193 protein-coding genes and 8 tRNA genes (2 of these 201 only partly in view) are annotated in these 230,686 nt (G+C 64.8%); 73 read left to right on the forward strand and 128 right to left on the reverse strand.

What is annotated here, in order from left to right; translation table 11 throughout:
- Together truB and ribF are read left to right on the forward strand one after the other, a co-directional pair.
- Positions 1-654, forward strand: partial view of a tRNA pseudouridine(55) synthase TruB gene (gene truB / locus GO707_RS00500; RefSeq protein ID WP_256156374.1) — the 3' portion only. 363 nt of this gene lie to the left of the window's left edge; only the last 654 of its 1,017 coding nucleotides appear in the window; its start codon lies beyond the left edge, outside the window; it ends in the stop codon at positions 652-654.
- Positions 635-1,561 (forward strand): riboflavin biosynthesis protein RibF, encoded by a 927-nt coding sequence (gene ribF / locus GO707_RS00505; protein WP_256156373.1) that lies wholly within the window; start codon positions 635-637, stop codon positions 1,559-1,561. Before truB ends, ribF begins: the two co-directional genes overlap by 20 nt.
- A 50-nt stretch (positions 1,562-1,611) precedes the next feature.
- Here ribF and GO707_RS00510 read toward each other — a convergent pair whose 3' ends face one another.
- Positions 1,612-3,567: an LTA synthase family protein gene (locus GO707_RS00510; protein ID WP_157011545.1), complete on the reverse strand. Its 1,956-nt coding sequence runs from the start codon at positions 3,565-3,567 to the stop codon at positions 1,612-1,614.
- A 345-nt stretch (positions 3,568-3,912) separates the two neighbouring features.
- Between GO707_RS00510 and uvrC the strand changes: the two genes are divergently transcribed.
- The 11 genes from uvrC to GO707_RS00565 all read left to right on the forward strand — a co-directional run bounded on the left by uvrC (position 3,913) and on the right by GO707_RS00565 (position 16,045).
- Entirely contained in the window at positions 3,913-6,150 is a 2,238-nt protein-coding gene (uvrC, locus tag GO707_RS00515; protein WP_231699473.1) for an excinuclease ABC subunit UvrC, read from the forward strand.
- A 155-nt stretch (positions 6,151-6,305) separates the two neighbouring features.
- Complete coding sequence (gene rapZ / locus GO707_RS00520; protein WP_114539183.1) at positions 6,306-7,262, forward strand: RNase adapter RapZ; 957 nt, start codon at positions 6,306-6,308, stop codon at positions 7,260-7,262.
- Between the two features lie 3 nt (positions 7,263-7,265).
- The gene (locus GO707_RS00525) at positions 7,266-8,423 is read left to right on the forward strand and encodes a gluconeogenesis factor YvcK family protein (RefSeq protein ID WP_231699472.1); all 1,158 of its coding nucleotides are present in this window, start codon (positions 7,266-7,268) and stop codon (positions 8,421-8,423) included.
- Positions 8,424-8,426: 3 nt separating this feature from the next.
- Positions 8,427-9,365 (forward strand): DNA-binding protein WhiA, encoded by a 939-nt coding sequence (gene whiA / locus GO707_RS00530; protein ID WP_157011547.1) that lies wholly within the window; start codon positions 8,427-8,429, stop codon positions 9,363-9,365.
- Positions 9,366-9,630: 265 nt separating this feature from the next.
- On the forward strand, positions 9,631-10,641 hold the full coding sequence (gap, locus tag GO707_RS00535; RefSeq protein WP_022739833.1) for a type I glyceraldehyde-3-phosphate dehydrogenase: 1,011 nt from the start codon (positions 9,631-9,633) through the stop codon (positions 10,639-10,641).
- Between the two features lie 230 nt (positions 10,642-10,871).
- Positions 10,872-12,059: a phosphoglycerate kinase gene (locus GO707_RS00540; protein ID WP_157011549.1), complete on the forward strand. Its 1,188-nt coding sequence runs from the start codon at positions 10,872-10,874 to the stop codon at positions 12,057-12,059.
- 12 nt (positions 12,060-12,071) lie between these two features.
- Positions 12,072-12,842 (forward strand): triose-phosphate isomerase, encoded by a 771-nt coding sequence (gene tpiA, locus GO707_RS00545; protein WP_022739835.1) that lies wholly within the window; start codon positions 12,072-12,074, stop codon positions 12,840-12,842.
- Positions 12,843-14,423 (forward strand): 2,3-bisphosphoglycerate-independent phosphoglycerate mutase, encoded by a 1,581-nt coding sequence (gene gpmI / locus GO707_RS00550; protein ID WP_157011551.1) that lies wholly within the window; start codon positions 12,843-12,845, stop codon positions 14,421-14,423.
- Between the two features lie 106 nt (positions 14,424-14,529).
- On the forward strand, positions 14,530-14,784 hold the full coding sequence (gene secG, locus GO707_RS00555; RefSeq protein ID WP_022739837.1) for a preprotein translocase subunit SecG: 255 nt from the start codon (positions 14,530-14,532) through the stop codon (positions 14,782-14,784).
- Positions 14,785-14,847: 63 nt separating this feature from the next.
- Positions 14,848-14,936, forward strand: a tRNA-Leu gene (locus GO707_RS00560).
- Positions 14,937-15,142: 206 nt separating this feature from the next.
- Complete coding sequence (locus GO707_RS00565) at positions 15,143-16,045, forward strand: cation diffusion facilitator family transporter (protein WP_232325474.1); 903 nt, start codon at positions 15,143-15,145, stop codon at positions 16,043-16,045.
- A 73-nt stretch (positions 16,046-16,118) separates the two neighbouring features.
- Here the strand turns inward: GO707_RS00565 and GO707_RS00570 are convergent, their stop codons facing one another.
- Positions 16,119-17,039 (reverse strand): teichoic acid transporter, encoded by a 921-nt coding sequence (locus GO707_RS00570; protein ID WP_227070300.1) that lies wholly within the window; start codon positions 17,037-17,039, stop codon positions 16,119-16,121.
- A gap of 283 nt (positions 17,040-17,322) precedes the next feature.
- Here GO707_RS00570 and GO707_RS00575 point away from each other — a divergent pair, with 283 nt between their 5' ends.
- The 6 genes from GO707_RS00575 to GO707_RS00600 all read left to right on the forward strand — a co-directional run bounded on the left by GO707_RS00575 (position 17,323) and on the right by GO707_RS00600 (position 19,688).
- Positions 17,323-18,231: a TerC family protein gene (locus GO707_RS00575; RefSeq protein ID WP_114539114.1), complete on the forward strand. Its 909-nt coding sequence runs from the start codon at positions 17,323-17,325 to the stop codon at positions 18,229-18,231.
- 130 nt (positions 18,232-18,361) lie between these two features.
- A tRNA-Gly gene (locus GO707_RS00580) sits at positions 18,362-18,437 on the forward strand.
- Positions 18,438-18,502: 65 nt separating this feature from the next.
- Positions 18,503-18,576, forward strand: a tRNA-Cys gene (locus GO707_RS00585).
- 15 nt (positions 18,577-18,591) lie between these two features.
- Positions 18,592-18,667 (forward strand) — tRNA-Gly (locus GO707_RS00590).
- 403 nt (positions 18,668-19,070) lie between these two features.
- On the forward strand, positions 19,071-19,535 hold the full coding sequence (locus GO707_RS00595) for a hypothetical protein (RefSeq protein ID WP_114539113.1): 465 nt from the start codon (positions 19,071-19,073) through the stop codon (positions 19,533-19,535).
- A 78-nt stretch (positions 19,536-19,613) separates the two neighbouring features.
- A tRNA-Val gene (locus GO707_RS00600) sits at positions 19,614-19,688 on the forward strand.
- A 98-nt stretch (positions 19,689-19,786) separates the two neighbouring features.
- Here GO707_RS00600 and GO707_RS11965 read toward each other — a convergent pair.
- The 5 genes from GO707_RS11965 to GO707_RS00620 form a co-directional block, all read right to left on the reverse strand.
- The gene (locus GO707_RS11965) at positions 19,787-20,341 is read right to left on the reverse strand and encodes a tyrosine-type recombinase/integrase (protein ID WP_114539112.1); all 555 of its coding nucleotides are present in this window, start codon (positions 20,339-20,341) and stop codon (positions 19,787-19,789) included.
- Positions 20,342-20,498: 157 nt separating this feature from the next.
- Entirely contained in the window at positions 20,499-20,966 is a 468-nt protein-coding gene (locus GO707_RS11970) for a hypothetical protein (protein ID WP_114548386.1), read from the reverse strand.
- A 307-nt stretch (positions 20,967-21,273) separates the two neighbouring features.
- The gene (locus GO707_RS00610; RefSeq protein ID WP_114539110.1) at positions 21,274-21,840 is read right to left on the reverse strand and encodes a hypothetical protein; all 567 of its coding nucleotides are present in this window, start codon (positions 21,838-21,840) and stop codon (positions 21,274-21,276) included.
- Positions 21,841-21,843: 3 nt separating this feature from the next.
- On the reverse strand, positions 21,844-22,611 hold the full coding sequence (locus GO707_RS00615; protein ID WP_114539109.1) for a DUF3800 domain-containing protein: 768 nt from the start codon (positions 22,609-22,611) through the stop codon (positions 21,844-21,846).
- A gap of 12 nt (positions 22,612-22,623) precedes the next feature.
- Positions 22,624-23,295 carry a helix-turn-helix domain-containing protein gene (locus GO707_RS00620; RefSeq protein ID WP_114548385.1) on the reverse strand — a complete coding sequence of 224 codons (672 nt, stop codon included), beginning with the start codon at positions 23,293-23,295 and terminating at the stop codon, positions 22,624-22,626.
- Between the two features lie 850 nt (positions 23,296-24,145).
- Here GO707_RS00620 and GO707_RS00625 point away from each other — a divergent pair.
- The 3 genes from GO707_RS00625 to GO707_RS00635 all read left to right on the forward strand — a co-directional run bounded on the left by GO707_RS00625 (position 24,146) and on the right by GO707_RS00635 (position 28,063).
- Complete coding sequence (locus GO707_RS00625; protein ID WP_114548384.1) at positions 24,146-25,966, forward strand: hypothetical protein; 1,821 nt, start codon at positions 24,146-24,148, stop codon at positions 25,964-25,966.
- A complete protein-coding gene (locus GO707_RS00630) occupies positions 25,959-26,384 on the forward strand; it encodes a hypothetical protein (RefSeq protein ID WP_114539106.1) in 426 nt (141 codons plus the stop codon). The genes GO707_RS00625 and GO707_RS00630 overlap by 8 nt, the downstream gene beginning before the upstream one ends.
- Before the next feature lie 194 nt (positions 26,385-26,578).
- Positions 26,579-28,063: a basic amino acid/polyamine antiporter gene (locus GO707_RS00635; protein ID WP_114539105.1), complete on the forward strand. Its 1,485-nt coding sequence runs from the start codon at positions 26,579-26,581 to the stop codon at positions 28,061-28,063.
- 148 nt (positions 28,064-28,211) lie between these two features.
- Here the strand turns inward: GO707_RS00635 and GO707_RS00640 are convergent, their stop codons facing one another.
- Positions 28,212-29,150 carry a diacylglycerol/lipid kinase family protein gene (locus tag GO707_RS00640; protein WP_227069500.1) on the reverse strand — a complete coding sequence of 313 codons (939 nt, stop codon included), beginning with the start codon at positions 29,148-29,150 and terminating at the stop codon, positions 28,212-28,214.
- Between the two features lie 66 nt (positions 29,151-29,216).
- Here GO707_RS00640 and rnd point away from each other — a divergent pair, with 66 nt between their 5' ends.
- From rnd to GO707_RS00665, 5 genes are all read left to right on the forward strand, one after another.
- The gene (rnd, locus tag GO707_RS00645) at positions 29,217-30,365 is read left to right on the forward strand and encodes a ribonuclease D (RefSeq protein WP_227069501.1); all 1,149 of its coding nucleotides are present in this window, start codon (positions 29,217-29,219) and stop codon (positions 30,363-30,365) included.
- A 105-nt stretch (positions 30,366-30,470) separates the two neighbouring features.
- Entirely contained in the window at positions 30,471-31,136 is a 666-nt protein-coding gene (locus GO707_RS00650) for a zinc metallopeptidase (RefSeq protein ID WP_022739852.1), read from the forward strand.
- Positions 31,137-31,148: 12 nt separating this feature from the next.
- Complete coding sequence (xseA, locus tag GO707_RS00655; protein WP_227069502.1) at positions 31,149-32,600, forward strand: exodeoxyribonuclease VII large subunit; 1,452 nt, start codon at positions 31,149-31,151, stop codon at positions 32,598-32,600.
- Between the two features lie 50 nt (positions 32,601-32,650).
- Positions 32,651-32,917 carry an exodeoxyribonuclease VII small subunit gene (gene xseB / locus GO707_RS00660; protein ID WP_022739854.1) on the forward strand — a complete coding sequence of 89 codons (267 nt, stop codon included), beginning with the start codon at positions 32,651-32,653 and terminating at the stop codon, positions 32,915-32,917.
- Positions 32,918-33,215: 298 nt separating this feature from the next.
- Positions 33,216-34,439: an acetate/propionate family kinase gene (locus GO707_RS00665; RefSeq protein ID WP_114548381.1), complete on the forward strand. Its 1,224-nt coding sequence runs from the start codon at positions 33,216-33,218 to the stop codon at positions 34,437-34,439.
- Between the two features lie 241 nt (positions 34,440-34,680).
- On the opposite strand, the gene GO707_RS00670 is transcribed toward GO707_RS00665, so the two are convergent.
- Positions 34,681-36,639 carry an FAD-binding protein gene (locus GO707_RS00670; RefSeq protein WP_157011559.1) on the reverse strand — a complete coding sequence of 653 codons (1,959 nt, stop codon included), beginning with the start codon at positions 36,637-36,639 and terminating at the stop codon, positions 34,681-34,683.
- Between the two features lie 297 nt (positions 36,640-36,936).
- Here GO707_RS00670 and GO707_RS11975 point away from each other — a divergent pair, with 297 nt between their 5' ends.
- Both GO707_RS11975 and GO707_RS00675 read left to right on the forward strand, forming a co-directional pair.
- A complete protein-coding gene (locus tag GO707_RS11975; RefSeq protein WP_173113085.1) occupies positions 36,937-38,073 on the forward strand; it encodes a hypothetical protein in 1,137 nt (378 codons plus the stop codon).
- On the forward strand, positions 38,034-38,393 hold the full coding sequence (locus tag GO707_RS00675) for a response regulator transcription factor (protein WP_173113082.1): 360 nt from the start codon (positions 38,034-38,036) through the stop codon (positions 38,391-38,393). Before GO707_RS11975 ends, GO707_RS00675 begins: the two co-directional genes overlap by 40 nt.
- Before the next feature lie 187 nt (positions 38,394-38,580).
- Here the strand turns inward: GO707_RS00675 and pta are convergent, their stop codons facing one another.
- Entirely contained in the window at positions 38,581-39,573 is a 993-nt protein-coding gene (gene pta, locus GO707_RS00680) for a phosphate acetyltransferase (RefSeq protein WP_197746015.1), read from the reverse strand.
- Positions 39,574-39,782: 209 nt separating this feature from the next.
- Between pta and glf the strand changes: the two genes are divergently transcribed.
- Positions 39,783-41,012 (forward strand): UDP-galactopyranose mutase, encoded by a 1,230-nt coding sequence (glf, locus tag GO707_RS00685; protein ID WP_114539098.1) that lies wholly within the window; start codon positions 39,783-39,785, stop codon positions 41,010-41,012.
- Between the two features lie 55 nt (positions 41,013-41,067).
- Entirely contained in the window at positions 41,068-42,087 is a 1,020-nt protein-coding gene (locus GO707_RS00690; protein ID WP_114539097.1) for a glycosyltransferase family 2 protein, read from the forward strand.
- Here GO707_RS00690 and GO707_RS00695 read toward each other — a convergent pair.
- From GO707_RS00695 to GO707_RS00705, 3 genes are all read right to left on the reverse strand, one after another.
- A complete protein-coding gene (locus tag GO707_RS00695) occupies positions 42,084-42,911 on the reverse strand; it encodes a type III pantothenate kinase (RefSeq protein WP_157011563.1) in 828 nt (275 codons plus the stop codon). The two genes, GO707_RS00690 and GO707_RS00695, sit on opposite strands and share 4 nt — an antisense overlap.
- Positions 42,912-43,186: 275 nt before the next feature.
- Positions 43,187-44,485 carry a DNA polymerase IV gene (gene dinB / locus GO707_RS00700; RefSeq protein WP_335878655.1) on the reverse strand — a complete coding sequence of 433 codons (1,299 nt, stop codon included), beginning with the start codon at positions 44,483-44,485 and terminating at the stop codon, positions 43,187-43,189.
- Positions 44,475-45,347, reverse strand: coding sequence for a DegV family protein (locus GO707_RS00705; protein ID WP_157011565.1), 873 nt, complete (start codon positions 45,345-45,347; stop codon positions 44,475-44,477). Before GO707_RS00705 ends, dinB begins: the two co-directional genes overlap by 11 nt.
- A gap of 245 nt (positions 45,348-45,592) precedes the next feature.
- Here GO707_RS00705 and ileS point away from each other — a divergent pair, with 245 nt between their 5' ends.
- From ileS to GO707_RS00735, 7 genes are all read left to right on the forward strand, one after another.
- Positions 45,593-48,439 (forward strand): isoleucine--tRNA ligase, encoded by a 2,847-nt coding sequence (gene ileS / locus GO707_RS00710; protein ID WP_270358049.1) that lies wholly within the window; start codon positions 45,593-45,595, stop codon positions 48,437-48,439.
- A complete protein-coding gene (lspA, locus tag GO707_RS00715; RefSeq protein WP_302404576.1) occupies positions 48,440-49,015 on the forward strand; it encodes a signal peptidase II in 576 nt (191 codons plus the stop codon).
- 48 nt (positions 49,016-49,063) lie between these two features.
- A complete protein-coding gene (locus tag GO707_RS00720) occupies positions 49,064-50,122 on the forward strand; it encodes an RluA family pseudouridine synthase (protein WP_117284617.1) in 1,059 nt (352 codons plus the stop codon).
- Positions 50,115-51,299, forward strand: coding sequence for a ferrochelatase (gene hemH, locus GO707_RS00725; protein ID WP_157011567.1), 1,185 nt, complete (start codon positions 50,115-50,117; stop codon positions 51,297-51,299). The genes GO707_RS00720 and hemH overlap by 8 nt, the downstream gene beginning before the upstream one ends.
- A 32-nt stretch (positions 51,300-51,331) precedes the next feature.
- On the forward strand, positions 51,332-51,604 hold the full coding sequence (locus GO707_RS11980) for a MarR family winged helix-turn-helix transcriptional regulator (RefSeq protein WP_198160960.1): 273 nt from the start codon (positions 51,332-51,334) through the stop codon (positions 51,602-51,604).
- Positions 51,605-51,647: 43 nt separating this feature from the next.
- The gene (locus GO707_RS00730) at positions 51,648-52,256 is read left to right on the forward strand and encodes a MarR family winged helix-turn-helix transcriptional regulator (protein WP_198160961.1); all 609 of its coding nucleotides are present in this window, start codon (positions 51,648-51,650) and stop codon (positions 52,254-52,256) included.
- 151 nt (positions 52,257-52,407) lie between these two features.
- On the forward strand, positions 52,408-53,964 hold the full coding sequence (locus GO707_RS00735; protein WP_157011571.1) for an FAD-dependent oxidoreductase: 1,557 nt from the start codon (positions 52,408-52,410) through the stop codon (positions 53,962-53,964).
- 371 nt (positions 53,965-54,335) lie between these two features.
- Here the strand turns inward: GO707_RS00735 and GO707_RS00740 are convergent, their stop codons facing one another.
- Positions 54,336-56,102 carry an FAD-binding protein gene (locus GO707_RS00740; RefSeq protein WP_232325475.1) on the reverse strand — a complete coding sequence of 589 codons (1,767 nt, stop codon included), beginning with the start codon at positions 56,100-56,102 and terminating at the stop codon, positions 54,336-54,338.
- Between the two features lie 400 nt (positions 56,103-56,502).
- Here GO707_RS00740 and GO707_RS00745 point away from each other — a divergent pair, with 400 nt between their 5' ends.
- On the forward strand, positions 56,503-58,032 hold the full coding sequence (locus GO707_RS00745; RefSeq protein ID WP_157011575.1) for a helix-turn-helix transcriptional regulator: 1,530 nt from the start codon (positions 56,503-56,505) through the stop codon (positions 58,030-58,032).
- Between the two features lie 604 nt (positions 58,033-58,636).
- Here the strand turns inward: GO707_RS00745 and GO707_RS00750 are convergent.
- Complete coding sequence (locus tag GO707_RS00750; protein ID WP_232325476.1) at positions 58,637-58,933, reverse strand: FAD-binding protein; 297 nt, start codon at positions 58,931-58,933, stop codon at positions 58,637-58,639.
- Between the two features lie 217 nt (positions 58,934-59,150).
- Between GO707_RS00750 and GO707_RS00755 the strand changes: the two genes are divergently transcribed.
- Positions 59,151-60,476, forward strand: a complete 1,326-nt coding sequence (locus GO707_RS00755) for a coproporphyrinogen III oxidase family protein (RefSeq protein ID WP_157011577.1) — start codon at positions 59,151-59,153, stop codon at positions 60,474-60,476.
- A 218-nt stretch (positions 60,477-60,694) separates the two neighbouring features.
- On the opposite strand, the gene GO707_RS00760 is transcribed toward GO707_RS00755, so the two are convergent.
- The 3 genes from GO707_RS00760 to GO707_RS00770 form a co-directional block, all read right to left on the reverse strand.
- Entirely contained in the window at positions 60,695-61,726 is a 1,032-nt protein-coding gene (locus GO707_RS00760) for a helix-turn-helix transcriptional regulator (RefSeq protein WP_157011578.1), read from the reverse strand.
- A gap of 281 nt (positions 61,727-62,007) precedes the next feature.
- Positions 62,008-63,630, reverse strand: coding sequence for an FAD-dependent oxidoreductase (locus GO707_RS00765; protein ID WP_157011580.1), 1,623 nt, complete (start codon positions 63,628-63,630; stop codon positions 62,008-62,010).
- A 523-nt stretch (positions 63,631-64,153) separates the two neighbouring features.
- A tRNA-Pro gene (locus GO707_RS00770) sits at positions 64,154-64,230 on the reverse strand.
- A 380-nt stretch (positions 64,231-64,610) separates the two neighbouring features.
- On the opposite strand from GO707_RS00770, the gene GO707_RS00775 reads away from it, so the two are divergent.
- The 19 genes from GO707_RS00775 to gluQRS all read left to right on the forward strand — a co-directional run bounded on the left by GO707_RS00775 (position 64,611) and on the right by gluQRS (position 84,129).
- Entirely contained in the window at positions 64,611-65,051 is a 441-nt protein-coding gene (locus GO707_RS00775) for a hypothetical protein (RefSeq protein ID WP_114548367.1), read from the forward strand.
- Between the two features lie 138 nt (positions 65,052-65,189).
- The gene (brnQ, locus tag GO707_RS00780; RefSeq protein WP_198160962.1) at positions 65,190-66,467 is read left to right on the forward strand and encodes a branched-chain amino acid transport system II carrier protein; all 1,278 of its coding nucleotides are present in this window, start codon (positions 65,190-65,192) and stop codon (positions 66,465-66,467) included.
- Between the two features lie 194 nt (positions 66,468-66,661).
- On the forward strand, positions 66,662-68,596 hold the full coding sequence (locus GO707_RS00785; RefSeq protein WP_157011582.1) for an NADH-quinone oxidoreductase subunit 5 family protein: 1,935 nt from the start codon (positions 66,662-66,664) through the stop codon (positions 68,594-68,596).
- A gap of 15 nt (positions 68,597-68,611) precedes the next feature.
- Positions 68,612-69,481, forward strand: a complete 870-nt coding sequence (locus GO707_RS00790; RefSeq protein WP_157011584.1) for a complex I subunit 1 family protein — start codon at positions 68,612-68,614, stop codon at positions 69,479-69,481.
- Positions 69,482-69,493: 12 nt separating this feature from the next.
- A complete protein-coding gene (locus GO707_RS00795) occupies positions 69,494-69,937 on the forward strand; it encodes an NADH-quinone oxidoreductase subunit B family protein (RefSeq protein ID WP_022739881.1) in 444 nt (147 codons plus the stop codon).
- Positions 69,938-69,940: 3 nt separating this feature from the next.
- The gene (locus GO707_RS00800; protein ID WP_157011586.1) at positions 69,941-70,630 is read left to right on the forward strand and encodes an NADH-quinone oxidoreductase subunit C; all 690 of its coding nucleotides are present in this window, start codon (positions 69,941-69,943) and stop codon (positions 70,628-70,630) included.
- A gap of 1 nt (position 70,631) precedes the next feature.
- Positions 70,632-71,720: a hydrogenase large subunit gene (locus GO707_RS00805; protein ID WP_114539079.1), complete on the forward strand. Its 1,089-nt coding sequence runs from the start codon at positions 70,632-70,634 to the stop codon at positions 71,718-71,720.
- A gap of 6 nt (positions 71,721-71,726) precedes the next feature.
- Positions 71,727-72,092 carry a 4Fe-4S binding protein gene (locus GO707_RS00810; RefSeq protein ID WP_022739884.1) on the forward strand — a complete coding sequence of 122 codons (366 nt, stop codon included), beginning with the start codon at positions 71,727-71,729 and terminating at the stop codon, positions 72,090-72,092.
- Positions 72,093-72,224: 132 nt separating this feature from the next.
- Positions 72,225-72,911 (forward strand): CDP-alcohol phosphatidyltransferase family protein, encoded by a 687-nt coding sequence (locus GO707_RS00815; RefSeq protein ID WP_157011588.1) that lies wholly within the window; start codon positions 72,225-72,227, stop codon positions 72,909-72,911.
- Positions 72,898-75,252: a VanW family protein gene (locus GO707_RS00820; protein WP_157011590.1), complete on the forward strand. Its 2,355-nt coding sequence runs from the start codon at positions 72,898-72,900 to the stop codon at positions 75,250-75,252. The genes GO707_RS00815 and GO707_RS00820 overlap by 14 nt, the downstream gene beginning before the upstream one ends.
- Positions 75,230-76,537 (forward strand): phenylacetate--CoA ligase family protein, encoded by a 1,308-nt coding sequence (locus GO707_RS00825; protein ID WP_227069518.1) that lies wholly within the window; start codon positions 75,230-75,232, stop codon positions 76,535-76,537. The genes GO707_RS00820 and GO707_RS00825 overlap by 23 nt, the downstream gene beginning before the upstream one ends.
- A complete protein-coding gene (locus GO707_RS00830; protein WP_157011594.1) occupies positions 76,537-76,968 on the forward strand; it encodes an amino acid-binding protein in 432 nt (143 codons plus the stop codon). Before GO707_RS00825 ends, GO707_RS00830 begins: the two co-directional genes overlap by 1 nt.
- Positions 76,955-78,469 carry a D-alanyl-D-alanine carboxypeptidase family protein gene (locus GO707_RS00835; protein WP_232325477.1) on the forward strand — a complete coding sequence of 505 codons (1,515 nt, stop codon included), beginning with the start codon at positions 76,955-76,957 and terminating at the stop codon, positions 78,467-78,469. Before GO707_RS00830 ends, GO707_RS00835 begins: the two co-directional genes overlap by 14 nt.
- Positions 78,470-78,482: 13 nt before the next feature.
- Positions 78,483-78,926 carry an FHA domain-containing protein gene (locus GO707_RS00840; protein WP_157011597.1) on the forward strand — a complete coding sequence of 148 codons (444 nt, stop codon included), beginning with the start codon at positions 78,483-78,485 and terminating at the stop codon, positions 78,924-78,926.
- A 45-nt stretch (positions 78,927-78,971) separates the two neighbouring features.
- Entirely contained in the window at positions 78,972-80,696 is a 1,725-nt protein-coding gene (locus GO707_RS00845) for a thiamine pyrophosphate-dependent enzyme (RefSeq protein WP_157011599.1), read from the forward strand.
- Positions 80,697-80,706: 10 nt separating this feature from the next.
- Positions 80,707-81,300 (forward strand): indolepyruvate oxidoreductase subunit beta, encoded by a 594-nt coding sequence (locus GO707_RS00850; RefSeq protein WP_157011601.1) that lies wholly within the window; start codon positions 80,707-80,709, stop codon positions 81,298-81,300.
- A 1-nt stretch (position 81,301) separates the two neighbouring features.
- Positions 81,302-81,745, forward strand: coding sequence for an amino acid-binding protein (locus GO707_RS00855; protein ID WP_114548358.1), 444 nt, complete (start codon positions 81,302-81,304; stop codon positions 81,743-81,745).
- A 6-nt stretch (positions 81,746-81,751) separates the two neighbouring features.
- Positions 81,752-83,137 carry a phenylacetate--CoA ligase family protein gene (locus GO707_RS00860; protein ID WP_227069521.1) on the forward strand — a complete coding sequence of 462 codons (1,386 nt, stop codon included), beginning with the start codon at positions 81,752-81,754 and terminating at the stop codon, positions 83,135-83,137.
- Between the two features lie 38 nt (positions 83,138-83,175).
- Positions 83,176-84,129, forward strand: a complete 954-nt coding sequence (gene gluQRS / locus GO707_RS00865; RefSeq protein WP_157011603.1) for a tRNA glutamyl-Q(34) synthetase GluQRS — start codon at positions 83,176-83,178, stop codon at positions 84,127-84,129.
- Here gluQRS and GO707_RS00870 read toward each other — a convergent pair.
- The 5 genes from GO707_RS00870 to nrdR all read right to left on the reverse strand — a co-directional run bounded on the left by GO707_RS00870 (position 84,126) and on the right by nrdR (position 87,244).
- Positions 84,126-85,055: a prenyltransferase gene (locus GO707_RS00870; protein ID WP_157011605.1), complete on the reverse strand. Its 930-nt coding sequence runs from the start codon at positions 85,053-85,055 to the stop codon at positions 84,126-84,128. The two genes, gluQRS and GO707_RS00870, sit on opposite strands and share 4 nt — an antisense overlap.
- A gap of 108 nt (positions 85,056-85,163) precedes the next feature.
- Positions 85,164-85,715: a hypothetical protein gene (locus GO707_RS00875; RefSeq protein WP_147270627.1), complete on the reverse strand. Its 552-nt coding sequence runs from the start codon at positions 85,713-85,715 to the stop codon at positions 85,164-85,166.
- 120 nt (positions 85,716-85,835) lie between these two features.
- Complete coding sequence (locus tag GO707_RS00880; protein WP_114548354.1) at positions 85,836-86,345, reverse strand: hypothetical protein; 510 nt, start codon at positions 86,343-86,345, stop codon at positions 85,836-85,838.
- Between the two features lie 14 nt (positions 86,346-86,359).
- Positions 86,360-86,794, reverse strand: a complete 435-nt coding sequence (gene dut / locus GO707_RS00885) for a dUTP diphosphatase (RefSeq protein WP_157011607.1) — start codon at positions 86,792-86,794, stop codon at positions 86,360-86,362.
- Between the two features lie 3 nt (positions 86,795-86,797).
- The gene (gene nrdR / locus GO707_RS00890; RefSeq protein WP_114539067.1) at positions 86,798-87,244 is read right to left on the reverse strand and encodes a transcriptional regulator NrdR; all 447 of its coding nucleotides are present in this window, start codon (positions 87,242-87,244) and stop codon (positions 86,798-86,800) included.
- Positions 87,245-87,539: 295 nt separating this feature from the next.
- On the opposite strand from nrdR, the gene lexA reads away from it, so the two are divergent.
- Positions 87,540-88,178: a transcriptional repressor LexA gene (lexA, locus tag GO707_RS00895; RefSeq protein ID WP_022739910.1), complete on the forward strand. Its 639-nt coding sequence runs from the start codon at positions 87,540-87,542 to the stop codon at positions 88,176-88,178.
- Between the two features lie 119 nt (positions 88,179-88,297).
- Here lexA and hflX read toward each other — a convergent pair whose 3' ends face one another.
- From hflX to GO707_RS01055, 32 genes are all read right to left on the reverse strand, one after another.
- Positions 88,298-89,620, reverse strand: coding sequence for a GTPase HflX (gene hflX / locus GO707_RS00900; RefSeq protein ID WP_157011609.1), 1,323 nt, complete (start codon positions 89,618-89,620; stop codon positions 88,298-88,300).
- Positions 89,621-89,775: 155 nt separating this feature from the next.
- Positions 89,776-90,699: a diaminopimelate epimerase gene (gene dapF, locus GO707_RS00905; protein WP_157011611.1), complete on the reverse strand. Its 924-nt coding sequence runs from the start codon at positions 90,697-90,699 to the stop codon at positions 89,776-89,778.
- A gap of 66 nt (positions 90,700-90,765) precedes the next feature.
- Positions 90,766-91,716, reverse strand: coding sequence for a tRNA (adenosine(37)-N6)-dimethylallyltransferase MiaA (gene miaA, locus GO707_RS00910; protein ID WP_157011612.1), 951 nt, complete (start codon positions 91,714-91,716; stop codon positions 90,766-90,768).
- A complete protein-coding gene (miaB, locus tag GO707_RS00915; RefSeq protein WP_157011614.1) occupies positions 91,709-93,067 on the reverse strand; it encodes a tRNA (N6-isopentenyl adenosine(37)-C2)-methylthiotransferase MiaB in 1,359 nt (452 codons plus the stop codon). The genes miaA and miaB overlap by 8 nt, the downstream gene beginning before the upstream one ends.
- Before the next feature lie 11 nt (positions 93,068-93,078).
- A complete protein-coding gene (locus tag GO707_RS00920) occupies positions 93,079-93,411 on the reverse strand; it encodes a stage V sporulation protein S (protein ID WP_022739915.1) in 333 nt (110 codons plus the stop codon).
- A gap of 123 nt (positions 93,412-93,534) precedes the next feature.
- Complete coding sequence (locus GO707_RS00925) at positions 93,535-94,620, reverse strand: ATP-binding protein (protein WP_157011616.1); 1,086 nt, start codon at positions 94,618-94,620, stop codon at positions 93,535-93,537.
- Between the two features lie 3 nt (positions 94,621-94,623).
- Complete coding sequence (gene rny / locus GO707_RS00930; protein ID WP_114539060.1) at positions 94,624-96,195, reverse strand: ribonuclease Y; 1,572 nt, start codon at positions 96,193-96,195, stop codon at positions 94,624-94,626.
- Positions 96,196-96,400: 205 nt separating this feature from the next.
- Positions 96,401-97,108, reverse strand: coding sequence for a regulatory protein RecX (locus GO707_RS00935; protein ID WP_157011618.1), 708 nt, complete (start codon positions 97,106-97,108; stop codon positions 96,401-96,403).
- 6 nt (positions 97,109-97,114) lie between these two features.
- A complete protein-coding gene (gene recA, locus GO707_RS00940; protein ID WP_022739919.1) occupies positions 97,115-98,170 on the reverse strand; it encodes a recombinase RecA in 1,056 nt (351 codons plus the stop codon).
- A gap of 240 nt (positions 98,171-98,410) precedes the next feature.
- Entirely contained in the window at positions 98,411-99,589 is a 1,179-nt protein-coding gene (gene pgsA, locus GO707_RS00945) for a CDP-diacylglycerol--glycerol-3-phosphate 3-phosphatidyltransferase (RefSeq protein WP_157011620.1), read from the reverse strand.
- A 3-nt stretch (positions 99,590-99,592) separates the two neighbouring features.
- Positions 99,593-100,903, reverse strand: coding sequence for a 30S ribosomal protein S12 methylthiotransferase RimO (gene rimO, locus GO707_RS00950; RefSeq protein WP_418655102.1), 1,311 nt, complete (start codon positions 100,901-100,903; stop codon positions 99,593-99,595).
- Between the two features lie 13 nt (positions 100,904-100,916).
- Positions 100,917-101,414: a YajQ family cyclic di-GMP-binding protein gene (locus tag GO707_RS00955; protein ID WP_114548343.1), complete on the reverse strand. Its 498-nt coding sequence runs from the start codon at positions 101,412-101,414 to the stop codon at positions 100,917-100,919.
- A gap of 28 nt (positions 101,415-101,442) precedes the next feature.
- The gene (locus GO707_RS00960) at positions 101,443-102,606 is read right to left on the reverse strand and encodes a helix-turn-helix domain-containing protein (protein ID WP_157011622.1); all 1,164 of its coding nucleotides are present in this window, start codon (positions 102,604-102,606) and stop codon (positions 101,443-101,445) included.
- A gap of 53 nt (positions 102,607-102,659) precedes the next feature.
- Positions 102,660-105,236, reverse strand: coding sequence for an FtsK/SpoIIIE family DNA translocase (locus tag GO707_RS00965; RefSeq protein ID WP_227069527.1), 2,577 nt, complete (start codon positions 105,234-105,236; stop codon positions 102,660-102,662).
- 7 nt (positions 105,237-105,243) lie between these two features.
- Entirely contained in the window at positions 105,244-107,121 is a 1,878-nt protein-coding gene (locus tag GO707_RS00970; protein ID WP_157011624.1) for a ribonuclease J, read from the reverse strand.
- A gap of 87 nt (positions 107,122-107,208) precedes the next feature.
- On the reverse strand, positions 107,209-108,111 hold the full coding sequence (gene dapA / locus GO707_RS00975; RefSeq protein WP_157011626.1) for a 4-hydroxy-tetrahydrodipicolinate synthase: 903 nt from the start codon (positions 108,109-108,111) through the stop codon (positions 107,209-107,211).
- 280 nt (positions 108,112-108,391) lie between these two features.
- Positions 108,392-109,159, reverse strand: a complete 768-nt coding sequence (dapB, locus tag GO707_RS00980; RefSeq protein ID WP_157011628.1) for a 4-hydroxy-tetrahydrodipicolinate reductase — start codon at positions 109,157-109,159, stop codon at positions 108,392-108,394.
- Positions 109,160-109,552: 393 nt separating this feature from the next.
- Positions 109,553-111,772 (reverse strand): polyribonucleotide nucleotidyltransferase, encoded by a 2,220-nt coding sequence (locus GO707_RS00985; RefSeq protein ID WP_157011630.1) that lies wholly within the window; start codon positions 111,770-111,772, stop codon positions 109,553-109,555.
- Positions 111,773-111,932: 160 nt separating this feature from the next.
- A complete protein-coding gene (rpsO, locus tag GO707_RS00990; protein WP_022739929.1) occupies positions 111,933-112,220 on the reverse strand; it encodes a 30S ribosomal protein S15 in 288 nt (95 codons plus the stop codon).
- Positions 112,221-112,463: 243 nt separating this feature from the next.
- Positions 112,464-113,231, reverse strand: a complete 768-nt coding sequence (gene recO, locus GO707_RS00995) for a DNA repair protein RecO (RefSeq protein WP_227069529.1) — start codon at positions 113,229-113,231, stop codon at positions 112,464-112,466.
- 15 nt (positions 113,232-113,246) lie between these two features.
- Positions 113,247-115,520 (reverse strand): PASTA domain-containing protein, encoded by a 2,274-nt coding sequence (locus GO707_RS01000; RefSeq protein ID WP_157011632.1) that lies wholly within the window; start codon positions 115,518-115,520, stop codon positions 113,247-113,249.
- A gap of 128 nt (positions 115,521-115,648) precedes the next feature.
- Positions 115,649-116,569, reverse strand: coding sequence for a GTPase Era (gene era, locus GO707_RS01005; protein ID WP_114539171.1), 921 nt, complete (start codon positions 116,567-116,569; stop codon positions 115,649-115,651).
- 66 nt (positions 116,570-116,635) lie between these two features.
- Complete coding sequence (locus tag GO707_RS01010; protein WP_227069531.1) at positions 116,636-117,061, reverse strand: diacylglycerol kinase family protein; 426 nt, start codon at positions 117,059-117,061, stop codon at positions 116,636-116,638.
- 19 nt (positions 117,062-117,080) lie between these two features.
- A complete protein-coding gene (ybeY, locus tag GO707_RS01015; RefSeq protein ID WP_114539050.1) occupies positions 117,081-117,569 on the reverse strand; it encodes an rRNA maturation RNase YbeY in 489 nt (162 codons plus the stop codon).
- Between the two features lie 3 nt (positions 117,570-117,572).
- Positions 117,573-118,532, reverse strand: a complete 960-nt coding sequence (locus tag GO707_RS01020) for a PhoH family protein (RefSeq protein WP_114539049.1) — start codon at positions 118,530-118,532, stop codon at positions 117,573-117,575.
- A 424-nt stretch (positions 118,533-118,956) separates the two neighbouring features.
- Complete coding sequence (locus tag GO707_RS01025; protein WP_114539048.1) at positions 118,957-120,195, reverse strand: MiaB/RimO family radical SAM methylthiotransferase; 1,239 nt, start codon at positions 120,193-120,195, stop codon at positions 118,957-118,959.
- A complete protein-coding gene (locus GO707_RS01030) occupies positions 120,188-121,009 on the reverse strand; it encodes an RsmE family RNA methyltransferase (RefSeq protein ID WP_114539047.1) in 822 nt (273 codons plus the stop codon). The genes GO707_RS01025 and GO707_RS01030 overlap by 8 nt, the downstream gene beginning before the upstream one ends.
- 11 nt (positions 121,010-121,020) lie before the next feature.
- On the reverse strand, positions 121,021-122,169 hold the full coding sequence (gene dnaJ, locus GO707_RS01035) for a molecular chaperone DnaJ (RefSeq protein WP_114539046.1): 1,149 nt from the start codon (positions 122,167-122,169) through the stop codon (positions 121,021-121,023).
- Between the two features lie 57 nt (positions 122,170-122,226).
- The gene (gene hrcA, locus GO707_RS01040; RefSeq protein WP_114539045.1) at positions 122,227-123,237 is read right to left on the reverse strand and encodes a heat-inducible transcriptional repressor HrcA; all 1,011 of its coding nucleotides are present in this window, start codon (positions 123,235-123,237) and stop codon (positions 122,227-122,229) included.
- Positions 123,238-123,570: 333 nt separating this feature from the next.
- On the reverse strand, positions 123,571-124,743 hold the full coding sequence (gene hemW / locus GO707_RS01045; RefSeq protein ID WP_302148386.1) for a radical SAM family heme chaperone HemW: 1,173 nt from the start codon (positions 124,741-124,743) through the stop codon (positions 123,571-123,573).
- 231 nt (positions 124,744-124,974) lie between these two features.
- Positions 124,975-125,946 (reverse strand): tRNA dihydrouridine synthase DusB, encoded by a 972-nt coding sequence (gene dusB, locus GO707_RS01050; RefSeq protein ID WP_302148388.1) that lies wholly within the window; start codon positions 125,944-125,946, stop codon positions 124,975-124,977.
- 2 nt (positions 125,947-125,948) lie between these two features.
- A complete protein-coding gene (locus tag GO707_RS01055; protein ID WP_157011634.1) occupies positions 125,949-126,131 on the reverse strand; it encodes a hypothetical protein in 183 nt (60 codons plus the stop codon).
- A gap of 100 nt (positions 126,132-126,231) precedes the next feature.
- On the opposite strand from GO707_RS01055, the gene GO707_RS01060 reads away from it, so the two are divergent.
- Positions 126,232-126,879, forward strand: a complete 648-nt coding sequence (locus GO707_RS01060; RefSeq protein ID WP_302223143.1) for a flavodoxin family protein — start codon at positions 126,232-126,234, stop codon at positions 126,877-126,879.
- Between the two features lie 9 nt (positions 126,880-126,888).
- On the opposite strand, the gene lepA is transcribed toward GO707_RS01060, so the two are convergent.
- Positions 126,889-128,694, reverse strand: a complete 1,806-nt coding sequence (gene lepA, locus GO707_RS01065) for a translation elongation factor 4 (RefSeq protein WP_157011638.1) — start codon at positions 128,692-128,694, stop codon at positions 126,889-126,891.
- 389 nt (positions 128,695-129,083) lie between these two features.
- Here lepA and rpsT point away from each other — a divergent pair, with 389 nt between their 5' ends.
- Positions 129,084-129,608, forward strand: a complete 525-nt coding sequence (gene rpsT, locus GO707_RS12505; protein ID WP_157011640.1) for a 30S ribosomal protein S20 — start codon at positions 129,084-129,086, stop codon at positions 129,606-129,608.
- A gap of 178 nt (positions 129,609-129,786) precedes the next feature.
- Entirely contained in the window at positions 129,787-130,920 is a 1,134-nt protein-coding gene (locus GO707_RS01075; protein ID WP_157011642.1) for an MBL fold metallo-hydrolase, read from the forward strand.
- Here the strand turns inward: GO707_RS01075 and holA are convergent.
- The 15 genes from holA to GO707_RS01150 form a co-directional block, all read right to left on the reverse strand.
- Positions 130,910-131,878 carry a DNA polymerase III subunit delta gene (gene holA / locus GO707_RS01080; protein WP_157011644.1) on the reverse strand — a complete coding sequence of 323 codons (969 nt, stop codon included), beginning with the start codon at positions 131,876-131,878 and terminating at the stop codon, positions 130,910-130,912. The two genes, GO707_RS01075 and holA, sit on opposite strands and share 11 nt — an antisense overlap.
- A gap of 26 nt (positions 131,879-131,904) precedes the next feature.
- Positions 131,905-134,271 carry a DNA internalization-related competence protein ComEC/Rec2 gene (locus GO707_RS01085; RefSeq protein ID WP_157011646.1) on the reverse strand — a complete coding sequence of 789 codons (2,367 nt, stop codon included), beginning with the start codon at positions 134,269-134,271 and terminating at the stop codon, positions 131,905-131,907.
- The gene (locus GO707_RS01090; protein WP_114539037.1) at positions 134,262-135,044 is read right to left on the reverse strand and encodes a ComEA family DNA-binding protein; all 783 of its coding nucleotides are present in this window, start codon (positions 135,042-135,044) and stop codon (positions 134,262-134,264) included. The genes GO707_RS01085 and GO707_RS01090 overlap by 10 nt, the downstream gene beginning before the upstream one ends.
- Before the next feature lie 253 nt (positions 135,045-135,297).
- Positions 135,298-136,512, reverse strand: a complete 1,215-nt coding sequence (thiI, locus tag GO707_RS01095) for a tRNA uracil 4-sulfurtransferase ThiI (protein ID WP_157011648.1) — start codon at positions 136,510-136,512, stop codon at positions 135,298-135,300.
- A complete protein-coding gene (locus tag GO707_RS01100) occupies positions 136,513-136,773 on the reverse strand; it encodes a DNA-directed RNA polymerase subunit omega (protein WP_022739952.1) in 261 nt (86 codons plus the stop codon).
- Positions 136,774-136,788: 15 nt separating this feature from the next.
- Positions 136,789-137,355: a guanylate kinase gene (gmk, locus tag GO707_RS01105; RefSeq protein WP_022739953.1), complete on the reverse strand. Its 567-nt coding sequence runs from the start codon at positions 137,353-137,355 to the stop codon at positions 136,789-136,791.
- A gap of 24 nt (positions 137,356-137,379) precedes the next feature.
- Complete coding sequence (mihF, locus tag GO707_RS01110) at positions 137,380-137,691, reverse strand: integration host factor, actinobacterial type (RefSeq protein WP_114539035.1); 312 nt, start codon at positions 137,689-137,691, stop codon at positions 137,380-137,382.
- 149 nt (positions 137,692-137,840) lie between these two features.
- Positions 137,841-138,569: an orotidine-5'-phosphate decarboxylase gene (pyrF, locus tag GO707_RS01115; protein ID WP_157011650.1), complete on the reverse strand. Its 729-nt coding sequence runs from the start codon at positions 138,567-138,569 to the stop codon at positions 137,841-137,843.
- Entirely contained in the window at positions 138,563-139,495 is a 933-nt protein-coding gene (locus GO707_RS01120; protein WP_157011652.1) for a dihydroorotate dehydrogenase, read from the reverse strand. The genes pyrF and GO707_RS01120 overlap by 7 nt, the downstream gene beginning before the upstream one ends.
- Positions 139,495-140,289, reverse strand: a complete 795-nt coding sequence (locus GO707_RS01125; RefSeq protein WP_114539032.1) for a dihydroorotate dehydrogenase electron transfer subunit — start codon at positions 140,287-140,289, stop codon at positions 139,495-139,497. The genes GO707_RS01120 and GO707_RS01125 overlap by 1 nt, the downstream gene beginning before the upstream one ends.
- A gap of 158 nt (positions 140,290-140,447) precedes the next feature.
- A complete protein-coding gene (carB, locus tag GO707_RS01130; protein ID WP_157011654.1) occupies positions 140,448-143,663 on the reverse strand; it encodes a carbamoyl-phosphate synthase large subunit in 3,216 nt (1,071 codons plus the stop codon).
- Positions 143,664-145,016, reverse strand: coding sequence for a glutamine-hydrolyzing carbamoyl-phosphate synthase small subunit (gene carA / locus GO707_RS01135; protein ID WP_114539030.1), 1,353 nt, complete (start codon positions 145,014-145,016; stop codon positions 143,664-143,666).
- A gap of 318 nt (positions 145,017-145,334) precedes the next feature.
- Positions 145,335-147,122, reverse strand: a complete 1,788-nt coding sequence (locus tag GO707_RS01140; protein ID WP_181869651.1) for an AAA family ATPase — start codon at positions 147,120-147,122, stop codon at positions 145,335-145,337.
- 99 nt (positions 147,123-147,221) lie between these two features.
- On the reverse strand, positions 147,222-148,862 hold the full coding sequence (locus tag GO707_RS12510; protein WP_114539028.1) for a zinc ribbon domain-containing protein: 1,641 nt from the start codon (positions 148,860-148,862) through the stop codon (positions 147,222-147,224).
- Positions 148,863-148,864: 2 nt separating this feature from the next.
- The gene (locus tag GO707_RS01150; RefSeq protein ID WP_114539027.1) at positions 148,865-150,373 is read right to left on the reverse strand and encodes a zinc-ribbon domain-containing protein; all 1,509 of its coding nucleotides are present in this window, start codon (positions 150,371-150,373) and stop codon (positions 148,865-148,867) included.
- A 420-nt stretch (positions 150,374-150,793) separates the two neighbouring features.
- Here GO707_RS01150 and GO707_RS01155 point away from each other — a divergent pair, with 420 nt between their 5' ends.
- Entirely contained in the window at positions 150,794-151,084 is a 291-nt protein-coding gene (locus tag GO707_RS01155) for a type II toxin-antitoxin system RelB/DinJ family antitoxin (protein ID WP_114539026.1), read from the forward strand.
- Entirely contained in the window at positions 151,071-151,496 is a 426-nt protein-coding gene (locus GO707_RS01160; RefSeq protein ID WP_114539025.1) for a type II toxin-antitoxin system PemK/MazF family toxin, read from the forward strand. The genes GO707_RS01155 and GO707_RS01160 overlap by 14 nt, the downstream gene beginning before the upstream one ends.
- 46 nt (positions 151,497-151,542) lie before the next feature.
- Here GO707_RS01160 and GO707_RS01165 read toward each other — a convergent pair whose 3' ends face one another.
- The 22 genes from GO707_RS01165 to dnaG form a co-directional block, all read right to left on the reverse strand.
- Complete coding sequence (locus GO707_RS01165; protein WP_227069537.1) at positions 151,543-152,457, reverse strand: ABC transporter ATP-binding protein; 915 nt, start codon at positions 152,455-152,457, stop codon at positions 151,543-151,545.
- Positions 152,458-152,472: 15 nt separating this feature from the next.
- Positions 152,473-153,477 carry a FecCD family ABC transporter permease gene (locus GO707_RS01170; protein WP_114539024.1) on the reverse strand — a complete coding sequence of 335 codons (1,005 nt, stop codon included), beginning with the start codon at positions 153,475-153,477 and terminating at the stop codon, positions 152,473-152,475.
- Positions 153,470-154,468: a FecCD family ABC transporter permease gene (locus GO707_RS01175; protein WP_114539023.1), complete on the reverse strand. Its 999-nt coding sequence runs from the start codon at positions 154,466-154,468 to the stop codon at positions 153,470-153,472. Before GO707_RS01175 ends, GO707_RS01170 begins: the two co-directional genes overlap by 8 nt.
- Positions 154,469-154,480: 12 nt before the next feature.
- Positions 154,481-155,482 carry an ABC transporter substrate-binding protein gene (locus tag GO707_RS01180; RefSeq protein WP_114539022.1) on the reverse strand — a complete coding sequence of 334 codons (1,002 nt, stop codon included), beginning with the start codon at positions 155,480-155,482 and terminating at the stop codon, positions 154,481-154,483.
- A gap of 273 nt (positions 155,483-155,755) precedes the next feature.
- A complete protein-coding gene (locus GO707_RS01185; protein ID WP_157011656.1) occupies positions 155,756-157,048 on the reverse strand; it encodes a dihydroorotase in 1,293 nt (430 codons plus the stop codon).
- Positions 157,032-157,976 carry an aspartate carbamoyltransferase catalytic subunit gene (locus tag GO707_RS01190; protein WP_114539020.1) on the reverse strand — a complete coding sequence of 315 codons (945 nt, stop codon included), beginning with the start codon at positions 157,974-157,976 and terminating at the stop codon, positions 157,032-157,034. The genes GO707_RS01185 and GO707_RS01190 overlap by 17 nt, the downstream gene beginning before the upstream one ends.
- Before the next feature lie 4 nt (positions 157,977-157,980).
- Entirely contained in the window at positions 157,981-158,577 is a 597-nt protein-coding gene (gene pyrR / locus GO707_RS01195; RefSeq protein WP_157011658.1) for a bifunctional pyr operon transcriptional regulator/uracil phosphoribosyltransferase PyrR, read from the reverse strand.
- 457 nt (positions 158,578-159,034) lie between these two features.
- Positions 159,035-159,571 (reverse strand): rubrerythrin family protein, encoded by a 537-nt coding sequence (locus GO707_RS01200; protein ID WP_157011661.1) that lies wholly within the window; start codon positions 159,569-159,571, stop codon positions 159,035-159,037.
- A gap of 196 nt (positions 159,572-159,767) precedes the next feature.
- Positions 159,768-160,481 (reverse strand): cytochrome c-type protein Cgr1, encoded by a 714-nt coding sequence (cgr1, locus tag GO707_RS01205; protein ID WP_114539017.1) that lies wholly within the window; start codon positions 160,479-160,481, stop codon positions 159,768-159,770.
- A 422-nt stretch (positions 160,482-160,903) separates the two neighbouring features.
- Complete coding sequence (locus GO707_RS01210; RefSeq protein WP_157011662.1) at positions 160,904-162,577, reverse strand: AMP-binding protein; 1,674 nt, start codon at positions 162,575-162,577, stop codon at positions 160,904-160,906.
- Between the two features lie 180 nt (positions 162,578-162,757).
- On the reverse strand, positions 162,758-163,312 hold the full coding sequence (locus GO707_RS01215; protein WP_157011664.1) for a helix-turn-helix domain-containing protein: 555 nt from the start codon (positions 163,310-163,312) through the stop codon (positions 162,758-162,760).
- Positions 163,313-163,473: 161 nt separating this feature from the next.
- The gene (locus tag GO707_RS01220; protein ID WP_114539014.1) at positions 163,474-164,007 is read right to left on the reverse strand and encodes a 2-oxoacid:acceptor oxidoreductase family protein; all 534 of its coding nucleotides are present in this window, start codon (positions 164,005-164,007) and stop codon (positions 163,474-163,476) included.
- Positions 164,007-164,861 (reverse strand): thiamine pyrophosphate-dependent enzyme, encoded by an 855-nt coding sequence (locus GO707_RS01225; RefSeq protein ID WP_114539013.1) that lies wholly within the window; start codon positions 164,859-164,861, stop codon positions 164,007-164,009. The genes GO707_RS01220 and GO707_RS01225 overlap by 1 nt, the downstream gene beginning before the upstream one ends.
- A 1-nt stretch (position 164,862) precedes the next feature.
- Entirely contained in the window at positions 164,863-165,933 is a 1,071-nt protein-coding gene (locus GO707_RS01230) for a 3-methyl-2-oxobutanoate dehydrogenase subunit VorB (RefSeq protein WP_114539012.1), read from the reverse strand.
- Positions 165,934-165,937: 4 nt separating this feature from the next.
- Positions 165,938-166,144 carry a 4Fe-4S binding protein gene (locus GO707_RS01235; RefSeq protein WP_022739974.1) on the reverse strand — a complete coding sequence of 69 codons (207 nt, stop codon included), beginning with the start codon at positions 166,142-166,144 and terminating at the stop codon, positions 165,938-165,940.
- A 73-nt stretch (positions 166,145-166,217) separates the two neighbouring features.
- A complete protein-coding gene (locus GO707_RS01240; protein ID WP_157011667.1) occupies positions 166,218-166,955 on the reverse strand; it encodes a nucleotide-binding protein in 738 nt (245 codons plus the stop codon).
- On the reverse strand, positions 166,955-168,745 hold the full coding sequence (locus GO707_RS01245; protein ID WP_157011669.1) for an AMP-binding protein: 1,791 nt from the start codon (positions 168,743-168,745) through the stop codon (positions 166,955-166,957). The genes GO707_RS01240 and GO707_RS01245 overlap by 1 nt, the downstream gene beginning before the upstream one ends.
- Positions 168,746-168,864: 119 nt before the next feature.
- Positions 168,865-169,449 (reverse strand): helix-turn-helix domain-containing protein, encoded by a 585-nt coding sequence (locus GO707_RS12660; RefSeq protein WP_227069540.1) that lies wholly within the window; start codon positions 169,447-169,449, stop codon positions 168,865-168,867.
- Positions 169,450-169,640: 191 nt separating this feature from the next.
- Positions 169,641-171,674 carry a transcription antitermination factor NusB gene (locus GO707_RS01255; protein WP_157011670.1) on the reverse strand — a complete coding sequence of 678 codons (2,034 nt, stop codon included), beginning with the start codon at positions 171,672-171,674 and terminating at the stop codon, positions 169,641-169,643.
- Positions 171,667-172,605 carry a methionyl-tRNA formyltransferase gene (gene fmt / locus GO707_RS01260; protein ID WP_330037949.1) on the reverse strand — a complete coding sequence of 313 codons (939 nt, stop codon included), beginning with the start codon at positions 172,603-172,605 and terminating at the stop codon, positions 171,667-171,669. The genes GO707_RS01255 and fmt overlap by 8 nt, the downstream gene beginning before the upstream one ends.
- Position 172,606: 1 nt before the next feature.
- Complete coding sequence (def, locus tag GO707_RS01265) at positions 172,607-173,149, reverse strand: peptide deformylase (protein ID WP_302797150.1); 543 nt, start codon at positions 173,147-173,149, stop codon at positions 172,607-172,609.
- A 162-nt stretch (positions 173,150-173,311) separates the two neighbouring features.
- Positions 173,312-175,177: a DNA primase gene (dnaG, locus tag GO707_RS01270; RefSeq protein ID WP_223901124.1), complete on the reverse strand. Its 1,866-nt coding sequence runs from the start codon at positions 175,175-175,177 to the stop codon at positions 173,312-173,314.
- 126 nt (positions 175,178-175,303) lie between these two features.
- Here dnaG and GO707_RS01275 point away from each other — a divergent pair, with 126 nt between their 5' ends.
- Positions 175,304-176,530: a deoxyguanosinetriphosphate triphosphohydrolase family protein gene (locus tag GO707_RS01275; RefSeq protein ID WP_157011674.1), complete on the forward strand. Its 1,227-nt coding sequence runs from the start codon at positions 175,304-175,306 to the stop codon at positions 176,528-176,530.
- A 447-nt stretch (positions 176,531-176,977) separates the two neighbouring features.
- On the opposite strand, the gene rnhA is transcribed toward GO707_RS01275, so the two are convergent.
- From rnhA to ilvD, 7 genes are all read right to left on the reverse strand, one after another.
- Positions 176,978-177,463 carry a ribonuclease HI gene (gene rnhA / locus GO707_RS01280; protein ID WP_157011777.1) on the reverse strand — a complete coding sequence of 162 codons (486 nt, stop codon included), beginning with the start codon at positions 177,461-177,463 and terminating at the stop codon, positions 176,978-176,980.
- Positions 177,464-177,550: 87 nt separating this feature from the next.
- Positions 177,551-179,014, reverse strand: coding sequence for a helix-turn-helix transcriptional regulator (locus GO707_RS01285; RefSeq protein WP_157011676.1), 1,464 nt, complete (start codon positions 179,012-179,014; stop codon positions 177,551-177,553).
- A 210-nt stretch (positions 179,015-179,224) separates the two neighbouring features.
- Entirely contained in the window at positions 179,225-179,497 is a 273-nt protein-coding gene (gene tatA / locus GO707_RS01290; RefSeq protein ID WP_117285214.1) for a twin-arginine translocase TatA/TatE family subunit, read from the reverse strand.
- A 262-nt stretch (positions 179,498-179,759) separates the two neighbouring features.
- A complete protein-coding gene (gene ilvC, locus GO707_RS01295; RefSeq protein ID WP_157011678.1) occupies positions 179,760-180,755 on the reverse strand; it encodes a ketol-acid reductoisomerase in 996 nt (331 codons plus the stop codon).
- 38 nt (positions 180,756-180,793) lie between these two features.
- Positions 180,794-181,276 carry an acetolactate synthase small subunit gene (gene ilvN / locus GO707_RS01300; RefSeq protein ID WP_157011680.1) on the reverse strand — a complete coding sequence of 161 codons (483 nt, stop codon included), beginning with the start codon at positions 181,274-181,276 and terminating at the stop codon, positions 180,794-180,796.
- Complete coding sequence (ilvB, locus tag GO707_RS01305) at positions 181,273-183,369, reverse strand: biosynthetic-type acetolactate synthase large subunit (protein WP_223901128.1); 2,097 nt, start codon at positions 183,367-183,369, stop codon at positions 181,273-181,275. Before ilvB ends, ilvN begins: the two co-directional genes overlap by 4 nt.
- Entirely contained in the window at positions 183,366-185,036 is a 1,671-nt protein-coding gene (ilvD, locus tag GO707_RS01310) for a dihydroxy-acid dehydratase (protein WP_157011682.1), read from the reverse strand. The genes ilvB and ilvD overlap by 4 nt, the downstream gene beginning before the upstream one ends.
- Positions 185,037-185,546: 510 nt before the next feature.
- Between ilvD and GO707_RS01315 the strand changes: the two genes are divergently transcribed.
- Together GO707_RS01315 and GO707_RS01320 are read left to right on the forward strand one after the other, a co-directional pair.
- Positions 185,547-186,572 (forward strand): cysteine peptidase family C39 domain-containing protein, encoded by a 1,026-nt coding sequence (locus GO707_RS01315; RefSeq protein ID WP_198160963.1) that lies wholly within the window; start codon positions 185,547-185,549, stop codon positions 186,570-186,572.
- A 69-nt stretch (positions 186,573-186,641) separates the two neighbouring features.
- Positions 186,642-187,202 (forward strand): gamma carbonic anhydrase family protein, encoded by a 561-nt coding sequence (locus GO707_RS01320; protein WP_157011686.1) that lies wholly within the window; start codon positions 186,642-186,644, stop codon positions 187,200-187,202.
- Between the two features lie 172 nt (positions 187,203-187,374).
- Here the strand turns inward: GO707_RS01320 and GO707_RS01325 are convergent, their stop codons facing one another.
- From GO707_RS01325 to GO707_RS01340, 4 genes are all read right to left on the reverse strand, one after another.
- Positions 187,375-188,205, reverse strand: coding sequence for a purine-nucleoside phosphorylase (locus GO707_RS01325; RefSeq protein WP_157011688.1), 831 nt, complete (start codon positions 188,203-188,205; stop codon positions 187,375-187,377).
- A 14-nt stretch (positions 188,206-188,219) separates the two neighbouring features.
- Positions 188,220-189,329, reverse strand: a complete 1,110-nt coding sequence (locus tag GO707_RS01330; RefSeq protein WP_157011690.1) for a N5-glutamine methyltransferase family protein — start codon at positions 189,327-189,329, stop codon at positions 188,220-188,222.
- 171 nt (positions 189,330-189,500) lie between these two features.
- Positions 189,501-190,574 (reverse strand): peptide chain release factor 1, encoded by a 1,074-nt coding sequence (prfA, locus tag GO707_RS01335; protein ID WP_022739994.1) that lies wholly within the window; start codon positions 190,572-190,574, stop codon positions 189,501-189,503.
- Between the two features lie 97 nt (positions 190,575-190,671).
- Positions 190,672-192,060 carry a cation:proton antiporter gene (locus GO707_RS01340; protein WP_157011692.1) on the reverse strand — a complete coding sequence of 463 codons (1,389 nt, stop codon included), beginning with the start codon at positions 192,058-192,060 and terminating at the stop codon, positions 190,672-190,674.
- Positions 192,061-192,353: 293 nt separating this feature from the next.
- On the opposite strand from GO707_RS01340, the gene trxA reads away from it, so the two are divergent.
- Entirely contained in the window at positions 192,354-192,662 is a 309-nt protein-coding gene (gene trxA / locus GO707_RS01345; protein WP_114540266.1) for a thioredoxin, read from the forward strand.
- A gap of 178 nt (positions 192,663-192,840) precedes the next feature.
- Positions 192,841-193,851, forward strand: a complete 1,011-nt coding sequence (gene trxB / locus GO707_RS01350; protein WP_117284821.1) for a thioredoxin-disulfide reductase — start codon at positions 192,841-192,843, stop codon at positions 193,849-193,851.
- A 90-nt stretch (positions 193,852-193,941) separates the two neighbouring features.
- On the opposite strand, the gene panF is transcribed toward trxB, so the two are convergent.
- From panF to GO707_RS01405, 11 genes are all read right to left on the reverse strand, one after another.
- Positions 193,942-195,426 carry a sodium/pantothenate symporter gene (panF, locus tag GO707_RS01355; RefSeq protein WP_223901130.1) on the reverse strand — a complete coding sequence of 495 codons (1,485 nt, stop codon included), beginning with the start codon at positions 195,424-195,426 and terminating at the stop codon, positions 193,942-193,944.
- Positions 195,419-195,745, reverse strand: a complete 327-nt coding sequence (locus GO707_RS01360; protein ID WP_223901131.1) for a YhdT family protein — start codon at positions 195,743-195,745, stop codon at positions 195,419-195,421. The genes panF and GO707_RS01360 overlap by 8 nt, the downstream gene beginning before the upstream one ends.
- Positions 195,746-195,900: 155 nt before the next feature.
- Complete coding sequence (gene thrS, locus GO707_RS01365) at positions 195,901-197,820, reverse strand: threonine--tRNA ligase (protein ID WP_157011696.1); 1,920 nt, start codon at positions 197,818-197,820, stop codon at positions 195,901-195,903.
- Positions 197,821-197,986: 166 nt separating this feature from the next.
- Positions 197,987-198,490, reverse strand: a complete 504-nt coding sequence (locus tag GO707_RS01370; protein ID WP_022740006.1) for a zinc ribbon domain-containing protein — start codon at positions 198,488-198,490, stop codon at positions 197,987-197,989.
- Positions 198,491-198,643: 153 nt separating this feature from the next.
- On the reverse strand, positions 198,644-199,195 hold the full coding sequence (locus GO707_RS01375; protein WP_157011698.1) for a hypothetical protein: 552 nt from the start codon (positions 199,193-199,195) through the stop codon (positions 198,644-198,646).
- Between the two features lie 257 nt (positions 199,196-199,452).
- The gene (locus tag GO707_RS01380) at positions 199,453-202,128 is read right to left on the reverse strand and encodes a valine--tRNA ligase (RefSeq protein ID WP_157011700.1); all 2,676 of its coding nucleotides are present in this window, start codon (positions 202,126-202,128) and stop codon (positions 199,453-199,455) included.
- A gap of 112 nt (positions 202,129-202,240) precedes the next feature.
- A complete protein-coding gene (clpX, locus tag GO707_RS01385; protein WP_157011702.1) occupies positions 202,241-203,638 on the reverse strand; it encodes an ATP-dependent Clp protease ATP-binding subunit ClpX in 1,398 nt (465 codons plus the stop codon).
- A 6-nt stretch (positions 203,639-203,644) separates the two neighbouring features.
- Positions 203,645-204,277, reverse strand: coding sequence for an ATP-dependent Clp endopeptidase proteolytic subunit ClpP (clpP, locus tag GO707_RS01390; RefSeq protein WP_051353498.1), 633 nt, complete (start codon positions 204,275-204,277; stop codon positions 203,645-203,647).
- Between the two features lie 154 nt (positions 204,278-204,431).
- On the reverse strand, positions 204,432-205,808 hold the full coding sequence (tig, locus tag GO707_RS01395) for a trigger factor (protein ID WP_223901133.1): 1,377 nt from the start codon (positions 205,806-205,808) through the stop codon (positions 204,432-204,434).
- A 264-nt stretch (positions 205,809-206,072) separates the two neighbouring features.
- Positions 206,073-206,609, reverse strand: a complete 537-nt coding sequence (locus tag GO707_RS01400) for a hypothetical protein (protein ID WP_022740012.1) — start codon at positions 206,607-206,609, stop codon at positions 206,073-206,075.
- A gap of 295 nt (positions 206,610-206,904) precedes the next feature.
- On the reverse strand, positions 206,905-207,465 hold the full coding sequence (locus GO707_RS01405) for a hypothetical protein (protein WP_022740013.1): 561 nt from the start codon (positions 207,463-207,465) through the stop codon (positions 206,905-206,907).
- Between the two features lie 275 nt (positions 207,466-207,740).
- On the opposite strand from GO707_RS01405, the gene GO707_RS01410 reads away from it, so the two are divergent.
- Entirely contained in the window at positions 207,741-209,426 is a 1,686-nt protein-coding gene (locus GO707_RS01410; RefSeq protein WP_157011707.1) for an MFS transporter, read from the forward strand.
- A 25-nt stretch (positions 209,427-209,451) separates the two neighbouring features.
- On the forward strand, positions 209,452-211,077 hold the full coding sequence (locus tag GO707_RS01415; RefSeq protein WP_157011709.1) for an amidohydrolase: 1,626 nt from the start codon (positions 209,452-209,454) through the stop codon (positions 211,075-211,077).
- A gap of 161 nt (positions 211,078-211,238) precedes the next feature.
- Here the strand turns inward: GO707_RS01415 and GO707_RS01420 are convergent, their stop codons facing one another.
- Positions 211,239-213,119: a BglG family transcription antiterminator gene (locus tag GO707_RS01420; protein ID WP_114548436.1), complete on the reverse strand. Its 1,881-nt coding sequence runs from the start codon at positions 213,117-213,119 to the stop codon at positions 211,239-211,241.
- A 225-nt stretch (positions 213,120-213,344) separates the two neighbouring features.
- Here GO707_RS01420 and GO707_RS01425 point away from each other — a divergent pair, with 225 nt between their 5' ends.
- Entirely contained in the window at positions 213,345-215,000 is a 1,656-nt protein-coding gene (locus GO707_RS01425) for an MFS transporter (protein WP_181815502.1), read from the forward strand.
- 170 nt (positions 215,001-215,170) lie between these two features.
- On the opposite strand, the gene sstT is transcribed toward GO707_RS01425, so the two are convergent.
- The 12 genes from sstT to ybaK all read right to left on the reverse strand — a co-directional run.
- Entirely contained in the window at positions 215,171-216,442 is a 1,272-nt protein-coding gene (sstT, locus tag GO707_RS01430; RefSeq protein ID WP_114548434.1) for a serine/threonine transporter SstT, read from the reverse strand.
- Positions 216,443-216,521: 79 nt separating this feature from the next.
- Positions 216,522-216,607 (reverse strand) — tRNA-Leu (locus GO707_RS01435).
- Between the two features lie 151 nt (positions 216,608-216,758).
- A tRNA-Asn gene (locus GO707_RS01440) sits at positions 216,759-216,833 on the reverse strand.
- Between the two features lie 94 nt (positions 216,834-216,927).
- Complete coding sequence (locus tag GO707_RS01445) at positions 216,928-219,093, reverse strand: THUMP domain-containing protein (protein WP_114548433.1); 2,166 nt, start codon at positions 219,091-219,093, stop codon at positions 216,928-216,930.
- Positions 219,094-219,363: 270 nt separating this feature from the next.
- Positions 219,364-220,518 (reverse strand): RNA polymerase sigma factor RpoD, encoded by a 1,155-nt coding sequence (rpoD, locus tag GO707_RS01450; RefSeq protein WP_269747963.1) that lies wholly within the window; start codon positions 220,516-220,518, stop codon positions 219,364-219,366.
- Positions 220,519-220,864: 346 nt separating this feature from the next.
- Complete coding sequence (locus tag GO707_RS01455) at positions 220,865-221,575, reverse strand: response regulator transcription factor (protein WP_114548432.1); 711 nt, start codon at positions 221,573-221,575, stop codon at positions 220,865-220,867.
- Positions 221,568-223,376 carry an ATP-binding protein gene (locus tag GO707_RS01460; RefSeq protein WP_114548431.1) on the reverse strand — a complete coding sequence of 603 codons (1,809 nt, stop codon included), beginning with the start codon at positions 223,374-223,376 and terminating at the stop codon, positions 221,568-221,570. Before GO707_RS01460 ends, GO707_RS01455 begins: the two co-directional genes overlap by 8 nt.
- 144 nt (positions 223,377-223,520) lie before the next feature.
- Entirely contained in the window at positions 223,521-224,138 is a 618-nt protein-coding gene (locus tag GO707_RS01465; protein ID WP_114548430.1) for a 4Fe-4S dicluster domain-containing protein, read from the reverse strand.
- 15 nt (positions 224,139-224,153) lie between these two features.
- On the reverse strand, positions 224,154-226,781 hold the full coding sequence (locus tag GO707_RS01470) for a DMSO/selenate family reductase complex A subunit (protein ID WP_114548429.1): 2,628 nt from the start codon (positions 226,779-226,781) through the stop codon (positions 224,154-224,156).
- Between the two features lie 315 nt (positions 226,782-227,096).
- On the reverse strand, positions 227,097-227,846 hold the full coding sequence (locus GO707_RS01475) for a hypothetical protein (protein WP_147270630.1): 750 nt from the start codon (positions 227,844-227,846) through the stop codon (positions 227,097-227,099).
- A 24-nt stretch (positions 227,847-227,870) separates the two neighbouring features.
- On the reverse strand, positions 227,871-230,237 hold the full coding sequence (gene priA / locus GO707_RS01480; protein ID WP_114548428.1) for a replication restart helicase PriA: 2,367 nt from the start codon (positions 230,235-230,237) through the stop codon (positions 227,871-227,873).
- 21 nt (positions 230,238-230,258) lie between these two features.
- Positions 230,259-230,686 carry the 3' portion of a Cys-tRNA(Pro) deacylase gene (ybaK, locus tag GO707_RS01485; protein WP_114548427.1) on the reverse strand. Its footprint extends 58 nt past the window's final position, so 428 of the gene's 486 nt are visible here — the last part of the coding sequence; its start codon lies off the right edge, out of view; the stop codon is at positions 230,259-230,261.

Consider the following 230,686-nt stretch of genomic DNA (forward strand, 5'->3'; position numbering starts at 1 on the left):
CTGCCGCCGGTGTACTCGGCCATCAAGGTGGGGGGAACCAAGGCCTGCGACGCGGCGCGCAAGGGGCGCGTTATCGATCTGGCGCCGCGCGACATCGAGGTGTACTCCGCCGAGCTTTTGGGCATCGGGGGCGCCGACGGCGCGGAGCCGGCCCGCTGGGACATCGCGTTCAAGGTGTCGAAGGGCACCTATATCCGCGCGCTCGCCCGCGACATCGGCCATAGCCTGGGGTGCCCCGCCCATGTGGGGGCGCTGCGCCGCACGGCGGCCGGCGCGATCGGCATCGCCGACTGCGTGACGCTGGAGGTCTTGGAGGAGATGGGGGAGCGCGCCGCTCTGGATCCGCTGAAGGTGCTCGGCATGCGCTTCATCTACCTCGACGATGCCGCTGCGGCGCGGGTACGCAACGGGAACCCGCTGGACGGGCGCGCCGTGGAGCTCTTCGAGCGCCGCAGCGTCGATCCGGCGGCGGAGCTGTGCGCCTGCACGGCGGGAGTGCGCCCCAGCTGCGAGGCGCCGCACGATGGCGAGGTCGTGGCCCTTGTCGCCGATAACCGCATCGTGGCATTATATGAGTATCATGTCGACAAGGGGCGTTTCGCCCCCCGATGCGTGTTTCCAATAGGAGTTTCCCGTGGCTGTAGTGATCTCTAGGAACGATCCCGCCTTCGACGAGGCCCTGCTCGATCGCGCCTCGGTGGCTTTCGGTGTCTTCGACGGCGTCCACGAGGGACACCGCTTCATCATCGGCGAGGCGGTGAACACGGCCCGCGAGGAGGGACGTGCGAGCGCCGTCATCACCTTCGATATCGATCCCGACGAGGTGTTCGCGGCTGATCGGCTGAAGAAGCTCATGACCAACGAGGCGCGCATCGCCAAGCTGGCCGAGCTGGATGTGGACGCGGTTGTGGTGCTGCCGTTCTCCCGCGAGTTCGCGGCCCAGAGTCCCGAGGATTTCCTTAACGCCTGCTTTGGCGGCGGCGTGCCGAGCCACATCCACATCGGCAGCGATTTCCATTTCGGTCGCAAGGCCGCGGGCAATGTGGAGAGCTTGCGCGCATGGGGCGCCGAGCGCGGCATGGAGGTGCACGGCCACGAGCTGGTCGCCGAGGGCGGCCGCCCCGTGACGGCCACGCGCATCCGCGGCCTTCTGTCCGAGGGCCGCGCCCGCGAGGCGGCCGACCTTCTGGGGCGCCCCTATACTCTGGAGGGAACCGTGCGCCCGGGCCGCGGCGAGGGCCGCGACTTCGGCTTCGCCACGGCGAATTTGGAGGTGCCGCCGGAGCTTCTGGCCATCGGAGAGGGCGTCTACGCCTGCTACGCCGTGGTGGACGGCGTCCGCTACAAGGCCGCCGTGAACGTGGGCATCCCCGCCACCTTCGCCGACACCGCCAAGGAGAACATCGAGGTGCATATCCTCGACTTCGACCAGGACATCTACGGCCAGCCCATCGAGGTGGAGTTCGTGGAGTGGCTGCGCCCCATGCGCGTCTTCGATTCCACCGACGAGCTCATCGCCACTGTCCAATCCAACATCGCCTGGGTGCGCGAGAACCTGTAGGGGGCTTTCGCGATCTCGGGCTGAAGCCGGGGCTAGGCAGGCGCGAGCTGCTAGCCGCGATCGTTGCCGAAAAGCTGGTCGTACTGGACGATGGCGTAGGACTTCAGGGCGTCCTCGGCCTTCTGCTGGGCGTCGGTTTCCACGGCCTCGCCGAACCAGTGCCACGTTCCCTCGGCATCCCGGTATCCATTCAGGTTCACGGCGGGCAGCGCCTGGCGCAGAGCCGATCGGTACAAGGCGCGGGCGTCGCGGGGCAGCCCCGTTGCGTCCAGAAGCAGAGTCGAGAGGTAATTCAGGCTCGTGACATCGGCGTCCTCGATACGCGTGAGCGATTCCTCGTACTTTCCGCGGGCCGCGGCGTTCGCCCAGATGAAATACGGCGTCCGGTAGCGTGCCTGCACCTCTTCCAAGCCGGCGTCCTCCACGGGCTTGCCGAAGGTCTCCTCGAAGAGCCAGTCGGCGAAGCCGGGTTGGTGGTCGCCGAAGAACACGACGATGGTGGGCTCGTTCCGCGCGTTCAGCTCGTCCACGAGCCAGCGCAGATCCTCATCCGAGCGCCGGATGGCCGCCAGAAACTCGTCCACCTCGGGGTTTTCCACCTCGTCCGATTCCAGATGCACGGCATCAGCGGCGGGAACGAGCCCCGTGTCGTATCCGCCGTGGTTCTGGATGGTGACATCGAAGACGAACTGGGGCCCCTCTCCCTCGTCGATCTTCTCCAGCACGCGCTCGTAGGTGGTGCGATCCGTGACGAGGTCGCGGAAGGTGTCGGCGTCTTCCATGGTGGTGATGTCGTCGAACGCGTCGAATCCGAGCTGCTCGTAGATGCGGTCGCGCCGCCAGTTGGCCGCCTCGGCCGGGTGAATCGCATGGGTGCCGTACCCCAGGCTGCGGAAGTAGGAGGCGAGGTTGTCCACCCCTTCCAAATCGTAGAGCACGTAGGGGTACACGCCGCCGCCCATGTTGCCCATGGAGGCGCCGGTGAGGAACTCGAACTCGCTGTTGCAGGTGCCCCCGCCCATGGCCGAGACGTACACGTCGCCCGCGGCCAGGGAATCGTTGGCCACCTCGTGGAAGAACGTCGGCGCGGCGTTTGTTCCCTCAAGGCCGGGGTATTCGGAGAGATCGGAGAACGTCTCGTTCATGATGGCGATGACGTTGGGGCCGTCGTAGGGGAGTGCTTCGGGCTGTTCCGGCGCTGCATCGCCAGTGGTGGGCGCCGTTGAGTTTTGGTTGCCCGTTGTGTCGGGCGAGGGGGACTCTGCCACCGTGCCGTCCGTTCCCGTCAGCGGATCCTCGGCGAAGGGGGCCAGGATGGCGTCCACGGCCTCGGCGGAGTAGCCCTCCGGAGGCTTGGGCGTCAGCTCTTGGGCCCGCGAGAGGAAGCAGAGCGCGGTGCCCTGGGTGGCGTAGGAGCCGCGCACGTCCCATACGTCCACAGTCACCTCGCAGTCCTTCTTGATATCGATGGCCTGGTACTGCATGGCGCCGAGGCACACCAGCAGGGCCGCCGCCAGCATGTTGGCGGCAATGTCCCAGCGGGCGCGCTTTCGTTGGGGGCACAGCTTCGCCAGGGCGATGCAATAGGCGGCGAACAGCGCCCAGCAGAACGCGAGGCGACCGGTGAGAAACAGGCTGTAACCGCCGGCCACCGAGGCGGCGGTGCCGAGGGCGAACAGATCCGCCGGCACGATGGGCTGCCCCTTGAAGGCGATGATGAAGAAGTTGGCGGTGCCCCACATAAGGCACAGTCCCACGAACGCGGCGAGCGATGCGCGGGTGCGCTGTCCCGCCAGAAAAGTGATGGCGCAGCCCAGCCCCAGGATGAGCAGGTTGTCGATGACGTAGCGCTGGGGAATGGCGAAGACATCGCCGTTCCACGGCAGCTCGAGGAGCAGAAAGCCCAAAACGACGGCGAGCGCGAAGAAGACGCTGCGTCGCAGCGCGTCCATTGCCCGCGGCCGCCCCGTGGCGCCCGAGCTGGTTTCAGTTCGTTCCCTATTCAAATAACCCCTCCGGTTCAAGAGTAAAACAACAACTTACCACGGCTGGAGCTGCTTCGCTTTGGACGGAACGGAACGTCCCGCCCGTCTCGGGAAAATCTCCATGGCAATTCGGGCCATAATTTTCGAGTTGTTAGCATTGCGAATGGCCTCCCGCTATCCCACCAATTCCACAAGAAGGCTGAAACTATCGATAAACGAATAGTCGATGAGGCAAATTCTTTCAGCGAAGCTCGAAGAACGCCATAAGCGATCTCATCAATGCTAACAACTCGAAATTTTGGCGAAAAAATGGGTGAGAAATCGTCTGGAAGGACACAGGCTGGAATCTGCGGGTATACTGCACCCATGAGTAAAGAACGAATTTCCTGGGAAAACGAATACCCCGACGAGTTGGAGCGCGAGGGCCGCATGAGGCCGACGCTCGCCCGCGCCGTGCGCGATCATGAAGCCGCGGGCAACGCTGTTGACGAGGCCGTCGCGGAGGCAGTCTGGGCGGACGGCGAAGGCGAGGCGGCCGCCATGGACGTCGTCGACGACGCGGCCGCCATGGGAGCGGTCGCGGAGGCAGCCGTCGCGGAAGCCGTGGGCGAAGGCGGTCGCGCCAAGCCCGGTCGCTCCCGCGAGACCCAGCAGCAGAAGCTCGCGCGCATCAAGCGCGAGCTGGAGGCGGTGCCCACCGAGCCCGGCGTGTACCTGTGGAAAGACGCCGCCGGCGAGGTCATCTACGTCGGCAAGGCCAAGCAGCTGCGGGCGCGCATGCGCCAGTACGTGAACTTCCAGGACGATCGCGCGAAGATTCCCTTGCTCGTGGAGGCCATCGACTCCTTCGACTACCTCGTCGTCGACAACGAGCACGAGGCGCTCGTGCTGGAGAAGAACCTCATCAACCAGTACAGCCCGTTTTTCAATGCGGACTTCAAGGACAACAAGAGCTACCCCTTCATCGCGCTCACCAAAGGCGATGTGTTCCCGGCCATCAAGTACACTCGCGAGAAACACAAGTCCGACACGAAGTACTTCGGTCCTTTCACTGACGCCCGCGCCGCCCGGGAGATGATCGACATCGCCCGGCGTGTGGTGCCCCTGTGCGCCGCCACCTGCGCCGACTGGCGGGGACTCACGCGCGCGCTGGAGAAGGACCCGCTCGCTTTCTTGAAGCGCGATGCGCGTCCCTGTTTCGACTGCCACGTGGGCCTCGGCCCCGGCGCCTGTTGCGGGGCCATTACGCCCGAGGAGTACGCCCAGAACGTGCGGCGCATCGAGCGCTTCCTCGCCGGCAACCACCGCGAGTTCGTCGACGAGCTGACGGCGGAAATGCAGGAGGCCGCCGAAGAGCTCGACTTCGAGCGGGCGGGACGGCTGAAGGCGCGCATCGACACCATCAACTCGCTCGCCGACAAGCAGCACGCCGTGTCCTCGCGCGACCTGTCCGCCGACGTCGTCGGGTTCTTCCGCGAGGAGACCGTGGCCGGGGTGAACGTGCTCGTCATCCGCGAGGGACGCATCGTGAACGCCAACGAGTTCGTCTTGAACCGTGGCACCGACGTGCCCGATCAGGATCTGCTGCGCAACTTCCTCATGCGCTACTACGACACCACCACCTCCATCCCGCGCGAGGTGATCGTGCGCGCACTGCCCGAGGACGCCGAGGCCATGGGGGAATGGCTCACGGGCAAGCTCGACTCGGCCCACGGCGCCAAGGTGCGCTTCTGCGCCCCGCAGAAGGGGGAGAAGGCCGACCTTCTGACCATGGCCGAGACCAACGCGCGCCACGTTCTCATGCGCTACAAGGTGCGCACGAACTACGACGACAAGCGCATCAACAACGCCCTTCTGCAGCTGGAGAGCGCCCTGGCCTTGGACGCGCCGCCCATGCGCATCGAGTGCTTCGACATCTCCACCATCCACGGCTCCTACACGGTGGCCTCCATGGTGGTGTTCACCGGCGGAAAGCCGGACAAGAACCAGTACCGCCGCTTCAAGATAAAGACGCCGCTCGACGAGGCCAACGACTTCCTCTCCATGCAGGAGGTGATGCGGCGCCGCTACGCGCCGGAACGTTTGAGCGACGAGCGCTTCGGCAGCAAGCCGGACCTCATCATCCTGGACGGCGGAAAGCCGCAGCTGACGGCGGCGCTCGCCATGTTCGAGGAGATGGGGATCGACGACATCGCCATTTGCGGTCTGGCCAAGCGCGACGAGGAGCTGTTCGTGCCTTGGCAGGACACGGGACCGGTGGTGCTGCCCTCAGGCTCGGCGTCGCTGTACCTGGTGAAGCAGGTGCGCGACGAGGCCCACCGCTTCGCCATCACCTTCCACCGCGAGCTGCGCGGCAAGGGTATGACGGCGAGTATTCTGGACGACGTGGCGGGTCTGGGGCCCGTGCGAAAGAAGGCGCTGATGAAGCACTTCAAGTCGTTCAAGAACCTGAAGGCCGCGAGCCTCGAGGACATCAAGGCCGCCAAGGTCATCCCCGAAGAGGTGGCCGAGGAGCTGGTGCGCGTTCTCGCGCAGTATAATGAGCGGAAAGAAGAGAAGGAAGAACAGCTGGCCGATAGCGTCCTGGCGAACACCATCCCGTAGGGGCAGACCTTGGTCTGCCCTTCCGAGCGGGATAGCCATGCTTATGAGGGGCGACCAAGATCGCCCCCTACGGAGAGCTCGTTCAGACAAACGGAAAGCCTCTGTGAAGAAGAGCGATCCTTTCAGGAAAGGAGGCCTTTGTGGCCGAGGAGGTAATGGAAGAGGCTCAGATGCCCGACTTCGTCATCGTGACGGGCATGTCCGGCGCCGGGCGCACGGAAGCCATGCACGTCTTCGAGGATTTGGGCTACTACTGCGTGGACAACTTGCCTTCGAGCCTGCTCGCCGAGCTCGTGCGCGTGAACGAGAGTACCGAGCACGAGGGCGGCCGGCGTCGTCTGGCCGTGGTCTGCGACTCGCGCAACGGCGACTTCTTCGGCGATCTGGAGGCCGAGCTTTCCTCCATGCGAGAGGCCGGCGTCTCCTACAAGACGCTGTTCCTCGATGCCGCCGACGACAAGCTCATCGCCCGTTACAAGTCGAGCCGCCGCCGGCATCCGCTGTGCACCGACGGCACCACCATCTGGCAGGGCATCCAGCGCGAGCGGCTCATGCTCATGGGCCTTCGCGACCGCGCCGACTACGTCATCGACACCACCGATATGCTGCCCCAGAAGCTGCGCAGCACCATCCGGGGGCTCTTCGCCACGGGCAGCGAGCGCAAGGGGCTTGCGGTCACCGTGTACTCCTTCGGCTTCAAGCACGGCGCCCCCTACGATGCGGATCTCGTCATGGACGTGCGCTTCCTGCCGAACCCCTATTACGATCCGGAACTGCGGCCGCTGACGGGGCTGGACGCCCCGGTGCGCGACTTCGTGCGCATGCGCGAGGAGACCATCGAGTTCGAGCAGAAGTGGCACGACCTTTTGGACGTCGTCATGCCGGGGTACGTCGCCGAGGGCAAGCAGCAGCTGGCCATCGGCGTGGGCTGCACCGGCGGCCAGCACCGGTCGGTGGCGCTTGCCGAGGCCACGGGCGATTACCTGAAGTCGAAGGGCTATCGGGTGAGCGTTGCCCATCGCGATCTGCGTCTGGCCGAGCGCGGTCACGACGTGCAGCGCGAGAGCGACAACGTGCTGGACGCCCGTGCCGGCGGCGGAAAGGAAGCGTAGAAGGTGGCCGGCATAAAGAAGAGCACCGAGGCCTTCCGCGTTGATCCGGCGGCCACGGCGGCGTTCTCGGCCCTGCGCAGCGCGCTTCCGAACCTGCGGCCTTTGGATGAGGACGCCCGCGCACTGAAGGCGGTGGTCATCGGCGGGGGCACCGGCGCTCCGGTCTCCATCCGGACGCTGCTCTCCTTAGGCGTGCAGACGAGCGCCGTCGTGGCCATGGCCGACGACGGCGGCAGCACCGGTGTTTTGCGCGAGGAGGCCGACGTCACGCCGCCCGGCGACATCCGCAAGTGCCTCGTGGCCTTTGCGAAGGATCCCGCCGACCCGCTTGTGCGGGCGCTCAAGTACCGCTTCGCCGTGGCCCGCGACCATGCTCTGGGCAACCTCCTTCTGGCCGCGCTGGAAGATGCGACGGGGTCGTTTCCCGAGGCCATCGCCATCTGCGAGAAGCTGGTGGACGCCCAGGGGCACGTGTATCCCTCGACGTTGGACCACGTGGTGTTGTCGGCCCAGACCCAGGACGGGCGCATTCTGGACGGTCAGGCCGTGGCCTGCCATTCCAAGACGGCGCTTGCGCAGGTGTGGCTCTCCGCCGAGGACGGCCGGCCGCCGCGCCCTTACGAGCCGGCGCTTCAGGCCATCCGCGAGGCCGACCTCATCGTGCTGGGCCCGGGGTCGCTGTTCACCTCCATCATCCCGAACCTGCTCATCCCCGGCGTCGTCGAGGCCATCCGCGCCTCTCGGGGCCGCGTGCTATTCGTGTGCGCCCTGGCCGACGTGCAAGGGGAGACGTGGGGGCTGACGGCCCGCGAGCACTTCGAGGCGCTGACGGCCCACGGCATGGAGGGGCTCATCGACTACATGCTCGTGCACTCGAAGGTGCCTCTGCGCGCCGAAAGCCCCGCCACGGGCAGCTTCGCGGCCATCTCCGGGGCCGAGCTGGAGCACGCTTCCACGAGCGACTTGAACGACGACCAGCTCATCAAGGGGGTGCGTCCCATCTCCATCTCCTACGCCGATATGCTCGCCATCCAGTCCCGCGGTCCCATCGTCATCAGCCGCAACCTCGTGGACGCCGAGCAGCCCACGTGGCACTCGCCCTTCGCGCTGCGCGATGCCTTCCAGAACGTCATCAAGCTCTCGCGGGCGCGCCGGAGCTAGGCCATGTCGTTCACGTCCGAGGTGAAAGACGAGCTGGCCCGGGTCGTGCCCGCCTGTCCGCAGTGCGAGAAGGCGACGCTCGCGGCGCTGGTGCGCATCGAGGGGACGCTGTTCGTGAGCGGACCGGCCCGCTACCGGGTGGAGATCGCCACGGACGCGCCGGCCTCGGCGCGGCTCGTCGTGCGGCTTTTGCACGGCATCTATTCGTTGAAGACGAACCTCACCATGCGCCGTTCGGTGCTGCACAAGACACCGAACTATCTCATCGAGGTGCCGGCCCAGCCCCATCTGGCCGATGCCTTGCGCGACATGGGGGTGCTCTCGGCCGAGGGCGGCCTGGAGATGGGTATCAAGGAATCGCTTGTGGCCAAGCCCTGCTGCGCGGCGGCCTACCTGCGCGGCGCCTTTTTGGGCAGCGGCTTTATCTCGAACCCCAAAAGCGACTTTCACTTTGAAATCACCGTGGAATCCGAGGCGCTGGCCGAGGGACTCGTGGAGCTCATGGCCCGCAAGGACATCACGGCCCGCATCATGGCACGGCGCAGCTCGTACATGGTCTATCTGAAGAGCGGCAACGCCATCACGGAGTTCCTCGCCTTCACCGGCGCCCACCAAGCGGCGCTTTCCATGGAGGAGGAGCGCGTCGTGAAGTCGGTGCGCAACGACGTGAACCGCCAGATCAACGCCGAGCTGGCCAACCAGCAGAAGGCCTCGAACGCCGCCGTGGAGCAGATTTACGCCATCCGGCGCGTGGTGGAGCACTACGGCATGGAGGACCTGCCCCCGGCGCTGCAGGAGTTCATCCGCCTGCGGGTCACCTACCCCGAGGCATCGCTGAAGGAGCTCGGTGAGCGGGCGACGCCGCCCCTCTCCAAGAGCGCTGTCTACCACCGCGTCCGCCGTCTCGAGTCGATGGCCGCCGAGCTGGACGCGGGGGAGTAGCGCCGCCAACCCCATCGAGGTGGTAAACGGCTTCTCTAGCTTCTCCCTTGTGCCGTATTTCCTCCAGTAAGTTGTGCCCGAGTCAATTTACTGGAGGAAATAGGCGGCAAGTTGTTGCGCTCGCTTTTGTGCAGGCGGGACGGTTTTCGGGGCCGTCGGCTTTATCGTGGTGGGAATCGCTTAGCTTCGTAGTAAACTTGTGAGAGGCCTAACAGCTGATACGTGCCCATCGGGCTTCGCGAGTATCTTGTGAAAGGAGATACGCATGACAACCAAGGTAGGCATCAACGGATTCGGTCGCATCGGACGCCTCGTCTTCCGCGCCATGGCTGACGATCCCGAGGTCGAGGTGATCGCCGTCAACGATCTGGGCGACAAAGCCACCGCTGCTCACCTGCTGAAGTACGACTCCATCCACGGCATCCGCAATTTCGATATCGAAGTGACGGATGACGGCTTGGTGGTGGATGGCAAGCACGTGACCATGCTTTCCGACCGCGATCCGGCGAACCTGCCCTGGGGCGAGCTGGGTGTGGATGTGGTCGTAGAGGCCACCGGCATCTTCAAGACCGGCGAGCTGGCGCAGAAGCACCTGGATGCCGGCGCGAAGAAGGTCGTCATCACCTGCCCGGCCAAGGACGAGGACATCACCATCGTCATGGGCGTCAACGACGACCAGTACGACCCCGAGGTGCACAACATCATCTCGAATGCCTCCTGCACCACCAACTGCCTGGCTCCCTTCGCCAAGGTGCTGCTGGAGAACTTCGGCATCAAGCGCGGCTACATGAACACCATTCACTCCTACACCAACGACCAGAAGATCCTCGATCTTCCCCATAAGGATCTGCGCCGCGCCCGCGCTGCCGCCGTGTCCATGATCCCCACCACCACCGGTGCCGCCCGCGCCGTGTCCCTCGTGCTCCCCGAGCTCAAGGGCCGTCTCGACGGCTTCGCCACCCGCGTTCCCACCCCCGACGGCTCCATGGTCGACCTTACGGTGGAGCTGGAGAAGTCGGTGACCGCCGAGGAGATCAACGCCGCCATGAAGGCCGCGGCCGAGGGCCCCTTGAAGGGCATCCTGGAGTACACCGAGGATCCCATCGTGTCCATCGACATCGTGGGCAACGACCACTCCTCCATCTTCGACTCGCAGCTGACCATGGTGCTCGGCGGCGAGGGCAACTTCGTGAAGTGCGTCTCCTGGTACGACAACGAGTGGGGCTATTCCAACCGCGTGAAGGATCTTGTTAAAATTCTTCTTCCGGAGGAATAAGAATTTTAATCAAGATCGCCGACGCTGCGGTTCCGACAGGCACCTGGCCTTGCCCCTTGTTTGGGGCACGGCGCGGCACGAAGGCCGCTTGGCCCCAAGGCGGGGCAATTCCAGGCACCTGTCGAAACCTCGCTGACTTCCTTGGGCGAACCAGTGAGGCAAAATAATTAGTATTTTGAGAATCCCGGTTCCCTTAATGAGCCGGGTTTTCTCTTTGGGAAAGGAACGACATGGCGGATATCAAGACCATTGATGACGAGAATTTCGCGGGCAAGAAGGTGCTCGTGCGCGTCGACTTCAACGCGCCGGTGGATGCCGATGGCAACGTGACCGACGACACGCGCATCCGCGCGGCGCTGCCCACCATCAACAAGCTCATCGGCGACGGCGCCCGGGTGATCCTCACGAGCCACCGCGGTCGCCCGGCGGGGGAGGGCTTCGAGGAGTCCTTCAGCCTGGGCCCCATCGCGCGCCGTTTGCAGGAGCTGCTCGGCCGCGACATCGTGCTCTCGCGCGAGCTTATCGGACCTGCGGCTCAGGAAGCCGTCGACGCGCTGGAAGACGGTGACGTGCTGCTGCTGGAGAACATCCGCTTCGACAAGCGCGAGAAGAAGAACGACCCCGAGTTTGCCCGTGCCTTGGCAGACCTCGCCGATGCCTACGTGAACGACGCCTTCGGCACCGCGCACCGCGCCCATGCCTCCACAGCCGGTGTTGCGGCTTATCTGCCCTCCTATGCCGGCTATCTCATGGAGCGCGAGGTGGCCACGCTCACGGGCATGCTCGACGAGCCGCGCCGCCCCTTCGTCGCCATTCTCGGCGGCTCGAAGGTCTCCGACAAGATCAAGGTCATCGACGCGCTGCTGGAGAAGGCCGACACCCTCATCATCGGCGGCGGCATGTGCTTCACGTTCCTGGCGGCCCAGGGCAAATCCGTGGGCACCTCGCTCATGGAGGCCGATTGGGTCGAGCGCGCCGGCGACATGATGAAGAAGGCCGCCGACCGCGGCGTGTCGCTGCTGCTTCCCGTGGACGTCGTGTGCGCCGATGCCTTCGCGAACGACGCCAACCTCGCCACCGTCTCGGTGGACGAGATTCCCGACGACATGATGGGCCTCGATATCGGCCCGGAGACGGCCGAGCTGTACGCCGAGGCCATCGGCATGGCCAAGAGCGTCTTCTGGAACGGCCCCATGGGCGTCTTCGAGATGCCCTCCTTCGAGGCCGGCACCCGGGCGGTGGCCGAGGCCGTGGCCGCCAACGAGGAGGCTGACACCATCATCGGCGGCGGCGACTCGGTGGCCGCGGTGAACCAGTTCGACCTGGCTGACAAGATGACCTTCATCTCCACGGGCGGCGGTGCCTCCATGGAGCTCGTCCAGGGCGAGGCGCTCCCCGGCGTCGAGGCCCTTCGCTAGAAAGGAAGCAATATGCCCCGCAAGAACCTCATTGCCGGCAACTGGAAGATGAACAACACCATCCCCGAGGCCGTGGTGCTCGCTCAGGAGATCTCCAACCGCATGGAGCGCGACTGGCTCGAGCTGGTGGACGTGGCCGTCTGCCCGCCGTTTGTGGATCTCAAGCCTGTGAAGAGCGTCTTCGAGTTCGACCGCGTGGATATCGCCGTGGGCGCCCAGAACGTCTACTGGGAGCCCAAGGGCGCGTTTACCGGCGAGATTTCCATCGCCATGATCAAGAACATCGGCTGCGCCTTCTGCATCGTCGGCCATTCCGAGCGCCGCAATCTGTTCGGCGAGACCAACGAGGAAGTGAATTTGAAGGCCCGCGCGCTCATCGAGGCCGACATCACCCCCATCATCTGCGTGGGCGAGTCGCTGTCCGTGCGCGACGGGGGCACCTACCTCGATTTCGTCACGGCCCAGGTGCGCGCGGCCTATGCCGGCATGGACGCGGCCGACGCCGCCCGTACCGTTGTGGCCTACGAGCCGGTGTGGGCCATCGGCACGGGTCGCACGGCCACGCCCGAGCAGGCCGAGGAGGTCTGCGCCGCCATCCGCGCCACCGTGTCGGACATGTTCGGCGCTGAGGTGGCCGAGAACCTGCGCGTGCTCTACGGCGGCTCGATGAACGAGGGGAACGCGGCGCTGCTCCTCGCCGAGCCCGACATCGATGGCGGCCTTATCGGCGGTGCGGCGCTCAAGGCCGATTCGTTTATCCAGATCGTGAAGGAAGCCTGCTAAATGGAACGACCTGTTGTGGCGCCGGCCCGCGAAGAGCTGCGCCTTCCCGCCTGTCTCATCATCATGGACGGCTTCGGCCTGGCCGAGCCGGGCCCCGGCAACGCCATCTCGCTGGCCGCAACACCGGTGCTCGACCGCCTGTTCGCCGAGGCGCCCACCACGCGCCTGGCGGCCTCCGGCGAGGCCGTGGGCCTGCCCGAGGGGCAGATGGGCAACTCGGAGGTAGGGCATTTGAACATCGGTGCGGGGCGCGTGGTGTTCCAGGAGCTCACGCGCATCAACCGCGCCTGCCGCGACGGATCGATCGCCGTAAATCCGGAGATCGTCGCGGCCTTCGAGACGGCCAAGAAGCAGGGAGCCGCGCTGCATCTCATGGGATTGCTCTCCGACGGCGGCGTGCACTCCTCCAACGAGCACCTCTACGCGCTCGTGGACGCCGCCGTGGCGGCCGGGGTGCCGCGCATCATGGTGCACTGCTTCATGGACGGCCGCGACGTGCCGCCCGCCAGTGGGGCCGGTTATATGGCCGAGCTCGTAGATCATCTGGAGCGGGCTGCGTCGAAGGCCCCGGCTGGCGCGCCCTGCGAGATTTCCATCGCCTCCGTGGAGGGCCGCTACTACGCCATGGATCGCGATAATCGCTGGGAACGCGTGGAGCGAGCCTACGATGCCGTCGTCTGCGCCGAGCCCTTCCGCGACCTGGCTGCCGTGGCTGCCATGGAGGCCTCCTACGGAAGCGAGGTGACCGACGAGTTCGTCGAGCCGGTGGCCCTGGATGCCCGCGGTATGCGCGACGGGGATGCCGTCATCTTCTTCAACTTCCGCCCCGACCGCGCCCGCGAGATCACCCGCGCCATCACCGATCCAGCCTTCGCCGGCTTTGAACGCAAGACGTGGCCGAGCGTGCATTTCGTGTGCCTCACGGAGTACGACCCGGACATTCCAGCGGCTGTGGCGTTCCCTAAGGAGTTCCCGGAAAACGTGCTGGCCGATGTGCTGGCTGACGCGGGACTTGCCCAGTACCACATCGCCGAGACGGAGAAGTACGCCCATGTCACCTTCTTCTTGAATGGCGGTCGCGAGGCCGAGAAGGCGGGGGAGAGCCGATGCCTCATCGCGAGCCCCAAGGTAGCCACCTACGATCTGCAGCCGGAGATGAGCGAGCCCGAAGTGGCCGACACCCTGGCAGCGGCCATTGATGCCGATGAGGCCGATGTGTACATCGTGAACTTTGCCAATTGCGACATGGTGGGACATACCGGCGTCGTGGACGCGGCCCGCGCGGCTGTAGAGGCGGTGGATGCCGGCGTGGGGCGCGTGCTCGCCGCTATCGAGCGCAAGGGCGGCGTGGCGCTGGTCACGGCTGACCACGGCAACGCCGACAAGATGATTGCCGAGGACGGCGGCGCGTTCACCGCGCACACCACCAACCCGGTGCCGCTCGTGCTCGTGGACGCGAGCGGGTCGGGCCTCGCCCTTTCCGGCGCAGAAGGGTGCCTGGCCGACATCGCGCCCACGCTGCTGGCGATGATCGGCCTGCCGCAGCCGTCCGAGATGACCGGCGAGAGCCTTCTGGCTTGAAATCGTTTCGATGCCGCCGCGTGACCCTTGAAGGCGCCGGCGGCATCGGCTATACTAGTCAACTTGCGTACGCAAAACACTGGAAACGTAAAGGAAGCGTGACACGTTGAATCCCCTGGTAATCGTCTTCTTGGTTCTGCTGGTTCTGTCCGGCGTCGGCCTTATCATCTTCATTCTCATGCATTCGGGCAAGGGCACGGGCATCTCGGACATGATCGCGAGCTCCATGTATTCTACCCAGACGGGCACGAGCATCATCGAGAAGAACCTCGACCGCATCACCATCGGCTGCGCTATCGTGTTCCTGCTTTCGCTGGTGGTTCTCATGATCATTTACCCCCACGGAACCATTACCCAGTAATTGGAAATTTCTTCTTGCATCGCGCGGGAGTTCTGTTAGAATAATCGTCGCTGCAAAAAGCATGTCGGAGTGGTGGAACGGCAGACACGCTAGCTTGAGGTGCTAGTGCCCATATACCGGGTGTGCGGGTTCAAATCCCGCCTCCGACACCATCGATCACAAAAGGGCCCGTAGGGCCCTTTTTTGATGCCGATGCTGCGGATCCGACAGGCACCTGATCTGGCCCCTTGTTTTGGGCTCGGCGCGGCACGAAGGCCGCTTGGCCCAAAGGCGGGGCCATATCAGGCCCCTGTCGGCCCCTCGCTGACTTCCTTGGGCGTTCGGGGGAGTCGCACTTGGTCCAATTAAGGAGTGAATGATGGAGACAGGCAAAGAGAAAACAGCTCATGGGCGGCAGGTGGAGAGGGTTCTTTGGATCGTTCTCGTCTTGAACCTGGTGGTGGCCGCCTCCAAGTACTTCTACGGTCTGGCGTCGGGGTCGGCCTCCATGCAGGCCGATGGCATCCACTCGGTATTCGACTCGCTGGGCAACGTCATCGGGCTTGTCGGCATCAGCTTGGCGGCGCGTCCTGCCGACGCGGGGCACCCTTACGGCCATTCCAAGTTCGAGACCTACGGTTCGCTCGCCATCGGTGTGCTGCTCCTCTTCGCTGCCTTCGAAGTAGGCTCCTCGGCTGTGGAGAAGCTGGTCGCCGGCACCTACACGGCTCAGGTGACGCCCGTGTCCTTCATCGTCATGGTGGGAACCCTCGTGGTGAACCTGTTCGTGACCGTGTACGAGCGCCGTGCGGGCAAGCGGCTCAAGAGCGAGATCCTCGCGGCTGATGCGGCTCACACGCTCTCCGACGCTTTCGTCTCCATCGGCGTCATCGTCGGCCTCGGCTTCGTCGTGGCCGGGTTCCCCATGGCCGATCCCATCATGGCGCTGCTCGTGACCGTGGCCATCCTCGCCTCGGCAGTGGGCGTGTTCCGCACGGGGCTGCGCACCCTTTCCGACCACGCGCGCATTCCCGCCGCCGACATCGCCCGTGCGGCGGAGAAGGTGGATGGCGTGCGGTCGATCCATGCCGTGCGCACCCGGGGCACCGAGGCTGAGGTCTACTGCGATCTGCACGTGCTCGTCGATCCGCAGATGACGGTGCTTGCCGCCCATGACCTGGGAGATAAGGTGGAAGGTGTCGTGGCCGCGGCCTTCCCTCAAATCAAGGAAGTGCTCGTGCATATCGAGCCGGATACGGCCGCCGAGCGCGCCGAGGGCTAGCGCAAAAAAGCCGCCGTCCGATTTCGCGGGCGGCGGCTTTCGGTAATCTGCGGGGACGGCCAGGGCGTCTTTCCTAGGCCTGGGCGGTGAATCGGATGCCGACGTAGAAGGCGGTGTTCGGCAGGCCCGAAATGTCGTAGACCTCGTCCAGCTCGATGACCGACACGCGCCAGTTGTAGGTGCCGTTGTCCGTGGACACGACGCCGGCCTGGTAGGTGTTGCCCGAGTCGTCCACGCCGCTGTCGGTGACCTCGGCATTTTCCAGCCCCTCCACCTGCATGGCCCCCTGGACGGCCTTCTCAATGGTGCCCGAGGCGAAATCGGCGTAGCGCAGGCGCATGTCGTCGCCCGCCTTGCGCGAGACGGTGAGCGTCCAGGCTCCCTTCAAAAGCTTCACGGCGTCGCCGGCCGACAGCTTGTCGATGCCCTGCACGTACATGAGCCCCGCTTCTTCCAGGGAGACGTCGGCGGGCAGCTTGATGACCTCGAAGCCGCCGTCGGGGTCGGTGCCCACGGGGGTGCGCTCGTATAAAGTGTAGCCGGCATCGGTAAGCGCGGTCATGATTTCCTCGTCGGAAAGCGGCATGAGCGACGAGAGCAAAGGGAAGTCGTAGGAGACCTCGCGGGCCAGATTCTCCTGCAGCGTTTGCTGCTGGCGGATGGGCTCGTTCATGATCTGGTCGAAGTAGCGACCTAAAAAGAGGCAGCCGATGACGGCGGCCACGACCATCGCGGCCAGCATGATGGCCCTCACGCGAGGGGGCGTCTCCAACGGCCGGGAGAGCTCGGCGCCGTCGTAGTAGCGCACGTCCCCGATCTGCACGGTGCTCTTCGGCTCGCGGGCCAGCGGGTGGAAGCCTGCACGGCGGGTGGGAGGCACCTCGGCTTCGCCCGATCGGGCATGGCTGGCCTTGCGGCGGCGCGCCTCCTCGGCGCGGCTTACAGCGGCTTCGGTTGAATCTACGGAATCGCGCAGGTTCTCGTCTTGGGTCATGAATGGCGCTCCTGTACGTTACGGTGTTGCTGCCGATTATACCATTGCTTCCCCGTTGGCTCTCTGCTAGGATAAACGGACTCCATGGGGGAGTAGCTGGCGCCTTCGGGCGCGGCTCGTCAACATCGTGGCCACGGTTGCGCGCATGGGCGGCAACGGCGGACCTGGCGAGCCTCAATTAGCGAGACTCATGGTGCAGGATTGACCGCGAAGGTCTGTTCTGCACCATGAGTCTTTTTTTGTGGGTCGGATGGGCCGGCCCGCGCGGACCGAGGAGGAAGACGTGGATCTTTCGATTTTTCTGACGCCGGAGGCTTGGATCAGCCTCCTCACGCTCATTTTCCTAGAGATAGTTTTGGGCGTGGACAACCTGGTGTTCATCTCCATCACCACCAACCGCCTTCCACCGGAGAAGCAGCATATCGGCCGCAAGCTGGGCCTGGCCGGCGCCCTCGTTATGCGCATTCTGTTCCTTTGCTTCGCGTCCTACCTGGTGCATATGACCGCGTCGCTGTTCACGGTGAACCTCGGCGCCTACAGCCACGGCTTCTCGGTGCGCGACATCGTCATGCTCGTCGGCGGCGGCTACCTCATCTACAAGGGCATCCGCGAGCTGACCGACGTGCTCGCCCTCACCGAGATCAAGGCCGAGACCTCCGAGGAGCACAAGGCGCGCCATCTCATCGGGCTGCCCCAGGCCGTGGGCACCATCATGGTGATGGATCTCGTGTTCTCCATCGACTCGGTCATTACCGCCGTGGGCTTGGCCGAGCATCTCATCGTCATGATCCTGGCTGTGATGATCGCCGTGTTCATCATGATGATCTTCATCGATCCCATCTCGAACTTCATCAACAGTCATCCGGAGATGAAGATCCTGGCACTGGTGTTCATCTGCGCCATCGGCGTTCTGCTCGTGCTCGACTCCGCCGGCATCCACACCTCCATCGAGGTGCTCGACATGCACATGGAGAAGCTCATGGTCTACTTCGCGATGATCTTCGCCGTGGTCTTGGAGTTCATCCAGATGGCCTTCAATTCCCGCCTGAACGCGTGGAAGAAGCAGCTGGCCGACGAGGCCATCGACGCGGCGGTGCGCGAGGCCGAGGGCGGCGAGGAGCCGGCGAAGGTGGGCGAGCAGGCCCGCGCCCGCGTGGATGCCGCCATCGAGAACGCCGAACGGATCGACTAGCGGTGCGGGCGTCGGAGGGCGTTTTCGGTGCTCCTGGCGTCCTTGGCGGCCGTTTGCGGACGAGTCTTGAATTTCTTGAAATTAGGGCTTGCATCGCCTGGCTGCTTCCCTTATAGTATCTCCTCGCGATGCGGACATGGCTCAGCTGGTAGAGCATCACCTTGCCAAGGTGAGGGTCGCGGGTTCGAATCCCGTTGTCCGCTCCATTGTCATCAGAAGGCCGGTCAGGCTCTTGTTTGACCGGCCTTTGCAATGACAGCCGCCAGGGAATGGCGACGTGGCCAAGTGGTAAGGCAGAGGCCTGCAAAGCCTTCACCCCCAGTTCGAATCTGGGCGTCGCCTCCAACCTGGAACTTATATGCGGACATGGCTCAGCTGGTAGAGCATCACCTTGCCAAGGTGAGGGTCGCGGGTTCGAATCCCGTTGTCCGCTCCATGATTTCACGAATCGGGAGCCTGCGGGCTCTCGATTTTCTGTATGAGGGCTTTTGTCAAGCAGCGTGCCTGCAGAGCGCAGTGCCAGCGTGGCTTTTTATCCCGAACGATAGGTGCTACGACATTTTGCCCCCTTTGGCTACAACCAGCCTGACAGAACTCAGTGTCCAGCTGCGGGTTTTTGCCCGATTTCGAATTGCAACCTGTAGCCCAAGGGGCTGTTTTGTCTAAAGCGGGAAAAGGAACTGGCAAAAGAGAGCCTCAGGCTGCGGGTGGCTTGTTCGATGGTACGACCACGCGGAGAGATCGTCCATCCTCAATTGTTGATCGCGTGCACAAAATGAGCGTCACCCTATGGTAGTATGGCGATACGGAAAAGATTCGGCCGTGAGAGGCGGTTGCCCATGGAGACGAGCAAGGTAAAATGCCGCGAGTGCAAGGCTCGCGCCACCCAATACGAGGGGGCGTTGCCGACCCGGGGCGTTGCGAAGGTCCTCGTGGCCGGGTTCGCCATCTACATTCTCGGTCTGTGGGTGCTCGTGGCTCTGGCGGGTTTCACGACCGGCGATGCTGCCGAGGTGGGCATGATGGATATGCTCATCGTGCTGGCCGTCGTCGTCACCCTTGCCACGGCCGGGGTGGTGTGGTGGATGTTCCGCCCGAAGGCCGGCAAGGTCGTTATCTGCGAGAAGTGCGGCGCCCGCTATGCGGTGGTGCAGCCTCCCAAGTACACCAACGGTTGGAACTACGACAAGATTGCCCCGGCATCGGGCCGCGAGCTTCCCGAAGGGGAGCCTGCATCCGATGAGGGAAGCCAGGCTCCTGCCCCCGCATCCGCGCCATCTGCCGCCAATTCCAAAGAATCCTGAAAAACCCTTTGACAGGGAACGGCGATCTGTTAAACTACTAACTCGCTGCTGAACGAAAGCGAGGCGGCAACCCCGAATGCGCGATTAGCTCAGGGGGAGAGCACCACCTTGACACGGTGGGGGTCACAAGTTCAAATCTTGTATCGCGCACCATGAAACACCAGGTCAGAGGCTTGAAAGCTTCTGACCTTTTTCTTTTCCCGAGTCCAAATGGAAGCAAAATGGACTCAAAATCCGCCCCCGTGACTTCATTACCAGTCCATCGCCTCCACCGCCTCGTGCTTCTGGGCCATGTCCACATGGGTGTAAATGTCCATGGTCGTGGAGTACTTCGCGTGGCCCGCGAGCACTTGGAGAACCTTCGGGTCGGTCTTCTTGCGGGCCATGGCCGTGAGGTAGCTGTGCCTCATATCGTGCAGCGTCATGCCCTGGCAGCCGTAGCCGTCCCTGTGACACTCCCACCACCGGGTGACGGAATGGGGCCGCATCCTCTCGCCCAGCTCGTTGCACATGAGCGGCGTGTCGTCTCCGAGGACGGGCCACGGGCTGCCCGTCTCCTTCCGCGTCTCCGCGAACATCTCCTCTATGGCGGCAATGCGCTCCCTCAAGTCCGCCTTGAGGCTCGCGGGCATGGGGAGCGCCCTCTTGGACGCGGCGGTCTTCGTGTCCTTCTGCCGCCCCAGGCTATCGGTGCCGTGCACCACGTGTATCTCTCCGGCCTCGAAGTCTATGTCCCGCACGTCTAGGCCCACGATTTCGCCGCGCCTCATGCCCGACCCGACCGCCGCCCGAAGCGCGAACTCCATGGGCTTCCTCGGATCGAGGGAATCGACGAGCGCCCTGATGCCCTCGACGGGAGGGGGGTGCGCTGCTCCGTGTCTATGGCCGGCGGCTCGGCGTACTCGCACGGGTTGGAGTCGGCGTCGCCCCCCTTCACCGCATCCCGGAACATCCTGTGGAGCGTCACGGATATGTCGCGCACGTAGGTTCCGGACAAGGGCCTGCCTGAAGGGCTCTCGCCGTTTCTGAGGGCCTTGTACATCGCATCCAGGTGCGCCCAGGCCGAATTTCCTCGATCCGGGCCTTAGAGAGGTGCATATTGGCGCACACGATGTGGCACCTGTTCTTCTGCAACGTGTCGTAGGCGACCTTCGCCGCCCGCTCGGCCAGCCACGCCTCCGCGTAGGCGGGGAAGAGCATCCCCCTCTCGCGCCTAACCTCGCCGCGCTCGATGGCGGCCACGAACTCGTCCTTGGCGTCCTGCGCCTCGGAGTACGTCCCGTGGAACACCCTCGTCTTGACATAGCCCTCGTCGCCCTCGAACTCGCCATCGATCTCCGCGCGAAGCTGCCACTTGCGGCACTTGCCGCGCGACTTGCCGCGCTCCATCTTGTACACGGAGCCTTTGCCGCGAACCTTTACCTTGGCCATGGTACAATTCACCTTGCCTTCCTATTCGTAGGATGGTATTTCTTCTGCGAGCCCCGCCAGTCCGCCAAGATCAAAGCGGGGCTCCTTCTCTTAATACTGCTCGCCCACTGCCGGAACAGTGCCGGAGCACTGCCGTTGCACTGTCGAGACAGTGTTTTGTTGCGAAAAGGTTCACTATCCTTCAACCGCAACATCTTGTGTTTCATCCTTCATTTATGGAAGGTTTTCTGCAAAATTCGAAATCAACGTTCAATATCTTGTGCCTTTACTTTTGCAGCGCTGCAAACTTATAATCGAGATAGCTCATCTACCGACTCGTAAGTGTAGAAGGAGTATCTGGTTGCGTCCCTCTCGGGGCGCTTCCTGCTTCTCTGGACACTTTGTCAAATTCCTTCCTCAGTTTCTCAAGCCTGTGTTCCTGATCGACGTAAAACGCTGTTATCAGGAGGCAGTATTTCTCCCTCCTCTCTAGCACGACGAGATACTGCTCGTCCTCAAGGAGCATCTTCACCCGGCTGTGCCCCTTGTAAGGAGTCGACCATACGAGCATTCCTTCGCACTCCGTGCATTCGGGGCGATTGCAGCCGCAATTCTCGATGAACGCTCGCGCCCATCTAATGCGCTCGCACCGGTTCATGTCGGGTTGCCTCTCCCCGTCCTTTCCGTAGTCGCAGCACGTTATGTGCCAGAACGCCTCTTCGCGACCGTGCTCCATTGGATGTCTTCGCGTGTTGACGGGAAGTCCCTCGAAGGTGGGTTTCGTCAGCAGGAAGTCGCGCTCGAATATCTCGTACAGATGATCCTCGTAAGCCTCCCATTGCGCAAGGTCATCGCATGGGAGAAGATCAGGCAGCCAGCACCAGTCCTCAACCACGGTCTACCTCCAATCATGCTCCCACACCAGCAGGTTCAGCTTGTCCTCGCTCGACAGCGTGGTGTTCGTGAGATTTATCTGCGAGCGAGTGATGGTCCTGTTCACCAATTCGACCTTCGTCGAGTTCATCTGAGGGGTGATATAGGGGTTGTTGTGGCGGTAGCAGATGGCTCCTGTCAGGATATCAACGAGTTGCATGATCTGCACCTCGTCGGAACGGATTGGCTGGACGCGCCTCACTATCTCATGGCTGAAGTCGTGGGCGTTCGCGGCGCACACATCCTCGAGCCGACGGGCGTTCTCGCTCGAATGAGTGTCCTTGATGTCTATGTAGACGTAGTACCTCGCATCTCGGCGGAATATCGCCTTCAGAAGCACGAAGTACATCTTGTAATACCACTCATCGTGAGTCTGACCGTAGCGCGCGTGATCGAGCTTCTTCTTGTCCGGTATGACCACGCCACGGAAATGAAGATCGTCGTCGTCGAAGAAGTAGTCGAGAAAATCGACGTACAGAGATCGGTTTCCCGGGGCGGCCTTCGTCCACTTCACCTCGGCCTCTGGCTTTATGCGATGCTTCTTCTTGATCTCGATCAATCTTTGGTTGATCTCCCGCGTTTTCTGTTTCGGGCACCATATGGCCCCAAGTGCCATGGCATTGGATGAGCTGTGCTCCAAATGACAGCTCTCGTCGCAGTAGACGTTGAATTCAGATCCTGAGAAAATCCTGTTAAAATTTTGCGCTGAAATGTAGTTCGAACTGTGCTCCATTACTGGGTCCTCCTACTCCATCTCCCTCGGGGCCTGATACCAGGTGATCACGCCCGGGATCTCTAGGCTGTGCTCGCTGTCCCGCCTTATGATGATGTCCTCGTGGTCGGGGTTGTGGCTCTCCGGCGAGAGGATCATGGTGTTGGCCGTCATGCGCAGCCGGCGCACGATGTAGTCGCAGCCGTCCACCGACGCCATCACGATCGAGTTGTCGCGCGGCTGCTTCTTCCGCGACACTACCAGGTCGCTGCCGACGGAGAGCACCTTGTCCATGCAATCGCCTTCGCTGGACACCACGAAGCAGTCGGGATCCTCGTCCACGAGAAACTGCGGGATGCTCACCATGGTGGCCTCGTCGCACACGTCCGGCTGGGCGAGAACCCCCGCGTGCACCTTCCCCAGGCGCGGCGCTAGGCCCATGGCCATGCCTACGGCGGGACGGGCGTTAGATATTCCTGGAAAGTCTCCATACTCTTTTGCCGCTAGGCCGTAATTCTCGGAGAGAATATCGTCCTCGCTCAGATTGAAGTAATCGCATATGTTGCGCACGGCATCTTTGCGGGGGGTGGAGCCCTTGCGCCAGCCAGTAACCGCTCCGGGTGTCACGTCTGCTATTCGTGCCAGATGGTCTTGATTAATGTCGTATTTGACCAGTAATGCATCAATGTTTTCAGGGATACCCATATCGCCTCCTTCAATGAAACTCAATTTCTATGAGCATTTTACTACCAATTAAAAAAATCTCAATTATTTTTTTAGTTTTACTAAAGTTTGTGATAAATTGTGCTGACGAAAGGAAGCAAAAGATGCGACCTTATAGTTTAACGCTCGCAACAGTCCGTGACGCTTCGGGTATGAAGCTCGAAAAATCAAAGATACCTCAGGCGTGAAGGCTATTGCCACGTATGTTTCTTGTGAGGGCAAGCTGAGAGTTTTCTAGTTGTTGGAGATTGAAGCATCTACAATGCCATCGCTGAGCACGCGCGCATGCTGCTACGCGACACCGTGCATGAATTTAACCAATATGATTTAGAAAGATATAGCTCCGCTGGAAGGTGAATAAATGGGTCTGCAGGAAGTCAAAGATGGCAAGACCTTGCGCGAGGTGGTTGAGGTGGTATCGAAGGGATCAATATGCGGCCGACCGCAAATCCAGTTAAGTCGTTAGGTTGCAGGAACGTAATGTTTTAAAGCTGCGGTGGACGTACTGCGCACCGATTGCTGACCGCATGGTCAGACCTTGTATCGAGTGCTGTGAGTCTATAGGTGGGTTATCCTGGTTTTTGTCTTTGTCTCAGGTAGCTGGAAGGCAACGCTCCTGTAATGACTAGCAATGAATGGCATTCCTGATCAGAGATTAAGGTTGCCATATGAACCAACCGGAGAAAGCGAAGGCGACGTGGCAATTCACTGAGGCATGCAACAACTTATGACTACTTTCATAGAAATACAGCAGGAGTTTGGGAGATGCTGTCGGGCTAACGATGGCATGTCCTGTATATTTACTCGAACTTTAAATGATGGCACAAGAAAGATGATTGCTAATCGGCTCAACCAATATGCGGCACAGCTTGATTGGAATAGAGTTATCGGTCTCGTCGACGTATCAAAGAGGCACGATGCGACTGCGGGCATTCTAGTGTGCGACACAAAAGCTTATTTCTACGGCGGTCGCAATAAACCTCAGAAGGTCTGGTACGACGAGGTTAGTAGAATCGCGATATTGAGAACTGAGGAAGGATTCGACTACGGGGTAAAATTTGAGCTCGATAGCAACGCCGATTATTTGTGGAAATGCGACGTCGTAGACTGCGAGGCCATCACAAAGCTCATCAAAAGTATCAAGAGGATCAACCGTGCCGCGGCAGAGGAATACAGCCGAGTCAATCTGGAGTACGAGAACGAAGCTGCTGGAATAGAAGTAGGCGGCCTGACCGTCGGGAGCAGGGGCGTCGTCAATAAGGTGTACGACGAAGAGAGGTTCCATGCTCGGCAAGGCCACGGATTCGCCGCGGAAAGAGCAAACAATCTAGAGGACCGCCTGCATGGCAAGAAAGCTACCATCGAGGGCGATAACAACGTCAAGAACGGCCCTGATAGGGCGATCCACCAGCCGGACGGGGCAAAGGTTCTAATCCAATCGAAGTACTGCGCGACCGGAAGAACGAGCATAAACGGCTGCTTCGAGAACGGCGGCAGCGGCGAGTTCCGCTACTTCGACAGCAACGGAAAGCCCATGGTCATCGAGGTGGCCTCCGACACCATCGAAGATGCGCGCAAGGCGATGGCCGGCAAAATCGAAAACGGGCAGGTCAAAGGAGTCACGGATCCTGAGAAGGCCAAGGAGATAGTGCAGCCGGGACACTTCACCTACCAGCAAGCGAAGAACATCGCCAAAGCCGGGAACCTGGACTCCATCATCTATGACGCGAAGTCCGGAGCCGTCATCTCCCTCTCGGCCTTCGGGGTAAGCGCCTCCATAACCTTGGCCATTAGCATATGGAATGGCGAGGAGCCGACCGTTGCATTGAAGAACGCTGCATTCAGCGGAATCAAGATAGGCGGTACGACGCTGGTCACGACCGTCCTGGCAAGCCAGATCGCTAAGTCCAGCATCAGCGGCGCGATGACCCCCAGCTTTCAGGCGTTGGCGAAGACCCTGAGCCCCAAGGCCTACGCAGCGCTGGCGAACGCCTTCAGGAGCGGAACCACGCTTACGGGAGGGGCTGCGATCAACAGCGCCGCCAAATTGCTGAAGGGCAACGCTATCACGGCTGTGGTGACCACCGCGGTGCTGACGTCGTTCGACGTCAAGGACATAGTGCTCGGCAGGATCTCCGGGGCGCAGCTGGCGGTCAACTTCGCCAAGACGACCACAACGGTTGTCGGGGGCACGGCGGGATGGCTCGGCGGATCGACCGTGGGCACGATGGTGCTTCCCGGCGTCGGCACGGTCGTGGGCGGTCTTGTGGGTTCTCTGGTTGCTGGCGGTGGGCTTGGCGTGCTAATCGACAAGGCTACCGGCAAGTTCTTCGACTCAGATACCGACAAGATGATCAGGTTGATACAGGCAGCCTTCCGGGACGTAAGCGAGGAGTACCTCCTGAGCCAAGACGAGGCCGAGAAGATATCGGACAAGCTTGTGGCTAAGATTAACGAGAAGGCATTGAAGAAGATGCATTCAAGCAAGGACAGGTACTGGCATGCGAGAGGTATCATCGAGCCACTTGCGAACGAGCAGGTAAAAATACGCCCGCGCATCGCGGCGCCCAGCGAGGATTTAATGGAGGAAAGCATCGATTCCGTGGTCATGGACATCGCTTTGGAGTTGGGAGGTAGTGGTTTAGATGAGTGACGAGAAAGAAGTAGCACAAAAGCTCGAGGAGGCCTTGAGGCGCTACGGGGCTGACTACGGGTTCGTCGTTACCGACAAGTCCGTGAGGAAGCTGATTGACGGCAGTGCTTATGCAACCGTTGAGGTGAAGGACTGTACGCCGAAGAAGCTTGCCGAGGCATTCATGGAAGTCGGCAAGGTCATTGAACAGTCGGATGATGGGATGGAATGCGTGGCAGTAGTTGGTGCTGGTGTGGCCAACATGAACATCGCGTTGGTTGTGACAAAAATGGGCAAAGACAAGGTCGAGTTTGCGGCTACTGCAAATGAAGGACTAATTAAGCAAAATACTGCAAAACACGCGATTGATCGAGTCGAGAAACGCCTTTTATTGGTTAGTCCTCGCGAAGTGCGAGTTGCAGCTATTTCTAATTGGTGAGCATCTGCTACGTTTGAGTTTGAGTTTCGAGCAATATGAGCTGAAGTTTTCGCAGATGGCATGTTATGCCGCTCTGATTTTGTAACGCCGCCCTTACGTGGAAAAGTTGTGGAAGCGAAATAACCTCACCTGGGGTATCATTGTTCTCAATGTTCCCCTACCGAGGAGTTGGTCTTTCCATGAGCACAGAATCAATGACCACGACAGGGGCCGCCGTGCCCCAGGCCGCAGCGGACGGGGTGACCAACCCCAAGGGCATCGGCTTGTTTCGAATGGTCACCACGGTCATCACGCTCATCGTCGGCGCGGGCGTGTTCTCGCTGTCGGGCGATGCGGCGGCCGGCGGCGCGAGCGGCTGGGCGATACTGACCGCCTGGGGCATTTCCGCCATCGGCGTGTTCTGCCTCGTTATGACGTTCTTCGCGCTTTCCCGGGTTAAGCCCGACCTCAAGGGCGGCATCTACACCTACGCCGCCACGGGATTCGGCGACTTCCTCGGCTTCAACAGTGCCTGGGGCTACTGGATCTCGGCCCTTCTGTGCACGGTCAGCTTCTCGGCGCTTCTGTTCGGCGCGCTGTCGTACTTCTTCCCGATCTTCGGTAACGGCACGAACCTCTACGCCGTCATCGGAGCCTCCTGCATCATCTGGTTCTACGCCTTCCTTGTGAGCCGCGGCATCAGCGAGGTGACCCTCATCAACGCGGTCATCACCATCTCGAAGTTCGTGCCCCTGCTCATCGGCATCATCGCCATCATCTTCATCGGCGCCTTCAAGCCCGACATCTTCATCGCGAACCTCACCACTGGAGCCGACCCGTCGCTGGCCTTCGTCGACCAGGTACAGACGGCCATGATGGTGACCATCTGGGTGTTCATCGGCATCGAGGGTGCGGTGGCCATCTCCGGCCGCGCCAAGAAGGCGAAGGACGTGGGCAAGGCCACCATCATCGCGTTCATCTGCGTGCTGACGCTGTACCTGACGGTGTCCATCCTCTCCATGGGCGTCATGCCGCTCTCCGAGCTGGCCAACCTCGAGAATCCGGCTCTGGCCTACGTGATGCAGGCCGCCGTGGGCGATTGGGGCGCCGTGCTGATCAACTTTGCCGTGTCGCTCTCGCTCATCGGCGCCATGCTCGGCTATACGGTGCTCGCCAGCGAGTCACCCTTCGAGGCCGCCGAGGAGGGCGTGTTCATTAGGGCTTTCGCCAAGACCAACGACAAGGGCGCGCCAGTGGTCACCCTCGTCGTGACGAACATCATCATCGAGCTGTTCCTCATCACCTGGCTGTTCACCGATTCCACCTACCAGTTCTTCTATACGCTGTCCGCCGGTATGATCCTTCTGCCGTACCTGCTTTCGGCCGCCTACTTCGCGAAGGTGGCCTTCAAAGAGCCCGACGCGTTCAAGGGGCGTCTTAACGGCCCCATCCTGATGTGGCGCATCCTGGGCTGCGTGGGCGTCGTCTACAGCCTGTTTCTGTCCTGGGCCGCGGGCGTGCTCGGCGTCATCCTCATGTGCCTGCTGTACGTGCCCGGCATCCTCATGTACATCTGGGGCAAGAGGGAACGCGGCGAGAAGTACTTCCAGAGCACGCTGGACAAGGTGGTGCTTGTCATCATCGTCGCGGCGGCCTGTTTGTCCATTTTCCTGTTGGTGACGACGCCCGGCCTCGTGTAGCGGCGCTTCAACTGAGACGAGAAAGCGGCCCTGGAGCAATTCCGGGGCCGCTTTTTGCGTGGAAGGAATGGGTGGGAATTCACGGGCGAAAGGCGAGGAGGGGCAACGAATCTTTGGCCGTCAGGGCTGGTCCCCGTCGTGCGCGGCCCTAGTCGAGGTCGAGCGGCGTGGCGCTCTCCTCGCCGTAGAGGGCCAGGCACTCCTCGCTCACGACGAAGCGGGCCGCCTCGGGCAGCATGCGCACGGTGAACGGGGTCATGGTGCCGGTGACCTCGCCGTCGTACTGCACCGCCAGCGGCGGATCGGCGACGACGGTGCACTCCCGACAGCGGAACACCTCCATGGCGTCGGGGCGGCTCGGGAACTCGCCGGCACGGTCGAGCATGCAGCTCAAGATCGCGGGGATAAGCCCCACGGCGTCGTGGGTGTTCATGACCACGATGTCGAACATGCCGTCGCGCGGCAGGTTCTCGTGGACGAGCGAGATGTCGAACTGCAGCTTCGAGAAGTTGATGGCGAGCACCCCCACGCCCTGGGTCTCGACGGTCTTCCCGTCGATGGTGAGCGTGATGCGGGAGAACTGCGGCGCGAAGTTGGCGAAGGCCGCCGTGAAGTAGGCCATGGGGCCCAGAAGGCGCTTGGAGGGCTCCGCGCCCTCCATGATGGCGGCGTCGTAGCCGGCTCCCGCGATCATGGAGAATCCGAAGCGCTCGCCGTTGGAGAGCTCGATCTCCCCGATGTCGAAATCCATGAGGCGCTGCTCGCGCATGAGATGGGCGAGCGCGTGGGGCTCGGCCGGCGAGGCGAGATTCATGGCGAGCAGATTCGCGGTGCCGGCGGGGAAGGGGAGCAGCGGGATGCCGGTCTCGGCCAAAAGATAGGCTGCCGAGGCCACCGTGCCGTCGCCGCCGGCGGCCACCACGGCGTCGAAGTCCTCGGCGTCGCGCAGAAAGTCGGCGAGGTCGGTGTCGCCGTCGGTGCAGCGCACGCAAATCTCGTCGCCGTCGGAGGCGAAGGCGCGCATGAAATCGTAAATGGCCCCGTCGCGGAAGCCGGAGGCCAGGTTGTTCACGATGAGGAGTTTCACATAATTCCTTTCCCTTGCTATTATGGGATGGTACTACAACCTCATCCCATACAGACAAGGACCGTCGTGGAATACATTGCAAGCCAAGAAAACCTGGAGGCCTTCGTGCGGCGCGCCGCTTCCTCGTCGGTCTTGGCCATCGATACCGAGTTTCTGCGCGAGAAGACCTATTACGCGAACCTCTGTCTCATCCAGTTGGCCACGGATACGGTAGTGGCCGTCGTGGATCCCTTCGCCATCGAGGATTTGAAGGTGCTCGCCCCGCTGCTCTCCGACCCCTCCATCGTGAAGCTCTTCCACGCCGGCGGCCAGGATCTGGAGATCCTCTACCGCGAGCTGGGCGTGCTGCCCGCGCCCCTGTTCGACACCCAGGTGGCGGCCACGCTTCTGGGGCACACCCAGCAGATCGGCTACGGGCCTTTGGTGCACAGCCTGTGCGGCGTGAACCTGAAGAAGAGCGACTCGTTCACCGACTGGTCGCGTCGGCCGCTTTCCGCCTCTCAGCTGGAATATGCTGCCGACGACGTGATCTATCTGCCGAAGATGTACCGCATTATGGTGGAGAAGTTGGAATCGAAGGGGCGCCTGCACTGGCTCGACAACGACTTCGCCGCCATGAGCGATCCGGCGAACTACGAGAGCGACCCGTCCGAGCGCTACAAGCGCCTCAAGCGCGTGGGGCAGCTTACGCGCCGGCAGCTCTCGGCGGCTCGGGAGGTGGCGTGCTGGCGCGAGGTGACGGCTCAGGAGCGCGATATGCCGCGCAAGTGGGTGCTCACCGACGAGCAGATCGTCGAGGCCTGCCGTCGCGAGTCCCGCACCATCGACGACCTGTTCCTGATCCGCGGCGTGCGCGAGAAGCTGAACACTCGGGACGCCCGGGCTGTGGCCACCGTGCTCGTCCGGGGTCTCGATGCCGCGCCCGATACGTGGCCCGAGCTGGACAAGTCGCCGAAGAGCGAGCGCAACGTCGATGCCGAGCTCGATCTCATGGAGGCGCTCGTGCGGCTGCGCGCCAAGGAGAACGACATCGCCATGCAGACGCTGGCCTCCCGGTCGGAGCTCGCCCGCGTCGCCCGGGGCTACACCGCCGACGTCGATGTGCTGCGCGGCTGGCGCCGCGCTATGGTGGGCGACGAGCTGCTGGAGCTTCTCGCCGGCCGGCTCGCCCTATCGCTCGGCCCCGAAGGACTCGTGGTGACGCCGCGTTCCTGAGGCGGTTACGTATCTTTCACGCTTTCGGCGCCTCCCGGGCGACCGGGGCGCTCCCATGCCTATAATTGACTGCCAAAAATGCAAGGCATACGCAAGGAGAACCCTATGATTTCCAGCAGTTACCTTATGCTCATCGTCGCGACGCTCGTCATCGGCATGGGCGCTCAATGGTACGTGAACCACAAGCTGAAGACCTACTCCCATGTGGCGAACTCCACGGGGCTGACCGGCGCCGAGGCGGCGCGCCAGATGCTTTCCTATTACGGCATCTCGAATGTGCAGGTCTTCCGCGGGGGCCCGGGTCAGGACTACTTCGATCCGCGCAGCAACTCGGTGACGCTCTCGCCCGAGGCCTTCGATGGGCGCACCATCACCGCCACGGCGACGGCCTGCCACGAGGTGGGCCATGCCTGCCAGTACGCCCAGGACTACACGCCCATGAAGATCCGCGGGGCCATCGTGCCGGCGGTGAACCTGGCCTCGAACGCCTGGATCTTTCTGCTCATGGCCGGCATCGTCTTAAACATCGCCGGGCTTACCACGGCGGCCATCATCATGTACGCCGTGGTGGTGCTCTTCCAGCTGGTCACGCTGCCCGTCGAGTTCAACGCCTCCCAGCGCGCCATGGCCTACATGGGCCAGATTGGCCTGCCCGCCCAGGAGCGCAAGGGCGCCTTCGACGTGCTGCGCGCCTGCGCCTTCACCTATCTGGCCGCGGCCCTCACCTCCATCCTGCAGCTTCTGTGGCTGCTCGGCCAGCGCCAGGAGTAAACGGAGCCTGCTGTGGCGGTGGAAGAGCGCGAGACGACAACGGAAGAGGAGGCCGCCCCGGCCCTGTCGGTGTCGGCGGCCATGGGCCTGGCCAAGAATGCCCTGGAAGAGGTCGTGGTGCGCCTGGTGGGCGAGGTCTCCGAGGTGAACGACAAGCCCGGCTACAAGGCCGTGTACTTCACCGTGAAGGACGAGAAGGCCTCGCTTCCGTGCATGATGTGGATGAACCGCTACCAGGCCTCGGGTGTGGCGCTTTCCGTCGGCGCTTTGGTGGAGCTCACGGGGCGTTTCTCCCTGTACGCGGCCAAGGGGCGCATGAACTTCGACGTGTTCTCGGTGTCGTTGGCCGGCGAAGGGCAGCTGCGGCTGCAGGTGGCCAACTTGGCGCGGGAGCTCGAGGCCATGGGGCTGATGGATCCGGCCCGCAAGCGTCCTTTGCCCGCCTATCCCGAGACCATAGGGCTCGTCACCTCGCCGCGCGGCGCGGCCGTCCACGATGTGCTGCGAACCCTGCGCAGGCGCTATCCTCTGGCCCGCATCCTGTTCGCCGGCGTTCCCGTGGAGGGCCCCGGGGCGGCCGACGGGCTCGTGGACGGTCTGGCCAAGGTGGTCTTTGCCGGCGCTGAGGTGGTGCTCCTCGTGCGCGGCGGCGGTTCCTTCGAGGATCTCATGCCCTTCAACGATCGTCGGCTGGCGCGCACCATTGCCGCCTGTCCCGTGCCCGTGGTGACGGGCATCGGGCATGAGCCGGACACCTCCATCGCCGACATGGTGGCCGACGTGCGGGCCTCGACCCCAACGGCGGCCGCCGAGGCCGTGGCGCCGGCCCAGAGCGAGATCGCCGCTCGCATCCAGGGGCTCGGCGCCGCCATGGGCCATGCCGAGGGGCGCCGGCTGGACGGGCTGTCGCTTGCAGTGGAGCGCCTGGCGTCCCTGCCGTTGTTCCGCGAGCCGACGCGCCTGTTCGACGCCGAGGCGCTGGCCTTAGACGATCTGTCCGATCGGCTCGGCCGGGCGCTGCCGGCGGCGCTTACCGAGGATCGCCATCGACTGGGCCTCATCGGCGAGGCTTTGGGACGCATGCTGCCCGGGCTGCTCTCGGCGCCCCGCGCGGCAGTGGGCGCGTCCGCGGGTCGGCTCGGCTATTTGGGCGAGCACTTCGGCGAGCGTCCGCGACAGCGTCTCGAGGGGGCTCGCGGCCGACTTGAGCGCGCCGGCGCGGCGATGACCGACCCCTATCGCGCGTCGGTGGCCGTGAGCGCGGCGCGCCTGCACGATCTGTCGCCTCTGGCCATCATCGGCCGCGGCTACGCCATGGCGAAGGGGGAGGACGGACGAGTAGTGAGCTCGGTGGACGCCGTGGCGCGGGGGGATCGCCTCGTGGTGGCCCTCTCCGACGGCGAGCTGGACTGCACGGTGAACGACGTCCGCCGCATCCACAGCGCTGTTGAGGTCTGGGACTGACGATACGCGCAGCGACGAGTGATACACGCAACGATGAGAAAGGAAGCGCCATGAGCGATGCCGCGAACCTTGACGAGAAGAAGCCGGTGGAAGAGCTGACCTTCCGCGAGGCTTTAAGCGAGCTTGAGTCCATCGTCTCCGTGCTGGAGAGCAACACGTTGGAGCTGGAGGAGTCCCTCGCCGCCTACGAGCGCGGCGTCGTGCTCTTAGGTTCGCTGCAGAAGCGCTTGGGCGCCGCCGAGCAGCAGGTGGAGGTGCTCATGGGCGAGCTGGTCGCCGCCCCCGACGACGAGACCCAGGACACGACCCTCTCCTAGAACGGTGACGCCACAGATTCCGTAGGAGCCGACCTTGGTCTGCAAGTAGATTCCGTAGGGGCTGACCTTGGTCAGCCCTTCTCAAGTGAGGTTAACCTGCTTGACGAGGGGCGACCAAGGTCGCCCCCTACGGAAATCTTCCCGACTACGGTCGACACTACGGGGCAGGCCATGGAAAAGGGTGACGGGGTGTCAATCGGTGAGCGGCGCTCCGCTTGCCGATAAGGACGCGAGCAGGTGCGACGCGCCCTTATCGCACTTCTAAAATAGGGGAAACTATTGATTAGGAGGTAAGTCATTGAACGTCCTCGTCCTCAACGCCGGTTCTTCCTCTCTGAAGTACCAGCTCATCAATGTTGAAACCCATGAAGTGCTCGCCAAGGGCATCTGCGAGCGTGTCGGTTCCGCCGAGGCCTTCCACAAGCACGGCATCGACGAGAATGAGGTGGTCATCGACACGCCCATGCCCGATCACAACGCCGCCATGGCCCTCGTGTTGGAGGCGCTGACGAGCGGCCCCACCAAGGCCATCGACTCTTTGGACGACATCGACGCCGTGGGGCACCGCGTAGTGCAGGGCGGCAAGTACTTCGATCGCTCCGTGCTCATCGATGACGATGTCGTCGCCAAGATCGACGAACTGGCAGAGCTCGCTCCTCTGCACAACAAGGCCGCGCTCATGGGCATCGAGGCCTGCCGCGAGCAGATGCCCGGCAAGCCCATGGTGGCCGTCTTCGACACCTCGTTCTTCCAGACCATTCCGCCGAAGGCCTACATGTACCCGTTGCCCTACGAGCTGTACGAGAAGCACGCCATCCGCAAGTACGGCGCCCACGGCACCTCGCATCGCTACATTGCCGAGCGCGCGGCCGCCTTCATGGACGAGCCCTTGGAGGATCTGAAGCTCATCACCTGCCATCTGGGCAACGGCTGCTCCATCTCCGCCATCGACCACGGCGTGGCCGTTGACACCTCCATGGGTCTCACGCCTCTCGATGGCCTTATGATGGGCACCCGCTGCGGCGCCATCGACCCGGCCATCGTCCCCTTCATCATGGAGAAGGAGAACCTCACGGCGGCCGAGGTGAACGACCTCATGAACAAGAAGAGCGGGCTTTTGGGCATCTCTGGCATCTCCAACGACCTGCGCAGCGTGCGCCAGGCCTCCGAGGAGGGCGACGAGCGCGCCCAGCTCGCCTACGACATGTACTCGAACTCCGCGAAGAAATACATCGGCCAGTACATCGCCGTCATGGGCGGCGTCGATGCCATCGTGCTCACGGCCGGCGTGGGCGAGAACTGCGACAAGATGCGCCGCATGATCTTCGCGGGTCTGCAGCCGCTCGGCATCAAGATCGACTTGGAGAAGAACCGAGCCGGTCTGCGCGGCGAGCGCGAGATCTCCACGGACGATTCCGAGGTGCGCATCGTCATCATCCCCACCGATGAGGAGTACATGATCGCCCGCGACACCTATCAGCTGGTGAAGGAGGGTACGCTCGAGATCACGGAGCTGGTCTAGGCACCTGAGGCTCAGATATAAGCTAGCCCCGGATTGACGGTTGTTCTATCAACATCGTCGATCCGGGGCTTCTTTTCTTCCAAATTAGGCCGTTTTGGGAAAATGTCAGCCCCGAATCGACGGTTCTGATGAAACAACCGTCGATTCGGGGCTAGAAAACGAAATCGAGGCCCGCTTTGAGCCTCGATTTCGTGGGGAGGGGTGCGGGGCGCTTGATGGTGCCCCTATCGCATCAGGCGAGCTACTTCACCTGGGCGAGTGCGTTGTTCACGGCGTCCTTCAGGGCCGTGGAGGAAACGGTAGCGCCGGCAACGGCGTCGACCTCGGTGGACTGGGCCTCGATGATCCGGGCCGGCAGGGCCTCGAGAGCCAAGCTGCCCACACCGGCGGTCTCCTGCTGCTGCACGATGTCGATGGCGGCGATCTTGTCGCCCTCCATCTTCACCTTCACGGCAAGCTCGTTGCCCATGCACAGGGTGGAGGTGCCGAGATACTCGTTCTCGCCGAGCTTTGCGGAAGCGGCCGGATCGGGATCGACCTCGTGGCTGCCGCTGCCCTGGGTATAGACGATCTCGGAGGCCACGCCCATGGGGAGCACCGGCAGCGGATCCTTCTCGGCCGCCGCGCCCACGCCGGCCAGCTGGCCGAAGATGAGGCACTCGGCCATGTTGCCGCCGCCGTTGTACTGGTACGGGGTCATGCCGCCGAACTCGCCGGCGGAGTAGAGGTGCGGAATGGGCTCGCCGTCGGTGCCCACGACTTCGGCGCGGGCGTTGCGGCGGGCGCCGCCCTGGGTGTTCAGGAAGGCCTGGATCATCTCGATGGCGTAGAAGGGGCCCTCGCCGAAGGCGCGCATGGTCTCGGCGGCGCGGAAGAAGGCCGGGTCGTAGCCATCGTTGGCCATCTTATTGAAGTCGGTCACGGTCTGCTCCAGCTTGCCGGCCGGGATGCCGAGCGCGGCCTCAAGCTCCGCGATGGTGGCGGCGGAGACGACCTGATCCTCAAAGCCGGCCGGGATGCCGTGGTACTCGGCAATGGCCTCGTTCTGGGCGGCGTCCCACACCATGTAGGTGTTGCGCGGGCGCTTCACGTTCACCCAGTCGCCGTTGCTCGGCACGTGTCCGTGGCGGTTGTACACGTCCTCGCGCAGGTAACGCTCGCCGCCGTTGCCCACGACGATGACGCTGCCGGAGAGGTTGCGCAGGTCGTTGAACGTCTTGGCGTGCTGATCCTCGTTCACCACGAAGGAGATGCCGCCGAGCGCGAAGCAGTTGCCCTCATAGGCCTCCATGTGCCACAGATCGGCGCCGACGCCCATGGCCATCTTCACGCCGTCGCCGGTGTTGAACAGGGTGCCGGCCGGCGTGCTCTTGGTGAGGCCCAGGAAGTCCTCGACCATCTGCTTGTTGTTCTCGAAGCCGCCCATGGTCATGACGACGCCGTTCTTGGCGCGGATGTTCACGGTCTCGCCGGCCTTGTCGATCTCCACGCCGATGACGGCGCGGCTGACCGGATCCTGGAAGAGCTTCGTGGCCGGGGACATGTACCACACGTCGATGTTGTCGCTCATGGACATGACCTTGTTGCGGTAGGTCTTCCACAGAGCGGAGTTGCACACGTTGTCGCTCACGGTCAGCACGTGCAGGGCATCGCCACCCTCGAGCTCGGGATACTCGGGGACGAACATGGCGATCATCGGCTGGGCGGAGGAGTCCTCCTTCCAATCGAGGAAGTTCTCCTCGGGGACGCCGAAGAAGTCGCGCAGCATGGTCTTCGTCTGGGTGAGGCCCTCGGCGTAGGCGTCCATGAGCTCGTCGTCGACGGCGAAATCGCCGGCCATGGCCTTGTTGTAGGCGAGCATGGCCTCCTTGTCGTCGGAGTTCAGGATGATCTGGCCGCAGAAGCGCGTGTTGCCGCCCTCCATGCCCTGAGGGGCCTTATCGATGAGCAACACCTTCGCGCCGGCGTCGGCGGCGTAGCAGGCGGACACGGCACCGGCACCGCCGAAGCCGATGACGACGACGTCGTACTCGCCGTCCCAAGCGATGGTGTCGGCGAAGGTGGTTCCCCCGTTGCCCGTGTTGGCCATGGCCTTATCGGCCGGGGTCTGCGGCGCGCAGCCGGCAAGGCCGAGGCCGGCGACGGCGGCCATGCCGACACCAGCGCTGGTGATGAACTGTCGGCGGGTGTATTTTCCCATTTTCCACTCCCTTGTGGTCGGTGTCTTCGCGCCGGGTTGATGTCTGGCGAAGACGTCGCGTGACGCATTCGCTCCGGCGCTCCGGGGATCGCGGTGTCCCCGATCACACTGGTCACTTTAGCGTCGGCGCTGAGGTTAGCGTGAGAGATAACCTGTAGGTTAGCGGTGGTGGAACTTGCTAACCCACCTTGCTAACCCACCTTTCTGGAAATGAGGAAAGGTTGCCATTTTTGCTGCTGGCGCTCATCTGCTATTTGTGGTTTCATGGGGGATAGCAAAAAAGAGGAGGGGTAAGCGATGAAACGTCTGTGGAATACGATCGCGGGGCTGCGCCTCGGGTTCGAGGAGCATTTCAGGGGCGCTGGATCCATTAGCTTGTTCGTGGGCCTGGCCTGCAACTTGGCCTTCGTGGGTCAGGTGTACTTCTGGCCGTCTATGTGGCACACTACGGCGTTTATGTTCTCCTATACTGATGCCTCCTATGTCGCCGAGCTCCTCTGCGCGCTTATGCTTGGTTGGAGGTTGCGACGGGGGGGACGGCTCGTCGTGGGCAGTCGATTGCTTTGGGTTCTGGCCCTGCTCGTGCAGGCGACCTTGGTGCTGTACTGCGCGCTGTTCGGGGCGGGCATCCACGTGCCCGAGCCTGTCAACTGGGTTTGCGGCGCTATCTTCGGCGTCTATCTGCCCGTGGCCATGACCTCGTGGTTCGCCGTGCATATCGATCGGCGCTCCTTTTCGGTGATTTGGAATATCGTGCTGGCGGGCGTGTTCGCCTCCTTCGTCATCTGGGTGTTCTCGGGCCTGGAGGCGGTGAAGCTGTGCGTGTGCATGGGAGTGCTCATGTTCGTGGGGACGTTCGTGCTCTCTCGCAAGCTGCGCTCGGAGCAGGCCAAGGAGGAAGACGACGCGGCTGTGCCCGCGGCTGTGCCCGCGGCCGTGCCGGCGGATGCCTTCCGCTACCCGGCCTCGGCGACGTTTCTGTTCAGCTTCTCCTTCATCACGGCCATCGCCTTTGCCGGTATCGGGGGCGACAGCGCTTCTTATGCTTCGGGGGATTTCTTCGCTCCGATGCTGCTCATCTGCGCCGTGGTGCTCTTGGCAAATGCGGCGGTCCTCCCGCTGACGACCATCGCTGTGCCCGCTATCATCGTGGCCGTCATAGCCGCCTCCTATCTTCACCTCGAGCCTGCGCTTTCCTTTGATCTGGCGGCGCTTGGCATGTTCCTTTTCCTCGCCTATGCCGTCGTGCTCCTGTGCGCCAGCGCGCAGGAGCACGACGGCACACTCTTGCGGCCTTCACGGGCCTTATGGTGGCCTTCGCCGCCGGATGCCTCGTCGGCCGCCTGGGCATGGCGCTCTGCTTCGCGCTCGTCGAGCAATTCGCGTCGAACATCATGGTTCTGCTGTCTATTCTGGCTGCCAACGCCGCCATGATCATCCTCGTGAGACGGGGCGTCACGCCGATTCGTTCGGCGGAGCTTTTCGAGGGCGAGCAGGCGACGGGAGATCTCGATGCGGCCCGTCGCGCCAAAGTGGATCGCGTGGCCGCCGCCTGCGGTTTGGGCGAGCGCGAGAAGGAGGTGCTCACGCTGCTCTTAGAGGGGTGCTCGGCCAGCGAGGTGGCCTCTGCCATGGTCGTGGCCAACGGCACGGCGAAGTCGCACATCCGCCACGTCTACAAGAAGCTCGGCGTCCACAGCCGCGACGAACTCTTCGAGAAACTCGGCATCGAGAGAGAAGAGAAAAAAGGGTAGAGAGGAGAAATCCGCCCAATCCCAGAAGAGCAGGGCGCGAGGTGGCCGAGGGGGTGCCGCGCGCAGTTCATTGAAGTGCATAGAAAAATGAGACGACCCGCGTCGAGCCCTGCACTTCAATGTTGTCTGAGCACGACACCCCCTCGGCCACCTCGCGCCCGGAGGGATGGAAAGGCAAGAAGGAGCGCTATTTCCCCTGCGCCTGCACGGCGGTGATGGCCACCACGCCCACGATGTCGTCGGCCGAGCAGCCGCGCGACAGGTCGTTCACCGGGGCGGCGATACCCTGCAGGATGGGGCCGAGCGCCTCGGCCTTCGCCAAGCGCTGCACCAGCTTGTAGCCGATGTTGCCCGCATCGATGTCCGGGAACACGAGTACGTTGGCGCGACCCGCGACAGGAGAGGCCGGCGCCTTCGCCGCGCCGATCTCGGGAACGATGGCGGCGTCCAGCTGCAGCTCGCCGTCTACCGCGAGTTCGGGCACGAGCTCCTTCACCTTGGCCGTCGCGCGCACCACCTTGTCGGAATCGTCGTTTTTGGCCGAGCCGTAGGAGGAATGCGACAGCATGGCGATGACCGGCTCGGCATCGGCGAACAGCGACCGCCACGCCGCCTCGGCGTTGATGGCGATCTGGGCCAGGCGATCGGCGTCGGGCTGCACTTCCAGGCCGCAGTCGGAGAAGATGAAGGTGCCGTGGTGGCCCAAGTCGCAGTCGGGCACGTTCATGACGAAGAACGAGCTCACCATCTGCGCGCCAGGAGCGGTCTTCAGGATCTGCAGGGCCGGGCGCAGCACGTCGCCGGTGGAGTGGCAGGCGCCCGAGACGAGGCCGTCCGCTTCGCCCATCTTCACCATCATCATGCCGAAGTACAGCTCGTTGTCCATAAGCTCGAGGGCTTGCTCGAGCGTCATGCCCTTCGCCGCGCGCAGCTCGGCCAGCTTCTCGGCATAGGGCTCGCGCAGCTCGGAGGTGCGGAAGTCGACGATGCGGGCGCCCTCCAAGTTGCAGCCGGCAGCGGTGATGTCGTCGGCGTCGCCCAAGACGATGAGGTCGGCGATGCCCTCGGCGAGAATCGCCTCGGCGGCCTTGAGGGTGCGGATGTCGTTGCCCTCGGGAAGCACGATGGTCTTCTTGTCGGCCTTCGCGCGGGCGATCATGGAATCGAGGAACTGGCTCACGGGAACGTCCTTTCTCACGGGTATCCTGCCCTCATGATAGAGCACGGGCCGTCGCCCCGCACGGCGCGACCGTGCGGCAGGTTCATTTATTCGGTTTGTATGGGGTTTGGAGGCCATCGGATGCGGGCTGGGTACAATATCCTCCGAACGACGCCGCCCGAGCGCCGGCGCCCCATTCGCATCAACGAGTACGAGGGAGAGAACCCGTTATGGCCGTTAATTACGCCGATTTCCGCGATATCGCCATCGAAGACTACGACGCCGTCGTTGTCGGCTCCGGTTTTGCCGGGGCTGTCAGTGCCCGGCAGCTTGCCGAAGAGGGCGGTCTTCGCGTGCTCGTCATCGAGAAGCGCGCGCACATCGCCGGCAACATGTACGACGAGTACGACGAGGCCGGGGTGCTCGTGCACCGCTACGGGCCGCACATCTTCCATACCAACGACCAGCGCGCCTACGACTATCTTGCCCGCTTCACCGAGTGGTCGAGCTACCAGCACCGGGTGCTTGCCGATTGGTATGGCACCTACATGCCCGTGCCCTTCAACAAGAACTCCATGGAAATTGCCTTCGGCGACGAGAAGGCGGCCCGGCTCATCGAGAAGCTCGTCGACACCTTCGGCGACGAGCGCAAGGTCACCATCAACGAGCTGCGCGCCCAGGAGGATCCGGAGCTTCAGGAGGTGGCGGACTTCGTCTACCAGAACGTGTTCCTCTACTATACCCAGAAGCAATGGGGCCTCACTCCCGAGGAAGTGGATCCCTCGGTGACCGCGCGCGTGCCCGTGTTCATCTCCCGGGACAACCGCTACTTCCAGGACGCCTTCCAGGGGATGCCGATCGATGGCTACACGCGCCTGTTCGAGAACCTGCTCGGCCACGAGAAGATCACCGTCTGCCTGGGCACCGAGGCGGAAAGCGTCTTCGATCTCGTCTTCGCCGGCCGCGAGGAAGACGCCCCCTTGGAGGCCATTCATATCAAGGGCGCGTCCTTCGAGGGACCCATCGTCTACACCGGCCCCCTCGACGAGCTGTTCTTGGGACGCTTCGGGCGCTTGCCCTACCGCTCCCTCGATTTTGTCTACGAGACCTTCGACGAGACCTACCATTTGCCCTGCGGCACCGTGAACTACACGGTGACCGAGGACTACACCCGCATCACCGAATTCAAGTGGCTCACGGAGCAGACCGGCGACAAGACCACCATCATGCGCGAGTACTCCCGGGCCTACGAGGATCCGGCGACCCAGATTCCCTACTACGCCATCATCAACGATGACAACGACGCGCTCTACGCGCGCTACCGCCGCCTGACCGACGCGCTGCCGAACTTCCATCCGCTGGGGCGTCTGGCCGAGTACCGCTATTTCAACATGGACAAGGTGGTCGCCGACGCCCTGGCCGCATCCGAGAAGATCCTGACGGAGACGGCCGACGCCTAGGACGCCGCGCGAGGTGGAACGCCCGCGCACCGAGACCCCGACGAAGGAGGCGCTTTTGAAGACCATCACGTTCGCCGTGCCCTGCTACAACTCGACAGCCTATATGGATCATTGCGTGGAGACGCTGCTCGCCTGCGGCGAGGACATCGAGATCCTGCTCGTGGACGACGGGTCGACCAAGGACGACACGGCGGCCATTTGCGACCGCTGGCAGAACGAGCACCCCGACATTGTCCGCGCCATCCATCAGCCCAACAAGGGCCACGGCGGCGCGGTGAACACGGGGCTCGCGAACGCGAGCGGCTTCTACTTCAAGGTGGTCGACTCCGACGACTGGCTGGATCCCGCGGCGATGTTTCCGCTCATGGTGTATCTGCGCAGCCAGCTGGATGCGCCGGTGCCCTGCGACATGGTGGTGGCCAACTACGTCTACGACAAGGTGGACGAGGGGGAGCAGAAGGTCATGGGCTACGGCAACGTGCTGCCCGAGGGCTACGAGTTCGGCTGGGACGAGGTGGGAACCTTCCTGCCGAGTCAGTATTTGCTCATGCACTCGGTGTACTATCGCACCGAGATGCTGCGCAAAATGCACCTTGAGCTGCCCGAGCACACCTTCTACGTGGACAACATCTTCGTCTACGAGCCCTTGGTCTACGTGCGCACCATGCGCTACTTCAACGTGGACGCCTACCATTACTTCATCGGCCGCGAGGACCAGTCGGTCAACGAGAAGGTCATGATGGGCCGCATGGACCAGCAGCTGCGCGTCACACGGCAGATGATTGACAACGTGGACCCGCAGGCCGTGCGCAACCGCCATCTGCGCCACTACCTGCGCAACTACCTCTCCATGATGATGTGCATCTGCTCGGTGTTTCTGCGCATGCGCGGAGGCGAGACCGACGAGCAGGATCTGAAGGACATATGGGCCTATTTGAAGGAGCAAAACCCGTCGCTGTACCGCCGGGTCCGCTCCAACGCGCTGAATCTGGCCACGAATCTGCCCACGGAGGCCGGCGAGAAGATCGGACTCAAGGGCTACCAGATCGCCCAGAAAATCTTCAAGTTTAATTAACGTCGTGTGTTCGCGGTATAGAGCTCCAGAAGGCCGCGGAGGGCGAGGGTCTGGTCGACGGTGACGGCGTGCGCCATGAGCGCGGCGATGGTCTCGGCGTCTTGGCCCACGAGGATGACGGGGGTCGTGTAGCCGCAATCGGCCCAGATCATATCGATGAGGCCGTCGATGCGGGCCACCTCCCCCATGACGATGCCCGCCTGCATGGCCTCGACGGTGGTGCGGCCGAGCAGCGACTTGGGGGCTCGAAGCTCCACGGCGGCCAGCTGGGCGGCTCCGCGGGCCAGCGCCTGGGCGCCGAGCTTCATGCCCGGGGCGATGATGCCGCCGCGGAAGGCGCCCGCCTCGTCCAAAAGTTCGAAGGTGGTGGAGGTGCCCAGATCGATGACGAGGGCCGGGGCGCCGTAGGTGCTCTTGGCGCCCACCATCTCGGCGACGCGGTCGGCGCCCACGGCCGTGGGATCGGAGAAGTTCATCTTCAGCCCCGTCTTAAGACCTGGGCCTACGGTGAGCGGGCGCGCGTCCGTGAGGCGCCGCGCCGCATCGGACCACACGCCGGTGAGGGCAGGGATGACCGAGGCGATGATGGCCCCGTCGGCCAAAGGAGCGCTCTCGGGCAGGTCGATGGCGTCGGGCGCGTCCTTTTCGATGGGCGCGAGATTGCGGGCGAGGGCGTCGAAGAAGCCGAGAACGCAGGCCACGGCGCCGTCGGCTGTCTCGGCGGAATCTGTGGGAACGGCCCACTGGGAGACGAGTCGTCCATCAACTGCCAGCCCGATCCGCGTCCGCGTGTTCCGTATGTCGATCGCCAAAACCAGCGCCATAATCGCTCCTCTTTTCACTTGTTCCGCTCGTGTACTTTCCGCCAGTGATGTCTCGCGTGGCCCTGTTTTAGCGGAAATTTTTCGTTTTGGGGATGAGTGAATGCCACTTCGACCCCGAAATGGTAATCCACCCATGGCCATTTCGGGCCTCAAATGGCATTTCGTGCCATTACGGGCTTCAACTGGCATCCCGGGGTGCCAAAACGGGCTCGAAGTGGCATTTGCTCGTGAGTTTTCGAAAAACTCGAGAACATGATGGGCCCGCTGGTAGGGAGCTACTTGTAGTCCTCGACGTTTTTCGAGGAGGAGCCGGTGGTGTTGCCGGATTGGCGCAGCTCGAAGCCGAAGCGCACCGTGCCGTCGCCGAAACGCTCCTGCAAAGCGTCGGTGGCGGCCAGAAGGCTGCGGCGCTTCTCCTCGTCGCGGATGAGCGCCTCGCTTTCAACCGCGTCTGCGTTGTCATCGCCCCCAAGGACGGCAGCGTCGAAAAGCGTCTCCTGCACCGGGGCGCCGTCCTCTTCGAAATGGGTCACGGCCACACCGAGCAGGCGCACCTTCATGCCCGGAGCCCACAGCTCCTCCGCCAGGCGGTGCACCACCGGGGCGAACGCGATGTCATCGTCGGTGGGGGCGGCCAGCGAGCACTGGGCCGAGCGGGTCGTGCGGTTGTCGTAGCGCATCTTCACGGCCACGGTGCGTCCCTTGAGCCCCTTGCGACGCAGGCGCCTCCCCACCTTTGCCGCAATGGTGGAAAGCGCCGCTTCGATGTCCTCGCGCGTCTCCAGATCATGGGCGTAGGTTACCTCGTTGGAGACCGACTTCACCTCGTCGTCCTCGGCCACTTCCGACCGATCGCGCCCTAAGGCCCGGTCGCGCATCATCTCGCCGTTCTTCCCGAAGATCTTCCGCAGAAGGGCACCGTCGGCCCGGCCCATGGCTCCCAAGGTGCGCACGCCGTGGGAAAGGAGCGTCCTCTCGGCGGCTGCCCCCACGCCGGAGAGCGTGCGCACGGGCAGCTTTTCCAGGAAGGCCGCCTCCGTGCCGGGGAAAACCACGGTGAGTCCTCGGGGCTTGTCGCGGTCCGAGGCGATTTTCGCCACGGACTTGGAGGTGCCCACGCCGATGGAGCAGGTGACGCCGAGGGCGGCCACGCGCTCCTGGATGCGCTGGGCCACGAGAACCGGGTGCTCGGTGTTCACGGCAGTAGGGGTGACGTCTATAAAGGCCTCGTCGATGGAGACCTGTTGCACGTGGGGCGTCTCGTCTCGCAGGATGGCCATGATGGCGGCGGACACCTCGCGGTAGCGGTGGAAATGGCCATGCGTCCAAATGGCCTCGGGACACAGCGCTCGTGCTAGCGACGAGGCCATGGCGCTGCGCACTCCGAAGGCGCGGGCCTCGTAGGAGCAGGTGGAGACGACCCCGTGGGCGTCCGCATCGCCGCCGACGATGACGGGCTTGCCCCGCCAGGCCGGGTGGTCAAGCTGCTCGACGGAGGCGAAGAAGGCGTCCAGATCTACCAGCAGGATGGCCGGGCCCTCCCACGGCGGCAGGTAAGCGTCGCTATCGTTCACTGGCCAGGAAGAACAGGGCCATGGTGCCGGGGCCGGAATGGGCGCCGATGACCGGATCCACGTAGTTGATGAGGATGTCGGTGACGCCGAAGCGCTCTCTCACGAGGTCGGCCACGTACTCGGCGTCCTCGATGCAGTCGCCGTGGCTGATGAACACGGTCTGATCCGCCACGGGAGAGGTGGCCGTCTGCGCCATGTGATCGACCAGCGCCTTCAGCGACTTTTTGCGCCCGCGCACCTTCTCCAGCGGAATGAGGTGGCCCTCGTCGTCCACGTGCATGACCGGCTTGATGTTCAGAAGGGTGCCGGCCCAGGCGCTCGTGCGGGAGACGCGGCCGCCGCGGAATAGGAACATGAGGTCGTCCACGGTGAACCAGTGGGCCAGGTGCAGCTTGTTGGCCTCCGGCCAGTCGCGAACCTCGGTGATGGACGCACCCTCCTCGCGCATCTTGGCGGCGTACCAGACGAGCAGCCCTTCGCCCATGGAGGCGGCCAGGGTGTCCACCGCGAGCACCGTGCGGTCCGGGTAGGCGTCGGCCAGCTCGGCCAGCAGAAGGTCGATGGCCTGGTAGGTGCCGGAAAGCCCGCTGGAGAACCCGATGTAGAGCACATCCTGGCCCGAGGCAAGAAGCCCCTCCAGCAGCTCGCGGGAGTCCTTCAGATTCGGCAGCGACGTCGTGATGACCTTGCCCTCGCGCATCATGGTGTAGAACTGCTTAAGATCGGTCTTCTGCCCCTTGAGGTAACTGTGATGCTCCTCGCCATCCACCATGAACGTGAGCGGAAGGATATGCAGGTCGAACTGGTCGATAACCTCCTCAGTGAGATTGGAGGAGGAATCGGTGACGATGGCGAAGGCCATGGAGGGCTCCTTATCGGGTAGGGGGCTGCATTTTGCGGCACGCTGCTGCGCATCCGATATTCTAGCGCAAATCGGGCCCATTGCACCTGCTGCGGCTAATGAAGCCTTTCCTGAGAAAAAGTTGTAACCATTGTCCGCGTCGCGCCCCCTTGCCGTATACTTTGCAAGATACGCTCACAGGCGCCGCCGTCGCACTTCGACGGCCGTGATATAGAGGAACCCGAGACGTGGAAGAGGGACGAACTGTGTCGAACAGCTACAAGGACACCATGAACCTGCCCGAGACCGATTTCCCCATGCGGGGGAACCTGCCGGCCCGCGAGCCCGAGCGGCTCGCCCAGTGGCAGGAAATGGACATCTACCGCCGTGTGCTGGAGAAGAACGCCGACGGCAAGCCCTTCGTGCTGCACGACGGCCCTCCTTATGCCAACGGCCCCATTCACATCGGTCACGCCTTCAACAAGATCCTCAAGGACTTCGTCGTTAAAAGCCACGCCCAGCGCGGGTACTTCACCCCCTACATCCCCGGTTGGGACTGCCATGGACAGCCCATCGAGCATATGGTGGAAGTGACGCTCGGACCCGAGAAGATGGCCGAGATCTCCCAGGTGGAGCTGCGCCAGCGCTGCCGCGAGTGGGCGGAGAAGTACGTCGATATCCAGAGGAACGGCTTCAAGCGGCTTGGCGTGAACGCCGACTGGGAGCATCCCTACCTCACGTTCATTCCGAACTACGAGGCCGGCAACGTGGAGATCTTCAAGGATCTGTACCTGAAGGGCTCGGTCTACCGCGGCCGCAAGCCCATCCATTGGTGCACCCACTGCCACACGGCGCTCGCCGAGGCGGAGATCGAGTACGGCGACGAGGTGTCGCCCTCCATTTACGTGAAGTTCAAGCTGGATGCGATGCCCGGCGTGTTCGAGGCCTCCGGAGCCGAAGGCGCCGCCTATCTGCTCATCTGGACGACGACCCCCTGGACGCTTCCTGCGAACACGGCGGTGTCGCTGGCGCCCGACGCCGACTACGTCATGGTCACCGTCGGCGGCGACAACCTCATCATGGCCAAGGAGCTCGTGGAAACGGTGGCCGAGGTGGCCGGCTGGGAAGACTACGACTTCGTCCGCGGTGCCGACGGCGAGCCGGTGACGCTGACGGGCAAGCAGCTGTTCGGCCTCACCTACACCGCCCCCGTGCGCCGCGACATCAAGGGCACGGTCATCTACGGCGATCATGTCACCTTGGATACGGGCACCGGCGCCGTGCACACGGCCCCTGGCCACGGCCAGGACGACTACCTCGTCGCGCTCGAGTTCGACATTCCCATGCTCATGCCCGTGGACGACAACGGCGTGTTCACCGGCGAGGCGGGGCAGTTTGCCGGCCTTTCCACCGACGAGGCCAATCCCGTCATCATCGACTGGCTGCGCGAGCAGGGCACACTCGTGGCCGAGAAGAAGATCAACCACTCCTACCCGCACTGCTGGCGCTGCCACGAGCCGGTCATCTTCCGCGCCACGGACCAGTGGTTCGTCTCCATGGACAAGAACGCCCTGCGCGAGGACGCCCTGCGCGCCATCAACTCGGAGGTGGAGTGGATTCCCGCCTGGGCCAAGAACCGCATCGGCGCCATGGTGGCCGACCGTCCCGACTGGTGCATCTCGCGCCAGCGAAGCTGGGGCGTGCCCATTCCCGTGTTCAAGTGCGCCAAGTGCGGCAACACGGTGGCCACGGCCGAGACCTTCGACGCGGTGATCGAGCTGTTCAACACCAAGGGCGCCGACGCCTGGTTCACCGAGGCGCCAAGCGATTATCTGCCGCGCGGCACCAAGTGCGAGGTGTGCGGGGGTACCGAGCTTATCCCCGAGAAGGACATCCTGGACGTGTGGTGGGAGTCCGGCGTCTCGCACACGAGCGTCTGCCGCCACCGTGCCGAAGCTGATGGGCTCACCTTCCCGGCCGATATGTACCTGGAGGGCTCCGACCAGCACCGCGGCTGGTTCCAGTCGTCGCTGCTCACCTCCATCGGCGCCTACGGCGTGCCGCCGTACAGGTCGGTCATGCACTGCGGGTTCACCGTGGACGAAGAGGGTCGCAAGATGTCGAAGTCGCTCGGCAACGGCATCGATCCGGAGGAGATGTGCAGCAAGTTCGGCGCCGATGTGCTGCGCCTCTGGGTGTCCTCCTGCGATTACTCCCAGGACGTGTCCATCTCCGAGAACATCCTGAAGCAGGTCTCCGACGCCTACCGTCGCTTCCGCAACACCTTCCGCTTCCTGCTCGGCAACTTGAACGACTTCACGCCGGACGACTTCGTGGGGGACTGGGACGCGCTGGAGCCGCTCGACCAGTGGGCGATGGTGCGTCTCTCGCAGCTGCTCGCCGACGTGGAGGCCGCTTACGAGTCCTACCGCTTCAACAGCGTCTACCGGGCCCTGTACGATTATGTGAACGACATCTCCGCCGTGTACATGGACGTCACCAAGGATCGCCTGTACGCTGAGACGCCGGCTTCGCCGCGACGCCGGGCCGTGCAGACCGTGCTCATGAACATCCTGGAGGTGCTCGTGCGCGTCATGGCACCCATCCTGTCGTTCACCACCGACGAGGTGTGGGAGTGCTACCCGCCGGCCTTCAGGGACATCGAGGGCCGCGAGGCCTCGGTGCAGCTGGCCGGTTGGCCCACCGCGCGCGACTTCGTGCCCGCCCTTCCCGCCGACGCCGGCGCGCAAGTGGCTACCATGGAGGAGATGATGGCCGTCCGCGAGGTGGTCACCAAGGCGCTGGAAGAGGCCCGAAACGAGAAGATCATCGGCAAGAGCCAGGAGGCATCGCTTACCGTGACGGCGCCGGCGGCCCTCGTGGCCACGGCCGGCTCCTTCGACCCGTCGGTCTTCGAGGAGCTGTTCATAGTGGCCTCGGTGCAGTTTGTGGAAGGCGACGGCGACGAGATCACGGCGGCGGTCACGGTGGCCGAGGGCGAGAAGTGCCCGCGCTGCTGGAACATTCGCGAGCTCGGTGGCAACCCGCGTCATCCGGACGTGTGCGAGCGCTGCGGGGATGCGCTGGACGCCATCGAGGGCGGGGCCGAGTAAGTGGCCGCTCCCGAGACGTTAACCATCGAGAAAGAGCAAGGGGAGGCCTCTGCCGTGGAGGAGAGGCTTCCCAGCCGGCGCAAGCGCAACGCCGCCATCTTCGTTCCTCTTGCCGCTCTGTGGCTTGTCCTCGACATCGCCACGAAAGCTTACTTCAACAGCTTCTCCGTGGGCCAGGTGGTGGCCGGTCCCTTTCTTGGTCTGGTGCAGTTCCGCCTGGTGCACAACACCGGTGCCGCCTGGGGTATGTTCGATGAATCGACCTTCGCCCTCGGAGTGATGTCGGTGCTCGTCTGCGTCGCGCTCACGGTGTATTTGTTCACGGCCGGCAGGCGCGCCGGCGTTATGGAGACGGTGGGGATCGCGCTGATTGTGGCCGGCGGCTTGGGCAACGCGCTCGACCGCTTCACGTTGGGCTACGTGGTCGATTTCATCGACACGGTGTTTATCAGCTTCCCTACGTTCAACGTTGCCGACATCGGGGTTACCTGCGGGTTCGTGCTGTTCTTCGCGGGGATGCTCTGGTCCATGAGGAAGGATGCGCCCGCGAAGGAGGTCGCATCGGAGGAGAAGTAACCTGTTCGGGGGATGACCCTCTGGCAGGACGTCGATAGAATGGATGCCATGTCACGCTCGCTTTGCCATATCGTCGCCACCGAGGACGCCGGAAGCCGCTTGGATGCCCTGTGCGCTGCCCGGGGGCTCTACGCTTCCCGCTCGGCCGCCGCGCGCGCCATCGAGGAGGGCCGCGTCTTCGTGAACGGCGCCACGGTTTCTAAAAAGCATGCCGTGGCGGCGGGGGACACCATCGTCTACGAGGTGGACGACGAGCCGGAGTCCGTGGTGGTCTACGGCGAGCCCATCGACTTGGATGTGCGCTTCGAAGACGAGGACATGCTCGTGCTCTCGAAGCAGATCGGGCTCGTCTGCCACCCCTCCGTCGATCATGCCCACGGCACGCTGGTCAATGCGCTTATCTGGCACTGCGGCGAGGACAACCTCTGCAACGTGCAGGGCGAGGAGGCCGACCGGCTCGGCATCGTGCACCGGCTCGACCGCGACACCTCGGGCCTCATGCTGGCGGCTAAGACCGATGAGGCCGGGCGCGAACTTATGGCCCAAATTCAAGATCGCGCCGTCGACCGCCACTACATCGCGCTCGTTCACGGCATCATGGCCCACGACACCGGCATGATCGACGCGCCCATCGCGCGCTCCGCCGACGAGCGGTGCCGCATGGCCGTGCGCGACGTGCCGAGCGCCCGGGAGGCCATCACGACGTTTCGCGTGCTCGAGCGCTTCGAGGCCGGCCCCAAGGACGACGGCTACAGCCTCATCGAGTGCAAGCTTTTCACGGGCCGCACCCACCAGATCCGCGTGCACATGCAGTACACGCGCCATCCAATCGTGGGCGATCCGGTGTACAACGCCCACGGCCCCCGCGACGCCCGGGCCCAGCTGGGGCTGCGCCGCCAGTTCCTACACTCCTACAGCATCGCCTTCGAGCACCCGACGACCGGCGAGCCCATGGCCTTCGCCGACAATCTGCCGCGCGACCTGCAGGAAGCGCTCGATTCGCTGGCCGCGCGCTCGCTGGGAAAGACCGAGGCGGGGCGCGAGGTGGCCGAGCTCATGGCAACGTCGCCCGTCCCTTCCGTGGAAGGAGAGGTACCCGATGAGTAGGAAGCAGGCCGCCGCCCCGCGCAAGGTGGGCATCATCATTGCGAACACGGGAACGCCCGAGGCTCCCACGAGAAAGGCCGTGAAGAAGTACCTCTCGCAGTTCCTCATGGATCCGCGCATCTGCCCCATGCCGCGCCCGGTGTGGTGGACGCTGCTGCATACGACCATCCTGCGCAAGCGCTCGCGCGCCTCGGCGGAGAAGTACCAGAAGATCTGGACCGAAGAAGGTTCGCCTCTCGTTGCCATTACGGCTTCCCTGGAGCGCGGCCTGAACGACTACTATGCCGAGCAGGGGCTGCCCGTCGTCGTGCGCGCCGGCATGAGCTACGGAAAGCCCTCCCTCAAGCAGGCGGTGAAGGAGCTGAAGGAGGAGGGCTGCACCGAGCTTGTCGTTTTGCCCATGTACCCTCAGTCGGCGTTTTCCACCACCGGCTCGGTGAGCGACGGTGTGGCCAAGGCCGTGCGGCGGGCCCGGTTCAAGGGCGATGTGCGCCTTGTCGACGGCTACGGCGAGGATGCCACCTACGTCCGGGCTGTGGCCGCCTCCATCCGCAACGCGGGCTTTTCCGAAGAGTCGGGGGATCGGCTCCTGTTCTCGTTCCACTCCATCCCGTTGAAGGATATCGAGGCGGGGGATACCTACGAGCTGCAGACCGGGGCCACGAGTTTGGCCATAGCCGGAGAGTTAGGGCTTGACCGCCGGAGCTGGACCATCAGCTACCAGAGCCGCTTCGATAAGGGGCGCACGTGGCTTTCGCCCTTCACGCGCCCCACGCTCGTACGCTTGGCCCAGGCTGCCGAGCCGGGCAGCCGCCTGTACGTGGTGTGCCCGAATTTCGCGGTGGACTGCCTGGAGACGCTCTACGACGTGCCGCAGGAGCTGGAGCCCATCTACCGCGCGGCGCTCGCTGGCGAGCTGGTGGATGCCGACGAGGAGCCCGGCGCCTTGGAGAACACCGGCAAGCGGGCGGCTCACTGCGACGCGCACCTGGAAGCCCACCGCGACATCGCGAAGACCGTGCGCATGAAGCGCGCGGCGGAGGATTTTCGCCGCGGCGCCCACCGCCAGCTTGAGGCCGACGAGCCTTTCGTGTACGTTCCCTGCCTGAACAAATCCCGGGCGCACCTCAAGGTGCTCACTCATATCCTCGCTCCCTACGTGGGAGATGAGGCTTGAGCGCTTTGTAAGTCATAGCAGGAGGGCAAAGCGTGGATGATTACAGCGCGGGCGAAACCATAGGCTTCTCCGCTCAGCTTGCCGCAATTTATACGGAGCTATCGAGGTACAGCAGTCTGTTCTGCCGGGCTCGTTTCGGTCTGTCGGTGACAGAATACGAGCTGCTCTTATGTCTGTGGGAGGCCGAGACGCCCCTTGGCTTCAATCGGCTCTCCGACTTCCTCATGCTGAAAACGAGCACACTTTGGCATATGGTCCCCCCCGTTGATCGACCGGTCTCTTCTCGCGGCGGAAAGCAGCGATGAGGACAGGAGGCGGGCGAGACTCTCCCTTACCGAGAAGGGCCGCTTGCTGGCCGAGGAATGCTGCCGCGACCTCTTCGCCTTCTCGAAGGGGGTGGCGCAGGAGTCGTTGCCCGATGTCGAGTACAATCACTATCTCAGCACGGGCATAGGCGGCAACCTCGACATCCTGCGCGGGCATGAGGCTGATTTCGAGTTGAGGCGGGTGCCGGCAGACGGTCAGGGCGTCGAGTTCACCCTCTTCACGAGAGCCATCTTGGAGCGGTGGCGGAGCTGCGTGAGAAAAGAGTGCGGCTTGGCGTTCAACGAGTTCCGCGTGCTCCATGCGCTTTCCGGGGTTCCCAGTTTGCGCATACAGGATATATCAGACAGGCTCCTGTCGCCGCGCAGCCATGTGTCGCTGAGCAAGCGGCGGCTTTGCGAGGCGCACCTGGCAAAAGAGATGCCCAATCCCTTCGACAGTCGCTCGGTGCTGGTCGGCCTTACGGCCAAAGGCCAGCGAACGCTCGATCGGGCCTTGCCCGCTTTGGATGCCATTACGATTCCCGCGCACAACCCTGGCACAGATGAGGCGGTGATGATTCTGAGGGCATGGCACTCGCGGATGTACTACAACCTCAAGCGCAATCACGCTACATTACTTGAGTCGTTTTAACAAAAACCGTCATTATTAAAATCAAAAAAAGTTTTTGAACAGCCATAACTATTGAGCAAATGAGTGTCTATATTGACATTGTTTTTCGTTTTCCTCCTTCCTAGAATGCAACGAGTCAACAGAAGTTGGCGCATCTCGAAAGGAGCGGGAAATGGAGAAGGTAACGAGAAGGGCTTTTATTGGCGGTATGGGAGCCATCCTTGCCACGGGCGCCGTGGCGATGAGCGGCTGCGCGCCGAAGGACGATGGGAAGCAAGCCGAGCTTTCCGCCACGGGAAGCGACCAGTCGGAAGCGCCGGTGCCGGACGAGACGCTCGAATTTGACATTGCCGTTGTAGGCGCTGGCTGCTCAGGCCTTGCCGCTTGTGTTCAGGCAGCCGAATCGGGCGCATCGGTTATCTGCATCGAGGCGAAGAGCATCGCCGGCGGCGCAGCGGGCGGCGTCGAGGGCCTGTTCGCCGTGAATTCCCAGATTCAGAAAGATCAAAACATCACAGTGTCCATGGGCGAGATGATTCGTACCGAGCTTGAGCAGAACCAGTACCGCAACAGCGGCTTGGTGCTCCGAGATTTGGTGAAGGCATCGGGTGAGGATATCGACTGGCTTGTGTCCAAGGGCGTGCGCTTCGGCAAGGTCGACAACTATGTGGGCTTCCATCCGATTTTCCACTGGTTCGAGACCGGCACGGGCGCCGAGAGCTATATCGTGCCCATGAACGAGACGGCCGTCGGCGAAGGGGTGGAGTTCCTCTTCGACACCCATGCCGACGAGCTCATCTGCGATGAGGGCGGCTCTGTTGTCGGTCTGTTCGCGACGAAGGCCGACGGAACCGTTGTCCAGGTCAATACGCGCGCGGTTATCTTGGCCACGGGCGGCTACGCCGAGCGTCTCGATTTGCTCGCCGAGTTCGGGTACACCGAGGAGAACTGCATCCCCACGACCATGGGCTGCGACGGCTCGGGCCATGATATGGCCATCGCCGTTGGAGGCGCCAGCAATACTTCGAATATGGGCATGCTCGGCGGCACGACGGTCCCCGATCTGCCCGCGTTCTTCGAGGGCGGCTATTTCTGCTCGGTCATGAACTCCCTGGCCAACATTCCCTGGGTGCTGTGGGTGAACGAGCGGGGAGAGCGCTTCGTCAACGAGGACTTGTCCCTGGCGAACCATATGATTACGGCCAACCCCATCCGCATGTGCAAGCAGGCATTCATCCTCATGGACGAAGCCATGATGAACGACTATGTTGCCGGCGACGCTCAGGGACTCAAGGAGCTGGAGGACGGCCAGGCCAAGGGAATCATCTTCAAGGCGTCGAACTGGAAAGACCTTGCCTCGTCGATTGGAGCCGATGCCGAGATTCTCAGCGAGACGCTTGAGAGCTACAACGGTTGCTGCGAGGCCGGCGACGACTCCGATTTCGGCAAAGCCTCGGAGTTCATGCGCCCGCTCGCGATGGAGGGCACGGTGTATGCCGTAGAGATCAAGAGCAGCCTGGGAAAGACCATGGGGTCTTTGAAGACCGACCGCAACTTCAATGTGGTCGACGAGCAGGCAGAACCCATCGCCGGCCTCTATGCTGTTGGCGTCGAAGGCGCGATGATCTGGGCGAACGTCTATACGATGAACATCTCTGGATCGTGCGGCGCCCACAATATCTACTCGGGTCGCACGGCCGTTCTGCACGCGGTGGAGACGCGGCTGTAATCGCGCTCGGCAAGGTACCCTCCCTCTGAGAGGCGCTCTGCGGAGCGCCTCTTTTTACGGGCGCAAGCCGCCGGCATCGTAGCTGACAGCGTACATGTTGGTGATGGGCGGGTCGTTCACGTCGAGAATCTGCGATTTGGCGTTCATTCTTAGGCTGTCGACAGTGGTGAAGAAGCGCCCACCGCCAGCGCTCCGACGACGAGGCCTTCATCTACGTCCCCTGCCTGAACCGCAGCAAGGCCCACCTGAAGGTCCTCACCGCCGTGCTCGCCCCTTACGTGGGCGATGGGGAGTAGGGGGTTCCCGAAAAGGCGAGGCGCCGGAAACCTGAAGGCTCCCGGCGCAAGAGAAAGAGGTGGCGAAGCGAGCCGCTAGAGATCGGCGATAACGGCCTCCGCCATGAGGTATCCGTAGTTCATGGCGGCGTCGAATCCCATTGCGTAGGGTCGGCCGTCCTTCTCCTCGATGGAGCCGCACACGTCACCGGCGGCATACAGACCCGCTACGGGCTTTCCGTCTTCAGTGAGCACGTGCCCCGCAGTGTCGATGGCCAGTCCTCCGGTCGTCAGGTAGAAGGTGGGGATGCAACTGACGATCCAGATGCCGTTGTAGGTGTCGAGGTACGGGAGGTTCTTGCGCCCGAACTCGTCTTCCTCGCCGGCGAGGGCATGGGCGTTGTGGGCCTCGATGGTGGCCTCCAGTTGGGGCAGGTCGAGCGCCGCGGCCGCCTCTTCGACTGAGGCGAAGTGAACCATGTCCCCGCGTCGTTCGAGACACTTGTAAGTGTCCATGGCGTAGAGCTCATTCTTATTGGTGGTGATGCGCCCCGACTCATCGGTGATATAGAAGAAGGCGCCCCCGTTGGCCGCATCGCGCAAGCCACGTCCGAGCATCCCGTGGTTGTCGGACATCATGTTGCCGAACTGCGCTCCCGAGGCGTTCACGATAATGCCCGGTGTCGTCTGGTAGAGGAAGGCGATCTCGAAGTTGGAGCCTGCTTGGCTCGTCGTCGAGAGGAACGCGCCGAGCTCGCGGCCCATGCATTCCACGGCACCGCCGGCCTTCTGGCCCATGAGAATGCCCTCGCCGGTGGATCCCGGCGCGCAGTTGAACTTGTACTCGGCGTATTCGGGATAGTGCTCGGCGATCATCTCGGGATTCGCGGCGAATCCGCCGGTAGTGAGGCAGACGGCCTTCGCGGTCACCGTCCAGGTGGATCCGTCGCGCCCTTCAGCCAGAAGGCCGGTCACGCGCCCGTCCGAATCCTGCGAGAGCTCAGTGACCTTGGTAGCATAGATGATCTGGCCGCCAAGCGCGCCCACTCGGTCGACGAGGAAGTCCTTGGCGTATCCGCAGCCGCCCATATAGCAGCCGGGGGCGAGATAGGGAGTTACGCCGTAGGCTGGGTTTACGCCGAGGCTGTAGAAGCCAACGCCCATGCCATGCAGCCAGTCCACAAGCTTTCCGGAATTGTCGTACATCGCGGTCTGATAGGGCATCGCGCCATCGAAACGGTCGTTCTCGGGCACGAGGTACTTGCTCATGATCGCCAACATGCCTGCCTTGCTGAACATGGGGTTCTCGTCGTGCCGTCCGACTGCGTAGTTCGCCTGCAGCTCCGATTCCGCAGCCGCCACGCCCGAGTAGGTCATCGGCATCGAGCCGCCCGCGATGTCCTGCTTCTCGAAGAGGACGACCGACTTGCCGGCTTCCAGGAGACGGACGGCGGCGATGAGTCCTGCGGTGCCGGCCCCCGCAAGCGCAACATCCACCTCGACGGCTTGGTCGGTCCCGCCGCTCGACTCTGCGGCTCCCAGGCTGAAGGTCGCCAGGTCGCCGCCGGCGTTCATGATTGCATCCGAGACGGCGTTCCTGACGGCGATGGAAGTGGTCGTCGCGCCCGAGACGACATCAACGTCGAGATTTTTCGCCTCGAGGATTCGCGCCGCCATCATGGGGGCCGCCGTCGTGCCGATGCCAATGGTGTCGTCGCATCGCAGCACGCGAATCGAGGCGAGGTCTCCGTTGGCCACAACTACCTCGGCAATCAGCTCGTCGTCGTGGCCCATGGCCGTGCCGATCCATTTGCCGTCAGTGAAGATTTCGGGGATCCCTTTCTCGGCGCCGGTGTCCGGCATGGCTCCTTGATCAGATGGCGTCTGCTTTGGGGCGGAGCATCCGGCCAGCCCTCCGACGGCGGCGGCTCCACCGAGAGCCAAGGACCCCATGATAAAGTCCCTGCGATTGAGCTTCATAAGCGCATTCCCTCCTTTTGGGATTGTTGGTGCCGCGACTCAGTGCTTGCGCGGCGTGGACCTTTGGAAGTATGGAACGCAATCGCGGCGGCCGCGACCCCGAAAATCGGTGCATTTCTTGCGAGCGATACGCCCGCCCGTATGACCGAAAATTGGGTATCTTTTCGAATAAGGCCTGATCGGCTGTATGCAGTATTCGAGTTTGTAAAAAATGAGGCATTCGGGTTATGGGCGAGCATGTGCGAGCAGTAGAATAGTCCAAATTGCGAAAGGGGAGGTGTCGATGGCCGACGGGCTGGCGAAAACATTGGCAGGAGTGCTCGGCTTCGGTCTCTGCAAGACGGCGCTTGGCGTGGCTTATTTGACGGCGATGGGGTCGGTGTTTTCCAATGTCGGTTTTATCTCGGAGCTGAGCTTTATGACCCCCATGCTCGTCGCCTCGCTTGCCACGGCGTCTCTGATCGTGCTCGGGGCGCGCAGAGGGCGTCTTTCGCCTGGATCACTCAAGCAATATCCTGCCGTGCTCGCGCTGTCCCTAGGGTTTCTCTTTGGTGGTGCGAATTTGCTCCCTGGTCTTCCCGAGGATGCTCTCGCTCTTGTCTGCGGCTTACTCTGCGGCTTCTCCTCTACGGTTCTCAATATCGTGTGGCTCGATGTGCTCTCCGCTGAACGAGATGTGGCCGCGCCGACCATCCAGATCATCGGTGCCCTCATCGTCCAGTGCGTCCTCATTCCCCTGGCAGTCGGTGTCGATCGCTTTTGGGCTTTCGGGGCGCCGATCGTGGCAGTGTGCCTCTCGGCCCTGCTGCTCGCCTACAAGAAGCGCGGTATGGTCTTTCCTGCGAGGAACATTCTCGCGCCCGCCGATTCGCCAAAGCGACGCGATCTGGCTCTCGCGTACCTTTGCGTATTTGTCCTTGTGGGGGTCGTCGGTATTTTGCATACCGCCGTGCTCGGCTCGCAATCGGAGCATTTGGTCGGCGATGTGAATATGTGGGTGCCGCTTGCCGTCGCGACGCTCGTCACGCTGCTCATGGCGATCGTCGCCCTCAGGCGTCCCCATCCGACGTCGGTGTATCGGGTTTGTCTGCCGTTGCTGCTTGTGGTTTTGTCGCTTCTGCCCTTTTTCGGAGATGCGCTGGGAGGACTTGTCGGTCTTATCGTGATCGTCTGCTACGACGTCTGCGGCATGGTGTTCTTACTCTACATCGTCGACTGTTCGCGCCGCCTCGATCTTTCTGCCTACCTTCTCGCGGGTGCTTATTTGGGAGGTTCGGCTCTTTCCCTCCTTGCGGGCCTAGGCATTGGCAGCGTATTGCGAGCTCTGAGTGTTGATTACGGCCTTTCCTTGCTCACTCTCCTTGCCTTTGCGGCCATCTATCCGTTGGCTGGTGTCTTCATGTTCGGGCTTCGGAAGATTCAGCGCCGGTCGACGACTGATGCGGATGAGAGTGCGCGGAGTGGGGTCGATGTTCGAGAGGACGCTTCGAAGTGCGAGAGCAAGCACGAAGCGAATGCTTTTACCCAGGGTTCCGCCGAAGAAATCCAAAACGAGCTGAGAGTGATCGACGATATTCTAGAGAGCGGCGTTGAGGTAATTGCCGGCGAAAATGGACTCACGCGGCGCGAGAGGGAGATCTTGGGCTATTTGGCCCGTGGACGCTCGGCGCGCTACATCGCAGAGGATCTCGTGATTTCCGAAAACACCGTCTGGGCCCATGTTAAGCGCATCTATGCAAAGACGGGCGTCCATACTAAGCAAGAGCTTATGAGCTCTGTTGAGCAGGCGGCCCTGAGAAAGCGGCAGCAATGACGCGACAGTCGTGACGGTTGGTCCGATTGCGGTGTCCGCTGAGCTCGTCCCTTGCGTGGTCAATGCGGAATAGGACAGGACTGCGCCGCTCGCGCTTGTAAGTTAGGTTGTTCGCCCGGAAGACAATTCTGGATTGGCCGGTAGTGGTGCCCTCGTTTGGAAAATGTGCTTTTTTGGACTGAATTCTGCATGAGCCCGAGTCTTGCACTCAAAAAAGCACATATTCCAAATCGGCGTTTCCAGAAAAGCACATATTCCAGATTGAAGCGGATGGTTATCGGCTCGCATTTCAATATCGAGAGATTTCATAGGATGTTGAACTGGTATTTTCTCGGAATACCCTTCAAGCTATCCCAGCAAAGGTCGAGAGCGACTTGGAAAATGTGCTTTTTTGAAAGGCCGCGTAGCTTCCCCGGAGCAGAGCTTCCAGAAAAGCACATTTTCCAAATGTAATACGCCGCCGCTCACCCAGACTGCAGCATGGCAGGGTCGCTTGGGCAGAAACAAAGAGAAAGGCTCTACGAAGAGAGCCTTTCTAGCTGGAATGCCGCAGCCGCAGGGAGGGGGAGGCCGCAGCGGAGTAAGCGGTTTCGCGCGCGGGCGCTTAGGCCTCGGCGAGTTCGTGGCCGAGCAGGTAACCGAAGGTAATGCAGCGGCCGTGGGAGTTGCCGGCGACGTTGATGGGGTAGTCCACCGCGGTGATGTCGCCCATGATGTTGCCGAGCACGTAGAGGCCCTCGATGACCTCGCCGTTCTCATCAAGGCACTGGAAGTCATTGTTGCACTTCAGGCCACCGCAGACGGCGAGCAGCGCCGGACCGACCTTCAGGGCGTAGAAGGGGCCCTGCTTCACGGGCGTGAGGAATACGGGCTTCTTGTAGTAGTCGGTGTTCTCGCACATGAAGCGCTCGCCGTTGTCGTTTACAAAGAGGAACGGGCCGTGGAGTCAGCAGAAGGCCTGAGGATGCGCGCGCAGGAAACGGTCGGCCGAAATTACGACCTCGCGCGGTTGCATCGCGAGTTTGTGCGTTCCGCATACCCTTAGGACAAAGGTCGGTTATTGGCCCTGTGGGAGTGCTAAAATCCTCCTTACGCTTGAATAGACCCAGGAGGTATCGATGCTCTCAGAGCGCATGCTCACCACCGTCGTCCGCGCCATGACCGACAAGACCCTGACGCTGCACCCCGTGCCCGAAGGCGCGCTTCCCGACCCCGTGGAGGGGCGCCCCTACACCCTCTACGTGCACGTTCCCTTCTGCGAGCGGCTGTGCCCCTACTGCTCCTTCAACCGCTTTCCCTACCGGGAGCAGCGCGCTCGCGACTACTTCCAGGCCCTGCGCCAGGAGATGCGGATGCTCGCCGATCAGGGTTACGACTTCGAGAGCGTGTATGTGGGCGGCGGCACGCCGACGGTGGACATCGACGAGCTGTGCGAGACCATTGATTTGGCCCGCGACCTCTTCCACGTGAAGGAGGTCAACTCGGAGACGAACCCGAACCATCTTATCCCGGAGTATCTGGATAAGCTCAAGGGCCGCATCCAGCGCCTGTCGGTGGGCGTGCAGTCCTTCGACGACAGGCTTCTGCGTCAGATGGACCGCTACGAGAAGTACGGGAGCGGGGAAGAGATCTTCGAGCGCATCGGCCAGGCGGCCCCGTACTTCGAGTCGCTGAACGTGGACATGATCTTCAACTTCCCCACGCAGACCGAGGACATCCTCATTTCCGACTGCGAGAAGATCGCTCTGTGCGGCTGCCATCAGACGACGTTCTCGCCGCTGTACCAGTCCCATGCCACCACGCGCAAAATGGAGCAAGTGCTGGGAAAGATGGACTACGACAAGGAGCGGCGCTTCTATCATATCTTGGACGAGATTCTGGCCGGGGGAGAGAACCCCTTCTTCGAGCGGCGCACGTTGTGGACGTTCAACCGTCTCGACGAGAATCACGAGCGCAAACAGCATTTGGAAGTGGACGAGTACGCCGTGTCCTATGAGGAGTGCGTGGGCATAGGCTCCGGCTCCATCACGCATCTGGGTGACAACCTGTTCGTGAACACGTTTAATCTGGAAGAGTGCGGCGAGCTGGTGCGCGCCGGCGCGACGCCGCTGCTCGGCAAGACCGATCTGCCACGCCGTGACCTCATGCGCTACAAGTTTTTGCTGCAGTTGTACAGCCTGCGCTTCGACAAGCACGAATTCGAGCGCGATTTCGGCGTGTCCGTGGAGCGCGGGCTGCCCGTTGAGATGGCCTTCATGCGGGCCAATGGCGCGTTTGCCACCGACAACGCCGACGAGCTGACCCTCACCCCGGCCGGCCGCTACCTCACCGTGGTGCTGTACCGCCAGTACCTCGCCGGTCTGAACAACCTGCGCGAGCAGGCCCGCGCCAAGCTCCCCGGCGACGAGCGCGACCTCCTGTTCGGCGACGGCACGGAGAAGTAGCGCAGCGCACGGCGGAGGGCACTTTTAACGAAGGTGGACAAAATGACGTCGAGTGAGTTCTCTGGAGTTCGGATGTGCGCCGTATGGCGGCTTGTTGCTTTCATTTTATGCGCAAGACGTTAAAATGTTGCTCAGTTTGGGTCGCGAAAGACCTCTTCTCAGCTCACTGGACGCAATTTTGTCCATTTCTGGCGTAAATACTCTCCAAGGGGCACGCATCATTCGCCACCGCACAGGGCTATGAGCTCCTTGCGGGAGTGCACGCCGCACTTTACGTAGATGTGCTGGATGTGGGCCTTCAGCGTGCCGGAGGCGATGAACAGCTCCCGCTCGATCTGCTGGTTGGTCTTGCCGCCCGCGATGAGGCGGCATATCTCGTCCTCGCGGGGGCTCAAATGACAGGAGGCCGACACCGCGTCGCAGCGCTCGGCGATAGTCTCGGCCCGCAGGCTCTCCTTGGCGAGATTATCGGTCTCCAGAAGCCGGATGCCCCAGCGGCTGGCCAGGTCCTTCTCCGACAGCAGCATGAGCGTGCTCGCCAGCACCAGCATGACCACGGCCACGGTGATGGCGATGTTCTGGGTCGTCGGAGCGAGGCCCAAGGCGCCTAAGAGCTCGGCCACGTTGCCACCCCACAGCGTGAACAGCGAGTTCACGCGTACAACGCCCGTGAGTGCGATGATGGCGATGCCCATGCGCTTGGACAGGTCGTAGAACAGAAGGGCGATGAGCAGCGACATGAGGGACATGCCCATGGAGATGAGGTAGCCCGCCGCCGTGGTGCCGAGGATGCCCTCGGCGGGAATGAGCAGGAGCCCGCATACCATGAGCAGAAGCGGCGAGCGGAACAGGGCGCTCACCGAGAAGCGGTCCGAGAAGAAGTACACGACAATGAAGAACCCGCCCATGACAATGGCGGTCGACAGCGACGAGTGCACCCCGGCGCCGGCGGGCAGCTGGGCTGAGCGCAGCCCGTAGGCGAAGGCGTAGATGCACAGCACTGCGAGCGGCTTTACGGGGAACGAGAACTTGGGGTAGGCCCGCGGCGTCGTCTCCCGCTCGGGCAGCGCTCGGAACGCGAGGGCGAGGCTGCCCACGGCGACAAGCGGCAGGAGCACGAGCACGACGGCGAAGCGATCGCCTGAAAGTCCCTGGCAGAGGTAGACGAGCGGCACGGCGATGAAGCGGGAGGCGGGCGAGCAGGGTGGCGGCGATGCCGAAGCCCGCGTACAAGTAGTCGAACAGGACATGGGGATCGAAGGGGACGGCCAGCCCCGCCCACGGCGCCGCGAAGGTGAGCGTCATCCACGTCCGGGCGCAGCCCAAGGCGAACAGATAGGGGATCATCTGCTCCAGATTGTCGAGGCGGCGCTTCTCGCGCAGTGCGGGTGTCTTTTCCATGGGGCCATTATAGCGGGTTGCGTTCATTGCGCCTCGGTTCGTCGGGAAACAGGGCCTTCCCCCATGCGCCACCGCCCCGCCGGCAGGGAGGGAGGCCGGCGGGGCGACAGGTGGGGGAGGGTTATCAGAGCTACAGGGCTGCCACGTAGCGTCCGGTGACGTAGCCGGAGGTGATGGCGCGCCCGATGGAGAGGCCCTCGACGTCCATGGGATAATCCACGCCGCCATAGAACTGGCCCGAGGCGTTGCCCACGGCGAACAGGCCCTCGATGGGTGCGCCCTCGGTGCCGAGGCACTGCTGGTTCTCGTTCACCGTGAGTCCGCCGAGTACGGCCGGCACGGAGTTCGCGCCGCGGGGCACCGCGAAGAACGGCCCCTGCTCGATGGGAACCAGATAGTCGGCGCGCTTGCCGAACTTCCCATCGGCCCCGGTCGCGCACAGCTCGTTGTAGGCCTCGATGGATGCGACGATGGTCTGCTCGTCGATGGGGTCGATGTGCCACTCCTCGGCTTCCATGTAGGCGTTGATGTTGGCCGCCAACTCGGCGAAGGTCTCGCCCTTGACGAACTGATCCTCCGAGGGAATCTTCATGTTGCCCACGCCGAACTTCACCTCGTTGGGATGGGCTGCGGCCCACTGCTCGCCAATCTCGACCCAGTTCGCCGGCATGATGGTGAAGAACTTCGCCGCCATGGGGTTCTGGAAATCGTACTCCTCGAGGTACCCGCGCATGAGGTTGTTCAGGTAGGCGAAGGACAGAACTTCATTCATGAAGCGCTCTCCGTGGATGTCCAGGTTCAGGAAGGGCAGCTCCAGACGGGTCAGCGCACCGCCGCCGTGAACCATCTTCGAGTGGTTCACCGGCGTCATCTGCGCCCCGGCCCAGATGCCGGCCATCATGCCCATGCCGTCGCGGAAGGGGCTCATGGTCTTGAAGCCTCGCAGGTCGGGACAGTAGTAATCGCGCATTTCCTGGTTGCCGGAGCAGTCGCCGGAGGCGAGGATGACGCCTTTGGCGGCCTTGAAGAGCACGTTGCCCTCCTCGGTCTCGCAGATCACGCCGGCCACGCGCTCCCCCTCCTTGTACAGCTGCACGGTCGGGGAGTTGAAGAAGAACTCCACGCCCTCGGCGGCTACCGCATCGCAGACGGCCAGGGCCGCGTCGTTGTGGGCGCCTTCCAAGTGGTTGTAGGTGTTCGCGTGCAAGTAGTAGGTGTAGCCGTTGTACTCGCGCTCGGAATCGTAGGGCTTCGACTCGGCGCCGCCCTCGGCCGCCGTGTCCGCCCACCAGGTAACGGCCTCGTAGGAGTTGCGGGCCCACGCTTCCAGCAGCTTGCGGTTCGAGCGGTAGGCATTTTTCTCCATGAGGAAGGCGACGCAGGCCTGGATGCCGGCCTCGTCGGTCTTGGTGGTGTCCACCGAGGCGCCCATGTTGCCCGTCGTCTGGGCGGTTCCGATGTTCTGAACGCAGGCCACCTTGGCGCCGGCGGCTACGGCGGAATGGGCCGCGGACAGGCCCGACTCGCCGGCACCTACGACAACGACGTCGTACTCGCGGGTGTCTGCGAAGTCGGTAATGGGCTCGGGAGCTTGCAGGAAGGCGGGCAGCCCGGCATCGGCAGAGCCGGTATCCGCGAGCGTGGCCGTCTCCGCGGCGGTTTTCGGGGCGCAGCCCGCAAGGGCGCTCGCTCCCACGACTCCGGCGGCGGCCAGTCCGGTGAACTTGAATAAATCGCGACCGGTGACTTCCATGATGACCCTCCTGAACGACGGGCGGCTTCTTCGAACCGCGCTCCCTTCGCGCTCGGCTGGTGGAACCGTCCTCTTCGGCTCTGTCCGATTGCCGAGCGCTGCTGACGGGTTGCATCATGGCCCGGTTCGCAAAACCGCGCATCGGGCCGATCGACGAAATTGGGTTAAATGCCTAACCCAAGGCATAACCCAGAGCGTGACCTGGGAAGATGGGTCGTCCTGAACGGTGACATAGCGAATCAAATAACTCGCAAGATTTTGGAAATAGTTGGAAGTTTCGAGCAGAGTGATGTTGCGAGATCGGAAGTAGTTGGGAGTTTCGGGTGTGTTTCGAAGCAAATTGCCTGCAATGGGTCGATTTGCTGCTCGAAATTCCCGACTATTTCTCTCGTGATGTCCGAAACCCTTAACTAATTCCTTCGCATTGCTCGAAACTCTGATCTAATTCCTGACTGACTTGCCCGTTAGCTCTAAATACGCGCTCGTAGTAAAAGAGCCGGCATTATGCCGGCTCTCTAAGTTCTGGTCGGGTTGACAGGATTTGAACCTGCGGCCCCTTGACCCCCAGTCAAGTGCGCTACCAAACTGCGCCACAACCCGTTGGTGCTTTTGAGCTCTCGCTCAAACAGCTTTGCTATGATAACCCGACCGCAACGCCTTTGCAAGAGGAAATTTTCCGAATGGTTCTTCGCCTCTCTTTTGTTCGACAAAGCCACCGGTGATAATCCCAGCATCCCGAGAGTGTGCATATTAGTGCGTACGGAAAAGCTTCGATGCCAGTTTAGCGACAAGCCCGAATTAAGTATCCGTTCTTAAGGTTATAGGACTCCTGATCCCCGCCGCATTAAGCTTCCGAGGCGGGGAAGCGCCGATACTCTCATAGGAAGACTCGATAACTCGGGTTTTGCTGTCGTGGTAGGCTATGCCAAAACGAGCAGTATCCGGCGACAGAGCCGGGAAAATGCAACGAGGAGGTTCCCATGGAAGTTATCGTCGCACCCGAGCCGATGGATTACGAGATTCGCGGGATGTACCGGTTCGCCACGTTGCGGGAGGACTCGGGTCTTGCCGAGGCCGTGCGCGGGCGCTGGCCCGAGAACCCGCGGCTGCTCATGATCGCGGCCGAGCCGGATAACGACACCTATACCGAGAACCTCGCCATGGATCTGGCCACGGCGCTGGTGAAGGCCGATCTTCCGGTGGGGGAGCTGCGCGTGCTCCAGCGCGAGACGGCCGACGTTGCGGCCCAGCTTATCGCCGGTGCCGATGTCATCGTGCTCGCCGACGGGGAAGGGGACGATGCCGATGCGCAGCGCGAGGCGTTCTTCGCCGAGTTGGGCGTGCCGGCCCTGCTCGTCGACCTCAAAGAAGGCGCCGTGGTCATCGCGCTTTGCGAGGCGGCGCGCGACGCCATCGGCTAGCTGAGGCGCCCTTGACGATTTTGTGCCGCTTTGGCATTGGCCGGGTAACTGCCGCCCGGATGCGTCATCATGGCCCCTTCGTTCATCGACAATAGATGCGTAAACACCCGCATCGACGCCATGAGAAGGGAGGCGCCCGTGAACAGAGACGCGCTGGTCGTCGGTTTGGCGCTGTTCGCCATGTTCTTCGGCGCCGGCAATCTCATCTTCCCGCCGTACCTCGGCATGGAGTCGGGCACGCTCTGGCCGCTCGGCCTGGCATGCTTCGTGTTCTTCGACGTGGTGGTCTCCTGCGTGGGCGTCTTCGCCATCAACAACGCGGGGGGCTCCATCCTCTCAATCCAAAATGCCCTGGGCAAGAAGGCCGGCCTGGCGCTGAACACCGCCGCCATTCTGTGCGTGGGCATGCTCATCGCCCCGCCGCGCTGCGCCGCCACCACCTTCGAGATGGCCATCGCGCCCTGGTTCGGCGATGCTATCGGGCTCTTGCCGTTCTCCGTCGCGTTCTTCGCCGTGGTGCTCTTGCTGACGCTTAAGCCCACGCGCATCATCGATGTGGTGGGCAAGGTGCTCACGCCGCTTCTCGTGGCCGGCATCGTGGTCATGGTCATCGCCGGCATCGTGAACCCGCTGGGACCTGTGGGCTCTCCCGAGACGGACACCGTCGTCGCCGACGGCGTGCTCGCGGGCTATCAGACTATGGACATCCTCGCGGTCGTCGGGTTCTCCATCCTCGTGCAGGAATCGGTGCGGGCGGCCGGCTACGGCGAGAAGCGCGATCAGATGCGCGTTACGGCCCGGGCGAGCCTCGTGGCCTGCGTGCTGCTCGCCGTCATCTACGGCGGTCTCACCTACTTGGGCGCCACGTCCGCCAGCGTCGTGCCGCACACGGTCAGCCAGGCCGAGCTCATCACCATGATCGTGTGGAAGCTCATGGGGGAGGCCGGCGTGGCGGTGCTGGGCGTCGTCGTGGGCCTGGCCTGCCTCACCACGGCCATCGGGCTGTGCGGCGCCACGGCCGATTACGTCGAGCGCGTCACCATGCGCCGGGTGAGCTATCGGGCGGCCCTTATCATTGTGGTCGTGGCGGCATTGCTCATCTGCAATCTCGGACTTACGAACATCATCGCCCTGGCGAGCCCGATTCTCTCGGTGGTCTGCCCGCCGTTCATGACGACGGTGGTGCTCTTGCTGTTTCGCAAGCACCTGCGGGGCACCTGGGTGTTCAAGGGCGCGGCGCTCGCCGCCGTGGCAGCGAGCCTCCTCCTCACGGTGCACGATCTCACCGGGGCCTTCGCTTTCGTCGAGGCGGCGCCTTTGTACGCTTACGGTTTCGCGTGGCTCTTGCCGTCGCTGGTCGGCGGCGCGGCCGGCGCCCTTCTGGGCCGACGGTTCGATTCGGCCGCGAGCGGATGAGTTCTCGCAAAAATTGATCAAATGCATAATTACGATGACCCTTTTACCGAGTATTGCTCATGAGTCGGGGGAAGGAGGCGCGATTACCTGCGCCTCCTTTGCTATGGTAGGGGGCAAGATCCGAGGGATCTCGCCTAACCGCAGAAAATATGAGGCTGCGGAAAGGCCGATATATTAGGTTAGGAGGATCCTGAATGGAGTTCAGTTTCGGACTGATGGGCTTCCTTATCGTGTTCCCCCTCATTGTGGCCGCCGCGCTCTTGTTCGTGCGGCAGGAGGGGCCGCGCCGCGTCATCGTCTGCGTGTCGGGCGTTGCCATCGCGCTGGCGTCGGTCGTTCTCGTGGTCGTGAACCTGGGGGCGAGCTGCACGCTCTTCGCGTTTGAGAGCATGGCCATCGACTTTATCTGCACGGGCATCTCCGTGGCCATCGCGGCGGTCATCGTGTGGTTCGCCGTGCGCTACAAGAACCTGTGGGCCGCCGTGCTCGCGGGCGTGCAGGTAGTCGGCACGCTCATCCTGGAGTTCATGTTCTCCCACGGCATCGAGGTGCCCTACGGCCTGTACTTCGACTCGCTCTCGCTTCTGATGACCTTCATCGTCGGCGTGGTGGGAAGCGGCATCTGCATCTACGCTCTGGGTTACATGGAGGATTTCCAGGCCCACGAGCCTGAAGGGGCGCCGGATCGCCGCCCGATGTTCTTCGCGCTGATGTTCGTGTTCCTCTCCGCCATGTACGTCATCGTGTTCTCCAACAATATGGAGTGGATGTTCACCGGCTGGGAAGTGACAACGCTCTGCTCGTTCCTCCTCATCGGCTACACCCGCACCGAGGAGGCCATTGCGAACGCCTTCCGCCAGATCATCATGAACCTGGCCGGCGGCATTGGCTTTCTGGTGGCGCTGTGGTGCTGCGCGCTCACGGTGGGAACTTTCTCGTTCTACGAGTTCCTCGTCATCGGCCAGAACAACCCGGCCCTGACCACCTTGGCCGTCACCGCGCTGGCCTTCGCGGGCATCACCAAGGCGGCGCAGATGCCGTTCCAGACCTGGCTTCTGGGCGCCATGGTGGCCCCCACGCCCACCTCGGCGCTGTTGCACTCCTCCACCATGGTGAAGGCCGGCGTCTTTCTGCTGGTGAAGCTGGCGCCCGTGCTCCACGTGTCGCCGGCGCCGGCGGTCATGGTCATGCTCGTGGGCGGCATCACCTTCGCGCTGTGCTCGTTCATGGCCATCTCGCAGTCCAACGCCAAGCGCGTGCTGGCCTATTCCACCATCGCCAACTTGGGCCTCATCACGGCCTGCGCCGGCGTGGGCACCGCCGAGGCGGTGTGGGCCGCGTGCTTCCTCATCCTGTTCCATGCCATCGCGAAGTCGCTCCTGTTCCTGTGCGTCGGCACCGCCGAGCACCACATCGGCAGCCGCGACATCGAGTCCATGGACCTTCTGTTCGACCGCATGCCGCGCCTGGCCCGCTTCATGATGCTCGGCATCATGTGCATGTTCATCGCGCCCTTCGGCATGCTGCTCGCCAAGTGGGCCACGCTCGTGTCCTTCGTGGACACCCGCCAGGTCGCCCTCATCATCATCCTGGCCTTCGGCAGCGCCGCCACGTTCATGTTCTGGGCCAAGTGGCTCGGCAAGCTCTCCGGCATCGCCGGCGAGCCGGAGAACGTGGAGATCACGGTGAAGCCGACAGAATGGGCGGCGCTGCTTCTTATGGCCTGCCTGCTCGTGCTGGCCTGCGTGTTCCTGCCGCTCATCTCCGGCACCCTCGTCGAGCCCTACGTGGCCAGCGTCTACGGCATGCTCGGCCAGGACATCGCCACGGACAACCTGTGGCTCGCCTCCATCTGCACCGTTATCGTGGTGGCCGTGCTGTTCGCCGGCCTTGGAACCAAGCAGAAATCGCGTCGGGCGAACGTCTATCTGGCCGGCATCAGCCGCGACAACGACTCCCGCGCCTTCCAGAACTCGCTGTCGGGCACCACTGAGGCCACGACGCGCAACTGGTACATGGAATCCGTGTTCGGCGAGGCCCGCATCGCGCCGGTCGGCGTGGCGTTCAACACGCTCATCATGGCCGCCGCGTTCGTCGTCGCCATCATCGCGGGCCCGATGGGCTTTTAGGAAGGGTGTGATCTCATGACTTTGCTTACGACACTCATCGGCACCCTCCTGTTCGCCGTGGCAGGCCCCGTCATCGGGTGCCTCCTGGCCGGTCTCGACCGCATCATCTCGGCCCGCATGCAGGGCCGCGTGGGGCCGCCGCTTCTGCAGCCCTACTACGACGTGCGCAAGCTCTTCGAGAAGGAGCGCGTCTCCGTCAACTCCGTGGAAGGCGTCTACGTGGCCTGCGCGCTGCTGTTCGCGCTCATCGCCGGCGGCATCTTCTACTCCGGCGGCAACCTGCTTCTGTGCGTGTTCGTCATCACGCTGTCGAGCCTGTTCTTCATCATGGCCGCCTACTCCACGCGCAGCCCCTACGCCGAGGTGGGCGCGGCTCGCGAGACGCTGCAGGTGATGAGCTACGAGCCCATGGTGCTGCTCATGGCCGTGGCCTTCTTCCAGGCCGCAGGCTCCTTCGACGTGGCCGAGGTGTTCCAGCTCAACCACCCGATCATCTGCACCATTTGGCTCGTGTTCTTGGGCGTCCTCTTCATCCTCACCATCAAGCTGCGCAAGTCGCCCTTCGACCTGTCCATGTCGCATCACGCCCACCAGGAGATCGTGCGCGGCATGACCACCGAGATGAGCGGGCCTACGCTCGGCATGGTGGAGATCATGCACTGGTGCGAGAACGTGCTCTTCCTCGGCTGGATCGGCATGTTCTTCCTGTGGGCGAACCCCGTCTCCGTTCTGGTCGCCATCGTCATCGTGCTTCTGGTGTACTTCCTGGAGATCTGGATCGACAACAACTTCGCGCGTGTGAAGTGGCAGTTCATGTTCAAGTCGGCGTGGCTCGTGGCCCTTATCGCCGGCGGCGTGAACGTCGCGTTCCTCGCGTTTCTGTAAGGAGGTAGGCACATGGCATTCGCATCGAAATCGCCCTGGGTCATCCACTACGACGGCTCCAGCTGCAACGGCTGCGACATCGAGGTCTTAGCGACGCTGTGCCCCGGCTTCGACGGCGAGCGGTTCGGCGTGGTGAACACGGGCAATCCCAAGCACGCCGACATCTTCCTCGTCACCGGCAGCGTGAACGAGCAGAACATCGGCGTCGTCCGCGAGATCTACGACCAGATGCTCGAGCCCAAGGTGGTCGTGGCCTGCGGCATCTGCGCCTGCACCGGCGGGGTCTTCCACGACTGCTACAACGTCATCGGCGGCGTGGACAAGGCCATCCCCGTCGATGTGTACGCCCCGGGCTGCGCCGTGCGCCCGGAGCAGATCATCGACGCCGTGGTGGCCGGCGTGGCGAAGCTCGACGAGAAGTCGGCGGCCCTGGCCGCTGCCAAGAAGGGAGCGTGAGAAATGACGACCTTTGAGCAGACCTTCGAGGAGCTGCCGCTGGCCGGCGTGCACGACTTGGCGGCCGCGCGCCATGCCGAGGGCTGGCGCTACGTGCAGATTCTCGCCGTCAACACCGAGGAGGGCATCGATCTCGTCTACTCCTACATGAAGGACGGGCATCTCGCCAACTTCAACGTGAGCGGCGTGAAGCAGACGGACGTGGTGCCCTCCATCACCGATCTGTACCTGGAGGCCTTCGTCTGCGAGAACGAGATCCACGACCTGTTCGACGTGGCCATCAGCGACATTGCCATCGACTTCGGCGGCATGTTCTACCAGCTGGCGGAGAAGGCCCCCATGACCGTGGTGAGCCCCGAGCAGCTGGCGGCGCGCGAGAAGGCGAAGAAGATCGCCGCGGCCAAGGCCGCCAAGGAGGCGAAGGCGGCCGCGCCGGCCGAGGCGCCAACCGGCCCCACCGAGAAGGAGATCCAGGCGAAGATCGCCGGGCTCGACCCTGAGAAGGCCGCGAAAGTGAGGGCGGCCATGGAGGCCAAGGCCAAGAAGGCCGCGGCTGCCGCCCCGGCGCCCGCTGGCCCCACGGAAGAGGAGATCGAGGCCAAGATAGCGGGTCTGGATCCGGAGAAGGTCGCGAAGGTGCGCGCCGCTATGGAAGCGAAGGCCCGAAAGGCCGCGGAAGGGAAGGGGGAGTAGCATGAGCAAGGCAACCGTCATTCCCTTCGGGCCCCAGCATCCGGTGCTCCCGGAGCCTTTGCACCTCGATCTGGTGGTGCAGGACGAGACCGTCGTGGACGTGCTCCCGCAGATCGGGTTCGTGCACCGCGGCCTGGAGAAGCTCGTGGAAACCCGCGACTACAACCAGTTCATCTACATTGCCGAGCGCATCTGCGGCATCTGCGCCATGGGACACTCCCTCGGCTATGCCGAGACCGTCGAGTCACTCATGGGCGTGGAGGTGCCCAAGCGCGCCGAGTATTTGCGCGTCATCTGGCACGAGCTGTCCCGTATCCACTCGCATCTTTTGTGGCTGGGCCTTGCCGCCGACGCCTTCGGCTTCGAGTCGATGTTCATGCACTGCTGGCGTTTGCGCGAGCGCGTGCTCGACCTGTTCGAGAAGACCACCGGGGGACGGGTCATCCTGTCCGTGGTGAAGGTGGGCGGCGTGGTGCGCGACATCGACGCGAGCCAGATGGCCGAGATCGTCTCGGTGCTCGACGGTATCAAGGGCGAGTACACGCAGATCATGAACACGCTGCTCACGGACACCTCGGTGAAGAACCGCACCGTGGGCGTGGGCCACATCACTACCGAGGACGCGGCGGCGCTTTCCATGGTGGGGCCTTTCGCCCGCGCTTCCAACCTGCCCTACGACGTGCGCTCCTTCGGGCGCGGCGCCTACGGCGATCTGGCGGACTTCGCTCCCATCACGGCCACCGAGGGCGACTGCTACGCCCGCGTGAAGGTGCGCTGTCTGGAGGTGCTCCAGTCCATCGAGATCATCAAGGAGCTCGGCGCGAAGATCCCCGCCGGCGACATCGAGGTGGCGGTGAAGGGCGCGCCCGCCGACGGCGCCCAGGCGTCCAACGTGCTGGAGCAGCCCCGCGGCGAGTGCTACTACTACGCCCGCGGCAACGGCTCGAAGAACCTGGAGCGCATGCGCATGCGCACGCCCACCTCGCAGAACCTCGCCGGTATGACCGTGGCCCTGAAAGGGTGCGACTTGGCCGACGTCAACATGATCATCCTGACCATCGACCCCTGCATCAGCTGCACGGAAAGGTAGGCGGATATGGGAAGCTTCAAACTGGGCGGCATGACCTTCGGCTCTCTGTTCAAGAAGCCCGAGACCGTGCTGTACCCCTTCGAGCAGAAACCGGCCCCGGCGGGGCTCAAAGGGCATATCGAAAACGATGCGAGTGCGTGCATTCTGTGCGGCATCTGCGCCAAGAGCTGCCCGGCCGACGCCATCGCGGTGGAGAAGAAGGAGCGCACCTGGGCCATCGATCCGTTCCGCTGCGTGCAGTGCGGTACCTGCGTGCGCGTCTGCCCCAAGCACTGCCTGACCATGGATCCCGCCTACACGCCCATCGCCACCGCGAAATCCTGCCGCGTGGTGCATGTCCCCGACCCGAAGGCGGCGGTGACGGAATCGTAAGCTTAACCGCTCGTTAAGTTTCGTGGTGAGTCTGAGAAGGGCTTGCCGCTCTGCTAAAATATGCCGTTATCGGCACGTGCGCCGGACCCTCGTCGAGGGTCCGGTTTTTGTAGGGAAGGAGCAGGACGCCTCATGGTCGAAGGGCAGCGAGATGGGGAAGAGATCCCCGAGCAGGTGACAAGCGAGATCTTCACGGCGGCCAACGTCGTCTCCTTCGTGCGCCTGTGCCTCGTGCCCGTGTACCTGTGGCTGCTGCTCTCCGGCTTCAACCTGGCCGCCACCCTCGTCTTCGCTGCGGCTGCCGCCAGCGACTTCATCGACGGACAGCTGGCCCGGCGCACCCATACGGTATCGAAGTTGGGGCAGATCCTCGATCCGGCGGTGGATCGCATCCTCATGATCACCGGCGTCCTCGGCGTGTTCCTCGTCGGCCGCATTCCCCTGTGGGTGATCGTCGTCGTGGTGCTGCGCGACGCCTACCTGCTCATCGGGGGCGCGTGGCTTCTGTCGCGCTACCGCATCCGCGTGCCCGTCGTCTATCCGGGGAAGTTCGCCACGACGTTTCTGTTTATCGGCTTTGCCGGGCTTCTCTTGAACGCGCCGCTCATCCCCGGTTTGGGCTGGTGCGACATCTCCTGGTTGCCCGGGTTCAACGGCGAGGCCGTCTCCTGGGGCATCTGGTTCATCTACGCGGGGCTCATCCTGTCTCTTGGCGTCACTATCTACTACACCGTGGCGGCGGCGCGCGCCCTGGCCGCCGAGCTGAGACACCGCAAGGAGGCCGCTTCGGAAAGTTCGAGCGCCCATGGCGACGCGTAGGCCCTCCGACGAGCGTCCGAGCAGCGAGGAGCGCCGTGCGCGGGCGCGGGCCGAGCGGCGCATCGTCATGCCTTCGAACCGCGTTTCTCGTCCGAAGGGCACCGTTCGATCGTCCTCTTCCGCAACAGCGCAGTCTTCCTCTGCTCGACCCTCCTCATCCGCATCTCGTCCGTCGGCGCGGGCCGCAACAAGACCGAAGAGCTCTTCGAAGGCAGTAACCCCGCACAGCGGTGGCGCGGCCGCCGGCGCGACGGCGAAGCGCGCTGGCGGCGCGACGACGGCGCGCCGTGCCGCATCTCCGTCGAATCGTTCTCGCGCCACGGTTTCGCAGGCCAAGGCTCCGCGCAACTTCGGCGCCCCGCGAGGCGCGAGTGCGGGCCGTGCCGGAATTGCGAGCCGTCCTGCCGCCAAGCGCCGTTCCCTCGGGCCCCGCATTGCCCTGGCGGCAGTGCTGGCGCTTTTAGCGCTCGTCGGCGGCGCCTGGGCCATCGACGGCGCGGTCAACGGCTCCCGCATCTACGATGGCGTGTCGGTGGGCGCGGTGGATGTCTCCGGCATGACCGAGGAGGAGGCCCGTCGCGCCGTGAGCTCCTTCTACGAGCCTCGCGTTGCCGATGGCCGGGCGCTTATCTTCGCCAGCGAGGAGGCCCGCGACACCCTTGATGTGGAAAGCGAGCTTGCCGAACAGGACGCCCAGGCCGAGCAGCTCTCTTTAGAGGAGGCCCGGGCCAACAAGCAGGTGTGGGTCGCCGAGAGCGGCACGCTGGGCGCGAGGCTTTCCGTGAGCGAGCTGGTCTCCCGCGCCTTCGCCGTGGGCCGAGACGGCGGTCTTGCGGAGCGTATGGAGGCGGCGCGCAACGGCGTTTCCGTCGACGTCGCCCTTTCCTTCGACGAGGAGGCCTTGGAGGCGCTGTGCTCCTCCATCGATGAATCTGCCGGCGAGCCGCGCCTCGATTACGGCATCGCCATCGAGGCGGGCGCGGTGTCGGTCACGGAGGGCCACGGCGGCAAGGCCGTCGACCGCGCCTCGGTGGCCCGTCAGCTCTCCGAGGGCTTTCTCGGCGAGGCACCCGGCAAGGTCGTCATCGTGGCGACGCCCGACGAGGCGGACGTGCGCATCGGCGCCGATGAGGCCGCTCGGGTCGCCGACGAGGTCCAGGCGGCCCTCGATCGGGGCTGCACCTTCTCCTTCGAGCAGACCGAGTGGCCGCTGGGGGCGGCGGATCTGGGCGCGTGGGTGCGCACCCGGGTGGAAGAGCGGGAGGAGGGCTTCGCCCTGGTTCCCTACCTTGACGAGACCGAGGCGGCCTCGGGGCTGCTCGGGCTCATTCGCGACGCGGGCTACACCTCGGCGGCCACGGTGTCGTTCGACGTCGATGGCGGCGAGGTGTGGGTCAGCGCCCGCGAGGGCTCGCGCTATCCCCATACCGCCGATGCGGCAGCGCAGGCCCAAAGCGCCCTGTTCGGCAGTGAGGCGGCCGGCTCCGACACCCCTTCCATCGCCATCCAATGGGGCGAGGCTCCGTCCCGGACTACCTTCGACGAAGCGCTCGAGATGGGCCTTATCGCCCCGATCTCCTCGTTCACGACCGAGTACAACGACAGCCCCGCTACGGCCAATCGACGTCACAACATCCATACGGCGGCCGACTTGCTGAACAATTCCATCGCCCGGGCCGACGGAGGGGAGTGGTCGTTCAACGACACGGTGGGCGAGGCGAACGAGGAGGCGGGCTTCCAGGCGGCGCACGCCATCATCAACGGCGAGTACGACGACGCCATCGGCGGCGGTATCTGCCAGGTGGCCACCACGGTGTTCAATGCGGTCTACGAGGCGGGCTATCCCGTGACCGAGCGGCGCAACCACTCGCTCTACATCTCCAGCTACCCCACGGGCCGCGACGCTGCCATCGCGTACCCCGACCTCGACCTCACATGGGTCAATGACGGCACTTCGGATGTTTTGATGCGCTCGCGCTACACCGATTCCAGCCTAACCGTTACACTGTACGGTATCGATCCGGGCTACGTGGTCTCCACGCAGACCGGCGACTGGGAGACCGGAGAGCCCTTCAAGAAGCGCACCAAAGTCGACGAGAGCGAGCCTGAAGGCACGCGCTATGTCAAGACCGCCGGGGCCGACGGGCGCAGCGTGACTGTGCACCGCACCGTCCGCGACCGCGCGGGCAACGTGCTTCACGAGGAGGATTTCACCTCCAACTACGCCCCCATCGACGAGGTGACCGTCGTGGGGCCGAATACGCCGACACGCGAGAGAGAAGATGCCGATAAGGAAGCTACGGACAAGGAGGAAGCCAGTGTACTTTCAACCGGAGATTGAGACGATGCCCCGCGAGGAGCTGCGCGAACTGCAGCTCGAGCGCATGCGGGAGTCGTTGCGCAACGCCTACGAGAACGTGCCGCTGTACCGCGAGCGCTTCGATGCGGCGGGCGTGACCCCCGACGACCTTGAGAGCCTCGAGGACATCGCCAAGTTCCCCTTCGTGGTGAAGCAGGACATGCGCGACAACTACCCCTTCGGCATGTTCGCCCGCGAGAACGCCGACGTGGCCCGCATCCACGCCTCCTCGGGCACTACGGGCCAGGCGACGGTGGTGGGGCATACCGCCAACGACCTCGCGAACTGGGGCGACTGCTTCGCCCGCGGCATCGCCATGGTGGGCGGCGACGAGAACTCCACCATCCAGGTGTCCTACGGCTACGGCCTGTTCACGGGCGGTCTGGGGGCGCATGCCGGCGGCGAGGCCATGGGCTGCACCGTCATCCCCACCTCGTCGGGCAACACCAAGCGCCAGGTGCAGATGCTCAAGGACTGCAAGACCGACATCCTGGCCTGCACCCCCTCCTACGCCCTGCTCATTGCCGACACGGCCATCGAGATGGGCTATGACCCGGCCACCGAGTTCCAAATCTCCGGCGGCATCTTCGGCGCCGAGCCCTGCTCGGAGAACATGCGTCAGGAGATCGCCGACAAGCTGGGCATTCAGTACTGCGATGTGTACGGCCTCTCCGAGATCATGGGCCCCGGCGTGGCCATGGAATGCGCCGAGCGCGGCGGTCTGCACATCGCCGAGGACCAGTTCTACTGCGAGATCATCGATCCCGAGACGCTGGAGGTCCTCCCCGACGGCGAGGTGGGCGAGCTCGTCATCACGACGCTCACCCGCGAGTGCTCGCCGATGATCCGCTACCGCACCCGCGACGTCACCACCATCAACGCCGAGCCGTGCGCGTGCGGGCGCACCCATCGCAAGATCGGGCGTCTTCTGGGCCGCACCGACGACATGCTCATCATCCGCGGCGTGAACGTGTTCCCGTCCCAGATCGAGCAGGTCATCACCGAGTTCCCGGAGATCGCCACCCAGTACCAGATCATCCTCACCATGAACGGCCCGCTCGACCATGTGGAGCTGCAGGTGGAAACCGAGCCCGACTTCCCGATCGACGAGGTGCGCCGCCTGGAGGACCTGCGCAACCGTCTGGCCGCGGCCCTCAAGAGCAACCTGCAGGTGGCCGTCGACATCAAGTTCGTGGAGCCCAAGACCATCGCGCGCTCCGAGGGCAAGGCCAAGCGCGTCATCGACCTGAGAGGGGAGAACCAGTAATGATTTCGCAGCTCACCGTTTTTCTCGCCAATGAGAAGGGGCGCCTCGCCGCGGCTTGCCGCACGTTGGCCGATGCCGACATCAACATGAAGGCCCTGTTCATCGCCGACACCGCCGATTTCGGCATCGTCCGCATCTTCTGCGACACGCCCGCTCGCGCGGTGGAGGTGCTGGGGCAGGCGGGCTTCCGCGCCTCGCTCACGCCGGTCATCGCCGTGTCCGTCGAGGATGCTCCCGGCACTTTGGCCGATCTTCTCGGATTCTGCCAAGGGGCCTCGATGAACATCGAGTACGGCTACTGCTTCTGCACCGCCGACGGCAAGGCCGTCGACGTGCTGAAGATCGAGGGCGACGGTGCCGAGGCGGTTCTCGCCGAGGCGGGCTTCGCCGTTCTGGCTCCGGAAGAGGTTTACTGCGTTGACCCTGCTTAGCCCCATCGAAAACGGCAGTGCGCACCAAGGAGGCGCCCGTCTGTCAAGGCGGGCGCTCGGCTTCGCTTTGGCTCTGCTGCTTGCGCTGCCTTTGGGCGCGCCGGCACGGGCCTTCGCCGACGTGCGCGGCACCGACGAGATCCTGGGTGCCTCCGTCGAGGCGCGCGGGCTGCCGGCGGTTGCCTGTCCGAATGTCACGGCGTCCTTCGCGCTGGTCATGGACGACGAGGGCACGGTGCTCTTCTCGCGGGGCGCCCTCGAGCGGTCGCACATCGCCTCCATCACCAAGATTATGACCGCCATCGTCGCGCTGGACTCCGGCGTGCCCCTGGACAGCACGGTGACGGTGAGCCAGGAGGCCGCGCAGGTGGGCGAGTCGTCGGCGAGTCTGTGGGCGGGCGACACGCTCACCCTTGAGGCGGCGCTCGCGGGACTCATGATCCCCTCGGGCAACGACGCTGCCATCGCCATCGCCGAGACGTTGGGCGAGGGGATGAAGACCGACGATTCGCAGACCGCCAACGAGGCCTTCGTGGCGGCCATGAACGCCAAGGCCGCCGAGCTCGGGATGACCGAGACGCTGTTCTCCAACCCCCATGGGCTCGACATCGGCGCCTATGACAACGAGATGTACAGCTGCGCCCGCGATGTCGCCCTCATGAGCGCCTACGCCATGGGAAACGAGACGTTCCGCTCCATCGTGTCGAAGGAGTCTGCCCAGATCACCGTCACGCGCGCCGACGGCAAGCCTCAGGTCATCGACCTTCAATCCACTGATCGTCTGCTCGGCACCTACGAGGGCGCCTGCGGCATCAAGACCGGCTACACCGAGGCGGCGGGCAATTCCTTCGCTGGCGCGTGCGACCGCGGCGACGGCCTTTTGTACGCCATCGTGCTGGGCTCGCCCTCCGAGGACGCGCGCTTCCAGGACACCGAGACGCTGTTCGACTGGGTCTACGACAACCGCGTGAGCTATGCGCTGGCCCACAGTCCCGAGACCGTGGCCTTTGCAGCCGACGGCGGCGCCGAGGTGCCGCTCATCGCCCGCGTGTCCCAGAGCGCCTGGCCGGACCGCACCGTGGCGGCCACCTTCGCCGATCCCTCGGCCGCCGTCGAGGTGTTCGCGCCCGAGGGCAATGTGAGCCAGGAGATCGTCGCCGAGGAGCTGACCGGTTCGGTGGCCGCGGGGGATGTCGTGGGCGTCGCCAACTTCTACCAGGGCAACGAGCTTGTCGCCACCCAGGACCTCATCGCCTGCGAGGATTCGCCGGCCCCCGGTTTTCTCGAGGGCATCGGCATTTGGTGGAACCGGCTGTGGGGCAACGACGCCCCGGCACCGACCGAGGTCGTCAACGAGACGCCCCTCATCTACAGCAAGTCATCCTCTCGCGAGGATCATCAGTCCGTTGCGGCCATCGCCGCAGGCGTCTCAGACGACGCTCCCGCCGACGGTGCCCGAAGCGGCGCGGGCGCGGGTGCCGCAGACGCCGCCAACGAGTAAGGAGGTGTGGGCCATGAGCGAGCGCTGCCCCGTTTGTTCCCACGAGATTTCACCGAACGACACCGTGTGTCCCACCTGCGGATTCAAGCTGCTCGGCGCCACGCAGGCCATGCAGCCGCTCGTCATGAGCGAGACGCCGGCCGCAACCGTTGAGGAGAGCGCCCCGGCCCGTGCGACGCTCAACGTCGTGCGCGGGCCGCAAGTGGGCATCAGCTTCGTGCTCACCGGCGAGCCCGTCACCATCGGCCGCAGTCCCCAGTGCACGATCTTCCTGAACGACATGACCGTCTCGCGCATGCACGCCACCATCGAGCAGGAGAACGGCTGCTACGTCATCCGCGACGCCAACTCGTTCAACGGCGTGTGGGTGAACAACGATTCCGTGGAGGCCCGTGCGCTGCGTCCGGGCGACTTCATTCAGATCGGCACCTTCTGCATGCAGTACGAGGAGAATTAGGGCCGCGGGCGCGACGGCGGCCGCCGAAGGGAGAGGAAGAGACATATGGAGCTGATGAGCGGCAACGAGGCCATCGCCCAGGGCGCCTGGGAGGCGGGCTGCACCATCGGCGTGGCCTACCCGGGCACGCCGTCGACGGAGACGCTGGAGGCCTTCGCCAAGAAGGAGGGCGTCTACGCCGAGTGGTGCGTGAACGAGAAGGTGGCCGTGGAAGTGGGCATCGGGGCCTCGGCCGCCGGCGCGCGGGTGCTCGTCACCATGAAGCATGTGGGCGTGAACGTGGCGGCCGACCCGCTGTTCACGGCCGCCTACACCGGCGTGGGCGGCGGCATGGTCATCTTGGCCGCCGACGACCCGGGCATGTACTCCTCCCAGAACGAGCAGGACTCGCACTACTACGCCCAGGCCGCCGCCATCCCGTGCCTCGATCCGGCCGATTCCGCCGAGGCCTTGCGCTTCACCCGCGAGGCCTACGATATCTCCGAGCGCTTCGACGTCCCGGTGATCATCCGCTCCAGCGTGCGCATCTCCCATACGAAGACGCCCGTCGAGGCGGGGGAGCGCGCCGAGGCGCCGGCAAGGCCCTATGAGAAGAATCCGGCGAAGTGGGTCATGATGCCCGCTTTCGCCAAGCCGCGCCGCCTCGTGCAGCTGGATCGCATCGATAAGCTGCGCCAGTGGGTGGAAACCTGCCCCTACAACGAGGTGATAGAGGGGAAGGGCACTGTGGGCGTCGTCTGCGCCGGCGCGGCCTACCAGCACGTGGCCGAGGCGCTCCCGGACGCGAGCATCTTCAAGCTCGGGGTCACCTGGCCCCTTCCCGCGGCCGCCCTGCGCGATTTCGCCGATTCCGTCGAAGCCGTGTACGTCGTGGAGGAGGGCTCGGAGTACCTCAAAGACGCCGTGCGGGCCTGCGGGGTGCCGGTGAGCGATACGCCGTGCCCTCTGCCGCGGGCAGGCGAGCTGTCGCCGGGGCTCGTGCGCGCGGCCTTCGGCCTTGAGCAGCCGTCCCATGCGCCGGCTGCGACCGATCTGCCGGGACGTCCTCCGGCGCTGTGCCCGGGATGCCCCCATCGCCTCGTGTTCAAGGAGCTCTCGAGGATGCGGGCCATCGTGACCGGCGACATCGGCTGCTATACCTTGGGCGCCCTGCCGCCGCTCTCGGCCATGGACACCACGGTGGACATGGGAGCCTCGGTCTCCATGGCCCACGGCTTCGAGCTGGCGCTGGCCGGCACGGAGCATCGTCCCATCGTCGCCGTCATCGGGGACTCCACATTCGCCCATTCGGGGTTGAGCTCGCTCATCTCCACGGTGTACAACCGCGGCGCCGGCACGGTGTGCGTGCTCGACAACCGCACCACCGCCATGACGGGGCGCCAGGGCAACCCCTTCAACGGCGTGACCCTGCAGAACCGGCCCAGCCGCGAGTTGAACATCGAGGCCGTGGTGGCTGCCCTCGGCGTCGAGGATGTGCGCGTGGTCGATCCCAACGACGCCGCCGCCGTGCGACGGGCCCTCAAGGAGGCCACGGGCAGCGACGACATCTCGGTCATCGTGTTTCGCTCGCCCTGCGTGCTGCTCGAGCGCCACGTAGAGCCGCCGCTGTTCGTGAGCGGCTCCTGCACGGCCTGCGGCGCCTGCGTGACCCTGGGCTGTCCGGCCCTCGGCCGCGACGAGACGGGACGTGCGCTCATCGATCCCGCGCTGTGCATCGGCTGCGGCCACTGCACCCAGTACTGCCGCTTCGACGCCATCGTCCAGGAATAGGAGGCCGTTCATGGAAAATGCCACTAAGACGGTGCTTTTGTGCGGTGTGGGCGGCCAGGGAACCATCCTCGCCGCCGATCTGCTCGCCTTCAGCTGCATGAAGGCGAATCTTCAGGTGAAGGTGTCGGAGATCCACGGCATGGCCCAGCGCGGCGGCGCCGTGACCACGGTGGTGCGCGTGGGCGAGGACGTGAAGTCCATGGTATCGGACGCGGGATGCGCCGATGTCGTCGTCGCCTTCGAGACCACCGAGGCCCTGCGCAATCTGCCCCAGCTCAAGGAGGGCGGCTCGCTCATCGTCAACGATGTGGCCATCCGGCCCCTGCCGGTGCTCACCGGTGCCGCCTCGATGCCCGAGAACGCCCGGGAGCGCCTGCGCGAGGCCGGGGCTCTGCTCATCGACGCCGACGCCATCGCGCGGGCGGCCGGCAATGCCAAATGCGCCAACGTGGTGCTCGTGGGGGCCTTGGCCGCACGCCTCGATATTCCCGTCGAGGTATGGGAGGAGACCGTGGCCGAGCGCGTGCCGCAGAAGACCGTCGAGGCGAACCTCGCCGCCCTGCGCGCGGGCCGCGCCGTCATCGAGAACGAGGAGGGAGAATAGCATGACCGTTTCCCAGATCAGCGTATTCGCCAACAGCCGCCCGGGGCACATGAACCGGGTGCTCGACCTCTTCGAGGGCGCCGGCGTTTCCGTGCGCGGCTTCTCCGCCGCCGACACGGGGGAGTACGGCATTCTCCGTTTCATCGTCGATAGGCCCGAGGCGGCCATGGAGGCGCTTAAGGATGCCGGCTGCGCTTGCGTCGTATCCCCGGTCATCTGCCTGAAGCTCGTCGATACGCCCGGCGAGCTCTCGCGGGTCATGGGCGTGCTCGCCAAATGCGGCATCAACGTGGTCTACAGCTATTCCATGATCTCCACCTACATCGTGCTCTCCACAAGCGAGCCGGAGCGCGCCCAGGCGCTTCTGGCCGACGAGCCGGTGGAGCTCATTTCCCAAGAGGACATCGCGCGCATCGTCGCCGAGCGCGCTGCGAAGGAGGCGTAAGGGCGCATGAGCGAGGCAATGGATTCCATCGACGTGACAAAGAAGGGCGCGGCGCTGGCCGCCGCCGAGGCGGGACGGTTCGACGCCCTGCCCATTTACAAGCCCGAGATCGAGTGCGCCTCCCGCGAGGACATCCGCGCCCTCCAGCTGGAGAAGCTGAAAGAGACCGTGGCCTACGCCTACGAGCGCGTGCCCTACTACCGTCAGAAGCTGGACGAGATGGGCGTGGCGCCGAGCGACATCCAGACGCTCGAGGACGTGCGCAAGCTCCCCTTCACCGATAAGGCCGTGCTGCGCGAGACCTTCCCCTTTGGCCTGTTCGCGGTGCCGCTGGACGACATCCGCGAGCTGCACTCCTCGTCGGGTACCACGGGAAAGCCGGTGGTGGTGGGCTACACCGACGACGACATGGACATGTGGAGCGAGTGCATCGCCCGCCTCGTGCAGATGGCCGGCGTCGTGCCCGGGGACATCGCCCAGATGGCCTTCGGCTACGGCATGTTCACCGGCGGCTTCGGCCTGCACTACGGGCTGCAGCGTCTGGGCTGCGCCATGATTCCCGCCGGCTCGGGCAACACCGAGCGCCATATCCAGATGATCGAGGACTACGGCACCACCGTGCTCGTGGCCACGCCTTCCTACGCCATGCACATCTGCGAGGTGGGGGAGAAGATGGGCTACGATTGGGAGAAGTCGCCTTTGCGCGTGGGCCTTTTCGGCGGCGAGCCCTGCCCGCCGGGCCTGAAAGCCGAGATCGAGCGGCGCATGCACATCGTCTGCACCGACAACTACGGCCTCACCGAGGTTATGGGGCCGGGGGTGTCCGGCGAGTGTCTGGCCGAGCGCTACCAGCAGCACATCGCCGAGGATCATTTCCTGTGGGAGGTCATCGATCCGGAAACCGGCGAGCCGGTGGGCGAGGGCGAGATGGGGGAGCTCGTGCTCACGCCCCTTTGCAAGCAGGGCATTCCGGTGCTGCGCTACCGCACCCACGACTTGACCGCCGTGCACACCGAGCCCTGCGCCTGCGGCCGTACGCTGGCCCGCATGGACAAGGTGCGCTCCCGCTCCGACGACATGCTCATCATCCGCGGCACCAACGTGTTCCCCTCGCAGATCGAGGACGTGCTCACGGGCATCGAGGAGGTCACGCCCCATTACCATATCATCGTGGAGACCCGCGGCGGCATGGACGCGCTCATCGTGGAGACCGAGCTGCGCCCCGAGGCCTTCCGCGACTCCTTCGAGGCCATGGACGCCCTGCGCGCCCGTATCGCCGAGAAGCTCAAGGGCACGCTGCTCGTGGCGCCGGAGGTGCGCCTGGTGGAACCCGGCGGCATCGAGCGCGCCATCGGCAAGGCCAAGCACGTCGACGACCGGCGCGAGAAGTAGCCCGGTTTTAAGACTGCGCCGGAAAGGTTTCATTGGCTATGACGGAAAGCGGAGCGACAGAGGCGACACCCGTCGTCGGCCGCTTCGCGCCGTCGCCGACCGGGCGCATGCACGCGGGCAACATCTACGCAGCGCTCATCGCATGGCTCGTGGCGAAGTCCCAGGGCGGGCACATGGTACTGCGTATCGAGGATCTCGACCGCGAGCGCTCGAAGAGCGTCTACATCGACCAGATCCAGCGTGATTTCGAGACCCTGGGACTCTTCTGGGACGAGGGGCCGTACTTCCAGCATGATCGCGACGAGGCCTATGCCGAGGCATTCGGGCGCCTTGAAGCCCGGGGGCTTTTGTACCCGTGCTTCTGCACGCGGGCCGACCTTCACGCCGCCTCGGCGCCCCACCGGGGCGAGAAGCTCGTCTATGCCGGCACCTGCCGCCATCTGTCGGACGCGGAGGTGGAGGCGCGCTGGGCAGCGGGACGCACGCCGGGCTGGAGAGTTGCCGTGGACAGCCGCACGATCGCCTTCGAAGACCTCGTTCAGGGATACTACGCGCAAAAGCTCGACCGCGACTGCGGCGACTTCCTCATACGCCGCTCCGACGGTGCGTTCGCCTACCAGCTGGCAGTGGTGGTGGACGATGCCGCCCAGGGCGTCAATTCAGTCGTGCGCGGCGTTGATCTGCTTTGCTCCACGCCGCAGCAGCGCTACCTCCAGGATCTTCTCGGGCTGCCGCACCCCGCCTATGCGCACGTTCCGCTGCTTGTGGCCGAGCAGAACCGGCGCCTCTCGAAACGCGATCGGGACGCGGCCTTAGACGAGCTGCTGGCCCGGTTCGGAAGTCCGCGAGCCGTCATCGGACATATCGCGGCGGTGGCGGGACTTGTTCCCGAAGAGGCGCCGACGACGCCGGAAGAGCTGCTGAAGGACTTCTCGCTGGAGGGTTTTCGCGACGGACTGCCCGATCTCGTGCAGATTCCCTGGCGCTCCTAAAGCAGGAGGGCGGCGGCGTAGAATGCGCCCAGAGCCACGTTCACGCTGCAGATCTGGCCCATGGCGCCGATACGCGTGGGCGCCGCGAGCGGATTTTTCCACAGGCCCATCATGAGGGGGTAGCAGCCGAGCGCCAAGAAGGGGAGCACGACGATGCCCCGGGGGAACCAGATGGCGACGATGGCGAGGATGGCGAGAACCCAAACGACCATGAGGGCATGGTAGAGGGCGCGCGCCCTTTCGCGGCCCAGCAGCACCGGCAGCGTGCGGCGGGAGGCCTCGATGTCCTTTTCGATATCGCAGGTGTTGTTCGTCATCATGATGAGGCCCACGCCGATGATCGTGGGCGTGGCCCAAAGGAGCGCCATGAACGTGAACGTGCCCGAGAGTACCTGGTAGCTTGCCAGCGGAATAAGACCGCCCATAACGATGCCGCTCACCGCCTCGCCGACGGGAAGGTAGGAGAGAGGCGTCTTGCCTCCGGAGTACATCACGACGATGACGGCTCCGATAAGCGCGATGACGAGGGGGACAGGACCCGCTTTCCAAATAACGTACAGGCCGAGCAGGAAGGCCACGGTCAGAAAGCCGATGGCCAGCCCGAGGGCCGAGCGCGGATTGACGTCGTTGTAGACGAGCACCGAGTCTGAGGCCTCCACGTTGTCCTCGGCTGTATCGGTTCCCTTGATGAAGTCGAAGTAGTCGTTGAAGGTGTTCACGGACGCCTGCATGAGGATGCAGATGAGGAGCAGAAGCCACGCCATGCCCACGTCCAGCGACCCGGTGTTGGCCAAGGCGCAGGCGGCGGCCACGAGCACGGGCATGATGGCCGCCGGCCAGGTATGGGGCGCGGCCAGTTGAAGAGCGAGGCGAGGGGAGAGGGGAGTCGTCGCTCCCCCGCTGTTCGTTTTTGTATGGGAACCCATGTTCGATTTCTCTTTTCGTCGCGAGAAGCATTGTCGATTACCTGGCATTATAGAAGAAGGGCGCCCCAATGGAGCGCCCTTCAAAGGGTTTGCGCGTTGACGGCGCGTTTAGTTGGTCATCAGCGCGGCCGCGATGTCGCCCGAGGTGGACGAGGCCGGCTCCCAGGTTCCGTCGACCTTGGTGTAGGTGATGGTGATGGGCTGGGTGGCCGCCAGCTCGACGCCGTCGAGGGAGCCGATGACGATCTCGCCGATCTTCTGGTTGATCTCGTCGTTGGAGAGAGCGGCAAGAGCATCGGGATCGGCGGTGACCTCGTCCACGGCCGTCTGCAGCGCCTGCAGGTAGCCGGTATAGCTCTTGCAAGTAAGGGTGATCTGGGCCGTGGCGCTGTCGCCGTCGACATTGATCGAGTCGATCGCGTAATCGAAGCCGCTCAGGTAGGACTTCATGAACTCGACGCCGTCGATGCCGTAGACCGAAAGCTGGCTCATGTCGATGGACTCGGAGAACTCGTTGACGAACGCGTCGTCGATGTTCTTAATGCTGTCCAGTTCGGACGCGAGCGATGCGCGGATGGCGTCTTCATCGCTCGTGCCGCCCGAGCAACCGGCCAACCCGACCATTCCAATGGAAAGCGTCAAAAGAGCAGCGAGAACCACTAGAAAACCCTGTATAGTTGATCGTGATTTCGATTTTACATAATCCATATTATCAGCCTTTCTTGTCAATCTTTTCAGAAGCCCTCCAACTTGAAACATTTTACCGTATATGGAAGGTGTTTAGCCCCAGGCATTGCCGCTGCCGCCGGATGGCTGCGCGGTGATGGTGGCGCCCTCGCCGAGGATCGAGGTGAAGTCTCCCGTTTGCATGGCCTCCATGAGCACGGGCATCATGAGCGCGATGCCGACGATGTTGACGATGAGCGCAATGGCGCTGATGGCGAGACCCCAGATAAGCGTCTGGCGTACCGTGGCGGCATAGACCTTCTGGCGACCATCGACATCGTCTATCACGTGCTTGATCTTAACGAAGCCGACAATGGCGCAGACGAGGCCCACCGTGCTCAGCATCACGCCGCCGATGATGAAGGAGACTGGACCTGCAATGGCGGCTACCGTCGAGAGCGTGCGGGCGGATTTCAGGTCGGCGTCGATGAGCGCCCGTCTCTGATCCTGCGAGGGCTCCGTCGACGGCTCGGGTCGCTGGGGATTTTCGGGAGTCGTCTCCGGAGCTCCCAGCTGCTGGGGCTCGGGCGTTTCTTCGGGTTTCGAATCGCGGTGATCGGTCATAAAGGACACTCTTTCTAGGAAAGGCCGCTGCTTCCGAAGCCCTGCGCTCCGCGCGAGCTCTCGGGAAGCTCATAAGTGTTATGTAAAGTAATGGTGGGGGTAGCGATGATCACGAGTTGGGCGATGCGCTCGCCCTTTTCGTAATTGAACACCTCCGTTGGATCGAGATTGATGAGCGGCACCTTGATCTCCCCCCGGTAGCCGCTGTCTATGAGGCCCGGGGCGTTCACGATGGAGATGCCCTGTCGTGCCGCCAGGCCGCTTCGGGGAATGATGAGCCCCGCATAGCCCTCGGGAACGGCCAAGGCGATACCGCAGGGCACGAGTGCCCGCTCGAAGGGCAAAAGCGTGCCGCCCTCGGCGGCGCGCAAATCGAGACCCGCATCGCCCGGACGGGCGTAGGCGGGCGCTTCCAGGGTCTCGTCGAGCTGCTTGAAAAGAACGTCCATGGATCAGCCCAGCTCTTTCAGGGCCTCGGAGAACTCCTCCACATTCTGGAAATCCTTGTAGACGCTGGCGAAGCGAATATAGGCAACGTCATCCAGAGTGGCCAGACGGGCCAGTACCAAATCGCCCAAATCGCGCGATTTGATCTCGTTGCGCTGACTCGATCGCAATTCCGCCTCGATGCTCGTGATGAGTCCGTCGATCTTCTCGGGCGTGATGGGACGTTTCGCGCAGGCGATGAGCAATCCTCGCATGAGCTTCTCGCGGTTGAAGACCTCCGATGAACCGTCGGCCTTGATGACGAGAATGGGATTTTCGGCGAGCCGCTCGTAGGTGGTGAATCGCGTGCCGCACTGCAGGCATTCGCGACGGCGCCGGATAGAGGCGCCGTCGTCGGCCGATCGCGAGTCGACGACTTTCGATTCCTGGTAGCCACAGGAAGGACAGCGCATAGGTTCTCCTTCTCACTTTGATAAGTTGATTGCTTATCATACCCTATCAGACCTAGCGCGCTCCCCTCTTCAAAACATTGCTACCTTCACGACACCCGCCCTCGACGCTCTAGGCGAAGAAGATGAGGAATGACGCGATGGTGCTGAGCGTGAAGGCTATGGAAAATTCGATGCGTGCCATTTTTTACTCCTGACCTCTTGCGTAGAACCTTTGTTCGCAGTTATAATAGAGCGAACAAAGGTTCACGTCAAGAGATTTTTCAAACAAATGTACGCTTTTGTGAAAGGATGCGCTATGACCCAGAAAGTGACCAAGCGGCAACAGGCGGTTCTCGACTGCATCGAAGCGTGCATTCGCGAGAAGGGCTACGGCCCTACGGTGCGCGAGGTGTGCCAGAGTTTGGGGCTCTCCTCCCCTTCCACCGTCCATGTCCATTTGAAGGCACTTGAAGACAAGGGCTTCATCAAGCGCGACCCCCTTAAATCCCGCTCCATCGCGCTTACCTATCCCATCGAGGAGGTTCCCTCCCCTGTCACGGCTTTCGCGGCCGCCTACAGCAAGCTCGTCAATGTGCCCTTGGTGGGCAACGTGGCTGCCGGCTCCCCTATTCTCGCCGAGGAGAACATCACCGACACCATCACGCTGCCCACCGATATCGTCGGCGATGCCCCCTCCTTCATGCTCTCGGTGCGCGGCGAGTCCATGATCGAGGCCGGCATCAACGATGGCGACTACGTGGTTGTGAAGGAGCAGCCGGTGGCCAACAACGGCGATATCGTCGTGGCCATCATCGACGACGGCGCCACCGTCAAGCGCTTCTTCCGCGAGGCCGACCATATCCGCCTGCAACCGGAGAACTCGACGATGGATCCCATCATCACCACGGACTGCTCCATTGCCGGCAAGGTGGTGGCCGTGTTTCGGCGCCTGTAGCGCCTTCGCCGCGCCGATAGGCCGCGAGTCCTCCCCTTTCGGTCAATCAAGAGCGCCCCTGCTCCGGATGCGAGGATCCGGAGCAGGGGCGCTCTTTCGTTTCTGGAGCGGTGGTTTCCTCAAGCGTCGACGTCCGAGACAAGGTAAGGGGAGAACGCGCTGACGAAGGCAGGGGCCGCGAGCAGCTGCAGGCGCGTGCCCGTGGCCTCGTGGCTCTCGGAGATGATGTGGCAGCGCTCGTGGGCCAGCGATACCAAATCCCCCCGTTGGTACGGCACGAGCACGTCCAGCTTGGCGTCGGCGGACGAGGCGGCCTGGGCGATGGCGCCCACGAGTTCCTCTATGCCCTCTCCAGAGCGGGCGGACACGAACCGGGCGCTCGGATAACGCCTTTTAAGGCCGGCCAGCGTCTCGGCGTCCAGCAGATCGCATTTGTTGAAAGTGGCGATCGTGGGAATGCTCTGGGCCCCTATCTGGTCGAGCACCTCGCACACGGCCTCGATCTGCCCCTCGAACTCCGGCGAGGAGGCGTCGATCACGTGCAGGATGAGGTCGGCTCCGGTGATTTCGTCGAGCGTCGACTTGAAGGCCTCGACCAGGGTGGTGGGCAGCTTCTGGATGAAGCCGACGGTGTCGGTGACGGTGACCTCGCGGCCCTCGGGCAGTTCGAACTTGCGGGTGGTGGAGTCCAGCGTGGCGAAGAGCTTGTCGTAGCTGAGCACGTCGGCTCCGGTGAGCCGGTTGATGAGCGAGCTTTTCCCGGCATTGGTATAACCGGCCAGTGCCACTTTGAACATGCCGCTGCCGTACCGGCTCTCACGCTGCAACGAGCGCACGTCGGACAGACGCTCAAGCTCGCGGCGAATGCTCGTGATGCGCTTGCGCACCATGCGGCGGTCCACCTCCAGCTGGCTTTCGCCCTCACCGAAGCGGGATCCCACGCCGCCTCCCATGCGGTTCGAAGCGAGGTGGGCCCACATGCCGCGCAGGCGCGGGTACAAGTACTGGTTCTGGGCGAGACGCACCTGCAGACGCCCCTCCTTGGAGGTGGCGTGCAGGGCGAAGATGTCCAGAATGAGGGCCGTACGGTCGATGACCTTCACGGACTTGTCCATGACCTTCTCCAGATTGGCCTGCTGGGAAGGTGTCAGCTCATCGTCGAAGATGACGAGGTCGGCCTCGTGCGACCGTGCCAGCTCGGCGATTTCGTCGGCCTTGCCCGTGCCGACGAAGGTGCGCGGGTTGGGCGCGTCCAAGCGCTGGGTCGTCGTGGCCACCACATCGGCTCCGGCCGTATCGGCCAGACGTTCCAGTTCGGCCAGGGAAGATTCCAAGGGCCACGGCAGCCCCGGGCGCTCGACGCCCACGAGAACGGCGCGCTCGCGGCGCTCCTCGGCCTTGGTGGCCGGACCCTTTTGGATGACGGATTCGTATTCGGTCATAGCATGCTCCTTTGCTTCAAGTAACGACGGATCCCATGAGGGGAAGGCGGTGCAAGTGGTCGTTACAGGCGCATGAGCATCACTCCTTAATCGTGGCGCGGCGTTGCGCCGGTGAAACGGGGGCTATCATAGCACAACAGCAGCGCCGGAGAAGCTCACGGCAGCACAATGGTTCCCGAGAAGCTCTCCGTTGCCGGTCCCGTCATGGATATCGTGCCATCCTCGTTCCAGCAGATGTGCAGTAGGCCGCCGCTCAACAGGAGATCGTTCTCCCTGCCGGCCCGACCGGTGAGGCAGGCGGCCGTGTTGGTGGCGCAGGCGCCGGTGCCACAGGCCAAGGTCTCGCCGCAGCCCCTCTCCCATACGCGCATGGCGATGCCCTCATCGGTGACGGAGGCGAACTCGACGTTGGTTTTCTCGGGAAATACGGGATGCGTCTCGAAGAAGGGGCCGGGAAGATCGATGCGCAGGGTCGAGAGGGATTTCTCAGCACCAGCGGGGAACAGCTCGTCGGGCAATGCCGCCCAATCGTCCACGAGGCAGACGGCGTGGGGGTTTCCCATGGAGACGCACACGAATTCGAAGGTTCCCCACGGCGAATCGAGGCGCAGATGCCCCACATAGGGCGCACCATCGGTCGCGCGGGAGTCCGGCGCGGCATCGACGGGCACGAGCACGGGATCCAAGATGGGCGCGCCCATGTTCACGGTCGCCTCGGTCATCTTCCCCTCCGCATCCACGGAAAAGGCGATAGGGCGCGGGCCGGCCAGGGTGTCGGCCACAAGGCTGCCCGAGGCAACGTCCGCCAGCTCGCGATCGACGAGGTACTTGGCGAAGCAGCGCACGCCGTTGCCGCACATTTGGGCCAAGGTGCCGTCGGCGTTGATGTAGTGCATGTAGCCGTCTCCCTCTTCCGAGAGAGCCGGCCGCACGAGGATGACGCCGTCGGCGCCGATGCCGAAGTGGCGGTCGCACAGATACGACACCTGCTCGTCGGTCAGATCAAGAGCGCAGTCGCGATCGTCGATGAAGACGAAATCGTTCCCGAGACCGTGCAATTTGGCGAAGGACAACTCCATGGGACGCTCCTTTTAGGCGGCAATTGAGGGGGCGGAAGCTCTCCTCGACGACCCGGAAGGGCCGCTTCAACCATGGTAGGCGTCCAATGTTTCCAACTGGGAAAGAATCTCGGCGGCCACGGCTTCGGCATCGCCGACATCGGCGTTCACCCAGCGGATGCGCTTATCGCGGCGGAACCACGTACGCTGGCGCTTGCCGTAGCGGCGCGTGGCCGTCTTGATGGCCTGCACGGCCTCCTCTAGCGTGATGTTCCCATCCAGCGCCTCGACGATCTCCTTGTATCCGATGGCCTGGGGCGCCGTGACGCCGTCGCGGAATCCGGCGGCCAGCAGGCCCCGCACCTCGTCGACGAGCCCTGCGGCCACCATGGCATCGACCCGGGCGTCGATGCGCTCGTTCAGGATAGCCGGCTCCGCGGCCAGCCCGAATTGCACGGCTGGAACGAAGGGCGCCACGGTGGCGAGCCGCTGTTTCTGCTCGGCGTAGCTGGCACCCTCCTCCAAAAGCTCGAAGGCACGCACGACGCGCCGCACGTTGTTGGGGTGGATGACGGCGGCGCTTGCGGGATCGCGCGCCTCCAGCGCCTCCCGCAGGGCTTGGTTGCCGTGTTCCTCCGCATAGGCGGTCCAGCGTTCGCGGACGGGGTTTTCCACCTGGTCGCCCTTGGGGAAGGCGAAGTCGTCGATGGTCGCCTGCACGTACTGGCCGGTGCCGCCGCAGAGCACCGCTCTCTTGCCGCGGGCGTCAATATCGCGAATGCAGTGCCGGGCGAACGCCTGGAACAGGGCCGCCGAGTAGGGCTCGCCGGGATCAACGAGATCGAAGCCGTGATGGGGCACGCGGCGCTCAGATGCGGGAAGCTTGCCCGTGCCGATGTCCATGCCCCGGTAGATCTGCATGGAATCGGCGCTCACCACTTCCCCGCCGAGGCGCTCGGCGACGATCTGGGCCGCGTCGGTCTTGCCCGAGGCCGTGGGCCCCACGATGGCGATGACGGGTGCGGAAAGCTCAAGCATGGACGATCGTGCCCGAGAGATACCAGGTGCGGGCTTCCTCGATGGTCACGGGCACGATGCGCCCCACCAAAGACGTCGCGTCCGCACCAGCGGGCACCGGCGCGTGAACGGTCTGGTTCTTCGGGCTCTTGCCGGCCAAGATGGAATCGTCGCGCTTGGACGTGCCCTCGACCAGCACGGGCACCGTGGCGCCGAGCTCTGCCTGGTTCGCCTCGAAGGCCTTGCGTTGGACGAGATCCACGAGCCGGTCGAAGCGCTCCTGGATGACCTCGCGGGGCGTGTCGTCGTCCATCTCCGCAGCAGGGGTCCCCTCGCGCTTGGAGTAAATGAACGTGAACACCTGGCTGTAGCCGACTTCCTCCACGAGGCGATAGGTGTCCATGAAGTTCTCTTCGGTCTCGCCGGGAAATCCCACGATGATGTCCGTGGACAGGGCGATGTCGGGACGGGCGCGGCGAAGCTTCTCGATAAGGCCGAGGTAGTGCTCGCGGGTGTAGCGGCGGTTCATGGCCGAGAGGATGCGGTTCGAGCCCGACTGCACGGGAAGGTGCAGCGCCGGCATGAGCGAGGGCAGCGTGGCGAACAGCCCGATGACCTCGTCGGTGAGATCCTTCGGGTGACTCGTCGCGAAGCGGAGCCGCTCGATGCCCGCGGCGTCCACGGCCCGAAGGACATCCGCGAACCGCGGCTCGCCGTAGAGGTCGCGCCCGTAGGAGTTCACGTTCTGCCCCAGCAGCGTGATCTCCTTGACGCCCGCTTCCGCATAGGAGCGCGCCTCGGCGGCGATGTCGTCCAGGGGCCGCGACTTCTCGCGCCCGCGGACGTAGGGCACGATGCAGTAGGAGCAGAAATTGTTGCATCCCACGGTGATGGGCAGCCACGCCGCCCAGTCGTGCTCGCGCACCGTGGGCAGGGCGGAGGAGAACTCCGCTCCCCCCTCAATCACTTCGGCGGCGCGGCCGTGCTGCTCGATGGCGCGTCGGAGAAGCCCCGGCAAAGAGCCCAGATTGTGAGTGCCGAAAACCACATCGAGATGGGGAAGCGCCGCAAGCAGCTTGTCGCCGTCGCGCTGGCCGATGCAGCCGCCTACGGCGATGTAGCGCTTGTCAAGGGGCGTGCCGTCGCGCAAGGGGATGTTCTTCATGGAGGCGACCTGCCCGTAGAGCCTCGTGTCGGCAGCCTCGCGGACGCAGCACGTCATGAACACGACGATGTCCGCCTCCTCGATGGTTTCGACGGGCAGCGAGCCCAGGCCCTCCAGCATGCCGGCGACCCGCTCGGAATCGTGCTTGTTCATCTGGCAGCCGAAGGTGTGGATGCAGAAACGAGTTCCCTCGAAGACGTTGCTCATAGCAAAACCCTCTAATGAACCGCGGCCGCATCGACGATGGGGGCGATCGCGGCGGCGCCCCGCGGCTCGACGGCGAAGCGGATGGCCGTGCGGTACTCGCCGTCGATGACGATGTCCGCGAAGGAGGGGATGCAGCAGATCTCGATGCCCACCGGCGAGAGGAACCCGCGGGAGATGGCCACGGCTTTCACAGCCTGGTTCACCGCACCGGCCCCCACGGCTTGAATCTCCACCGACGCCCCGTCTTTGATCATGCCGGCGATGGCGCCGGCAACGGAGGCGGGAGACGATTTGGAGGATACTTTGAGGCACCCGATGGAGGGCTTGGTTTCAGTGGTAGACACAGCTGGTCCTTGTCGTTTGTGGTGCGGTTCTTCTCTGGATGTGGTTCGTTTAGCGGGCGCCCGTGGCGCCTTCAGCCCGAATATTCTACCTGTTGCACCCGAGTGGCGCAACCGCGCGCTTCCTTAGAGCGACGTGCGGATGGGAACGGTGATGCGGATGGCTTCCTGGCCCACGATGACCTCCGCCTCGCCCACCGCTTCCAGATAATACGTTTCCGCCACGGGCTCCATGAGCCGGCCGATGCCGCGCTTCAGCGCATCGATGTCCTCGGGAGCCAGACGCAGGGAGCGGGCGTTCTTAGAATTTCGCCGGCGCTCGGATGGGCGATGGGCCTGCCGCGGGAACGATTCGGCGGCCAAACGCTCGGTTAAGGGGTCGAGCGCAGCGATGGCCCCGTCGAGAATGCGTCGGGCCGAGCGCTCGGAGAGCGGCAGCCCCAGGGCCTCGCAGCGGTCCGCGAGGTCATCGGGGCCGGCGGCCAGGGCGAGGCGCTTGACGAGGGGGATTCCCGTGCCGTCGCCCCCGAAGGCGCGCACGGCCGGGGAGAGCGAGGCGAGGCCCAGTTGGTACAGCGTCGCTGCCACCTCCACCGGGGTGCCGAGATACACGGAGAGGTCGCCGCGGTGCTCCAAGGCGAATTCCGCGGCCGTGCGCACGATGTTCTTGGGGCCGCGCATCGCCCACGAACCGGAAGGCTCCTGCTCGAAACGGGGAAACGTCGACTGATCCGCCTTCTCGGCGAGGCTTTCGGTGTCGGTGGCGACCGTGAGGCTGGTGCCGAGCCCCGGCTCCGATTGCAGCACCCGGGCTTCTTCGGCGTTCACGGAGATAGAGTAAAGGGCCATGCCGCGCCCGTGCATGCCCCACTTGTCCATATGCGCGCTATCGAGCTTCGAAGTGACGCGCGGTTCGAAGATGCGCTCGTGCTGGGCAGCGGGAATGCCCTGTCCGTCGTCGAGGACGGTGAGCAGACGTTCGTTGCCGGTCTTCTGAGTGGCGAGGAAGATGCGGCTGGCGCCGGCATCGCGGGCGTTGCGCAGAAGCTCGATGACAACGTCCTCGCTCGAGCGGATGTCCTGGGCGGCCTGGCGTCGTTCGGCCTCGGAGGACCGGAGGCGGACGAAGCCGTCTCCGAGGTCATCCTCGACCCGGAGACGGCTCTCGCCGCACACATCGTCTATGAAATCGCTGAGGGTATCGCCTTCCATGGCCTACTTGGCGTAGTCGACCGCACGGCTCTCGCGGATGACGACGACTTTCACCTGGCCCGGATACTGCATCTCGTTCTCGATCTGCTGGGCGATGTCGTGGGCCAAAACGACGGATTCGGCCTCGTCCACCACTTCCGGCTCTACCATGACGCGAACCTCGCGGCCTGCCTGGATGGCGTAGGTGCGCTCGACGCCCTTGTGCGAGTTCGCGATCTCCTCGAGCTTCTCGAGGCGCTTCACGTAGGCGTCCAGCGTCTCCTTGCGGGCACCGGGACGGGCAGCGGAGACGGCGTCGGCGGCCTGAATGAGCACATCGACGACGGAGTTGGCCTCCACATCGTTGTGATGGGCCTCGATAGCGTGGACGATCTCGGGGCGCTCGCCGAAGCGACGGGCCAGATCGGCGCCGATGACGGCGTGGCTGCCCTCGACCTCGTGGTCGACGGCCTTGCCGAGGTCGTGCAAAAGGCCGGCCCGCTTGACGGGAATGGGGTCGAGCCCGAGCTCGGAGGCCATGACCGAGGCCAGATAGGCCACTTCGAGCGAATGGTTCAGCACGTTCTGGCCGAACGAGGTGCGATAGCGCAAACGTCCCAGGGTGTTGACGAGCTCCGGGTGGAGATCGTGGATGCCCGCATCGAACGTGGCCTGCTCGCCGGCCTCGTGCACCCGCTGGTTCACCAGCTTGACGGCCTTGTCGTACATCTCCTCGATGCGCGCGGGGTGGATGCGCCCGTCGGCGATGAGGTTCTCCATGGTGACGCGGCCGATCTCGCGGCGCACCGGGTCGAAGCAGGAGATGGTGACGCACTCCGGCGTGTCGTCGATGATGAGGTTCGTGCCGGTCAGCTGCTCGAAAGAGCGGATGTTGCGGCCCTCGCGGCCGATGATGCGGCCCTTCAGATCGTCGGAGGGGATATGGATGGTGGACACCGTGCTCTCGGCGGAGTGGTCGGCGGCCACGCGCTGGATGGCGAGGCTCAAGATCTCACGGGCCTTCTTGTCCGCCTCGGCCTTGGTACGCGTCTCGGCATCGCGAATGATGACGGCCGATTCGCGGGTGACCTCGTCGTGGATAGTCTCCAGCAGCTCCTCTTTGGCCTCCTGGGGGCTCATGCCCGCAGCGCGCTCGAGGGCCTGGTTGATCTCGATCTGGGCCTCCTCGCGATGGCGCTCGATGGCATTCTCGGCCTCTTCGACATCGCGCTCGCGGCGCTCGACCTGTCCCTGCAAAGACGAGAGCTGGTGCTCGCGGGCATCCAGCGACTCGACGCGGCGATCGAGGGATTCCTCGCGCTGGGCGATGCGGTTCTCGGCAGAGCGCACCTCGCGCATGCGCTCCTTGTTCTCCTTCTCCATCTCCTGCTTGTAGCGAAGGGCCTCGTCCTTGGCTTCCACGGCGGCTTCACGTCGGAGCGTCTCGGCTTGCTTCTTGGCATCCTCGACCAGGCTTGCGGCCTCGCGGGCAGCGTTCTTGGATGAGGAGCTGGCAATGAGTCGGTTGACGATGAAACCGAGGACCAGGCCGATGACGATAGCGACGATCAAAAGCACGATCGTGATGGGATCCATGGCTGTTTCCTCCTTTCATCTGGGCTTTCATACCCATTTCATGTCATAAAAAATGCCCGTGGCCGGGCATGAGCATAACTGCGCGAAGATACGAGGAATATGAAATTCTCTATCTTGAATGCCCGGGAGGGCACGTATGCTCTAAAGCCACGGTTCACAGTATAGCGTAAGGCCGCGGCTTTAGACAGACTCTAGTGGGTTTGTGTCATGAATGGCCCATCGAACCGCACATCAGGCTGCGCTCTTGCTCCTCGGACCACGTGCGAGAGGCGGTAGCGGCGATGTCGGTGGAAAATCCTTGGGATACGAGGCGGCGGAAGGCGGCCTCCCGGGCGCGCTTGGCTTTAGGCGGCCGACGCCGCAGGGCGGCCAGGGCGCGGCCCACTTCAAAGTCCCTCCCCTTCCGCTCGTGCTCGACCCAGGAATCGAGAGTAGCTGGGTCGATGCCGAGCTCCTCGATCTCCCGTTCGGCATCGCGAAGCCCCCGCCCGGCCGCAAGCTTCATGCGGACGAGGGCGTCGGCGTAGCGTCGATCGTCCACCGCCCGTACGCGCACGGCGCGCTGAAGGGCCTCCTCCACCACTGATGAAGGAAAGTCGTCCTTCAGCAGGCGCTCGCGCAGGTAGGCCGTGGAGCGTTCGCGAACCGCGGCCCATCGGAGGATCTTCTGGTACGCGTCTCGGGCCGTCTTTCCCTCCTCGTCGCTCAGAGCGCTCTCCCGCTCTTCCCCGCGAGAGGAATGTACGAGGTCCTGCGCGCAAGACGCCCCTGTATCCCTGCCACAGACGGCGTCGTCCTCGGCAGGGCACGGCCAGGCGGCGACTTGCGCGCACGGCTCCTCTGAGGAAGGGGCGGCTTCCAAGGCGGCGATATCCGCCCTGAGCGCTGCGAGTATGTCGGCCTTGGACGCCACGATAGGCTATTTCTTCTTGCCGCTCTTTGGCGCCGGCGTGAACGACTCGTTTTCGGCCGGGCGCTCGATGACGGGGATCTCGTAGGCCTCGCGGACCTTGTTCTCGAGTTCCTCCCGCAGATCGGGATTCTCCTTGAGCGTCTGCTTGGCTGCCTCGCGGCCCTGGCCCAGGCGCTCCTCGCCGTAGGTGTACCAGGCGCCGGACTTCTTGGCCACGCCGCATTCCACGGCCATATCGACGATGCAGCCTTCCCGAGAGATGCCCTCGCCGTACATGAGATCGAACTCCGCCTGGCGGAAAGGAGGAGCCACCTTGTTCTTGACCACCTTCGCCCTCACGCGATTGCCGACCACATCGCCGTTCTGCTTGATGGAGTCGATGCGGCGAATGTCGATGCGAACCGAGGAGAAGAACTTCAGGGCGCGTCCGCCGGTGGTCGTCTCCGGGTTGCCGAACATGACTCCGATCTTCTCGCGCAGCTGGTTGATGAAGATGCAGGTGGTGTTCGATTTCGACAGCGACCCGGCCAGCTTGCGCAGGGCCTGGGACATGAGCCGAGCCTGAAGACCCACGGTGGTATCCCCCATCTCGCCCTCGATTTCGGCACGGGGGACGAGCGCCGCCACAGAGTCGACGATGACGCAATCGATAGCGCCCGAGCGCACGAGCATATCGCAGATTTCCAGCGCCTGCTCGCCGGTGTCGGGCTGGGAGATGAGCACCTCGTCGATATCGACCCCGATGCGCGCGGCGTAAACGGGATCGAGGGCGTGCTCGGCATCGATGAAGGCGACGATGCCGCCCAGCGCCTGGGCCTCCGCGAGAATCTGCAAGGCGAGCGTTGTCTTGCCGCTTGACTCCGGACCGTAGATTTCGATGATGCGGCCGCGGGGCACGCCTCCGATGCCGAGCGCGGCATCGAGCGGCAGGGCGCCCGTGGGGATGACCCCGATGTTGAGATCGGCGCCTCCCTCGCCGAGGGTCATGATAGAGCCCTTGCCGAACTTGGACTCGATTTGATCGGTGGTGAGTTTGAGCATCTTTTCTTTATCTTCGTTCATGACCTCTCCTTGTCTGGGCCAGGCGAACAAATGGCCTGTTTTCATCATTATACGAACAAACGTATGTACGTCAAGAGGTGATTCTCAAAAACCAGTTCCCTCTGTGCGCGAAAACAGCATAACGCTACGCGACCGCAGCAATGACGCGGGAATGTCTCATTTGAGTCCTCGCGCCGACCGTACCGCTGTCGCACTCTCGTCGCAGAGCGCCCGTGCGCTCTCGCCAAAACCGCGGCGCTGTCAGAAGCTCGCGAGCGCCTCTTCCATCGTGCGCAGGGCGATCAGCACCGTCTGCAGGCGCACGGCCTCGCGGCCGCCTTCGAAATGATGGCATGCTGCATGGGTCTTTTTGGCCGTGGCGCAGCCGATCCACACCGTGCCCACCGGCTTGCCGGGCTCGGCGCCCGTCGGTCCGGCGATGCCCGTGACCGCCACCGAGACATCGCTGCCCAGCTCGCGCAGGGCGCCACGGGCCATCTGCAGGGCCACCAACTCGTCGACGGCCCCCTGTCGCGCGAGCACGTCCTCGGAAACGCCGAGAAGTTCGGCCTTCACCTCGTTCACGTAGCTCACGATGCCGCCGCGCACCGAGGCCGACGACCCAGGCACGGAAGTGAGCATGGCCGCGATGAGGCCGCCGGTGAGGCTCTCGGCCGTGGCCACCGTGGCCCCTGCGGCCGTCGCCTTCTCGACGACGATGCGCGCCTGCTCGTCGATGGCCTTCTGCAGCGCCGCGATCTCGGTGGGTGCCGCAGAAGGGGCGGCCGCCTTTGCGGTTTTGGCCCCCGCGCTCCCCTTCAACAGATGGCGTGCTTTGACGAGATAGTCGAGCATGGACATGACCGTCAGGATGAGCGCGATGACCATGACGGTCCAGGACAGCACGAACATGGGGTTGGTGAAGGCGCCGGCCGCCGTGGTGAACGTGAGCGAGTCCTTGAGAAGGAACAGCACGATGGCGATGATCTGGAACACCGTCTTGGCCTTGCCGTACCAGCTGGCGGCGATGACCGTGCCCTTGCTCGCCGCCACCATGCGGATGCCCGAGACGATGAACTCGCGGGCAAGGATGATGAGCACGGGCCAACCGGGCAGCACGGCCAGCTCCACTAAGGCGATGAGCGCCGCCGTGACGAGGATCTTGTCGGCCAGAGGATCCATGAACTTCCCGAAGTCGGTCACTTCCCCGCGGCTGCGGGCGAGATATCCATCGATCCAATCGGTGCAGGAGATGAGAATGAAGATGCCGGCGGCGATGACGCACTTCGCCTCCATGGTGATGCCCGGCAGGCCCACCCATTCGGGCCAGGGGCTCAGGATCGCCAGCACGAAGACCGGCACCAGGCAGATGCGGATGAGCGTGACGATGTTCGCCGGCGTCCAGAGCTTGTCCGGAGCCGTGGGCTGGATGGTGGTCATGGCCTACTCGCCTTCCATTTCGTAAAGCAGGGTATCCGCAATGGTGCAGGGAACGAACGCGCCGATCTCGCCGCGGGACACGTAGGTGACGCCGTCCACTTCGGGCGCCTGGCATTGGGCGCGACCGAAGCGCTGGCCGTCCTCCTCGGTTCCCTCGACGAGCACGATCGCCCCCTTCCCGATGCGCTCGGCGATGCGGGGCCCGCAGGCGGCATCGGCGGCGTCGCGCAGCACCTGGGCCCGCTCGGCCTTCTCGTCCTCGTCGATCTGGTTCGGCAGGTCGAAGGCGGCGGTGCCCTCCTCGCGGGAATAGGGAAAGACGCCGACGTAATGGAACAGCCCCTCGGAGACGAAATCGAGGAGCTCCTCGAACTGCTCGTCGGTTTCGCCGGGAAATCCCGCGATGAGCGTTGTGCGCAAGGTGATGTCGGGCACCGCGGCCTCGATGCGCTCGATGAGGGCGCGAAACGCCGCGGCATCCCCTCGGCGGTTCATGGCCCGAAGGATCGGTTTGCTCACGTGCTGCAGGGGAATGTCCAGATAAGAGCAAACGTTCTCGCGGGCCGCCATGACGGAGAGCAGCTCGTCGGTTGCGCCCTCGGGCTGCAGGTACATGATGCGGAACCACGTGTCGGGGTGCGCCTCGGCCAGCGTGTCGACGAGCCACGCGAGGTCGCGGCCGTCGGGAAGGTCGGCGCCCCAGCGTCCGGTGTCCTGGGCGATGAGCACGATCTCCCGGGCGCCGGAGGCGATCTCGCGCTCGACGTCCTCGGCGATCTGCTCGTACGGGAAGCTGTGGTAGCGCCCGCGAATGTAGGGGATGGTGCAATAGGAGCAGAAGCGGTCGCAGCCATCGGATATCTTCACGTAGGCGAACGTCCGGCCCTCCCCTTCCGCCGGCTCGCCCCCAACGGCCGCCACGGGAAGGGAGATCCTCAAAGCGCGCGCCACCACTTCCGCGATATCGTCCTCGCGACTGCAGGGCACAAACGCCGACGCCTCCGTCAGCTCCGCGGCCAGGTCGTCCCCGTAGCGGGCCGGCATACAGCCGGCGACGATGAGGACGGCTGAGCCCTCATCCACTTTGGGCAGGGAAGCGGCCTCGAAGATGGCATCGATGCTCTCCTCGGTGGCCGCCTGGATGAACGAGCAGGTGTTCACGATGATGGCGTCGGCGCTGGACGCCTCCTCGGTCACGGAGAAGCCGGCTTCGCGCAAGCGCCGCGCCATGGCGGCCGAGTCCACCTCGTTCTTCGCGCACCCCATCGTGATGAGGCAGACGGAGGGCGCCGCGCTGTCGCGCGTCGTATCGATCACGTCCGTAGTCCTAGCGATAGTTGACGTACTGCAGCGGCTGCCCGTAGTCCTGGCCGCGCAAGAAGGCGATGACCTCCTGCAACGTGTCGCGAGAGGGAGAGCTCACCCGCAGCTTGTCGCCCTCGATGGTCACCTTGCACTTGAGCTTCTGGGCCTTGATGTCCTTGTTGATCTTGCCCGCGGTCTCCTTGTCGATGCCGTTGACCACCGTGGCGCACCGGCGCACCCCGCCGCCGGAGGAAGGCGTGGAATCCCCCCACTTCACGGCGGTAAGATCGATGCCGCGCTTGATGAGCTTGCTGCCGATGACGTCGATGACCTGAGAGGCCACGAAATCGGCCGGCGCGGTCACCGTCAGGGTGCCGGCGCTTTTGTCCAGGGAGATCTCGGCGCCCGAGTCCTTCAGATCGTAGCGCTGGGCGAGCTCCTTTCGGGCCTGCTGGAAGGCGTTGTCCACCTCCTGCATATCCACCGTGGAGACGATATCGAAGCTGGATTCTTTAGCCATGGGTTGATTGCCTTTCTCGATGGGCCCGCTAGGCCGCGTTGTCGGAGGAGTCCTCGCCGGAATCGGACGCGTCGCCGCTTCCCGAGGTGCCGGAGGAACTATCGCTTGTGCTGGAGTCGTCGCTCGAGGAATCCGAGCCGGAGGAGGAGCCGGAATCCGAGTCGCCGGAGCTATCCGAGGAGGCGCCGGCCACGCCGTTGGCGCGCTTCCAGTCGTTGAGCACGTCCTCGAAGTTGACGGTGTAGGTGTAGACGCCGCGGCCGTTCTGATCCTCGGCCTTCACCTCCTCACCGTCGAGGGTGAGCTTGACGGCGGCGATGTCCTCGTCATCACCGGAAAGCACGAACTTCAGCGTCCCGGTCACATCGAAATCGCCCGTCTTGGGCCCGGTGACATCGCCCGCCTCCACGGTCTTGCCGTCCTGGACGACCTCGATGTAGACGCTTGAGCCCTCGGGCACGTTGTAGCTAAACTTGGCGCTCGTCGGCGCCACGGGCTGCTGGGTGGGCGCCGTCGCGTCGGTGCCGCCCTCATTCGCGGCACCGGTATCGGTGCCGGCGGGGTTCTGCATGCCGGAGATAGGCACCGTGGGCACATCGCTTTCCGGCGCTGCGCGGTTTCCAAAGGCCAGGACGATCACGAGGACGAGCAGGCCCACGATGATGGCGCCCACGATGATGAGCGGCAAGTACGAGCCGATGTTCGCCGCGATGCCCGGGGCCTGCCGGCCCTGGACGAGGTTGGTGTACTGGGGCTGCGGGGCCGTTCTGCCCGTGCGGGCCGAGGAACCGCCCAAGCCGGAACGACCGGAGCGCGTGGAGCCCGTATAATCGTCTCGGTAGGAGCCCCGAGAGGATCCCCGATCGCGGCTGGAGGGCAGCGCGACCGTGCGCCCGGCATCGCGGGGGCGCTCGCGACGGTTGCTCGCCGGACGGCGGCCCGTCTCGAACTGATAGACCTCTTCCCGGTAGGCGCGGGTGACCTCCGTGGGGTTCAGCCCCACCAGGCGCGCGTAGGCGCCCACCATGTTCGACGTGTAGCCGCGCGGGGGCATGCGGGCGAAATCACCCTCCTCGATGGCGCGCAGGATATCCGGGCGGATGCGCAGCTTGCGGGCGGCCGTGGACAAATCGAGTCCCTTGCGCTCGCGGGCATGGGCAAGCGCCTCGCCGAATGATGTCTGTCTCGCCACGATGGTCTCCTCTGTGTTTTCCGTTGGCCGTTGCGGTGCGATTCCGTTCCGGCCTATTCGTCAGCGGCCTCGAAGGCCTTCAGTGTTTCCAGTTCCATTTGGTCGACGAGCACCTCGCGCGGGCGGCTTCCGTTGGCCGGGCCCACGATGCCCTTTTCTTCCAACTGATCCATTATACGTCCAGCTCGCGCGTATCCGACCTTCAAGCGACGCTGAAGGTTGCTCGTGGAGCCCAAATCGCTTGAAACCACCACATCGGCGGCCTCCCACAGAAGCGGATCGTCGGCCTCGGAGCCCCCCTCTCCCGAAGGCGAGGAGTCGCCCAAGGTCACGACGTTGGTCTTCAGGATCTCGGAGTGGTACTCCGGCTCGCCCTGGCTCTTCAGGTGCGCCACCACGGCGGCGATCTCGTCGTCGGGGATGTAGGGGCCCTGGATGCGGATGGGCTTGGGGTACTCCGGCTTGGCCAAGAGCATGTCCCCCATGCCGATGAGGTTCTCGGCGCCCGTGGAGTCGAGGATGACGCGGGAGTCGATGCCCGAGGCCACGGTAAGCCCGATGCGGCAGGTGATGTTCGCCTTGATGAGGCCTGTGACCACGTTGGTGGAGGGGCGCTGGGTGGCGATGATGAGGTGGATGCCGGCGGCGCGGGCGAGCTGCGCGATACGGCTGATGGAGAACTCGACTTCCTTGCCCACATTCATCATGAGGTCGGCCAGCTCGTCGATGACGATGACGATGTAGGGGATGGGCTCGCCGTAGAGGTTCTCCGGCGGCTCCTCTCCCCTCTTTTCGGCAGCCTCGTCGGCCGCCTGGGCCGCTCGGGCCTTCTCGTTGAAGGTGATGATGTTGCGCACGCCGCACTTCGAGAACATCTTCAGGCGCCGCTCCATCTCGGCCACGGCCCAGGAAAGGGCGCTGGAGGCCTCGCGGCACTCGGTGACCACGGGGACGTACAAGTGCGGGATGCCCTCGTAGGGGGCGAACTCCACGCGCTTGGGGTCTACCATGATGAAGCGCACCTCAGCCGGGGTCGCGCGCATGAGGATGGACATGATCATCGAGTTGACCTCGACCGACTTGCCCGAGCCGGTGGTGCCGGCGATGAGCACGTGGGGCATCTTCGCCAGGTCGTGGACAATGGCGTGGCCCTCCACGTCCTCGCCGATGGCCACCTGCAAAGGCCCGGGGCCCGCAGCGGCGAGCACGTCGGGGAGATACACCATCTGGCGGTTGCGGTTGGGCACTTCAATGCCCACGTAGTTGGTGCCGGGAATGGGGGCGAAGATGCGCACGCCGGGGGCGGCGAGCGCCAGCGCGATGTCGTCGGTGAGGTTGGTGACCTTGCTCACGCGCACGCCGGAGGGCAGGTCCACCTTGAACAGCGTCACCGTGGGGCCCTCCACCCAGCCAACCACGCTCGCCATGACGCCGAAGTCCTCCAGGGTCCCCTGCAGCTCGGCGGCCACTTCCCGCAGCTCCTCCTCGGTAGAGCCGCGGCGGGCACCGCCGGTGGCGAGGAGATTCATGGGAGGCAGCTGGAAGCCGTCCTTGGAGATGGGTTGGGCCGGAGCCTCCTTCTTTTTCTTGGGGGCCGTCTTCTTGCTCACGGGCTTCGTCTTCGCGGCCTCGCGCTCGGCGGCCTCGGCCTCCTGGCGGCGCCGCCCGAGCTTGCGGGTCATGGGGGCGGCCGGCTCCACAGCGGAGATGTCCTCCACCTCGGCCACCTCGCGCGGATCCGGAGCCTGAATGGGCACGAGGCCACCCGTCTTCTGGGCGCCCAGCTGCCGCGTGACGGCCGCATCGGGCACGGCGTCGGCCGTAGCCCCGCGGGAGCGCCGGCGCGGTTGCTCGCCCAAGGAGATGCGAGCGGTGGGCGCCCCATGGGCTGCCGGGGGCAGATCGGCGGACTCGGCCATGGTCGTCAGCGGCGGCTTGCCCCTCCCCCGCCTCATAGATCCGAAGGCATCGGGAATGAGGGAGGCGGCACCCTCGCCGTCCAAGTCGCAGCGGGCGCGCACCTTCTCCAGAAACGCGGAGATGGAGAATCCGATGACGATGACGCCGACGATGGCCACCCCGATGAGCAGGATGGCGGAGATGGCCGGCCCGAAGAGCGTGAGCCCCACCCAGGCGAGCGCCGCCCCCACATAGCCGCCGTGGGTCACGAGCGCAATGCGGTCGAACAGGGCAGCAGGGCCTGTGCCGGTCGTCGGCGTGAACAGCGCGATGATGCCGAGCAGCGCCACGAGGATGAGCGAGAGGCCCAACGTGACGCGCAGCGACATGCGCTCCGACTGCATGCGGTACAGAACGGCGCCGCCAATGGCGACGAGGAAGAAGGGCATGATGTAGCAGCCCACGCCGAAGACGACATGGAGCGACTCCGAAAGGAAGTCGGTCACGATGGCCCCGGCCGGAGCCGCGGCCGCGATGAACAGCACAATGCCCAAAATGATGAAGCCGACGCCCACGATGTCGCGGCGCGTGCGGTCGTCCAAGATGCGGGGCTCGGCCTCAACGGCGCGGCTGCGGGCCGCGGCGGATTTGCGCGTGCCGCTCTTCGACAGGTTCCCCGAGGCCTTCTGGGCGCTCGCCTTCTCTTTGTTGGTGCTCGTATTGCGCGCCACGGTGCCTCTAGACCTCCAGCAGGTTCACGACGACCATGGGACGCTGCTTGGTGCGCTCCCAGAGAAGCGAGAGCAGCGCGTCGCGGGCGGCCTTGCGCAGTTCTTTCACGCCTCCGTCCTTGGAAAGGCACTTGCGCAGGGCGTTGGCCACGGTGTTCTCGGCCTCGTGGGCCAGATAGTAGTCGTCGCCGCCGGTAATGCCGTGCATGGACACCTGCACCTGGCCGACGAGCTTGCGATCCTTCATGTTCACGGCCGCGGCCACCGAGGCGAAGCCCTGGTTGCCGAGCGTGTTGCGCTCGTCCAGCACGTCCTGGGAGGTATCGCCCACCGAAAGGCCGTCCACATAGACGATGCCCGAGGGCACGCCCTCGCCGCGCTCGACGCCCCGGGCGGAAAGCTCCAGGGAGTCGCCGTTTTCAAGCACGTAGATGTTGTCCGGGTCGACGCCGGTGGCCTCGGCCAGCTTCGCGTGGGCCCGCAGGTGCGTGGCCTCGCCGTGAACCGGCATGAAGTTCTTCGGCTTCACGATGGAGAGCATGATCTTCAGCTCCTCGGCCCCGGCATGGCCCGACACGTGCACCCGCGCCCGGCTCTTGTCGTACACGTCGGCGCCGATCTTGGCCAGCTGGTTGATGACCCGGGTGACGGCCTTCTCGTTGCCGGGAACCGGCGTGGCCGAGATGATGACGGTGTCGCCCTCCTCGATCTCGATGGTCTTGTGCTCGCCGTTGGCGATGCGGGCCAGAGCCGAAAGCGGCTCGCCCTGGCTGCCGGTGCACATGATGACCACCTGCTCCGGCGGGATGCCCTTCAGGTCGTAGGCGTCGATGAGGTTTTCGTCGGAGATGTTCAGGTACCCGAGCCGCCGCGCGATGTCGGTGTTCTGGATCATGGAGCGGCCCGTGACGACCACCTTGCGGCCGTTCTTCACCGCCGCGTCGCAGATCTGCTGCATGCGGTGGATGTGGCTCGCGAAGCTGGCGATGATGACACGGCCCTTGGCCTGGGAGATGATCTGCTCCAAGGTCTTGCCCACCTCGGCCTCCGACGGGGTGAAGTTCGGGTTCGTGGCGTTGGTGGAGTCGCTCATCATGAGATCCACGCCCGTCTCCGAGAAGCGCGCCAGGGCGCCGAAGTCGGTGGTGATGCCGTCGATGGGGGTCTGGTCCAGCTTGAAGTCGCCGGTGTGCAAAACGTTGCCGGCCGGGCTCTGGATGAACAGGCCCACCGCGCCGGGGATGGAGTGGTTCACGGCGAAGAAGTCCACCGTGAAGCAGCCGAGCTTGACCTCGTCGCCGGGCTTGATCTCGATGAGCTTGGCGTTCTTCACGCGGTGCTCGGCGAACTTGCCCTCGATGAGGCCGAGCGTGAGCTTCGTGGCGTAGATGTTCACCGTGCGGTCGAGATCCTTCAGAAGGTAGGGCAGCGTGCCCGTGTGGTCCTCGTGGCCGTGGGTGATGACGATGCCGCGCAGCTTGTCGGCGTTCTCCAGCACATAGGTGTAGTCGGGCAGGATGAGGTCGATGCCCGGATGGTCGTCGTCGGGAAACATCAGGCCCGCGTCGTCCAAGATCATGTCGCCGTTGCACTCGAAGGCGGTCATGTTCTTGCCGATGGCGTCAAGACCGCCGAGCGGGATGATCTTGAGCTTCGCGTTCGGGTCCTTGCCCGCCTTCGAGCCGCGCCGCGGCTTTCGGCTGCCGGAGGGGACTTCCTTGGCCGCCGCTGTCTCGCCGCGCGAGAGCTGCGGGCGCTTGCGCTCCAGGTTCACACGCTTGAAGGAGGTGTTGTTCTTGCGGCGATCGTTGTTGCGCCGGTTGGCGTTCTTGCCGCTGCCGCCCTCCGTGCGGCCGTTCTGCTTCTCTTGGTTTTCTTTGGTCATTCAATGCCTCTTTCTAAAGGTAGTAACGCGCAAAAACGCCGACCCGAGGGCATCGGGCCGGCGTCGCATCTTCAATGGTGGACGATTCTAGTCAAGAACACCGACCTCGCGCATGATGGAGGCCAGGCGCGCCGACTGCTCCGGCGTGGCGTCCACGAGCGGCAGGCGCACGCCGCCGACGGGGAAGCCGACAAGGCTCAGGGCCTCTTTCACGAGGATGGGATTCGAGGTCTCGAACAGGCCCTTCATGAGCGGCATCAGGGCCTCGTTGGCCTCACGAGCCGCATCCCACTCGCCCTTGGCGGCCAGATCGACGATGGCCTTCATGCGGTCGGGCGCGACGTTGCCGATGGTGGAGATGACGCCCACGCCGCCCAGCTCCATGATGTCGAGGGTGGACGAGTCGTCGCCGGAGTACACGTCGAAGCCGGCCGGAGCGTTGTCGATGATGTACTTGATCTGATCGAAGTTCCCCGAGGCCTCCTTGATGGCCACGACGTTGTCGCAGTTGTGGGCCAAGCGCAGGGTGGTGTCGCCCTCCATGTTGATGGAGCAGCGTCCGGGGATGTTGTACAGGATGATGGGCATGTCCGTGGAATCCGCAATGGTCTTGAAGTGGCGGTACAGGCCCTCCTGCGGGGGCTTGTTGTAGTAGGGCACGACGCACATGAAGCCGTCGACGCCCTGTTTGGCGGCATCCTGGGCGAAGTACACCGTGTCGGCCGTGCAGTTGTCGCCGACGTTCGCGATGACGGGGATACGGCCGTTCACGGCGCGCACCACGGCGCGGAACAGCTCGAGCTTCTGGGGGTAGAACACCGTGGGACTCTCGCCGGTGGTCCCGTTGACGATGAGGGCGTCGGCACCGCCGCGCACGAGTCGGTCGGCCAGCTCCTGAGCCCGGTCGAGATCGAGTTCGAGGTCGGCGTTGAACGGGGTGACCATGGCCGGAATCATGCGGCCGAAGCGAGGATCGCGCTTGAACTCCATGGAAGTATCTCCTTAAACAAACTCGGGGGGCGTGGCTGCCCTAGCACAGCTCTATTATGCCATGGTTGGCTCGACGGAGAAACGCGAGCGCCCGTAAGTCCGTCAAACGCACAACCTGCGCGGATAAGGTGCTGCCCCAAGCAGGCACTGCCCTTGCGTCTGTTCCGTAGGGGCTGACCTTGGTCAGCCCAGGCGAGCGGAACGATCATGCGAGACAAAACAGGGGCGACCAAGGCCGCCCCCTACGGATGGCGTCTGCGAACGAATGGGGGCTGAGAGTCTAATTCATAAAGTTCTCAAGGCCGACGATGAGGCCGTCGCGCTCCCCCACGCTGCGGATGCCCAGCAGGACGCCGGGCATGTAGGAAGTGCGATCCCACGAGTCGTGACGGATGGTGAGGGTTTGGCCCAGCGAGCCGAAGATGACCTCCTGGCTGGCCACAAAGCCCATGGAGCGCACGGAGTGCACGGGCACGCCGTCGATAAGCGCCCCGCGAGCACCCTCGGCACCGGCGATCTCGGTCTCGCGGCCGGGGGCCTCGCTCACGCGCGGGGCACGCGCCTTTGCGATGATCTCGGCGGTGCGCACGGCGGTGCCGGAGGGCGCGTCCTTCTTGTTGCAGTGGTGGTACTCGATGACCTCGGCCTCGGGGAAATAGGGCGCGGCGGCCTTCGCGAACTCCATCATGAGCACGGCGCCGGTGGTGAAGTTCGGCGCGTAGAACAAACACGTCCCCGGCGCCGCCGAGGCGGCCAGCCCCTCCAGCGTCTCGTTGGAAAGCCCCGTCGTTCCCACCACGCAGTCGACCCCCCGCGGCAGCGCCACCGAGAGATTGCCCGCCACCACGTTCGGCTGCGTGAAGTCGACGAGCACATCGACGTCCGTCGCATCCAGCGCCTCTGCCAGCGTGTCGAACACCGGGAAGGGCGCCTCCTTGGCATGGGGATCGATGCCGCAGACCACATTCATGTTATCCGCAGCCGTTACCGCATCAACCACCGCCGAGCCCATGCGCCCCGCATAACCCGCCACCGCAACCTTAATCATAGGAAACCTCCCATACACCAGTCAGATTCAACAAGAAGCGTGAACGCTATTGTAAAGCAACAACGTGAGAGCGAAGAGGAGACAGGGGGCGCCTTGACCGAGCGAGTTCCGCAGACGGTATCGAAGGCGCGATGATGCAGGGAGCAATGCAGCTAGCGCGCCTTCGATACCGGCGAGGACTGTCTGAGCGAATCAAGGTGCCCCCTGGCTCCTCTCCGGGAGTGTCGCGGCGTGAACTTCTACCTAAGCAATCCGAACCATCTAGGCATCCCCGGTTTCTCTTTCGCTGGGGCGTTAGGGGAGACTAAGGTCTGCCCCTACAGGACGGTGCCGGCGTAGCGGATTCCGATTGCAACAAGAAAGGGCCGCAATCGCGACCCTTTCCATAAAACGCTAGTTGCTGCTGCCGCTCTCGTGGCGACGACGCGGCGTGCGGCCGGCGCGGCCGGGACGGTTGTCCTCCCGACGCTCGCGGCGCTCGTGACGCTCGCCCTTGTCGCGCGGAGCCGGGGACGCGGAAGCCGGCGCGTCCGGCTTGTCCAGGCGGTCCAGCGAAATCTTACCCGTCTTCGGGTCGATCTCGAGCACTTCCACCTTCACGATGTCGCCCAGGCTCAGCACGTCCTCCACCTTGCCGACGCGGCCGTTGGCCACGCGCGAGATGTGGAGCAGGCCGTCCTTGCCCGGCGTGAGCTTCACGAAGGCGCCGAAGTCCTTGATGCCGACGACCTCGCCCTCGAAGACCTCGCCCACCTCGGGCTCCTTCACAATGCCGAGGATCATGTCCTTGGCCGCCTGCATGGCGGTGCCGGAGACGGCGCCCACGTGGATGGTGCCGTCCTCCTGAATGTCGATGGAGGCGCCGGTCTCCTCCTGGATGCCGCGAACCACCTTGCCGCCGGAACCGATGACGTCGCGGATCTTGTCCACGGGGATCTTGATGGTCTCGATGCGCGGCGCGGTCTCCTTCATCTCGGCACGCGGGCCGTCGATGGTCTCAAGCATGGCGGCCAGGATGAAGGCGCGGCCCTCGTGGGCCTGCTTCAGGGCGCGGGCCAAAATCTCGACGGACAGGCCCTTGGCCTTGTTGTCCATCTGCAGGGCGGTGATGCCGTTAGGGGTGCCGCAGACCTTGAAGTCCATGTCGCCGAGGAAGTCCTCGATGCCCTGGATGTCGGAGAGGATGACCACGTCGTCGCCCTCCTTGATGAGGCCCATGGCCACACCGGAGACGGGCGCGGAGATCGGCACGCCGGCGTCCATCAGAGCCAGGCAGCTTCCGCACGTGGAGGCCATGGAGGAGGAACCGTTGGACTCCAGCACCTCGGAGACCACGCGGATGGCGTAGGGGAAGGTGTCGGTGTCGGGCAGCACGGGAGCAATCGCGCGCTCGGCCAGGGCACCATGGCCCACCTCACGGCGCTTAGGCGCACCCATCCGTCCGGTCTCGCCGGTGCAGTAGGGCGGGAAGTTGTACTGGTGCATGTAGCGCTTGCCCTCTTCGGGCCAGATGGTGTCGAGGCGCTGCCACTCGTTGAGCATTCCCAAGGTGCACACGGACATGACCTGGGTCTGGCCGCGCTGGAACAGGCCCGAGCCGTGCACGCGGGGCAGGTATCCCGGCACGATGTACAGCGGGCGGATCTCCTCGGGGGTGCGGCCGTCGACGCGCTCGCCGGTCTCGAGGATCATGGCGCGCATGGCCCGCTTCTCGAGGGCCTTGAGGGCCGCCTTGATGTCGCTTCCCCAGGTAGTGCGCTCCTCCTCGGTGAAGTCATTCTCGATGATGGAGGACTTGAGCTCTTCCACCTTCTGCATACGGGCGGCCTTGTCGGCGTCCTTCAGGGCCGCGGACATCTCGTCGAGGTGGGCGTCGACGCGCTCGGCCACGGACGGGTCGGCAGCGTGGATGGTGTAGTCCATGGGCGTCGGGTTCACCTTGGCGAGGAAGGCAGCCTGCTTCTCGCAGAAGGCGGCGATGGCCTCCTGACCGAAGGTCATGGCGGCGAGCATGTCCTCCTCGGAGATCTCAGCGGCGCCGGCCTCCACCATGGAGATGTAGTCGGCGGTACCGGCGATGGTGAGCTCCAGATCGGAGTTCTCCTGCTCGGAGTTGGTGGGGTTCACGATGAACTCGCCGGTCTCGATGTCGCGGCCGATGCGTACGCAGGCCGCCGGGCCGTCGAAGGGGGCGCCGCCCACGAGCAGCGCCGCAGAGGCGCCGGCCACACAGATGGTGTCGGGCAGGTTCTCGCCGTCGATGACGAACGGGGTGGCCACGATGTGCACCTCGTTCTTGTAGCCGTCGGGGAACCCGGGGCGGATGGGGCGGTCCACCATGCGGGCCACGAGGGTGCCGTGGTCGGAGGGCTTCGCCTCGCGCTTCAGGTAGCCGCCGGGGATGCGGCCCACAGCGTACATCTTCTCGATGTAGTCGACCGTGAGCGGGAAGAAGTCGTAGTCCTTCTCCTGGCTGGAGACGACGGCGGTCACGAGCACACTCGTGGCACCGCAGGTCGCGAGCACAGCGCCGGTGGCCTGCTTGGCCAGCTCGCCGGTCTCGAGACGGTACTGCTTGCCGTACAACTCGAATTCTTCGACAATTTTCGTCATAACGCTTTTCTTTCTCTTCAACTCCCCCGCCTCATTGCGGAGGACTTCTTCGGGCGCGGCTACTTACATTCGCCGCCCCCGCGACCGTCGGCACCTCATGCGCTTCCGACCGCTTATAGCAGAAAACGGGGCCCCAGGCGGGGCCCCGTACATGCTCGAGCTAGATGTTGTCGCGGATACCGAGCTTCTTGATGAGCTCGCGGTACTCCTCGATGTTGCGCTCCTTGATGTACTTCAGCATACCGCGGCGCTTACCGATGAGCATCATGAGGCCGCGACGGGTGTGGTTGTCCTTCTTGTGCGTCTTCAGGTGCTCGGTGAGGTTGCGGATGCGCTCCGAGAGGATGGCGACCTGAACCTCGGCGGAACCGGAGTCCTGATCGTTCTTGCCGAACTCCTTGATGAGTTCCGCGGTGCGCTCCTTGGAGATGCTGAGCTTGCTGGCCATAACTGGTCCACCTTTCTTTCCCGGGGGTCTCCCCCGTCTTCACCGCCTGTGGGCGGCATACCGTTTTCATCCGCCTTGGGTAGCCATGGAAGTGGTCCGTGGGAACCAAAGGCGAATTGCGCCGCCGTTTTGGCAGCCCGCCCAGTATAGGGCACTTGCGGCGCGCCTCGCCCAAGGTTTCCGCGAGCGACACGGTTTCTGCATATTGGGGCTGGATGAGCACTGCGAAAAAGCGGTGCGACACTAGAACAAGCCGCTCGTGAAGAGGAACTCGAGGGACTTCAGCGAGCTTCCGATATGGGCGCGGACGAGATCCTGCACGAGGTGCAGCACGGCGAAGGAGGCCGAAAGGTCGGCCGGCCCTTCTGCAATGGCGTCGAAGGGGGTTGTGAGGAAGTACTGCGCCCAGCAGAGGGTGCCGGCATCCACAAGCACGGATTCGTCCAAACCCCGGCAGCTCTCGCAGAGCACGCCGCCGCCTGCAGCCGAGAACGGGAGGCGGGCGCCCTCGGTGAGGGCCACCGGCTCGCCACAGCCAACGCAGATCTCGAGGCTCGGTCGCAGGCCCGAGAACGCGAGGATCTTCAACAGCTCGGCGGCCGAAAGCGCCGCACGGTGGCTGTCATCGGCGCCGTCCATGGCGTCCAGCATGCGCATCGCCGACTGGAACAGGCGCGGGTTGGCGAGGTCGCGCTGGCTCATGCGGGCGAGCAGCTCCGCTACGGGCGCGGCGGCCGCAGAGGCCTCGAGGTTGCAGCGCAAGGCGTCATGGGCCGCGACGAGCCGCGCCTCCTTCAGAATGTCGAGACTTCGGCCCGTCGCGCACAGGGCGTCGATGACGCAAAAGGGCTCGGTGCGCGCCGCGAAGCTGCTCTTGGGCCGCCGGGCCCCTTTGGCTACGGCCCGCTTCTGGCTGCCGTCCTCGGAAAGCAGCGTGAGAATGAGGTCGCTCTCCCCCAGCTTCGTACGGCGCAGCACGAGAGCGCGCAGGGAGTAGGTCGGTTGCGCCACGAAGCCGCCCCGCGCCTAGTAGCGGATGGAGGGGCTGGCGTAGGAGACCTCGTTGTCGTCGTTCCACACGATGCCGCCCTCGATGGTGGTGAGCTTCTTGGCGAACACCGTTTCCTGGCCCAGGCCGAAGGGCATCGTGACCACCTCGTACTGGCGCGCCTCCACGGTGTAGAGCACCTCGCCGTCGCCGCGGTAGGTGCAGCTCTTGATGTTCTCCACCTTGAAGCTGCCCTCGTCGTTGGTGAGGTTGGCTCCGGGCAGGATCTCGCGGGTGAGGTCCACCAGCTCGGTGCCGCGGGAGTGGGCGACATACAGCGTGACCTCGGAGCCGGAGTTCAGCTCGCTGCCGGCGGCCGGGTCGGTGGAGACGGCGGTGCCCTCCTCGATGTCCTCGGTGGTGTACCACTCGCTCGTCACCTCGTAGCCCTCGGCTTGAAGCGCGGCCTTGGCGTCGGCTTCGGACATGCCCTCCACATCGGGTACGGTGTAGGGAACGGCCACGGTGACGGTGATAGCGTCGCCGGATTTCGCCTCCGTGCCCGCTTCCGGGCTCACGGCCAGCACGGTGCCCGCGGCCTCGTTCGACTTCTCCTCGGTGTAGGTGACCGCCGTGAACCCTTCGGCCTCCAGAGCCTGGGCGGCCTCTTCGCTGGTGGCGCCCACGATGGCCGGCACGATGCGCGGTACGGCCACGGAGAGCGTCACGGTGCTGCCCTCTTCCGCGCGATGCCCCTGCTCGGGATCGCTCGAGAGCACCGTGCCCTGGGGATCGTCGGACTTCACTTCGACGGCCTGCGCAACGAACCCCTTGGCTGCCAAGGCGTCGACCGCCTCGGGCTGGGAGAGGCCCACTACCTCGGGGATGGTCTTGCCGCCCCACAGCTCGGCCATATAGGTACCACCCGCTACGGCCGCCAGCACCACGGCCAGGGCGATGCATGCGGCGGCGATGATCGGGCCCTTGGCGCGCGGGGGCCGTGCGGAGGGCCCTGGGAAGGGAGCCTCCCCATCGGCGCCATCGCGAACCGGCGCGGCCTCTTCGGGCGCCGAGAAACCTATGGAAGATTCCAGCTCAGGGGTTTCCTCCTCGATGGTCGAGGGGAAGGCCAGCTCGCCGGTGGCCCGGGGCGTGAGCGCTTCCTCGGCCTCGGCAGTCGTGACTGCCGCCTGGTCGGCGACGACAATGGCGGAGGCGGCCTCCATGAGAGCCGTTTCCTCGGCGGCGCAAGCGTCGGCCGACTCATTGGGCGACGCTTGCGGTGCCTCTTGCACCACCGGGGTCTCCGGAGTCGCCCCCGCCTCATCCTGGCTCTTACGGGAGCGACCGCGGCCCTGACGATTCACGGAGGGCCGCGCCGCATGGGAGCCCATGCGCGCCGGACGCTTGCCCGACCGCTCGAACAGGCTCACTACCTCGTCCCCGCTGGACAGCACTTCGTCGAGATCGTCGTCCTTGGCGGTTGCATCTGCAGCTGCGAAGCCGGCGACGGCGCCAGGAATCGCACCGAAGGCGACACCGGACGCATCGCCAGCCTTGGAGGCCTCGTTCTCAGCAACAGGGGCATCCTCGCCGGGCGTCGTGAATTCAGGCGTTTCTTCCATCTCGGCAGTCTCGGCTGCCACGGCCACAGCTGCTGTCGCGGCAGCCACCCGCTCTTGCTCAAGCCGCTCGCGTTCTTCCCGCTCGGCAGCCTCGGCAGCGCGCCGGGCCTCGCGGGCCTCCTCCTCGGCTATCCGCCGCTGCTCGCGGGCCTCGGCCTCGGCGGCGCGCAAACGCTCCTTCTCCGCAGCCGTTTCGGCGCGCAGGCGCTCCTTCTCGGCCCGCAGGAGCTCCTTGGCCTTGCGGGCCTCCTCCTTCTCCTGCATCTTCGAAAACTTCTTCGCGAGCTTCTTCTGTTGGCGGTCGCGGCGCCGCAGCTCCTTCTCCGTCGGTCCCATGGCGTAGCTGCGGGCGCGTGGCACGTGCTCCTCGTTGATGCGCGGGATCTCGGCCGTGTCACCGGCCTGAGTGGCCGCCGGCGGAACGTAACTTGAGTCGACCAGCCGCTCGAAGCCGGACAGGTCGGGGACATCGGGGCCGTCGGGCACTGGATCGACCAGATCGGCCACCGAGGCCCGCGGCGCCGGTTTGGAAGGCGCCGGGGCGACGTCGGGCACGCGCACGACCGGGGGCACCTCCACCACGGGAGGCACCGACACTTTCGCCGAGGCGGCCACGAACACTTCGCCGCAGTTCTCGCAGAACGCGGCGTCGTCACGATTATCGAATGAGCAGTGAGGGCATTTCATCGACGTTCTCCTCATTGATTGCACAGATAAGGAAAATTGTACCCGATTATTCTGAATATAGCCCCCATATCCAGCAACAACAAAGTTACTGGTTCGCCCAAGGAAGTCAGCGAGGGTCCGACAGGCGCCTAGGCCCCTTCCCCGTAGCCGAAGCGACGGATCTGGTTGGCGTCGCGGCGCCAGTTCTTGCGCACCTTCACCGACAGATCCAAAAACACCTTCGCCCCCAGCAGCAGCTCCAAGTCCTTGCGGGCCTCGGTGCCGATGCGCTTGATGGCTGCCCCGCGCTTGCCGATGATGATGCCCTTCTGGCTGTCGCGCTCCACATAGATGACCGCGTAGATGCGGTAGAGGTTCGGCTTCTCGAATTCCATCTCCTCCACGGCGACCCCGATGGCATGGGGCACCTCGTCGAAGAAGTTGCGCAGGATCTTCTCGCGGATGAACTCCGCCACCATGACCTCCAGCGGCTGGTCGGTCTCCATGTCGGCCGGGAACCACGCCGGGCCCTCGGGCAGAAGAAACTGCACCTCCTCTACGAAGGCGTCCACGTTGCGGCCCGTCTCGGCCGAGAGCGCCACCATGGCGTCCCAGTCGCAGAGCTTCTCGGCCGCCTCGCGCTGGGCGCTGATCTCGGCATCGCTCGCCAGGTCGGTCTTGGAGAGCACGCAGATCTTCGCCGAGCCCTTGGCAGCGCGCACCTGGGCGGCCACCCATTCGTCGCCGCGCCCGATGGGCTTGGACGCATCGATGAGCATGGCCACGACGTCCACATCCTCCAAAGCCTTGATGGCGCTCGTGTTCAGCTCCTCGCCGAGGGCGTCCTGAGGCTTGTGCAGACCGGGTGTGTCCACGATGATCATCTGCACGTCGTCGGTGGTGTGCACGGCACGGAAGCGGTGGCGCGTCGTCTGGGCCGTGTTCGATGTGATGGCGATCTTCTTGCCCATGATGGCGTTAAGAAGCGTCGACTTCCCGGCGTTGGGGCGACCGACCAGCGTCACGAACCCGCTCTTGAAGTCGGGATTGGTGGGAAACGAGCCCCCCATGGGATTTTCAGCGAAGTAGGCGTCGAGATCCATGAAATTCCTTTCGAAGAGGTGGGGCGTCGTGCGTTAGAGGAGGTCGAGCACATAGGGCGAGAAGACGATGAGCCCGACAATTACCGAGCCCGCTGAGGCCAAAAGCACCGCCCCGGCCGCCGCGTCCTTGGCCGCGCGGGCCAGCTCGTGCCATTCGGGCGAGGCGAGATCGACCGCCGACTCGATGGCGGTGTTCACCACCTCGGCCACGGACACGACGATGATGCAGAGCACGATGGCGAGCCAATCGACGCGGCTGATGCCCAGGGCGAATCCGGCCGCGACGGCGGCAAGACCCAAGACCACCTGGATCTTCAGGTTGCGTTGAGAGCGAAAGGCGTAGGCGACGCCGGCGGCCGCGCAGCGAAAGGCGCACACAAGCGGGAAGCGCCCCTCCCCGCACCGGCGGCTCTCCCCCGCTCTGCGCACGAGCGGCCTCATCTTATCGTCGCCGGTCAACGGGCTGCCCCTCAAGCGCTCAGCGGTTCTCGGAGACAGCGGGCAGGTCGCGCTCGGTCCAGGCCGTGAGCAGCTCGCGCTCGCGGGCCTCCATGACCTCGGCCTCCTCGTCCACGATGTGATCGTAGCCGCACAGGTGCAGAAGCCCGTGAACGATGAGCAGCGACACTTCCTGCTCGAAGGAGTTGCCGAACTCGGTGCTCTGACGCGCCGCGACGTCGGGCGCGACGATGATGTCGCCCAGTTCGTAGACCGGGCAGCTCGGCCCGTCGGCGGCGGTGATGTCGTCGTCGATGTTGTCGCATTCGAAGGAGAGCACGTCGGTGGGTCCTTCCATACCGCGGAAGCGCTCGTTCAGCTCGGCCATGGCCGTATCGTCCACAAAGCTGATGGAGACCTCCGTGTTGATGGGCTTCCCCTCGCGCTCGAGCACGAACAGGGCCAGGTCGCGAATGGGAAGGGAGGCGAGGTCTTCCTCGCGATGTCCGTAGGTGATGAGGATTTCCATGGGCTATCTTGCCTTTCCCGCCGCGCGCTCGTAGGCGGCCACGATGGTCGCCACCAAAGAGTGGCGCACGACGTCTTTGCCGGAAAGATCGCAGAACGCGATGTCGTCGATGCCCTCGAGGACGGAGCGCACTTGCACAAGGCCGCTCTCCCCGCGGGGCAGATCGATTTGAGAGATGTCGCCGGTGACGACGATTTTCGAACCGAACCCCAAGCGCGTCAGTGCCATCTTCATCTGCTCGGGCGTGGTGTTCTGGGCTTCGTCCAAGATAATGAAGGCGTCATTTAAGGTGCGCCCGCGCATGAAGGCGAGAGGGGCGATCTCGATGGTGCCGTTCTCGATGAGGGCATTCGCTCGCTCCTGATCGAACATGGAGTACAGCGCATCGTAGAGCGGTCGGATGTAGGGATCCACCTTCTCGAAGAGGGTGCCCGGCAGAAAGCCGAGGTTCTCGCCGGCCTCCACGATGGGCCGCGACAGCACGATGCGGCCGACTTCCTTGCGCTTCAAGGCCGCCACCGCCATGGCCATGGCCAGGTAGGTCTTGCCCGTGCCGGCCGGCCCTATGGCGAAAGTGACCGTGTTGTCGCGGATGGCGTCGACGTAGTGCTTCTGACCGGCGGTCTTCGGTCGAATGGCCCGGCCCCGGTAGGTGAGCAGCACATCGTCGCGCAGGGCGGCGGGGGCGAACTCCGCCTGGCGGAGCAGCTCGACGGAACGGCGCACCGAGTCGGTGTCGGGGGCCTGCCCTTCCTCCACCGTTTTGAACAGGTCGGCGAACAGCGCGGTGAGCTGCTGCACCTCCACGGCGTTCCCCTCGATGACGATGCGATCGCCCCGCACGGTGAGCCGAGCGTCGAAGGACTCCTCCAGCACGTGGAGAATCTCGTCGGAGGCACCGACGACGAGGGCCATGTCCACCCCGCCGGGCACCGTGAGCGTTGTCTGCATCAAATCAGTCATGCCGGTTATTGTAACCTATCTTGTGCGATCTGTTGTGCGCCTGCTCCAAAACTCCCATCGATGTCGCAGCCAAACCCCATCGGCACTCGACCGTTAGCGCGCTTCAACCAAAACTAAACCTCAGTCAACTTCCGGCCAAGCTTCGGTCGACGAACTGCCCCGAAATTGCACGAGATATCGAGTTGTAAGCGTCTACGCGTGCGCAGTTGTTCAGGGTGGAAAGCGTCGCTGTTGCCAGCACTGCTGTGACCAGGTGTTTTCCAAATAGGCTATTGAATAGCCGAGTCCAGTGCGTCCCCCAGACGCTTACAACTCGAGATCTCATGCAGAAGGAGAGGTGTTCGTCGACCGAAAAGGTCACTCGTGCGGCGCGAGCCTTAATCTGGAGCGCGTTTCGGGAAGAAGAGTCGTCCCTGCTGCGCGGCTATCCTACTTTCGCCGGGACGAGAGAGCCGATCTTGGCACCTGCAGGAGCAGGCACTTCGTGGTAGCTCTCGGCGGTGGCCGTCTCGGGGGTTTCCACGAGGGCAAGTTCGACGGTGCCGACGCGAGAGGCGCGGTCGGCGGCGGCGAGCTCGTCGGAAAGCGCGCGCAGGCGGGCGGTGCGGGCGGCCTTCGCCTCGGGCGGCACTTGGTCTGCACGGGCGGCCGCGGGCGTTCCCTCTCGCTTGGAGTAGGGAAACACGTGGATCTTCGAGAAGCCGACGTGGCGAGCGAGCGCGCAGGTGTCCTCGAAGTCCTCATCGGTCTCGCCGGGGAAGCCCACGATGATGTCGGTGGTCAGCGCGATGGAGGGGACGCTCGCCCGCAGGAAGTCGGCCAGCTGGCGGAACTCGTGGGCGTCGTAGGGGCGCGCCATCTCGCGCAGCACCCGGGACGAGCCGGACTGCAAGGGCAGATGAAGATGGCGGCAGATGCGGCCCTCAGCCTCGGCGAGGAGAGAGACGAACTCGCCGGTCACGTCCATAGGCTCGATGGAGCCGATGCGGAAGCGGCAGGGAGGCTCGCCCGCGCCGTGCAGATCGGCGGTGGCCGTTAGAAGGCGGCGACATAGGTCGGTCAGATCCGTCCCGCCGTCGTCGTAAGAGCCCAGGTTGATGCCGGTGAGTACGACCTCGCGGACGCCGGATTCAGCGAGGGCCACCGCCTCGGCCACCACCTCGTCGGCCGGTCGGCTCGTCGCGCGGCCGCGGGCCACGTGCACGATGCAGTAGGTGCAGGCGTTGTCGCAGCCGTCCTGCACTTTGATGCCGATGCGCGTGCGGCCATCGGCGGGCGATGCCGGGAAAGATTCAGGCGTTTCGCAAGGAGCTGTGCCGCTCATTTCCAACTCGCTGAGATAGAGATCCGCGCCTGCCTTGGGTACGACAACGACGCGATCATCCATAGCGGCGAAGGTCTCCGACGAGAGCTCGCTCGCGCATCCCGTGACGACGACGCGTGCGCCGTCGTTGGTCGACAGGGCATGGCGCACGGCCTTGCGGGTCTTCTTCTCGGCCTCGCCGGTGACCGTGCAGGTGTTCACGACGATGAGATCGGCCGCCGCCTCTCCAACGGGCACTCCCCCGCGTTCCGCGAGCAGCCGCTCGAAACCGTCGGCCTCCACGCGGTTCACCTTGCAGCCCAAGTTCACGACCGTGTAGCCGAAGAGGACCCTACCCACGGTTGCCCTCGTAAGTGGGAGAGGGCCGATTCCCCATGCCGCCCAGCTCGTAGAGCACCAGCGCCGGGGCCACGATGCCGGCGGTCTCGGTGCGCAGGATGGACGGGCCCAGGGTCACGAGGCGCGCGCGGGCGTTGCAGCCGAGAAAGCAGCGCACCTCCTCCTCGGCGAGGCCCCCCTCAGGGCCCACGACCACGGCGATGCGGGCGTCAGCGGCCGGCGTGCACGTCGCGAGGAGCGCATCGTGCACGGCTTCGCTCAGACTCGCTGTCTCGGGCGCCTCTTCCCAGCACACGAGCACGGCCGTCGCCTGGCCGAGCATCGCGGCCGCCTCGCGCACGGAGACGGGCTCGACGACCTCCGGCACCCGGGCCTGCCCCGATTGCATGGCTGCGTTTTTGGCGATGGCCCGCCACCGCTCCGTCTTCGCAGCCGCCTTCTTGCCGTCCAGCTTCACGATGGAGCGGGCGCAGGCAAGGGGGACGAAGGCCGCCACGCCTACCTCGGTGGCATGGCGGATGACGGTCTCCATCTTGTCGCCCTTGGCCAGGCCCTGCAGCAGAATCACTTGCGGGCCGGCCTCGCTCGCGTCTTCATGACGCGCAATGGACACGAGCGGCAGCTCGTCCGCAAAATCGACGATCTCGCATTCGAAGTAATCCTGGTCGGCGTCGATCACGGCGATGTGCTCCCCCGCCGCCAGCCGGAGCACCCGCGCGTGCTTCGCGTCGTCGAGTGCCAGGCGCAGCGGGAACACTGCCTCCGTTTCGGCAGCGAGCACTTGGTTTTCCAGGAAGAAGCGCGGCAACGACATGATCAGTAGTCCTACTCGAAAATGTCGCGGAGCTTCTGCAAGGGCGAGCGCTTCTCCTCGTTCACGTCCTCGCCCATCTCCTCGGCCAGCTCCTCCAAAAGCTCGCGCTCGCGCTTGGAGAGCTTCTTCGGCACCTCCACGGCGATGTGCGCGAACAAATCGCCGCGAGCGTCGCTTTTCAGGCGCGGCATGCCGAAGCCCTTCACGCGCACGATCTGGTCGTTCTGACAGCCCTCGGGGATGGCAACCGTGACCTTCTCGTCCTCGTAGATGCCGTCGATTTCGATATCGGCGCCGAGCGCCGCCTGCACCATGGGAACCACGAGCTTGCAGTGCAGGTTGTCGCCGTCGCGCTCGAAGAACTCGTCGGGGGCGATGCGCACGGTGACGATGAGGTCGCCGGCCGGCGCACCCTGCATGCCCGCTTCGCCGAAGCCGTGGATGCGCAGCTGCTGGCCGTCGCGGATGCCCTTGGGGATCTCCACCGAGACGCGCTGGCGGTCGGGCACGCGCCCCTGGCCCTCGCACTCGGGGCACGGGTTGTCGATGACCGTGCCGGTGCCGTGGCAGGCGGGGCACGTGGTGGCCGATTGCATGTCGCCCAAGAAGGTGTGCTGCACGGTGACGACCCGACCGGTACCGTGACATTCCTCGCAGGTCACTTCCTTGCCGTCCTCGCCCAGGCCCGTGCCGTCGCAATCGGGACACGGCGCCAGGCGGTCGTACACGATCTCCTTCTTCTCGCCGGTCGCCGCCTCTTTCAGCGTGATGCGGATGCCCACGCCCATGTCGCGGCCGTCCTTGCGCACCTGGCGGCCGCCTGCGGCCGCGCCGCCGAAGAAGGTGGAGAAGATATCACCCATGCCGCCGAAGCCGCCACCGAACAAGTCCTCGAAATCGATGCCGACGCCGCCGTAGGGGCCGCCGCCACTCGCCGCGCCGGGAATCGTGCCAAAGCGGTCGTACTGGGCCTTCTTCTGGGGGTCGGACAGCACGTCGTAGGCCTCGTTCAGCTCCTTGAACTGGTCTTCGGCATCCGGTGCCTTGTTCACGTCCGGGTGCAGCTCCCGCGCCCTATGGCGAAATGCTTTCTTGATCTCGGCTTCGGAGGCGTCGCGGGAGACGCCGAGGATTTCGTAGAGGTCCTTAGTTGCGGCCATGATAGGTGAATCTTGCCTTTCTTCGTTCGTTCTTCCGTATTCTTGGGTAACGCACGTCTACTCGCCGTGCAGCGCGCACTGGGCGGCGCGGACGGCGCGGATGGCGCGCTCGTAGTTCATGCGGGTGGGGCCGATGACGGCGACGACGCCCTCGGACTCGCCGCGCCCATAGGGGCAGGCCACGATAGAGACACCGGCGAGCTCCGAGGCGGGGTTCTCGTGCCCGATGCGCACCATGACCGGCCCCCCTTCCGCGGCGGCCTCGTCGAAGGTGTTCAGCAGCACGCGGTCGTCCTCCAGCACTTCTATGACCGGCAGCAGGGCCTTCGAATCGCTGAACTCCGGCTGGCGCAGAAGCGCCGAGACACCGAGGCTGTGGGCACGAGCGCTTTCGGACTCGCCCAAGCATTCTATGACCTCGTCGATGATGAGCTGCACGAGCGGGTCGCTGAGGGCCTCTACGGTGCCGGCGTCCATGGAGCGGCGCACGTCGCGGGCCGAGTGCCCGGCGAGCACCCGGTTCAGCAGGTTCTGGGCACCTGCCAGCTCGTCGGCGGAGACCTCGTCGGCGAAGGTGACCGTGCGGTTGACCACCTGGCCGTCCTCGGCCACCACGATGACGATGGCCTGCCAGGGCGAAAGCGACACCAGCGTGATCTGACGAATGCGGCCCGCGAGCACCGAGGGCGCCATGACAATGGACAGGCAGTTGGTGAGCCGCGCGAGGGCCGCCGAGGTGCGTTCCATGAGCGCGTCCAGCTCCGAGGCCGAGGCGCGCAGCTCGTCAACCATGGCCTGGTGCGGGCGCTCCTCCTCGGCCAATCCCGACGAGAGCAGCTCGTCGACGAAGGTGCGGTAGCCGGCGTCGGTGGGCACGCGCCCGGCAGAGGTGTGCGGCTGCTGGATGAAGCCGGCGTCTTCCAGAGCAGAGAGGTCGTTGCGCACCGTGGCGGGGCTCACGCCCAGGCGGTGCCGCTCGGTCAGGGTACGCGAGCCCACGGGGAGCGCGTACTCGATGTAGTCCTCGATCAGCGCGCGCAGCACTCTCTGGCGCCTCTCCGACAGCATATCCGCTCCTCTCGCCTTCCCGCCTCGTCCCGCGCGTCGGGCGCGGAACCTTCCGTTGTTGACGCCATTTTAGCAACCGCAAGGCGAGAGTGCTAATGGAAGCGCCCATCTCGACGCAAGCGACACACAACCGCCGACAGAAGGCGGCTGTGCCCCTGGTGCACTGCTTCTGTAGGGGCAGACCTCGGTCTGCCCTCTTCGAGAGGATCGCCCGTTCTCGAGCGGCGGTGCTTGCACCGCCCTCCCGAGAAAGAAAGATTTTCGGCGTTGAGAAGGGGCGACCAAGGTCGCCCCCTACGGAGGTGGTATGCGAAGCAGGGACGATGGGTTGGCTTACGGGGCGAGGTCGAGGAGGCGGCCGTAGAGCTCATTGCCACAGAGCCAGCCGGCGTCGGTGGGGCGCCAACGGCCGTCCGCGTGTTCGACCAGGCCCAGGTCGGCCAGTTCATCGAAGGCGACGAGGACCGAGCCGCCCTCGGTCTCAAAGGCCGCTGCGGCCAACCGCGTGCCCCCACCCGTTTCGGTGCCGTCGATGACCGCCGCCGCCCGCGCCACCCGCTCGTCGGAGACGCCGCGGGCCATGCGCATGCCCAGCATGAGGTCTTCGGCGGCCATCTGCCGCGCGTCCAGGTCATCCACCACCTGTCCGTCCTGCACCCGCATGCGACGCTCGGCGTTCTGGGTCATGGTGACGGCCGAGCGCCCCAGCCCCAGGTAGGGCTTGCCCGTCCAGTAGGCCGTGTTGTGGCGGCTCTCGAACCCGGGCCTCGCGTAGCTTGCCACCTCGTAGCGGTGAAAGCCCGCGTCCTCCAGGATGCGCTGAGCCTCCTCCATGGCCGCCGCTTCCGCATCCTCGTCGGGCTCGAGCATCTCGCCCCGCATAATGGCGGCATCGAAGGGCGTATGGGGTTCAATGGTCAGCGGGTACACCGACACATGGTTCGCGCCGAGCGCCACCGCCTCCCGCACGCTTTCCGCGAAGGACTCCTCGCTCTGACCCGGGATGCCGCACATCAGATCCACCGATACGTTCTCGAAGCGCTCCTGGGCCGCGCGCACCGCCGCCCGGGCAGCCTCGGCGTCGTGGGCGCGGCCCAGGATGCGCAGCCCCTCGTCGTCGAAGGACTGCACGCCAAGGGAGAGCCGGTTCACCCCGAGCGCCCAGATATCCCGCACCATGGGCGCCGTAAGACTTTCGGGGTTCGCCTCCATCGTGCACTCGACCTCGGGTTCGAGATGCATCGACATCGACAGCGCATAAAGAAGCATCGAAAGTCGTCTCATGCCGATATAGCTCGGCGTCCCCCCGCCCAGATACACCGTCTCAATGGCTCCGAGCTTCCCCTCCCTCGAGGCTCGGCGAATATCCATCACGAGCGATTCCACGTACTCGTCAATAATCGGCGAGTCCCGTTCTACCGCCGAAGTGGCGAAATCGCAGTACCCGCACCGCTTCACGCAGAACGGAATATGCAGGTACAGTGCTTTATAAGGGTCATAAGCCACGACAGACCTCTCTTTCCGGCTGGGTAGTCCGACGATAGGAGGCGTTGCAACCGAGCGAGTTCCGCAGACGGTGTCGAAGGCGCGGCGATATGCGGGAAATTGAACCCTGTCGCCTTCGATACCGGCGAAGACTGTCTGAGCGAATTGCAATGCCTCCTAGCGTCGGACGGACAACCCTGATGCGAGATGGACAGCAGGAAATCGGAGCGATATTGGCGCGAGACGGACAAATCACGAACGCTCCCGGGCAATCTCCAGAAGCTCGTCGAACACCGCGTCGAAGTCCGAAAGCGTTGTGCAGTAGTTGATGCGGCCGCGGGCTTGGGCGGCGCCGGGGAGACCCGCCATGTACCACATGGCGTGCTTGCGCATGCGCACGATGTTGCGCCCCTCGCGATGGGTGAGCAGCTCCGCATGGCGGCGCGCCATGGCAATGCGTTCCTCAACCGTGGGCGGCGCAGGTTCGGGTTCGCCGGCAAGAGCGGCCTGAACCTGGGAGAACAGCCATGGGTTGCCCTCGGCGCCCCGGGCGATCATCACCGCGTCGCAGCCGGTCTCGACCGCCATGCGCATGGCGTCGGCTCCGCTGCGGATGTCGCCGTTGCCCACGACGGGCACGGACACCGCCTCGCGCACGCGAGCGATGACGCCCCAGTCGGCACTCCCCCGGTACAGCTGCTCGGCGAACCGCCCGTGCACCGTGACCCCGTCGGCCCCGGCCTCCTCCATACGGCGCGCGAAGGCCGGCGCCGTCTCGTCGCCTTCCGCCCAGCCCCGGCGGAACTTCACCGTGACCGGATGCTCCACGACGCCCTTCACGGCCCGCACGACGGAGGCGGCCAGATCGGGCTCCTTCATAAGAGCCGAGCCGTCCCCCTTCGACACGATCTTACGGGCGGGACACCCCATGTTAATGTCCAGGTAGGCCAGGCTCTCCCCCATTTCGTCCTCGATCCAGGCGGCCTGGGAGGCCATCACCTCCGGCTCGTGGCCGAACAGCTGCACGGCCACCTGGGACTCGCCGCCGGCGAGCGCCAGCAGATGCCGCGTCTTCTCGTTGGCAAAGGAGAGCCCCTTGGCTGACACCATCTCCGTGAAGGCCATGTCGGCCCCCGCCTCGCGGCACAGCGTCCGGAAAGCGATGTCGGACACACCGGCCATGGGCGCCAGCAGCACCCGGTATTTCCCGAAGAGTCCCTCCACAGCTACAGAATCCCGAACAGCAAAAGCCCGATGAGCACGATGAAACCGAGCACGAACAGAAGGCACCCGACGCCCACGAAGGTCTTGGACGTGCCGCTCATGCCCATGCGCTCCCGCTCCTCGGTGATCTTCTTCTCGTCGAAGGGGTCGTTGATCCAGTCGTAGTCTTCTTGTTCCTTGGCCATCGGTGCTTCTTTCGACTGCTGCGTTTAACGGTGTAGAATGAGCATAGTTTAATGGATGCGCGCCGCGGTCGCGGCAAGATCACAAGAAGAGGAGACGATCGTGAAGGTACTGCTCATCAACGGGAGCCCGCGCTGGAAGGGCAACACGAACCGGGCGCTGGAGGAAGCGGCCGCCGCCCTTGAGGCCGAGGGCGTGGAAACCGAGCTCGTCTGGATCGGCAACAAGGAGATCCGCGGGTGCATCGCCTGCGGCATTTGCGGCAAGACCGGCGATAAGCACTGCGTGTTCGCCGAGGACTGCTGCAACGAGCTCATCGCCAAGGCCGCCGAGTGCGATGGCTTCATCGTGGGGTCGCCGGTATACTACGCCGGTATGGCCGGATCGCTGCGGGCGCTCATGGACCGCATGTTCTACGCCGGCGGCACGAACTTCCGCATGAAGCCGGCCGCCGGCGTCGCTGTGGCGCGCCGGGCCGGGGCCATCGAGGCGGCCGACCAGATCAACAAGTACTTCCAGATCAACTGCCAGCCCATTGTGTCCAGCTCCTACTGGAACATTGCCTACGGGCGCAACCCCGGCGAGGCGCAGGGCGACGGCGAGGGCCTGCACACCATGCGCGTGCTCGGCCGCAACATGGCCTGGATGCTCAAGTGCATCGAAGCGGGCCGCGCCGCCGGCATCAACCCGCCCGAGCTTGAGCCCAAGGTGATGACCAACGTCGTCCGCGAGGACCTGCTGGAGGGATAGGCTTTTCCCCTACTCATCCACCTTCAAAATGGCCATGAAGGCCTCCTGGGGCACTTCCACGTTGCCGATGGCCTTCATGCGCTTCTTGCCGGCCTTCTGCTTCTCCAGAAGCTTGCGCTTGCGGGTGATGTCGCCGCCGTAGCACTTGGCGAGCACGTCCTTGCGCTTGGCCTTCACGGTCTGGCGCGCGAGCACCCTACCTCCGATGGCCGCCTGGATGGGCACCTCGAACATCTGGCGCGGGATGATCTCCTTCAGCTTGTCGCAGAGCACGCGCCCGCGGTCGTAGGCCTTGTCCTTGTGCACGATGAACGACAGGGCGTCGATGGGCTTGCCCGACAGCAGGATGTCCAACTTCACGAGCTGCGAGGGCTTGTAGCCGTCCATCTCGTAGTCGAGGGACGCGTAACCTTTGGTGTTCGACTTCAGCTTGTCGAAGAAGTCCAGGATGAGCTCGGATAAGGGGATCTCCCAGAGCATCTCGACGGTGGTCTGGGAGAGGTAGTTCATGGTGACGAAGTTGCCGCGCCGACCCACGGCCAGATCCATCACAGCGCCCACGTAGTCGGGCGGGATGAGGATCTTCGCCTTCAGATAGGGCTCTTCCACGTGATCGATGGAGCCGGGGTCGGGCATCTCCTGGGGCGAGTGGAGCGACACCATCTCGCCGCCCTTGAGGTACACGTGGTACTCCACCGAGGGCGCCGTGGCCAGAAGGTCCAGCCCGAACTCGCGCTCCAACCGCTCCTTGATGACCTCCATGTGCAGAAGTCCCAGGAAGCCCACGCGGAAGCCGAAGCCGAGGGCGTGGGAGGTCTCGGGCTCCCACACGAGCGCCGGGTCGTTCAGCGACAGCTTCTCCAGCGCCTCCTTCAAAGGCTCGTACTGGTCGCCGTCGATGGGAAAGAGACCTGTGAACACCATGGGCTTCGCCTCACGGTAGCCGGGAAGCGGCTCGTTCACGCCGCCGTCGGCCACGGTGATGGTGTCGCCCACCTTCACCTGGCTCACGTCCTTGAGGCCCGTGACGAGGTAGCCCACCTCGCCCACATAAAGCGCCTCCTCGGGCACCTCCTGGGGGTGCCGCGCGCCAACCTCTTCCACGAGCGTTTCCGTGCCCGTGGCCATCATGCGGATCTTGTCGCCCTTCTTGATGTGCCCGTCGACCACACGGATGAGGGCCACCACGCCGCGGTAGGCGTCGAAGTAGCTGTCGAAGATGAGCGCGCGCAGGGGCGCCTCCCCGTTGCCCGTGGGGGCAGGGATATTGTAGACCACGGCTTCCAGAAGATCGTGGACGCCCTCGCCGGTCTTGCCCGAGGCGAGCACCGCGTCGTCGGCGGGAATGGCCAGGCCATCTTCGATCTCGGCCTTCACGCGCTCGGGCTCCGCGGCCGGCAGGTCGATCTTGTTGATGAGCGGGATGATCTCCAAATCGGCGTTCATGGCGAGCATCGCGTTGGCCACCGTCTGCGCTTCCACGCCTTGGGTGGCGTCCACCACGAGCACGGCTCCGTCGCAGGCGGCCAAGCTGCGGGAGACCTCGTAGGTGAAGTCCACGTGGCCCGGCGTGTCGATGAGGTTCAACTGGTAGGTCTCGCCGTCGTCTGCGGTGTAGCTGACGCGCACGGCCTGGCTCTTGATGGTGATGCCGCGCTCGCGCTCGATATCCATGGAGTCGAGTAGCTGGGCCTGCATGTCGCGCTTGGCCACCGTGCCCGTGAGCTCCAGGATGCGGTCGGAGAGCGTGGACTTGCCGTGGTCGATGTGCGCGATGATCGAGAAGTTGCGGATATGGGAAAGCTCGTGGGTCATAATGTCTTTCTTATCGGCGGCGGTCTTACCGGGCGAGCGGGCCCGCGAGGCCCCTCTCCCCTCCCAATGTGTGCGTCTCGCGAAGATTCGGGGCCGCAAGACCACTTTCTTCGCCGCGCTCACGGGAATCTTTGGTATTCTACCGCATTGTGTATCCAGCGATACGTGCACGCGGTGATTCCACCGCCAAATCTGCAGACGTGGCTGCGCTTTAAGATTACGATTGCTGGCGGCTTTCCGAGGCATTCGGTCTCGGGGCTGAGGAAGCGGAGAAATCCCGCCGCTTTCCGATTCGCACGATGGCCCGCAGCGGGGTATACCGCCGCGCGTTCGTGTCGTTGGATACCACCGAAGATGGGAAACGACCGAACCAGAAAGGGCTAGCATTCATGGCTAACATCAAGTCCCAGAAGAAGCGCATCATTACCAACGAGAAGCGTCGTATGCGCAACCGCGCCGTCAAGAGCGAGCTGAAGACCGCCGTCCGTCACGTCAAGGACGCCGTGGCCGAGGGCAACGGCAAGGACGCCTACGCCTTCGCCTGCGAGGCCTGCCGTCTGATGGACAAGGCCGCCTCCAAGGGCGTCATCCACAAGAACCAGGCCGCCAACCGCAAGAGCGGCATCATGCGCCTGGCCAACACCGTGGTGACCGCCGAGGATATCGCCGCTTACGAGAAGCCGGCGCCGAAGCCGCAGAAGACCGGCTCCAAGAAGGCCGAGGCCAAGGCCGCCCGCAAGGCCGCCATGGCCGCCGCTTCCGAGGAGAAGGCGAAGCGCCGCGAGAAGCAGCTGAAGGAGGAGAAGAAGGCCGCCGAGCGCAAGGCCAAGGAGGCCGAGGAGGCCGCCAAGGCCGAGGCTGAGGCCGCTGCCGCCGAGGCTGAGGAGGCTCCGGCCGAGGAAGCCGCCGAGTAGCCTGCGCGCTCCGCTGACTTCGCGATCCGAAGCGCCGTCCCGTTTGGGGCGGCGCTTTTTCATGGGATCAACCTGCCTACAAGACGGCGGTTTTCCGTTGCAGGAACGAACCCTTTATTTACAATAGAAAACGAGACACGAAACCGCCCGATGAGGGCCCAGCGCGGAAGGAGCCAACATGGCAGAGACGGTCGGAGCCCGCGAGCGGGGGCGCATCACGCCCGACGAGGGCGCAGTGCTGGCGGCGGAGACGGCCCGCAACGCCGAATTCGGCAAGCCGGTGCTCATCTACCCCAACCTCTACCTGGTGCGCGTGCCCCTTCCCCACAACCCGCTGCACGCCCTCAACTCCTATTTCATTTTGGACGACGACGGCACCACCACCATCGTGGACGTGGGCTTCAACCATCCGGATTGCGAGCAGGCCCTAAGCGATGCCCTGGCCGCCCTCGGGCGCTCCTGGGACAAGGTGCAGGTGGTGCTCACCCATTCGCATCCCGACCACACGGGCAACCTCGACCGCATTTGGCGCGAGGGCATGCCGGTGCTCGCGAACCTGCACTCCTTCCAAGAGGTGAAGAACCTCATGGAGATGGAGGGCAACGTCTATGGTCCGCTGCTCCTTCAAGCGGCCACTTCCGAGCAGCAGCAAGACATGACCTTCGGCGAGGAGGGGCCGCGTTTGCACGTGTCGGCGGAGCTTCTGCCGCTTTCCACCTACCCGATCATGACGTATCTGGCCGATGGCGACTGCCTGAGTCTCGGCGAGTTCGAGTTCGAGGTGATCGAGACGCCGGGCCACGATCCCTGGCACATCTGCCTCTACGAGGCCGCCCACAAGATCCTCCTGTCCGGCGATCATGTTCTGGAGCGCATCACGCCGTCGGTATCGTCGTGGTTTTCTGCCTACAACGCATTGGCGGAGTTCCTGGATAGCCTTGAGAAAGTGAGGGGCTACGATGTCGATCTGGTACTGCCGGCCCACGGCAAGCCCTTCACCGGCATGGGCGAGCGGGTCGACTTCCTCATCGAGCACCACCGCAAGCGCTTGGAGGAGATCTACGAGCTGGTGGCCGGCGGTCACGACGACATCGTTCAGATTTCCCAGCATGCCACGTGGCGCTACCCCGATTGGAAGAGCTGGCCGCTCGATCAGAAGTACTTCTCCATGGGCGAGACGCTGGCGCATCTCATCTACCTTGTGCGCGAGGGCCGCATCCTGCAGGGAATCTGCGGGCATGAGTACTACTTCCGCATGCCCTACGACCGCAAGAACCTGGCCTTGGCGCCGGGGCGGCTAGCTAGCGCTTGAGGGTTTCCACGAGCCAGCGGTAGAAGACCTCGTCGGGATCGCTGCCGCTCTTCATGGCCTGCTCGGCGTCGCGAGAAGAGGCGAGCGCCCGGCGCAGCTCCTCGGGACGCCATTGGCGCGCCCACGCGCCGTGGTTCTTCACGCGCCAGTCGGGCGCGCCGAGGGCCTTGGCGAGACCGCGCGGGTTGCCGCGACGGGCCATGGACTGGGCCGCCATGAGCTCGCGCAGCCGCGTGGTGCACAGAGCTATGAGCACATGGGGCGAGGTGCTCTCCATCTTGGATCTGAGGGCGAGACACTTTCCGAGGTTTCGCTCGGCGAAGGCGGCTGTGAAATCCCACGGCTTCACCTCGGAAGTGCGGGCTACCAGCGCGCGCACCTCGCGCTCCCCCACCCCCTCGCCGGTGCCGTGGGCCAGGGCGATCTTCTTCAGCTCGTTGTCGAGGTGCACGGTGTTCTCACCCACGAGCTCCACCAGAGCCGAGGCCGCCCCCTCGGTAAGCGTGATGCCGTGGGTGCAGGCCATGGCGCGGACGCGCTTGGGCAGCTCCCAGCTCTTGGGCGGGGCACAGTCGATGACGGCCTTGGGGCCAGCGGCGGCGAGGGCCTTGTACAGCCGCGTGTTCCGGGCGAGCTTCTCCGCCTCGCAGGCGAGCACCGTGGTGGCGCTGGGAGCCTTCAGGTAGTTGACGAGCTCCTCGGCGTCGGCCTTCTTCAGCTTGTCGACGTTGCGCACGTAGACGAGGCGCACGGGGCTGGCGAAGGGCATGGTGTTGCAGGCCGCGGCGATGGCGGCGCCCTCGGCCGACTCCCCGTCGAACTCGTCGGAGTTGAAGGCCATATCGCCCATCGTGCCCAGGCGCGCCTTGAGACGGGCGATGACCGCCTCGCGCTTGAGGGCGTCCTCTCCCACGGCCAAATAGGCGGGAAGGAGATCGGTATGTTGGCTGTCGCTCATAACCCCATTGTACCCCATCGCCCGCACTACCCCTGCCTTTGCGCGGAAACCGTGAGCGTATCTTCGGAAAACGCCACGACCACATCCCCCGCCTCGTCGCTGCAGTAGGTGGCGCATCCCGACGCGTCCAGCAGGTCGAGCACCTCCCGGGACGGATGCCCGTAGCGGTTGTGCTCCCCGACGCCGATGAGCGCCACAGCGGGCGAGAGCCGCTCGGCCAAAGAGGCATCGAGGCTCTTCTTCGAGCCGTGGTGCCCCACTTTCAGCACGTCCACACCGCCGGCTGGCAGCCTGTCGGACAGCTGACCCAGCTGCTCGGCCTCGGCATCGCCCGTGAACAGGGCCGTCCACTCCGCCGCGCCGTCGCCATCGCCGTCCCAGAAGGCGAGCAGGCAGAGACTGTCGGCGTTACCTCCATCGTCGGCCAAACGTTCCGGCCACAGCACCGTCAGCGAGAACCGGCCACAGCGCACCGTGTCACCCAAGGAGAGCTCGACGAGGTCGTCGGCCAGTCCCTCCGCCTCCGCTGCCTCCATCAGCTCGGCGCAAGCCCGGCAACCGCAAGCGGGAAGGCCCTCGGGCACCAAGAGCGCCGCAGCCGGCGCCACATCCCCGAGCACCGGGAGCGAGCCGCAGTGGTCGTCGTCGCTGTGGGTGACGGCCACGGCGTCGAGGCGCCCCACCCGCTGGCGGGCCAAGGCGGCCTTCAACAGGGCATCCTGGTTGCCCGTGTCTATGAGCAGCACGTTTTCGCCGCTGCGCACGATAAAGGCATCGCCTTGGCCCACATCGAGCATGACGATGGCGTCGGGGGCCATGCCGAAGGGAAAACGAAGCAGACCGAGGATTAGGGCGGCGCCGGTTACCGCCGCCGTCAGGCCCCTGATGCTCACTCGCGGCCACCAGGCCCACAGTGCGAGGCAGAGCCCGCAGGAGAGTGCTGCGGCCGCCAAAGGGACGGCGTCGATGGGAAGGCACGTGCCCGAAAGCGACGCGAGGGCATCCACGACGAGGGACAGCGGCGCGCAGGCTGTGCTGGCAACGCCGATGAGCCACGGCGCGGCGACGGGAACGAGGCAGGCGGCGAGCACGGCGACGAATCCGACAAGGCATGCCAGGGCGAACAGAGGACTTGCGACCAGATTGGCCAGCGGCGACAGCAGCGGCAGCTGGGAGAAGAGCGCCGCCGCATAGGGCTGGGTCGCCAAGGCTGAGGCGCCGGTGAGAGCGATGGGGTCGCCCACGACCCTCTTCAAACGCGGATGCCCTGCGAAGGCCGAGGACAGCAGCGGGGCGAACAGAACGATCCCCAAGGTAGATCCGGCCGATAGGGCCAAGGAGACCGAGAGTGCGGCAGACGGGTCGATCCCGACGAAGAGCAAAAGGCACAGTCCCAGCGCGCTCAGGGCTGAATTGCGGCGATCGGTCCAGAGGGAGAACAACCCCGTCGCAGCCATGATCGCGGCCCGCAGCGCTGAGACGGGCATCCCGGTGAAGGCGACATAGCCAATGAGGAACAGGGCGCTCGTCAGCGCAGTTGCCCGGCGTCCGCATCTCAGCAGCCTCAGTCCTCCCGCTACGAACAGGGACACGATGGAGAGGTGCGCCCCCGATACCGCCACGAGATGGGCCAGCCCCACGGCCTTGAAGCAATCGTAGAGCCCCGATTCCTCGATGGCCGGCCGCCAACCGCACACAAGAGCCTGAAGAAGCGGTGCGTTGCCTCCCCCGTGCGCGTCGATGAGATCCAAGGCGCGTTGCCTCAGGGAGACGAAAGGGGTGCTGTCAAGCGATCTCTCCTCTGAGGGGAAATCGCTTCCGCTCACGGTGAGAGAGGCCGCCAGCCCAGCGCCCCAATAGTATTCCGCCGCAGTCTCCGAGGGCGGACGAAGCGCTCCGGCTACCGTCAGCGATTGTCCTTGGAGCAGCGCCGCATCCTCGGGCAAGTTGAGCCGCGCCCGCAGCGTGCGACCATCCTCGCAGGAGAGCCGAGCCTCGGCGTGCCAGCCGAAGTCCCCCCGACGGGCATCCTCGGTGAGCTCGACGCGCCAGGCCGCCGAATCCGAACTGCGCCCTTCGGCATCCGCGAGCGCCATGGAGCCGCGAAGGGCACCGCCCCAGAAAGCGCAGAGAGCCACGGAGGCCAGCACGGCGAGCGCTGCCAGAACCCCGAGCGGGACACCGCCGGCTCGGACCCCTCGCAAGATGCGAGGGGCGAGCAGTGTCGCAAGGCCGAGGGCGGTCGTTCCCGCGACAGGGAGAATTTGAGCAGGAACAAGGCGCAAGGGCGGCCAGAGCAGCGCCGTCGTCGCCCACAGAACGAGCCCCGCCACGAGCAAAGGCGGCAGGGAGGGGCGCGGCGGCCGGCTGTCGGTCTCGCCCCTCACAGGCACAGCCGATCTCGCATGGCCGAAAGCTTCTTCTCGCCGATCCCGGACACCCGCGTCAAATCGTCGATGGACTTAAACGGCCCGTTCGCCTCGCGATCAGCGATGATCTTCTCCGCCGTTGCCGCCCCGACGCCCTTCAGGGTCTCAAGCTCCTCCGCCGTGGCCGTATTGATGTTGACGAGGCCGTCGTCTCCCGAAGGAGACAGGCCGCCGGAAGCCTGCGAGCTGGAGGATGCCGTCCGATCGGCCGCGCCCGAGGATGCCGCCTGATCGTCGACACGCGACGGGATGACGATCTGCTGACCGTCCTGCACCTCCTGGGCCAGGTTCACCGCGTCGGTCCGCGCCTCGTCGGTGGCTCCTCCTGCCGCCGTCACGGCGTCTATGACGCGACTGCCCGCCTCCAAATAGTAGACGCCCGGCGCCGCCACGCAGCCGTCCACATGGATGCAGACGCGCCTCGCCGTAGCATCGCCTCCCGCAGGGAGCACCACGTCCTCCCCGTCCGCGGCCGGCGGCGCCGGCGAGGTGTCGCTGCCGCCGCCGGCCCCATCGGCTCTCGCCTCCTCCTCTCCAGCATCTTCCGCCGACTGCGCCGCCGTCTCGTCGCTCGCCGCCGTCACCTCGATGCCGCTGCCGGGCGACGTCGCGAAGGCGAAAACGGCGAGCGCGACCACGAGCGCCAGGACAAGGGCGATGGCGGCGAAGACGGGCCGGGGGACGCGGCTCAGGTGCAGTTTCTCCGCGAGCGATTCCGCGCTGTCTTGAAAGGCCATGGCTCCTCCTTCTCCCGAGTTGGGAAGAGGATACGCGCGCACGACCGTAAAAATGACGCGGGAATGTCCCGATTCGTTCCCCGCGCCGACCCCCATCACATCCCACTTCCGTCCCCTCCGCGCTCCTCGGCGCCATCCGCAGGGGCAGACCGAGGTCTGCCCTCGCAAGGGAGAAAGTCGCGCATGACAAAAAGGGGCGACCAAGGTCGCCCCCTACGAAGGATTTGCAGCTGAAGAGCTTACGGGAACGGCTCTACTCGCGCTTCTTTGGCGGCTTGTAGGCCGGGCAGGCGTAGTCGTGGGGCTCGGCCGCATCGGCGAGGGCGCGCACCCACTCGTCAACCGGAAAAGCCGCCTCGGCCTCGCGCACCGCCTCCAGTTTCGCGTGGGTCTCGGGATTGCGCGGCATGAACAGCGTGCAGCAGTCCGGAGCGTCCATGGACGAGATCTCGAAGGTGCCCAGCTCCTGGGCCGCCTCGATGATCTCCAGCTTGTCCGAGCCGATGAGCGGCCGCAGCACCGGCAGTTCCACCGCGTCGTTCGTGGCGCGGATGTTGTCCAAGGTCTGCGAGGCCACCTGCCCTAGGCTCTCCCCGGTCACCAGCGCGCCAGCCCCTTCCCGCCGCGCCAGCTCCTCGGCCACGCGGAACATGAGGCGCCGGTACAGGATGACCCGCAGAGACGGCGGACAGGAGAGGGATATCTCGCGCTGGTAGTCGCCGAAGGGCACCACGTAGACGCGCCCGATGCAGCCGGTGCGCTCGAGCACGTGCGCGATGTCGTCCACCAGGTACTCCGAGGCATCGGAAGTCTGGGGGCGTCCCGAGAAATGGACGCCGATGGGCACGGCGCCGCGGCGGGCCATGCGCCAGGTGGCCACAGGCGAGTCGATGCCCGAGGACAGAAGGCACACCACCTTCCCCGAGGATCCCACGGGTAGGCCGCCGATCCCGCGGACGGATCGCGCGTACACGTAGGCGGTGCCCTCCACTGCCTCGACGCCCACGGTGACGTCCTGGCCCTTCATCTGCACCCGCTTCTCGGGGAACCGCTCGCAGAGCACCTCCCCGATGTCTCGGTTCATCTGCATGGAGTCGATGGGGAACACCGTGTGGTTGCGCCGCGCGGACACCTTGAAGGAGGAGAAGGGCTCCGCCTCGGCCAGGGCGATGCAGGCAGCGCGCCCCATGACCTCGATGTCCAGGTCGCACTTGAAGCCGCAGGATGCGCGGGCCACGCCGGGCACGCCCAGAATGGCATCGGTACACTGGTTGGCCACCTCAAGCGTGGTTCCCTCCCGCAAAATAACGAGCAGGCGGCCGGAGATGCGGTGGATGGTGACAACGGGATACGCGCCAAGAAGCGCCTCCAGGTTCTTCTGAAGGCGCTTCTCGAATACTCCGCGGTTGCGTCCCTTGAGCCCGATCTCGTGATAGTGCACGAGAATGATTCTCTGGAACTCTTCCATTTAGTGGTTTTTCACGTCGATCGACTCAGGATCGTACGAAACCTCGCCACGGGCGATCTCGTTGAAGGCCATGGACAGGGGCTTCGTGTCGGCGGCACGGGCGATTTCCACGGCCGTCTGCAGCTGGATGGCGCGATCGCGCTGGCCGCGCATCATGTCGTTGATGTCGTGGGCGCGCTTGGAAGCCAGCGCGCACAGAAGGAAACGGTCGTTGTCGGTGCGGTCAAGCAGGACGTCGATCTTCGGTTCGATAATGCTCATAGGGCGGATATCCTCTTACTGTTGCTCGGCGATTTCGTTGACGTAAGCGACGAGCTGGCGAGTGGCCTCGTCCAAATCGTCGTTCACAAGCCGATAATCATACTCCATTTTCTGGGAAAGTTCCACCAGAGCGGTGCGCATGCGCATATCCACCACGTCATCGGTCTCGGTGCCGCGCCCGCGCAGGCGCCGCTCCAGCTCCTCGAGCGAGGGAGGCTCGATGAACACGAGGTGCGCCTCGGGCATCTTCTCGCGCACCTGGAGCGCTCCTTGAACCTCGATCTCCAGAATGACCTGGCGTCCCGCCGCCATCTCGCGCTCCACCGAGGCGCGCGGAGTGCCGTAGCAGTTGCCGGAGTACTCGGCCCATTCCAGAAAGCCGCCCTCCTCCGCCAGGCTCAAGAACTCCTCCTTCGTGAGGAAGTAATAGCTGACGCCCTCCTCCTCACCGGGACGAGGGCGCCTTGTGGTGGCGGAGACGGACAACCAAGCGTCGGGCACTTCCTCGAGAAGACGCGCGATGAGCGTTCCCTTGCCGGTCCCGGACGGACCGCTTACGACGAAGAGGTTTCCGTGTCTCATGAATTCCTTTGTGACGTTGACGTTCTACTTGGACAGGCGCGCAAGCAGAGCCTCGCGCTGACGCTCGCCGATACCGCGAATGCGGCGGCTCTCGGCGATCTGCAGCTCCCTCATGATGCGCTCGGCCTTGGCCTTGCCGTAGCCTGGCAGCGTCTCGATGAGCGTGGAAATCTTCATACGGCCCACGACAGGGTCGTCGCGCATATCGAGAACCTGAGCGACGGTGAGCTTGCCCGTCTTCAGCTCTTCTCGTACCTCCGCCCGCTTGATGCGTGCGGCCTTTGCCTTTTCAAGCGCTTCAGCGCGGGCCTCGGGGCTGAGTTGGGGAATTGCCATTTCTGTTCTCCTTCCAGTTCGGGCTGAGGGCATAGTACCACGCATTGATGAGGAATCAACACCTAATTTACTCGGAATCAATAAATGCGGCATTTTTTCCTAATTATCGGCTATACACGGGCCTTATTCAGGGATAAAACGCTTTGGAGCTACTCCAGTTCCGCGGCGATGGCCTCGAAGGCCGCCACGGGATCGGGCGCCTCGGTGATGGGCCGGCCCACCACGATGTGGGAGGCACCGTTCGCGAAGGCCTGGGCGGGCGTTGCCACGCGGCTCTGGTCTCCCAGGGCGGCGCCGGCCGGGCGCACGCCGGGAGTGACGATGAAGGCGTCGGGCCCCAAGATCTCGCGCAAGGCAGCCGCCTCCTGGGGCGAGGCCACCACGCCGGAGATGCCCGCCTCCTTGGCTTGGGCCGCGAGGGCCGCCACCTGCTCGGGCAGGGGCCGGGCGACGCCCGTGGCCGCAAGAGCCTCGGGGCTCATGGAGGTGAGCACCGTGATGCCGAGGGTCGCCGGCACGTCCCCGCCATACTCCGCCGCGCCCTCCTCGGCGCCGCGCTGACCCGCTTCCATCATGGCGGTGCCGCCCACGGTGTGCATGGTGAGCATATCGGCCCCGCTGGCCGCTGCCGAGCGCGCCGCGCCCTGTACCTGATGCGGGATGTCGTGGAACTTCAGGTCGAGGAACACGTTGAAGCCGCGGCGCTTGAACATCTTCACGATGGCCGGGCCCTCCGCGTAGTACAGCGTCATGCCGATCTTGAGCCACTTCGCGTGGCCCTCCAGCTTGTCGGCCAGGGCTATGGCCTCCCAGGCGTCGCAGTCGAGCGCCACGATGACGCGGTCGCGAGCGGGAACGGAATCGAAGGCGGTTAGCATTGCAGGGCTCCTATCAGCTCGTTGACGTCTTTGACGCCCTGGGATTCGCAGTAGTCGATGATGCCGTCGATGACATCCACGGTGGCGGTGGGATTGACGAAGTTCGCCGTGCCCACGGCCACGGCGGTGGCGCCGGCCAGCATGAACTCCACGGCGTCCTCACCGGTCGCGATGCCGCCCATGCCGAGCACCGGCACGGAAACGGCCTGAGACACCTGCCACACCATGCGCAGGGCCACGGGCTTCACGGCCGGCCCCGAGTAGCCGCCCACCACGCGCGCCAGCTTCGGGCGGCGGGTGCGGGCGTCCACGGCCATGCCGAGCAGCGTGTTGATGAGCGAGATGCCGTCGGCTCCAGCGGCCTCGGCGGCCTTCGCGATCTCGGTGATATCGGTGACGTTCGGCGTGAGCTTCACGATGAGCGGGCGCTTCGTGGCGGCGCGGCACAGTGACACCACCTTCTCAACGCTGGGCACATGGCAGCCCATGGTCATGCCGCCGGCGTCCACGTTGGGGCACGAGATATTCACCTCGTAGGCGGCCACGGGGGCCTCCTCCAGCGCCCCGATGACGGCCACGTACTCGTCGAAGCTGTGGCCGGAGACGTTCACCATGGCCGTGGCGCCGATCTCAGCGAGCCACGGCAGCTCGATGTCCTTCAAGTGCGCGACGCCGGGGTTCTGGAGGCCGATGGAGTTCAACATGCCCGAAGCCGTCTCGGCAATACGGGGGCTCGCGTTGCCCTCCCAACCGTTCAAGGACACGCCCTTGGTGGTGACGGCGCCGAGGGCCGCCACGTCCACGAAGTCGTGGTACTCCATGCCGGCTCCGAAGGTGCCCGAAGCCACGGTGACCGGGTTCTTCATGGCCATGCCGCCGAGGTTCACGGACAGGTTGACGCTCGTCTCTTTCGGTTTGCGCTGCATTACCACACCACCTCGCTCGCAGGAAACACCGGGCCGTCCACGCAGGCGCGGCGTTTGCCGTCCACCGTATCGACCACGCAGGACAGGCACGCCCCCACGCCGCAGGCCATGCGTCTTTCCATGGACACCTCGCAGAACACGCCGGCCGCATCCGCCATGCCGGCCACGATCTTCATGAGGGGCTCCGGGCCGCAGCAGGCCACGTAGTCGTAGGGCGCGCCCTCCGCCGCGGCCGCCGCCAGGGCCTCTTCCACGAGCGGCGTACAGAAGCCGGCGCGGCCGTAGGTGCCGTCATCGGTGGAACAGGCCGGCTCGCACCCGAGCACGGCCCCGTAGCGCTCGCGGGCCACCAGCGCGTCGATGGTGGAGGCGCCGAGGATGGCGTCGGTGGCAACGCCCGCCGCTGTCAGCTCCTCGACCAAGGGATACAACGGCGCGCTTCCCACGCCGCCGGCCACAATGAGCGCGCGCTTGCAGCCCTCGGGCGGCTGCCAGCCGCGACCGATGGGACCTATCATCTCCACCGTGTCGACGATCGCGAGCTCTGTCATGTGTTCAGTGCCGAAGCCGAGCACCTGGTACATCATGTCCACCGTGCCCGCCTCCGCATCGGCCGCGTACACGCCGAAAGGGCGCCGCAGGATGTGGGCCTCCATGCCCGGCACCTTCACGTGCACGAACTGCCCCGGCCGCGCCGTCGACGCGATTTCCGGCGCGCGCACGGTCATGAGCCAGATGTTGCACCCCATCTCTTCGTTCACCAGAATGGGCGCGTTCTCGTTACAAAGCGTCATAGGCTCTCCTGTCGCGTCGGCGGAAAAGTGCATTTGGTGATATTCTAACGCATGGTAAATCGATTATCGAATTCGCTACGTCGCAACGAGCAGAAATCCTAGGAGATTTGCATGGAGGAGCAGCCTCTTGCTTTGCTACTCCTCCGATAAGCTTAGAACTACAGCTCTTGCAAAGGCGCCACATCCAGCTCGCCGGCACGGGCGGCTTGCATGCCGGCTATGAGGGCCTGGGCGGCGGCCAGGGTGGTAGCGTAGGTGATGCCGTGGCGCACGGCGGCGCGGCGCAGCTCGTAGCCGTCGTCGCGGGTGGCCACGCCGAGCGGGGTGTTGATCATGAGCGAGATCTCCCCGGCGGCAATGGCGTCCACCACCGAGCTTTTCCCCTCGTGGATCTTGCCGGTCACCTCGCAGGGCACGCCTGAGGCGCGCAGCACGGCCGAGGTGCCCTCGGTAGCTAGAAGCGAGAAGCCGAGGCGCACAAGTTCCCGGGCGATGAAGGCCACGGCGCGCTTGTCCTGGTCGTTCACGGAGATGAAGGCCATGCCGCCCTCAGGCTCGGCGTAGTCGATGGCCATCTGGGTCTTCGTATAGGCCGCCGGGAAACTTTCCGCGATGCCCATTACCTCGCCGGTGGAGCGCATTTCCGGCCCCAAGAGCGCATCGGCCCCCGGGAAGCGGCCGAAGGGCATGACAGCCTCCTTCACGAAGTAGCGGCCCGGCTTCGCGAAATGCTCGGGAAGCTTCAGCGCGGCCAGCTTCTCCCCCGCCATGATGCGGCTCGCGAGCTTCGCTAAGGGCACGCCCGTGGCCTTCGAGATGAAGGGCACCGTGCGGCTCGCCCGCGGGTTGGCCTCGATGACGTAGACGACCCCGTCCTTCACGGCGAACTGGATGTTCACCAGACCGCGCACGCCCAGGGCCAGGGCGATCTTGCGGGCGACGCTCGCCATCTCGTCCTGCACCTTCGCCGACAGCGAGAAGGGCGGCAGGCAGCAGGCCGAGTCGCCCGAGTGGATGCCGGCCATCTCGATGTGCTCCAGGATGCCGCCGATGTACACGTCCTCGCCGTCGCACAGGGCGTCCAGGTCGCATTCCACGGCGCCTTCCAGGAACTTGTCCAGATACACGGGGTGGTCCGGGGAAACGGCGGTCGCCTCGGCCACGTAGCGCGCGAGCCCCGCGTCGTCGTAGACGATGCCCATGCCCCGGCCGCCGAGCACGTAGCTGGGGCGCACGAGCAAGGGATAGCCGATCTCGCGGGCAGCAGAGCGGGCCTCTTCCAGCCCCGAGGCCATGGCCGAGCGTGGGTAGGCGATGTCGAGCGAGTCGAGCAGCGCGGCGAACCGGTCGCGATCCTCGGCCAGATCGATGGCATCCGGGCTCGTGCCCATGATGGGCACTCCGGCCTCTTCCAAAGCGCGGGCCAGCTTCAGCGGCGTCTGGCCACCGAGGGTGACCACCACGCCGTCGGGGTCGGTCGCGTCCACCACATCCATGACGTCCTCGTAGGTGAGCGGCTCGAAGAACAGCATGTCGGAGGTGTCGTAGTCGGTGGAGACCGTCTCGGGGTTGCAGTTCACCATGATGGTCTCGTACCCGGCGTCGGCCAGCGCGTAGCTGGCGTGCACGCAGCAGTAGTCGAACTCAATGCCCTGGCCGATGCGGTTGGGGCCGGCGCCCAGGATGAGCGCCCGCGGACGCGTCTTCTCCGCCACCTCCGACTCGTCAGCGTCGTAGATCTTGTAATGGTAGGCGGTCTTCGTGGGGAACTCCGCCGCGCAGGTGTCCACGGTCTTGAAGGCCGGGCGCACGCCAAGAATCTTGCGGCAGGCGCGCACCGTGCGCTCGTCGGAGCCGGTGAGCACGGCGATCTCGGCGTCGGAGAGCCCGTAGCGCTTCGCTATTTGGAAGGCCTCGGCGTCCATATCCTCCAGGGCGCACCCGTGCAGGGCCTCCTGCACGGCGACCATGTCGGCCATGCGATTGCAGAAGAACATGTCGATAGCCGTGCGCTCGTGCAGCTCTTCCGCGCTCATGCCGCGGCGCAGGGCCTCGGCCGCCAAGAAGATGCGCTCGGCCGTGGGGCGCGAGAGCGCGGCGAAGAGTTCCTCGTCGGTCAACGCCGTCTCCTCCCCCTTCCCGTCGGCCCCGAAGCCGGCGCGGCCCGTCTCCAGGGAACGCAGGGCCTTGCCGAGGGACTCCTCGAAAGTGCGGCCGACGGCCATGACCTCGCCCACGGCCTTCATACGGGTCGTGAGCGTGTCGTCGGCGCCTTGGAACTTCTCGAAGGCGAAGCGCGGGGCCTTCACGACGCAGTAGTCGATGGTCGGCTCGAAGCAGGCCGGCGTGGTGCCGGTCATGTCGTTCACGATCTCGTCCAAGGTGTAGCCCACGGCCAGGCGCGCCGCCGCCTTCGCGATGGGAAATCCCGTGGCCTTGCTGGCCAGGGCCGAGGAGCGCGACACGCGGGGATTCATCTCGATGATTACCATGCGGCCCGTCTCAGGGTGCACGGCGAACTGCACGTTGGAGCCGCCCGTGGCAACGCCCACGCGCTCGAGTACTGCGAGCGACGCGGCGCGCATGCGCTGGTATTCCAGGTCGGTCAAGGTCTGGGCCGGGGCCACGGTGATGGAGTCGCCGGTGTGCACGCCCATGGGGTCCAAATTCTCGATGGAGCAGACGATGATGCCGTTGCCGGCCGCGTCGCGCATGACCTCCATCTCGTATTCCTTCCAGCCCTCGATGGACTCCTCCACCAGCACCTCGCTGGCCGGCGAGAGCTCCAGGCCCTGGGAGACGATGCGCACGAGCTCGTCCACATCGCGCGCGATGCCGCCGCCGGCGCCGCCCATGGTGAACGACGGGCGCAGCACCACGGGGTACCCGAGCTCCTCGGCGATGGCGAGCGCGTCTTCCACGGAGTAGGCGTAGCCGGCCCGCGAGACCTCGATGCCGAGGTCGGCCATGCACTCGTTGAAGAGCTTGCGGTCCTCGCCGCGCTCGATGACGTCCACGTCGCAGCCGATGAGCTCCACGCCGTAGCGTTCCAGCACGCCGGACTTGGCCAGTTCCACGGCCGTGTTCAGGCCCGTCTGGCCGCCGAGGGTGGGCAGGCACGCATCGGGCCGCTCCTTCGCGATGACCTTTTCCACGAAGGCCGGCGTGATGGGCTCCACATAGGTGGCGTCGGCCAGCTCCGGGTCGGTCATGATGGTGGCCGGGTTCGAGTTCACGAGAATGACCCGGTAGCCCTCCTCGCGCAGCACCTTGCAGGCCTGGGCGCCGGAGTAGTCGAACTCGCAGGCCTGGCCGATGACGATGGGGCCGCTTCCGATAACGAGAATGCTCTTGATGTCCTCGCGCTTGGGCATTTACGCCACCTCCCCTTCCGCGGTGCTTCCGAACTTCCAACCGGACAGGCGGTCGGTTGCGATGTCGATATCCAGGTAGTCATCGCGCCCCTCCATAAGGCGCGCGAAGGCGGTGAACAGGTAGTGGGCGTCGGTGGGACCGGGGGCCGCCTCCGGGTGGTACTGCACGCTGAAGGCCGGCACGTCCAGGAAGGCGAAGCCCTCGGCGGTGCCGTCGTCGAGGTTCACGTGCGTCAGCCGGATGCGCCCGAAGCGCTCGTTGGCCACAACGGGGGCAATGCCGCGCCGGCCCCATTCGCGCAGGTCTTCCACGTGCTCGGTCGCACCTCCGGAGAGCTCGGGCACAAGCGCGCCGAGGCTCTGGAAGCAGGGGCAGAAGCCGTGGTTCTGGGCCGTTACCTCCACGCGGCCGGTCAGCAGGTTCTGCACCGGGTGGTTGCCGCCGTGATGGCCGAACTTCAGCTTGTCGATTTCCGCGCCCGCGGCCTTGGCCATCATCTGGTGCCCCAGGCAGATGCCGAACAGCGGCACGCGGCCCAGCAGCTTCTCGGCCTGGCGATAGGTCTCCCCCACCGCCTCCGGGTCGCCCGGGCCGTTGGAGAGGAACACGCCGTCGGGGCCCATCGCCAGCACCTCTTCGGCCGGAGTGTCCCAGGGCACGACGGTGAGCTCGCAGCCACTCGCCACCAGACCGTCTAAGATGGAGCGCTTCACGCCGCAGTGGTAGACGACCACCTTGAAGCGGGGCTCGGCCGGGGCGGCCAGGGCGAAGCCATGGGAAGCGGGCAGGTTCGCGGCGGTGTAGGAGTAGGCGCCGTCGCAGGACACGTCGGCGGCCAGGTTCACGCCTACTAGCGACGGGCTTCGGCGCACCTTCTCGAGCAGCGAGGCGACATCCGCGTCCGTGGTGGAAACGACGGCCCGCTGGGCGCCATGGTCGCGGATGTGGCGCACGAGCGCACGGGTGTCGATGCCCTCGATGGCCACGACGCCCTCGCGCGTCAGATAGTCGCCGAGGCTCTCCTGGCTGCGCCAGCTGGAAGGCGTGGGGCACAGGTCGCGCACCACGAGCGCCCGCAGGGCCGGCCTCTCCGCCTGGGCGTCGTCGGCGTTCACTCCGTAGTTGCCCACCTGCGGGTAGGTCAGCGCCACGATCTGCCCCGCGTAGGAGGGGTCGGTGACGATTTCCAGATAGCTCTCCAGAGAGGTGTTGAAGCAGATCTCCCCAAACGCCTCGCCGGGCGCGCCGCAGGAGGTGCCGGCGAACACCGCGCCGTCCTCCAGCACGAGCAGCGCCGGCACGGCCGCCGGTTTCGACGTGGCCGCCCGCATCTTCTCCGCAATCTTGCTCAAAGCATCCGTCCTTTCCGCGACTCGCTCATTTTCGTCTCACGTGCTCCCGGCTCCTTGCCGTCCCTGCGTCTCCGCACTCTCGCGAAAGCACGGTCCGCCCCTCGGCAGCGCCCGCAAAAAAAGCGCTCCCGCCTTGGACGGGAGCGCTTACAAGCACACAAGATGAAGTTCGCTCATCGCACCTTGCCGGTCTCTCGGTACCGTCCGTTAAAGGTCGTTTTTGAGCATAAGGCACCTTGCTAGGTATGCATCTGCACAAAAATAAGCGGCCGAAGACGACAGCCGAATGGCACCGCGAGGACTCCGAAACGTCGTGGCCTATGAAGGCCTGCGGTCGACGACCACAGCCAGAGATTTTCCGGAGAAGGCGATGCCGTAGCGCAGGCTGCCCGCCGTAGACGGAGCGCCCGCGCCGCCCCTGGCCGTGTCCGCGTCGTAGGCCCGCGCCTCTATCTGGGCCAGGGCCTCGGTGGCCAGCACCTGAAGGCGGGACGCGTCGGCCCCGTGCTCGAACTTCAGCTCCAGGGTGACCGCCGGTAGCCCCGCCCGCTCGGGAGCCAGCCGGATGTCGAAGCGCCCGCGCCCCGCCTCGCGATTCGAGGCCGGGTTCCCGTAACCGGGTACCCCGAACAGAAGGCCCACCAAAAGCATGTGGTAGCTGTTTTCGCTCGTAAGGTCATAGAAGCTCGCCGAGTTCAGCAGCACGTCCTCCAGCTCCTCGGCGAGCAGGCCGGCGTCCCCGTCGACAAGCGCGCGGTGAAGGTCGATGAGGCAGTCGCGACCGCCGGCGATCTGCGCGAAACGGTCGATAATCTCGCTACGGTACAACGACGCGATCTCCAAATTGGGAATGCGCAGCCGCCGCACGACGTCCTTCGAATTGGGCTGCTCCGTATCGTCGGTGGTCAGATAGCCGGCAAGGTACAAAAGCGACCAAAGGGCCTCGGGGCGGGCATCCAAATCGCCGAACACCACCGACAAATCGAGGGCGGCCTCCACCGACCCGCCCGCCTTAAGCAGCTCGTACACCTTCCGCATCAGACGCGCGTCTCCCCCGCGCACCATAGCGGCGATGGGCGCGTTCGAAGACGTGTTGCCCCAATAGGGCGCGCACTCGCAATCGTTGTCGAAGTAGTTGAGCACGCTCCAAGGGTTGTACACATCCACCGAGCCGAAGCGGTAGCCGTCGTACCATTGGCGCATCTCGGGGAAGTGAGCGGACTGGCCCAGGTAGTTAGCGAGCGCGCGCACCTCGTCTTCCGTGAAGCCGTAGCGCTCGTCGTACTTGGCGTTGAGGGAGGTGTTCACCACCAAGTTGTTCAAATCAGAGAAAATGGACTCTTTCGAGATGCGCTGCACGCCCGTGAGGCACGCGAAGGCCAGGGCCTGCCCTCCGTCCTTCAAGGCCGCCGTAAGCCATCCTTTGAGAAACGAGACCATCTCGTCGTAGTACCCGTTGTCCCGAGCCGCCATGACCGGCGCGTCGTACTCGTCAATGAGGACGACGGGGCGACGCCCATGGTGCTTGAAAAGCAGACGAGTGAGGTTTATGAGGGACGACTCGATGTCTCCGTCCGCCGCCTCCCATCCCGCAACACGATCGAAGTAGGCGCGCTCTTGTTCGTTCAGCTCGGCGCTGTCGGACAAGTATCCGTGACGGATGTATTCCCATACGATCAGCTGGTTCAGGGCGCCCCAAGCATCTTCCCAGCACTGTTTCTTCACCGGATTGAAGCTGATGTAGATAACGGGATAAGCGCCCTGATGCTCGCGATAGCGACCGTCGTCGGCGTCCCAAATGGAAAGGCCCTCGAAGAGATAGGCGGCGTCCTCGGCGTTCGGGTCGCTCGCCGGGGGAATCTCGAAGAACGACTTGAGCATGGTCATGTTCAGCGACTTGCCGAAACGGCGCGGGCGGCAGAACAGCGTGACGGCGGCAGAACTGTTGAGAACGTCGGCGATGAGCAGAGACTTGTCGATGACCACCGACTCCTGCACTGCTGTGGCGAACCCGTCGCGCCCGATGGGCAGACGCCGACGGCCGGACAGGTCGGACAGGCGCACGTCGCCCTCGCGATAGATGCCGTTCTCGTAGGTGCCCGTCATGGTGCGGCCTTTCTCCTTCGTAGCGTTTCCCCGATTATAAACGAAGGGCCGCTGCATGCGGCCCTTCGCGGGGAATTGTGCGTCGATGCCGCAGAACCATCAAGTGTAGCAAGGCTCGGTATCCGGATAGAGCGTTACATCGACGCCGTGCTCCGGAGCCGGCGCGATGCCCGCGACCTTACCATTCTCGGCGTAGGCCACAAGGCCCCCTTCCCTTTCCCCGAGAAGCCAGTACCCATCCTGCAGGTAACGCCCGTCGAAATCTGCGGAAAGGTCAGCCCCCGAGGCGGCCAGCGTAGCGGCGTCAGCGACGATGGCGCCTTGCAAGTCCATCAGACAGCTGTACGCATCGGACGATCCGTCACCCTCGGCGCCGTAGCCCTCGATCAGACGCTCCTTCGAGTCCGCGGTGACGTAGACGAGGCCGTCGGCGGCAGTGAAGCTCAGCGAACCCTCGGCCAAAGGAACGATCCACTTCTTGGCGGAAACGCTGTACAGCCCCACGAGATTCTTGTTGGCGCCTCCGTGGGGGTTCACCTTCTCGGCGCGCACGCACACCACGCCGCCCGACGAAACCTGGTCGCCCGTGAAAGCCGCGCCGTCGATGTCGCCCTCCACATTGAACGAGGCGATGTCCAACAGCACGTTGCTCGCGTAGTCCGTCACCACGGTACCAGAATCGTCGGGAATGACGCAGCCGCCGCCGATCGAAGTCGGGTAGCCCTCGGCCTGGTAGAGGACGTTGCCGTCAACATCGAGGAACATGGCTCCGTCGATGCCCTGCAGTGCGAGGACGCCGTCTCGATAGCAGTCGGGGGCATTCATCATGGCGAGGTTGTAGGTGAATTCCCGGCCGGCCGCGCCCTCGTCGGCGAACTGGAAGGCCTCTGCGTCGCCGACGGTGAACACGACCTTCCCCTGCTCGTCCAGGACGACGACGGCTCCGTAGCTGCCGCCGCTCCACTCGATGAAGAGAACGAGTCGTCCGTCGGCGTAAGTGGGAGAGTTGGTCACCGATGCATCCTGTAGATTGCCCTGGAAAGTGTATCCGTAGCCGTGGACGAGATCGGTAAGGTCGACGACCAGGGCGCCCGTATCGTCCACCAGGCCATAGTGGATCATTTCGTCGAACTCGGTGTCCCATTCCTCGTCGTACTCGCTCGTCTCCCACGTGACGAGCACCTTGCCCTCCGAGAAGCCGCCCATGGGCCTCATGTCGGGGTTCTCGAAGACGACCTCGTTGCCCTCGAGATCGGTGAGGCACACGTCGTAAGTGCCGCTTGGATGGAAGTTGGTGCTCGAGATGAAGTAGCGGTTCGGAATAGCGAGCGCCGGCTCGGCCGCGGGATCGGCCGTGGGATCCGACTCGGGCTCGGGCGCGGGTTCAGGCGCAGGCTGCGGGTCTGACGCCTGCACGGACCCGAGCTCCGGCTCCGGGGCGGGCGCGGCGAACGGGTTCGCCACCGCGATGCCCACCGCCGCCAACGCCACCACGACCGTCGCGGCTATGCCGACAACAAGACCGGTGCGCTTCTTCTTGGAAGGGGCCGGCGAAGGGCCGGCAGCAGCAGCCGCTCCCTGGGTCGCGCCGCCATGGGCGGGAGCGTCCCCGGCGTCCGCGCCGCCCGCGGACGCACCCTCTGCCGGAACCTCCGGCGCCAGGGCGCCCATCGGAGCGCCGCACTTTGTGCAGAACTTGGAACCGTCCAGCATCTGGTTGCCGCAATTGGTGCAGAACATGGCTACTCCCCGTCCTTCTCGTTCGCCGCGGCCTCGTACAGGCTCGTCCCCAGCTGGGCGGCCAGCCCCTGGCGCTGCTTGTTTAGCTCGCCGATGCGGGCGTTCAGCTTGATCTTGTCGGCGCCGCGCCCCGCGGCCGCCGTCCTCCGGTTCACCGCCGAGGTCACATTGTCCAGAAATCCCATGCGAATCCTTTCCTTTCCCACCGGCCCACCGATGATTCCAGCTTCGATAAGAAACGCGCTGCTCATTGGAAGCCCTTTCCGCCTGTTCGCGTCACGTGCGTGCAGGTTCTTGGATACTTGGATGGGCTTAAATGCAAAAGCCAGGAACCATGTAATTTGCGCAGCTAGCACCGTCGGATCCCGAAGGTGTATATCCGTGTTGGTCGACACGCAGAAAGCAGTACCCGTCGCGTGGCTCCGAGGTACGTAGCCACCAGAAAGCGTACGTGTCTGTGCGCGTCTTAACGAGGCAGGCATTTTCGCTGTTTCCCATGCCCACGCCCATGTCGCAGAAAAGCCCGTATTGCGATCCCGCTGCATCCAGAACGTCCACATAGCCCTCCTCAAAAGGCCATAGCCCTCCCCTGTACGACCTGCGGGGACGGCACCTGCAAGCTCTGATAGCGAAAATAACCAAAGGGCATCGGATGTTGTCGTTACCGCAGATACTGCATCCGTCTCGCCCACGTTGTTGGAGAGCTTATCGACTGGCACGATAACAGCGTCCAGATCCTGGGGCAGCTGGGTTCGCCAGTCGCCGTTGAGATAGGCGCGCATCTGGGAGGCCTCCCAACCGCCGGCATTGGTGTCGGTCGAGTTCATGGGCGCCTCGCCTACACAATCCCCGAAGATGAACGTGATGCCGGCCTTGCCGCCCGCGGTCTTGTCGTCGTGGGCGAACCCGACGATCTGCACGGTGGTCTGGGTGCCGTCGGCCAGCGCCACCGACTTCACCTGGGTGCCGTCCAGCTTGCCCTCGGGCGTGCACAGGTTGTATTTCTTCGCCACCTCGATGGCCGCCGCCTCGTCGCCGGCCGCGCCGATCTCGGCCGAGATCCGGGAAAGCTCGTCCCACGTGTAGGCCTCCACCGCCGACTTCACCGCCGCGCCGGTCGCATCCTGGGAGCCGCCCTGGGCGTCGCCCGCGCTCTCGTTAGCATCGGCGCTCTGGCCGTCGGCCGCGTTCGCGCCCTGCGCCTCGTCCGCGCCCTGGCTCGCGGCGGGAACCTCCACCGCCTCCTTGGGCTGCACGCCTGCGAGCCCGAACCAGTTCGTCGCGAACCCGGCGACGAGCACCAACGCAACCACGACAACGGCCGCGATGGCGCCGATCTTGGCGCCGTTCCTCTTGGGCGTCGGCGCCCCGGCCCCCGCGCTGCCTGAAGCCGCGCCCTGCGCGCCCCCGACCGGGGCCGAACCGCCCGCCTGAGCGCCCACCGGCGCCCCGCACTTCCCGCAGAAGGCCGACCCCTCCGCGATCTCATTCCCGCACTTAGGACAGAACATACGTGCCTACCTTCCTTTCTCGGATATCTGCTTCAGTCCATCAGATCGATAAAGTCGTGGAAAGCCCGCTCATGGCCCCTTCCCGCTCCAAAGCGCAAAAGAACCCAAGAACCCTTGGGCCTCGAAGCTCTCTATTCGGTTGTATCTACTCGGTTGCTGCGGGAACGCGTCCCGCGGGAATGCTACGCTAGCGCGCGAAGGTTCGGGCCGACTTAGCGGTGAGACCCCCCAGGCACGTATATGTGCGCTTCGTTAACAGCATGTCGGCAAGTTTAGCACAGCTTGGCGACGCCATCAGGAATTTTTCGCTAACGGAATGCGCGACAAGCCTATGTCCACAGCAGAGCACCGCCTGCTGCCCCCCATTTCAGACGCATGCCCTCTTGTGGTAACATTGGGGCTACAACAAGGAGGTGCATCATGCCAACTGCAACGAAGGACGCCGAGATAAAGTTCCGCACGAGCGACGAGCTGAAGCGGCAGACCCGGCGCGTCTACGACCGATGGGGTCTCACCTTAAGCGAGGCCTTCAACCTCTTCATGCGCAAGTCCGTCGAGGTGGGCGGCCTCCCCTTCGACCTGCGCCCCGAGCCTTCCCCCGTCCTGACGGGCCGGGAGACGCTGCGCCCGGATCCCGCCACGGGCGTCACCGTCCTTCCGGCCTGGATGGACGCCCCAGAGGACGAGGGGCTCTACGATGACCTCGTGTGATCCCGCGCCGCGCGACATCTGGCTCGCCTACGACGAGTTCGCCGACCACGAAGGCGTGGGCAAGGTGCGACCCGTTGTCATCTTGGACGCTTCGGGAAAGGCGAGCGTCATTACCGCGAAGGTAACGACGTCGGCAAACTACGGACTGTCCGATTTCGTCGAGATCTCCGACTGGGAATCCTGCGGACTCCGTCGGCCCTCCTGGGTGCAAGTCGAGCCCCTTGTGGAGGTGCGTCGCGACAAGCTTTTGAGGGACGAACCGCTCGGGCAACTGTCCCTTTCGACCTACGAGCTTGTTTGTGCTGCGCTGGGTTCGGTCAATCAGCATCCCTTACCAGAACCTGATAAACCTCTACCTGGTGCAATGCGCCGAGGAGAAGAAGGTTCTCGCGTTCGCCTAGGACACGCATAGAGAGCACGCCGGAAAGTTCGCCCGAAGCTCCAGAGCATCCAACGGTTTATTCCTCCCCTGCCAGGCGGTAACTCACAAGACTGGGGCGGCCGGTCCAGGGGTCGGGGGCGATGAGGGCGTCCAGGCCGAAGACCTCGCGTAGGAGGGCCGGGGTCATCACCTCGGCCGGCGTGCCCGCGCCGCGGATGGCGCCGGATTTCAGGGCGATCATCCAGTCGGAGAAGCGGGCGGCCAGGTTCAGCTCGTGGATGACGAGCGCGATGGTCTTGCCCTGGTCGCGGTTGAGCGTCTGCAGAAGCTCCAGCACCTCCAGTTGGTGGGCCATGTCCAGGTAGGTGGTGGGCTCGTCCAGAAGGATGAGGCCCGTGTCCTGGGCGAGCGCCATGGCGATCCAGGCCCGCTGGCGCTGGCCGCCGGAAAGCGCGTCGATGGGGCGCTCGGCCAGGCCGTCCAAGTGCGTGATGGAAAGGGCCCAGTCGATGATGCGCCGATCATCGTCGGTCAGGCGTCCGAAGCCCCTCTGGTGCGGGTAGCGGCCAAGGGCTACCAGCTCGCCCACGGTGAGCCCAGCCGGCGCCTGGGGCGATTGCGGCAGAAGCGCCATCTGGCGGGCGACCTCGGCCGTGGGCATGGTGGCGATGGCCGTCCCGTTTAAGTACACTGCCCCGCCGCGCAGGGGCATGGTGCGCGAGAGCGCCTTTAGAAGCGTGGATTTCCCGCAGCCGTTCGGGCCGATGATGGAGGTGATCTCTCCCGCGGGCACGGCCACGTCCATGGGCTTGATGATGACACGGTCGCCGTAGCCCACCGACACGGCCTCGCCGCGCAGGGCCGCGTCCGAGAAGCGCTCGCAGGTGCGGTCGCAGGTCTCGCAGAGCAAGGGCTCGCCGCCGATTTCGAATGCCCCGGAAGCGCCTTCGCGGGGGGAATCGCGGAAATCCGCTGCGTTCGGCTTCTTCACAAGCGTCACCTTCTCCTAGGATCTCGCCAACAGGTACAGGAAATAGGGCGCGCCGATGACGGCCGCCACGATGCCGACGGGAATCTCGTTGGGGGCGAGCAGCGTGCGCGAGATGATGTCGGCCAGGAGCATGAGCACCGCGCCCACGAGCACGCATGCCGGCACGAGCGTCCGGAAGTTCGGCCCCACGAGGCGCCGCGCCATATGCGGGCACACGAGCCCCACGAAGGTGAGGCCGCCGCCCACGGCGCAGGCGAGCCCCGATGCCCCCACGGCAACGGCGGTGAGGGCAGCGCGGGCCCGGGGCACGTTCACGCCGAGTCCCGTGGCCGCTGCCTCGCCGAGTCCCAGCACGTTCAGTGTGCGCGAGGCGTAGAGGGCGCCGGCCGTGAGCAGTGCCAGCCCCACGGCGAGGATGGCCACATTCTCCCAACTGGCACCCCAGATGCTGCCGGCGATCCAGTTCTGCACGAAGGCGTAGTCGCCGTCGGACATGCGCAGCATGAGCAGCGACGTCGCGCTGGAGAGCCCCGTGGCCAAAGCGACGCCGATGAGCAGCAGCCGGCGCGGGCTGGAGGCGCCGCGCACCACCGACAGCCTCCAGCCGAGGAAGGCCACCGCCGCCGAGCCCGCGAAGGCGAGCAGGGGCAGGGCCACGGCGGAGGGAACAAGCCCCGCGGGCACGAAGACGACGAAGGCGGCCACGAGCAGCCCCGCGCCGGCATTGATGCCGAGCACGCCCGGGTCGGCCATGTCGTTGCGGGAGACGCCCTGCAGAAGGCACCCGGAAAGCGACAGCCCCACGCCCACCAGAAGAGAGGTGAGCACCCGGGGCAGCCGCAGGTCCACCAGCGTGTAGGTGAGGCTCCGGCTCGCCGTGCCGGAGAGGATCTGTCCCAGCTCTTCCAAGGAAATACTGCGGTAGCCGGCGTTGATGTCGCACCACAGGGCCAAAAGCGCCAACACGGCGAGGATCGCCAGCACCGCGCCCGTGCGCAGCCGTTTCTTTCGCTCAGTCAAGGCCGGTCGCCTCCCTCCGCGCGCACCAAATGAAGAACGGCACGCCGACGATGGCGAAGATGGCGCCGATGGGAATCTCGCTCGGCGCCATGAGCGTGCGGGCGAGCACGTCGGCCAGCAGCATGAACAGGGCCCCTCCCACCATGGAGGCGGGGATGACGGCCCGGTAGTCCGATCCCACGAAGCGGCGCACCATGTGCGGCACCATGAGGCCCACGAAGGCCACCGGCCCGGCCAGGGCCACGGCCGCTCCCGCCAGGACGAGCACCACGAGCAAGCACAGCGTGCGGGATTTCCCCACGTTCACGCCGAGCCCCGAGGCGGCCTCCTCGCCCAGCGAGAGCACCGTCACCCGCCGCGCCAGCGCCCAGGAGGCCGCCAGCGCCGCCACGATGAACGGAGCGGTCATGGCCAGTGTGTCGGCGCGGATGCCGGCCACGCCGCCGGCGGTCCAGAAGGTGAGCGAGTAGCCGATATTGAAGAAGATGGCCACGCCCTGGGCGAGCGCCGTGAGGAAGAGCCCCACTGCGCAGCCCGCCAGCACCAGCAGGACGGGATCCATGTTGCGCCGGCGGAAGCTCACGGCCCCGAAGACCACGGCCAGGGCGAAGGCGGCGCCTACAAACGAGCACCCCACCACCCCAGCGAAGCTCATACCCGGCAGTAGCGCCAGGCACAGCGCCAGCGCGAAGGCGGCCCCGGCGTTGATGCCCAGAAGCCCCGAGTCGGCCAGGGGGTTGCGGGTCACGCCCTGCATGACGGCGCCGGCCACGGCGAAGGCCGCCCCCACGAGGATGCAGCCCACCGTACGGGGCCCGCGCAGCTCAAGGATGGCCACGTGCTCCTGATTCGCCATATCCGGCGAGAAGAGCGCCCCCAGCACCTGGTCGGGCGGAATGGGGGTGCTGCCGAAGAACAGGGAGAGCCCCGCGGCCAGCGCGACCGCGACGACTCCCCCGATCAGGAAGATCGATGTCCTGAGGCGCGACACGAAGCGTCCCTGCTAGGCCGCCGCATCCGCATGGGCACGGAAGAAGTCGGTGAAGGCCTCGAGCTGGTTGGTGAGCGTGATGGGGTCGCGGTGCATGAAGGCCACCTGCTCGTAGGGCATGAGGCGACCGGCCTTGACGGCGGGCAGGTTCTTCCATAGCTGCGAGTCGTCCACGTAGGCCGAGTCCGCGCCGTCCAGCACGCCGTAGCAGATGAAGTCGCCGGCGTAGTCGGGCAGCGCCTCCACGGAGATCACCTTGTAGGCCTCGTCGCCCTCTACCATGGGGCCCTGGATGGCCTCGGGCGCCTTCAGCCCCCACATATCGTAAAGAATGGAGCCGCCACGGGCGAAGTGGCTGCCCATGGTGTAGATCTCCTGGGGCCACACCTCCAGAATGGACACGGTGCGGTCGCCCACGATACCTGTGATCTCGTCCTTCACCGTGGCCACCTTGTCGTTGAACTCGGCGATGTACGCCTCGGCGGCATCCTTTTTGCCCACCAAATCGGCGATGTAGCGGAACAGATCCTCGTCGGAGCGCGTGCCATCGGCGATGTAGACCGTCGGCGCGATCTTGGCGTACTTGTCGTAGTCGGCCTCGGTGATGGTGACGATGAGATCCGGCTGCTTCTCGGCGATCATCTCGAGCGAGGTCTCGGCCGAGGTGGTGTTCAGCGCCTCGATGTCGTCGCACAGCCCGGCGAGGAAGGGGTTGTTCAGGGCGTAGGGGCTCGCGACGACGGGCTTCACGTCCACGGCCAGAAACTCGCCGAGGTAGTAGTCGCTGACGATGGTCTGGGGGTTGGTCGGAATCTCCACCGGGCCCTTGTCGGTGTCCACGGTGCGGGTGGCAGCGCTTGCGGCGGCATCGGCGTTAGAAGCGCCGGCATCGGTCGTCGCGGTGCCCTCCCCTTCCGCAGAGGAGCCGGCAGAAGAGGAGCAGCCGCCGAGCACAGGGGTCAAGGCAGCGGTAGCGAGGAAGGCTGCGAAGGTGCGACGGGAAATCGGGGGCATGAGCACATCCTTTCCTAAAGCTGAGCAATCAGTTAGTTTCAGCGAACTTATGGCGCCAAATGTTATCACTGGCTTACTTTTATGCAAGTCCTTCGGGAAACATCCACAACCGGCTAGCCTCATTCTAGGCAGGAGCTCCCCCCACTCCCGCGTCTACCCCTCGCCTGTTGCCCAGCCGACGCTTTCCCGTAAAGCACCCTTGAGGCGGGAAAACGAGAAGGGACCGTCCGAAGACGGCCCCTTCCAGGCAAGACATTGGTTGTCGGCAGGTACCTACTCGACGATCTTGCCGTCCTCCATGGTGGCGTAGCCGCCGACGTAGACGTCGGTGGCGCGGCCCGTAAGCTCGGCTCCGATGAAGCCGGAGTTGTTGGCCTTGGAGTAGAAGTCGCCCACCTCCACGGTCCAGGCGGCCTCCGGGTCGATGACCGTGAGGTCGGCCACGCTGCCGGCCTCGATTTTCACCGGCTCCTGGCGCAGGATCTCGCGCGGGGCGACGGCCATGGCCTGAATCATGCGGCCGTAGTCGATGACGCCGGCGCGCACGAGGTTCGTGAGCACGAGGGAGAGCGAGGTCTCAAGACCGGTCATGCCGAAGGGCGCCAGCTCGAACTCGCGGTCCTTCTCCCAATCGGTGTGGGGCGCGTGATCGGTGACGATGGCGTCGATGGTACCATTCGCGAGGCCCTCGATGAGCGCGGCGGCATCCTCGGCGGTGCGCAGCGGCGGGTTCACCTTCAGCGCGGTCTGGTACTCGGCGGTGATGGCGTCCTCGGTGAGGAACATGTGGTGCGGCGTCACTTCGCAGGTCACCGGCAGGCCCTCGGCCTTGGCGGCGGCCACCAGATCGAGCCCGCGCTTGGTGGTGATGTGCTGGATGTGCAGCGGGCAGCCCGTCAGGCGGCACAGCGCGATGTCGCGAGCGATCTCGAGCTCCTCGCCCTCGGCCGGCCAGCCCACCATGCCCAGGCGCGTGCTCGCCACGCCCTCGTTCACCTGACTGTCGGCCACGAGCGAGTCGTCCTGGCAGTGGGCCATGATGACGGTGTCGAACTGGTTGGCGTAGTCCATGACGCGACGCATCATGCCGGCGTCCTGGATGCCGTGGCCGTCGTCGGTGAACACCGGCGCGCCGTGGGCGTACATGTCGCCCATGTCGGAGAGCACCTCGCCCTTCAGATCCTTGGAGCAGGCGCCGGCCACCACGACGCGGCACTTCCCCACGGCCGCGGCGCGGGCCTTCACATATTCCACGGCCACGGCGTCGTCGACCACCGGGCTCGTGTTCGGCATGGTGCACACCGCGGTGAAGCCGCCGTGGGCCGCCGCACGGGAGCCGGAGGCGATGTCCTCCTTCTGCTCCTGGCCCGGATCGCGGAAGTGCACGTGCATGTCCACGAGGCCGGGGGTGACGATCTTGCCGGACAGGTCGCGCTCGACGCCCTTCTCCATGGTGAGGTCGTGGCCCACCTCCACGATCTTGCCGTCGCGGATGAGGATGTCGGCCACTTCATCAAGGCCGATCTGGGGGTCGATCAGACGGGCGTTCTTAAGCATCAATGCCATCGTTGCTACCTCCTAGGAGCAGGTACAGGGCGGCCATGCGCACGAGGACGCCGGCGTAAACTTGGTCGAGGATGATGGAGCGCTTGGGATGGTCGGCCATGAAGCTGTCCAGCTCCACGCCGCGGTTGATGGGGCCCGGGTGGCACACGCACGCGTCGGGCTTCAAAAGACGGTCGCGCTCCTCGGTGAGGCCGTAGAGCAGGTTGTACTCGCGCAGGTTCGGGTAGGGCGCGCCCTCGAAGCGCTCGCGCTGGATGCGCAACATGTACACCACGTCCAGCTCGGGCAGCGCCTCGTCCAGGTTGCTCGTCACATGGTCGGCGCCCAGGATGTCGGGGCGCGCGGGCAGCAGCGTCGGCGGTGCGATGACCGTCACCTCGCAGCCCATGATCTTGAGCGCCGGAATGAGCGAGCCGCACACGCGGGAGTGCGAGATGTCGCCCACCACGCCCACGTGCAGGTTGTCGAAGGAGCCCTTCTCCTCCCAGATGGAGTACAGATCGAGCAGCGCCTGGGTGGGATGCTGGTGCTTGCCGTCGCCGGCGTCGATGACCGACACGCCGGACACATCCGCGATCTTGCGGGGCACGCCGGCCCAGCGGTCGCGCACCACGATGCAGTCGATCTTGTAGGAGCAGAGCGTCTTCACGGTGTCCACGAGGCTCTCGCCCTTCACCGTGGCCGTGGAGGAACCGCCGAAGTTCAGAGAGTCGGCGGAAAGGCGCTTCTCGGCGATCTCGAAGGAGGAGCGGGTGCGGGTGGAGGGCTCGTTGAACATGTTCACGACGGTGAAGCCCTTCAGCGTCGGTACCTTCTTGATGCGCCGCTCGTTGACCTGCTTGAAGGTCTTGGCCGTCTCCAGGATGGTCATGATGTCATCGGCGGAGTACTCCGTGATGTCGATGAGGTGCTTGTGATCGAAGGCCATGGACCTACTCACCTTCCTTTTTCGTCAGGGCAGCGGCGCCTGCGCGCTTGCCCGGCTCGATGTCCAGAATCTCCACGGCCGAGATGCCGTCGACTTCCTCCAAGAACAGGCGCACGTTCTCGCTGGAGGACGAGGGGACGTTCTTGCCCACGAAGTCGGCGCGGATGGGCAGCTCGCGATGGCCGCGGTCGACGAGGACCGCCAGCTCCACGGCGGCGGGGCGGCCGATGTCCATGAGGGCGTCCAGCGCCGCACGGATAGTGCGGCCCGTGTACAGCACGTCGTCCACGAGCACGATGGTCATGCCGTCGATGCTAAACGGGATGTCGGTGGAATGGACCTCGGGGGACATATGGGTCGCGAAGTCGTCGCGATAGAAGCTGATGTCCAGCTTGCCCAGGGGAACCTTGACCCCCTCGATCTCCTCGATCTTGTGAACGAGCATCTTCGCGAGAAGGTCGCCTCGCGTGACGATGCCCACGAGCGCGAGGTTTTCCGCGCCCTTGTTGGCCTCGAGAATCTGGTGCGCCATGCGCGTCACCGCTCGCTCGATGTCGTCTGCATCCATGCAGACCGACTTGACCATGCTCTCGTCGTTCATACACACTCCCTTCGTAAGGTCAGTGCGTACAGACGAGTCCGCGAAGCCCCGCGTCCGAGTTTTCCGCGAGCTTCGTGCCGCCGCGCGGGCAAAAGAAAAAGCCCGTCTGGCGACTAGGCTTCCTGCGTCGTTGCGCTTGCCGCCCGCTTGACGGGCGCTGCGCTGATTGGGGTTACCTTGTCGGCCTCTCTGTACCGCATTTAAAGGACGGTTGCACCATACACCGCAGAAAGATGACTTGCAAGCCTTGTATTGAATTTTTTCTAAAAAGGCGAAAATGGGATGGCCACAGGTTCGCCCAAGGAAGTCAGCGAGGCTCCGACAGGTGCCTGCAATTCGCTTGAAGCGCGGCCGAGCGGCCTTGGGGCCGTGAGGGAAAGCGCTGAATGCGAAGGGCAGGTGCCTGTCGGAGCCGCAGCGTCGAGAATTCCCGTTGTTGCGTCAGCAACGACGGAATCTAAAAGTTCTCGGCCTTGATCTCGAAGTAGCCCTGCGGGTGCTCGCAGACGGGGCACTTCTCGGGGGGCTCGGTGCCGATCTCGATGTGGCCGCACACGGTGCACACCCACACCTTCACTTCCTTGCGGCGGAACACCTCGTCGTTCTCGATGCGCTCGATGAGCAGCTGGTAGCGGTTCTCGTGGCTCTTCTCGATGGCGGCCAGGCCCTCGAAGAAGTCGGCCAGATCGGCGAAGCCCTCCTCGCGGGCGGTTTTGGCATAGTCGGTGTAGATGCCGACCTCCTCGTCCTCGCTAGCAGCGGCGGCCTTCAGGTTGTCGAGCGTGCCGGGTACCTTCCCGCCGTGCATCTTCTTGTAGTGCAGCTTCGCGTGGTGCAGCTCGTTGTCGGCGGTCTCGTTGAAGATGTCGGAGATCTGCTTGTAGCCGTCCTTGGCGGCCTGCTGGCCGTAGAACGTGTACTCGCAGTAGGCCACGGCCTCCTGGGAGAGCGCGCTCTCCAGGTTCTTCCATGTCTGGGACTTCTCAAGTTCCATGGGTTCCAACTCCTTTCACCACGGCCTCGCTCGCGCGGGCGCCGTATCGTCCTACCTATAGTGAGACTCGGCGCCGCGAGTTGCGGCGGCTAACCTTAAGGAGTTGGGTAATCGTAACTTCGCCATTGCACCCCCGACAAAAAGGGAAGGCCGCCCGAAGGCGGCCTTCCCCATGATGCTCTGCGTGGCGAGAAGCTTAGGCCTTGTTCAGGCTGTCCAGCTCCTTCTCCAGCGCGGTGTTGTCCGCAGCGGAGATCCAGCCCTCGGGGATGGGGGCGTCGTTGTGGCACTGCGAGCACATGTTCACGGAAGCGCGGTGCGCCTTGTGGCAGTCGCTGCACTGGTTCTCACCGTGCTGGGCCACGTGCGGGTTGCGCTCCAGATCGGCGGTGGCCTGGATCAGGTCGTCGCGAGTCATGTTGTGGCAGGACTCGTTCAGGCAGAACTGATCGGGCTCGATGCCGCGGGCGGCCACGAGATCCTCCAGGGACTTCTCGGGCACGACCTGCTGGCCGGTCTGGGTGTTCAGAACCTCGTAGCTGCCGGTGATCCAGCTCATGCCCTCGCCGATCTGCTCGGACAGGGTGGGCACGTGGCAACCGAGGCAGGTGGTGCCGTTCTGGGCGCGATGCACAGCGGCCATCATGCCGGAGGCGTTGGCGACCTCGTTGCCCCACACGTCAGTGGCGGCCTGGCCAGGCTCGGCCTCATAGGTGGGCAGGTAGGCGTCCATCGGGGTGTGGCAGATGGCGTTGCAGAAGCTCGGCTGCTCGTGCCATACCCAGAAGCCGGCGCCGGCCACGACGAGCACAGCGACGACGACGCCCACGACGATGGGCCACTTCTTCTTTTTCTTCTGGGCGGCAGGCTCGGCAGTCTGCCCGTCCACCTTTTTCTCTTCTTCTGTCATGCCTCTTCCTTCCAGTTGGGGATCCTCGAGATGCCCTTATGGCATCTCCTTCCTTCGAAGCGAGCGATCTGCCCTCCCCAGCTGACCTCTGAACCTCGAGGGGCAAGGGCGGCGCCATTCGAAGCGCGACGCCATCGCCCCTTGGGGTTTCGCTTCGATGTGCATGATACCTGAACTTGGCTGCAATTGACAACGCCGATCACCGCGAAATTCTCGCCAATGGTGTTTTTAGCCCATCGAGAAGAAAAGAGAGAGAAATTGGACCAAGGAAATCAGCGAGGCTCCGACAGGTGCCTGGAATTGCCCCGCCTTTCACCCAAGCGTACTTCGGTACGCGCCGAGGTGAAAACAAGGGGCAAGGCCAGGTGCCTGTCGGAGCCGCAGCGTCGGCGTTCCCGTTCGTCCCGTCAGGGCGAACGGAACTACTCCTGAATACCGTCGGTCTGGCGGATGAGCTTGCGCTTGATCTTGCCGCCGATGGTCTTGGGCAGCTCGTCCACGTACTCGATGATGCGCGGGTACTTGTAGGGAGCCGTGGTCTTCTTCACGTGGTCCTGCAGCTCGCGGGTGAGCGCGTCGGTGCCCTCGTAGCCCTTCGCGAGCACGATGGTGGCCTTCACCACTTTGCCGCGGATGGGATCCGGCGCCGCCGTAACAGCGCACTCCACCACGGCCGGATGCTCCACCAGCGCACTTTCCACCTCGAAGGGGCCGATGCGGTAGCCGGAGCACTTGATGACATCGTCGTTGCGACCCACGAAGTAGCAATAGCCGTCGGAATCGCGCCAAGCCATGTCGTGGAGGTTGTAATACTCCCCTCCCACGGCCTCCTCCGTACGCTCCGGGTTGCCGTAGTAGCCCACGAACAACCCCGGCGGGTAGGCCTCTTTCAGGCCCGTCACGCAGATGGCGCCCTCCTCGCCGTCATCGACCTCGCGGCCGTCGTCGTCGAGCAGCTTCACGTTGAGCAGGGGCGACGGCTTGCCCATGGAGCCGGGCCTCGGCTCGATCCACGGGAAGGTGGCCAGAAGCACCGGGCCCTCGGTCTGGCCGAAGCCCTCGCGGATCTTCTTGCCGGTGAGGCGCTCCCATTGAATGGTCACCTCCGCGTTCAGCGGCTCGCCGGCCGTGGCGAAGTTCTCCACGCTGGACAGATCGTAGGCGGCCACATCCTCCTGCAGCATGAAGCGGTACATGGTGGGCGGCGCGCAGAAGGTGGTGAGCTTGTAGTCCTGGATCTTCTGGAGAAGCTTGGTGGGCACGAACTTGTCCATGTCGTAAGCGAAGATGGTGGCGCCGGCGATCCACTGGCCGTAGATCTTGCCCCAGCCGAACTTGGCCCAACCGGAGTCGGTCACCGACATGTGCAGCTTGTTCTCCTGCACCTGCTGCCAGTACTTCGCCGTTATGATGTGGCCGAGCGGATGGGCGAAGTTGTGCTCCACGGCCTTGGGGTTGCCCGTCGTGCCGCTCGTGAAGTACATGAGCATGATGTCTTTGGAGGTGACGCCCGCCTCGCCGGTCGGACGCTCGAAGGTATCGGGGTAGCCGGCGATGAGCTCGTCGAAATCGACCCAGCCCTCGCGGGAGCCGTCCACGATGAACTTCTCGCGCACCGTGGGGCAATCGGGCATGGCCTCTTCCACCTGCGTGCAGACGTACTCGTCGTTCACGGCGACGATGGCCTTCACGTCGGCGCTGTTGGCGCGGTAGACCACATCCTTGCGCGTGAGCTGCAGCGACGCGGGGATGATGGTGGCGCCCAACTTGCAGAGGGCCACGGCGCACACCCAGTACTCCCAGCGGCGGCGCAGGATGCACATGACCACGTCGCCCTTGCCGATGCCGAGCTCCTTAAAGGCGTTGGCGGCCTGGTTGGACAGGCACTTGATGTCGGTGAACGTGAACACACGCTCCTCGCCGGCGTCGTTGGTCCACAGAAGCGCCCGCTTGTCGGGCTCCACGGCGGCCCACTCGTCGACGACGTCGAAACCGAAGTTGAAGGCCTCGGGAACCTCGATGGTGAAGTTCTCGGCGAAGTCCTCGTAGGAATCGAACTCAATTCTCGGGCAGTACTTCTTCAGAACATGATCCATAGTGGTGCTTCTCTCTGCTCTCCTATTTGTTGTCCTCCGCACCGCGCTTCCGGGTACTTCGATTCGCTCAGACAGTCCTCGCTCTGCGAAACAGTCCACTGGACTGTTTCGTTCGCTGCGGAACTCCCTCGGCCGAAGCACCCGAAATCGCGACGCTGCTCTTACGAAAACGTGATAGTGCTATTCCGCGATGATGGTGATGAACTTGCAGGGGACGTCGCCGTTGCAGCGCTGGCCGTGGGGGTAGGTGGGGTTGAAATAGATGCTGTCGCCGGCGTTCAGCTGGATGTCGCGGTCGCCGAAGGTGAGGATGAGCGACCCTTCCAGCACGTAGTTGAACTCCTGGCCATCGTGGCACACCAGCTCGGCCGGCTCGTCACACGGATCCAAGATGACCAGCAGCGGCTGCATGATCTTGCGGGCATAGCGGCTGGCCATGTCCTCGTAGTGGTACCCCGGGAAGCGCTCGACCTCCTCGGTCTCGCCGCGGCGCACCAAATGGTAGGTGTCCAGCTTCGGTGCGGTGCCCGTGAGGATCTCGGTGAGGTCGACGCTGAACTTGCGGGCCATGTGGTAGATGGCTGAGATCGGGATGTCCTCGCCGGTCTCCTCCCATGCGCGGTAGGTGTCGATGTCCACGCCGAGCTCCTCGGCCATGGTGTGGCGCGACACGTCGCAGGCCTCGCGCAGGCCCTGCAGGCGCTCGCCCAAGTCTTTCAGGTTCTCTTCTTCCATGTTTGTCCTTCTGTCCTGTCCGGCGCGAGACGGGGCGGGCATCCCCGTGCTCAAGCAATGGCTCGCTCGGCGGAACAGCCCACTGGGCTGTTCCGTTCGCTGCGCAACCTGCGCGCGGGGACGCCCGCCCCGTCTCGCGTCTGCTGCGCCGTGATTGAATACTAAGCGTTGATGCCGAGTTTGATGGCTTGGCGGTTCTGCTCCAGCTTCTCGGGCTTTTTGCCGGCCACCTTCGCGATGGCGCCGTCGAGCGCCTCCTCGGAACAAAAGCCGGTCTCGGCCCACAGCTTGCCGATGAGCACGATGTTGCCGAGGCCTTTGAGGCCGGCCTCCTCGCACATCTTCGTCGCGGGAATGCCGATGACCGTCACGCCCTCAGGCTCGGTGAGGCTCGGCACCATGGCCGTGTCAACCACCACGATGCCGCCCTCTTCCACGTTGTCGATGAACTTGTCAAAGGAGGGCTGGTTCAGGGCGATGAGTGCGCGCGGGCGCGTGATCAGCGGGCTGCCGATGGGCTCATCGGACAGCGTCACCGAGCAGTTGGCGGTGCCGCCGCGCATCTCGGGGCCGTAGGAGGGCATCCACGACACCTCGCGGTCCTCGATGAGGCCGGCCGTGGCGATGACCTTGCCGGCGAACAGCGATCCTTGGCCGCCGAAGCCGGCGACGACACAGGTAAGATCCTTGCCCATTAGTTGCCTCCTTCTGACACAGCCTCGGGATGGGCGATGGGGCAGGCGGCATTGCGGGCGCTCGCCGCCTCGGCAGCATTGGCGAAGCCGTCGGCGGTCACATCGCGCACCACCCCGAGCGGGTAGTACGGCAGCATGTTCACGCGCATCCACTCGAAAGCGTCCTGCGGCGTCATGCCCCAGTTGGTGGGACAGGTGGAGACCACCTCGATGAACGAGTAGCCCACGCCGTCGATCTGGTTCTGGAAGGCCTTCTTGATGGCCTTTTTGGCCTTGCGCACGTTCTTCGGCGTATCGACGCAGACGCGCTCGATGTAGGCCGGGCCGTCCAGCGCGTTCAGAAGCTCGCTCACGCGGATGGGGTTGCCGGCTGTGGACACGTCGCGCCCGTAGGGGCTCGTCTGGGTCACCTGGTTCGGCAGCGAGGTGGGGGCCATCTGGCCGCCGGTCATGCCGTAGATGGCGTTGTTGATGAAGATGATGGTGATGTTCTCGCCTCGGGTGGCCGCATGGACCGTCTCGGCCATGCCGATGGAGGCCAGATCTCCGTCGCCCTGATAGGCGAAGACCACCTTGTCGGGATGCACGCGCTTCACCGCCGTGGCCACCGCGGGCGCTCGGCCGTGGGCGGCCTCGATCATGTCGCAGCCGAAGAAGTCGTAGGAGATGACCGAACAGCCCACGGGCGCCACGCCGATCGTCTCGCCTTCGATGTCCAGCTCGTCCATGACCTCGCACACCAGACGCTCCACGATGCCGTGGGGGCAGCCGGGGCAGAAGTTCGTGACCACGGGCAACAGGGAGTGGGGTCGCTCGAAGACCACCTTCATTTCCTTCTCAGTCGTCTCGGCCATGCTACTCACCTACCTTCTCGTTCAAAGCGACAATGGCCGCCAGCACCTCGTCGGGGGTCGGGATGACGCCGCCGGTGCGGCCGTAGAACTCCACCGGCACGCGGCCGGCCACCGCCAGACGGACGTCCTCCACCATCTGACCCATGTTCATCTCCACATCGAGGAAGGCCTTGGCCGTGGGAACGACCGCCTCGATGGCGCGGGTCGGGAAGGGCCACAGCGTGATGGGGCGCACAAGCCCCGCCTTGATGCCCTGCTCGCGGGCGGCGTTCACCGCCGAGCGGGCCACGCGGGCGGCACCGCCGAAGGCCACGAGCACGATGTCGGCGTCCTCGGTGAGGTAGGTTTCGGCCTCCTGCTCGGTCTCTTCGATGACGGCGTAGCGCTCGTAGCGCTCGCGAACGAGGTCCTCCAGATCGGACGCGGTCAGATACAGCGAGTTCGCCACGTTGTGGGGGCGTTTGTGGCCGTGGCCGCAGGTGGCCCAGGGCTTCTCCGGCAGATCCTCTAAGGCGAGGGCCTCGGGCAGCACCACGGGTTCCATCATCTGGCCGAGCATGCCGTCGGCCATGATCATGACCGGCACGCGGTACTTGTCGGCCGTGTCGAAGGCCTTGAAGGCGTAGTCGGCCATCTCCTGCACCGTGGAGGGCGCGTACACGACGATGTGGAAGTCGCCGTGGCCGGTGGCCTTGGTGGCCTGCCAGTAGTCGGCCTGGGAGGGCTGGATGGAGCCCAGACCCGGGCCGCCGCGCTGCACGTTGACGATGACGCCGGGCAGATCGGCGCCGGCCATATACGAGATGCCCTCGCTCTTCAGCGAGATTCCCGGGGACGACGAGGAGGTCATCACGCGGGCACCGGCCGCCGACGCGCCGTAGACCATGTTGATGGCCGCCACTTCGGACTCCGCCTGAAGGTAGGTGCCCCCCACCTTCGGCATCATCTTCGCCATATAGGCGGCCACCTCGGTCTGGGGCGTGATGGGGTAACCGAAGAAGAAGCGGCAGCCGGCGCGCATGGCCGCCTCGGCCATGGCCTCGTTGCCCTTCATGAGTACTTTCTCAGCCATTGAACTACCTTTCAACCGTGATGGCCACATCGGGGCACATGGTCGCGCAGGTGGCGCAACCGGTGCACTTGTCCTCGTCGGTGCAATGGGCCGGGTGATAGCCCTTGGCCGTGATGACATCCGGATCGAGCTCGAGGATGCCCACCGGGCAGACGTCGGTGCACAGCCCGCACCCCTTGCAGAAGAAATCGTCGATGGTGACTCGCGCCATGGAAACCTCCCTTGCTTAACTCGCGCACGGGCCGCTGCGCCCGCGCCTCTCTCTCATGCTGAATGGGCCGCCCTTAGGACCAGGGAGGCTTGACGTACACGCTCACAGCATAGCCATTGGGAATGCCCGACAGTGCTGTTGACCCCGTGTTTTCTCGCTGAATGGCCTGAATGGGGGCGGTAATGCAGGCAACGGGAAGGCCTGCCATCGAGGCCACGGCCTGGGTATACGGGACACTTTCGGCGATGTGTCCCATAGTTGTCTCGCCCTGCAGGTGGGAGTTGCCCACCACGGCCGTGGCCTCAAGATGGCTCTTGGCCTCTATCTCGCGCAGCACCGCCACCGCATCGGCGGAGGTCTGCGTGAGGTTGCGGAAGGCGTTCACCACGTAGAGCATGGCATAGGGCCCCGCCGCGAGGGCCGGCGCGAAGCGCGCGAGCGTCGTGGCGCCCACATCGTCGCCGCCGGCATCCACGATGACGATTGTGCGCCCCGTCTCGTCGCGATAGGCCTCCGCCGCGGCCACGGCGAGCTCGCCGGTGACCGACGGGACGTCGAGGCTCGTGCCCGTGTGGCCGAACACCGGCGCGATGAGCCGAGCCCCGGCCCCTTCCAGAAGATCGCGGTACTCGTTCGAGCGGAAGTACGGATTCACGACGTCCATGTCGGCGAGCGTCGCGCGGTAGCCGGCCGCCGCGGCGTCCAGGGCGAGGTTGAGGGCGAAGTTGGTCTTTCCCACCCCGTAATGTCCCGTCACCACCACAACCGGCTCCAACGGGAACGGGAGCCCAGTAGATGCGCCCGCCGTCATCAGATGAGCCCCTCGGGGGTCTTCTGAGAGGCGTGGTGGGTCTTGTCCTGCTCGCGGATGGCGGCGCGGCGAATCTTGCCGTTGACGGTGCGGGGCAGCTCGTCGACGTACTCGATGATGCGCGGGTACTTGTAGGGGGCCGTCTGGCGCTTCACCCACTTCTGCAGCTCGGCGGTAAGCTCGTCGCTTCCCTGCCAGCCGTCGGCAAGCACCACCGTCGCCTTCACGGCGAAGCCGCGCACCGGATCGGGCACGCCGGTGACGGCCACCTCGCGCACGGCGTCGTGCTCGAGCATGACCGACTCGATCTCGAAGGGGCCGATGCGGTAGCCGCTCGACTTGATGACGTCGTCGTTGCGGCCCACGTACCAGTAGTTGCCCTCCTCGTCGCGCCAGGCGGTGTCGCCGGTGTGGTACCAGCCGTCGTGCATGGCCTCGGCGGTCTTCTCGGGATTACGGTAGTACTCCATCATGATGCCGGCCGGATGCGGATCGATGGCGATGCAGATCTCGCCGGTCTCGCCGGTGTCGCACTCGGTGCCGTCCTCGCGGAGGACCTTCATGACGTACATCGGCACCGGCTTGCCCATGGAGCCCGGGCGCGGCGTGGAGTTCGTGAGGTTGCCCACGGTGAGCGGGGTCTCCGTCTGGCCGAAGCCCTCGTAGATGGTAAGGCCGGTATGCTCGCGCCAGAAGTCGAACAGATCGGGGTTCAGCGCTTCGCCGGCCGTGGTGCAGTACTCCAAGCTGGACAGGTCGAAGGCGTCCACGTCCACCTCGGTCATGAGGCGGTACATCGTCGGTGGGCAGCAGAGAGTCGTCACGCCGTAGCGACCGACGAGGGAGAGAATCTCGGCCGGATCGTAGCGGTCGAAGTCGTAGGTGAGCACTGCGGCCTCCATGAGCCACTGGCCGAAGAACTTGCCCCAGACCGCCTTGCCCCAGCCGGTGTCGGCGATGGTGAAGTGCAGCCCCTCGGGGTTCACGTTGTGCCAGTGCTTGGCCGTGATGAGGTGCGCCAGCGCGTAGCCGGAATCGTGGAGCACCATCTTGGGATTGCCCGAAGTGCCCGAGGAGAAGTACATGAGCATGGGATCGGCGCCCGCCGTCTCGCGGCGGGTGAAGTCGGCCGAGGCGGCGCGCACCTCGCTGTTGAAGTCGCGCCAGCCCTCGCGCGCGACGGGGGCCGCGCAGATGCCAGCAGGGCCCGAGAGCGCCTCGCCGACAAGCTCGCCGGCGGGAGCGACCCAGTTCCCGTTCCCGTCGCGAGGGGTGAGCCCGGCGCCGGCAGGGTTCACGAGGATGAGCGTCTCCACGCTGGGGCACTCCTCTACCACCGCGTCGATGGTGTCGGCGATGTCCCCGGCCGAGGTGGCGATGATGGCCTTGATATCCGCCCCGTTCAGGCGATAGGTGAGGTCGTGTTCCTTCAGCATGAAGGTGGCCGGTACCGCCACCGCCCCCAGTTTCTCCAGGGCCAGCATCGTGAACCAGAACTGGTAGTGGCGGCGCAGGATGACCATGACGAAGTCGCCGCGCCCGATGCCGCAGTCCGCCAGGAAGTTCGCCGTCTTGTCCGACCACGTCTTCATGTCGGCGAAGGTGAAGACATGCTCCTCCCCTTCCGGATTGCACCAGACCATGGCGGTGCGCTCGGGGTCGTTGATCGCGATGTCGTCCACGACGTCGTAGGCGAAGTTGAAGTTGTCGGGCATGGTGATGTCGAACCTCGTGAGCAGACCGTTCTCGTCGTAGGCCTCGTCCACGTAGCGCAAGTTGATGTTTCTCATGATGATATCCTTGGGTGAAGTCTTGAAAGGGCGGGCGATTACCTTGGGTTCGGCGACGCCGGATGCGCGGGCGCGCGGCCGGGCCAAAGAACGCCGGCCACACCCGCGAGTCGGGCCGCCTAGATAATCTTCTCCCCCTCGGGCTTCATCACAATGGCGAGGAACACGCAGGGCTCTCCTCCGGTAGCAATCATGCCGTGGCCGCGACCGGAGTCGTACATGACTACATCCCCCGGATTCAGGATCTCCTCGTGATCCTCGTAGGCGAAGCGCATCTGGCCGGAGATGATGAAGTCGAGCTCCTGGCCCTCGTGGTGGGACAGGTGCACGGGCACGTCCTGCTCCTCTTCCAAATAGGGGGCGGTGACCACAAAGGGCTCGGCCAGCTTGTGGCGGAAATGCGGCGCCTTGTGCAGGTACTCGAAGCCAGCGCGGCGCTTGATGGAAAGGCCCGCGCCCTCGCGCGTGAGCGAGTAGCCCGTCAGGTGCGGGTTCTCGCCGGTGAGCAGCTCGATGACGTCGACGCCGAACTTCTCGGCGCACTTGTACAGGAAGGTGAAGGAGAGGTCCTCCTCGCCGGACTCTTGTGCGGCGTATTCCGCCGTCGACCGGCCCGTGGCCTCGGCCATCTCCTGCAATGTGAGGTCCATGTCCTCTCGCAGAGCGCGAATACGCCCCGCCACCTCTTTGATATTCGGCTCCACGACCTGCGACCTCCTTATCGGTTCTCGAAAATGACTGTAGCACGCTATTTTACTGGCATCTCGGCGGTCAACATTTCCAATCGGTTAAAAAGTCGGCGATGCGCCTATAGTTTTTCCCGCAGCTTCGCCATCGCCAGACGCGAAAACGAAGGCGCCCCGAAGGGCGCCTTAAGATCGCGGTGCGCGCGAGCCTAGGCTTTGCGACGCAAAAGGGCGAGGAAGTGGGCGTCGGGGCCGCCGGGCTCTAAAACGGTGGAGAAGAACGGCAGCTCGATGTCGAGGTCGGGGTTTCGGCAGGGCACCACCTCGAAGGCGGCACCGGCCTCGGTGGCCAGGAAGGCCTCCACGGCATCGGCGTTCTCCTCGTGGGTGACGGTGCAGGTGGCGTAGGCCAGAATGCCGCCGGGAGCCACATGGGATGCCGCCGATTCCAAGAGACGTGCGTCCAGCTCGGCCGATTCGGCAATGGTTTCGGGGCGCAGGCGCCAGCGGATGTCCGCATGACGCCGGAGCGTGCCCAGCCCCGTGCACGGGGAGTCGATGAACACGCGATCGAAAGTGCGCTCGCCCACCAGGGCGTCCAAGTCGGTGGCGTCGCCGATGATGGCCTCGCTCACGTGCGCCCCGTACTGCTCGGCGCGCTCTTGGAGCAGCTTGGTCTTGAAGGCGTGCACGTCAACGGTGACGTACTCGGGGATCTGCTTGCCGTATCGCCGGTAGGCGATGCTCTGGTCGAGGATGGTCTTCGTGGCGCGGCCGGCGCCGATCTCCAAGAACGACTCCGGTGCCGTATCTCCCACCACCAGATCCGCCACTGCCTGGGAGGTGGCGTCGGACACGAGAAGCAAGCCCTGGTTTATCATGCGGCGCACACGGCCATCGAGCAGGGGCACGCCCGACGCCACTTTGTAGCAGCCGGGTACGGCACAGCCGCCCAGCGCCATGGCTTCAGGCCCAGCGTGAGCCGCTGCGAGAACCGAGACGACCTCCTCGTCGGTGGCGGCCTTCAGCGCGTTGACGGCGATGTAGACCGGAGCCGGCTCGTTCGAGGCTACCATGAAGTCGCGGGCGCCCTCGGGCCCGAGCTCTGCGATGAGCCGCTTGGCGAGCCACACCGGGAAACCGTGCAGCCGCGCATAGGCGGCGATATCAGTGCGCGGGTCGCCGAAGGGGAAGACCTCTTTGGCGCGCACCACGCGGCGCAGCACCGCATTGGCGAGACCGCCGGCGCGCGGCGCCACCGACTTCACCAGCTCGACGCCCTGATCGACGGCGGCATGGGGGCTCTTCTGCAAAAAGACGATCTCGTAGGCCGACAGGCACAGCGCGTCGCGCACTGCCGGGGCCGCATCGTCGGGCGAGTCCATGCAGCCCGTGATGATGTCCTCCAGGGTGCCGCGCGTGCTGACCACGCCCAGCACGAGCCGGGTGGCGAAGGCCCGATCCTCCCGCGACAGGGGCGAGATATCGATGGTCTTGGCGATGATGTCCTGGGCGAACGCGTCGCGCTCCCTCAGCTGGTGGATGGCCGCCAGGGCAAGCTCGCGGGCCGTCGTGGCCTTGTGGGCCTTCTGCCGGCGCACCTGGTCGCGGCGCGGCGCGCCTCCGCGGCCGCCGTCGCGAGGCCCATCGAAGCGCGGGCCGCGATCCTGCGGGACGTCTTGGTCGGGGGCCGCCATGAGCTTGCCGTCGATGAACACCTCGCGCGGGTGGCCCGCCTCGCGGGAATCGCGCCGAGGGCCGCGGTCTGTGCGCGGGCCGAAATCCTTGCGGGGGGCGCTCCCACCAGTTGGCTTGCCATCGCGGGCACGGAAGTCCTTCCGGTCGGCGTCGGATCGCTGCTCGTCACGCGGGCCCCGGTCGTCCTTGCGGAATCCGCCGGGCTTGCCGTCCTTGCGGTAGCCGCCGGGCTTCCCGTCGCGGGGGCCGCGATCATCCTTGCGGAAGCTACCCGGCTTCCCGTCTTTGCGGAACCCGCCGGGCTTGCCCCCTTTGCGGAAGTCGCTCGGCTTCCCGTCACGAGGCCCCCGGTCATCCTTGCGGTAGCCACCCGGCTTGCTGTCTTTGCGGAACCCACCGGGCTTGCCTCCCTTGCGGAAGTCGCCGGACTTGCCGCCGGGGCGCGGCCCGCGGTTCTGCCGCGCGCCGCCCTGGGCGTTGCGATCGCCCTGGCTCGCTCGGTCGTAGGATCGTCTCTGGTTGTGGGATCGATGATCGTTATGCACGGGACCATGTTCCTTCCTCGCCCCACAGCGCGGGGACGCCGGCGGCAAACGAGCGCGCGTCCATGGCGCGCTTGCCGTCCGGTTTTACTTCGGTTACTTCCAAGACCCCCTCGGCGCAGCCGAGAAGCAGTCGGTTCGCGATAAGGGCCGCCGCGCCGGAGCCCAGGCGGTCGGCAGGAGCATCGTCGGCCACGCGGGCCGCCAGCACCGTCAGCGGCCGGCCGGCGACGACGGCCCGGGCGGGATGGGCGGCGCCCGAGGCACGCACGCGGCGATCGTTCGCAACGGCGCTCTCGGCAGGATCGAGGTTCAGCTCGCCTTTGGCGATCTTCTCGGCGTAGGTGACCAGCGCCTCGTCCTGGGCCACCCAGCGCAGGTTGCCGCCCTCGGCCTGGGCCAGCGCCGTGAGCAGCGCGCTGGCGCCCAGGGCTGCCAGCTCCTCGGTGAGCTCGGCGGCTGTGCGCGAACCTGCGGGCAGCGAGCGGCACACGCAGTAGTCGCCGGTGTCGAGCCCCTCCTCCATGGCCATGATGCACACGCCGATCTCCTCGTCGCCGGCGAGGATGGCCCGCTCGATGGGGGCCGCCCCGCGCCAGCGCGGAAGCAGGGACCCGTGCACGTTCAGGCAGCCGAAGGGCGGCAGGTCGAGCACCTCCTTGGGGAGAATCGCCCCGTAGGCCGCCACGCAGATGACATCGGGCGCGAACGCGGCGAGCTCCGAGAGCACCGCGGCGTCGCGCAGCGTGCGCGGCGTTCGCACGGGAAAACCGCGACGTTCGGCCACCTCCTTCACCGGAGAGGGCACAAGCGCCTTTCCCCGGCCGCGCACGGCGTCGGGACGCGTGTAGACGGCCGCGATCTCGTGGAACTCCGCCAACTCGTCCAAGATTTCCGCTGCGAAGCGGGGCGTTCCCATGAAGACGACGCGCACGCTACTTCACCTCGATATCGGTGTCGCCCGGGCGGGCGCCGGCGGCCTTGGCCTCCTCGTAGGCGCGCAGGGCCTCGATACGAGTCACCGGATCGCAGCTCTCGAAGAGCGTCTTGCCGTTCAAGTGGTCGATCTCGTGCTGCAGGCAGCGGCCGAGCAGGCCGTCGCCCTCGATCTCCCACAACTCGCCGTCCAAATCGTAGTACTGGACGCGGGCCCACGGCTGGCGCTTCACCGGCACGGTGACGCCGGGGCACGAAAGGCAGCCCTCGCCGCCCTCCTCCGGCTCGCCGGCCAATTCCACGATCTCGGGGTTCACGAGCACGATGGGGTTCTTCTCCCCCTTCTCGCCGTCCCAATCGACGTCGATGACGACCAGGCGCTTGGTGACGCCCACCTGGGGGGCGGCGATGCCGCAACCGTAGTTCTTGTACATGGCGTGGACCATCTGCTTGGAGAGACGCTTAAGCGACTTGTCGCCGGGCTCGCACGGCTCGCAGACCGTGGCGAGAATGGGATCGGGGGAAATAACAATGGGAAGCACGGTATTCCTTACTCTGTATAGTGAAGTGTCAATGCGCTGCGGCAACCCCGGGCAGCTCTGAAATGGCCCGGGATCGTATCAGTTGCTTGGGACATTGTGAAGCGCGAGGCCCCTCCTGTCCAGATGACCCGCGAAATCTACGGACGGACGGCGGCGGGTGCCCTAGCTGGCGGGCAGCGCTCGGTGGGCGACGCGACGGGCGGCGACGTCCATCTGCAAGGTAGTGACGGCGGCGTGCAGAAGCTCGGCCTCCTCGCCGTCGGCCCCGGCGTTCATCTGGGCCGTGAGCGCACCGATGGCCTCCTCGGCATCGCCCAGGGCAAGCTCCTCGGCCAGGTAGGCGCCGATGGCCTCCGGGGTGCTCGACGGGTAGGACGACCCGGCGGTGAGCACGCGCGCCGCATGGGGCGTGGCGAGCGTCGCCTTCGTGACGATGTCGGCAGGTGCGGCGCCCGGGTTCTCGGAAAGGGTCGCGAGCACGCTCTCGGCCAGAAGGCGGTGCACCTCCTCGTGCCACTGCACCTGGGCCAGCGCATCGGCATGGGCGAGCCCCACAAGGGGATGCTGGCAAGCGAGCGCCAGAAACTCCCGCTCGAAGCGCAGGCGGTTGCGCTCGGCCTGGGAAAGCGCGCGGCGCACAGGTCGGGGCGCGGGGGCCTCGGGCCCGGTCTCCTCCTCGGCGGCGCCACGGGGCGTCTCCAGGGCTGCCAGCCGCTCCAGCACGTCGGCCTCCTCGATGCCGAGGCGCCCGTGGGCCCGCAGGCGCGACCAGGTGCGCACGGCGTAGTCCTTCGCCACCAGCGTGTCCTTGATGGGGGCGAGCACCGCCAGGCACGCGTCCAGCGCGCGATCGCGGCCGGGGGCGGTGTCCAAGTCGAAGCTGTCGAGGCGCCGTTCGAGGCCGAACTCGATGAGCGGGAGCGCCCCTTCCACCACCGCCTCCAAAGCCTGCGCGCCCTCCGCCTGCACGAACTCGGCCGGATCCTGGTTGTTCGGCAGGGTGACGGCCAGAAGCTCCACGGAGTTGCGGTTCTTGTCGGAGATGCTCTCGCCGATGAAGGCCAGGGCGCGGTCGGCCGCCTTCTGACCCGCCGCGTCGCCGTCGAACAGGTAGACGATCTTCTTGGGCGCGTGCTTGGCGAGCACCCGGATGTGTCGCATGGTGAGCGCCGTGCCCAGGGTGGCCACCACGTTGGTGACGCCCGCCTCGTGCAGCGCAATGACGTCGGTGTAGCCTTCCACTACGATGGCGCAGCCGGTAGAGGCCATGCGCGCCTTCGCCTGGTCAAGCCCGTAGAGCACCTGGGACTTGTGGAACAGCGGCGTTTCCTGGGAGTTCAGGTACTTCGGCTCGCCGGCGCCGATGACGCGGCCGCCGAAGGCCACGCAATCGCCCTGGGCGTCGAAGATGGGGAACATCACGCGCTCGTAGAAGCGGTCGCGCACCGGGCCCCCGCGCCCGTCGAGGGCCACGTTGGCGCGGATCATCTCGTCGGGTTTGAAGCCCAAGGCCGAAAGATGCCGGACGAGCGCCCCGCGCCCGGGGGCGTAGCCGAGCATCCACTTCTTCGGCACCTCGCCGCCGAAGCCGCGGGAGGCCAGGTACTTCCGCGCGGCGTCCGGCCCCTCGCCGCGCCCGCGCATGAGCTGGGTGTGGTAGAACTCGGCCGTGCGCGCGCAGATCTCCTTCATACGGCTCTTCACCGAGCGCGACACGCCCCCGCCCCGCGTATCCTCCGCGATGTCGATGTGGGCGCGGTCGGCCAGATAGCGCACGGCTTCGGGGAAGTTGAAATCCTCGGTCTTCATGATGAACGAGAAGACATCGCCCCCCTCCCCGCAGCCGAAGCAGTGCCACAGCTGGGTCGCCGGGTCGATCTTGAACGAGGGGGTCTTCTCCTGATGCAGCGGGCAGCAGCACCAGAAGTCGCGGCCCTTCTGCTTGACGGGGGTGCGCTCGCCGATGACCGCCACGAGATCGCTCGCGTCGCGAACTTTCTGGATATCCTCGTCGCTGATGCCGGCCACGCGTCCCTCCGCTTTCTTCTCGTCGCTCTTCGTCGTTTTCTGGAAAGTATAGCACCGCCACGTGCAAACAGATGTTCCGCAGCTACAATAGCGGCAAAACTAACGACCAGCGAAAGCGAGCGAGCCATGGCAGAGAACAACGTCCCCTACCTTACCCTGAGCCCCGACGTGGAAGAGGCCATTCGGGCCGACCGCGCCGCCGGCCGCGTGAGTCCCTACCGCACCGATGACGCGGACGTGGTGCGCCGCGAGGACTTCGCCCACGACCGGGCCACGCTCACACGCCCGGCCTTTGTGCGCGACACAGAGAAGGTGCTGAACCTGCCCGCCTATAACCGTTACGCCGACAAGACCCAGGTGTTCTCCTTCGCCGAGAACGACGAGATCTCGCGGCGCGGGCTGCACGTGCAGCTCGTAAGCCGCGTGGCTCGGGGCATCGGTAGCCTGCTCGGGCTGAACTGCGACCTCATCGAGGCCATCGCGCTCGGCCACGACACGGGGCACACCCCCTTCGGCCACGCAGGAGAGCGGTTCCTATCGGCCTGCTACCGCGCGCGCACCGGTCGTACCTTCAACCATAATGTGCACTCGGTGCGGGTGCTCGACAACCTGTACCGTCGCAACATCTCGCTACAGACGCTCGATGGGGTGCTCTGCCACAACGGCGAGTTCGCCCAGCAGGTGCTGCGCCTGGGAGAGACGACCACGTTCGAGCAGCTGGACAACTTGGTGGAGGCCTGCACGGCCGACGAGTCCACCATCAAGACCCTGCGCCCCTCCACGCTGGAGGGCTGCGTCGTGCGCGTGGCCGACATGATCGCCTACATCGGCAAGGACCGCCAGGACGCGCTCGCCATGGGGGTCATCGATTCGCTTTCCCCCTTCGATTCCGAGGCGATCGGCGTGACCAACGCGAAGATCATCAACAACCTCACCGTCGATATCGTGAACAACTCCTACGGCAAGCCGGAGATTGCCATGAGCGAGGAGGTCTTCCGCGATCTTAAGCTGGCGAAGCGGCAGAACTACGAGGTCATCTACTTGAAAGAGGGCATGGTGGACGACGCCGAGAACCTCGTGGAGGAGATGTTCGAGGAGATGTACGCGCGGCTTCTGGCCGACCTTCTGGAAGAGCGGCGGGAAAGCCCCATCTTCCAGCACCACGTGCGGCGCCTCGCCGCGGCATCGCGGTCCATCGTGCCCGGGGAGTACCTGGCCGGCGAGCCGAACCAGATCGTGGTGGACTACATGGCCTCCATGACCGACAGCTACTTCATGGCCATCTACCGCCACCTGTTCCCGACAAGCCGCCGCAAGATCCAAACCCGCGGCTATTGCGCGGATCTCATCTAACCCTTACTAATCAGATTCGCTAGCTTGCAAACCCGAACGCACGTCGCACTCTTTGTTTTCTGCACGATTTGGAAAATATGCTATTTTGGAGCTTCCACAAGATTCCCACGATAACGGACTCCAGAAAAGCACATTTTCCAAATTGCTCTTTCCAAAATTACACATTTTCCAAATCACGGCGATGCAATTATGCGAGTGCAAATTTTTTGCAATCGCTCTACCAGGCTTTTCTCGAAGTCTGTAATTCTACCCTCCGCATATTAAACATTCAGATTTGGAAAATGTGCTTTTTTGCTCTTCAGTTTGTCCGGATCTTAGAATACCGTCCATTTAAACACATTTTCCAAATCCTCGCGCTTTATACATGCCTTGATGCGAAATGAGACTCGATCCATAAAGACTACTTTTGCATCTTTCCAAACACAGAGTCTCCCGAGAAGGTCATCTTCACAGATCCCCCCAAAAACCAGTGTCTTGCTGATGGCAGGCGGGGTTGTCGGCGGCGGTGGTGGCGAGCTCGTCGCAGCGCTCGTTCTCGGCGTGGCCCGCGTGGCCCTTCACCCAGACGAACTTCACGGTGTGGGGCTCTTTGGCCGCAAGCAGCCGCTTCCACAGATCGACGTTCTTCACGGGCTGCTTCTGGGAGTTCTTCCATCCTCGCTTCAGCCAGCCGGCCACCCAGTTCTGGTTGAAGGCGTTCACGAGGTACTGCGAATCGGAGTACACCGTCACCGTGCAGGGGCGCTTCAAGGCCTCCAGGCCCACGATGCAGCCGAGCAGCTCCATGCGGTTGTTGGTGGTGCAGGAAAAACCGGCGGAGAACTCCTTCTCGTGCACCGCGCCCGAGGGCGCCGTGTAGCGCAGAATGGTGCCGTAGCCGCCCGGCCCGGGGTTGCCCCGGGACGAGCCGTCGGAGTACAGGGTCACTTCCATGGGAGCTCCTTGGTGGTTGGAAGATGCCGCCACGTGTCCCGCGGCGGCGAAGTCGTTGAAAGAGAAGCCGGATTGCGCGGTCATGGGCTACAGCTCCGCTTCCGTGCGCTCACCCAGGTCGATGAGCTCCTGGCGGGTGTGCACGTCACACTTGACGTATATGCGGCGCAGGTGCGTATCAACGGTGTTCTTCGAGATGAAGAACTCGCCGGCGATGCGCTCGGCGGTGCGGCCGCGCAGGGCGAGCGGCAAGATCTCCGCTTCGCGCTTCGAGAGCTTCGCCGTGCGCGCGATGAGATCGCAGGCCTCCTCGAAACGGTCGCTCTGGGCGATGACCACCGAGAGCGCTGCCATGTCGCGGTCAGTGAACAGGAACAGATACGCGTACAGCACCGCCACGCCGGCCAGGGCCACGAGCGCCGCCGACACGTCGAAGGCGCCGGGAAGCGCCCCGAGCACGCCGCCGACGAGCACGCCGGTGATCTCGCCCGCGAACAGCGCCGCGAAGCCCCGGGCGAAGGAGCGCGCCGCGTCCCCGCCGCCAATGCGGCCCATGATGAGGAACAGCGAGACGAGCACCGAGAAGACCCCCAGATAGCCGGCGAGCACCACGGCCACGCCGGAGACGTTCACGCTCTCCAGCAGCGGCACCGCCACGAAACCGCCCACCATGAGCAGGATGGCGAGCCGGTACGCGCCGCCGAGCGGCCCCACCTCCTGATCGGGCCCCGTGGGCAGCACGGCGCGCACGCCCACCGAGAGCGGACGACCCCCGTAGAGCTGCAGCGCAGCGGCGCAATACAGCACGAAGAGCACGAAGGTGACGGAAAGCGATGACGCGGCTCCCCCCTCGGCGCTGGTGGCAAGGGCCTCCACGGCACCGGTGGCCAGGCCGTAGACCACCGTGCCGGCGATAATGCGACCGGAGAGCTTGGCGGCCTCCTCGGTTGGATCGTCGGTAGTCGCGGTCTCGGCGTCGCGGTCAGCAGGCTCGCCGAGCGCACGCAGAGCCCAGGCGCTTCCCACGGGCAGCACGTACAACAGGATGTAGGCGCCCTCCACGGGAATGGCGACGACGAAGAAGCACACCGCGGCGCCCAGGGCGCTTCCGATGAACACCTCGGGCACGGACTGGTCGATGGAAGCCTTCCCCAGCACCCGGCCCCACCGGCACAGAAGCAGCGCGAGAGGGATACCGGCGGCGAGCCCCTCCACGGCGGCGAGCGCGAGCCACGGAATGCCAGGCGCAAGGCTGTGCAGCGCGACGATGAGGTACAGCGCTCCCACCAACGGCAGCGCGTAGCAGCGAACGAGACCCTCGGCCACGACCATGAGATGCCGACGCCGGCGCTCGCGGGTCATGAGCGCGAAGGTGGCGGCCATGACGAGGAGCACGCAGAGCAGGTCGGCCCGATCGATGAGGAACCCGTGCTGGCTGCTCTCGTTATAGGAGCCCAGATACAGCATGGCGAAGAGAAAGGCCTGGTTGCAACCGAAACCGAGGATGGCGTAGCGCGCTTGGCGCAAACGCGAAAGCGTCATCGTCGCCATGAACCTCCCTTTCTCTCTCGCATTGACAACGGTGTATTCTATCGCAATGAAACGAATCGGCTCTCACCGACGGGAACATCCGACGAAATGAACCGCATCTGGTAAAACGAAGAGAAGCGGCGCTGGCCGTATCTGGCAGCTGCCGCTTCTCTTGGGAGGGAGGGTTGAAACGAACCCCGCACCCGAGGGCGCAGGGACGGTTCACGGATGTTACTCGGCCTTCTTGCGAACGACCTTCTTGACCACCTTGGTCTCTGGCTCGCCGGCAGTGGCGTAGGCGACCTCGGGCTCGTCCTCGACGATCTCGATGATCTCCTCGACCTCTTCGTCGTCCTTCTTATCGAAGGCCATGCCCTCGCGCAGGCTCTTCACGGTCTTGCCGAGGGAGGCGCCGAGTTTGGGGAGGTTCTTCGGCCCGAAGATGAGCAGCACGACGACGAGGATGATAACGAGCTCAGGCACGCCCAGTCCGAGAATCTTCATAGTGGGTAATCTCCTTCTTTGCTTCGAAGCCGGCCGGGACACTCCTTGCGCCGCGCTTCACCGTTTTTTGCGTTTCGACGCCGCCCACTATGCCCCCTTCCAAGCCTCCTGCCTATCACGCAGACCCGTGATTTTGTCACGTGGCGAAGAAATTTCCCTGTCACACCTTTACGTGACAAAGCTCGTTTTCGCTGGTCAGAAGCTTACGCAAAAAAGGGCTGACCGAGGTCAGCCCCTACAGAACAACTATGGGAGATTTTTCCTACTCGTGGATCCAGCTGAACATGCCGCGGATGCGCTCGCCGGTCTTTTCGATCTCGTGGGTGTTGATGGCCTCGCGCTGCTCGAGGAGCCACGCGTGCCCGTTCTTGCAATCGGCGACGAATTCCTCGGCGAAAGCGCCGTCCTGGATGCGGGCCAGAATCTCTCGCATGGCCTCGCGGCTCTGCTCGTTGATGACCTTCGGGCCCGCGTAGTACTCGCCGTACTCGGCGGTGTTGGAGATGGAGTAGTTCATGAAGTGGATGCCGCTCTCGTACATGAGGTCGACGATCATCTTCATCTCGTGGTAGCACTCGAAGTAGGCGAGCTCCGGCGGGTAGCCCGCGTCCACCAAGGTCTCGAAGCCGGCCTTCACCAGCTCCACCAAACCGCCGCAGAGCACGGCCTGCTCGCCAAAGAGGTCCTCCTCGGTCTCCTGGGCGAAGGTGGCCTTGATGACGCCGGCACGCGCACCGCCCACGCCCCAGGCGTAGGATAGCGCGATGTCCCAGGCGTCCCCGGTGGCGTCCTGGGCCACGCAGATGAGGTCCGGCACGCCGGAGCCCTCGGTGTACTGGCGGCGCACGATGTGGCCGGGGCCCTTCGGCGCGCACATAATGACGTTCACGTCCTCAGGCGGGGTGATGTAGCCGTAGTGGACGTTGAAGCCGTGGGCGAAAGCGAGGGTGTCGCCGGCCTTCAAGTGCGGCGCGATGTAGGTCTCGTATACCTCGGGCTGCAGCTCGTCGGGCACGAGCACCATGATGAGGTCGGCCTCTTCGGCGGCCGTGGCCATGTCGGTCACGCGCAGGCCGGCCTCCTCGGCGGCCTCGATGGAGTGCGAGCCCTCGCGCAGGCCCACGCGCACGTCGCAGCCGGAGTCCTTGAGGTTCAGCGCGTGGGCATGACCCTGGGATCCGTAGCCGATGATGGCGATCTTCTTGTCCTTGATGATGTCGGGGTTGCAGTCCTGTTCGTAGTAGATGGTGACGGCCATGAGTTTTGGTTCCTTTCTCTTGTTGCCTTTTCTATTTCCTAATCTCGCGAGCTGCGGGAGAGGGCCACTTTGCCGGTGCGGACAGTTTCCTTGATGCCGTAGGCGCGCAGCAGATCCTCCAGGCCCCGAAGCTTCGCGTCGTCGCCGGTGGCCTCGATGGTCAGCGAGCTTTTGCCCACGTCCACGATCTTCGCGCGGAAGATGTTGGCGATCTCGATGATCTCGCTGCGGCGCTCGGACGCGGCGTTCACCTTGAACAGCACCAGCTCGCGCTCGATGGCGCCCTCATCGGTGAGGTCGGTGATCTTGTGCACGCTGATGAGCTTGTGCAGCTGCTTGGTGATTTGCTCGTAGGCCACGTCGTCGGCGAGCACGATGGCGGTGACGCGCGAGAGGGTGGGGTCTTCGGTAGGGCCCACGGACAGCGACTCGATGTTGAAGCCGCGCCGGGAGATGAGGCCTGTCACACGGGACAGCACGCCGGGGCGGTTCTCAACCAGGACGGACAGAACGTGCTTCATCGCGCGCCCCCCTTCTCTTCGTCGCCGTCGCGGAACAGCGTCTTCCAGTCTTCGGGGCGCACGTCCACGGTGGAGCCGTCCTGGCCCAAACGGGCGCCTGTGTCCTCGGGGTCTATCTCCCAGCGGCCGCCGAACTGGGCGTCCAGCTTGGCGCAGGGAGAGGTGGCGGCCGCCGCGCCGGCCGCGGCCGCCCGGGCCCGCAGAGAACCCGGGGCGGCGGGCACATCGGTGCGCACGGCGCCCACGGCCACGTCGATCGCCCCCATGACATCGCCCAAAGCCGCCCCCGGCGCCACCATGGGATAGACGTTCTGCTCGGGAGAGATGGCCACATCCAAGAGGTAGGGCCCCTCCGCGGCCAGCATGCGCTCGATAGCAGCAGTGACCTCGCCGGGCGCCTCCACGCGTTCGCCCTCCCAGCCGTAGGCCTCCGCCAGCTTCACGAAGTCGGGCACGGGCGCAAGCAGCGTCTGAGAATAGCGCTTGTCGTAGAACAGCTTCTGCCACTGGTGGACCATGCCGAGGCAGCGGTTGTCCAGGATCATGACCTTCACGGGCACGCCGTTGATGGCGGCCGTGGCCATTTCCTGGGAGTTCATCTGGAACGACCCGTCGCCGGCGATGCAGACCACCGTGGCGTCCGGGTTGGCCACCGCCGCTCCGATGGCGGCCGGGAAGCCGAAGCCCATGGTGCCCAGACCCCCGGAGGAGAGGAAGGTGCGCGGGAACTCCCGGGGCAGGAACTGGTGCGCCCACATCTGGTGCTGGCCCACCTCGGTGGTGACGATGGAGGCCGCCGGATCCAGCTGGCGTCCTAGCTCGGCAATGGCGAGCTCGGGGACGATCTCGTCGCTCTCCTCGTTCTCGGCCATGTTCGGGTGGTAGAACGGGTAGCGGGCGCGCCACGCGTCGATGTCGGCGATCCACTGGTCGTCTCGCGGGGCGGCGCCGTCCTTCTCGAGCACCTCGAGCATGCCGGCGATGATACCCTTCAGATCGCCCACAATGGGCACATCGGCATCGCGGATCTTCCCGATCTCCGCCGGGTCGATGTCGATGTGCACGATCTTCGCGTTGGGGGCGAACTCGGTGACGCGTCCGGTGACCCGGTCGGAGAAGCGCGCGCCGGCGGCGATGATGAGGTCGGCCTCGGTCATGGCCATGTTCGAGTACTTCGCCCCGTGCATGCCCACCGGCCCCAAGTTCAGCGGATGGCTCGCGGGCACGCCGCCCTTGCCCATGAGGGTGACGACGGAGGGAATGCGCATCTTGTCCATGAGGGCCACAATCTCGTCGGTTGCCTCCGACGAGATGACGCCGCCGCCGACGTAGAGCAAAGGTTGTTCTGCTTCTTCCAGAAGGCGGCAGGCGGCGCGAATCTGCTTGGCGTTGCCGCGATAGGTGGGCTTGTAGGAGGGCAGGTTCACCGCATCTGGGTACTCGAAGACCATGGTCTCGCCGGCCACGTCGCTCGGGATATCTATGAGCACGGGACCGGGGCGCCCCGTGACGGCGATGTGGAAGGCCTCGCGGATGGTGCGGGTGAGCTCGTCGGTGGATTGCAGCAGGTAGGAGTGCTTGACCACGGGCATCGTGATGCCCACGATGTCGGATTCTTGGAACGAGTCGGTGCCGATGACCCCCCGGCCCACCTGGCCGGTGATGACGACGAGGGGCACGGAGTCCATGTAGGCCGTGGCGATGCCGGTCACCGTGTTCGTGGCGCCCGGCCCCGAGGTGACGATGGCCACGCCGGCGCGCCCGGTGGAGCGGGCGTAGCCGTCGGCCATGTGCACGGCCCCCTGCTCGTGGCGGGCGAGCACGTGGGTGATCTGGTCGGAGTCGTACAGCGCGTCGTAGAGCTTGATGGCCTGGCCGCCCGGGTAGCCGAACACCGTCGTCACCCCCTCGGCCTCGAGGCTGGCGACGACGGCCTCGGCGCCAAGCATGGTGCGGCCCTGCTTGGCCGTGCGCGAGCCCGCACCCCGGGGCGCGCCTTGGGTGGCGGCGTTGCGCCGGACCGGCGTTGTCGGCTTGCCCTCGGCCGGCGTTGCCGCGCTTGCGGCTGCAGTGCTGTCGTTGATATCGCTCACAGGATGATCGCCCCCTTGTCGGCAGAAGTTACCAGTTTCGCGTACTTGGCCAACACGCCCGCATCGTGCTTGGGCGCCGGTGGCTCCCACGCCGCGCGCCGGCGCGCGAGCTCCTCGTCGCTCACGTTCAGCGTCAGCGCGCCGCCCTCGATGTCCACGGTGACGGAATCGCCCTCGCAGATGAGGGCGATGGGGCCGCCGGCCGCCGCCTCGGGGCTCACGTGCCCCACGGCCGGCCCCTTGGTGGCGCCGGAGAAGCGCCCGTCGGTGATCAGGGCCACCGAGGTGGAAAGCCCCATGCCGCAGATGGCCGAGGTGGGCGCGAGCATCTCGCGCATGCCCGGGCCTCCGGCCGGCCCCTCGTAGCGGATGACCACCACATCTCCCGGGGCGATCGCGCCGCCGTTGATGGCCGCGCAGGCCGCCTCTTCCGAATCGAACACGCGGGCCGGCCCGGTGTGGCATAACATGGACGGATCCACCGCCGCCTTCTTCACCACCGAGCCGTCGGGCGCCAGGTTGCCGTAGAGCACCTTGAGGGCGCCCTGGGCGGAATAGGGGTTCTCGCCCGTGCGGCACACCTCGCCGTCGGCCGGGGGGCAGCATCTCGCCAGGTACTCGGGCAGAGGCCCCATGCAGGTGAGCGCGCTCTCGTCCAGCAGCCCCAACCGCCCCAGCTCCCCCATGACCGCCGGCACGCCGCCGGCACGGTACAGGTCGATGAGCGGGCGCGGGCCGGAGGGCGCGAGCTTCACCAAGTGCGGCGTGCGCGCGCTGGCCGCATCCCAGTCGGCCATGGTGATGGGGCACCCCGCTGCGTTCGCGATGGCCGTCAGGTGCAGCACCGTGTTCGTGGAGCCGCCGAAGGCCATGTCGCATTCCATGGCGTTGCGCACGGCCGCCGCATTCAGAATGTCCTTGATGCGCACGTTATCGCGGAGCAGTTCCATCACCTTCATGCCCGCGCGCTTGGCCAGACGAATCCGCTCGGAGTAGACGGCCGGCACGGTGCCGTTGCCCGGAAGCGCGATGCCGAGCGCCTCGCACAGGCAGTTCATGGAGTTCGCCGTGAACATGCCCGAGCAGCTGCCGCAGGTGGGGCAGGCCGTGTCCTCGAAGTAGGCGAGCTCCTCTTCGGTCATGGTGCCGGCCGCCACCTTCCCTGCCCCGTCGAAGAGCGTGTTCAGATCGGTGGAGCCCTCCCCGTCCGGGCCCGTGCCGGGAAGCATGGGGCCGCCGGAGACGAACACCGTCGGCACGTTCGCCCGCAGCGCGCCCAAGATCATGCCGGGAACGATCTTGTCGCAGTTCGGGATGCACACCAGGCCATCGAAGGCGTGCCCCATGACGGCGCATTCCACGGAATCGGCGATGACCTCGCGCGATACGAGCGAGTAGTGCATGCCCTCATGGTTCATGGCGATACCGTCGCACACGCCGATGGTGGAAATTTCGAAGGGGACGCCACCGGCCATATAGATGCCGGCCTTCACGGCCTCGGCGATCTTGTCCAAGTGGGTGTGCCCGGGAATGACGTCGTTGCGCGAGCTCAGCACCGCGATGAAGGGGCGGTCCATCTCCTCGTCGGTGATGCCGTCCGCTTTGAGCAGGCTGCGGTGCGGCGCGCGCGCCACCCCTCGCTTGATCTGGTCGCTCCTCAGTTCCATAGGCCTCGCTTCCTCTCGCGCTGCGTCTCCAAATACACAAAAACCCGCTGCAAGATGCACCGGGCCGGAAAACGAGACAGCCGTGCGACGACGCGCACAGGGAGGCTCTACGACAGATAACGGTGTCGCCGGTCCGACGCTACTTGCCCCCTTCGGCCCGGCGGTAAGCCTGTCAACCGAAAGGTCGTTCGCACCGAACTGCTCAGAGGTGGCTTTTCGGGTCGCCCACCGCCTGCTCGCACCAACCGCAGGCTCTCTTCAGATGGGTTCGCCCCTACTTTTCCTCGTCAACGCATTTCATCGGTATTAACTTGGCTCGGGAGTTTAGCACTCCTGCGATCAATCGCAAGGCTTTTCGCTCATATTTCTACGGGAATCTGACGAAACGGGCACGGGCGGTGACAAATGGGCCGCGCCGCTGTGACGTTTGACGGTCCGTCATGGAAGCTGACCGGCCATTCCGTAGACTGTTCAGGAAAGGGAAACGTCTATTCAGGAGAGGATACGGCCATGAGCACCGCTACCGTCCATCGTCGCAAGCTGGCAACTACCGGGGCCGTCCCCTCGGGCGCCTCCGCAGCAAAGCCGAGGTCTCGCTCCCGCCGCCCTTCCATCATCGGCGGCCCCCGAAGCACCGTTCCCGTTCGGTCGCAAGGTGCCGAGCAACCGACACGGGCCGTCCGCGCCGCTTCCCTGCACCCGCGCCCCGCTGCCGCGGGCAACTTCGTGCCCGATCCGGTCACCCTCGGGCTGACCGAGCGCGCCGAGCACCCCATGCTCGCACCTTCGTTGCACGCCTTCCGCGCCTACGCCTCGAACCATCCGGAGTTCTCCGAGCTGAAGGCCCGGGGCCTCCTTCCCATGATGCGGGCCCACCAAGGATTGCGCCTGGCCATCTTCGGCGTCACCGCCGCCTTGGTGCTGCTTCTCGTAGCGCTTCTGGTCTACTGGTGGCTCCTTCCGGCTCCCGCCGCCGCCGACTCCCCTTACGCCACCGCCGATGCCGGCGCGGCCCAGAGCACGGCCGTGGACCGGTGGGGGCAGGGCACGGTGCCCTCCCTGTACCAGAACGACGCCTCTTGGGCCGACGTCCCCTACGGCCAGGCCACGTTGGCTTCCACCGGGGCTGCTCCCGTGGCGCTGGCCATGGCTTACGTGGCCGCGACCGGTGACACCGAGTACACCCCCGTCGCGTTCGCCCAATGGGCCACCGATCACGACCTGACCGCCGCCGGCACCGACACCGTCGCCTCGTTCCTGCAACAGGCCGGCTCCGCGTTCGGCCTGGCCGTCGAGCCGGTGGAAGTTGACGCGCAGACGCTGCGGCGCGCCATCGTCTCGAATGTGCCCGTGCTCGTCGTCACCCAGCCCGGCACCTTCGCGCCGACAACCTCGGTGGTGGTGCTCGACGACATCGACAAGGACTCCCGCATCGTGCTGCACGACCCGACGAGCCCGAGCCGCTCGGCCAAGAGCTGGGCCTTCGACGACATCACCGACGCCGCCGCGCTCGCTTTCACGGTGCATGAGGCGTGATTTGTCCCTAGGAGAGCCGACGGCTATGGGCTAAAGTGGAAGGGAACAGCCCCTTCGAAAGGAAGCCCTATGGATTATCGTCAAGTTACCGTGCACCCCGAGTCGCGCATCGCCCCCAACGCCACGTTGGTGGGCCATGTGGAAGTGGCCAAAGATGCCACGATCCTGTTCAATGCCACGCTGCGCGGCGATTACGGCAGCCGCATCGTCGTGGGCGAGGGCTCCAACGTGCAGGAGAACAGCTGTCTGCATCTCGATTACAACCAGGACTGCATCGTGGGCCGCGGCGTGACCATCGGCCACGGAGCTGTGGTGCATGGCTGCACCCTGGGCGACAACGTGCTCGTGGGCATGGGGGCCGTCGTCATGAACGGGGCCGTTATCGGCGCGAACTCGCTCGTGGCCGCAGGCGCCCTGGTGACCGAGGGCATGCAGGTGCCGGAAGGGTCGCTTGTGGTGGGCGTGCCGGCGAAGGTGCGCCGGACGCTGACCGAGGAGGAAATCGCCGGCAACCGCGAGGCGGCCGAGGGCTACGCCGTCATCGGCCGCGACCTGGCCGAGCAGGGCATCCTCTACTGGGGCGCCGACATCCCCGCCGACGCGCGCACCATCGCCCTCGCGCGGGACTAGCTAGAGGCGGCGCACTGCCAGATGAGTCCGTAGGGGCTGACCTTGGTCAGCCCCTAATGCTCGAAAGCCGTAAAGGCTATCGCATTGGCGCCGATCATCTCGCGACAGGGGGGCGACCGAGGTCGCCCCCCTACAGATGGGCTTTCGCACTAGTTTTCACGAGCGAAACGCGCTATATCTTGAGAAGAACCCCCTCAATAAGCCGGCAGAAGTCGGCTTCTCTTGTTTGGGCCACCTCGTGCACCTCCTCGTCGGAAGGGCTCGCGCCCTCCACGCCGCAGGCCATGTTGCTTACGAGCGAGATGCCGAGCACGCGCATCCCCACATGGCGCGCCGCGATGACCTCCTCGCACACGGACATGGCCACAGTGTCGGCGCCCCAAGAGCGGAACATCTGAATCTCCGCCGGCGTCTCGAAGGAGGGGCCGAGCAGGCCCAGGTAGACGCCCTCCTGCACGGGAATGGCCAGCGCCTCGGCAGTCTGCCGGGCCAGCTGGCGCAGGGCCGGGTCGTAAGCGTCCAACATGGAGAAGAACCGCGGCGCCATGGCGGCGGGCTCGGTACCGGTGATGGGGTTGCGCCCCGTGAAGTTCAGCTGGTCGGTCATGATGCAGAAGTCGCCGACGCGGTAGCTCTCGTTGATGGCGCCGGCAGCGTTGGTGGTGATGAGCGTACCAGCCCCGAGCCGGGCCATGAGCCACACGGGGAAGGCGACCTCTTGGGCGGTGTAGCCCTCGTAGCCGTGGAGACGTCCCTGCATGGCGAGCACCCGTTTGCCGCCCAGCATGCCGGCCACGAAGCGCCCCACGTGCCTGTTGGCCGTGGAGACGCCCATGCCGGGCACCTCGCCGAAGGGGACGAAGACGGGATCGGCGATGCGCTCGGCCAGAGGACCGAGCCCCGATCCCAAAATCAACCCGACTTCCGGCCGGAAAGCGCCCAGGCACTCCTCCATCACCGCCTGGGCCTCATCCAGCGTCCCCCTCAGGTTTTCCAGAGCCATAGAGAATATCCTTCCTAGCGTTTCGCCACCAGTACGCGGGGTCTTCCCGTCAGATCGTCCACGATATGCACGTCGACGAATCCCGCTTGCTCGGCCACGGCACGGGCGGCGTCCATGTGCCCCTCGTACAGCTCGCAGGCGAGCACGCCGCCAGGCTTCAGGGCCCGGGCGGCCCACTGGGCGAGCGGCCGGAACAGATCGAGCCCGTCGGCGCCCCCGTCCAGGGCGAGCGTCGGCTCGAAATCGGCCACCTCGCGCGGAATGCCAGCCATAACGGCGGTGGGCACGTAGGGCGGGTTGGAGACCACGGCGTCGAAGGTGCCCATGCGCTTCTCGCCGATGCCGGAGCCCAGCGAGCACTGCAGCACGGCCACGCGGTCGGCAAGCCCCAAGGCCTCGGTGTTTTCTTTGGCGAGCGCCACCGCCTCCGGCGCGACATCCGTGGCGATGACCCGCACATCCGGGTGCTCGTAGGCCAGCGAGCAGGCGATGCAACCGGATCCCGTGCACAGGTCGGCCACGAGAAGGCTTTTGCGAGTCTCATCCATGCCTGCAGACGAGGGGCGACCAAGGTCGCCCCCTACGGAGGAGTCCTCCGCAGCATCACTCGGTTCGGCTGCCGCATCAGCGTCGTCGTCATTCGCAGCCGAGGGGCGACCAAGGTCGCCCCCTACGGAGAGGGAAGCAGATTCCCCCGCCTCCTCCAGGGCCTTCTTCACGGCGGCGACAGCCTCGCGCTCCTGCTCGGCGGCCTCGGGGTTCCACGCCACATCGCGGGGGCCGGGCGTCGGCAGCGCCGCAAGCACTTCGCTCACGAGCACCTCGGTCTCGGGCCGCGGAATGAGCACACCGGGCCGCACCTTCACGTTGATGTGCCGAAAAGCCACTTCCCCAGTGATGTACTGCAAGGGCTCCCCGGCCCCGCGCCGCCGCACATAGTCGCGCAGCACCCCACGCTCGTCCTCCGAAAGCAGCCGATCGAAATTGACGAAGAGCTGCGTGCGCGAAAGTCCGCAGGCCTCGGAGAGCAGCCACTGCGCCGAGAGCCGGGGATTCTCATCCCCTTTGTCGGCCAGGTACCCTTCAGTCCATTCCAGCGCTTTCTTTATCGTCCATTCAGACATCGGGTTAACGGCCTTTCAGTAGTGTAGAAGTCAGGCGCGGACAGGAGGCGATGGTGCCGCGCGCAGTTCATTCAATGGCATCCGTGAAAGCCGCAACCCTTTGCAAGCCCTGCCATTGAATGCTGTTTGAGCACGGTGCCGTCGCCTCCTGGCCGCGCCGTCAGGTTGAGGCTAAACAGCAGCTTCCAGCTTTTGCGCGCGGTCGGCGGCCTGCAAAGCCGTGATCACGTCCCCCAGGTTGTCGCCCAGAAGCACCCCGTTGTAGGTGGAGTTGAACCCGATGCGGTGGTCGGTCACGCGGTCCTGCGGCCCGTTGTAGGTGCGGATCTTCTCGGAGCGGTCGCCGGAGCCGATCTGGGCCAGACGCTCGGCGCCCTCGGCGGCCTGCTGCTCGGCGAGCATCTTCTCGTAGAGGCGGGCGCGCAGCACGGCCATGGCCGCGATCTTGTTCTGCAGCTGCGACTTCTGGTCCTGGGACTGCACCACGAGACCCGTGGGCAGGTGCGTGATGCGCACGGCGGAGTCGGTCGTGTTCACGCACTGACCGCCCGGGCCGCCGGCGCGGTACACGTCGATGCGCAGGTCGCCCTCGTTGATCTCCACTTCCACCTCGTCGGCCTCGGGAAGGACGGCCACGGTGGCCGTGGAGGTATGGATGCGCCCCTGGGACTCGGTCTTGGGCACGCGCTGGACACGGTGCACGCCGGACTCGAACTTCATGACCGAGTACACGTGATCGCCCTTCACCTTGAACTGGATCTCCTTGAAGCCGCCGGCCTCGGAGGGCGAGGCGTCCATGGTCTCGGTCTTCCAGCCCTGGGCAGCGGCGAAGCGCTCGTACATCTTGTAGAGGTCGCCGGCGAAAATGGCGGCCTCGTCGCCGCCGGCCGCCGCGCGGATCTCCACGATGATGTCCTTTTCATCGGCCGGATCGGCCGGGATGAGCATGAACTTGATGTCCTCCTCCAGCTGGGGCAACCGGCCCTCGATGGAGGCGATCTCCTCCTGGGCAAACTCCTTCATGTCGGCGTCGGAGAGCATCTCCTTGGCCGCTTCCAAATCGTCCATGGCCGCCACGTACTCGGCTGCCTTCTTGGCGAGCGGACCTTGGGAGGCGTATTCCTTGGCGAGCCGGTTGTACTCCTTCTGATCGGCGAGCACTGCCGGATCGCCCATCTTGGCCTGCAGCTCGTCATAAGCCTCGATGATCTTCTGGAGCTTCTCTTTCATATCAGTTTCCTGCATGGGTGCTTCCTTTGCGTGAAACGGGTGTGTTGGAAAGCGCCCGAAGGCGCAACTTTGCATTGTAGCAGAAGGGACAAGACCCTGGCGCGCTATCTACTTAATGGCCGTCGTCTTCGGAATCTGGAACGTTGCAGACGCCGCCGGGGCAGCGCTCGGTGAGGTCGAAGGTACCGGCGTGGCGTGCGCCGGCGGCGGCCAGGCGCGCCTTCAGCTGGCGGTGCCGTTCGCGCTCGCGGCGGCGGTGCTCGGCCAGGATGCGGGCCACGGCGCGGGGCTGCTCGCGGATCTCGCGCAGCGCGCCGCCCAGCTCGGCGTTCACCGAATGGGCCGTGACGGAGGCCAGAAGCGGCATGAGGAACACGGTGACGCCGCCGGCGGCCACGAGCACGGAAGCGGTCTGCTGACTCATGGCATCGGCGGAGACGGCCACGCTGGTAACGGCCACGATGATAGGCAGCGCCGTGGTGCAGTAGAAGGCGACGGTCAGCCGCTCGCGCACGTCCATGGTGCGCGACTCGCGCCCCGTGGAAAGCCCCACGAAGATGGGGAGCGCCCGCACGAACAGCAAAAGCAGGATGAACAGCACGAGCAGCTCCGGCTGCGCGCCGATAGCCCGCACGTCCACCTTCGCCCCGGACACCACGAAGAACAGCGGCACGAGGAAACCGTAGGCGATGGCGTTGTGCTTCATCTCCATGGTCTGGTCGCCTGTAGGGATGAGGTAGCGCAGGATGAAGCCGGCGGCGAAGGCGCCGAGCACGATATCCAAATCGAAGACGGCGGAAACAGCCGTTAGGCCGATGAGCAGCAGATTCACCGAACGGATGACCATCTGCGTGTTGGTGTTGGCATTGGCGACGATGAACCGGTGCACATAGCCGCCGATGCGCTCGGCGATCTTCGGCACGGCGGCGGCCGCCACGGCGATGGCGAGGAACGCGAGGAGGATGACCACGGTCTGCCAGGTGGCCCGGGTCGAGAGCAAAAGCGCCATGGCGATGATGGGAAGCAGCTCGCCCCAGGTGCCGTAGGCGATGATCTCGTTCCCCATCCGCGTGCCCAGGATGCCGCGCTCCTGCAGAATGGGCAGAAGCGTGCCCATGGCCGTGGTAGTGAGCGCGATGACCACGGCGAGCCCGTCCAGCTCGAAGGCCGACAGCGTCGGCCAAATGGCCACGACGACGAACGCGATGGCGAAGGTGACCGCCCAGGTAGCAGCTCCGCGCTTCCCCTCCGTACCGGTGAGGTTCTTCGGCGATATCTCGTAGCCGGCGAGAAGGAACAGGAAGGCGAGGCCCAAATCCGACAGCAGGTTGATGGCGTCGGTAGACTGAATGGCACCGAGCCCGTGAGGGCCGAGCAGCGCCCCGGCCAGAAGAAGGAGCACCGTCTCGGGAATCGGCTTGCCCGGAATGAGTCCGGCGATGATGGGGCACGCGACGGACACCAGCGATATGAGGGCCAGCGAGACCAAATCGATCGCCATGACGCTTCCTTTCTCTCCCCTGCGCGAACGCGCGGTATTCGAGTCCACTATAGGCATTTTAACGAATGTGAGCGGCATGCAGGGAGCGGCGATGACAGACTGTTGAAGACGTGAGCGATTCAGCCGCAGATTATCTGCCGTCTGTGCCACGGTTTCGTGTCAGCCCCTTGACGCGGCGTCGCGTCGGCAGCGCCTTTGGCTAGAATACCAGGCGGAAGCGGATCCCAGCCGATGCGCGCCAAGGCGAGTTCGGCCCATTCCGCGCTATACGAACATCCATTTAGGAGGATATCATGGCTGAGGTAATCAAAACGGCTGACGAGTTCCAGACGAAGGTGCTCGAGGCGAAGACCCCGGTGCTCGTCGACTTCTTCGCCACCTGGTGCGGCCCGTGCCGTATGGTGGCGCCGGTCATCGACGAGATCGCGACCGAGAAGGCGGGGCAGGTGGCCGTCTACAAGGTGGACATCGATCAGAGTCCGGACCTGGCCTTCAAGTATCAGGTCTCCAGCGTGCCGACCCTCATCGTCTTCGAGAACGGCCAGATCAAAAATGAGCGCCTCGGCGCCCAGCCCAAGCAGAACATCCTCGCGATGCTCTAGTTTCAACAGAGGCAATGTTCAGCGGGAACACGGGGTGCCTTGACCGAGCGAGTTCCGCAGATGGCATCGAAGGCGCAAAGCTGCAGAGTACGCAAGATCGCCTCGCCTTCGATACCATCGAGGACTGTTTGAGCGAATCAAGGTACCCCGTGGTCCCGCCCGAGGGAGACCCACAACTATGACTGAACAAGTTACCGACAACCGCATGGGCGCGCCGGTGGGGCCCGATGAGGGCCAGGAGGTGTACGACCTCGCCATCATCGGCGCGGGCCCAGCCGGTCTCACGGCGGCGCTGTACGCGGCCCGCGCCGGACTCTCCACCGCGCTATTCGAGCGCCTCTCCCCCGGCGGCCAGTGCGCCCAAACCGAGCACTTGGAGAACTACCCCGGCTACACCCGATCCACCAGCGGCTTCGAGCTATCCATGGACATGTACGATCAGGCCCTCTCCTTCGGGGCGAAGGCCATCATGGAAGACGTCACCTCCGTGGACTTCTCCGCCGAGCCCAACAAGCTCGTCACGCCCTTCAACACCTACTTCGCCCGCACGGTCATCGTGGCCACGGGCGCGGTGGCCAGCCAGCTCGGGCTGCCCCGCGAGGATGAGCTGCGCGGCCGCGGCGTATCCTATTGCGCCACCTGCGACGGCAACTTCTATCGCGACAAGGACGTGGTGGTCGTGGGCGGCGGCAACACGGCGGCGGCCGACGTCATCTACCTCGCGCGCATCTGCCGCAAGGTGTACCTGGTGCACCGGCGCGACAAGCTGCGGGCCACGGCCATCTACCATGAACGCCTACGCGAGCTCGGCAACGTCGAGTTCTGCTGGGACAGCATTGCCGAGGAGTTCATCGCGGGCGAGAACGGGCGCGTGACGGGACTCAAGCTGCGCAACGTGAAGACTGACGACGAGCGAGTGCTTGCCGCCTCGGCCGTGTTCATCGCCATCGGCATGAGGCCCTACACCGCTTTTTTGGAGGGCGACCTGGAAACCGATGGCGGAGGCTATATCGTCGCCGACGCCATGGGCAGAACCACGATGCCCGGCGTGTTCGCCGCCGGCGACGTGCGCACCAAGGAGCTGCGCCAGGTGGTCACCGCCGTGGCCGACGGCGCCAACTGCGCCCAGTCCGCCTCAGAGTTTCTGGAGGCCAAGGAGGCCATTGAAGAGGCTCCCTCGGCGGTATAAAGACGTCCGAGCGCCGAAATCCCATTCATAAAAGAAGCGCGCCCGGATCCCGAAAAGGATCCGGGCGCGCCGTGTTGACCGACCGCGGCTCTAGTCCGTCGGGAAGAAGACGTCCATGCGGGCGTCTTCTTTCTGCTTGCCAGCGAGCGTTCCCACCACCATGAGGACGCCGGCCACCGCCACGCCGATGACGATCTGGTGCAAATCGGCCACTTTGAAGCCCGCGGCCATGGCGGCGCAGTAGGCCAACGTGCCGCCGGCGAGCGAGAGCAGAGCGCCCGTGGCGTTGGCCCGCTTCCAGAACAACCCGCAGACAAGCACGAACAGAAACGCCGTCTCCAGACCGCCGAAAGCGAACATGTTGATCTTCCAGATGACATCCGGCGGCACGATGGAGAGCACGAACACGAGCAGGCCCACCGCCAGCGTCACCGCCTGGCTGGAAAGGGCGACGGAGCGCTGGGAGGGCATGTGCCCGCGGTCGTCGCACCAGTGCAGATAGACGTCCTTGATGATGGCCGAGGACGACGAGATGAGCAGCGATGACACCGTGGAAATGGACGCGGCCACAGGTCCTATGATGGCGATGCCCGCCAACGCCGGCGGCAGCGAGGCCGTGATGACCGTCGGGATGATGTTGTCCACGCTGCCCCCGTAGGCGGCGAGGTCCTCCGTAAGAACACCGGCTGTAAGCACGCCGAGCGAGGTGACGCCGATCATCATGGCGCCGATGATGACGGTGCCCCAGATCATGGCGCGGTGCAGCGACTTCACGTCCTTGTAGCCCATGGTGCGCACCACCGATTGGGGCAGCACGAAGGTGAACACGCCCACGAGCAGCCACTGCGTAAAGTACAGAGACGGCGGCATGGCGCCCCCGGCGAAGGGCTCAAGCATCTCCGGGGAGGTCTCCTTGATGGAGGTCATGAGGGCCTCGTAGCCGCCCCCGGCCGTGAGAATGCCCCCGGCGAGCACCACGATGCCCACGAGCATCATGATGCCGCACAGGGTATCGGTCACGGCCACGCCGCGAAAGCCGCCAATGGTGGTGAACAGGATGACCGCCACCCCGAACAGCGCCAGGCCCACCAGGTAGGAGTACCCGGTCACCGCCTCAAAGAGCTTCGCGCCGCCGACGAACTGGGCCACCATGGTGGCGGCGAAGAACAGCACGATGACGAGCGCCGATAAGTTTGCGAGCGCATTGGACCCGTAACGGGCGCGAATCACGTCGACCACCGTGACGGCGTCCAGCTTGCGGGAGATGAGCGCCATCTTCTTCCCGAAAATGCCGTACAGAAGCACCAGCGCCGTCACCTGCACCACGGCCATGTACACCCAGCCGAAGCCGATCTGCCACGCCTGGCCGGGGCCGCCCACAAAGGAGCTCACCGAGCCATAGGTGGCGATGGTGGTCATGGCCAGCACGAAGCCGCCAAGGGCACGGTTGCCGATGAAGTAGCTGTTGACGAAGCCGCCCCCGGCCGCATCAGCGCGGCGACGCACGACGATGCTCGCCGCCAGGGCAACGAGGAGGAAGAGGACAAGCGGGATGAGGGAGGCGAGACTAGCCACGGCGGGCCTCCTCCCCTTCAGCGTCCGTTGCGCCGGCAGTGGCTGCACCGACTACAGCCTCGGCGTCATCGTCGAGGCTGAAATCCGCGAAGACGCAACGGGCAAGCACGACGACGCAGACGATAGCCGCGATCCACGGACCGATTGTGCCCCCGATGATCCACAGCGGCGTCGAGAACACCTCGATGCCGCAGCCGGCAAGCCCGATACCGCCCACAAGCCACACAGCCACGATGACCGCCAGCGCGATGACGGTCGCCACCGCCTCCCGGTTGGCCTGGCGCATCTTGGCGCCATAGGTGGAAAACGTTCTCCTCATGCCCATCTCCTCTCGCCACCGGCCTTCCGCCCCCTTCGGCATCCGGCCCCTTCGATCCCGCGCTCGTTCCTTCGGAACGTAAAAAGCTCCGAGGGCAGTGTACCCTCGGAGCCTTGCGTTTGACGCGGTGTTACCTATAGTTTCTGGCTATAGGTCTAGATGGCGGCGTCCCTGATCACGTCGATGAACTTCTGGCGATCCCACTGGCCCAAATCGCCCTCCGAGCGCTCGCGCACGCTGACGAGCTTCTCCTCGACCTCCTTGTCGCCCATGACGATCATGTAGGGGATCTTCTGGCTCTGGGCCTTCGCGATCTTCACCTTCATGGGCTCGTTCTGATCCATGACCTCCACGCGGCCGCCCACGGCCTTCAGCTCGCCGGCGAACTCGGCCGCCGCCTCCTTGTGGCGGTCGGCGATGGGGATGACGGCCACCTGCACCGGGGCCAGCCACAGCGGCAGCGCGCCGGCATAGTGCTCGATCAAGATGCCGAGGAAGCGCTCGATGGAGCCGAAGATGGCGCGGTGCAGCATCCAGGGGGTCTCCTCGGTGTTGTCCTCGGTGCGGTAGGTCAGCCCGAAGCGCATGGGCATGTTGAAGTCGATCTGCACTGTGGAGCACTGCCAGGTGCGCCCGATGGCGTCCTTCACCTTGATGTCGATCTTCGGCCCGTAGAAGGCGCCGTCGCCCTCATTGATGTCGTAGGCCAGGCCGCGACGCGCGCAAGCCTCCTTCAGCGAGTCGGTGGCGTGCTCCCACATGTCGTCGGTGCCGATGGACTTGTCCGGGCGCGTGGAGATCTCGGCCTCGTAGGTGAAGCCGAAGGTGCCCATGATGTAGTCGACCAGCTCCAGGATGGCGACTACCTCGTCGACCACCTGGTCTTTGGTGCAGAAGATGTGGGCGTCGTCCTGGGTGAAGCCGCGGGCGCGCAAGAGGCCGTGGACCACGCCGGACATCTCGTGGCGGTACACGGTGCCGAACTCGAAGTAGCGCAGCGGCAGATCGCGGTAGGAGTGCAGCTCGTTCTTGTAGATGATCACGTGCCCCGGGCAGTTCATGGGCTTCACGCCGTACTCGGAGTAGCGAGGCTCCTCATCGGTGCCCTCGTTGATCTGGAAGAAGTACATGTTCTCGTGGTAGAAGCCGTAATGGCCGGAGGTCTTCCACACATCCGCGTTGTAGATGTGCGGAGTGATGACCTCCTCGTAGCCGCGCTCGTACAGATCGCGGCGCAGCCACTCCTGCAAGGTGCGGATGACGCGCGCGCCCTTGGGAAGGTACAGCGGCAATCCCACGCCGGCCATGGGCTCCATCATGTAGATGCCCAGCTCGCGCCCGAGCTTGCGGTGGTCGCGCTTCTCGGCCTCCTCCAGGTTGTGCAGGTACTCCTCCAGCTCCTTTTTGCCGAAGAACGCCGTGCCGTAGATGCGGGTGAGCATCTCGTTGTCCGAGTCGCCCTTCCAGTAGGCGCCGGCCACCTTGGTGAGCTTGTAGGCGCCGAGCTTGCCGGTGTCGGGCACGTGCGGCCCGCGGCACAGGTCGGTGAAGTCGCCGAGCTGGTAGATGGAGATGGTCTCGTCCTCGGGCAGCTCGTCGATGAGCTCGAGCTTGAGCGGCTGGTCGGTGAAGATCTCCCGCGCCTCGTCGCGGCTGACCTCGCGACGGACGATGGCGGCGCCGGACTTGGCGATCTCGGCCATGCGGGCCTCAATGGCGGCGAAGTCGTCCGGCGAGACGGTCACGCCCTCGGGCAGCTCGATGTCGTAGTAGAAGCCGTTCTCGATGGCCGGGCCGACGCCGAACTTCACACCGGGGTACATATCGGTGAGGGCGGCGGCCAGAAGATGGGCCGTGGAATGGCGCATGAGCTCGAGGCCCTCGTCGCTCTTGGCGGTGACGATGGCCACGGAATCGCCGTCGGAGACGACGGTGTCCAAGTCGACGGGGGTGTCGTTGACGATGCCGGCCAGCGCCGCGCGGGCGAGCCCCGCGCCGATGGAGGCGGCCACGTCGGCGACGGTGGCGCCCTCTTCCAGCTCCTTGACGGATCCGTCGGGCAGTACGATGTTCATGGAACTCCTTTCCTCGCGCCGGGCGCGCACAGAGCGCCTGCGCGGTTTCCGCCGGGGCGTTGACTACCCCGACTCCGTTTCGAAGCACCGGGATTCCGATGCTCCCCTATTAAAACAGAGCCGCACGGGGGCGGCTCTGCCTTTAGGCTAACTTGTTGAAAAAAGCCTAGCCCTGGCTGGCCGGGCGGCTCTGACGCGCCTGGCCAGAGGGGCGACGCTGACGCGTGGCATGCGGAGCAGGGGCGCCCACGGGTGTGGCGCAGTAAGGGCAGACCGTCCAAGAGGGCTCAAGCGCGTGGTTGCAGCGCATGCAGAGGTTCTTCAGTTGCGTGTGGCAGTTCGGGCACAGGACAAAGTCCGCCTCTACGGGATAGCCGCAGTTGGCGCATTCGCCGTACTTCATGAGCTGGCGCTGTTTGAGCGCGATCTCCAGCTCCTGCTCGTCGCGATCGAGTTGGAGCAGCGGAGGGCGCAGCAAGCAGTAGGCCACCAAGCCCAGCACCGGCACGAGCGCCACCACGGCCCAGATGTACCAGGCGGTGCCGCGCAGATAGGCGTCGCGCACGACCCACACGATGGAAAGCACGTACAAAATGACCAGCAGAACCAAGACAACAGTAAAGGCCGCCTGCATCTCCGGCGTCCACAGCTGGGCAAGAAGCTCGCTCATATCAACCTCTTCTGATTCGAGTGCAATTGATGACGTGTCGGCCCATTATAGCAAACCTGCAAGCAAGTGAACCCCACCTGCACGAACGCACCGTATATTCCGCCGAGGGCGAGAGACGAAAGCACATTGGTTGCTGTTAGAGGATGAGCAACTTCAGACTCCCAGTTCCCGGAAGAGCTCGTCGCGACGAGCGGGATCGGACGCCGCTTGCGCAAGGTCGTCGACACGGCCGGCCTCTATGAGCCGGGATGCCAGGGCGGCGAATCGCGCGGAACCCTCCTCGCGACCTTCTTGGCGACCTTCCTCGCGCGCCTCCTCGCAGGCTATGCGGCCGTTTATGCGCTCGCGCCGCGCGGCGTTCTCCACGATCGTGCTCACCGACCACACCTTGTCCACCCACTCTCGATCCTCGTTGGCCCGCCCGACCGCTGCCTCTATCTTGCGCGAGAGCGATCCCAGGGCCTTGCCCGTCTGGGCATATCTTAACAGATCGAGCAGATCGCCGCCCGGCGCGTCCTCCCATGCCCGGGCGTTCAGCGCGAGCCAGTGCGAGGCATCCCCGAGCCGCAATTCGGGGACCTCGTCGCATCGGCGCTCGAGATGGTAGACGGGCAGGTCGTACCCGAAGGGATCCTGGCTGCACAGGAAGACGACGAAGCTCTCGGGCAACCGGTCGTAGTCGTCCCCAGCGGGAAGCTCCCTCACATCCAGGACAGCCTGGTAGTACCGGAAGCGCTTCCCGGCAGAGCCGAACCGCAGAAACGACGCGGGGATGTCCCGTTTCGTTCCCCGCGCTGACCGCAGTCGCGTCGCAGCGCATTCTCGCCGCGCGAAGTTGCAAAACTCCGTAGGGGCGGCGCTTGCGCCGCCCTCCCAAAAAAGGGAGATTCACGAAACTGAAAAGGGGCGACCAAGGTCGCCCCCTACGGATCAAATCACGAGTAATGCGGAATTGAAAAAGCTTACCCCAGCTCGGCGATCTGGGCGTCCAGACGGGCGAGCTTGTCGGTGAGGTCGGCGAGCTTGGCGCGGTCCTTCACGACGATCTCGGGGGCCGCCTTCGCCAGGAAGCCGGGGTTGGAGAGCTTCTTCTCGAACTTGGCGGCATCCTTGGCCACGCCCTCGCGCTCCTTCACGAGGCGGGCGCGCTCGGCGGCGAAGTCCACATGCCCCGCCAGCACGATGTACACCTCCAGGCCGCTTCCCAGCACCACAGCGGACTCGGCGGGCTTGGAAGCCTCCACGGCCACGTCGAACTCCTCCACGTTGGCGAGCTGGCGCACCAGATGTTCCTGGCCCAGAAGCAGCGCGGCATCGGTCTCGTCGGCCACCTTCACGGCCACGGGCAGCGCCGTCTTCGGGGAGATGCCGTAGCGCGCCCGGGTGGAACGCACGGCACCCACCACCTCGCACACCATGGCAATGGCCCGCTCGGCGTCCTCGTCCACATAGGCGGCGAGCTCGCCCGCATCGGGCCACGCGGCCACGATGAGCATCGGAGCCGCATCGGCATCCTTGGGCATCTCACCGTAGACCTGCTCGGTCACGAACGGCATGATGGGATGCAGAAGGCGCAGGATCTGCCCCAGCACGAACACGAGGTTGCGCTGGCACACGACGCGGTCGGCCGGATCGGCGTCGGCCCCCAGGCGCGCCTTCGAGAACTCGATGTACCAGTCGCAGAACTCGTTCCACACGAAGCTGTACAGCTCGCGGGTGATCTCGCCGAACTCGAAGTTATCGTAGGCCGCGTCCACCGCAGCGACGATCTTGGCCAGTCGCGAGAAGATCCAGCGGTCGGCCGGCGTGGTGGGCTCGGGCGCGCCGGGCTCATACCCTTCCAGGTTCATGAGCACGAAACGGCTCGCGTTCTTCACCTTGTTCGCGAAGTTGCGGGAGCTTTCCAGCTTCGCCTCGTTGAACTTCAAGTCCTGGGCGCCGGTCACCTGCATGAGCAGGCCGAAGCGCATGCCGTCGGCGCCGTAGTCCTCCATGAGGCGCAGCGGATCGACGCCGTTGCCGCGGCTCTTCGACATGGGCTTGCCGTCGGCGGCCATGACCGTCGGATGGATGATGACGTCGTCGAAGGGGATGGTCTCGTCGCAGCAGTACATGGAGGCCATGACCATGCGCGCCACCCACAGGCCCATGATGTCGCGGGCCGTGGAGAGCACCTGGGTCGGGTAGGCGTCGCGCATCTGCGGGGCGTCCATGCCCTCCTCGGTCCAGCCCATGGTGGCAAAGGGCCACAGCTGGCTGGAGAACCAGGTGTCCAGCACGTCCTCGTCCTGGCGCACCGGCGCGCCGCAGACCGGGCACACCTCGATTTCCTCCACCGAGGCGTCCTCCCAGCCGCAGGTGTCGCAGTAGAACATGGGAATGCGGTGGCCCCACCACAGCTGGCGGGAGATGCACCAGTCCTTCAGGTTGGCGAGCCAGTCCAGGTACACCTGCTTCCAGCGCGCGGGATGGAACTGGATGGAGCCGTCCTCCACCACGCGGGCCGCCGGCTCCTTCAGGGCGTCCACGGCCACGAACCACTGCTCGGACTCCCAGGGCTCCAGCTTGGTATGGCAGCGGTAGCAGGTCATTACGGAATGGTCGTGATCCTCCACGTGATCGAGCAGGCCCAGCTCGTCGAAGGCGGCCACGATGGCCTCGCGGGCCTCGTCGCGGTCCATGCCGGAGAACTTCCCGTAGCCTTCCACGACATGGGCCGTCTCGTCGAAGATGTTGATGCGCTCAAGACCGGCGCGCTCCCCCATGGCCCAGTCGTTGGGGTCATGCGACGGCGTCACCTTCACGCAGCCCGTGCCGAATTCGGTATCCACGTGCCAGTCGGCGAAGATGGGAATCTCGCGGTCCACGAGCGGCAGCTTCACCGTCTTGCCGACGAGGTGCCCGAAGCGCTCGTCCTTGGGATTGACGGCCACGCCGGTGTCGCCCAGCATCGTTTCGGGACGCGTGGTGGCGACGACCAGGTACTCCAGGCCGTCCACCGGCTCGGCGAGCGGGTAGCGCAGGTACCACAGATGCCCCGCCTCGTCCACGTACTCGGCCTCGTCGTCGGCGATGGCCGTGGTGCAGTGCGGGCACCAGTTCACGATGCGCTTGCCGCGGTAGATGATGTCCTCGTGGTACCAGTCGGTGAACAGCTTCCGCACGGCGCGCACGTAGGCCGGCTCGAGCGTGAAGTGCTCGTCGGAGTAGTCGCAGGAGCAGCCCATGCCCTTGATCTGGTTCACGATGGTGGTGCCGTACTCCTCGCGCCACTTGTAGCATTCCTCGATGAACGCCTCGCGGCCGATTTCCAAGCGCGAGATGCCCTGCTCGGCCAGACGCTTGTCCACCTTGGTCTGGGTGGAAATGCCGGCGTGATCGGTGCCGATGATCCAGCGGGTTTTAAAGCCCCGCATGCGGGCGCGGCGGATGCAGGCGTCCTGGATGGTGTCGTTCAGGGCATGCCCCATGTGCAGCACGCCGGTGATGTTCGGCGGCGGGATGACGATGGTGTAGGATTCGTCGGCATGCTCGCCGAAGCCCGGCGTGCGTTGGAAGTAGCCGGCGTCCTTCCACGCCTCGAAGATGGGCCGCTCCATGGCGGCGTAGTCGGTGGACTTCTTCTTGTCCTCGGACATAGGCCCTTGCCCTCGCTTTCCCTGATTGCTCGGTATAAAACAAGGCGGGCGGCACGCACGCGGCCGCCCGCCAGATTGCCTTGGGCGATTATCGCACAGAAGGCCCGCTGCCTTACGCAGAAAGAGCCACCTGAGCGCTTCCGTCGGCGATCTCGACGATCTCGGGGCGCGTCTCACCGGCGATATCGCTCGCGCGCACCGTGACGGAGGTGGCGCCCCTGTGCTCCGGCAAGTCGTACATGACGTCCATGAGCACGCGCTCGCAGATGGAGCGCAGGCCGCGGGCGCCGGTGCCGTGTTCCACCGCCTCATGGGCGATGGCGGAAAGCGCCGCCGGCTCGAAGGTGAGGCGCGAGTCCTCGAACTCGAACATGCGGGTGTACTGCTTGACGAGCGCGTTCTTCGGCTCGACGAGGATGCGGACGAGATCCTCCTCCGACAGCTCGTTCAGCGACGTGATGACCGGGATGCGGCCCACGAACTCGGGGATCATGCCGTACTTGTTCAAGTCCTCCGGCAGCACCTTCTTCAGAAGCTCGGCCTCGGACTCCTTCTTGGAGGCGGGCAGCTCGCTGGCGAAGCCGAGGGACGTGGTGCCCACGCGCTGGGCCACGATGTCGGCCAGGCCCACGAAGGCACCGCCCAGAATGAACAGGATGTTCGTCGTGTCGATGGGGATGAGCTCCTGCTGGGGGTGCTTGCGGCCGCCCTGGGGAGGCACGCTCGCCTCGCAGCCCTCGACGATCTTGAGGAGCGCCTGCTGGACGCCCTCGCCGGACACGTCGCGGGTGATGGAGAGGTTCTCGGCCTTGCGGGCGATCTTGTCGATCTCGTCGATGTAGATGATGCCGATCTCGGCCCGGGGCACCTCGAAGTCGGCGGCGGTGATGAGCTTGAGCAGGATGTTCTCCACGTCCTCGCCCACGTATCCCGCCTCGGTGAGCGTGGTGGCGTCAGCGATGGCGAAGGGCACCTTCAGCGTGCGGGCCAGCGTCTGGGCCAGAAGCGTCTTGCCCGAGCCGGTGGGGCCGATGAGCATGATGTTCGACTTGGCCAGCTCCACGTCGCCCTCCTGGGCGGCGGCGCCCATGGAGATTCGCTTGTAGTGGTTGTAGACGGCCACGGAAAGGGCGCGCTTGGCCTCCTCCTGGCCGACGACGTGCTCGGACAGGCGCGCGTACAGCTCGTGGGGCGTCGGCAAATCTCCCAGCACCTCGGCCGGCGAGGGGGCGTTGTCGACCACGGGACTGGCCTGGCGCTCGACCTGGGCGGCCGGCGGGTTCATCCAGCCCATGCGGCGGGGATCGTCCTCCAGCATCTCCACCTCCTGGGCCATGGCGTAGCCCATGTCCCGCATCATGGCATCGGCGCACACCGAGATGCACTCGTCGCAGATATAGATGCCGTTGGGGCCGGAGATCATGGCGTTGACCTGGTCTCCGGTCTTGCCGCAGAAGGCGCAGAAATAATTGGTGTCAGTGGGGCCGTAATTGTCGTGACGATGGTTCATGGGGTCTTATTCGCTCTTCTTCTCTCCGGGCATGGCGCCGTGATGGTAGATGATCTCGTCGACGAGGCCGTATTCCTTGGCCTCCTCCGCGGTCATGTAGTTGTCGCGCTCGGTATCGAGCTGAATCTTCTCGATGGACTGGCCGGTGTTCTCGGACAGGATCTTGTTCAGGCGCTTGCGCGTCTTCAGCATGAAGTCGGCCACGATGGCGATTTCCGTCTGCTGGCCCTGGGCGCCGCCCAAGGGCTGGTGGATGAGCACCATGGAGTTCGGCAGCACGAAGCGCTTGCCCTTGGTGCCCGAGGAGAGGAGCACCGCGGCCATGGAGGCGCACTCGCCGATGCAGATGGTGGACACGTCGCACTTGATGAAGTTCATGGTGTCCAGAATGCCGAGGCCGGCCGTGACCGAGCCGCCGGGCGAGTTGATGTACAGGGAGATGTCCTTGTCCGGATCGGTGGCCTCCAGGTGCAAAAGCTGCGCCACGACCGAGTTGGCCACGTGGTCGTCGATCTGCTCGCCCAGGAAGATGATGCGGTCGTTGAGCAGGCGGCTGTAGATGTCGTAGCTGCGCTCGCCGCGCGGCGACTGCTCAATGACGTAGGGGATGAGGGCGTTGTTCACGCGTTCGATGCCCATAGATACCTCGCTTTCGTAAATAGGGCCGCTCGCAGCGGCCTCCACATAGTTCAAGATCATATTGCTATACATCCGTTCGCAGCGCAAGACTCCTAGCGAAAATAGCAGAAAGGGCGGTGAGACCCGCCCCTTCGAAAACGTGCTAGCCGGAAAGCTACTCGGCGGCCTCTTCGGCCTTCTCGTCCTTCTTGGCGGCCTTCTTCTCCTCAGCGGCCTTGGCGGCGAAGTCCACCTCGGTCACGCTCGCGTTCTCCATGAGATCCTCGATGGCCTTCTGGCGCAAAAGACCCGTGCGGATGAGGTGCAGACGGCCGGCGTCGCGCCACTCCTGCTCCAGCGCCGCGGGATCCTCCACGCCGGTCTTGGCGAACTCGGCGGCGACGTCCGCATCGGTGATCTCCATGTTGTTGTGGCGAGCCCAGGCCTCGAGCGCGAGCTCTTCCTTCACCTGGTCGGCAGACTGGGCCTTCAGGTCGGCCTTGAACTGATCGGGCGTGATGTTCTGGCTGGCCAGATAGGCGTCGAAGGTCATGCCGGCCTGCTGCAGCTGGCCGAAGAAGTCCTGGAGCAGCGACGTCTCGGCCTGCTCAACCAGGGACTCGGGCACGTCGCCCTCGACGCGGTCGCGCAGCCCGACCATGATGTTGTTCTCCTTGATGCGCGGCATCAGCGAGCTCTTCTGCATATCCAGCGACTCCTTGATGCGCTCGCGCATGTCCTCGACGGACTCGAAGCCCATCTTCTCCTTGGCCCACTCGTCGGTGACCTCGGGCGTGACCTTCTTCTTCACCACGTTGCAGGTGACCTCGAAGGTAACGGGCTTGCCCGCCTGACCGGCCAGAAGCACGGCCGTCTCGTCCTCGGGAATCTCGAGCGTGAACTCTTTGGTCTGGCCCTTCTTCATACCGAGGATCTCCTCGTCGAAGGCCTCGGAGAACATGCCAGTGCCCGGGCCGTACAGACGGGACTCGCTCGTAAGCGCGGCGATCTCGTTGCCGTCGGCGTCGGTGGCCTTCATGGTGAGGTCGGCGTAGTTCTCCGGCTTCATCTTGGTGGCGGCAGAAGCGTCCTCATAGTCGGTGTAGTGCTCGGCCATGGCCTCGACCTGCTCGTCGATCTCGGCATCGGTGGCCTCGGCGAAAGGCATCTCGATGGCCACGGGCTCGTAGCTGGTAAGCTCTACCTCGGGGCGCAGCTCGATGGTGAAGGAGTACTCGTAGGGCTCGCCGGCCTTCACGATCTCGTTGGTCTCCATGACCGGGCCGCCCACCGGGGCGAGCTTGGCCTCGTCGATCGCGGCCGTCCACGTGCCGTTCAGCAGCTCCTCGGTGACGGTGCCGACGACCGCCTCGGCGCCGAGGGCGTTGTCGATAACCGGGCGCGGGGCCTTGCCCTTGCGGAATCCCGGGAAGTTGTACTTGCGAGCGAAGTCCTTGTAGGTTTTCTTGATGCGGCCGTCGATATCAGCGGCGTCCACCGTGACGGTGACCTTGACCTTGTTGCCCTCCAGGGACTCAACCTTAGTTTCCACGAATAGTTCCTCCATCGTTTCTTGACACGTTACGGGCTTATCGCCCGCGCGAACACTTCCTCGGCGATCCGCCACGGGAATCCGCCGCGGAAGCGCACGGTTCGCTATTATGCCACAACCCTCCCACAGTGGCTACACGTCACCGACACCATGACACAAAAAAGAGACGCGGGGCATCCCGCGTCTCCCAGGAGCGTCGATTCGACGTACTCTGGCGATCCCCGCCCGTCCCAAGCAGGGAACCGGGACTCTGCAGACCGCCGCTTAGGCCTCGCTTTTGCCGGAGCGCACGACGTAGCAGATCGTGATGTACCCGGCAACGGCCCCGGCGCAAGCGCACACAAGGCCCTTGAGCAGCATAAGGCCCGTCACGGTAAGCGGCAGCGGCAGAAGCACGCAGGCGAAAGCGCCGACGCCCATCAGCGAGACGGTGGCGGCAACCGTTGCCACGAGCAATGCCGGAGCGTAGCTCGCCGGCACGAGAGACGCCGCGCCGCCGAGATTGGCGACATTCGGCCCGGAGAAAACGCCCTTGCGCAGATCCATGCGGGTGAGCGGCACCACGATGACGAACAGCAGAATGCCGAGCAGAACCCCCGTAAGCGCGAAGTCATGGAAGATGTCGGCCTCGCTGAAGAGGAGCTCGGGCTCGGACAGGTGCATAAGATAGAAAATGACCGCATTAATGATGCCGTTGATGATGCCGTAACCGACGATGCACTTATTCAGCAAGTATGAATTGAACGGCTTAGCGGACCGCGTCGGCGCCGCGGGCGCCGAGCCAGCCATTGACTTTGCCATGAGCATTCCTTTCATCGGGATCTTCGTCTGCTGGCACAACTTGCCGAAGTCGCCCGGCGCGCCTCATTATGGGCATCGCGCTGATGCCATCGGCGAAAACCCGGAATGCCGTTACGGAAGGGTGGGCACGGAGGAACCTTAGGGGCAACCTTGCCATAGGCGAGCCACCGATTCGTTCCCGACCTGTTTCGACAAGCAGCCCCCGCGCCTCGCTCGAAACAAAGCGCGCCCGCCGGGAACGGCCTCTCGCAAGACCGATCTCGACGGGCGCAAGCGCAGATCCAAGCAGATTGCCCTAGAGCGCTGCCTCGGCAGTCTTGGAGGCCATGGCGGCCGCCACCTCGTCGGCCTTCTGCTGGCCGCGCACCACAAAGCTGATGGTGAACCAGCCGGCGACCGCGCCGCCCAAAGCGCACACCAGGCCCTTGAGGAACATCATGCCGGTCACGGTAGCGCCGGCGGCCGGCAATGCCAAGGAAAGAAGGGCGCCGGCACCGGTCATGACCACCGCGGCGAGCGCGCCCACGCCGAGAATGGAGACCGCGTAGGACGAGGAGACGAGCGGAAAGGCACCGCCCGCCGCACCGGGCAGGGAGAAAACGCCCTTGCGCAGATCCATGCGGGTGAGCGGCACGACGCAGGCGAACAGCAGCATGCCGAGGAGAAGGCCGGTGAAGGCGAGGTCGTGCACGATGTCGTGCATGCCGAACATCGCATCGGGAGCACCGGCGTTGATGCCGGCGAAGATGGCCGCGTTGATGATGCCGTTCACCACGCCGTAGCCGATGAGGCACTTGTTCAGCGCGTAGGACTTGAAGGACTTGGGGGCTTTCGGGGTCTTGGAGGTCTTTGCCATGAAGTGATTCCTTTCTTCTTGCCATGCTCGTTCGCAAACCGCGCCCCCTCGCATCTTGTCGGGGTGCCGAGAAGGGCCGCGCGGAAATTGACCGTCGAGCAGTATAGGAACCGGTGTTTCCTTTTCGCACATGAAGCATTTCCGTTGCAACGGAAATGCTTCATGTGCGAAAAGGAAGCAATCTTTCTACAATGAGCGCCGCCGAATAACGAAGGGAGCCGACGAGACTACCCTTTTCGGCGTAGACATCCCATCCAAGATTAAAGGAGGACATAATGGCGAAGAGCAAAGCGACACATCCCGAGGGGGGTGTTGAGAAGTTCCTCGTGCTGCCCATTATCGTGTTGATTCTGGCGCAGATGGGAACGTCGGGCGACAACGGCGCGCTCGGACTGGCCAACCAACAGCTGGTCGACGTGCTCGGTGCGACGACCCCCGACATCCAGCTGGCGAACATGGTGTACTCGCTGATGGCCGGCGCCTTCATGGCAGCGGGCGGCCTGGTGGGCACCATCATCGGCTGGCGCACCAACTTCCGCCTCGGCGCGGCCCTGTGCGCCGCCGGCGAGCTGGTCATGGCGCTGTCGCCGAACATGACGATCTTCATCTGGGGCGGCCGCATCCTTGTCGGCTTCGGCGCCAGCTTCATGATCCCCTCGGTGCTCGGCCTCATTCCGTTCATCTACCATGGCAAGAACCGCGTGCTGGCCTTCGGCTGCATCGGCGCCGCCTCGGGACTGTCGGCCTTCCTGCCGCTGTTCCTGGGCATCGTCATGCAGTTCGGCGGTTTCCGCGTGACCTTCGGCGCCCTGGCCGTGTACTTCGCCCTGGTGCTGCTGCTGTCCTTCAAGCTGCCGGCCATCGAGAAGCCCGCTGAGAAGCTGAAGTTCGACGGGCTGGGCACCGGCATCGCCGCCACGGGCCTGTTCCTGTTCCTCGTCGGCCTCTCCCGCATCTCCGCCTGGGGCCTCATCGAGCCCTTCGCCGAGTGCCCCTTCACCATCTTCGGCATCTCCCCGGCCCTGCCCATGGCCATTCTCGGCCTGATCCTGCTCGTGATCCTGGTGCCCATGGAGAAGCGCGTCGAGCAGAAGAACGGCATCGCCCTTCTGCCCCAGTCCTTCTTGAAGACCCCGCAGGTGCGCGCCGGCCTCGTGGCAAGCGCCATCACCTTCTTCTTCATGGGCGTTCAGGCTATCCTCCTGTCCCCCTACCTGCAGCTCGTTGCCGGCTGGTCCCCGGTGCTCATGGGCGTCATGGCGCTGGCCGTCGGCATCCCCACCTTCATCTTCTCGCTGGGCATTCCGAAGTTTATGCCCAACGCCAACCCGCGCCGCGTCATCCAGGTCGGCTACATCGTGATGGCCTGCGCCTTCATCCCCATGGCCTTCTCGCTGCACGGCTCTGAGGTCAACGGCCTCATGTGGCTGGGCCTGGCCGTGGCCGGCGCTGGCGCCGGCATCGTCTCCGCCCAGGCCAACAACATCGTGGCCCTGGCCGTCAACGAGCGCGACGCCTCGCAGTCCGGCGGCATCCAGACCACCATGCGCAACGTGGGCCAGGCCATCGGCGTGGCCGCCATCGGCGCGGTGCTCCTGTTCGGCATCACCGCCAACATCGACAACGCCATGGCCGACAGCCCCGTCATCACTCCCGAGATCCGCACCGCCGTGGCCGAGCGCAACATCTCGCTCATGGGCGATGCGCAGTTCGAGCAGACCATCGCCGACATCCCCATGGACGATGCCCAGCGCGCCGAGCTGGTGCAGCTGAACTCCGATGCCCGCATTCAGTCCACCATCACCTCCTACGTGGTCTCCGGCGTGCTGATCCTGCTCGGCCTGTTCACGACCCGCTGGATCACCATCTTCAAGAAGGAAGAGGACGGCAAGGAGGAGACCATCGTGGCCGAGACGGCCGACGAGATGCCCTTCGAGCCGGTAGTCGACCGCGAGATGTAACTCGCGCGTGTTTGAAAGGAAATTTATGAAACGGCTTTTCACCAACGCCACCTTCGTCACCATGGTCGATGACGTCGACACCGCCGACGCGCTCCTCGTCGACGACGGCCGCATCGCCTACATCGGCGACGCCGAGGAGGCCCGCCGTCTCGCCGACGGCGCCGAGGAGGTGGATCTGGGCGGTGCCGCGGTGCTGCCCGGCCTCATCGACCCGCACAGCCACTTCACCGGCGCGCTGCAGTACCTGCTGCACGCCGACCTGTCCGAGTGCACCTCCTTCGACGAGATCACTGAGACGCTGAAGAAGTTCGCCGCCGAGCGCAACATCGGCCCGGACGGCGTCATCATGGGCAACGGCTACGACCAGAACAACCTCGTCGAGCAGCGCCACCCCGACAAGTCCATCCCGAACGCCGTGTCCACCGACGTGCCCGTGCTCATCACGCACGTGTCCAACCACATGGGCGTGGCCAACGACTGCCTGCTCGAGCTGGCCGGCATCACGCCGACGACACCCGATCCGGACGGTGGCCGCTACGGGCGCATCAACGGTTCGGGCGATTTGGACGGCTACGCCGAGGAGCCGGCGGCCATGAACCCGCTCTACGCCGTGACGACCCCCCGTCTGGGGCTGGACTTCGCGGCCATGGTGCCCGACATGCAGCGCATCTACCTGGAGCACGGCGTGACCACCTGCCAGGATGGCGCCACCGCCCCCGACATGGCCGGCGTCCTGGTGAGCCTGGCAAAGGCGGGCCTTCTGAAGATGGACATCGTGAGCTACCCCATGTGGGGCTCGGACGTGATGGCCACGCTCGCCGACAATGCCGAGTTCGATAGTCAGCACTACACCGGGCACTTCCGCTTCGGCGGCCTGAAGATGTTCCTCGACGGCTCCCCCCAGGGGCTCACCGCCTGGATGACCGAGCCCTACACGGCCGGCCCCGACGGCGAGAAGGACTGGGTGGCCTACAGCACCATGACCGACGAGGACGCCATCGCCTTCGCGAAGATGGCCATCGACTCCAACCACCAGCTTCTGTGCCACTGCAACGGCGACGCAGCTGCCGACCAGCTCTTGCGCGTCTACGAAGCGGCGCGGGACGCTTCGGACAACCCGGAGAAGATGGCCCTGCGCCCGGTGATGATCCACGCCCAGACGGCGCGCACCGACCAGTACGAGAAGATGGCCGAGATCGGCATGATCCCCTCGATCTTCGCCTCCCACGTCTGGTACTGGGGCGACGCCCACCTGCGCAACCTCGGACCGGTGCGCGGCGGCCGCGTGAGCGCCTGCGGCGATGCCGAGCGGGCGGGGCTGCCCTTCACGTTGCACACCGACACCCCGGTGCTGCGCCCGAACCTGCTAGAGGCCGCCTGGTGCGCCGTGAACCGCATCACCAAGGCCGGCGTCCAGCTCGACGAGGACCAGAAGGTGACGCCGTATGCGGCCATGCACGCCATCACCTACAACGGCGCCTACCAGTACGGCGAGGAGGCCGATAAGGGCACCCTCGAGACCAGCAAGCTGGCCGACCTCGTGGTGCTCGACCGCAACCCCTTGGCCGTCGACCCGCGCGAGATCCGCGACATTCAGGTGCTCGCCACCATCAAGGAGGGCGAGACCCTCTACGAGCGCGACGCAAAGTAGCGGCAGCCGATCGATCGAGGAAACCGACCGAAGCAGAAAGGGAGGCGCGAGCCTCCCTTTCTTTCTGCCATCCGGCCCGTGGCCCGCAAGCGCCCTCCGAGCAGGCCGCCGCACCCGCGCCGAATCAGCCGACTCCCTTCCGGGCCGCCCCGGTCTCGCTCCTACTCCGGCTCGGGGAAACAGACGAAGAAGCCGTCGTCGCTCACCAAGTCAGAGGTGTCGGCGTAGTCCTCCACCAGCCGCTTGAATCCCTGCGTGAGGGGGGTGAGGTCCGCCCGGTCCCCGGGCGCCGCGACGAGCACGGCGGCCATGGTGCACTGCCCGCACTCGGCGCCCTCGCCCTCTTCCAGGCGATAGATGCGTATGCCCGTTCTCCGGACGCCCAAACCGCACCAGGCGAACACGAGCGTGCGATCCTTCACGACAGACAGCGTCCACACGAGCCGCTCGAAGCGTGCAGGCGGCATGTCGATGAGCCCGTCCGCCGACAGGCGCTCGTGGAGCGAGCCGAACAGGCTCTCCGGGGAGGATCCCACCGAAAGCGTCTCCCGCTCCCACGCGGTGTGCACCTCCCGGCCCCGCCGCCAGAGCGGCACCGAGGCGATGATATGGTCGACGTCGCTGCGGCTGACACCCGGGGACACGGTCACGCTGGGGAAATCGACATCCAGCGGCTCGAACGAGACGAGGAAGTCGAAGCGCTCGAGCAGCGTCGAGTTCGGACGCGCCACGGCGGCGAGCACCTCGTTTTCCGTCAGCACGTCGGTCACCTTGAGACGGCTCGTCAGCTTCTCGATGCGGTGCGCGCCCCACAGGGCCAGATCGATTCCGCAGTTCACCACAAGCCCCACGCGGTAGCAGCGCAGGGCGCCGGCCTGATCGAGGTAGTCGAGCAGCACGAGCGCGATTCGGGCGTAATCCGGGCTGAACAGGTCGGCCTCGACAAGAGAGGGCACCTCGCAGAGCACCGAGGCGAGAAGGCAGGCGCCGTCCATGGTCTCGTACTTCACGGCCTCCTCGTTGGGGTTCGGGGCGACCAGGCCGCACGTGCGCCGCGCAAGGCCGCTCTCGAACAGGATGGCCAGAGGCTTGCGCAGATCCTCGGGCAGCGGCAGCCCGAACGCGTTCTCGAGGGCCGAGGCGATGTCGTCGGTGACCGCGCGCGCCCGCTCGCCCGGCTCGTAGGCCTCCATGGCGGCCAGGCTCCACTGCCACGTGCAGCAATGGGCCATGTCGCGCAGAAGCCCCATCTCCGCGTCGCTCACCGCAAGCGAGAAGTGACGCTCCAGCCGCTTCTTCAGGTAGGCGAAAAACGGCGTGGCCCCGTCCGCGCCGCGCCAGGAGGTGAGCCCATATCCAAGCCGGATGCGCGTCACCATGATGCACAGGTACACGCCGAACTGCCACTGCGCGTTGCTGGAGAACTCGAAGCCGAGATCGCGCTGCATCTCGGCGATGCAGCGCTCCAGAAACTGCCGGTCGTAAGGGTCGATCGTCCCGAACAGCGACGGCAGGATGCGCCGGCGCACTGCGGCGGTGGAAAACGAGAACAGCATGGACATGACGAAGCCCCGGATGGTCCATTCGGGGCCCTCGACCGTGATCTGGCGCCCGACGGACAACGAGAGCCCGCTCACCTCGAGCATGCCCTGCCACCAGCGCAGATCGGACTGGATCTGCTGCTTGTTGCGGAACATGCGCCGCGCCAGGCTCTCGGCGGTATGGGGCCCCGGATGGCATGTCAGCGCGATCATCTCCTGGCACAGCCGCTCGTAGCGCGGGTGCATCTCGGTCTCGCTCTCTTCGAGCAGCCGCACAAGGCGGTTCTCCTCGTCGGGCACGAGCGAGAGCCGCAGGCCGGCGCCGCGCTGCCGGCCCACCCGCGTGGCAAATCCCTCGTGTTCGAAAAAGGCGTTGAGGGCCTTCACGTCAGTGCGGATCGTGCGATCGGAGCAGCCGAGCCGTCGAGCGTAATCGGCGGACGTCCGGTAATCGCTGGCCTCGAGCAGCGCCCTCAAAAGCGCCCCCTGTCTACTGTTCATCGCTCCTCCTCACACGCATCCGGGAAACGCGAGCGCGTCTCCCCTCGCTAGTGTAGACCCGCCCGCAACAGTCGCGGGCGACGATACCGTGGCAAGATGGCAACAGTTGCACGAGATTTCGGGCGACACGAAGGACGAGGGGCGCATTCGGGGGAAAATTCCCTACGAGACAACAAGATATCGAGACGGCGCCAGACGGCGCCGCGGCGAGTTGAGAGGTTCACTATGGCGACAACGATCCTCACCGCCGAGGGCGCAACTCGGCGAACGGAAACAACGGCGAAAGCGACGTACGCGCCCCTGGTCGTTCTCGCTCTCGCCCAGATCGGCACCTCGAGTGACAGCGCGGCGATGAACCTCGCCACGGCGAGCCTGGTGGGGACTTTGGGCGCCACCCTCGACGACATCCAGATGGCGACCACGCTGTTCTCGCTCATCGCCGGCGCGTTCATGATCGCCGGCGGGCTCATCGGCGTGACGATCGGCCTGAGGCGCACACTGGCCATCGGCCTCTCCCTGGCCGCGCTGGGAGAGATCACGGCGGCGCTCTCCCCCGCCATCTTCTCGTTCACCTGGGGCGGGCGCGTTGTCACGGGACTCGGCGTCTGCTTGGTCACGCCCTCGGTGCTCGGCCTGGTCGCGGCGCTCTACCAGGGACGGCAGCGCGCCATCGCGTTCGGCACCATCGCCGGCGCGGCCGCCCTTTCGACGCTCTCGCCCCTGATCCTGGGCATCGTCATGGACTCGTCGGGCTTCCGGCTCACCTTCGCCATCATGGCGGCCTACTTCGTTGTAGTGCTCTGCTGCGCGCGGCTCATCCCCCGCACGCCCGCCTCCGGCGGCCACACGCACTTCGACGTCGCCGGCACCGTCGTGGCCGCCCTCGGCATGGGACTTGTGCTGTTCGGCGTGGCGCACCTGTCGGATTGGGGCATCGCTAGCCCCCAGAAGCTCTGCCCCTTCACCTTGTGCGGGCTGCCCCCCACCCTGCCCGCCATCGTCGTGGGTCTGGTGCTCCTCGGACTGCTCGTTCCCACCGAGCGGCGCGCCCAGCGCCGCGGCAACCCCCTCATACCGCGCGCGTTCGTCACCTCCCCCAGCGTGCGCGCGGGCCTGTCGGCGGTCGCCCTGCCGTTCTTCTACATGGGGGCGGTCGGCATCCTGGCCACGCCCTACCTACAGCTCGTCACCGGGTTCACGGCGCTGCAGACCGGAATGCTCTCGCTCCTGTCGGGCATCCCCATGTTCCTTCTGGCCACCTTTCTCCCCAAGCTCGCGCCGCACCTCTCATCCCGGCTCATCATCCGCGTCGGCTTTATCGCCATCGCCTGCGCGTGCGGACTCATGGCTTTGGGCGTGCAGCAGCACGGGGTGACGACGGCCCTGTTTGGCGGCATGGCGCTCGGCGGCTTCGGGGTGGGCGCCGTCAACTCCCAGGCCAACAACGCCGTCGCCTGCGCGGTGACGCGCGAGGAGGCCGAGCAGTCCGGCGGAATCCAGGGAGCCGCCCGCAGCATAGGGCTCGCCCTCGGCACCGCGCTTGCCGGGACCTTCCTTCTCCTCACCATGGCGGGAGGATTCGCGTCCCAGGCCGCCTCGGCGGGCATCGACCAGAGCTATGTGGGTCCCGCTGCGGAAACCGCCTCGACGCTCATGAGCGACAGCGCCTTTTCCGACGAGGCGAGAGCCTGGGGGGCCGACGCCGCGCAGGTCGACAAGCTCGTGGACGTGAAGGCGTCCGCCCAGGCCGACGCCATGCGCCTTTCCTTTGGCGCTCTCGGCCTCCTTATGGCAGCGGGCCTTCTCACCACCCGCCACCTCGTGGAAACCGCCGCGCCGCGCGCCGAGCAAGACAAGGCGAAGGCGAGACGTCCCCGCTGAGACCCCTCTTGGCCGGGGCCATCGAACGCAGTCGAACCCGACCTGCTGGTACGCTCGTTCCGGCAGGTCGGCACCACCTCGGCCGTCGGATACAAACAAGGGCAAACGAGAAGGGAGCCCGCAGGCTCCCTTCCGCAATGTGATTCGAAATGCGCGGTGCACGCAGCTTGTTAGGAAAGCTCGTGGTAGGCGAAGGAGTCCTTGCCCAGGTGCACTTCCTTGCCCTCCTTGATGAGCTGGCGGTACTCGGCGGTGGCCGTGAACACCACGTCGGAAGAGGAGTTCAGGCCCGTCTCGCAGGAATCCTGGATGACGCCGATGATGAAGCCGATGCCGACAACCTGCATGGCGACATCGTTGCTGATGCCGAACAGCGCGCAGCACATGGGGATGAGCAGAAGCGACCCGCCGGCCACACCCGACGCGCCGCAGGCGGACACGGCGGCCAGCACGCACAGGATGACGGCCGTCACCGGGTCGACCGCCAGATCGATGGTCTGGCAGGCGGCCATGGTCATGACCGTGATGGTAACCGCCGCGCCGGCCATATTGATGGTGGCGCCCAGCGGGATGGACACCGAGTAGTTGTCCTTGTTCAGGCCGAGCTTGCGGCACAGCTCCATGTTCACCGGGATGTTGGCGGCAGAGCTGCGGGTGAAGAAGGCCGTCAGGCCGGAGTCCTTCAAGCAGCGCAGCACGAGCGGATAGGGGTTCTTGCGCGTGCAGATCCACACGATGAGGGGATTGGTGACCAGCGCGATGATGAGCATGCAGGCCACGAGCACCAGAATGAGGTGGCCGTACTCGGTGAAGATCTCCAGGCCCGAGGTGCTCACCGAGGCGTACACCAGGCCCATGATGCCGAAGGGGGCCAAATTGATGACCCAGCGCACGGCCTTGGAGACGGCGTCGGAGATGGCGGTGAACACTTCCTTGGTGCGCTCGCCGGCGGCACGCAAGGCGATGCCGAGCACCACGGCCCAAGCGAGGATGCCCACGTAGTTGGCGTTCATGAGCGCGTCCACCGGGTTGGCCACGATGTTCATGAGCAGCGTGGTGAGCACTTCTCCGATACCCTCGGGCGCGGCCTGCTCCACCATGGATGAGGTGTCGAGCGTGAGGGACGTCGGGAAGATCTCGCTGCCGATGAGGGCGACAATGGCCGCGACAAGCGTGCTGATGACATAGAGCACGACGACGGTCTTCATGGTGCCGGCGCCATGGGCGTTGCAAAGGGCACTGATGACCAGGAAGAACACGAGCACAGGGGCGACGGCCTTCAACGCGCCAACGAACAGCGAGCCCAGAAGCGTGATGATGTCGGTCCAAGGCTGCGCATTCGGGATGAGCAGCGCCAAGACGATGCCAACGGCAAGGCCAACGAGAATGCGCTTGATGAGGCTGATCTCGTTGTACTTCCTAAATACTGCGGGGACTGCCAAGGTAATTCTCCTTTGTCTTCGCGCGCCTCTGACAAGGCGCGTCACGGCCGCACGACCCAAACGGAACACGGGCGGGAAATGGTGCGGGCGAAAGGACTTGAACCTTCACGGGGGTTGCCCACCAGAACCTAAATCTGGCGCGTCTGCCAATTCCGCCACGCCCGCACTTCTGCGGTTGCCGACAAAACAGCTTGCCGGATTGGTTAATAATAGCAAAGAAACCCAGAATGCGAGGTCACAATTCTCATGAGGTGATTGCTCCACGGGAACGGCACTGGAAAAGAAACGAGCCCGCCGAAGCGGACTCGTAAAATTCTGGCTCCCCGGGTAGGATTCGAACCTACAACCCTCCGGTTAACAGCCGGATGCTCTGCCGTTGAGCTACCGAGGAATGTCGCTTTCAGAACCTTTGCCCTGACGCGCAAGATAGTATTATAACGAAGGGGCTTCGCTTTGCAAGACCCTATTTTCCCAAAGGCGAAAATTTATTTTCGGCGCACCAGATAGCACTTGTGGATACGAGGGTTTCGCTCAAAGTCGTGGGGGATGGTGCGGGCGGTGATGTCCTCAAGCTCCACGCCGCAGCGCCCCAGCTCCTCGATGGCCGGCTTGAACGTGCGCAAGTTGCAGGAGAACACCGCCACGCCCCCGTCGGCCAAAAGACGCGAGACACTGATGAGCAGCTCCACGTGGTCGCGCTGCACGTCCCAGGTGCGCCGGCCCATGGCCTTCGAATTGGAGAAGGTCGGCGGGTCCACGAAAATGAGGTCGTAGCAATCGCGGCGCCGGCGCGCTTCGGCGATCCAGCGGGTGACGTCGGCGCGAACGAGCTTGTTGGCCGCCCCTCCCCGCCGACCCCTCGACGAGCCTCCGCCCGTTCGATCCCTCCGATTCGGCTTGTCGGCAACTTCGAAGGCGAACCCGTTGGACGCAAGGTTGCGGGCCGCCCAGTCCAGGTACGTCTGAGACAAGTCCACCGTCGTCGTCTCCTTCGCACCGCCGGCCGCAGCATGCAGCGTCGCCACGCCCGTGTAGGCGAACAGGTTCAGGAAGCGCTTGCCGGCGGCCATCTTCCCCACCATCTCGCGGGTCACGCGGTGATCGAGGAAGATGCCCGTATCAAGATAGCCGCCCAAATCGATCTCGCAGATCAAGCCGTCCTCACTCGTGTGGGTCACAAAACGGCGACCGCCGGCGTCGCGGTACTGGCCGCCGCCCTTCGCGCGCAGGCGGGACTTGGAGAACACGTGCTCCGGCGGAATGCCCAGCACGACGGGCACCAGGGCGAGCACGTCCTCGAAACGTGCGCGGGCCTGACCGGGGTCGACGGATTTGGGCGGCGCGTACTCGGCCACATGGGCGTACAGCTCGCCCTCGGCCGCGGCCGCCCCTTCGTACAGGTCGATGGCGCAGGCGTACTCCGGCACATCGGCATCGTAGAGACGATAGCAGGCCACCCCCTCGCGCGCCGCCCATTTGCGCCGCTCGCGGGCCACCTTACGCAAACGACTCGCGAACTGGACGGCCGCCGGGTCGTTCACCTCGACGGGAATGTCGGCACCCCCGGCGGGGTTGGCCACGGCGATAACGGCGGGACGCCGCGGCGGCTCGTCGAACACCTCTATCGTCGTCTCGGAGCGCCCGCGGCCAAGCTTGAGACGCGCCGCCGGCTCCTCCTTGAACTTCGCGGCCATGCCCTCGAAACCGGCGAAGGCGAAGCGAGAACCGGCCGGCGCCTCGCGGGAAGCGGCCACGCAGGCAGCCCGGGCAGCCACGGCCTCGGCGTCGTCGTCGGCCCGAAAGGCCGAGGCGACGCTGGCCACGAGCCGGGGGGCATCGGGACGCACCGGCGCGGTGGCAAGCAGCGCCATGCGCGCCTCGCAGCGTTCGTCCGCCTCGTCCAACAGAGCGTCCCAGGCTTTTTCGGGAAACGCCGTCCAGCCCGTGAACCCCCATCGTTCGCGCAAGAGGCCCGGTGCCCGGTCCTCGCGCACCTCCGCTTCCTCGCGGGCGAGGATGCTGTCGTCGTCGACGGGGTCGAGAAACGTCGTTCCCTCCGCAAACAGCTCGACCGCACCAACTGCCGCCAGCAACGTCGCCGCCTGCGACACCACCGCGGGCGCCTCCTCCGCGGCCTCATCGCCGAGGTACGCCCGACGTGTGAGGGAGCGGCCCGACAGATCGAGCGAGAGCGTCGCCTTCTCCTCTCGAAGACGCACTTCAAAGAGGGCATCGGGTTGCTGGGGACTCACATCGGGTCGCGCGCCACGAACCTCGGCCAAACGATCGCAGATGGCGTCCTTCACCTTCAAGGCGACGAATTGGGTGTTGCGCAGCTCGGCGTTGGTGCCGCTCGCCCGCACGGCGATGCTCGCCTCCTCGGCGATCACCGCCTCCCAGGGAAGCTCGCGCACGCCGGCGTACAGGGCATCGGCGTCGCGCGCCACCACGCGACCCACCGTGAGATTAACGCGCCCCGCGAGTCGCGACCACAGGCACGCACGCAGGGCGTCCTCAGGCGCGCCGAAAAACGACGCGCCGCCGGACAGCGGACGCACCTTCCTCACGCCGAGTCCGTGCAGCTCATCCGCCAGGAGCTTCTCGGCGCCCGGCAGGCACGTGGCGAAGAACTCATAAACGGTCTCATTCATAGGGCCCTCACTGCCTTCCTTGCAATTATTTTGAAATTTCTGGTCACAAAATCGATTTTTGGGTTTTCAGAACCATCATTGTTCGCGATGCGGCGACGTTTACGCCCCAATTTGCCCGTAGAAGGAGTCGAGACGGGCAAGAAATACGAATTTGAGTCATTGCGAAAACCCAGAACTCGACTTTGTGACCATTTTTATAAAAGTTTTTGCATGCAAAAGAAGATGCCCGCAGCAGCGAGGCCGCGGGCATCGGGTCTGTCGGGTCGTTCCCTAGTCCTCGAGATAGTCCTTAAGCTTGCTGGACCGGCTGGGGTGCCTCAGCTTCGCGAGCGTCTTGCTCTCGATCTGGCGGATGCGCTCGCGGGTGACGCCGAACTCGCGACCCACCTCTTCCAGCGTGCACGGATGGCCGTCCTCCAGGCCGAAACGGAGGCTGATGACCTTGCGCTCGCGCTCGGCCAGACCCTCCAGCACCTTGGCCAGCTGCTCCTGCAGCATAGAGAACGAGGCGGCGTCGGGGGGCACCACGGCGGCGTCGTCCTCGATGAAGTCACCGAGCTGGGAGTCCTCCTCCTCGCCGATGGGGGTCTCAAGGCTTACCGGTTCCTGGCTGATCTTCTGAATCTCGCGGACGCGCTCGGCGGAAAGTCCCATCTCCTCGCCGATCTCCTCAGGGGTTGGCTCGCGGCCGAGCTCCTGCAGAAGCTGACGCTGGATGCGCACAAGCTTGTTGATGGTCTCCACCATGTGCACGGGAATGCGGATGGTGCGGGCCTGGTCGGCGATGGCGCGGGTGATGGCCTGGCGAATCCACCAGGTGGCGTAGGTGGAGAACTTGAAGCCCTTGGTGTAGTCGAACTTCTCCACCGCGCGGATGAGGCCCAGGTTGCCCTCCTGGATGAGATCGAGGAACAGCATGCCGCGGCCCACGTAACGCTTGGCGATGGAAACGACCAGGCGCAGGTTCGCCTCGATGAGCTGCTGCTTGGCATCCAGGCCCACCTGCTCGATGCGGCCCAGGCGGCGCTTCTCGCGACGCTCCAGCTCGATGCCGTCGGCCTCGGCTTTCTCCAGCTCCTCGGTGGCGGCCACGCCGGCCTCGATCTTCATGGCCAGATCGATCTCCTCGGCAGCGGTGAGCAGGGGCACCTTGCCGATTTCCTTCAGATACATGCGCACCGGATCGCCCGTGAGCATGGTCACGCCGGCATCGGCGTTGCGCTTGGCGCGATTGCGGGCGCGGGCCTTGGTACGGGGAGTGACCTTGGGGAGAGCAGCCGCTTCAACGGTGGCCTTCAGCTCCTCCTCGGGAATGCCGTCGAGCAGATCCTCTTCGGAGTCGATGCCGGCCTCGATCTTGTCCTCGGTCAGGCTGTCGGAAGCAGTGTCGTTCGTCGCGTTCGCGGGAGGTTCCGCGTTGTCCATGTCGTCGTCATCCAGGTCATCCATCTCCTCGACGTCCTCGGTCACGACGATCTCTTCGGTTTCGTTCTCAGGATTCTTCTTTGCAGCATCAGCCACGCGATAGTCCTTTCTCTGGCGTCTGCGCCCGATTTTGGGCATAGAAACACAATTCTGGCGCAGAGATACAGCAGAGAAGAATACTACAAAGAGAAGACCCCTTCAAGAGAAAACCGGCCGGAAGTTTAAGCGCAATGACAAACGCATTATCCATGGAACCTCCATGGAAGAAAGGCTCCATGCCGCTGCAGCAGTTGCCCCATTGCTTCGGCGAACCTCAAAGGAAAATCAGTCCCAATAGAAGAACGGCCTATATCGTCTCGGCCAACTTGTACCCGACGCGCCAGATAGTGACGAGGTAGCGTGGTTTGGAAGGGTCGTCCTCTATCTTCTCGCGGATCTTACGCACCATGACGGTGATGGAGTTGGGGTCGGCAGCCTCTTTGCTTCCCCAAAGCGCCTCGAGGATCTGATCGCGGGTGAACACGGCGCCCGGATCGGAGGCGAGCAGCTCTAAAAGCTCGATCTCCCGGGAGGACAGCGCCACGACTTCTCCGCGCATTCGAACCTCGTACTTCCCGAAGCGTATCTCCAAATCCCCTACCGAGAACGCCTCGGGACGGCGGTCGCGTCCCTCATGCTGGCGCTCGCGATCGCGTTCTCGACGGCGCAAATGCGCGTTCAGCCGCAAAAGCAGCTCCTCGGGCTGGAAGGGCTTCACAAGATAGTCGTCGGCACCGGCCTTAAAGCCGATTGATTTGTCGACAATGTCGCCCTTGGCCGTGAGAAACATGATCGGCACCTCGCGTCCCTCACCTCGGATGATCTCGCAGATTTCGAAACCGTTGATATCGGGCAGCATCACATCAAGAATAAGGAAGTCGGGGCGCTCGGCCCTCAGCATCTCCAGGCCGTCGGCCCCGTTGCCCGCACAGCAGAAGTCGTAGCCACCGCGGCGTACAATCTGCTCGATGAGCACCTGCATAGACGCGTCGTCGTCGACGAGCATCACCTTAGTCATGATCTTCCTCCTCTACGGGCAATTCGACGGTGAACGTCGAGCCACGCCCCGGCTCACTTGCCACAGCCACGGTGCCGCCCATCATGGCCACCAGATCCTTCACCAACGAGAGCCCCAGTCCGCTGCCGCCGTAGCGGCGCACCGTGGACATGTTCTCCTGACGAAACCGCTCGAAGATAAGCTCCTGGGCCTCTTTCGGAATACCGATGCCGGTATCGGTCACGCGCATCACCACTTTGCGAGCGTCATCCTCGTCCGCCTCGCAGCAAACGCGCACAGCCACCTCGCCGCCGGCATCGGTGAACTTCACGGCATTGCTCGTCAGATTCGCAAGCACCCGACGCAGCTTTTCCCAATCCCCCATGATGAGGGGCACGTCGAAGTCGACCCGGGTGGTAAAGGCTACGCCCTTTTTGGCGGCCACCGGCGCCATAGCCGACTCTACCATACCCACGAGGTCGTTCAGATCAACCAGCTCCAGGTTCAACGTCTCGGAGCCCGCCTGAATGCGGGCGCACTCCAGCACGTTGTCCACCATCTCAAGCAAAATGGCGCCGTTTTTGCCAATCTCCTCCAACTGGCGGCGCGCCTCGGGCCGGCCGGGCCCGATGGACTCGCCCAGGAGCTCGGCGAAAGCCAAAATGGAAGTAAGTGGCGTGCGCAGCTCGTGGCTAACGATGGCAAGGAAATCGGACTTGTACTGGTTGTCTCGGGCGAGTTGGGCATTGATCTCCTCCACTCGACGACGTTGACGCTCCAGCTCGGCATTAGCGCGGGAGAGTTGCTCGGTGCGCTCGGCCACCTGCGACTCCAGACTTCCGTAAAGCTCCTCCAAGCGCTGGGCCATGGAATGGTACTGCTCGATGAGGTCGTCTATCTCGCGGGACGAGTACAGCACGCCTCGGTCGGTCGTGGCCAGGGAACCTCGCGCCGGCAGGCCACGTAGGCAACCTGGAGCGAGCGCGGGCTCATTCGCATCGACGGCTGCTGGCCCAAAGACCCTCGGAGTGGTCGTTTCCCCCTCGGTCGCGTGCGCATCGGGCTCGGCTACGCGGGAGAAAGAAGCTCGAAGCTCCGTCAAGGGCTCGGTAATGAGTCGGCTGATGACAACGTAGATGAGAAGCGCCATGGCCGCCACCACGGCAAGAAAGAACATCATGTTGCTGATGATGGCGTCGCGCATGTTGGTCATGGCGCCATCTGCGGGCACCACCACCGACACCGCTCCGGCCACATCTCCCACGCTCCAGCCCTCTTTCGGGTAACCGGTCGCATCCAACTCGCCGGCAGGCTGGCCATGGCACTCGGTGCAGTCGTTGGAGACGTCCATGGCCCGCACATAGCGGAAAACCTGATCGCCTCCCTCGGTCTGGTAGCCCCATACCTCGTCGGTGTCCTTATCCGCCAGAAACGTCTCGATGGCGGCGGCCTCGTAGGCGTCCGGGGTATTGTAGATGTTGCGCGGGTTCAAGTTCATGAAGCGGATGGAGTAATCCGTCTTCTCGGAGAACAGCGCCGCCACCGACTTGCCCGCAATGGCGCAATGCAGTCCCTTGTAGTCGTACCCCCCGTCGGAGGTATAGTTGATGACGTTCTGGTTCAGCGAGATGAAATCCCACATGGCATCCATCTCGGTAACGAGCACCCGCGACTTCTCCAGAAGATCGGTCTCGGCGCGGCGCGATTGATCGTCGTAGGTGAACGCAAGGAACACCGCCGATATCAGCACGAGAACAACCGTGAGAAGCCCGATAAGCTTCGTCCGCAGCCCGATCTTCCTCTGTCGCCCAAAAATCGTCATGGCTCTATCGCGCCTGCTTCCAGGCAGCGCGCGGCCGGCTCGCCTTCTTCTCCATGCACCCTCCCTAACGCCCGATGCGGCTGGTAGGAGTTATACCCTACCAGCCGCCGTAAAGCTAGTGTCCCGTTCTTAAGCCGTTGGCGCTCAGGCCTCGTGGCTTACTTCCTGCGGGTTGTGCAGCACGCCGCCTTTGGCCGCGTCGCGATGGGGCGCGAACACCACAGCGGGGGCCGTCTCATCGGTCAGCTCGCCCAGGGCGCTCACGCCCTCGGGATGACGCTCCCGCAGTTCCGCGAGGGTGCCGAACTCGAGCGCGCGCACCGGGCACGCCTTGGCGCAGGTCGGATCCGGCACGCCCTCCGGGTTCTCGTCCGAGCAGAGCACGCACTTGTGGGACAGGCCGTCGTCCAGCTGCACGGGATGCCCATAGGGGCAGCTTTTCTCGCAGGTCATGCAGCCGATGCACTTCTCCTTGTCGTTGTTGACGATGCCCGTTTCCGGATCCTTCTGCATGGCTCCGGTGGGGCAGTTGGCCACGCAGGCCGGGTTCTCGCAGTGGCCGCAGGTCATCGATACGTAGTAGGTGAACGCCGTGGCGGTAAAGGCACCGGCATCGTCGGCCTTCCACTCGCCGCCGCCGAACTCGTACACCTTGCGGAACTTTTGCGGCACCTCCAGGTTGTTGCGGTCGAAGCACGAGGTCATGCAGGCCTTGCAGCCGGTGCAGATGTCGGTGTTGACGAAAAATCCGTACTGTTCCATGATCTATCCCCCTCTTTAGGCCTTCTCGATCTTGCACAGGTTGGAATGGACGCCGTTGCCCTTGGAAATCGGCGTTGGGCGCGAGGACGTCAGCACCGAGATGCAGCCGCCCAAATCGAGCACGCTGGGGTCGCCGATGGTAGCGCCGTCGCGAGTCTCCGGGTCGTACCAGGCGCCCTGGGGCACGCTGACCACCCCGGGCATGATGCGGTTCGTCACCTTAGCGGTCATCTGAGAGCGGCCGCGCTCGGTGGACACAATGACGGTGTCGTCCTGGTTGATGCCGAGCGTGGCGGCGTCGCCCTCGTTGATCCAGCACTGCTGCGGGGCCACCGAGCTCATCCACGGCACGTTGCCGTAGGAGGAGTGGGTGCGCGTCTTGGTATGGTGGCCGATGAGCTGGAAGGGATACTCCTCGCGCAGCGGGTCGCCGTATCCCTCGAAGTTCTCGTACCAGATGGGCAGGCCCGTGATCTGGTCGCGGCCGTCGTCGGGCACATACCCGCCGCCGGTGAGGTCCCACTGGCGCGACAGGTTGTAGGCCTGCTTCGAGAACACCTCGTACTTGCCCGAGGGCGTGGCGAGCGGGCCCTCCGGCGCGGCGATGGCCGGCGTGTGGTCGTCAGTCTGCTTGATGAGGCCTGCGGCGCGGAACTCCTCGAAGGTGTCGGGCAAGTCGTCGCCGGCCGCCTTCCCCTCGTTGTAGCACCACTCGATCCAGTCGAGCTGGGTCTTGCCCTCGGTGAACTCGTCCTTGATGCCGAGCGCGTCGGCCAGAAGGGTGCAGATCTCGTAGATGGGTTTGGCCTCGAACAGAGGCTCGATGGCCTTCGACTCGCAGCAGATGAAGCCGGTCCAAGCGGTACCGCCAGTGGTGAGATCGTCCTCCTCGAAGGGCGTGGTGCCGGGCAGGATGATGTCGGAGGCCATAGCCGTCGGCGTCATCCACGGGTCCACGGTGACGATCATGCGCACGCCGGAGTCCTTTTCATCAGGCAGGTTGTAGATGCGGAGCGAGTCGTTGATGTCGGCGTGCTGGCCCATCATGACATTGGATCCGTAGTTCCAAATGAACTTGATGGGGGCCCTAAGCTTCAGGGTGCCGGGCTCCTCGGCGTAGCTGGTGACACCGGTCTCATCGATGGCGCGGATGCCCCAGGTGGCGTCGTTCATGACCGTGTAGTCTTCGATGGCCTGATACCAGTCGAAGAACGAAACGCACACCCCCACCGTGTTCTTCTCGGGGAAGCACGGGATAGCCGTGGGCGTGGCGAAGGGAACGCCGCCCACGCCCTCGCGGGCGCCGGTGCCGCCGCCGGAGATGCCCACGTTGCCGGTGATGGCGGCGATCATCGCGATGGCGCGGGAGTTGTTGCCACCGTTGGAGTGGCGCTGCGGACCCCAGCCCTGAATGGTGGCCGTGGGGCCGTCCATGTACAGGTCGGCCAGCTCGCGGATGGTATCGGCCGGAACACCGGTGATGCCGGCGGCCCACTCGGGGGTCTTCTCGCCGGTGCCCGCATAGGCGCCGGTGCCAGCGAGGTAGGCCTCGTAGGACATATCCTCATCGATGGTGAGCGCGCCAGACTTGTCGAGCCCCATGAAGGCGGTGCTTGTGGGCTCGGCCGCTTTCACATCGTCGGCGAAGCTGTCGGAGAAGAAGCCGACGAACTTGTCGCGGATGAGCTGCTCGTCCAGCTTGCCAGCGCTGAACAGGTACTGGATCATGCCGGCCACGAGCGCCATATCAGTGCCGGGGCGGATAGGGATCCAGCGGTTGGCCACGCCCACGGCGGTGTCAGACAGGTGAGGATCCACCACCACGATGGTAGCCTCGGGATTCTGCAGGCGCACCTGGGTAAGCAGGTACTGCATGGCCGAGCCAGACATACGGGTGTTGGCCGGGTTGTTACCGAACAGCACGATGTTCTTGGAGTTCACGAGATCGGTCACCTCGTTGTTCGACCAGGCGTCGCCGTTGAAGAGCGGCATCTCCCAGGTGATCTGACCGGTGGAGTAGTCGGCGTACTGGCGCAGGTAGCCGCCCCACAAGTTCATGAGACGCGCGAACATGGTCTGGTCGGGGTGCCACGACTTCGACACCGTACCGCCCAGTACGCCGGTGCCGTACTGGATGTAGAAGGCGTCGTTGCCGTACTCCTCCTTGATCTCCTTCATGGTGGTGGCGATGAGGTTGATGGCCTCGTCCCAGGTGATCTCCTCGTACTTGCCCTCGCCGCGCTTGGTGCCCTCGACGCGCTTCAGCGGCTTCTGGATGCGGTCGGGGCTGTAGATGCGCTGGCGGTTGGTGCGGCCGCGCACGCAGGAGCGCATCTGGTAGATCTTGCCGGGGCCGAACTCGTCGTCGCCGTCAGAATCAATGTCGATGCGCACGACCTGGCCGTCCTTCACATAGGCCTTCAACGGGCAGCGGCTGCCGCAGTTCACATGGCATGCAGACCAGCTGACGGTGTCGTAATCGAGCGGATCGCCGCCAGTGGCGGGCAGGCTGTCTGCGGCCGGCTCCTCCTGCTTGGCGGCCGGCGCGCAGCCGGTCAGCGCCACGCCGACTCCCGTCGCCCCGGCCAGGCCGAGGAACGACCGGCGGCTGATCTTGCCGAAGGTTTGCGCAGTCTTTCCCATAGACTCCCCTTTCCTCTTCTTGTTCGGGGCCCGAAGCGGAAGTCGGGCCCTCCCTCGGAAAGAAAGTCTACGCGCGCGAGCATGGAACCTCCATGGGTATTTGGTTCATTTTTCCTTAGGGATTTCTTATCGAAATATTGCACCCCAGGTGAGAGGACAATTTGAGCGTCAACGGCTGACGGGAAGGAGCTGACTAGATTCTAAAGGGATCAATCCGTCGCCCACGATACAAGTTGAATCCCATAATGACACGAATTCAGGACAAAATGCTCTCTCGACCGCTTTGGCGATTTAGGTCTGGCTTTAACACTAGTGCTAGGGGCATATTGCAACGTCCGTAATGAATTCCGGACTAACGATCAATCCAGGCTTCAACGTCATTACAATGCTCGAATCAACTTCCCCTTCACCAACTTTTCGCGCTAGACACAGCAGCTCGCAAATGACAGAGGAGAGCCAATTTGCGTTGCGACCACCTTCCTGCTCATCAGCAGCATAAACGTAACTTATAGTTGATACATTCTGAAACGGCACTTCAAAATAAACGCAAAAGGAGCTCTTTCCTTCTCGCCATTTTGACTCGATCACTCGTTGCGCTTCAAAAGGACGTTGCGATACGCAATCATGCAAAATCTCAGGTCTTTCGTAATAGCCTTCATCCTTGCTAACTGAGTAAAGATATGCACTCACTCTATTGTCAGATCGTAGCTTGCTTCTAATCAACGGAGGTAAAGCTTTTAAAGAAGAGCTGTCGAGTAACTGAGCGTTATCTCGCAGATCAATCTCTAGATGCCCCTCCAAGAACTTACCTAGAGCACAACCCCTAGACAAAACCTCGCACAATGGCAGAATTCCGTTCGATATGATGCTGGCACAATTATCATCGCAAGTAGTTACATGCATACCTTTTATTCTGAAACCGTCGAACATCTCTGCGACAGAATCATCGCTCGCAAGTCCCGAAATCACTTGATCGACTAAAGGCTCATCGAGCATCGCTACAAAAGTCTTCCGAGCCGCATCGCTATCCGTGATGTCATAAACCAAAATGTCGCACTCTTCCAATCATCATCTTCCGTACATTAACTACTACAGCAAGTCCACAGGGTCGATGTCGACGGCGGCGTTGACGGCGGGGTTCACTTTGCGGGCGCGGAACAGGCGCACCAGCGGGGCCGAGAGGTCGTCGCCCAAAGGCGCCTTCACGACGATGTGGTAGCGGTAGGTGTTGCGCAGCTTCGCCAGCACGCAGGGGACGGCGGGCAGCACCTGCCAGCGATCTCCCACCTCGTTGCGGATGAGCTCGGCCAGCTGGGCGTGCAGAAGCTCGGCCTCGGTGGCCACGGCGTGCTCGTCGGCGCCCCACAGAAGCACGTTGGCCATCCGCACGTAGGGCGGGTAGCCTAAAAGCTTGCGCTTGGGCAGCTCGGCGCGCAGGAACATCCCGCGGTTGTAGGTGGCGGCGGCGCGGATGGCCACGTCGTCGGCCTCGTAGGTCTGCACCATGACCCGCCCGTCCAGCTCGGCGCGCCCGGCGCGGCCCGCCACCTGCTCGATGAGCTGGAAGGTGCGCTCGCCGGCACGGTAGTCCGGCAGGTGCAGCTGGGTGTCGGCGTTGATGACGCCCACCAGCGTGACGTCGTCGAAATCGAGCCCCTTGGCGATCATCTGGGTGCCGAGCAGCACGGCGGCATCGGCGGCGGCGAACGATTCCAGCAGTTCCTGGTGGGCGCCTTTGGCCTGGGTGGTGTCGGCGTCCATGCGGATGATGGGAACCGTTGGCCCCACGCCGGGCAACCCGTCCAAGAGCTGGCGCAGCTCGGTTTCCACGCGCTGGGTGCCGGCGCCGAACTTCTTCAGGTAGGGGCTGCCGCATTCGGGGCAGGTGGGCGGCGCGGCCACGGCGTAGCCGCAGTGGTGGCAGACGAGCTTGGCCCCCTGTTCGTGGTAGGTGAGCGACGTCGAACAATGCGGGCACTCGGGCACAAAGCCGCAGTCGCGGCACAGAAGGAACTTCGCGAAGCCGCGCTGGTTCAGCAGAAGCACCGCCTTGCGACCCTGAGCGAGCTCCTCGCCCAGCGCCCGGGCGAGCCGTCCGGAGAACATGGCGCGGGAGCCGGAGGCGAACTCGGCGGCCATGTCCACCACCTCGATGGCGGGCATGGGCCGCCCGTTGGCGCGCTCGGGCAGTGCCGCCGCCGTCCAGCGCGGGTTCTTGTTCACCTGGTAGAGTGCCTCGATGGAAGGGGTGGCCGAGCCGAGCACCAGCGCGCCCCCGGCACGCGCCATCATCCACTCGGCCACGTCGCGCGCGTGGTAGCGCGGCGAGGAGTCCTGCTTGTAGGAGCCCTCGTGCTCCTCGTCGATGACGATGAGCCCCACATTGGCGGCCGGCGTGAACAGCGCGCTGCGGGCGCCCACGACGACGCGGGCCGCGCCGCTTTTGATGAAGTCCCACTGGTCGTAGCGCTCCCCGTCGCTCATGCGGGAGTGCATGACGGCCACGGCGTCGCCGAAGCGGCCGCGGAAGCGGGCCACGGTCTGGGGGGTGAGCGAGATCTCCGGCACGAGCACGATGGCGCGGCGCCCCTCGGCGAGCGTGCGCTCGATGGCCTGCAGGTACACCTCGGTCTTGCCGGAACCGGTGACGCCGTCCACGAGCACCACGCGCCCGTCGCCTGCGGCCCGGGCGGCCTCGATGGCGGCCACGGCCGCTTGCTGGCCTTCGGTGAGCTGCGGGGCCGCAGTGGGGGCCGGAGCAGCCGCCCCGCCGGCCGGCGCGCCCGCGCGCGAGGCCCCGTCTTCCATGCCGCGCATGCGCCGGCGCCGCTCCACCGTGACAGCCCCCTTGGCGGCCAGCGCCTTCAACGTGGAACCCACGGCGCCGAACCCCCGCGACAGCTCGGCCACGCGCACGTCGCCGGCGCCCACCGCGGCCAGCACCTCCTGCTGCTTCACGGCGTTCTTGCGGGGAACGAACGCGTCGAAGGCCGGCCCGCGCGTGACCCAGCGGTCGTCCACTTCCCCGATGGCCGGCTCCTCGACGCGCCAGCGCCCGTCGCGGCCCCGCACGATGCGCGGCACGGCCCGCGGCGGCGTGAACAAGCGCGCACATTCGGAAAGCGGCGCGGCGTAGCGTTCGGCGAGCCAGAGCGCGCAGGCCGCCCCCTCCTCGTCGAAAAACGGCGCCGAGAGCACCGCTTCCACCTGCTTGAGATCGGCCGCCGACTGGGGCGTCCCCCACAGGTCGGTGCCCTCATCCGGGGAGGGAACGACCTCTTCCAGGCCCACAATATAGCCCACGGCCTTGCGGCCGCCGAGCGTCACGAGCACGGCGCAGCCCACCGCGGCTGGTCGCCCCCCTTCCCCGACGAGCATCTCGTCGGGAACCGCGTAGGAATAGGGGGTGTCGAGAGCTTGGGTAGGAATGTCGACTATGACCGAGGCAATGTTCATGCCCGCCAGTATACCGCAAGCCTACACCGTGAGGTCGGCGTATTGGAAGGGGATGAGGCGGCCGAGGTCGTCGGGGTTCATGCGGATTTGGCAGCCCACCTTGCCGCCCGAGAAGTGAATCGTATCGAAGAGCTGGGCCGTCTCATCCACGAAGGTGGGAAAGCGCTTCTTCATGCCGATGGGCGAGCAGCCGCCGTGCACATAGCCGGTGAGCGGCAGAAGCTCGCGGGCCTTGATCATGGCGATGGCCTTCTCGCCGGCCGCCGCGGCGGCCTTCTTCAGGTCGAGCTCGGCGGCCACGGGCACGAGGAACACGTAGTAACCGCCGGACTTGCCCTGGGTCACGAGCGTCTTGAAGACGGCGTCGGGATCCTCCCCCTGCGAGAGCGCAATCTCCTCGCCGGTCATCGTGGGCTCGGCGTCGAAGAACAGCTCCTCGTGGGGAATGC

Origin of the sequence: Adlercreutzia rubneri (genome assembly GCF_009755265.1) — a bacterium.
Lineage (GTDB): Bacteria > Actinomycetota > Coriobacteriia > Coriobacteriales > Eggerthellaceae > Adlercreutzia > Adlercreutzia rubneri.

What these genes read in the sequence shown, in the direction of transcription:
- GO707_RS01245 (WP_157011669.1), bottom strand. Translation starts at nt 168,745, where the DNA reads ATGAGAAACATCAACTTGCGCTACGTGGACGAGGCCTACGACGAGAAC.
- dut (WP_157011607.1), bottom strand. Translation starts at nt 86,794, where the DNA reads ATGGACGTTCTTTTCAAGCAGCTCGACGAGACCCTGGAAGCGCCCGCC.
- GO707_RS00830 (WP_157011594.1), top strand. Translation starts at nt 76,537, where the DNA reads ATGATTTCGCAGCTCACCGTTTTTCTCGCCAATGAGAAGGGGCGCCTC.
- GO707_RS01470 (WP_114548429.1), bottom strand. Translation starts at nt 226,781, where the DNA reads ATGGGAAAGACTGCGCAAACCTTCGGCAAGATCAGCCGCCGGTCGTTC.
- whiA (WP_157011547.1), top strand. Translation starts at nt 8,427, where the DNA reads ATGTCGTTCACGTCCGAGGTGAAAGACGAGCTGGCCCGGGTCGTGCCC.
- GO707_RS01370 (WP_022740006.1), bottom strand. Translation starts at nt 198,490, where the DNA reads ATGAGCGAGCTTCTTGCCCAGCTGTGGACGCCGGAGATGCAGGCGGCC.
- GO707_RS00625 (WP_114548384.1), top strand. Translation starts at nt 24,146, where the DNA reads ATGATTGCTAATCGGCTCAACCAATATGCGGCACAGCTTGATTGGAAT.
- trxA (WP_114540266.1), top strand. Translation starts at nt 192,354, where the DNA reads ATGGCTGAGGTAATCAAAACGGCTGACGAGTTCCAGACGAAGGTGCTC.
- GO707_RS01190 (WP_114539020.1), bottom strand. Translation starts at nt 157,976, where the DNA reads ATGGCCTTCGATCACAAGCACCTCATCGACATCACGGAGTACTCCGCC.
- GO707_RS11965 (WP_114539112.1), bottom strand. Translation starts at nt 20,341, where the DNA reads ATGGAGTTCGCGCTTCGGGCGGCGGTCGGGTCGGGCATGAGGCGCGGC.
- GO707_RS01340 (WP_157011692.1), bottom strand. Translation starts at nt 192,060, where the DNA reads ATGGCGATCGATTTGGTCTCGCTGGCCCTCATATCGCTGGTGTCCGTC.
- hrcA (WP_114539045.1), bottom strand. Translation starts at nt 123,237, where the DNA reads ATGCTGTCGGAGAGGCGCCAGAGAGTGCTGCGCGCGCTGATCGAGGAC.
- rpoD (WP_269747963.1), bottom strand. Translation starts at nt 220,518, where the DNA reads ATGGACAACGCGGAACCTCCCGCGAACGCGACGAACGACACTGCTTCC.
- GO707_RS01235 (WP_022739974.1), bottom strand. Translation starts at nt 166,144, where the DNA reads ATGGCGCGAGTCACCATCGACGATTTCTTCTGCAAGGGGTGCGGGCTG.
- priA (WP_114548428.1), bottom strand. Translation starts at nt 230,237, where the DNA reads ATGAACATTGCCTCGGTCATAGTCGACATTCCTACCCAAGCTCTCGAC.
- GO707_RS00850 (WP_157011601.1), top strand. Translation starts at nt 80,707, where the DNA reads ATGGAAAATGCCACTAAGACGGTGCTTTTGTGCGGTGTGGGCGGCCAG.
- GO707_RS01120 (WP_157011652.1), bottom strand. Translation starts at nt 139,495, where the DNA reads ATGCAGCGCAAACCGAAAGAGACGAGCGTCAACCTGTCCGTGAACCTC.
- GO707_RS01225 (WP_114539013.1), bottom strand. Translation starts at nt 164,861, where the DNA reads ATGGCCGAGACGACTGAGAAGGAAATGAAGGTGGTCTTCGAGCGACCC.
- GO707_RS01455 (WP_114548432.1), bottom strand. Translation starts at nt 221,575, where the DNA reads ATGACTAAGGTGATGCTCGTCGACGACGACGCGTCTATGCAGGTGCTC.
- GO707_RS01315 (WP_198160963.1), top strand. Translation starts at nt 185,547, where the DNA reads ATGAGCACCGCTACCGTCCATCGTCGCAAGCTGGCAACTACCGGGGCC.
- GO707_RS12510 (WP_114539028.1), bottom strand. Translation starts at nt 148,862, where the DNA reads ATGTTCTGCACCAATTGCGGCAACCAGATGCTGGACGGTTCCAAGTTC.
- GO707_RS01155 (WP_114539026.1), top strand. Translation starts at nt 150,794, where the DNA reads ATGCCAACTGCAACGAAGGACGCCGAGATAAAGTTCCGCACGAGCGAC.
- GO707_RS01320 (WP_157011686.1), top strand. Translation starts at nt 186,642, where the DNA reads ATGGATTATCGTCAAGTTACCGTGCACCCCGAGTCGCGCATCGCCCCC.
- GO707_RS01140 (WP_181869651.1), bottom strand. Translation starts at nt 147,122, where the DNA reads ATGACGGGCACCTACGAGAACGGCATCTATCGCGAGGGCGACGTGCGC.
- trxB (WP_117284821.1), top strand. Translation starts at nt 192,841, where the DNA reads ATGACTGAACAAGTTACCGACAACCGCATGGGCGCGCCGGTGGGGCCC.
- GO707_RS00760 (WP_157011578.1), bottom strand. Translation starts at nt 61,726, where the DNA reads ATGTCCTGTTCGACTACTTGTACGCGGGCTTCGGCATCGCCGCCACCC.
- GO707_RS01445 (WP_114548433.1), bottom strand. Translation starts at nt 219,093, where the DNA reads ATGAATGAGACCGTTTATGAGTTCTTCGCCACGTGCCTGCCGGGCGCC.
- GO707_RS00840 (WP_157011597.1), top strand. Translation starts at nt 78,483, where the DNA reads ATGAGCGAGCGCTGCCCCGTTTGTTCCCACGAGATTTCACCGAACGAC.
- GO707_RS00620 (WP_114548385.1), bottom strand. Translation starts at nt 23,295, where the DNA reads ATGGGTATCCCTGAAAACATTGATGCATTACTGGTCAAATACGACATT.
- pyrF (WP_157011650.1), bottom strand. Translation starts at nt 138,569, where the DNA reads ATGCTAACCGCCTTCGATTCCGTTCCCGCTCGCGACCGCGTCATCGTG.
- GO707_RS00785 (WP_157011582.1), top strand. Translation starts at nt 66,662, where the DNA reads ATGGAGTTCAGTTTCGGACTGATGGGCTTCCTTATCGTGTTCCCCCTC.
- GO707_RS00735 (WP_157011571.1), top strand. Translation starts at nt 52,408, where the DNA reads ATGGAGAAGGTAACGAGAAGGGCTTTTATTGGCGGTATGGGAGCCATC.
- GO707_RS00765 (WP_157011580.1), bottom strand. Translation starts at nt 63,630, where the DNA reads ATGGAAGTCACCGGTCGCGATTTATTCAAGTTCACCGGACTGGCCGCC.
- GO707_RS11975 (WP_173113085.1), top strand. Translation starts at nt 36,937, where the DNA reads ATGAAACGTCTGTGGAATACGATCGCGGGGCTGCGCCTCGGGTTCGAG.
- GO707_RS01210 (WP_157011662.1), bottom strand. Translation starts at nt 162,577, where the DNA reads ATGGATCATGTTCTGAAGAAGTACTGCCCGAGAATTGAGTTCGATTCC.
- prfA (WP_022739994.1), bottom strand. Translation starts at nt 190,574, where the DNA reads ATGCAGGAAACTGATATGAAAGAGAAGCTCCAGAAGATCATCGAGGCT.
- GO707_RS00675 (WP_173113082.1), top strand. Translation starts at nt 38,034, where the DNA reads ATGGTTCTGCTGTCTATTCTGGCTGCCAACGCCGCCATGATCATCCTC.
- GO707_RS00880 (WP_114548354.1), bottom strand. Translation starts at nt 86,345, where the DNA reads ATGACCGATCACCGCGATTCGAAACCCGAAGAAACGCCCGAGCCCCAG.
- clpP (WP_051353498.1), bottom strand. Translation starts at nt 204,277, where the DNA reads ATGGGCATCGAACGCGTGAACAACGCCCTCATCCCCTACGTCATTGAG.
- xseB (WP_022739854.1), top strand. Translation starts at nt 32,651, where the DNA reads ATGAGCGATGCCGCGAACCTTGACGAGAAGAAGCCGGTGGAAGAGCTG.
- GO707_RS01465 (WP_114548430.1), bottom strand. Translation starts at nt 224,138, where the DNA reads ATGGAACAGTACGGATTTTTCGTCAACACCGACATCTGCACCGGCTGC.
- gpmI (WP_157011551.1), top strand. Translation starts at nt 12,843, where the DNA reads ATGGAACGACCTGTTGTGGCGCCGGCCCGCGAAGAGCTGCGCCTTCCC.
- GO707_RS01415 (WP_157011709.1), top strand. Translation starts at nt 209,452, where the DNA reads ATGAAACGGCTTTTCACCAACGCCACCTTCGTCACCATGGTCGATGAC.
- GO707_RS01330 (WP_157011690.1), bottom strand. Translation starts at nt 189,329, where the DNA reads ATGTCTGAATGGACGATAAAGAAAGCGCTGGAATGGACTGAAGGGTAC.
- GO707_RS01100 (WP_022739952.1), bottom strand. Translation starts at nt 136,773, where the DNA reads ATGAGCATTATCGAACCGAAGATCGACGTCCTGCTTGACCGCACCGAC.
- GO707_RS00740 (WP_232325475.1), bottom strand. Translation starts at nt 56,102, where the DNA reads ATGCCGGACACCGGCGCCGAGAAAGGGATCCCCGAAATCTTCACTGAC.
- GO707_RS01180 (WP_114539022.1), bottom strand. Translation starts at nt 155,482, where the DNA reads ATGCCCCCGATTTCCCGTCGCACCTTCGCAGCCTTCCTCGCTACCGCT.
- GO707_RS01150 (WP_114539027.1), bottom strand. Translation starts at nt 150,373, where the DNA reads ATGTTCTGTCCTAAGTGCGGGAATGAGATCGCGGAGGGGTCGGCCTTC.
- GO707_RS01185 (WP_157011656.1), bottom strand. Translation starts at nt 157,048, where the DNA reads ATGGCATTGATGCTTAAGAACGCCCGTCTGATCGACCCCCAGATCGGC.
- GO707_RS01090 (WP_114539037.1), bottom strand. Translation starts at nt 135,044, where the DNA reads ATGGCCTTTCAAGACAGCGCGGAATCGCTCGCGGAGAAACTGCACCTG.
- GO707_RS00810 (WP_022739884.1), top strand. Translation starts at nt 71,727, where the DNA reads ATGGGAAGCTTCAAACTGGGCGGCATGACCTTCGGCTCTCTGTTCAAG.
- GO707_RS00805 (WP_114539079.1), top strand. Translation starts at nt 70,632, where the DNA reads ATGAGCAAGGCAACCGTCATTCCCTTCGGGCCCCAGCATCCGGTGCTC.
- GO707_RS01410 (WP_157011707.1), top strand. Translation starts at nt 207,741, where the DNA reads ATGGCGAAGAGCAAAGCGACACATCCCGAGGGGGGTGTTGAGAAGTTC.
- GO707_RS00705 (WP_157011565.1), bottom strand. Translation starts at nt 45,347, where the DNA reads ATGGCCTTCGCCATCGTCACCGATTCCTCCTCCAATCTCACTGAGGAG.
- GO707_RS00540 (WP_157011549.1), top strand. Translation starts at nt 10,872, where the DNA reads ATGGCGGATATCAAGACCATTGATGACGAGAATTTCGCGGGCAAGAAG.
- GO707_RS01380 (WP_157011700.1), bottom strand. Translation starts at nt 202,128, where the DNA reads ATGTCCGAGGACAAGAAGAAGTCCACCGACTACGCCGCCATGGAGCGG.
- rapZ (WP_114539183.1), top strand. Translation starts at nt 6,306, where the DNA reads ATGGAAGAGGCTCAGATGCCCGACTTCGTCATCGTGACGGGCATGTCC.
- GO707_RS01420 (WP_114548436.1), bottom strand. Translation starts at nt 213,119, where the DNA reads ATGAACAGTAGACAGGGGGCGCTTTTGAGGGCGCTGCTCGAGGCCAGC.
- dapB (WP_157011628.1), bottom strand. Translation starts at nt 109,159, where the DNA reads ATGATTAAGGTTGCGGTGGCGGGTTATGCGGGGCGCATGGGCTCGGCG.
- GO707_RS01215 (WP_157011664.1), bottom strand. Translation starts at nt 163,312, where the DNA reads ATGGAAGAAGAGAACCTGAAAGACTTGGGCGAGCGCCTGCAGGGCCTG.
- GO707_RS00925 (WP_157011616.1), bottom strand. Translation starts at nt 94,620, where the DNA reads ATGGAAGGCGATACCCTCAGCGATTTCATAGACGATGTGTGCGGCGAG.
- GO707_RS00565 (WP_232325474.1), top strand. Translation starts at nt 15,143, where the DNA reads ATGGAGACAGGCAAAGAGAAAACAGCTCATGGGCGGCAGGTGGAGAGG.
- GO707_RS00720 (WP_117284617.1), top strand. Translation starts at nt 49,064, where the DNA reads ATGTCACGCTCGCTTTGCCATATCGTCGCCACCGAGGACGCCGGAAGC.
- GO707_RS00795 (WP_022739881.1), top strand. Translation starts at nt 69,494, where the DNA reads ATGGCATTCGCATCGAAATCGCCCTGGGTCATCCACTACGACGGCTCC.
- GO707_RS00595 (WP_114539113.1), top strand. Translation starts at nt 19,071, where the DNA reads ATGGAGACGAGCAAGGTAAAATGCCGCGAGTGCAAGGCTCGCGCCACC.
- rnhA (WP_157011777.1), bottom strand. Translation starts at nt 177,463, where the DNA reads ATGGAAGTGACCCTGTACTCCGACGGCTCGTCCCGGGGCAACCCCGGG.
- GO707_RS00800 (WP_157011586.1), top strand. Translation starts at nt 69,941, where the DNA reads ATGACGACCTTTGAGCAGACCTTCGAGGAGCTGCCGCTGGCCGGCGTG.
- tatA (WP_117285214.1), bottom strand. Translation starts at nt 179,497, where the DNA reads ATGAAGATTCTCGGACTGGGCGTGCCTGAGCTCGTTATCATCCTCGTC.
- GO707_RS01405 (WP_022740013.1), bottom strand. Translation starts at nt 207,465, where the DNA reads ATGGCAAAGACCTCCAAGACCCCGAAAGCCCCCAAGTCCTTCAAGTCC.
- GO707_RS00820 (WP_157011590.1), top strand. Translation starts at nt 72,898, where the DNA reads ATGGCGACGCGTAGGCCCTCCGACGAGCGTCCGAGCAGCGAGGAGCGC.
- GO707_RS00670 (WP_157011559.1), bottom strand. Translation starts at nt 36,639, where the DNA reads ATGGGAAAATACACCCGCCGACAGTTCATCACCAGCGCTGGTGTCGGC.
- GO707_RS00860 (WP_227069521.1), top strand. Translation starts at nt 81,752, where the DNA reads ATGAGCGAGGCAATGGATTCCATCGACGTGACAAAGAAGGGCGCGGCG.
- dapF (WP_157011611.1), bottom strand. Translation starts at nt 90,699, where the DNA reads ATGGAGTTGTCCTTCGCCAAATTGCACGGTCTCGGGAACGATTTCGTC.
- miaA (WP_157011612.1), bottom strand. Translation starts at nt 91,716, where the DNA reads ATGCTTGAGCTTTCCGCACCCGTCATCGCCATCGTGGGGCCCACGGCC.
- GO707_RS01400 (WP_022740012.1), bottom strand. Translation starts at nt 206,609, where the DNA reads ATGGCAAAGTCAATGGCTGGCTCGGCGCCCGCGGCGCCGACGCGGTCC.
- GO707_RS01075 (WP_157011642.1), top strand. Translation starts at nt 129,787, where the DNA reads ATGGCAGAGACGGTCGGAGCCCGCGAGCGGGGGCGCATCACGCCCGAC.
- GO707_RS01160 (WP_114539025.1), top strand. Translation starts at nt 151,071, where the DNA reads ATGACCTCGTGTGATCCCGCGCCGCGCGACATCTGGCTCGCCTACGAC.
- miaB (WP_157011614.1), bottom strand. Translation starts at nt 93,067, where the DNA reads ATGAGCAACGTCTTCGAGGGAACTCGTTTCTGCATCCACACCTTCGGC.
- dnaJ (WP_114539046.1), bottom strand. Translation starts at nt 122,169, where the DNA reads ATGGCCGCAACTAAGGACCTCTACGAAATCCTCGGCGTCTCCCGCGAC.
- GO707_RS01230 (WP_114539012.1), bottom strand. Translation starts at nt 165,933, where the DNA reads ATGGCTGAGAAAGTACTCATGAAGGGCAACGAGGCCATGGCCGAGGCG.
- GO707_RS00870 (WP_157011605.1), bottom strand. Translation starts at nt 85,055, where the DNA reads ATGGGTTCCCATACAAAAACGAACAGCGGGGGAGCGACGACTCCCCTC.
- tpiA (WP_022739835.1), top strand. Translation starts at nt 12,072, where the DNA reads ATGCCCCGCAAGAACCTCATTGCCGGCAACTGGAAGATGAACAACACC.
- clpX (WP_157011702.1), bottom strand. Translation starts at nt 203,638, where the DNA reads ATGAACCATCGTCACGACAATTACGGCCCCACTGACACCAATTATTTC.
- uvrC (WP_231699473.1), top strand. Translation starts at nt 3,913, where the DNA reads ATGAGTAAAGAACGAATTTCCTGGGAAAACGAATACCCCGACGAGTTG.
- GO707_RS01240 (WP_157011667.1), bottom strand. Translation starts at nt 166,955, where the DNA reads ATGACGGCGGGCGCATCTACTGGGCTCCCGTTCCCGTTGGAGCCGGTT.
- GO707_RS00635 (WP_114539105.1), top strand. Translation starts at nt 26,579, where the DNA reads ATGACCACGACAGGGGCCGCCGTGCCCCAGGCCGCAGCGGACGGGGTG.
- thiI (WP_157011648.1), bottom strand. Translation starts at nt 136,512, where the DNA reads ATGGAAGAGTTCCAGAGAATCATTCTCGTGCACTATCACGAGATCGGG.
- era (WP_114539171.1), bottom strand. Translation starts at nt 116,569, where the DNA reads ATGGGGGGCTCGTTTCCCACCAATCCCGACTTCAAGAGCGGGTTCGTG.
- GO707_RS00775 (WP_114548367.1), top strand. Translation starts at nt 64,611, where the DNA reads ATGGAAGTTATCGTCGCACCCGAGCCGATGGATTACGAGATTCGCGGG.
- gmk (WP_022739953.1), bottom strand. Translation starts at nt 137,355, where the DNA reads ATGAGACACGGAAACCTCTTCGTCGTAAGCGGTCCGTCCGGGACCGGC.
- ilvC (WP_157011678.1), bottom strand. Translation starts at nt 180,755, where the DNA reads ATGGCCGTCACCATCTACTACGAACAGGACTGCAACCCCGACATCATC.
- GO707_RS11970 (WP_114548386.1), bottom strand. Translation starts at nt 20,966, where the DNA reads ATGGCCAAGGTAAAGGTTCGCGGCAAAGGCTCCGTGTACAAGATGGAG.
- GO707_RS00970 (WP_157011624.1), bottom strand. Translation starts at nt 107,121, where the DNA reads ATGACCAAAGAAAACCAAGAGAAGCAGAACGGCCGCACGGAGGGCGGC.
- nrdR (WP_114539067.1), bottom strand. Translation starts at nt 87,244, where the DNA reads ATGCGCTGTCCTTCCTGTGGCTACCAGGAATCGAAAGTCGTCGACTCG.
- cgr1 (WP_114539017.1), bottom strand. Translation starts at nt 160,481, where the DNA reads ATGACAGAAGAAGAGAAAAAGGTGGACGGGCAGACTGCCGAGCCTGCC.
- GO707_RS00845 (WP_157011599.1), top strand. Translation starts at nt 78,972, where the DNA reads ATGGAGCTGATGAGCGGCAACGAGGCCATCGCCCAGGGCGCCTGGGAG.
- GO707_RS01055 (WP_157011634.1), bottom strand. Translation starts at nt 126,131, where the DNA reads ATGGCCAAGGAACAAGAAGACTACGACTGGATCAACGACCCCTTCGAC.
- GO707_RS00755 (WP_157011577.1), top strand. Translation starts at nt 59,151, where the DNA reads ATGCTCTCAGAGCGCATGCTCACCACCGTCGTCCGCGCCATGACCGAC.
- GO707_RS01030 (WP_114539047.1), bottom strand. Translation starts at nt 121,009, where the DNA reads ATGTCGTTGCCGCGCTTCTTCCTGGAAAACCAAGTGCTCGCTGCCGAA.
- GO707_RS00615 (WP_114539109.1), bottom strand. Translation starts at nt 22,611, where the DNA reads ATGGAGCACAGTTCGAACTACATTTCAGCGCAAAATTTTAACAGGATT.
- GO707_RS00630 (WP_114539106.1), top strand. Translation starts at nt 25,959, where the DNA reads ATGAGTGACGAGAAAGAAGTAGCACAAAAGCTCGAGGAGGCCTTGAGG.
- GO707_RS01200 (WP_157011661.1), bottom strand. Translation starts at nt 159,571, where the DNA reads ATGGAACTTGAGAAGTCCCAGACATGGAAGAACCTGGAGAGCGCGCTC.
- gap (WP_022739833.1), top strand. Translation starts at nt 9,631, where the DNA reads ATGACAACCAAGGTAGGCATCAACGGATTCGGTCGCATCGGACGCCTC.
- GO707_RS00855 (WP_114548358.1), top strand. Translation starts at nt 81,302, where the DNA reads ATGACCGTTTCCCAGATCAGCGTATTCGCCAACAGCCGCCCGGGGCAC.
- hflX (WP_157011609.1), bottom strand. Translation starts at nt 89,620, where the DNA reads ATGACCGAATACGAATCCGTCATCCAAAAGGGTCCGGCCACCAAGGCC.
- GO707_RS01000 (WP_157011632.1), bottom strand. Translation starts at nt 115,520, where the DNA reads ATGAAATGCCCTCACTGCTCATTCGATAATCGTGACGACGCCGCGTTC.
- GO707_RS01460 (WP_114548431.1), bottom strand. Translation starts at nt 223,376, where the DNA reads ATGACGATTTTTGGGCGACAGAGGAAGATCGGGCTGCGGACGAAGCTT.
- GO707_RS00955 (WP_114548343.1), bottom strand. Translation starts at nt 101,414, where the DNA reads ATGGCTAAAGAATCCAGCTTCGATATCGTCTCCACGGTGGATATGCAG.
- ybeY (WP_114539050.1), bottom strand. Translation starts at nt 117,569, where the DNA reads ATGGAAATCCTCATCACCTACGGACATCGCGAGGAAGACCTCGCCTCC.
- ilvD (WP_157011682.1), bottom strand. Translation starts at nt 185,036, where the DNA reads ATGGAACTGAGGAGCGACCAGATCAAGCGAGGGGTGGCGCGCGCGCCG.
- mihF (WP_114539035.1), bottom strand. Translation starts at nt 137,691, where the DNA reads ATGGCAATTCCCCAACTCAGCCCCGAGGCCCGCGCTGAAGCGCTTGAA.
- GO707_RS01220 (WP_114539014.1), bottom strand. Translation starts at nt 164,007, where the DNA reads ATGGGCAAGGATCTTACCTGTGTCGTCGCCGGCTTCGGCGGCCAAGGA.
- dapA (WP_157011626.1), bottom strand. Translation starts at nt 108,111, where the DNA reads ATGGAGTTCAAGCGCGATCCTCGCTTCGGCCGCATGATTCCGGCCATG.
- GO707_RS00790 (WP_157011584.1), top strand. Translation starts at nt 68,612, where the DNA reads ATGACTTTGCTTACGACACTCATCGGCACCCTCCTGTTCGCCGTGGCA.
- GO707_RS00815 (WP_157011588.1), top strand. Translation starts at nt 72,225, where the DNA reads ATGGTCGAAGGGCAGCGAGATGGGGAAGAGATCCCCGAGCAGGTGACA.
- thrS (WP_157011696.1), bottom strand. Translation starts at nt 197,820, where the DNA reads ATGAACATCGTACTGCCCGACGGATCCGTCAAGGAGCTGGAAGAGGGC.
- pyrR (WP_157011658.1), bottom strand. Translation starts at nt 158,577, where the DNA reads ATGAACGACGAGAGCATGGTCAAGTCGGTCTGCATGGATGCAGACGAC.
- lepA (WP_157011638.1), bottom strand. Translation starts at nt 128,694, where the DNA reads ATGACCCACGAGCTTTCCCATATCCGCAACTTCTCGATCATCGCGCAC.
- glf (WP_114539098.1), top strand. Translation starts at nt 39,783, where the DNA reads ATGGCCGTTAATTACGCCGATTTCCGCGATATCGCCATCGAAGACTAC.
- rny (WP_114539060.1), bottom strand. Translation starts at nt 96,195, where the DNA reads ATGGATCCCATCACGATCGTGCTTTTGATCGTCGCTATCGTCATCGGC.
- carB (WP_157011654.1), bottom strand. Translation starts at nt 143,663, where the DNA reads ATGCCCAAGCGCGAGGACATCAAGAGCATTCTCGTTATCGGAAGCGGC.
- GO707_RS00570 (WP_227070300.1), bottom strand. Translation starts at nt 17,039, where the DNA reads ATGACCCAAGACGAGAACCTGCGCGATTCCGTAGATTCAACCGAAGCC.
- gluQRS (WP_157011603.1), top strand. Translation starts at nt 83,176, where the DNA reads ATGACGGAAAGCGGAGCGACAGAGGCGACACCCGTCGTCGGCCGCTTC.
- GO707_RS01285 (WP_157011676.1), bottom strand. Translation starts at nt 179,014, where the DNA reads ATGGCGACGATGACGCTTTCGCGTTTGCGCCAAGCGCGCTACGCCATC.
- GO707_RS00695 (WP_157011563.1), bottom strand. Translation starts at nt 42,911, where the DNA reads ATGGCGCTGGTTTTGGCGATCGACATACGGAACACGCGGACGCGGATC.
- GO707_RS01325 (WP_157011688.1), bottom strand. Translation starts at nt 188,205, where the DNA reads ATGGCTCTGGAAAACCTGAGGGGGACGCTGGATGAGGCCCAGGCGGTG.
- GO707_RS01275 (WP_157011674.1), top strand. Translation starts at nt 175,304, where the DNA reads ATGGCAGAGAACAACGTCCCCTACCTTACCCTGAGCCCCGACGTGGAA.
- GO707_RS00985 (WP_157011630.1), bottom strand. Translation starts at nt 111,772, where the DNA reads ATGACGAAAATTGTCGAAGAATTCGAGTTGTACGGCAAGCAGTACCGT.
- hemH (WP_157011567.1), top strand. Translation starts at nt 50,115, where the DNA reads ATGAGTAGGAAGCAGGCCGCCGCCCCGCGCAAGGTGGGCATCATCATT.
- GO707_RS01020 (WP_114539049.1), bottom strand. Translation starts at nt 118,532, where the DNA reads ATGACTGATTTGATGCAGACAACGCTCACGGTGCCCGGCGGGGTGGAC.
- pgsA (WP_157011620.1), bottom strand. Translation starts at nt 99,589, where the DNA reads ATGACCACCATCCAGCCCACGGCTCCGGACAAGCTCTGGACGCCGGCG.
- GO707_RS00745 (WP_157011575.1), top strand. Translation starts at nt 56,503, where the DNA reads ATGGCCGACGGGCTGGCGAAAACATTGGCAGGAGTGCTCGGCTTCGGT.
- GO707_RS00750 (WP_232325476.1), bottom strand. Translation starts at nt 58,933, where the DNA reads ATGTGCGAGAACACCGACTACTACAAGAAGCCCGTATTCCTCACGCCC.
- recA (WP_022739919.1), bottom strand. Translation starts at nt 98,170, where the DNA reads ATGAACGAAGATAAAGAAAAGATGCTCAAACTCACCACCGATCAAATC.
- GO707_RS01360 (WP_223901131.1), bottom strand. Translation starts at nt 195,745, where the DNA reads ATGAGGAGAACGTTTTCCACCTATGGCGCCAAGATGCGCCAGGCCAAC.
- lexA (WP_022739910.1), top strand. Translation starts at nt 87,540, where the DNA reads ATGACCCAGAAAGTGACCAAGCGGCAACAGGCGGTTCTCGACTGCATC.
- GO707_RS01125 (WP_114539032.1), bottom strand. Translation starts at nt 140,289, where the DNA reads ATGACGCTTTGTAACGAGAACGCGCCCATTCTGGTGAACGAAGAGATG.
- holA (WP_157011644.1), bottom strand. Translation starts at nt 131,878, where the DNA reads ATGAGCGACAGCCAACATACCGATCTCCTTCCCGCCTATTTGGCCGTG.
- rpsT (WP_157011640.1), top strand. Translation starts at nt 129,084, where the DNA reads ATGGCTAACATCAAGTCCCAGAAGAAGCGCATCATTACCAACGAGAAG.
- GO707_RS01425 (WP_181815502.1), top strand. Translation starts at nt 213,345, where the DNA reads ATGGCGACAACGATCCTCACCGCCGAGGGCGCAACTCGGCGAACGGAA.
- ilvN (WP_157011680.1), bottom strand. Translation starts at nt 181,276, where the DNA reads ATGAAGCACGTTCTGTCCGTCCTGGTTGAGAACCGCCCCGGCGTGCTG.
- GO707_RS00650 (WP_022739852.1), top strand. Translation starts at nt 30,471, where the DNA reads ATGATTTCCAGCAGTTACCTTATGCTCATCGTCGCGACGCTCGTCATC.
- rpsO (WP_022739929.1), bottom strand. Translation starts at nt 112,220, where the DNA reads ATGGCCAGCAAGCTCAGCATCTCCAAGGAGCGCACCGCGGAACTCATC.